This is a genomic window from Desulfovibrio sp. 7SRBS1 (assembly GCF_049723905.1).
Classification (GTDB): Bacteria; Desulfobacterota; Desulfovibrionia; order Desulfovibrionales; family Desulfovibrionaceae.
Window position 1 is genome coordinate 511,826 of record NZ_JBJKFD010000001.1, and the last position, 225,924, is coordinate 737,749.

The 225,924-nt window shown below is 51.0% G+C and carries 219 protein-coding genes, 6 tRNA genes, 1 other RNA gene and 3 pseudogenes (2 of these 229 only partly in view); 126 read left to right on the forward strand and 103 right to left on the reverse strand.

From position 1 onward, the window contains the following. The 13 genes from ACI0FJ_RS02525 to ACI0FJ_RS02585 form a co-directional block, all read left to right on the forward strand. Positions 1–61, forward strand: partial view of an FkbM family methyltransferase gene (locus ACI0FJ_RS02525; protein WP_424298530.1) — the end only. The gene continues 671 nt to the left of window position 1, outside the view; the window shows 61 of its 732 coding nt (coding positions 672–732); its start codon lies beyond the left edge, outside the window; the stop codon is at positions 59–61. Between the two features lie 10 nt (positions 62–71). After that, positions 72–797: a WbqC family protein gene (locus tag ACI0FJ_RS02530; RefSeq protein ID WP_424298533.1), complete on the forward strand. Its 726-nt coding sequence runs from the start codon at positions 72–74 to the stop codon at positions 795–797. 26 nt (positions 798–823) lie between these two features. Next, on the forward strand, positions 824–1,486 hold the full coding sequence (locus ACI0FJ_RS02535; RefSeq protein WP_424298536.1) for a PIG-L deacetylase family protein: 663 nt from the start codon (positions 824–826) through the stop codon (positions 1,484–1,486). Beyond that, positions 1,483–2,160, forward strand: a complete 678-nt coding sequence (locus ACI0FJ_RS02540; RefSeq protein ID WP_424298539.1) for a cytidylyltransferase domain-containing protein — start codon at positions 1,483–1,485, stop codon at positions 2,158–2,160. Before ACI0FJ_RS02535 ends, ACI0FJ_RS02540 begins: the two co-directional genes overlap by 4 nt. 140 nt (positions 2,161–2,300) lie before the next feature. Further along, on the forward strand, positions 2,301–2,726 hold the full coding sequence (locus ACI0FJ_RS02545) for a cupin domain-containing protein (RefSeq protein WP_424298542.1): 426 nt from the start codon (positions 2,301–2,303) through the stop codon (positions 2,724–2,726). A 3-nt stretch (positions 2,727–2,729) separates the two neighbouring features. Next, positions 2,730–3,851, forward strand: a complete 1,122-nt coding sequence (locus ACI0FJ_RS02550) for a DegT/DnrJ/EryC1/StrS family aminotransferase (RefSeq protein WP_424298545.1) — start codon at positions 2,730–2,732, stop codon at positions 3,849–3,851. A gap of 115 nt (positions 3,852–3,966) precedes the next feature. Further along, complete coding sequence (locus ACI0FJ_RS02555; RefSeq protein WP_424298547.1) at positions 3,967–4,161, forward strand: class I SAM-dependent methyltransferase; 195 nt, start codon at positions 3,967–3,969, stop codon at positions 4,159–4,161. Between the two features lie 75 nt (positions 4,162–4,236). Beyond that, positions 4,237–5,340, forward strand: coding sequence for an FkbM family methyltransferase (locus ACI0FJ_RS02560; RefSeq protein ID WP_424298550.1), 1,104 nt, complete (start codon positions 4,237–4,239; stop codon positions 5,338–5,340). A gap of 14 nt (positions 5,341–5,354) precedes the next feature. Beyond that, positions 5,355–6,527 carry a radical SAM protein gene (locus ACI0FJ_RS02565; RefSeq protein ID WP_424298553.1) on the forward strand — a complete coding sequence of 391 codons (1,173 nt, stop codon included), beginning with the start codon at positions 5,355–5,357 and terminating at the stop codon, positions 6,525–6,527. 10 nt (positions 6,528–6,537) lie between these two features. Beyond that, the gene (locus ACI0FJ_RS02570) at positions 6,538–7,362 is read left to right on the forward strand and encodes a glycosyltransferase (protein ID WP_424298556.1); all 825 of its coding nucleotides are present in this window, start codon (positions 6,538–6,540) and stop codon (positions 7,360–7,362) included. Next, the gene (locus tag ACI0FJ_RS02575) at positions 7,359–8,597 is read left to right on the forward strand and encodes a nucleotide sugar dehydrogenase (RefSeq protein ID WP_424298559.1); all 1,239 of its coding nucleotides are present in this window, start codon (positions 7,359–7,361) and stop codon (positions 8,595–8,597) included. Before ACI0FJ_RS02570 ends, ACI0FJ_RS02575 begins: the two co-directional genes overlap by 4 nt. 51 nt (positions 8,598–8,648) lie before the next feature. Continuing rightward, a complete protein-coding gene (locus ACI0FJ_RS02580) occupies positions 8,649–10,364 on the forward strand; it encodes a radical SAM protein (protein ID WP_424298562.1) in 1,716 nt (571 codons plus the stop codon). A 9-nt stretch (positions 10,365–10,373) separates the two neighbouring features. Next, positions 10,374–11,420: a DegT/DnrJ/EryC1/StrS family aminotransferase gene (locus ACI0FJ_RS02585; RefSeq protein ID WP_424298564.1), complete on the forward strand. Its 1,047-nt coding sequence runs from the start codon at positions 10,374–10,376 to the stop codon at positions 11,418–11,420. A 171-nt stretch (positions 11,421–11,591) separates the two neighbouring features. Here ACI0FJ_RS02585 and ACI0FJ_RS02590 read toward each other — a convergent pair whose 3' ends face one another. Continuing rightward, positions 11,592–12,467: a DMT family transporter gene (locus ACI0FJ_RS02590; RefSeq protein WP_424298566.1), complete on the reverse strand. Its 876-nt coding sequence runs from the start codon at positions 12,465–12,467 to the stop codon at positions 11,592–11,594. Positions 12,468–12,710: 243 nt separating this feature from the next. Here ACI0FJ_RS02590 and ACI0FJ_RS02595 point away from each other — a divergent pair, with 243 nt between their 5' ends. After that, positions 12,711–14,204 carry an amino acid permease gene (locus ACI0FJ_RS02595; RefSeq protein ID WP_424298569.1) on the forward strand — a complete coding sequence of 498 codons (1,494 nt, stop codon included), beginning with the start codon at positions 12,711–12,713 and terminating at the stop codon, positions 14,202–14,204. Between the two features lie 73 nt (positions 14,205–14,277). On the opposite strand, the gene ACI0FJ_RS02600 is transcribed toward ACI0FJ_RS02595, so the two are convergent. Next, complete coding sequence (locus ACI0FJ_RS02600; RefSeq protein WP_424298572.1) at positions 14,278–15,255, reverse strand: chemotaxis protein; 978 nt, start codon at positions 15,253–15,255, stop codon at positions 14,278–14,280. Positions 15,256–15,513: 258 nt separating this feature from the next. Between ACI0FJ_RS02600 and ACI0FJ_RS02605 the strand changes: the two genes are divergently transcribed. The 7 genes from ACI0FJ_RS02605 (at position 15,514) to pheT (ending at position 22,568) form a co-directional block, all read left to right on the forward strand. Further along, positions 15,514–15,588: transfer RNA gene (locus ACI0FJ_RS02605), tRNA-Val, on the forward strand. Between the two features lie 81 nt (positions 15,589–15,669). Further along, positions 15,670–17,616: a threonine--tRNA ligase gene (thrS, locus tag ACI0FJ_RS02610; protein WP_424298574.1), complete on the forward strand. Its 1,947-nt coding sequence runs from the start codon at positions 15,670–15,672 to the stop codon at positions 17,614–17,616. Beyond that, a complete protein-coding gene (gene infC, locus ACI0FJ_RS02615) occupies positions 17,591–18,112 on the forward strand; it encodes a translation initiation factor IF-3 (RefSeq protein WP_424306454.1) in 522 nt (173 codons plus the stop codon). Before thrS ends, infC begins: the two co-directional genes overlap by 26 nt. A gap of 146 nt (positions 18,113–18,258) precedes the next feature. Beyond that, positions 18,259–18,456 carry a 50S ribosomal protein L35 gene (rpmI, locus tag ACI0FJ_RS02620; protein ID WP_424298577.1) on the forward strand — a complete coding sequence of 66 codons (198 nt, stop codon included), beginning with the start codon at positions 18,259–18,261 and terminating at the stop codon, positions 18,454–18,456. A 114-nt stretch (positions 18,457–18,570) separates the two neighbouring features. Continuing rightward, a complete protein-coding gene (rplT, locus tag ACI0FJ_RS02625) occupies positions 18,571–18,924 on the forward strand; it encodes a 50S ribosomal protein L20 (protein WP_424298580.1) in 354 nt (117 codons plus the stop codon). 1 nt (position 18,925) lies between these two features. Continuing rightward, a complete protein-coding gene (pheS, locus tag ACI0FJ_RS02630) occupies positions 18,926–19,978 on the forward strand; it encodes a phenylalanine--tRNA ligase subunit alpha (protein ID WP_424298583.1) in 1,053 nt (350 codons plus the stop codon). A 193-nt stretch (positions 19,979–20,171) separates the two neighbouring features. Continuing rightward, entirely contained in the window at positions 20,172–22,568 is a 2,397-nt protein-coding gene (gene pheT, locus ACI0FJ_RS02635) for a phenylalanine--tRNA ligase subunit beta (RefSeq protein WP_424298586.1), read from the forward strand. A 100-nt stretch (positions 22,569–22,668) separates the two neighbouring features. Here pheT and ACI0FJ_RS02640 read toward each other — a convergent pair whose 3' ends face one another. Then, a complete protein-coding gene (locus tag ACI0FJ_RS02640) occupies positions 22,669–23,622 on the reverse strand; it encodes a YbgA family protein (RefSeq protein WP_424298589.1) in 954 nt (317 codons plus the stop codon). Between the two features lie 110 nt (positions 23,623–23,732). On the opposite strand from ACI0FJ_RS02640, the gene ACI0FJ_RS02645 reads away from it, so the two are divergent. The 4 genes from ACI0FJ_RS02645 (at position 23,733) to ACI0FJ_RS02660 (ending at position 27,432) form a co-directional block, all read left to right on the forward strand. Continuing rightward, positions 23,733–24,338: an HAD family hydrolase gene (locus ACI0FJ_RS02645; RefSeq protein WP_424298592.1), complete on the forward strand. Its 606-nt coding sequence runs from the start codon at positions 23,733–23,735 to the stop codon at positions 24,336–24,338. Between the two features lie 131 nt (positions 24,339–24,469). Next, positions 24,470–25,453 carry an AAA family ATPase gene (locus ACI0FJ_RS02650; RefSeq protein WP_424298595.1) on the forward strand — a complete coding sequence of 328 codons (984 nt, stop codon included), beginning with the start codon at positions 24,470–24,472 and terminating at the stop codon, positions 25,451–25,453. A gap of 198 nt (positions 25,454–25,651) precedes the next feature. Then, a complete protein-coding gene (locus tag ACI0FJ_RS02655; RefSeq protein ID WP_424306456.1) occupies positions 25,652–26,983 on the forward strand; it encodes a DUF2201 family putative metallopeptidase in 1,332 nt (443 codons plus the stop codon). A gap of 38 nt (positions 26,984–27,021) precedes the next feature. Further along, positions 27,022–27,432: a hypothetical protein gene (locus ACI0FJ_RS02660; protein WP_424298598.1), complete on the forward strand. Its 411-nt coding sequence runs from the start codon at positions 27,022–27,024 to the stop codon at positions 27,430–27,432. Positions 27,433–27,516: 84 nt separating this feature from the next. Here the strand turns inward: ACI0FJ_RS02660 and tmcA are convergent, their stop codons facing one another. From tmcA to tmcD, 4 genes are read right to left on the reverse strand one after another with little or no spacing between them, the layout of a single operon-like run. Then, positions 27,517–27,903 carry an acidic tetraheme cytochrome c3 TmcA gene (gene tmcA, locus ACI0FJ_RS02665; RefSeq protein WP_424298601.1) on the reverse strand — a complete coding sequence of 129 codons (387 nt, stop codon included), beginning with the start codon at positions 27,901–27,903 and terminating at the stop codon, positions 27,517–27,519. Positions 27,904–27,935: 32 nt separating this feature from the next. Beyond that, on the reverse strand, positions 27,936–29,276 hold the full coding sequence (gene tmcB, locus ACI0FJ_RS02670; RefSeq protein ID WP_424298604.1) for an electron transfer complex ferredoxin TmcB: 1,341 nt from the start codon (positions 29,274–29,276) through the stop codon (positions 27,936–27,938). A gap of 33 nt (positions 29,277–29,309) precedes the next feature. Further along, positions 29,310–29,969, reverse strand: a complete 660-nt coding sequence (gene tmcC, locus ACI0FJ_RS02675; RefSeq protein ID WP_424298607.1) for a TmcC family electron transfer complex membrane anchor subunit — start codon at positions 29,967–29,969, stop codon at positions 29,310–29,312. A 12-nt stretch (positions 29,970–29,981) separates the two neighbouring features. Further along, entirely contained in the window at positions 29,982–31,241 is a 1,260-nt protein-coding gene (tmcD, locus tag ACI0FJ_RS02680; protein ID WP_424298609.1) for an electron transfer complex subunit TmcD, read from the reverse strand. 1,339 nt (positions 31,242–32,580) lie between these two features. Between tmcD and ACI0FJ_RS02685 the strand changes: the two genes are divergently transcribed. Next, positions 32,581–34,392 (forward strand): lysophospholipid acyltransferase family protein, encoded by a 1,812-nt coding sequence (locus tag ACI0FJ_RS02685; RefSeq protein WP_424298612.1) that lies wholly within the window; start codon positions 32,581–32,583, stop codon positions 34,390–34,392. Positions 34,393–34,475: 83 nt separating this feature from the next. On the opposite strand, the gene ACI0FJ_RS02690 is transcribed toward ACI0FJ_RS02685, so the two are convergent. From ACI0FJ_RS02690 to glf, 4 genes and pseudogenes are all read right to left on the reverse strand, one after another. After that, on the reverse strand, positions 34,476–34,937 hold the full coding sequence (locus ACI0FJ_RS02690) for an acyl-CoA thioesterase (protein ID WP_424298614.1): 462 nt from the start codon (positions 34,935–34,937) through the stop codon (positions 34,476–34,478). A gap of 58 nt (positions 34,938–34,995) precedes the next feature. Next, positions 34,996–35,511, reverse strand: a complete 516-nt coding sequence (locus ACI0FJ_RS02695) for a prepilin peptidase (protein ID WP_424306458.1) — start codon at positions 35,509–35,511, stop codon at positions 34,996–34,998. Further along, positions 35,503–35,646 (reverse strand): annotated as a pseudogene (locus tag ACI0FJ_RS02700) (prepilin peptidase); the annotation flags it as partial. The pseudogene ACI0FJ_RS02700 and the gene ACI0FJ_RS02695, both read right to left, overlap by 9 nt. A gap of 149 nt (positions 35,647–35,795) precedes the next feature. Next, positions 35,796–36,956 carry a UDP-galactopyranose mutase gene (glf, locus tag ACI0FJ_RS02705; RefSeq protein WP_424298617.1) on the reverse strand — a complete coding sequence of 387 codons (1,161 nt, stop codon included), beginning with the start codon at positions 36,954–36,956 and terminating at the stop codon, positions 35,796–35,798. Between the two features lie 635 nt (positions 36,957–37,591). Between glf and ACI0FJ_RS02710 the strand changes: the two genes are divergently transcribed. From ACI0FJ_RS02710 to ACI0FJ_RS02720, 3 genes are all read left to right on the forward strand, one after another. Beyond that, complete coding sequence (locus tag ACI0FJ_RS02710) at positions 37,592–38,263, forward strand: cysteine hydrolase family protein (RefSeq protein ID WP_424298619.1); 672 nt, start codon at positions 37,592–37,594, stop codon at positions 38,261–38,263. Positions 38,264–38,359: 96 nt separating this feature from the next. Next, complete coding sequence (locus ACI0FJ_RS02715; RefSeq protein WP_424298621.1) at positions 38,360–38,659, forward strand: hypothetical protein; 300 nt, start codon at positions 38,360–38,362, stop codon at positions 38,657–38,659. Positions 38,660–38,821: 162 nt separating this feature from the next. Continuing rightward, the gene (locus tag ACI0FJ_RS02720; protein ID WP_424298624.1) at positions 38,822–39,709 is read left to right on the forward strand and encodes a DMT family transporter; all 888 of its coding nucleotides are present in this window, start codon (positions 38,822–38,824) and stop codon (positions 39,707–39,709) included. A gap of 156 nt (positions 39,710–39,865) precedes the next feature. On the opposite strand, the gene ACI0FJ_RS02725 is transcribed toward ACI0FJ_RS02720, so the two are convergent. Beyond that, the gene (locus ACI0FJ_RS02725) at positions 39,866–40,717 is read right to left on the reverse strand and encodes an esterase/lipase family protein (RefSeq protein WP_424298626.1); all 852 of its coding nucleotides are present in this window, start codon (positions 40,715–40,717) and stop codon (positions 39,866–39,868) included. Between the two features lie 264 nt (positions 40,718–40,981). On the opposite strand from ACI0FJ_RS02725, the gene ACI0FJ_RS02730 reads away from it, so the two are divergent. Genes ACI0FJ_RS02730 through ACI0FJ_RS02745 form a run of 4 tightly spaced genes read left to right on the forward strand, consistent with a single transcriptional unit; the run spans position 40,982 to position 45,187 of the window. Next, complete coding sequence (locus tag ACI0FJ_RS02730) at positions 40,982–42,025, forward strand: DUF1786 domain-containing protein (protein WP_424298629.1); 1,044 nt, start codon at positions 40,982–40,984, stop codon at positions 42,023–42,025. After that, positions 42,022–42,999, forward strand: a complete 978-nt coding sequence (locus ACI0FJ_RS02735; protein ID WP_424298632.1) for a phosphotransferase family protein — start codon at positions 42,022–42,024, stop codon at positions 42,997–42,999. The genes ACI0FJ_RS02730 and ACI0FJ_RS02735 overlap by 4 nt, the downstream gene beginning before the upstream one ends. Then, complete coding sequence (locus ACI0FJ_RS02740; RefSeq protein ID WP_424298635.1) at positions 42,984–43,958, forward strand: ABC transporter ATP-binding protein; 975 nt, start codon at positions 42,984–42,986, stop codon at positions 43,956–43,958. Before ACI0FJ_RS02735 ends, ACI0FJ_RS02740 begins: the two co-directional genes overlap by 16 nt. Beyond that, complete coding sequence (locus tag ACI0FJ_RS02745) at positions 43,958–45,187, forward strand: ABC transporter substrate-binding protein (RefSeq protein WP_424298638.1); 1,230 nt, start codon at positions 43,958–43,960, stop codon at positions 45,185–45,187. Before ACI0FJ_RS02740 ends, ACI0FJ_RS02745 begins: the two co-directional genes overlap by 1 nt. 89 nt (positions 45,188–45,276) lie before the next feature. Here ACI0FJ_RS02745 and ACI0FJ_RS02750 read toward each other — a convergent pair whose 3' ends face one another. The 3 genes from ACI0FJ_RS02750 to ACI0FJ_RS02760 all read right to left on the reverse strand — a co-directional run bounded on the left by ACI0FJ_RS02750 (position 45,277) and on the right by ACI0FJ_RS02760 (position 49,403). Further along, a complete protein-coding gene (locus ACI0FJ_RS02750) occupies positions 45,277–46,698 on the reverse strand; it encodes a carbon starvation CstA family protein (protein WP_424298641.1) in 1,422 nt (473 codons plus the stop codon). 149 nt (positions 46,699–46,847) lie between these two features. Next, complete coding sequence (locus ACI0FJ_RS02755; RefSeq protein ID WP_424298644.1) at positions 46,848–48,587, reverse strand: LytS/YhcK type 5TM receptor domain-containing protein; 1,740 nt, start codon at positions 48,585–48,587, stop codon at positions 46,848–46,850. A 3-nt stretch (positions 48,588–48,590) separates the two neighbouring features. Further along, the gene (locus ACI0FJ_RS02760; RefSeq protein WP_424298647.1) at positions 48,591–49,403 is read right to left on the reverse strand and encodes a LytR/AlgR family response regulator transcription factor; all 813 of its coding nucleotides are present in this window, start codon (positions 49,401–49,403) and stop codon (positions 48,591–48,593) included. A 521-nt stretch (positions 49,404–49,924) separates the two neighbouring features. On the opposite strand from ACI0FJ_RS02760, the gene ACI0FJ_RS02765 reads away from it, so the two are divergent. Then, positions 49,925–50,734 carry a carbon-nitrogen hydrolase family protein gene (locus tag ACI0FJ_RS02765; RefSeq protein ID WP_424298650.1) on the forward strand — a complete coding sequence of 270 codons (810 nt, stop codon included), beginning with the start codon at positions 49,925–49,927 and terminating at the stop codon, positions 50,732–50,734. Between the two features lie 344 nt (positions 50,735–51,078). Next, complete coding sequence (locus ACI0FJ_RS02770) at positions 51,079–53,013, forward strand: sigma 54-interacting transcriptional regulator (RefSeq protein ID WP_424298653.1); 1,935 nt, start codon at positions 51,079–51,081, stop codon at positions 53,011–53,013. A 174-nt stretch (positions 53,014–53,187) separates the two neighbouring features. On the opposite strand, the gene buk is transcribed toward ACI0FJ_RS02770, so the two are convergent. The 11 genes from buk to ACI0FJ_RS02825 form a co-directional block, all read right to left on the reverse strand. After that, positions 53,188–54,276 carry a butyrate kinase gene (gene buk, locus ACI0FJ_RS02775; RefSeq protein WP_424298656.1) on the reverse strand — a complete coding sequence of 363 codons (1,089 nt, stop codon included), beginning with the start codon at positions 54,274–54,276 and terminating at the stop codon, positions 53,188–53,190. Between the two features lie 13 nt (positions 54,277–54,289). Further along, positions 54,290–55,207 carry a phosphate acyltransferase gene (locus tag ACI0FJ_RS02780; RefSeq protein ID WP_424298659.1) on the reverse strand — a complete coding sequence of 306 codons (918 nt, stop codon included), beginning with the start codon at positions 55,205–55,207 and terminating at the stop codon, positions 54,290–54,292. A gap of 76 nt (positions 55,208–55,283) precedes the next feature. After that, complete coding sequence (locus ACI0FJ_RS02785) at positions 55,284–55,511, reverse strand: 4Fe-4S dicluster domain-containing protein (RefSeq protein ID WP_424298662.1); 228 nt, start codon at positions 55,509–55,511, stop codon at positions 55,284–55,286. 5 nt (positions 55,512–55,516) lie between these two features. After that, complete coding sequence (locus tag ACI0FJ_RS02790; protein WP_424298665.1) at positions 55,517–56,050, reverse strand: 2-oxoacid:acceptor oxidoreductase family protein; 534 nt, start codon at positions 56,048–56,050, stop codon at positions 55,517–55,519. Position 56,051: 1 nt separating this feature from the next. After that, positions 56,052–56,879, reverse strand: a complete 828-nt coding sequence (locus ACI0FJ_RS02795) for a thiamine pyrophosphate-dependent enzyme (RefSeq protein WP_424298668.1) — start codon at positions 56,877–56,879, stop codon at positions 56,052–56,054. A gap of 10 nt (positions 56,880–56,889) precedes the next feature. Further along, positions 56,890–58,014 (reverse strand): 2-oxoacid:acceptor oxidoreductase subunit alpha, encoded by a 1,125-nt coding sequence (locus tag ACI0FJ_RS02800; protein ID WP_424298670.1) that lies wholly within the window; start codon positions 58,012–58,014, stop codon positions 56,890–56,892. A 20-nt stretch (positions 58,015–58,034) separates the two neighbouring features. Next, the gene (locus tag ACI0FJ_RS02805; protein ID WP_424298673.1) at positions 58,035–59,459 is read right to left on the reverse strand and encodes an SLC13 family permease; all 1,425 of its coding nucleotides are present in this window, start codon (positions 59,457–59,459) and stop codon (positions 58,035–58,037) included. A 502-nt stretch (positions 59,460–59,961) separates the two neighbouring features. Continuing rightward, entirely contained in the window at positions 59,962–60,180 is a 219-nt protein-coding gene (locus ACI0FJ_RS02810) for a hypothetical protein (protein ID WP_424298675.1), read from the reverse strand. Between the two features lie 264 nt (positions 60,181–60,444). Further along, on the reverse strand, positions 60,445–60,573 hold the full coding sequence (locus tag ACI0FJ_RS02815; protein WP_424298678.1) for a hypothetical protein: 129 nt from the start codon (positions 60,571–60,573) through the stop codon (positions 60,445–60,447). 608 nt (positions 60,574–61,181) lie between these two features. Then, on the reverse strand, positions 61,182–62,738 hold the full coding sequence (locus ACI0FJ_RS02820; RefSeq protein ID WP_424298681.1) for a methyl-accepting chemotaxis protein: 1,557 nt from the start codon (positions 62,736–62,738) through the stop codon (positions 61,182–61,184). 132 nt (positions 62,739–62,870) lie between these two features. Further along, positions 62,871–63,059, reverse strand: a complete 189-nt coding sequence (locus ACI0FJ_RS02825) for a hypothetical protein (RefSeq protein ID WP_424298683.1) — start codon at positions 63,057–63,059, stop codon at positions 62,871–62,873. 1,290 nt (positions 63,060–64,349) lie between these two features. Here ACI0FJ_RS02825 and ACI0FJ_RS02830 point away from each other — a divergent pair. Then, positions 64,350–65,021 carry a hypothetical protein gene (locus ACI0FJ_RS02830; RefSeq protein WP_424298686.1) on the forward strand — a complete coding sequence of 224 codons (672 nt, stop codon included), beginning with the start codon at positions 64,350–64,352 and terminating at the stop codon, positions 65,019–65,021. 66 nt (positions 65,022–65,087) lie between these two features. On the opposite strand, the gene ACI0FJ_RS02835 is transcribed toward ACI0FJ_RS02830, so the two are convergent. The 3 genes from ACI0FJ_RS02835 to ACI0FJ_RS02845 are packed head-to-tail and all read right to left on the reverse strand — an operon-like array spanning position 65,088 to position 66,449. After that, on the reverse strand, positions 65,088–65,927 hold the full coding sequence (locus ACI0FJ_RS02835; RefSeq protein ID WP_424298689.1) for a hypothetical protein: 840 nt from the start codon (positions 65,925–65,927) through the stop codon (positions 65,088–65,090). Continuing rightward, complete coding sequence (locus ACI0FJ_RS02840) at positions 65,911–66,099, reverse strand: hypothetical protein (protein WP_424298692.1); 189 nt, start codon at positions 66,097–66,099, stop codon at positions 65,911–65,913. The genes ACI0FJ_RS02835 and ACI0FJ_RS02840 overlap by 17 nt, the downstream gene beginning before the upstream one ends. Positions 66,100–66,125: 26 nt before the next feature. Next, positions 66,126–66,449 (reverse strand): hypothetical protein, encoded by a 324-nt coding sequence (locus ACI0FJ_RS02845; RefSeq protein WP_424298695.1) that lies wholly within the window; start codon positions 66,447–66,449, stop codon positions 66,126–66,128. Positions 66,450–66,559: 110 nt separating this feature from the next. Between ACI0FJ_RS02845 and ACI0FJ_RS02850 the strand changes: the two genes are divergently transcribed. The 3 genes from ACI0FJ_RS02850 to ACI0FJ_RS02860 all read left to right on the forward strand — a co-directional run bounded on the left by ACI0FJ_RS02850 (position 66,560) and on the right by ACI0FJ_RS02860 (position 67,588). Continuing rightward, positions 66,560–66,778: a hypothetical protein gene (locus tag ACI0FJ_RS02850; protein WP_424298698.1), complete on the forward strand. Its 219-nt coding sequence runs from the start codon at positions 66,560–66,562 to the stop codon at positions 66,776–66,778. After that, on the forward strand, positions 66,771–67,232 hold the full coding sequence (locus ACI0FJ_RS02855; protein WP_424298701.1) for a hypothetical protein: 462 nt from the start codon (positions 66,771–66,773) through the stop codon (positions 67,230–67,232). Before ACI0FJ_RS02850 ends, ACI0FJ_RS02855 begins: the two co-directional genes overlap by 8 nt. Positions 67,233–67,309: 77 nt before the next feature. Continuing rightward, positions 67,310–67,588 (forward strand): hypothetical protein, encoded by a 279-nt coding sequence (locus tag ACI0FJ_RS02860; protein WP_424298704.1) that lies wholly within the window; start codon positions 67,310–67,312, stop codon positions 67,586–67,588. Between the two features lie 75 nt (positions 67,589–67,663). Here ACI0FJ_RS02860 and ACI0FJ_RS02865 read toward each other — a convergent pair whose 3' ends face one another. Beyond that, on the reverse strand, positions 67,664–68,107 hold the full coding sequence (locus tag ACI0FJ_RS02865; protein ID WP_424298707.1) for a hypothetical protein: 444 nt from the start codon (positions 68,105–68,107) through the stop codon (positions 67,664–67,666). Positions 68,108–68,250: 143 nt separating this feature from the next. Next, a complete protein-coding gene (locus tag ACI0FJ_RS02870) occupies positions 68,251–68,691 on the reverse strand; it encodes a hypothetical protein (RefSeq protein WP_424298710.1) in 441 nt (146 codons plus the stop codon). A gap of 450 nt (positions 68,692–69,141) precedes the next feature. On the opposite strand from ACI0FJ_RS02870, the gene ACI0FJ_RS02875 reads away from it, so the two are divergent. Beyond that, positions 69,142–69,348: a hypothetical protein gene (locus ACI0FJ_RS02875; RefSeq protein ID WP_424298713.1), complete on the forward strand. Its 207-nt coding sequence runs from the start codon at positions 69,142–69,144 to the stop codon at positions 69,346–69,348. Positions 69,349–69,488: 140 nt separating this feature from the next. Here the strand turns inward: ACI0FJ_RS02875 and ACI0FJ_RS02880 are convergent, their stop codons facing one another. The 4 genes from ACI0FJ_RS02880 to ACI0FJ_RS02895 are packed head-to-tail and all read right to left on the reverse strand — an operon-like array spanning position 69,489 to position 73,766. Then, the gene (locus tag ACI0FJ_RS02880) at positions 69,489–70,640 is read right to left on the reverse strand and encodes a hypothetical protein (protein WP_424298716.1); all 1,152 of its coding nucleotides are present in this window, start codon (positions 70,638–70,640) and stop codon (positions 69,489–69,491) included. 10 nt (positions 70,641–70,650) lie between these two features. Beyond that, positions 70,651–70,899, reverse strand: a complete 249-nt coding sequence (locus ACI0FJ_RS02885; protein ID WP_424298720.1) for an ogr/Delta-like zinc finger family protein — start codon at positions 70,897–70,899, stop codon at positions 70,651–70,653. A gap of 27 nt (positions 70,900–70,926) precedes the next feature. Continuing rightward, a complete protein-coding gene (locus ACI0FJ_RS02890) occupies positions 70,927–71,955 on the reverse strand; it encodes a phage portal protein (protein WP_424298723.1) in 1,029 nt (342 codons plus the stop codon). An 8-nt stretch (positions 71,956–71,963) separates the two neighbouring features. Continuing rightward, the gene (locus ACI0FJ_RS02895) at positions 71,964–73,766 is read right to left on the reverse strand and encodes a terminase large subunit domain-containing protein (protein WP_424298726.1); all 1,803 of its coding nucleotides are present in this window, start codon (positions 73,764–73,766) and stop codon (positions 71,964–71,966) included. A 95-nt stretch (positions 73,767–73,861) separates the two neighbouring features. On the opposite strand from ACI0FJ_RS02895, the gene ACI0FJ_RS02900 reads away from it, so the two are divergent. The 18 genes and pseudogenes from ACI0FJ_RS02900 (at position 73,862) to ACI0FJ_RS02985 (ending at position 84,884) form a co-directional block, all read left to right on the forward strand. Beyond that, positions 73,862–74,752, forward strand: a complete 891-nt coding sequence (locus tag ACI0FJ_RS02900; protein WP_424298729.1) for a GPO family capsid scaffolding protein — start codon at positions 73,862–73,864, stop codon at positions 74,750–74,752. A gap of 9 nt (positions 74,753–74,761) precedes the next feature. Continuing rightward, positions 74,762–75,790: a phage major capsid protein, P2 family gene (locus ACI0FJ_RS02905; RefSeq protein ID WP_424298732.1), complete on the forward strand. Its 1,029-nt coding sequence runs from the start codon at positions 74,762–74,764 to the stop codon at positions 75,788–75,790. A gap of 58 nt (positions 75,791–75,848) precedes the next feature. Continuing rightward, positions 75,849–76,535: a phage terminase small subunit gene (gene gpM, locus ACI0FJ_RS02910; RefSeq protein WP_424298735.1), complete on the forward strand. Its 687-nt coding sequence runs from the start codon at positions 75,849–75,851 to the stop codon at positions 76,533–76,535. Positions 76,536–76,618: 83 nt separating this feature from the next. Beyond that, entirely contained in the window at positions 76,619–77,095 is a 477-nt protein-coding gene (locus ACI0FJ_RS02915; RefSeq protein WP_424298738.1) for a head completion/stabilization protein, read from the forward strand. Beyond that, entirely contained in the window at positions 77,095–77,553 is a 459-nt protein-coding gene (locus tag ACI0FJ_RS02920) for a phage tail protein (RefSeq protein ID WP_424298741.1), read from the forward strand. Before ACI0FJ_RS02915 ends, ACI0FJ_RS02920 begins: the two co-directional genes overlap by 1 nt. Continuing rightward, on the forward strand, positions 77,546–78,265 hold the full coding sequence (locus ACI0FJ_RS02925) for a phage virion morphogenesis protein (protein WP_424298744.1): 720 nt from the start codon (positions 77,546–77,548) through the stop codon (positions 78,263–78,265). Before ACI0FJ_RS02920 ends, ACI0FJ_RS02925 begins: the two co-directional genes overlap by 8 nt. Positions 78,266–78,274: 9 nt before the next feature. After that, positions 78,275–79,384, forward strand: coding sequence for a DUF2586 domain-containing protein (locus ACI0FJ_RS02930; protein ID WP_424298747.1), 1,110 nt, complete (start codon positions 78,275–78,277; stop codon positions 79,382–79,384). Between the two features lie 9 nt (positions 79,385–79,393). Continuing rightward, positions 79,394–79,846, forward strand: coding sequence for a phage protein (locus ACI0FJ_RS02935; RefSeq protein ID WP_424298750.1), 453 nt, complete (start codon positions 79,394–79,396; stop codon positions 79,844–79,846). Next, positions 79,846–80,049, forward strand: coding sequence for a TraR/DksA family transcriptional regulator (locus ACI0FJ_RS02940; protein ID WP_424298753.1), 204 nt, complete (start codon positions 79,846–79,848; stop codon positions 80,047–80,049). Before ACI0FJ_RS02935 ends, ACI0FJ_RS02940 begins: the two co-directional genes overlap by 1 nt. Further along, positions 80,046–80,447, forward strand: coding sequence for a structural protein (locus ACI0FJ_RS02945; RefSeq protein ID WP_424298756.1), 402 nt, complete (start codon positions 80,046–80,048; stop codon positions 80,445–80,447). Before ACI0FJ_RS02940 ends, ACI0FJ_RS02945 begins: the two co-directional genes overlap by 4 nt. A gap of 1 nt (position 80,448) precedes the next feature. Then, a complete protein-coding gene (locus tag ACI0FJ_RS02950) occupies positions 80,449–80,934 on the forward strand; it encodes a hypothetical protein (protein ID WP_424298759.1) in 486 nt (161 codons plus the stop codon). Continuing rightward, the gene (locus ACI0FJ_RS02955; protein ID WP_424298761.1) at positions 80,931–81,167 is read left to right on the forward strand and encodes a hypothetical protein; all 237 of its coding nucleotides are present in this window, start codon (positions 80,931–80,933) and stop codon (positions 81,165–81,167) included. Before ACI0FJ_RS02950 ends, ACI0FJ_RS02955 begins: the two co-directional genes overlap by 4 nt. Before the next feature lie 11 nt (positions 81,168–81,178). After that, on the forward strand, positions 81,179–81,439 hold the full coding sequence (locus ACI0FJ_RS02960) for a putative phage tail assembly chaperone (protein WP_424298764.1): 261 nt from the start codon (positions 81,179–81,181) through the stop codon (positions 81,437–81,439). 17 nt (positions 81,440–81,456) lie between these two features. After that, positions 81,457–81,624, forward strand: a complete 168-nt coding sequence (locus tag ACI0FJ_RS02965; protein ID WP_424298767.1) for a DUF6890 family protein — start codon at positions 81,457–81,459, stop codon at positions 81,622–81,624. Positions 81,625–81,627: 3 nt separating this feature from the next. Further along, positions 81,628–83,799, forward strand: coding sequence for a phage tail tape measure protein (locus ACI0FJ_RS02970; RefSeq protein WP_424298770.1), 2,172 nt, complete (start codon positions 81,628–81,630; stop codon positions 83,797–83,799). Beyond that, positions 83,799–83,897: pseudogene (locus ACI0FJ_RS02975) on the forward strand (DUF2590 family protein); the annotation flags it as partial. The gene ACI0FJ_RS02970 and the pseudogene ACI0FJ_RS02975, both read left to right, overlap by 1 nt. A 25-nt stretch (positions 83,898–83,922) precedes the next feature. Then, complete coding sequence (locus ACI0FJ_RS02980; protein WP_424306607.1) at positions 83,923–84,252, forward strand: hypothetical protein; 330 nt, start codon at positions 83,923–83,925, stop codon at positions 84,250–84,252. Continuing rightward, positions 84,249–84,884, forward strand: coding sequence for a DNA-binding protein (locus ACI0FJ_RS02985; RefSeq protein ID WP_424298772.1), 636 nt, complete (start codon positions 84,249–84,251; stop codon positions 84,882–84,884). The genes ACI0FJ_RS02980 and ACI0FJ_RS02985 overlap by 4 nt, the downstream gene beginning before the upstream one ends. Positions 84,885–84,886: 2 nt before the next feature. Here the strand turns inward: ACI0FJ_RS02985 and ACI0FJ_RS02990 are convergent, their stop codons facing one another. After that, a complete protein-coding gene (locus ACI0FJ_RS02990; protein WP_424298775.1) occupies positions 84,887–85,087 on the reverse strand; it encodes a hypothetical protein in 201 nt (66 codons plus the stop codon). A 62-nt stretch (positions 85,088–85,149) separates the two neighbouring features. Between ACI0FJ_RS02990 and ACI0FJ_RS02995 the strand changes: the two genes are divergently transcribed. Both ACI0FJ_RS02995 and ACI0FJ_RS03000 read left to right on the forward strand, forming a co-directional pair. Continuing rightward, positions 85,150–85,578, forward strand: coding sequence for a hypothetical protein (locus ACI0FJ_RS02995; protein ID WP_424298778.1), 429 nt, complete (start codon positions 85,150–85,152; stop codon positions 85,576–85,578). Next, complete coding sequence (locus ACI0FJ_RS03000) at positions 85,554–86,678, forward strand: bacteriophage T4 gp5 trimerisation domain-containing protein (protein WP_424298781.1); 1,125 nt, start codon at positions 85,554–85,556, stop codon at positions 86,676–86,678. Before ACI0FJ_RS02995 ends, ACI0FJ_RS03000 begins: the two co-directional genes overlap by 25 nt. 123 nt (positions 86,679–86,801) lie before the next feature. Here the strand turns inward: ACI0FJ_RS03000 and ACI0FJ_RS03005 are convergent, their stop codons facing one another. From ACI0FJ_RS03005 to ACI0FJ_RS03025, 5 genes are all read right to left on the reverse strand, one after another. Further along, positions 86,802–87,203, reverse strand: coding sequence for a type II toxin-antitoxin system HicB family antitoxin (locus ACI0FJ_RS03005; protein WP_424298784.1), 402 nt, complete (start codon positions 87,201–87,203; stop codon positions 86,802–86,804). Positions 87,204–87,245: 42 nt separating this feature from the next. Next, positions 87,246–87,434: a type II toxin-antitoxin system HicA family toxin gene (locus ACI0FJ_RS03010; RefSeq protein WP_424298787.1), complete on the reverse strand. Its 189-nt coding sequence runs from the start codon at positions 87,432–87,434 to the stop codon at positions 87,246–87,248. A 508-nt stretch (positions 87,435–87,942) separates the two neighbouring features. Beyond that, complete coding sequence (locus ACI0FJ_RS03015; protein ID WP_424298790.1) at positions 87,943–88,692, reverse strand: tyrosine-type recombinase/integrase; 750 nt, start codon at positions 88,690–88,692, stop codon at positions 87,943–87,945. Between the two features lie 16 nt (positions 88,693–88,708). Beyond that, positions 88,709–89,134 carry an Arm DNA-binding domain-containing protein gene (locus tag ACI0FJ_RS03020; protein WP_424298793.1) on the reverse strand — a complete coding sequence of 142 codons (426 nt, stop codon included), beginning with the start codon at positions 89,132–89,134 and terminating at the stop codon, positions 88,709–88,711. A 179-nt stretch (positions 89,135–89,313) separates the two neighbouring features. Then, positions 89,314–89,408: transfer RNA gene (locus tag ACI0FJ_RS03025), tRNA-Ser, on the reverse strand. Positions 89,409–89,700: 292 nt separating this feature from the next. Between ACI0FJ_RS03025 and lnt the strand changes: the two genes are divergently transcribed. After that, positions 89,701–91,302 carry an apolipoprotein N-acyltransferase gene (lnt, locus tag ACI0FJ_RS03030; protein ID WP_424298796.1) on the forward strand — a complete coding sequence of 534 codons (1,602 nt, stop codon included), beginning with the start codon at positions 89,701–89,703 and terminating at the stop codon, positions 91,300–91,302. A gap of 209 nt (positions 91,303–91,511) precedes the next feature. Here the strand turns inward: lnt and ACI0FJ_RS03035 are convergent, their stop codons facing one another. Continuing rightward, a complete protein-coding gene (locus ACI0FJ_RS03035) occupies positions 91,512–91,958 on the reverse strand; it encodes a nucleoside deaminase (protein ID WP_424298799.1) in 447 nt (148 codons plus the stop codon). A gap of 126 nt (positions 91,959–92,084) precedes the next feature. Then, positions 92,085–92,897: a phosphoribosylformylglycinamidine synthase subunit PurQ gene (locus tag ACI0FJ_RS03040; protein ID WP_424298802.1), complete on the reverse strand. Its 813-nt coding sequence runs from the start codon at positions 92,895–92,897 to the stop codon at positions 92,085–92,087. A 211-nt stretch (positions 92,898–93,108) separates the two neighbouring features. On the opposite strand from ACI0FJ_RS03040, the gene ACI0FJ_RS03045 reads away from it, so the two are divergent. Genes ACI0FJ_RS03045 through lptB form a run of 6 tightly spaced genes read left to right on the forward strand, consistent with a single transcriptional unit; the run spans position 93,109 to position 97,996 of the window. Beyond that, positions 93,109–94,764 (forward strand): CTP synthase, encoded by a 1,656-nt coding sequence (locus ACI0FJ_RS03045; RefSeq protein WP_424298805.1) that lies wholly within the window; start codon positions 93,109–93,111, stop codon positions 94,762–94,764. A 6-nt stretch (positions 94,765–94,770) separates the two neighbouring features. Continuing rightward, complete coding sequence (gene kdsA / locus ACI0FJ_RS03050; RefSeq protein ID WP_424298808.1) at positions 94,771–95,589, forward strand: 3-deoxy-8-phosphooctulonate synthase; 819 nt, start codon at positions 94,771–94,773, stop codon at positions 95,587–95,589. Next, positions 95,579–96,142: a KdsC family phosphatase gene (locus ACI0FJ_RS03055; RefSeq protein ID WP_424298811.1), complete on the forward strand. Its 564-nt coding sequence runs from the start codon at positions 95,579–95,581 to the stop codon at positions 96,140–96,142. The genes kdsA and ACI0FJ_RS03055 overlap by 11 nt, the downstream gene beginning before the upstream one ends. Before the next feature lie 9 nt (positions 96,143–96,151). Continuing rightward, a complete protein-coding gene (lptC, locus tag ACI0FJ_RS03060) occupies positions 96,152–96,736 on the forward strand; it encodes an LPS export ABC transporter periplasmic protein LptC (protein ID WP_424298814.1) in 585 nt (194 codons plus the stop codon). Then, positions 96,736–97,269, forward strand: a complete 534-nt coding sequence (locus ACI0FJ_RS03065; RefSeq protein ID WP_424298817.1) for an LptA/OstA family protein — start codon at positions 96,736–96,738, stop codon at positions 97,267–97,269. Before lptC ends, ACI0FJ_RS03065 begins: the two co-directional genes overlap by 1 nt. Positions 97,270–97,273: 4 nt before the next feature. Further along, complete coding sequence (lptB, locus tag ACI0FJ_RS03070; RefSeq protein WP_424306460.1) at positions 97,274–97,996, forward strand: LPS export ABC transporter ATP-binding protein; 723 nt, start codon at positions 97,274–97,276, stop codon at positions 97,994–97,996. A 356-nt stretch (positions 97,997–98,352) separates the two neighbouring features. Here the strand turns inward: lptB and ACI0FJ_RS03075 are convergent, their stop codons facing one another. The 7 genes from ACI0FJ_RS03075 to ACI0FJ_RS03105 form a co-directional block, all read right to left on the reverse strand. Beyond that, positions 98,353–99,696 carry a peptidoglycan DD-metalloendopeptidase family protein gene (locus ACI0FJ_RS03075; protein ID WP_424298820.1) on the reverse strand — a complete coding sequence of 448 codons (1,344 nt, stop codon included), beginning with the start codon at positions 99,694–99,696 and terminating at the stop codon, positions 98,353–98,355. Positions 99,697–100,067: 371 nt separating this feature from the next. After that, on the reverse strand, positions 100,068–100,481 hold the full coding sequence (locus tag ACI0FJ_RS03080) for a hypothetical protein (RefSeq protein WP_424298823.1): 414 nt from the start codon (positions 100,479–100,481) through the stop codon (positions 100,068–100,070). Positions 100,482–100,591: 110 nt separating this feature from the next. Continuing rightward, positions 100,592–101,470, reverse strand: a complete 879-nt coding sequence (locus tag ACI0FJ_RS03085) for a DMT family transporter (RefSeq protein WP_424298826.1) — start codon at positions 101,468–101,470, stop codon at positions 100,592–100,594. 102 nt (positions 101,471–101,572) lie between these two features. Beyond that, complete coding sequence (locus ACI0FJ_RS03090) at positions 101,573–102,433, reverse strand: damage-control phosphatase ARMT1 family protein (RefSeq protein WP_424298829.1); 861 nt, start codon at positions 102,431–102,433, stop codon at positions 101,573–101,575. A 176-nt stretch (positions 102,434–102,609) separates the two neighbouring features. After that, on the reverse strand, positions 102,610–103,734 hold the full coding sequence (locus tag ACI0FJ_RS03095; protein WP_424298832.1) for a metal-dependent phosphohydrolase: 1,125 nt from the start codon (positions 103,732–103,734) through the stop codon (positions 102,610–102,612). Between the two features lie 142 nt (positions 103,735–103,876). Beyond that, complete coding sequence (locus ACI0FJ_RS03100; protein WP_424298835.1) at positions 103,877–104,566, reverse strand: cysteine peptidase family C39 domain-containing protein; 690 nt, start codon at positions 104,564–104,566, stop codon at positions 103,877–103,879. 34 nt (positions 104,567–104,600) lie between these two features. After that, positions 104,601–105,941, reverse strand: a complete 1,341-nt coding sequence (locus ACI0FJ_RS03105; RefSeq protein WP_424298838.1) for a hypothetical protein — start codon at positions 105,939–105,941, stop codon at positions 104,601–104,603. Positions 105,942–106,458: 517 nt separating this feature from the next. On the opposite strand from ACI0FJ_RS03105, the gene ACI0FJ_RS03110 reads away from it, so the two are divergent. Continuing rightward, positions 106,459–106,893: a response regulator gene (locus ACI0FJ_RS03110; RefSeq protein WP_424298841.1), complete on the forward strand. Its 435-nt coding sequence runs from the start codon at positions 106,459–106,461 to the stop codon at positions 106,891–106,893. Next, the gene (locus tag ACI0FJ_RS03115; RefSeq protein WP_424298844.1) at positions 106,874–107,380 is read left to right on the forward strand and encodes a chemotaxis protein CheD; all 507 of its coding nucleotides are present in this window, start codon (positions 106,874–106,876) and stop codon (positions 107,378–107,380) included. Before ACI0FJ_RS03110 ends, ACI0FJ_RS03115 begins: the two co-directional genes overlap by 20 nt. A gap of 250 nt (positions 107,381–107,630) precedes the next feature. On the opposite strand, the gene ACI0FJ_RS03120 is transcribed toward ACI0FJ_RS03115, so the two are convergent. Further along, the gene (locus tag ACI0FJ_RS03120) at positions 107,631–109,871 is read right to left on the reverse strand and encodes an AsmA family protein (protein WP_424298847.1); all 2,241 of its coding nucleotides are present in this window, start codon (positions 109,869–109,871) and stop codon (positions 107,631–107,633) included. A 64-nt stretch (positions 109,872–109,935) separates the two neighbouring features. On the opposite strand from ACI0FJ_RS03120, the gene ACI0FJ_RS03125 reads away from it, so the two are divergent. Further along, positions 109,936–110,802: a pseudouridine synthase gene (locus tag ACI0FJ_RS03125; RefSeq protein WP_424298850.1), complete on the forward strand. Its 867-nt coding sequence runs from the start codon at positions 109,936–109,938 to the stop codon at positions 110,800–110,802. Positions 110,803–110,868: 66 nt separating this feature from the next. Here the strand turns inward: ACI0FJ_RS03125 and ACI0FJ_RS03130 are convergent, their stop codons facing one another. The 3 genes from ACI0FJ_RS03130 to ftsY form a co-directional block, all read right to left on the reverse strand. Further along, positions 110,869–110,970 carry a MetS family NSS transporter small subunit gene (locus tag ACI0FJ_RS03130; protein WP_424298853.1) on the reverse strand — a complete coding sequence of 34 codons (102 nt, stop codon included), beginning with the start codon at positions 110,968–110,970 and terminating at the stop codon, positions 110,869–110,871. 5 nt (positions 110,971–110,975) lie between these two features. Continuing rightward, complete coding sequence (locus ACI0FJ_RS03135) at positions 110,976–112,478, reverse strand: sodium-dependent transporter (protein ID WP_424298856.1); 1,503 nt, start codon at positions 112,476–112,478, stop codon at positions 110,976–110,978. Between the two features lie 180 nt (positions 112,479–112,658). Beyond that, on the reverse strand, positions 112,659–114,125 hold the full coding sequence (gene ftsY / locus ACI0FJ_RS03140; RefSeq protein WP_424298859.1) for a signal recognition particle-docking protein FtsY: 1,467 nt from the start codon (positions 114,123–114,125) through the stop codon (positions 112,659–112,661). A 181-nt stretch (positions 114,126–114,306) separates the two neighbouring features. On the opposite strand from ftsY, the gene ACI0FJ_RS03145 reads away from it, so the two are divergent. From ACI0FJ_RS03145 to ACI0FJ_RS03155, 3 genes are all read left to right on the forward strand, one after another. Further along, positions 114,307–115,308 (forward strand): asparaginase, encoded by a 1,002-nt coding sequence (locus tag ACI0FJ_RS03145; protein WP_424298862.1) that lies wholly within the window; start codon positions 114,307–114,309, stop codon positions 115,306–115,308. A 91-nt stretch (positions 115,309–115,399) separates the two neighbouring features. After that, positions 115,400–116,773 (forward strand): asparagine--tRNA ligase, encoded by a 1,374-nt coding sequence (asnS, locus tag ACI0FJ_RS03150; RefSeq protein WP_424298865.1) that lies wholly within the window; start codon positions 115,400–115,402, stop codon positions 116,771–116,773. A 157-nt stretch (positions 116,774–116,930) separates the two neighbouring features. Then, positions 116,931–117,848: a LysR family transcriptional regulator gene (locus ACI0FJ_RS03155; protein WP_424298868.1), complete on the forward strand. Its 918-nt coding sequence runs from the start codon at positions 116,931–116,933 to the stop codon at positions 117,846–117,848. A 147-nt stretch (positions 117,849–117,995) separates the two neighbouring features. Here ACI0FJ_RS03155 and ACI0FJ_RS03160 read toward each other — a convergent pair. Both ACI0FJ_RS03160 and ACI0FJ_RS03165 read right to left on the reverse strand, forming a co-directional pair. Then, positions 117,996–118,071, reverse strand: a tRNA-Asn gene (locus ACI0FJ_RS03160). A gap of 220 nt (positions 118,072–118,291) precedes the next feature. Continuing rightward, positions 118,292–118,367, reverse strand: a tRNA-Asn gene (locus ACI0FJ_RS03165). Between the two features lie 203 nt (positions 118,368–118,570). On the opposite strand from ACI0FJ_RS03165, the gene lysS reads away from it, so the two are divergent. The 9 genes from lysS to ACI0FJ_RS03210 all read left to right on the forward strand — a co-directional run bounded on the left by lysS (position 118,571) and on the right by ACI0FJ_RS03210 (position 128,609). Then, positions 118,571–120,169, forward strand: a complete 1,599-nt coding sequence (gene lysS / locus ACI0FJ_RS03170; protein WP_424298871.1) for a lysine--tRNA ligase — start codon at positions 118,571–118,573, stop codon at positions 120,167–120,169. Positions 120,170–120,243: 74 nt separating this feature from the next. Further along, positions 120,244–121,473, forward strand: a complete 1,230-nt coding sequence (locus ACI0FJ_RS03175; RefSeq protein ID WP_424298874.1) for a lipoprotein-releasing ABC transporter permease subunit — start codon at positions 120,244–120,246, stop codon at positions 121,471–121,473. Beyond that, on the forward strand, positions 121,466–122,155 hold the full coding sequence (locus tag ACI0FJ_RS03180) for an ABC transporter ATP-binding protein (RefSeq protein ID WP_424298877.1): 690 nt from the start codon (positions 121,466–121,468) through the stop codon (positions 122,153–122,155). The genes ACI0FJ_RS03175 and ACI0FJ_RS03180 overlap by 8 nt, the downstream gene beginning before the upstream one ends. Beyond that, on the forward strand, positions 122,139–124,865 hold the full coding sequence (gene bamA / locus ACI0FJ_RS03185; RefSeq protein WP_424298880.1) for an outer membrane protein assembly factor BamA: 2,727 nt from the start codon (positions 122,139–122,141) through the stop codon (positions 124,863–124,865). The genes ACI0FJ_RS03180 and bamA overlap by 17 nt, the downstream gene beginning before the upstream one ends. Before the next feature lie 43 nt (positions 124,866–124,908). Beyond that, on the forward strand, positions 124,909–125,442 hold the full coding sequence (locus ACI0FJ_RS03190) for an OmpH family outer membrane protein (protein ID WP_424298883.1): 534 nt from the start codon (positions 124,909–124,911) through the stop codon (positions 125,440–125,442). A 9-nt stretch (positions 125,443–125,451) separates the two neighbouring features. Further along, positions 125,452–126,489 carry a UDP-3-O-(3-hydroxymyristoyl)glucosamine N-acyltransferase gene (gene lpxD / locus ACI0FJ_RS03195; RefSeq protein WP_424298886.1) on the forward strand — a complete coding sequence of 346 codons (1,038 nt, stop codon included), beginning with the start codon at positions 125,452–125,454 and terminating at the stop codon, positions 126,487–126,489. Further along, positions 126,482–126,940 (forward strand): 3-hydroxyacyl-ACP dehydratase FabZ, encoded by a 459-nt coding sequence (gene fabZ, locus ACI0FJ_RS03200; protein WP_424298889.1) that lies wholly within the window; start codon positions 126,482–126,484, stop codon positions 126,938–126,940. Before lpxD ends, fabZ begins: the two co-directional genes overlap by 8 nt. After that, a complete protein-coding gene (gene lpxA / locus ACI0FJ_RS03205) occupies positions 126,941–127,744 on the forward strand; it encodes an acyl-ACP--UDP-N-acetylglucosamine O-acyltransferase (RefSeq protein WP_424298892.1) in 804 nt (267 codons plus the stop codon). A gap of 16 nt (positions 127,745–127,760) precedes the next feature. After that, on the forward strand, positions 127,761–128,609 hold the full coding sequence (locus tag ACI0FJ_RS03210) for an LpxI family protein (RefSeq protein WP_424298895.1): 849 nt from the start codon (positions 127,761–127,763) through the stop codon (positions 128,607–128,609). A 336-nt stretch (positions 128,610–128,945) separates the two neighbouring features. Here ACI0FJ_RS03210 and cimA read toward each other — a convergent pair whose 3' ends face one another. The 7 genes from cimA to ACI0FJ_RS03245 all read right to left on the reverse strand — a co-directional run bounded on the left by cimA (position 128,946) and on the right by ACI0FJ_RS03245 (position 135,545). Then, complete coding sequence (cimA, locus tag ACI0FJ_RS03215; protein ID WP_424298898.1) at positions 128,946–130,553, reverse strand: citramalate synthase; 1,608 nt, start codon at positions 130,551–130,553, stop codon at positions 128,946–128,948. Beyond that, the gene (locus tag ACI0FJ_RS03220; protein ID WP_424298901.1) at positions 130,550–131,791 is read right to left on the reverse strand and encodes an aspartate kinase; all 1,242 of its coding nucleotides are present in this window, start codon (positions 131,789–131,791) and stop codon (positions 130,550–130,552) included. The genes cimA and ACI0FJ_RS03220 overlap by 4 nt, the downstream gene beginning before the upstream one ends. Positions 131,792–131,870: 79 nt before the next feature. Beyond that, entirely contained in the window at positions 131,871–132,365 is a 495-nt protein-coding gene (gene tsaE / locus ACI0FJ_RS03225; RefSeq protein ID WP_424298904.1) for a tRNA (adenosine(37)-N6)-threonylcarbamoyltransferase complex ATPase subunit type 1 TsaE, read from the reverse strand. Between the two features lie 8 nt (positions 132,366–132,373). Beyond that, a complete protein-coding gene (locus tag ACI0FJ_RS03230; RefSeq protein ID WP_424298907.1) occupies positions 132,374–132,820 on the reverse strand; it encodes a CBS domain-containing protein in 447 nt (148 codons plus the stop codon). Then, on the reverse strand, positions 132,814–134,397 hold the full coding sequence (locus ACI0FJ_RS03235; RefSeq protein WP_424298910.1) for an NAD(P)H-hydrate dehydratase: 1,584 nt from the start codon (positions 134,395–134,397) through the stop codon (positions 132,814–132,816). The genes ACI0FJ_RS03230 and ACI0FJ_RS03235 overlap by 7 nt, the downstream gene beginning before the upstream one ends. A gap of 29 nt (positions 134,398–134,426) precedes the next feature. Next, a complete protein-coding gene (locus ACI0FJ_RS03240; protein WP_424298913.1) occupies positions 134,427–134,801 on the reverse strand; it encodes a holo-[acyl-carrier-protein] synthase in 375 nt (124 codons plus the stop codon). 18 nt (positions 134,802–134,819) lie between these two features. Then, positions 134,820–135,545 carry a pyridoxine 5'-phosphate synthase gene (locus ACI0FJ_RS03245; protein ID WP_424298916.1) on the reverse strand — a complete coding sequence of 242 codons (726 nt, stop codon included), beginning with the start codon at positions 135,543–135,545 and terminating at the stop codon, positions 134,820–134,822. Between the two features lie 192 nt (positions 135,546–135,737). On the opposite strand from ACI0FJ_RS03245, the gene ACI0FJ_RS03250 reads away from it, so the two are divergent. After that, on the forward strand, positions 135,738–137,081 hold the full coding sequence (locus tag ACI0FJ_RS03250) for a UDP-glucose dehydrogenase family protein (protein ID WP_424298919.1): 1,344 nt from the start codon (positions 135,738–135,740) through the stop codon (positions 137,079–137,081). Between the two features lie 94 nt (positions 137,082–137,175). Here the strand turns inward: ACI0FJ_RS03250 and ACI0FJ_RS03255 are convergent, their stop codons facing one another. After that, positions 137,176–137,397, reverse strand: coding sequence for a hypothetical protein (locus ACI0FJ_RS03255; RefSeq protein WP_424298922.1), 222 nt, complete (start codon positions 137,395–137,397; stop codon positions 137,176–137,178). 342 nt (positions 137,398–137,739) lie between these two features. Here ACI0FJ_RS03255 and ACI0FJ_RS03260 point away from each other — a divergent pair, with 342 nt between their 5' ends. The 11 genes from ACI0FJ_RS03260 to ACI0FJ_RS03310 all read left to right on the forward strand — a co-directional run bounded on the left by ACI0FJ_RS03260 (position 137,740) and on the right by ACI0FJ_RS03310 (position 152,350). Beyond that, positions 137,740–138,216, forward strand: a complete 477-nt coding sequence (locus tag ACI0FJ_RS03260) for a chemotaxis protein CheW (protein ID WP_424298925.1) — start codon at positions 137,740–137,742, stop codon at positions 138,214–138,216. Positions 138,217–138,454: 238 nt separating this feature from the next. Further along, positions 138,455–141,925, forward strand: coding sequence for a transcription-repair coupling factor (gene mfd, locus ACI0FJ_RS03265; RefSeq protein ID WP_424298928.1), 3,471 nt, complete (start codon positions 138,455–138,457; stop codon positions 141,923–141,925). Positions 141,926–142,017: 92 nt separating this feature from the next. Beyond that, positions 142,018–142,938, forward strand: coding sequence for a peptidyl-prolyl cis-trans isomerase (locus tag ACI0FJ_RS03270; RefSeq protein ID WP_424298931.1), 921 nt, complete (start codon positions 142,018–142,020; stop codon positions 142,936–142,938). Between the two features lie 89 nt (positions 142,939–143,027). Further along, on the forward strand, positions 143,028–144,005 hold the full coding sequence (locus tag ACI0FJ_RS03275; RefSeq protein WP_424298934.1) for a SurA N-terminal domain-containing protein: 978 nt from the start codon (positions 143,028–143,030) through the stop codon (positions 144,003–144,005). Between the two features lie 48 nt (positions 144,006–144,053). After that, positions 144,054–145,016, forward strand: a complete 963-nt coding sequence (locus ACI0FJ_RS03280; RefSeq protein ID WP_424298937.1) for a helix-turn-helix domain-containing protein — start codon at positions 144,054–144,056, stop codon at positions 145,014–145,016. Positions 145,017–145,157: 141 nt separating this feature from the next. Beyond that, a complete protein-coding gene (gene recO / locus ACI0FJ_RS03285; RefSeq protein WP_424298940.1) occupies positions 145,158–145,895 on the forward strand; it encodes a DNA repair protein RecO in 738 nt (245 codons plus the stop codon). Between the two features lie 28 nt (positions 145,896–145,923). Next, positions 145,924–146,811 carry a glycine--tRNA ligase subunit alpha gene (gene glyQ, locus ACI0FJ_RS03290; protein WP_424298943.1) on the forward strand — a complete coding sequence of 296 codons (888 nt, stop codon included), beginning with the start codon at positions 145,924–145,926 and terminating at the stop codon, positions 146,809–146,811. An 8-nt stretch (positions 146,812–146,819) separates the two neighbouring features. After that, the gene (gene glyS / locus ACI0FJ_RS03295; RefSeq protein WP_424298946.1) at positions 146,820–148,913 is read left to right on the forward strand and encodes a glycine--tRNA ligase subunit beta; all 2,094 of its coding nucleotides are present in this window, start codon (positions 146,820–146,822) and stop codon (positions 148,911–148,913) included. A 102-nt stretch (positions 148,914–149,015) separates the two neighbouring features. Continuing rightward, positions 149,016–149,279: a 30S ribosomal protein S20 gene (gene rpsT, locus ACI0FJ_RS03300; protein ID WP_424298949.1), complete on the forward strand. Its 264-nt coding sequence runs from the start codon at positions 149,016–149,018 to the stop codon at positions 149,277–149,279. A 256-nt stretch (positions 149,280–149,535) separates the two neighbouring features. Further along, the gene (gene trkA, locus ACI0FJ_RS03305; RefSeq protein WP_424298952.1) at positions 149,536–150,900 is read left to right on the forward strand and encodes a Trk system potassium transporter TrkA; all 1,365 of its coding nucleotides are present in this window, start codon (positions 149,536–149,538) and stop codon (positions 150,898–150,900) included. A gap of 1 nt (position 150,901) precedes the next feature. Then, a complete protein-coding gene (locus tag ACI0FJ_RS03310) occupies positions 150,902–152,350 on the forward strand; it encodes a TrkH family potassium uptake protein (protein WP_424298955.1) in 1,449 nt (482 codons plus the stop codon). Between the two features lie 69 nt (positions 152,351–152,419). On the opposite strand, the gene ACI0FJ_RS03315 is transcribed toward ACI0FJ_RS03310, so the two are convergent. From ACI0FJ_RS03315 to ACI0FJ_RS03350, 8 genes are all read right to left on the reverse strand, one after another. Continuing rightward, complete coding sequence (locus tag ACI0FJ_RS03315) at positions 152,420–153,217, reverse strand: tetratricopeptide repeat protein (RefSeq protein ID WP_424298958.1); 798 nt, start codon at positions 153,215–153,217, stop codon at positions 152,420–152,422. Positions 153,218–153,389: 172 nt separating this feature from the next. Next, on the reverse strand, positions 153,390–154,247 hold the full coding sequence (gene purU, locus ACI0FJ_RS03320) for a formyltetrahydrofolate deformylase (RefSeq protein WP_424298961.1): 858 nt from the start codon (positions 154,245–154,247) through the stop codon (positions 153,390–153,392). Positions 154,248–154,330: 83 nt separating this feature from the next. Beyond that, positions 154,331–155,002, reverse strand: coding sequence for an adenylate kinase (locus tag ACI0FJ_RS03325; protein ID WP_424298964.1), 672 nt, complete (start codon positions 155,000–155,002; stop codon positions 154,331–154,333). A gap of 131 nt (positions 155,003–155,133) precedes the next feature. Beyond that, the gene (tilS, locus tag ACI0FJ_RS03330; RefSeq protein WP_424298967.1) at positions 155,134–156,174 is read right to left on the reverse strand and encodes a tRNA lysidine(34) synthetase TilS; all 1,041 of its coding nucleotides are present in this window, start codon (positions 156,172–156,174) and stop codon (positions 155,134–155,136) included. A gap of 173 nt (positions 156,175–156,347) precedes the next feature. Next, on the reverse strand, positions 156,348–156,683 hold the full coding sequence (locus ACI0FJ_RS03335) for a hypothetical protein (protein WP_424298970.1): 336 nt from the start codon (positions 156,681–156,683) through the stop codon (positions 156,348–156,350). Between the two features lie 11 nt (positions 156,684–156,694). Continuing rightward, positions 156,695–158,038 (reverse strand): glutamyl-tRNA reductase, encoded by a 1,344-nt coding sequence (gene hemA, locus ACI0FJ_RS03340; RefSeq protein WP_424298973.1) that lies wholly within the window; start codon positions 158,036–158,038, stop codon positions 156,695–156,697. 12 nt (positions 158,039–158,050) lie between these two features. Further along, positions 158,051–158,890: a cytochrome C assembly family protein gene (locus tag ACI0FJ_RS03345; RefSeq protein ID WP_424298976.1), complete on the reverse strand. Its 840-nt coding sequence runs from the start codon at positions 158,888–158,890 to the stop codon at positions 158,051–158,053. Next, positions 158,877–159,554: a precorrin-2 dehydrogenase/sirohydrochlorin ferrochelatase family protein gene (locus tag ACI0FJ_RS03350; protein ID WP_424298979.1), complete on the reverse strand. Its 678-nt coding sequence runs from the start codon at positions 159,552–159,554 to the stop codon at positions 158,877–158,879. Before ACI0FJ_RS03350 ends, ACI0FJ_RS03345 begins: the two co-directional genes overlap by 14 nt. Positions 159,555–159,673: 119 nt before the next feature. Here ACI0FJ_RS03350 and ACI0FJ_RS03355 point away from each other — a divergent pair, with 119 nt between their 5' ends. Both ACI0FJ_RS03355 and ACI0FJ_RS03360 read left to right on the forward strand, forming a co-directional pair. Beyond that, positions 159,674–160,939 carry a glycosyltransferase family 9 protein gene (locus tag ACI0FJ_RS03355; RefSeq protein ID WP_424298982.1) on the forward strand — a complete coding sequence of 422 codons (1,266 nt, stop codon included), beginning with the start codon at positions 159,674–159,676 and terminating at the stop codon, positions 160,937–160,939. Beyond that, complete coding sequence (locus ACI0FJ_RS03360) at positions 160,932–162,203, forward strand: CgeB family protein (RefSeq protein WP_424298985.1); 1,272 nt, start codon at positions 160,932–160,934, stop codon at positions 162,201–162,203. The genes ACI0FJ_RS03355 and ACI0FJ_RS03360 overlap by 8 nt, the downstream gene beginning before the upstream one ends. Positions 162,204–162,341: 138 nt before the next feature. Here the strand turns inward: ACI0FJ_RS03360 and ACI0FJ_RS03365 are convergent, their stop codons facing one another. The 4 genes from ACI0FJ_RS03365 to ACI0FJ_RS03380 all read right to left on the reverse strand — a co-directional run bounded on the left by ACI0FJ_RS03365 (position 162,342) and on the right by ACI0FJ_RS03380 (position 167,350). Next, positions 162,342–163,604, reverse strand: a complete 1,263-nt coding sequence (locus tag ACI0FJ_RS03365; RefSeq protein ID WP_424298988.1) for a replication-associated recombination protein A — start codon at positions 163,602–163,604, stop codon at positions 162,342–162,344. A 24-nt stretch (positions 163,605–163,628) separates the two neighbouring features. Beyond that, complete coding sequence (locus tag ACI0FJ_RS03370) at positions 163,629–164,378, reverse strand: 16S rRNA (uracil(1498)-N(3))-methyltransferase (protein WP_424298991.1); 750 nt, start codon at positions 164,376–164,378, stop codon at positions 163,629–163,631. Positions 164,379–164,383: 5 nt separating this feature from the next. Continuing rightward, a complete protein-coding gene (gcvT, locus tag ACI0FJ_RS03375) occupies positions 164,384–165,469 on the reverse strand; it encodes a glycine cleavage system aminomethyltransferase GcvT (protein ID WP_424298994.1) in 1,086 nt (361 codons plus the stop codon). A 150-nt stretch (positions 165,470–165,619) separates the two neighbouring features. Beyond that, the gene (locus ACI0FJ_RS03380) at positions 165,620–167,350 is read right to left on the reverse strand and encodes a hypothetical protein (protein ID WP_424298996.1); all 1,731 of its coding nucleotides are present in this window, start codon (positions 167,348–167,350) and stop codon (positions 165,620–165,622) included. A 441-nt stretch (positions 167,351–167,791) separates the two neighbouring features. Between ACI0FJ_RS03380 and ACI0FJ_RS03385 the strand changes: the two genes are divergently transcribed. From ACI0FJ_RS03385 to ACI0FJ_RS03400, 4 genes are all read left to right on the forward strand, one after another. Continuing rightward, on the forward strand, positions 167,792–168,004 hold the full coding sequence (locus ACI0FJ_RS03385; RefSeq protein WP_424298999.1) for a DUF6485 family protein: 213 nt from the start codon (positions 167,792–167,794) through the stop codon (positions 168,002–168,004). 7 nt (positions 168,005–168,011) lie between these two features. Beyond that, positions 168,012–168,983 (forward strand): GAF domain-containing protein, encoded by a 972-nt coding sequence (locus ACI0FJ_RS03390; RefSeq protein WP_424299002.1) that lies wholly within the window; start codon positions 168,012–168,014, stop codon positions 168,981–168,983. A gap of 135 nt (positions 168,984–169,118) precedes the next feature. Continuing rightward, entirely contained in the window at positions 169,119–170,144 is a 1,026-nt protein-coding gene (locus ACI0FJ_RS03395) for a rod shape-determining protein (protein WP_424299005.1), read from the forward strand. 77 nt (positions 170,145–170,221) lie between these two features. Continuing rightward, positions 170,222–171,019, forward strand: coding sequence for an inositol monophosphatase family protein (locus ACI0FJ_RS03400; protein WP_424299008.1), 798 nt, complete (start codon positions 170,222–170,224; stop codon positions 171,017–171,019). A 20-nt stretch (positions 171,020–171,039) separates the two neighbouring features. Here the strand turns inward: ACI0FJ_RS03400 and ACI0FJ_RS03405 are convergent, their stop codons facing one another. Continuing rightward, a complete protein-coding gene (locus ACI0FJ_RS03405; RefSeq protein WP_424299011.1) occupies positions 171,040–171,633 on the reverse strand; it encodes an NUDIX domain-containing protein in 594 nt (197 codons plus the stop codon). Positions 171,634–171,683: 50 nt separating this feature from the next. On the opposite strand from ACI0FJ_RS03405, the gene rimI reads away from it, so the two are divergent. From rimI to ACI0FJ_RS03435, 6 genes are all read left to right on the forward strand, one after another. Next, entirely contained in the window at positions 171,684–172,160 is a 477-nt protein-coding gene (rimI, locus tag ACI0FJ_RS03410) for a ribosomal protein S18-alanine N-acetyltransferase (RefSeq protein WP_424299014.1), read from the forward strand. A gap of 33 nt (positions 172,161–172,193) precedes the next feature. Continuing rightward, on the forward strand, positions 172,194–173,375 hold the full coding sequence (locus tag ACI0FJ_RS03415) for a phosphoglycerate kinase (protein ID WP_424299017.1): 1,182 nt from the start codon (positions 172,194–172,196) through the stop codon (positions 173,373–173,375). A gap of 2 nt (positions 173,376–173,377) precedes the next feature. After that, a complete protein-coding gene (gene tpiA, locus ACI0FJ_RS03420; protein WP_424306462.1) occupies positions 173,378–174,130 on the forward strand; it encodes a triose-phosphate isomerase in 753 nt (250 codons plus the stop codon). A gap of 28 nt (positions 174,131–174,158) precedes the next feature. After that, positions 174,159–174,518 carry a preprotein translocase subunit SecG gene (secG, locus tag ACI0FJ_RS03425; RefSeq protein WP_424299020.1) on the forward strand — a complete coding sequence of 120 codons (360 nt, stop codon included), beginning with the start codon at positions 174,159–174,161 and terminating at the stop codon, positions 174,516–174,518. Positions 174,519–174,537: 19 nt separating this feature from the next. Beyond that, positions 174,538–174,623: transfer RNA gene (locus ACI0FJ_RS03430), tRNA-Leu, on the forward strand. A 1,015-nt stretch (positions 174,624–175,638) separates the two neighbouring features. After that, a complete protein-coding gene (locus ACI0FJ_RS03435; protein ID WP_424299023.1) occupies positions 175,639–175,830 on the forward strand; it encodes a hypothetical protein in 192 nt (63 codons plus the stop codon). 620 nt (positions 175,831–176,450) lie between these two features. On the opposite strand, the gene lysA is transcribed toward ACI0FJ_RS03435, so the two are convergent. From lysA to mutS, 3 genes are read right to left on the reverse strand one after another with little or no spacing between them, the layout of a single operon-like run. Further along, positions 176,451–177,695 (reverse strand): diaminopimelate decarboxylase, encoded by a 1,245-nt coding sequence (gene lysA, locus ACI0FJ_RS03440; RefSeq protein ID WP_424306464.1) that lies wholly within the window; start codon positions 177,693–177,695, stop codon positions 176,451–176,453. 16 nt (positions 177,696–177,711) lie between these two features. Further along, a complete protein-coding gene (locus ACI0FJ_RS03445) occupies positions 177,712–178,131 on the reverse strand; it encodes a hypothetical protein (protein ID WP_424299025.1) in 420 nt (139 codons plus the stop codon). Then, on the reverse strand, positions 178,128–180,773 hold the full coding sequence (gene mutS / locus ACI0FJ_RS03450; RefSeq protein WP_424299028.1) for a DNA mismatch repair protein MutS: 2,646 nt from the start codon (positions 180,771–180,773) through the stop codon (positions 178,128–178,130). Before mutS ends, ACI0FJ_RS03445 begins: the two co-directional genes overlap by 4 nt. 17 nt (positions 180,774–180,790) lie before the next feature. Here mutS and ACI0FJ_RS03455 point away from each other — a divergent pair, with 17 nt between their 5' ends. After that, positions 180,791–180,997, forward strand: a complete 207-nt coding sequence (locus ACI0FJ_RS03455; RefSeq protein WP_424299031.1) for a hypothetical protein — start codon at positions 180,791–180,793, stop codon at positions 180,995–180,997. Positions 180,998–181,063: 66 nt separating this feature from the next. On the opposite strand, the gene ACI0FJ_RS03460 is transcribed toward ACI0FJ_RS03455, so the two are convergent. The 6 genes from ACI0FJ_RS03460 to xerD all read right to left on the reverse strand — a co-directional run bounded on the left by ACI0FJ_RS03460 (position 181,064) and on the right by xerD (position 187,359). Continuing rightward, positions 181,064–182,080 carry a tetratricopeptide repeat protein gene (locus ACI0FJ_RS03460; RefSeq protein ID WP_424299034.1) on the reverse strand — a complete coding sequence of 339 codons (1,017 nt, stop codon included), beginning with the start codon at positions 182,078–182,080 and terminating at the stop codon, positions 181,064–181,066. A gap of 160 nt (positions 182,081–182,240) precedes the next feature. After that, positions 182,241–182,615 (reverse strand): LapA family protein, encoded by a 375-nt coding sequence (locus ACI0FJ_RS03465; protein ID WP_424299036.1) that lies wholly within the window; start codon positions 182,613–182,615, stop codon positions 182,241–182,243. A gap of 13 nt (positions 182,616–182,628) precedes the next feature. Continuing rightward, positions 182,629–183,117 (reverse strand): HIT family protein, encoded by a 489-nt coding sequence (locus ACI0FJ_RS03470; protein ID WP_424299039.1) that lies wholly within the window; start codon positions 183,115–183,117, stop codon positions 182,629–182,631. Beyond that, the gene (locus ACI0FJ_RS03475) at positions 183,117–183,584 is read right to left on the reverse strand and encodes a TIGR00725 family protein (RefSeq protein WP_424299042.1); all 468 of its coding nucleotides are present in this window, start codon (positions 183,582–183,584) and stop codon (positions 183,117–183,119) included. Before ACI0FJ_RS03475 ends, ACI0FJ_RS03470 begins: the two co-directional genes overlap by 1 nt. A 120-nt stretch (positions 183,585–183,704) precedes the next feature. Beyond that, positions 183,705–186,365: a CBS domain-containing protein gene (locus ACI0FJ_RS03480; RefSeq protein WP_424299045.1), complete on the reverse strand. Its 2,661-nt coding sequence runs from the start codon at positions 186,363–186,365 to the stop codon at positions 183,705–183,707. A gap of 64 nt (positions 186,366–186,429) precedes the next feature. Beyond that, positions 186,430–187,359 (reverse strand): site-specific tyrosine recombinase XerD, encoded by a 930-nt coding sequence (xerD, locus tag ACI0FJ_RS03485; RefSeq protein WP_424299049.1) that lies wholly within the window; start codon positions 187,357–187,359, stop codon positions 186,430–186,432. Positions 187,360–187,558: 199 nt separating this feature from the next. Between xerD and ACI0FJ_RS03490 the strand changes: the two genes are divergently transcribed. The 5 genes from ACI0FJ_RS03490 (at position 187,559) to ACI0FJ_RS03510 (ending at position 193,143) form a co-directional block, all read left to right on the forward strand. After that, positions 187,559–188,728 (forward strand): LL-diaminopimelate aminotransferase, encoded by a 1,170-nt coding sequence (locus ACI0FJ_RS03490; RefSeq protein WP_424299052.1) that lies wholly within the window; start codon positions 187,559–187,561, stop codon positions 188,726–188,728. A gap of 14 nt (positions 188,729–188,742) precedes the next feature. Next, positions 188,743–189,216, forward strand: a complete 474-nt coding sequence (folK, locus tag ACI0FJ_RS03495) for a 2-amino-4-hydroxy-6-hydroxymethyldihydropteridine diphosphokinase (RefSeq protein ID WP_424299055.1) — start codon at positions 188,743–188,745, stop codon at positions 189,214–189,216. Positions 189,217–189,267: 51 nt separating this feature from the next. Beyond that, the gene (locus ACI0FJ_RS03500; RefSeq protein WP_424299058.1) at positions 189,268–189,561 is read left to right on the forward strand and encodes a transcriptional regulator; all 294 of its coding nucleotides are present in this window, start codon (positions 189,268–189,270) and stop codon (positions 189,559–189,561) included. A gap of 27 nt (positions 189,562–189,588) precedes the next feature. Further along, a complete protein-coding gene (gene fsa, locus ACI0FJ_RS03505; RefSeq protein WP_424299061.1) occupies positions 189,589–190,239 on the forward strand; it encodes a fructose-6-phosphate aldolase in 651 nt (216 codons plus the stop codon). A gap of 771 nt (positions 190,240–191,010) precedes the next feature. Beyond that, positions 191,011–193,143 carry a tetratricopeptide repeat protein gene (locus ACI0FJ_RS03510; protein ID WP_424299064.1) on the forward strand — a complete coding sequence of 711 codons (2,133 nt, stop codon included), beginning with the start codon at positions 191,011–191,013 and terminating at the stop codon, positions 193,141–193,143. Between the two features lie 75 nt (positions 193,144–193,218). Here the strand turns inward: ACI0FJ_RS03510 and ACI0FJ_RS03515 are convergent, their stop codons facing one another. From ACI0FJ_RS03515 to ACI0FJ_RS03525, 3 genes are read right to left on the reverse strand one after another with little or no spacing between them, the layout of a single operon-like run. Beyond that, entirely contained in the window at positions 193,219–194,100 is an 882-nt protein-coding gene (locus ACI0FJ_RS03515) for a lysophospholipid acyltransferase family protein (RefSeq protein ID WP_424299067.1), read from the reverse strand. 32 nt (positions 194,101–194,132) lie between these two features. After that, a complete protein-coding gene (locus ACI0FJ_RS03520) occupies positions 194,133–194,789 on the reverse strand; it encodes a lysophospholipid acyltransferase family protein (RefSeq protein WP_424299070.1) in 657 nt (218 codons plus the stop codon). A gap of 4 nt (positions 194,790–194,793) precedes the next feature. Then, positions 194,794–196,563 (reverse strand): ABC transporter ATP-binding protein, encoded by a 1,770-nt coding sequence (locus tag ACI0FJ_RS03525; RefSeq protein WP_424299073.1) that lies wholly within the window; start codon positions 196,561–196,563, stop codon positions 194,794–194,796. A gap of 257 nt (positions 196,564–196,820) precedes the next feature. On the opposite strand from ACI0FJ_RS03525, the gene yedF reads away from it, so the two are divergent. Beyond that, a complete protein-coding gene (yedF, locus tag ACI0FJ_RS03530; RefSeq protein ID WP_424306466.1) occupies positions 196,821–197,429 on the forward strand; it encodes a sulfurtransferase-like selenium metabolism protein YedF in 609 nt (202 codons plus the stop codon). A gap of 31 nt (positions 197,430–197,460) precedes the next feature. After that, positions 197,461–198,210 (forward strand): pseudouridine synthase, encoded by a 750-nt coding sequence (locus ACI0FJ_RS03535; RefSeq protein ID WP_424299076.1) that lies wholly within the window; start codon positions 197,461–197,463, stop codon positions 198,208–198,210. Positions 198,211–198,284: 74 nt separating this feature from the next. Here ACI0FJ_RS03535 and ACI0FJ_RS03540 read toward each other — a convergent pair whose 3' ends face one another. Beyond that, the gene (locus tag ACI0FJ_RS03540) at positions 198,285–198,923 is read right to left on the reverse strand and encodes a LolA family protein (RefSeq protein WP_424299079.1); all 639 of its coding nucleotides are present in this window, start codon (positions 198,921–198,923) and stop codon (positions 198,285–198,287) included. Positions 198,924–199,023: 100 nt separating this feature from the next. Between ACI0FJ_RS03540 and ACI0FJ_RS03545 the strand changes: the two genes are divergently transcribed. Further along, entirely contained in the window at positions 199,024–199,503 is a 480-nt protein-coding gene (locus ACI0FJ_RS03545) for an L-2-amino-thiazoline-4-carboxylic acid hydrolase (RefSeq protein WP_424299081.1), read from the forward strand. On the opposite strand, the gene ACI0FJ_RS03550 is transcribed toward ACI0FJ_RS03545, so the two are convergent. From ACI0FJ_RS03550 to ACI0FJ_RS03560, 3 genes are all read right to left on the reverse strand, one after another. After that, the gene (locus tag ACI0FJ_RS03550) at positions 199,500–201,866 is read right to left on the reverse strand and encodes a DNA translocase FtsK (RefSeq protein WP_424299083.1); all 2,367 of its coding nucleotides are present in this window, start codon (positions 201,864–201,866) and stop codon (positions 199,500–199,502) included. The genes ACI0FJ_RS03545 and ACI0FJ_RS03550 overlap by 4 nt on opposite strands. Positions 201,867–202,181: 315 nt before the next feature. Beyond that, the gene (gene efp / locus ACI0FJ_RS03555; protein ID WP_424299085.1) at positions 202,182–202,739 is read right to left on the reverse strand and encodes an elongation factor P; all 558 of its coding nucleotides are present in this window, start codon (positions 202,737–202,739) and stop codon (positions 202,182–202,184) included. A 33-nt stretch (positions 202,740–202,772) separates the two neighbouring features. After that, entirely contained in the window at positions 202,773–203,237 is a 465-nt protein-coding gene (locus ACI0FJ_RS03560; RefSeq protein WP_424306468.1) for a type II 3-dehydroquinate dehydratase, read from the reverse strand. Between the two features lie 102 nt (positions 203,238–203,339). On the opposite strand from ACI0FJ_RS03560, the gene yihA reads away from it, so the two are divergent. Then, on the forward strand, positions 203,340–203,972 hold the full coding sequence (yihA, locus tag ACI0FJ_RS03565) for a ribosome biogenesis GTP-binding protein YihA/YsxC (protein ID WP_424299088.1): 633 nt from the start codon (positions 203,340–203,342) through the stop codon (positions 203,970–203,972). Positions 203,973–203,976: 4 nt separating this feature from the next. Here the strand turns inward: yihA and ACI0FJ_RS03570 are convergent, their stop codons facing one another. Genes ACI0FJ_RS03570 through ACI0FJ_RS03580 form a run of 3 tightly spaced genes read right to left on the reverse strand, consistent with a single transcriptional unit; the run spans position 203,977 to position 206,432 of the window. Then, positions 203,977–205,050: an LptF/LptG family permease gene (locus ACI0FJ_RS03570; protein ID WP_424299091.1), complete on the reverse strand. Its 1,074-nt coding sequence runs from the start codon at positions 205,048–205,050 to the stop codon at positions 203,977–203,979. Next, a complete protein-coding gene (gene lptF / locus ACI0FJ_RS03575; protein WP_424299093.1) occupies positions 205,051–206,229 on the reverse strand; it encodes an LPS export ABC transporter permease LptF in 1,179 nt (392 codons plus the stop codon). Between the two features lie 8 nt (positions 206,230–206,237). Continuing rightward, positions 206,238–206,432, reverse strand: a complete 195-nt coding sequence (locus tag ACI0FJ_RS03580; protein ID WP_424299096.1) for a hypothetical protein — start codon at positions 206,430–206,432, stop codon at positions 206,238–206,240. A gap of 120 nt (positions 206,433–206,552) precedes the next feature. On the opposite strand from ACI0FJ_RS03580, the gene ACI0FJ_RS03585 reads away from it, so the two are divergent. From ACI0FJ_RS03585 to ACI0FJ_RS03600, 4 genes are all read left to right on the forward strand, one after another. After that, on the forward strand, positions 206,553–207,350 hold the full coding sequence (locus tag ACI0FJ_RS03585; RefSeq protein ID WP_424299099.1) for an undecaprenyl-diphosphate phosphatase: 798 nt from the start codon (positions 206,553–206,555) through the stop codon (positions 207,348–207,350). 74 nt (positions 207,351–207,424) lie between these two features. Beyond that, positions 207,425–207,501, forward strand: a tRNA-Met gene (locus tag ACI0FJ_RS03590). Positions 207,502–207,665: 164 nt separating this feature from the next. Next, positions 207,666–208,023, forward strand: a transfer-messenger RNA (tmRNA) gene (gene ssrA / locus ACI0FJ_RS03595). A gap of 199 nt (positions 208,024–208,222) precedes the next feature. Beyond that, a complete protein-coding gene (locus tag ACI0FJ_RS03600; protein WP_424299102.1) occupies positions 208,223–208,564 on the forward strand; it encodes a cupin domain-containing protein in 342 nt (113 codons plus the stop codon). Between the two features lie 308 nt (positions 208,565–208,872). Here the strand turns inward: ACI0FJ_RS03600 and ACI0FJ_RS03605 are convergent, their stop codons facing one another. From ACI0FJ_RS03605 to ACI0FJ_RS03615, 3 genes are all read right to left on the reverse strand, one after another. Next, a complete protein-coding gene (locus ACI0FJ_RS03605) occupies positions 208,873–209,157 on the reverse strand; it encodes a hypothetical protein (RefSeq protein WP_424299105.1) in 285 nt (94 codons plus the stop codon). A 185-nt stretch (positions 209,158–209,342) separates the two neighbouring features. Further along, entirely contained in the window at positions 209,343–209,729 is a 387-nt protein-coding gene (locus tag ACI0FJ_RS03610) for a VOC family protein (protein ID WP_424299108.1), read from the reverse strand. After that, the gene (locus ACI0FJ_RS03615; RefSeq protein WP_424299111.1) at positions 209,726–210,385 is read right to left on the reverse strand and encodes an HAD family hydrolase; all 660 of its coding nucleotides are present in this window, start codon (positions 210,383–210,385) and stop codon (positions 209,726–209,728) included. Before ACI0FJ_RS03615 ends, ACI0FJ_RS03610 begins: the two co-directional genes overlap by 4 nt. Before the next feature lie 188 nt (positions 210,386–210,573). On the opposite strand from ACI0FJ_RS03615, the gene ACI0FJ_RS03620 reads away from it, so the two are divergent. Both ACI0FJ_RS03620 and ACI0FJ_RS03625 read left to right on the forward strand, forming a co-directional pair. Beyond that, entirely contained in the window at positions 210,574–211,458 is an 885-nt protein-coding gene (locus ACI0FJ_RS03620) for a carbohydrate kinase family protein (protein ID WP_424299114.1), read from the forward strand. A 254-nt stretch (positions 211,459–211,712) separates the two neighbouring features. Continuing rightward, a pseudogene (locus tag ACI0FJ_RS03625) lies at positions 211,713–212,927 on the forward strand (IS5 family transposase); the annotation flags it as partial. Between the two features lie 111 nt (positions 212,928–213,038). Here the strand turns inward: ACI0FJ_RS03625 and ACI0FJ_RS03630 are convergent. Continuing rightward, positions 213,039–214,859, reverse strand: coding sequence for a diguanylate cyclase domain-containing protein (locus ACI0FJ_RS03630; protein WP_424299117.1), 1,821 nt, complete (start codon positions 214,857–214,859; stop codon positions 213,039–213,041). Positions 214,860–215,113: 254 nt separating this feature from the next. Between ACI0FJ_RS03630 and ACI0FJ_RS03635 the strand changes: the two genes are divergently transcribed. From ACI0FJ_RS03635 to lhgO, 4 genes are read left to right on the forward strand one after another with little or no spacing between them, the layout of a single operon-like run. Further along, positions 215,114–216,016, forward strand: a complete 903-nt coding sequence (locus ACI0FJ_RS03635) for a DMT family transporter (RefSeq protein WP_424299120.1) — start codon at positions 215,114–215,116, stop codon at positions 216,014–216,016. A 1-nt stretch (position 216,017) separates the two neighbouring features. Next, positions 216,018–219,239, forward strand: coding sequence for a UvrD-helicase domain-containing protein (locus ACI0FJ_RS03640; RefSeq protein ID WP_424299121.1), 3,222 nt, complete (start codon positions 216,018–216,020; stop codon positions 219,237–219,239). Further along, positions 219,239–222,208 carry a PD-(D/E)XK nuclease family protein gene (locus tag ACI0FJ_RS03645; RefSeq protein WP_424299124.1) on the forward strand — a complete coding sequence of 990 codons (2,970 nt, stop codon included), beginning with the start codon at positions 219,239–219,241 and terminating at the stop codon, positions 222,206–222,208. Before ACI0FJ_RS03640 ends, ACI0FJ_RS03645 begins: the two co-directional genes overlap by 1 nt. Positions 222,209–222,218: 10 nt before the next feature. Then, positions 222,219–223,421, forward strand: coding sequence for an L-2-hydroxyglutarate oxidase (gene lhgO / locus ACI0FJ_RS03650; protein ID WP_424299126.1), 1,203 nt, complete (start codon positions 222,219–222,221; stop codon positions 223,419–223,421). On the opposite strand, the gene xerC is transcribed toward lhgO, so the two are convergent. The 3 genes in view from xerC to ACI0FJ_RS03665 are tightly spaced (at most 9 nt apart) and all read right to left on the reverse strand, a layout consistent with a single transcriptional unit that may run on beyond the window. Further along, the gene (gene xerC / locus ACI0FJ_RS03655) at positions 223,418–224,365 is read right to left on the reverse strand and encodes a tyrosine recombinase XerC (protein WP_424299129.1); all 948 of its coding nucleotides are present in this window, start codon (positions 224,363–224,365) and stop codon (positions 223,418–223,420) included. The two genes, lhgO and xerC, sit on opposite strands and share 4 nt — an antisense overlap. Further along, positions 224,328–225,290: a GGDEF domain-containing protein gene (locus ACI0FJ_RS03660; RefSeq protein ID WP_424299132.1), complete on the reverse strand. Its 963-nt coding sequence runs from the start codon at positions 225,288–225,290 to the stop codon at positions 224,328–224,330. The genes xerC and ACI0FJ_RS03660 overlap by 38 nt, the downstream gene beginning before the upstream one ends. A 9-nt stretch (positions 225,291–225,299) precedes the next feature. Continuing rightward, positions 225,300–225,924, reverse strand: partial view of an HDOD domain-containing protein gene (locus tag ACI0FJ_RS03665; RefSeq protein ID WP_424299134.1) — the 3' portion only. It continues 215 nt past the right edge of the window; only the last 625 of its 840 coding nucleotides appear in the window; its start codon lies beyond the right edge, outside the window — the gene reads right to left on this strand; it ends in the stop codon at positions 225,300–225,302.

Consider the following 225,924-nt stretch of genomic DNA (forward strand, 5'->3'; position numbering starts at 1 on the left):
GGCACCTTTGTTGGCCGAGACGGACTTCGCCTCCATCTTCAACTATATTTTCCGCCGGTAAAAGGAGCCTCATGCGCGTAACCATCCACCAGCCGGAGCATCTGCCGTGGCTCGGCCTTCTGCACAAAATGCAGGATGTCGATGTCTTTGTGGTGCTGGATAACGTCCAGTACCGGCGCAGGTATTTCCAAAACCGCAACAAGCTGCGGTCCGGTCCGGGGGAGGGGGGCGTGCAATGGATCACCGTGCCAGTCCAGGGCGGAAAACGGGATGAGACGCTGATCAAAAACGTGCGCATCGACACTACCGGCAAGGCGTGGCAGCGGAAGAATCTTGCTTCCGTCAGGAAATGCTATGGCAAGGCCCCCTATTTTGATGCTTATTTCCCGGGATTCGAGGCCATATACTCCCGTGAGACGTCGTGGCTTTGTGAACTCAACACCGACCTGCTGTACTGGCTCATGCAAGGATTCGGCATTGATGTCCCGTTTGTGTGGGCATCGGAGCTTCCGGTCCGGGGAACGGCGAGCGACCTGATCCTCTCCATCTGCGAGGCAACCGGGGCCACATCCTACTTTTCCGGTATTTCCGGCAATGATTATCTGACCATGACGAGCTTTGCCCAGTCCGGAGTCGAGGTGGATTTTCAGGAGTTCCACCACCCCATTTATAAACAGTTGCATCAACCGTTTATTCCCTGCATCACTTCGCTGGAGTTGCTGTTTCTTTATGGGCCGGGCGCCCGCGCCATCCTCAACGGGGAAGGTGTGGAGCAAATGGACACATTGTTTCTCTAACTTCAGGCCCAAGCGGAGGTTGTGAGATGAGAGTATTGGTGATTGCACCGCACATGGACGATGAGGTCCTTGGCTGCGGTGGGTCCATAGCCCGTCATGTGGCGGACGGAGATACCGTGCATGTGGTGGTGGTGGCCAACCGGGCATACGGCCATGTCTATGACGAAGCGCTCATCGAGCGGGAAAAGGCATGCTGCCGCGAGGCGCAGAATATTTTGGGATATCAGGATCTCACCTTTCTCGACCTGCCGGATGAAAGACTGGACACCGCTCAGATCGACGTCATCGTGCCTCTGGAGAAGGTGGTCAACGAGTGCAGGCCCGACTGGGTCTACATGCCGTTTGTGGGCGACATTAACCAGGACCACCGTGCGGTCTCTCATGCGGCCTGCGTCACCTGCCGACCATTTGCGCCGGTGCAGATACAGCGTTTGCTCTGTTACGAGGTCCCATCCTCCACGGATCAGGCGCCAAGCAGCCTGACCCCGTACTGCCCCAATGTCTACGTGGACATCAGCGAGTCATTGGAACGCAAGACGGCTGCCATGGCCGCCTATGCTGCCGAGCAACACCCCTTCCCGCACCCCCGTGCCGAAAAGGCTCTTTCCGCCATCGCGGTGAAGCGGGGCATGGAAGCGGGACTGGAGGCAGCCGAAGCCTTCATGCTGCTCCGTGAGGTGCATAAGTGAGCGACCTGATCTGCTGTGTTCAGGCCCGAATGGGGTCCACCCGGTTGCCGGGCAAGAGTCTCATGGAGGTCCTTCCGGGGATGTCCCTCATTGAAATGGTGCTGCGCCGTTGTCTGGCCGCTCGACTGCCGGAGAAAGTGGTGTTGTGCACCAGCAGCGACGAGGCGTGCGCCCCCATGGCAGAGCTTGCCCATAATTTGGGAGCAGAGGTGGTTCGCGGCTCGGAAAACAACGTCCTGTCCCGTTTTGTGGAGGCCATGAACCGGTACGCCCCCCGCTATGTGGTACGGGTGTGTGCGGACAATCCCCTGGTTGATCCCGGCCTAATGGATATGATAGCCGAATCGACCATGAGGGCAGGGGGTGTCTATGGCAGGTTCGAGGGATTGCTGGATGGTCTCGGTTGTGAAATTGTTTCGGCAAGCGCGCTGAAGGCTGCCATGCAGGACGCTACTCCGGAAGTCCGCGAGCACGTCACCGCCTTTGTGGACTGCGAGGACGGTGACGCGTGCCATCTGCCCCATGCCCCGGCCCGGCTGGCCAATTCGGTTGACCGCCTCGATATCGACACCGAAGCGGACATGGAGCGGATGCGGACATTCATTGCCGCCCTGCCTCCGGGGGAGGCTCCCCTGTGGAGTGCGGAGGTTATTGCCGCGGCACTCCACAGGTAAGTTGTTGAATGGTGCCTTTTTTGCAAAAAAGGAAGGGGGGCCATCAGAGAGCCGTTTTTTCCCACAGAGGAGGTCAGAGATTGGCATGGCGGAACAGAGGACCCAAAATCATTTATACACTGAATTAACTAAGGATCAACATGGTACGGACAGTTGAACATAACGGGAACATACTGGCGATCATCATCCCTGCCGATTTCAGCGAGGATGGTGTCAGGTTCTTTACCCCGGACCAATTTTCCCAGCAGCTTGCCTTTATGAAACATCCCAAAGGGCATGAGATTCAGCCCCATGTCCACTGCCCGGTGCCGCGCGAAGTCCAATACATCCAGGAAGTCCTTGTGATCCGCCGCGGCAAGCTGCGAGTGGATTTCTACGATGGCAAGGAATACCTTGAAAGCCGGAAGCTGGGGCAGGGGGATGTCATCTTGCTCGCCTCGGGCGGCCACGGGTTCAAGGTGCTGGAAGAACTCGAAATGATCGAAGTGAAGCAGGGGCCCTACGGGGGCGAGGACAAGGTGCGGTTTACTTCAGTGTGTGAAGACAAGATTTTGTTCAAGGACTGATCCATGAATTTTATTCCCGTACACGAGCCGCTTTTAGACGGTCGAGAAAAAGAGCTGCTCATCGAATGCATCGAGACCGGCTGGATTTCCTCGGAAGGAACTGCGGTGAAACAGTTCGAGCTGAGGATGGCAGACCTGACCAGACGCCGGTTCGCCCTTGCGGTAAGCAACGGCTCCACTGCCCTGGATATTGCCGTGAAATCCCTTGGCCTTGCCAAGGGCTCCGAAGTCATCTTGCCTTCATTCACGATTATCTCCTGCGCCGCAGCCATCGTGCGGGCCGGGCTGGTTCCCGTGGTGGTGGATTGCGACCCCGTTACCTGGAACATAACAGCAGACCATGTGCGGCAGGCTATCACCCCGAAAACCGGAGCCATCATGGCGGTGCACATTTACGGCCTGCCCGTGGAAATGCGGGAGATGGAGGCCCTCGCCAGGGAATACGGCCTGAAAATAGTCGAGGACGCAGCCGAGGCCATCGGCCTTGAGTGCGCCGGGAAGCCGTGCGGCAGCTTCGGCGACGTCAGCGCTTTCAGCTTCTACGCCAACAAGCTGGTGACCACAGGTGAAGGCGGCATGATCCTGACGGATGACGAATCCATTGCTGAGCGATGCAGCAGCCTGCGCAACCTGTGTCACATGCCCGGAAAGCGATTCCATCACGAGGAACTGGGTGTGAACGGACGCATGGGCAACCTCCAGGCCGCTGTGGGCTGCGCCCAACTGGAGCGCCTTGAGGAATTCGCACAACGTCGGAGGGAGATCGGCGCTGCCTACAATGATCTTTTCAAGGATGTGGCGGGCGTGACTCTGCCCTGTCCCGCAACCGGCTACGCCGACAATATCTACTGGGTGTACGGCCTGGTTTTGGACGACGAAGTCCCTATGGACGCCGAGCAGATGATGGCCGCCCTGCGGGAGAAGGGAATCGGCACCCGCCCGTTTTTCTGGCCCGTGCACGAACAACCGGTCTTTCAAAAGATGGGGCTGTTCAAGAACGTTTCGTACCCAGTTTCCGAACGGCTCGCCCGACGCGGCCTGTACATTCCTTCCAGCCTTTCTTTGGGAAAGACGGAGCTTGAGCGCGTGGCCGACAGTGTGAAGCAGATTTTGGCGGAGGCATGACCATGGTTTTTGATGAGTATGCACGCTGCTACGACATGTTTTACCGGGACAAACCCTATGCCGACGAGGCGTGATATGTGGCGGACCAGATCCGTGAGCAGGCTTCTGGTGCTCAGTGCGTACTCAACATGGCTGTGGAACGGGTAGGGATGACTGCGAACTCGTCAAACTCGACTTTGACGTCACCGGGGTGGACCAGTCGGAAAGGATGGTCGAACTGGCTCGTGGTAAGATTGACGATCATGGTCCCGCCTTACCTCCGAATGTGGAGACATACGGAGTTGGCGCGGTAGGGATTTCGATGCTGTGATCTCGCTACCCACGGACTGGGGCTGGAACGTAGCCATGGTGCTTTGCAAACGGTAGGCCGCTGGAGAACAACGGTATGCAACACAACAATATTGCCGACATGAAAGGCAAAATCCTTGGCCTCGACGAGATTCCGGGTGGCCTGCGCATCGCCATCTACGGAAGCGGGGACTATGGCAAGCAGGTGTACGGCACCCTGCGAGACCGTTGTGAGATTCCGTTTTTTGTGGACTCCTTCAAGGCGGGCGAGTGCAATGGCATCCCCGTACTCAAGCTGGACGATTTTCTTGTCCGAACGGCAGAGATCGACCTTGTGGTCATTGCCTCGATCATGTGGTTCGAGATTGAAGATGGACTGCAAAACGCCGGGTACGAGGACTTCACCACCATAGGCGACAATAATTTGACTCTTCAGGTTTATACACAGGAAGAGGCTGCGCAATGCGAAGCGGATTTTCAGCGTGTGGCCAGTCTTTTTGCCGATCCGGAACAGAAGCGGCTGTACCAGGGGCTGACCGCCTGTCGATGCGGCAACGGCTCCCTGCGCTGCCTGCAGCAAGACCTGGCGGGCATTTCTTCCATGTTCAGCCCCATGGATCGCCAATACCTCGACTTTGTGGACTTCTCCTGCATGCGCCTTTTGGTTGAAGGGGGCATCTTTGACGGTATGAATACTGCATATTTCCTTGACCGGATGCCTGCGGACGCCCGTCTCTACGGATTCGACCCGCTCATCAGCGGACGCATCGTCCACCAGCGGGCTGCCGATGACGAGCGGACGGTCTTGATGCAGGCCGCATTATGGGACCGGGAGGCCGAGCTGCACTGGAACCCCAGCGGCGGAGGCGGCTATGTGGGCGAGGAATTCCGGCCAGGCTCCAGCCCGGTGAAGGCATTGAGTGTGGACGAATTCAGAAAAAAGGGGCATGCCCCGGTGGATTTCCTGAAATTAGATGTGGAAGGGGCCGAGATGAGAGTGCTGGAGGGAGCCCGCAGAACCCTTGTCGAGGACCGCCCCCAGCTCGCCATATCCATCTACCACAGCAAACGGGATTTCTTTGAAATTCCAATATTTTTGAGTGACCTCCTAGAGGATTACACATACCAGTTGGGGCACTATTCCCCGACGCTCTGCGAAACGATTTTCTATGGCGTTCCCAATGAGATCGTCGCAGTGTAAGCAAATATTGTCATATGCTGGAAGAAAAACAGGTTTATAAAGAGTGGGCTGCAGACAAGAAGTGGAACCCCTTCAACAGCTACAAACTTCTTGCCCAGGTCTATCGCTGGAAACTCATTGTTGAAGGCCAGCCCGTGCCCCAGCCCGCGCTGGTGACGGTGGACCCGGTGAATATCTGCAACCTGAAATGCATCTGGTGCAATGCCGATTACATCCTGAACAACCGCAACAACCGCATGGCAAGGGAAACCCTCCTTGAGATAGCCCAAGGGCTTGGCTCCTGGCAGGGAAGCCCCATGTGGCCCGCCGGGGTTGAGGCCGTGTGCATCGCAGGCGGCGGCGAACCTCTGCTCCATCCCGCTGTAGGCGAGTTCATCAATGCGCTGGTCGAACACGGCATCGAAGTGGGCGTGGTCACCAACGGCGTGCATATCGACCGCTTCATCCCCCAGCTTGCCAAGTGCACCTGGGTGGGCGTGTCCGTGGACGCCGGAAGCGAAGAAGTTTTTGAACAGCTCAAGGGCAAGAGGGAATACACCAAGGTGTGCGATAATATCGCCAAACTGGTGGAGTACTCCAGAGAGCATGAAACCCGGCTGGGCATGGACCGTCCGGGATACGGCGTCAGCTTCAAGTACCTGCTCTACAACGGCAACCACGTGGACATCTACAAGGCAGCGGTCAAGGCCCGCGAGATCGGCTGCAAGAATTTCCACCTGCGCCCGGCCGGACTGGCGTGGGATAAGCTCTCTACCACGGACGGCGGGCTGCTCAAACCCGAAGTCCGGGAATATCTGGTACGGGAAATTCAGGCCGCGCGTGAGCTGGAAAAGAGTGACTTCGGCGTGTTCGGTATCACGCACAAGTTCGACGAGACCCTGAACCGCTCCAACTGCTTTGAGACCTGTCACGCCATTTTTATGACCTGCGTCTTTATGCCGCCCCGCCATGATGGCGAGAGATTCAGCGTCAGCCTCTGCTGCGACCGTCGCGGTGACAGCCGCTTGGAATTCGCGGGTGACATGAACAGCTTCGCCGATCTGGAAACCGCCTGGGGCAGCAAGGAGCATTGGGACATTTTCCGGGCCATCAACCTTAAACACTGCCCCCGCTGCACCTATCAGCCTCATAACAACATTTACGAACAGGTCATCGAGAACGACAGCATGACCTACAAGTTCATCTAGAGGATCGTTTATGAAGCCGCTGGTCAGCATCGTTGTCCCGTCCTACAATCAGGCGCACTATCTCACCATGTCATTGGATAGCGTCTTTTTTCAGAACTATCCGAACCTGGAAATCATCATCTGCAACCACGGCTCCACCGACAACACATCAGAAGTCATTGCTGACTACCTCAAGGGGCTGGAGAGTGAGCAGGTGGATTTTCTGGAGCGGCTGGACGAGGACGGCAAGACCCTGCAACGTAAGACAGAACTGCGTTTTCCCCAGGGACGGCAGGTCAAGGTGTGCGAAAGCACCGAGAACCTCGGCGGCACTGCGTCCTACAACGTGGGATTTCGCAACGCCACTGGCAAATATTGCATGTACCTCGTGGGGGACGATTATTTTACCCCGGATGCCCTGGCCCGGATGGTGGATGTCATGGAAGAAACCGGCGTGGACGTGGTCTACACCGACATGTTCGTCGTCAACGATGCCGGAAATATTTTGCAGCGCCTGTCCAAGCCGGCCTACTCCTTTGAAGCCTGTTTCTGCGAGTGGTTTCATCTGGGCGTAAACCGCCTCTACAAGCGGGAACTGCACGAGCGGTACGGCTATTATGACGAGTCCATCCGCAATGCCAACGACTATGACATGTTCCTCCGGTTCGCCATGGAAGGAGCCACATTCCGCCATATTCCCGAAGTGCTGTACTACACGCGCAAGCACTCCAACCACGCGGGCGTGGAACCAGCCTCCTGGGCCAACGGCGGGTACAGCAACCTCATGCTCGAAAGCATCGAGTGCGCCAAGCGCGCCCGCACTCACCTTGAGCGGATGAATAAGGGGGGCGCATGAAATTATCGGTAATCGGACTGGGCAAGCTGGGGCTGTGCACGGCCTGCTGCCTCGCCCGGGCAGGATACGAGGTCGTGGGCATGGATATCCGCGACGCGTATGTGGAAGGCCTCAGGCAGGGGCAAATTCCCTTTCATGAAGCCGGTCTCGATGTCCTGCTGGCCGAGGTTAAGGGTAATCTCCACCTGACCACCGACATGGCTGAAGCTGTGGAGCGTACGGACGCTGCCCTGATCATCGTGCCGACCCCCTCCACCGAAGACGGCTCCTTTTCCAACGAATATCTGGTGCGCGTGTTTGAAGGGCTTGCACCGGCCCTGAAGGCCAAGGACTCCTTTTTTGTGGTGGACGTGGTCAGCACGGTCATGCCCCTGTCCAGCGACAAGGAGCTTATCCCGCTGTTGGAAGAACTCAGCGGCAAGCAGATGGGCAAGGATATCGGCTATGCCTACAATCCGGAATTCATCGCCATCGGCTCCGTCATTCAGAATTTTCTCTATCCGGACCTCGTACTCATCGGCGAGTCCGACAGCCGCACCGGCTCCTTGATGCAGGAAGTGTATGAGAAAACCTGCGATAATACTCCGGTTATATGCCGCACCAGTGTGGTCAACGCCGAAATCGCCAAGCTCTCCATCAATTGCTACTGCACTATGAAAATAAGTTTTGCCAACAATCTTAGCCTGTTGTGTGAGAATATACCCGGAGCGGACGCCCATGAAATCGCGGCCCTCATCGGCAACGATACGCGCATCGGTACCAAGTATATCCGTCCGGGCCTCGGTTTTGGCGGCCCCTGCTTTCCGCGTGACAACGAAGCGTTCATCCGGTGTGCGGAACTGGCAGGCACCAAGGCCCCCATCCAGGAGTCGGTGGTCGCGGTCAACAATTCCATGGTCGATGTTTTTGTGGAACGCATCCATAAGGCGGTTTCGGCCCCAGATGGGGTGGTAGCCCTGCTGGGGCTTTCCTATAAGCCAGAGACCTACCTGACGGAGCGCTCGCAGTCACTTGATATCGCACGTGAGCTGACCAGGCGGTATCCGCGGCTCACCGTCCGGGTGCATGACCCCATGGCAAAGGAGAACGGACCGTGGGAACAAACCGAGACCGTGGCGCAATGCGTGGAAGGTGCGCACGTGGCAGCCATTCTGACGCCGTGGAAAGAATACATGGAAGTCAGCTGGGCTCAGGGCATGGCCGCCGGATCAGTTGTCGTGAACTGCTGGACATAGAGACCACCCGAAATATGAATTTCACGGCATACCAATAACGGCGGGATACCCATGGATTTACCGATTATCGTGCAGTGCACCAATCACTCCCCGACTTTTGAGGACAGGGGACTTGAGATTCTGAAGGACGAGTACACCATGCTCGGCTTCCTTCTGCATCGGCTCAAGGCCTGCTGCACCGAAGATGTCGTGCTGGCCACTTCAGTCTCGCCCAAGGACGACTCTCTGATTCGAGAAGCAAAAAAGTATGAAGTGCAGACCGTGCGCGGCGAAATGTCCAACCTGGTCTTCCGGCTCCTGACTGCGGCGGACGCCATCAAGGCTGAACGGTTTGTGCGTGTCCTGGGCAACTACCCCCTTGTGGATGCCGAAGCCCTGCTGCGTCTGGTTGATGCCCACATGGAACGCGGCGTAGACTACAGCTATAATGAATATCTCGGCGGTGTTCCCCTAGGAATGGGCTGTGAAGTTATAGAAACCGACGCGTTACGCCAGCTTGAGGGGCAAAAGCTCACTGATAATCAACAGGCCGTCGCAACGTTGTACATGCGCCAGCACCCTGAATTGTTCACCATTCATGCCGACGCGCCCACCATTGAGCGCAACGGCTACAAGGTGCTTGTGGAGACCCGTGCCGACCTTGAATTGGTTCGAGATATTGCCCGGCATGTGGACGACATTACCTCCCGGAGCGTGGCCGCGTATCTGGACGAACACCCCGTACTTGCCAGAAGCAACATCGAAGAGAGCGTCCCGGAGGTGGGCATTGAAAAGCTGTATCTCCATCCGGCCAAGCTGGAGGGACTGCACGGCGTGGAAAAGGGCGTACCCGACCCGACATTTCCGATCAGCGTGGAACTCTCCCTGACCAACAAATGCAACCTGCGGTGTGTCTGGTGTTCCGATCAGGACCTGCGCAGTCGGCAGGGGTACAATAGTGAGCTGACCCGTGACGAATTGAATACGCTCTTTGGCGAACTCAAGACAGGGGGAACGTGCGGCGTGGTCATTGAAGGCGGGGGCGAACCCACTCTGCATCCTGAATTTGAGGAGGTCATCGCCGACCTTGCAAAGGCAGAGCTGCCTGCTGGCCTCATCACCAACGGCACCCAACCTCTCAGCCCGGAAACCTGCGCGCGGTTCGACTGGATACGTGTCAGCCTGGATGCTTCCACTCCGGAGGAATTCCGCCGTTTCAAGGGGCGCGATTACTATGAACGTGTCCTCGACAACATCGCCTTCTACGCACAGCACTGCCCCACCGTGGGCGTGGGCTATGTGGTGACTTATGATAATCTTGGCGACATGGAATCCCTCATTTTGCGAATCCGCGAGTATGGCGTCCGATACATCCAGATGAGGCCGGTGGTGGATGCACCGGAACTCAGTCCCGGCCTCATGGACCTGAGTCATCTTATGCGCTACCAGGGCAAGGATTTTTCCGTCATCATCGCAGGCATGAAAGATAACGCAGTCAAGGGCAACGCCGGCCTGCCTTGCAAGACGCACAGCATATCCTCGGTCATCTGTGCCGAGGGGAGCGTGTTTCTGTGTGGTCGCATGAATGTGTATGACTGGCTGGAGCCCATCGGCAACCTCAGGAATGCCTCCTTCGGAGAAATTTGGGAGGGCGACAAGCGCAGACAGCAGCACGCTATGGTGTTCGATGCCGGTTTCTGCTCCAAGCATTGCCCTGCCTGCCGCATCACGTCCTTCAACCGGCTGTTCGGCCGACTCGGCAAAATACGAACACCCAACTTCATATAGAGATACGCGATGAAAATTCCCTTTGATGCGTCCTGCCGACGCCGCTACAACGAGTTGCTCGAAGAAATTTTTGACTCCAATTTCTGGTCCGAAGGCCCGATCATGCACCGCTTTGAGGAAGCCTTCGGCGAGTTCGCGGGCCTGCCAGGCAAGGCTGTCTGCAACTGCGGGGCCGGACTGCTCGCTTGCATGGAATACGCGGATGTCCGGGGCGGCAAGGTCATCGTGCCGTCCAACACCTTTCGAGCCACGGCACAGGCCGCCAAGATGGCCGGGGCCGAGGTGGTATATGCAGACTGCAACCGCGCCGACCTCTGCCTGAGCCTTGACGACCTCAAGCGTAAGTGGACCCCTGAGGTCAAGGCCGTGGTGGTCGTCCACATCGGCGGGCACCTTGCCTTTGAGATCGAAGGCATTGCTCAGTTTTGCGCCGAGCGCGGCGTGGTCCTTATCGAGGATTGCGCCCACTGCCATGGTGCCGATTGGAACGGAAAAAACGGCGGTTCGTGGGGGCTGGCCGGAGTCTATTCCTTCTACGCCACCAAGACCATGCCGCTAGGCGAAGGTGGCATGGTGGTCAGCAGGGATGCGGAATTCCTGAATTGGCTCACCATGTTCCGCAACTACGGCAAAAAGGTGGAAAACGGCGTGGTCAGCTATCCGCTGGAAAACGGCTTCAATTTCCGCATGAACGACGTCACTGCCGCACTGGGCCTGGTCCAGCTGGAGCAGATGCCGGACATCCTGGCCTGGAAGCGGAATCTTGCCGCCAAATATGACACTATTTTCAGCAACAGGGTGGAATTCCCTGAGGGTATGACATCCGGTTATTACAAGTATATCGTGTTCGGAGAGGAGAACCTCACCCAGCGTACCGGGCAGGTGTTCGGCCCCACCGACCTCTGCCATGTGGTGGACGGCTTATCCGGGGATTCTCTACCCAACTCTGTCTGGGTGGCTGAGAACCACCAGTGCCCGCCCATGTGGTATGGCTGGGACCACGCTGACGATTCCCCGGAAGCATTACGGGCCCTTTTGCTGGAAGACAAAAAGTAGGCGCGACTGGGCACCTCTTTTACAAACAGCCGCCGGTTCCACCAAGCCCTGGGATACCAGACTCCAGACGAGCTATATTTCAAAAATTTATTGCAGGCGGCATAACGGATGAATGACAAAGAAACCATGAAGGGGAAAGGCACCTAAAAGCAGATACAAAATCTGTCTTGATTATTCGCGCAGGTTAGTGTGGGAAAAAAGTCTTCGCCGTGTCGTCCGTAGGCGAAGGGCCTGCAATATTCCCCTCAATGTGACAGCTCCCACAACTACCAATCCGCCAACTACCGCCCACTTGCCAGGGAATTCTCCATACCCCAAAGCCACCCATACTGGGTTGAAGACAGGCTCCAGAGTCATAATGAGAATGGCCTCCAGCGCTCCCAGGCGTTTGATGCACCACACGTACAGCAACAGAGAGATTCCCTGCTGGAAGATACCCAGGTAGGCAAGCCCCATCCATCCTGCGGCGTTGGGGACTCCTTTCAGCAGAAATGGGACGCCGACAATGGCTGCCAGAATATGCCCAAGCATGACTGATTCTACTGGGGAAGTGTCTTTTTGGGCCCTCATGCATAACGTGAATGCGGCATAGCACAGCCCTGTACTCACGGCGATGAGGTTGCCCCACAACCCGCTGGGTGAAAGTTTGTCCATGAAGAAAAGAATCATGCCGCTCATGGTGACGCCAATGAAAAACCAGTCGCTGGGGCGGGTTCTTTCCTTGAGCACAAGAGGAGCAAGCAAAGCTACGTATATTGGAGCCGTATACGCCAGAAGGATGGCATTTGCCGAAGTGGTCAGCTTTGTAGCGACAACATTGGTAATGAGGAGACCTGCATATCCAGCTGCAGCGGCCAGTTGAGCCCGGCTCCAAGTGAAGTTGAATTTCCCCCAAAGCAGAACTCCCAAGGTCGCCACGGAGATGGCGCTACGCATCCCGGTAATGGCCATGGGATTGCAGTCAAGAAGCTTAATGGCCAAGCCGCCGGAACTCCATATCAGCGCAGTCGCCGCCAGGAGTAACGCAGGGAAGAGTTTGTACTGCATTTGGGCCTCGAAAAATGAAACAAGAATGAGTGCGGTTTAATTACTGCGAGTCATGGGGAAAGAAAAGCTGTTTCAGAATGTGGTGTGGACAACAGCGTTTTAGGGATAAAGTCACTACACAGTGCGAAAGTGTGAGGGGAGTGTGGACGCGAAGGGTACAATTAGGTATTCAGGAATGGAATTCCTATTGTGGGTTTCGAGATTGTCTTTGCGTCGAATACATTGAACCAGAGGGGGAGGGTGATGTCGGAAATTAAAAAGAAAATGGGGCTATTGGGATTTTTTTCCATTACCGGTTCCATGATTATGACGGTATACAGCTATCCTGCCTTTGCATCATCCGGGTTTTCTTTGATTTTTTTTCTTTTGTTTGCCGGGCTCCTCTATTTTGTGCCTACAGCTTTGATTTCGGCTGAAATGGCCACAGGTGAGGGCTGGGAAGTCGGAGGCGTCTACACGTGGTGTTCTGTGGCATTTGGTCGGCGTTGGGGATTTATGGCCATTTTTCTGCAATGGTTGCAGATTACCGTGGGGTTCGTGACCATGCTTTACTTCGTGGTCGGCGCTCTGTCCTATTTTTTAAATTGGCCAGCGCTCAATGAAAGTCCGATGCTCAAGTTTCTGTCGGTGATGGTTTTATTTTGGGGCGTGACCATGGCAAACATGCGCGGGACAGGTTTTACCGAGCGCCTCTCCACCCTTGGGTTGCTTTTCGGCGTGTCGCTTCCAGCCCTGCTTCTGGTCATTTTGGCCGTCCTCTACCTTGTCCAGGGACACCCCGTCCATGTGGACATGAGTTTTACAACCTTTTTCCCGGATTTTACCAATATACATACCCTTGTCATTCTGGTTGCCTTTATTTTGTCCTATGCGGGCATTGAGGCGTCGGCCGTTCATGTCAATGAGCTTAAAAATGCTCAACGCAACTATCCACTGGCTATCATCATTTTGACCGTCTTTGCCATTGTCGTGAATATCCTCGGCGCAATGTCCATTGCCATAGTGATTCCGGCAGGGGATATCAACATGAGTGCCGGTGTAGTGCAGGCGTTTCAGGAATTGCTGAACATCTTTCATATGGGGTGGGTCGTCTATCCTATCGCGCTTTTGCTGGCCATGGGGGCCATCGCGGAAGTCAGCGCATGGGTTGTTGGCCCCTCGCATGGTCTGTACACCGCGGCACTGGATGGAATTCTTCCTGCCTGCTTTAAGAAAAAGAACTCCAAAGACGTCCCGGTCAACCTCATTCTCGCCCAGGGAGTGGTTGTTTCCCTATGGGCTGTCATTCTTACCTTCGGCGGGGGCGGGGCCAACATGTCCTTCCTGCTGGCAATTTCTCTGACCGTACTGACCTATCTGGTCATGTATATTCTTCTGTTCATGACGTACATCAAGCTCAAAGAGGATCATGCCGACGTCAAACGTTCCTTTGTTGTTCCTGGCGGGAAGCGTGGTCAGCGCATCATTCCGCTGATTGGTCTGGGAATGGTGATCTTCTCTTTGGTCGTATCTTTTTTCCCGCCGTCACAAATTGCCGCAAGCAACGACGGGACCTACGAGACCATTCTTGTGGCCGCTTTTATGGTGGTGTTGATTTTGCCTCATCTCATTTATGGGCTACGAAAAGAATCCAACAAGGAGCCTTTTGAGCTGCACCGTCTGGACTTTGGACATCACCGCGTTTGGTGGCATCCGCGGGGCCGACATCCTTTTGCCGCAAAGAAGTATGGCGAATAAGAATAAGTAGGGTTGGAACAGAAAAGGCCGCCCCGGAAATGGGGCGGCCTTTTTATGTATGTGGGGAGAAGGGCTAAATGTTTGGGGAAATATTTACAGGACGGCCCAAAAAAGTATCGGCCAATCTCGTAGCTTTTTCCGCAAGCTGGCCTATTTCCGGTTTGGAAACTTGGTCATCCGCCCCGACGGCCTTACCCTTATGTCGCAGGCTTTCCGTAATGAGAGAAGAGAAAAGAATAACCGGGATATGTTTAAGCTCCTGGTCTTCCTTGATTTTTCTCGTCAAGGTGTGTCCGTCCATAACCGGCATTTCAATGTCCGTAACAACAACATGGACAAAATCGCTTAGAGGCTGCTTACTGGTGGCAGCGAGTTCCTTATACTCCAAAAGCTGGTTCCAGGCCTTTTGTCCGTTGATGGTCCTTACTACATCGAAGCCTGCTTTTTCCAGTGAGCTTCCAATCATATGCCGGATCATTGTCGAGTCATCCGCAATAAGTGTTTTGTACACGAAATCGTCATCATGTAAGAGGTCTTCGGTTAATTCATGCAAAGCGAGTTCGGGGTTCAATTCGCTGACAATGCGTTCCATGTCGAGAATGAAGACTACCCGTTCTTCAATTCGGACCACACCGGTGATGCAATCTTGAGAGAATTCTTGAACTTGCTTGGAAGGCGGCTCTATTTGTTCCCAGCTTAGCCGATGGATGCGGGTGACGCCGGAGACAAGGAATGCGTTTATTACGTTGTTGAATTCGGTGACAATGACTTTGGCTGCGTCTTTATGATCCGTATCTTTTCCCAACCACATGGAAAGATCCACAAGAGGAATTACTTTGTTGCGGAGATTGAAGGTTCCTAAAATACTTTCGTGACGCAATTGAGGCATGCCGGTCACTCGAGGCTCACGGATGATCTCCAAAACCTTGGCGACGTTTACTCCGTAGAAACCGGTATAAACTTGGCCGTCGGCCGTACGCTCGTTAATGAAAAACTCAACTATTTCGAGTTCGTTTGTTCCGGTTTCCAGGAGAATATTGTTTTGGCTCATGAACCCTCCGACAAAATTAAGATCGACTGGCAATGCGCTAGCATGACGCTTATTGCGCGAAAGCGTCGCTCTTGTGGCATTTTTGACTCATATTACTGTTTGCCATAATATATAGTTCTGGGGAAGGGAAAGCGCAGAAAAATAAATCCGGAAAGAGTACGCCAGGACGGAAAAATCATTTTTTTTTGAGAAAGATGAAAAACTCGCTTGACAACCATGGGGGGTGCTGCTAGTTCATCACTCCTCCCACGGGAGAAAAGGCGCGTAGCTCAGGGGGAGAGCACTTGCTTGACATGCAAGGGGTCAGGAGTTCAAATCTCCTCGTGCCTACCATCCGCAACGGTAAAGGGAGGCTTTTTAGCCTCCCTTTTTTCTTTATTGGGTTCCGCTTTTTCATCATGGAGCACGAAAACAATGCAGGTAGATGTTCAGGGGCAACCGGTTGAGGTCGAGGCTCAATCGAGCTGCGCAGATGCGCTCTCACAGGCCTTGTCCAAGAAAAAAATGAAACAGGTCGTTGCTGTCCGTTTGGGCGATGCCATTGTCGACCTGGCAACCACAATCCCCGACGGCACTACCCAGCTCACTCCGGTGTTCGACGACGATCCCGAGGGGCTGGAAGTTATTCGGCACTCCACTGCCCACCTCATGGCTGAAGCTGTAAAGAGGCTTTATCCTGAAGCGAAAGTGACAATTGGTCCTGCCGTTGAGAAAGGTTTTTATTACGACTTCGACTACGATCGTCCCTTTACCCCCGAAGATTTGGAAGCAATTGAAAAGGAAATGGTCCGCATTGCCGGTGCCAACAAGCCTTTTGAACGCAAAATGGCTTCCAAAGAAGAAGCCGTCGCCCTTTTTAAGGGGATGGGGGAAGACTATAAGGTCGAGATTATGGACGACCTTGGCGGAGACGAATTTTCCCTCTACAGCAATGGAGACTTCGTAGACCTGTGCCGGGGGCCTCATGTTCCCGCTACCGGCTATCTGAAAGCCTTCAAGCTGACTACTGTTGCCGGTGCCTACTGGCGTGGCAACGAGAAGAACAAACAGTTGCAGCGTATCTATGGAACAGCCTGGGCCAGTCCCAAGGACCTGAAGAAACATCTGCAGCAGCTTGAAGAAGCCAAAAAACGCGACCACCGCAAGTTAGGCACTCAGCTTGACTTGTTCAGCTTTCATGAAGAGGGTGGTGCGGGCATGGCGTATTGGCATCCCAAAGGTGCATTGCTGCGTACTATCCTTGAGGACTTTGAACGCAAGGAACACCTGCGTCGCGGGTACAGCATCGTGCAGGGGCCACAGATTCTCAAACGGGAACTGTGGGAAAAGTCCGGCCACTACGACAACTACCGTGAAAACATGTACTTCACGGAAATCGATGAGCAGGCTTATGGCATCAAGCCCATGAACTGCTTGGCGCACATGCTCATTTACAAGACCAAGGTTCGCAGTTATCGCGACCTGCCGTTGCGTTTTTTCGAGCTTGGCGTTGTTCATCGACACGAAAAATCGGGTGTTCTGCACGGCCTTCTTCGGGTGCGGCAGTTTACACAGGACGACGCGCACCTTTTGTGCCGTCCCGATCAGCTTCAGGACGAGATCATTGGTGTAATAAATTTTGTCAGCGACATCATGGGCTTGTTCGGCTTCACTTTCGAGGCTGAAATCAGCACCCGTCCAGAAAAGTCCATCGGCTCCGATGAGGACTGGGATCGCGCTACCAACGCGCTAAAGAGCGCATTGGAAAAGGCTGGTCTCAGTTATGATATCAATGAAGGCGATGGTGCCTTTTACGGTCCGAAGATCGACATCGCCATCAAGGACGCTTTGGACAGAAGATGGCAATGTGCGACAATTCAGTGCGATTTCACCTTGCCTGAGCGCTTTGATCTGGTTTATGTGGGCGATGATGGTGAGCGTCACAGGCCTGTAATGTTGCACCGGGTCATCCTAGGTTCGGTGGAACGTTTCATTGGAGTTCTGTTGGAGCATTGCGGTGGTGCCTTGCCTACGTGGCTTTCGCCGGAGCAGGCTCGTGTGCTGACCGTGACCAGTGCCCATGACGAACACGCCGATGCGGTTGCCAAAGAACTTGCAACTGCCGGCATTCGAGTGCACTCAGACAAACGGAATGAAAAATTGGGCTACAAAGTGCGTGAAGCCCAACTTGAAAAAATACCGTACATGCTGGTAATAGGTGATTCAGAAGTAGAGGCTGGTGGGGTTAATGTGCGCACTCGCTCCGGGGAAAACCTGGGGCTTATGTCCCCCAAAGAAGCGGCCGAGATGATAATCGCTGACAGCACAAAACCGTTCAAACGCGGAGGAATGAGCTATAGCTTCGACGCATGCCCGGTGTAATCGGCAGATTCGCGCCCGCGAGGTCCGGGTTATTGCCGACGACGGAGAACAGTTGGGAGTCATGACTCCCCGCGACGCAATGGAACTGGCCCAGGAAAAAGGGTTGGACCTTGTTGAGGTCGCTCCCAATGCTGTGCCTCCTGTCTGTCGGATCATGGACTTCGGTAAATACAAGTACGAGCAGCAGAAGAAACAACAGTCCGCCCGCAAGAAGCAAACGCAGGTGCAGGTCAAGGAAATCAAAATGCGTCCTAAAACGGACGAGCATGATTACCAGACCAAGGTTAAGCACATTAAGCGTTTTGTTGAAAAGGGTGATCGCTGTAAAGTAACGATTTTTTTCCGGGGCAGGGAAATTGTCCACAAGGACAGGGGCCTGATGATTCTCGACCGTGTGGCTGAGGATATGAAGGATCTTGCCAAGGTGGAACAGGTGGCCAAATCCGAAGGGCGCACCATGTATATTGTACTTGCCCCGCTGGCTATAAAACGTTAGTTTCCGCTCCCGCCGCTGCCACGCGGCATTTCGGTTTCTCGTTTTTAGGCCGGAACAAATTTGCACAGGATGCATATGGCATGCGTCCTGTGTGTTTTTAAGTGGAACGCTTTTGCATTGTGTGAAAGCGAGATCAGGAGGATAACATGCCCAAGATCAAGACCAGACGGAGCGCTGCCAAGCGTTTTACGACCACCGGGTCGGGCAAGATCAAGCGTCGCAGGAAGAACCTGCGTCACATCTTGACCAAGAAAAACGCCAAGCGCAAAAGAGTTCTCGGACAGGGCACCCTTGTTGCCAAAGTCAACGAGAAGGCTGTCCGCCGTATGTGTCCCTTTATCTAGAGACGTTTTAGTTCTTTAGATTTGGGATACCCCCGCCACGCTGCCGGTGCGACTCTTTTGTACGCACGCATGACCGTCAGCGGGCTATATACACCCCTTTAAAGGAGGAAAACCATGCGTGTGAAACGTGGTGTTGCTGCCAAAGCGCGGCACAAAAAATACCTCAAGCAGGCAAAAGGATACCGCGGAGCCCGCAGTGTTCTGTACCGTACCGCACGGGAAACGGTGGAACGCGCTCTCGCTTATTCGTATCGCGACCGCCGCACTAAAAAGCGCGAATTTCGTAAACTTTGGATTATCCGCATTAATGCGGCTGCTCGTGAATACGGTCTGTCTTACAGCCGTCTCATGAACGGACTGAGCCTTGCCGGTGTCGAAATCAACCGTAAGATTCTCGCCGACTTGGCAGTTCGTGAAAAAGAAAGCTTCGCCAAGCTTGCCGAGCTTGCAAAATCCAAGGTAAATTAAGGTGGCTGGCGAGAAACACGCCATCCTGGCCGAACTTGAAAGCCTGGTCAGCGAGTGCCGTCACTCGCTGGACCAGGCTTCTTCATTGGAAGGTCTGGAAGAGGCACGCATAGCATTTCTCGGCAGGAAAGGGCGTCTGGCAGCGGCTATGGCGGAAATGGTCGGCCTGTCTAAAGAAGATCGTCCCGAGGTGGGCCGAAAGGCAAACGATGTCAAAGCAGCTCTGACTGAGCTTCTTGAGTCCCACCAATCCCTATTGAATCGCAACAAAGCCGATGCCAAGGTCCGTGGCTTCGACCCTTCGGTCCCGCCTCGTTCTCCTTGGGGTGGTTCCATGCACCCTGTCAGTTTGGTTTCGCAGGAAATCTGCGACGTTTTCAAAAAACTCGGCTTCGACATTGTTTCCGGGCCTGAAGTTGAAAACGACTGGCACAACTTTGAAGCACTGAACATCCCTCCGGACCATCCAGCTCGCGACATGCAGGACACCCTGTATGTCACAGATAATATTCTTCTGAGAACGCATACTTCCCCGCTGCAGGTGCGGACTATGCTGGAACAGCAGCCCCCTGTAGCCGTCATTGCTCCGGGTAAGGTGTATCGCCGCGACTCGGACCTGACCCATACTCCCATGTTCGATCAGATCGAAGGCTTGTTGGTGGATACCAAAACCACCATGTCCGATCTGCGTGGGATTTTGCGTCATATGTGCCGGGAAGTGTTTAATACGGACATCAAGCTCCGTTTTCGTCCGAGCTTTTTCCCGTTTACCGAGCCCAGCGCCGAAGTTGATATCTCTTGCGTGATGTGCGGAGGCAAGGGAACCGTCGGTGGCAAGCCGTGCCGGGTATGCAAGCAGACGGGATGGATCGAAATTCTTGGCTGCGGCATGGTTGACCCCAATGTTTACGGCTATGTGGGATATGACCCGGATAAATACGTTGGATGGGCCTTTGGCCTTGGCGTTGAACGCGTTGCCATGCTCAAGTACGGCATTGGCGATCTGCGCATGTTCTTCGAGAATGACGTACGTTTTCTGCGACAGTTTTCCTGATGTTACGGCACCGTCTTTTGTAGTTTGAGAGCAGTTGCGGTGCCGTACAGCACGGTTCTTCGAACCGTCCGTCGCCTTGACGGTGTGAGCACGTTGATTCATTTCTCAACGTGCCGCTCATTCCGGGAAGCCCTCGGATGGGCATCACATAAGACAAAGAAGGCCGGGTTCCGCCTGGTCGGAGGCCATTCCCATGCTTGTAAGCATAAACTGGTTGCGTGATTTTGTGCCCTACGAGGGCAGTGTGCAGGAGCTTGCAGACAAGCTGACCATGCTTGGCCTGGAAGTTGACGAAATTTTTCACCCCTTTGAGCTGCTCGAGCAACTTGTCGTAGGACATGTCTTGGAGTGTGAGCCGCATCCCGATTCGGACAAGCTTTCCGTGACCAGGGTTGATGTTGGTAACGACGAAATCTTGGACATTGTTTGCGGAGCACCCAACATTGCCAAGGGACAGAATGTTGCCGTGGCCAAAATCGGTAGTGTCCTGCCTGGCGATTTCAAGATTAAAAAAGCCAAAATTCGCGGGGTTGTATCCCTTGGCATGATCTGCTCCGAAAGAGAACTTGAGCTTTCGGACGATCATTCCGGAATAATGGTTTTGGACGAATCCCTTGAGCCTGGGACAAATTTTGTCGAAGCTCTCGGGCTGGAACGAACGGTGCTTGATATTGACCTCACACCGAACCGCCCCGATTGCCTCAGCATCCTTGGAGTAGCTCGTGAAGTGGCCATGGCATTCAACCTTCCGTTGACCATGCCGGCCATCGCTCCCATGGAAGAAGGTGACGAGGCTTCTTCCCAGGTTAATATTGTTATCGACGATCCAGAGCAGTGCCCGCTGTATCAGACGCGCCTTGTGGACGGCATAAAAATAGGTCCTAGCCCTGCATGGCTGAGGTACAGGCTGCTTGCCGTCGGCCTGCGTCCCATTTCCAATGTTGTCGACGTCACAAACTACATAATGATGGAACTCGGCCAGCCTTTGCATGCTTTTGACAGAGATTTGCTGGCTGGAAACACCATTCGTGTGGCCGTTGCCGACGATGGCATGCAGTTTACCACACTTGACGGACAGGAACGTAAACTTCTTGATACTGATCTCTTGATTTGGGACAGCGAGAAGCCCGTTGCTTTGGCGGGTGTGATGGGCGGTGCCAATACGGAAATAAATGAAGGCTCGACGCAACTTTTGTTGGAAAGTGCTGTTTTCCGTCCGGCCAGTGTACGAAAGACGGCCCGGCGTTTGGCGCTCCCTTCAGATGCCTCGCATCGTTTTGAGCGTGGAGTGGACCAGGTAGGCAATACATATGCCATGAACCGCGCTGCCCAGCTTATTCAGGAATTGGCTGGTGGAAAGTTGCTTTCCGGCGTTGCCAAGGCTGAACCCAAGCCCTGGATACAACCTCAGGTGCATTTTCGTCCGGAGCGGGCTTCCCGTATTGTGGGCATTCCCTTTGAGCCTTCCTTTTGCGCCAAGACATTTACAGCCCTGGGGTGCCGCCTTGAAGAAGAGGATTCCAGTGACTGGTTGGTTTACCCTCCGGCATATCGTCTGGACCTGGAAAGGGAAGTCGACCTTGTGGAAGAGGTCGTACGTGTATACGGAATCGACCGTGTGCCAGAGACATTACCGGTTGTTTCGCATGAAATGGGCCGTAAAAGCGGTTCCAAGCAGTTCGACTTTGCCTCTCTCATCAAGGTTTGGGGACGTGGTGTCGGGCTGAACGAATGCGTGAACTACTCTTTTGTAGGTGATAAGGAACTTGATTTCCTCGGCTTGCCGCAGGAAGGGCGTGTCCATATCGCCAACCCGCTTTCCGAAGAACAGAATGTGCTGCGTACAGATGTTGGGGCTGGGCTGATTGAAAGCTTGAAGTTCAACCTGTCGCGTGGCAATTCGGAACTGCATCTTTTTGAAGTTGCAAAGACTTTTCATGCAGATCCGGAAAGTGATACCAAAACTCGTGAGGAAGAGCGCGTCTGCATTCTTCTGCATGGAAATCGGTATGGCTCCGGGTATCCTTGGCCTCAGGAAGACTGTGATTTCAGCGATCTCAAAGGTCTGCTGCTGCATTTGTTCCGTTCTCTGCATCTCCCAGAAGCTTCTTTTGCCTGTGTGGACGGTCATTCCTGGCTTTCCCCTTGCATTTCCGTGAGCATCAATGGGAGCGGAGTAGGTGTGGCAGGCATGCTGCGTTCGGACCTGGCTGAATCCATCAAGACTCGTTCTGACGTCTGGTATGCCGATCTCAGTTTGCCGCAGTTGCAAGCTATTAAAGACCAATGCAGGATTGCCTTCGAGGAGCTTCCCAAGTATCCGCCTGTACGGCGCGACGTGACATTTGTTGCGCCTTTGGAACTTGCTGTCGGCAGCGTTATGGAAAGTGTTTTGGGGCAAAATCAAAAGCTGCTGGAAAAGGTGCAGCTTATTGATGAATTCCGTCCGGAAAATGGGGATGCGAAGAATCTGACCTACCGCATGACCTACCGGTCGCCCAGCAAAACGCTCAAGGACAAAGAAGTGGATAAAACTCACACCAAGATTGTCCAGGCTGTCGTTAAAGAGCTTGCTGTAAGCCTGCAATAGCTCGTGAAATTAGAGAATAAAAAGAGCATCTCGTTTTCGGGATGCTCTTTTTTTATGGCTTGGAATGGGGAGAAAATTCCCAGTGGCCATTCCCCGCCATTCATGCATGGTTCCGAAGCTTTAATTCGACCGGATGCGGGTTGAGGTAGAGCTGGGAACTCAGATAGTCATTTTTATATTTACGCACGTAGTGGTTGAGGAGGGTCACGGGAACGATGAGTGGCAAATGTCCCTTACGAAAATTCTCCAGAATCTCCTGAAATTCTTTTTTCTCTTCACTGTCCAATTGGCGTTTGAAGTAGCCTATGACATGCTGCATCGTGTTGATATGCTTTGCCGGAGTACACCGTAATTGCAATGCCTCAATAAGTTGCGCCAGGTAGGCTTCTTTTACTGCGGGGAAGGGGGATTCTTTGGCTTGGGCAACCTGCTTTCCCATCTCTCTATAGTGCTTGGGGCTATGGGCCATTATCAGAAGCTTGTGGCGCGTATGAAAGTCGATCAAAGCCCCCAATGATGCGTTTTCTCTTTCCATGATGTCCCGCCAGCGTTTCATGGTAAAGACACGTTCAATGAAGTTTTCCCGTATGTGCTCGTCATGCAGCCGACCTTCCTCCTCTGCCGGCAGAAGAGGAAATCGATCCATAAATTCCTTTGCAAAAATTCCAGCACCTGTTCCAACGGGATGTCCCTTTTCATTGTATATTTTGACCCGTGTTATCCCACTTGAAGGAGATTTGCTTTTGAAAATGAAGCCACAGAGGTTTTCTTTTTCAAGTCCGTGGAGTCGTTGCTGCGCCCATGCCAACATCTTTTCTGTATGGTCGACCTTGGTAGTACGGGTGACAAGGCGATGTTGCTCGGGCGTGCCTACAAGCCGCATTGACTCCCTCGGAATGCCCAGGCCGCATTCCACTTCCGGACAAACCGGGACAAATTCGACAAATTGTCCCAATTCATCAACCACCCAGCGATCTCGTGTGTGGCTGCCGTTATAGCGAACATTTTCTCCAAGAAGACACATACTCACTCCGAGTCGAAGGGCTGTGGACATGGGGAATCCTTATACTATAGGGTTAAATTACCGATTTTGGTAATTTAACTTTTTTGAGCATAAAAAGCCAATCGGAAGAATTATTTTACATCAATAATCATGGGGACATTATGGCAATTGAGTTGGTTCTTTTTGATTTTGGAGGAGTGTTGGCGGAAGAAGGCTTCTTGGCCGGTTTGGCGACGATTGCGCGAAAAAACAAGATGAAGCCGGACGTTGTTACTGAGCAGGTCAAGGATATTATTTTCAACAATGGCTTCATTGCCGGTCGATGCGATGAAGCTGCTTTTTGGGACGATGTCAGGTCCACAACAGGAGTAAGTGGCTCTGATGCAGAGTTGCGAGCTGAGATACTTGATAATTTTATATTGCGTCCCTGGATGTTTGATATTGTTGAACGGCTTAAATCGGCCGGAGTCCGTGTTGCTATTTTGTCGGATCAAGTCAACTGGCTTGATGAGTTGAATGGAAAGTTCCATTTTTTCGATAAGTTCGAGCGGGTTTTCAATAGCTTCTATCACGGCACGCATAAGGGGGAAGAACGTTTTTTTCAGCTGGCGCTGGAAGAGTTGCAGCTTGAGCCTGGAAAAATCCTGTTTGTAGACGATGCCGTTCGAAATATTGCGGTAGCGACATCTCTGGGCTTCCGCTCCATTTTGTACACGGATAAGGAAAGTTTTCTGGAACAATTTGGAAAATTTTTCAGTTGGGATTGAGGTTGTTAGGCAATCGGAACGCTCCGATTGCCTAACAACTTCGGCTGCATGGTTTTAAATTGACTTTGATATTCAATTTCAATATATATTCCAAATATTAATCACGATGACATTGGCATCAAGGAGTATTCATGCAGCCTTCAAAAGTAGCGAGCGCACTCGCTACACTTATACCAATTAACCAACCCGTTTTTATCTGGGGAGCTCCCGGAGTAGGGAAAAGCCAAGTTGTGGCCCAAGTGGCAAAGGGACTGGGCTACGAACTGCGCGACATTCGGGCTGTGCTGCTCGATCCTGTGGACCTCCGAGGACTTCCCAAGATCAATGGAAGTGGTCGTGCCCACTGGTGCCCGCCAGCTTTTCTTCCTGTGGACGGCAAAGGCATCTTTTTTCTTGATGAGCTGAATGCCGCTCCGCCTTTGGTGCAGGCGGCATGCTATCAGTTGATTCTCGACCGTCGGCTTGGCGAGTATGTTTTGCCGGACGGCTGGGCTGTGGTCGCAGCGGGTAACCGGGAACAAGATAGGGCCGTTACTTATCGTATGCCATCGGCCTTGGCCAACCGTATGGTACATCTTGATTTTGAAACTTCGTTCGAAGACTGGGTACAATGGGCGCAGGGTGCAAAAATCAGCAGTGAGGTCATTTCCTTTTTGCGTTTTCGGCCTGCCTTGCTTCATGATTTTGATCCCAAAACAGCTGACAGGGCATTTCCGTCGCCAAGGTCTTGGGAATTTGTCTCTGATATTCTCAAGGCCAGCCCCAAAGTGGATATTGAATTTGATTTATTCTGCGGTGCAGTTGGAGATGGTGCAGCAGCTGAGTTTGCTGGATTTCTTAAAGTATGGCGTGAACTTCCCGATACCGAGAGCGTTTTGTCCTTTCCGACAACCACACCTGTTCCAGAAGAACCGGCCGCAGCTTATGCAATTTGTGAAGCGCTGGCTTGCAGAGCCTGCCCGGAAAATATGGAGTCCTTGGTTACGTATGGAAGTAGGCTTCCTGTGGAATTCGGTGTTCTGCTTATGCGCGATGCGGTTCGTCAGGACGCCGGAGTCGTACAGACACCGGCATTCGCCCGCTGGGCCCAGGCCAATGCTCATGTGCTTGTCTAGTCTCATGCCTACAAAATACGTGGCCGAATTTTGTGAAGAACCGCGACCTGTAAGTAAAACACAGTCCCCGGCTTGCTCACATCATTTTGGGCGGCGCGTGGCAGGCTATGCTCACTGCGTGTCGTGCTGTGTGTACTACGGCATTTATGATGCAACGAGTTTAACGGACGCGGTATTCGCGAGAAGCCTGCCGTGGAAATGAATCCCAGAGATAAGATGGTTCGGGCCAGATCCGAGCTTGTACTGGAGCATCCCTTTTTTGCGACCCTGGCCTTGAAACTCGGGCTTAAAGAAGATTGCTCATGTGCTTCTGCCTGGACAGATGGAACAGCGTTGGCTTTCAACCCCGAGTATGTACGCCATATGCCTTTGGAGAAGGTTGTAGGGATGCAGGCACACGAGGTCATGCATCTTGTCTGTCATCATCACCTGAGGCGAAAAGGGCGAGATGTGGGCCTATGGAATAAAGCCTGTGACTACGCCATAAACTCCATTTTGCTGCAAGCAGGTCTTTCTCTCCCTACAGGCTATTTGGATGATCCAGCGTACCACGGCAAAAGTGTGGACGATATCTATGCTACGCTCTCCCGTCTGATGGATGAAGAGAAAGGCGAGGGGACAGGAGAGTCGGCAAACGATGCCGAAGACGAAGCGGACGAAGGAAGCGGTGGCTCTGCCAACGGAGGTCTGCCTTTTGAAAAGGACACGGATGCTGCTCAGGCAAGCTCAGACGGTGAGTCCGCAGTGGACGAAGATAAAAAGACCCGGGCTGCGGCCGACAATGGCGACGGCGAGGGAATGGGGCAGGAGCGCGACCCTGGCATGTCGGGGGAGGTCAGAGATCATCCTGATTCTGACGGCGGAAAGAATCGTGAGGCGCTGGAAAAGGCAGAGCGGGATATGAAAGTCGCATTGGGCCAGGCATTGCAACAGGCGTTGAATATGGAGGACCTGCCACAGGGGCTGGAGAGGTTGGTCAACCACTCACTCCGGCCTCAATTGGATTGGCAGACTTTGCTTCGGCGTTTTCTGCAATCCTGCACAGCTAACGACTACAGTTGGACACCTCCAAATCGTCGGTACATCCATATGGATCTGCATTTGCCTTCTCTTCGTTCTCAGGAGTTGCCGGAAATTGTTTTGGCTGTGGATACTTCCGGTTCCGTGGACAAAGAAACATTAGATATTTTTTGTGCAGAGATTTCATCTCTGCTCGAGTCTTTCGATACGCAACTCACGTTGCTTTTATGTGATGCCGCAGTCCAGGACGTAAAAAAAATTACACGTTTGGATTTGCCCCTTTCCTTTGACGCAAAGGGGGGCGGGGGAACGGATTACCGCCCCGTTTTTGAATATATTGAGGAGCATGGTCTTCATCCTGCCTGTTGTATCTATATGACGGATTTTGAGTGCAACAGATTCCCTGATCCCCCGGGATACCCTGTGCTTTGGGTCAACAGCGGGAGGAGGATGGCGAATCCCCCATTCGGTGATGTTCTGATGCTTTCGGGAGAAGAAGTATGCGCATAGAGTGGACTATTGAGAAAAAGAGGGGAAACCTGCGGCCTGTGCTGCTTTATCAGGTCCTGCTAGAAGAGCACGAGAAAGCCTTGGCTTTGCCTGCAGTCCAGGTCGTTTCAACAATTCCCAAGCCATTGGATTCCTGGGAGTCCCACTGCTACCCCGGAAGGAATGAACGGTCCGGAAAATTCGAGGAGGACTGTTATTCCTTGAATTCTCCTGGGCATAAGGAAAAGGGGCGCCAGCAAACACTCCGATTGCCCTGGCGTGAAGACAACCAATATCCGGAAGTTGAAGAATCTTTCGCTGTGCTGCGGTCCGTGGTTGAAGCACAGCTAACAGCTGCTTACGAAAGCGTTCCCATGAGCGAACAGGGAGAATTGACCACGTCTTCGCATATGAAAGTGAAAGTGGCTCCGGATGTGCTGGCCCGGAGGTTGCTGCAGCTAGCGGGGTAAATGCGCTTGATTTTTTCCGTTCTGATAAAAAAAACGGCCATGTTCTGAGAACATGGCCGCTTACGTATCAGGCGGATAGCTCCGCTATTTGGTGTGGCACTGGCCGCACATCACCGGGCCCTTGCCCTTGGCTTCGTGACAGCTGATGCAGTTCTTGTGATAGGCCTTCTGCAGCGGCATGGAATTATCCTTGGTCGGCTGCAGTTTGTGGCATTCGGAGCAGGGCACATCTTCGCTCGATTCACCCTCTACCAATTTGCCGTCCTTGTAGACGTGGTGGCAGACTGTGCAATTGTCTTCAGCCAATTCCATATGCTGGTCATGGTTGAAAAGCGATGCCGGACGTTGCAGCGTACCGAAAGCGTCAATAGTCTCTATTCTGGGCTGTTCCTCTTCACCTGCGCCGGCCAGGGCGAAGGCCATGAAGGCCATGGAGAGGACGAGTACCGCGATCAAAGCTATTTTTTTCATAGTTGTTCGCCTCTTCTTCGTTAGGCCGCGCATTATTCAACGGCTTTGGTTTTGACCATGTGCTCGTAGATGATGTCGCCGAGGAACATGAGCTTAATATCAAGCTTATAGCTGTGGATGATATCTTCCAGTCCACCGTGGCAGTTGTGGCAGGGGGCAATACAAATGGTCGCACCTGTTGCCTTAAGCTGCTCGGCTTTGGCTTTGTTGCCGTTTACGCGGGTGTTTTTGAAAGGAGGCCCGCAGTTGATCACACCGCCGCCTGCGCAGCAGCAGAGGTTATGTTCGCGGTTGGGTGTCATTTCAACGAAGTTGGGGCAGAAGGCTTTGGCGACTTCGCGTCCCATATCTTCCAGGCCACGACCACGTACAATATTGCAAGGGTCGTGGAATGTGCAGACTTCATCAATTTGGGAAGCAACTTTTATTTTGCCGGCTTTGAAGAGTTCCCAGTAGAATTGGATGCCGTGCACCATTTCTATGGGAGTATCGGACCAGCCTATCCAGCGGTTGCCAGTGTCGTAAACGGAACGGAAGGCATGTCCGCATTCGCCCATGACGATGCGTTTGACCTTGAGCCGTTCTGCGGTTTCAAAGTGATGGCGTTTGAGGCGGCCCATCATTTCGAAGTCGCCGGAGTACATGCACATGTCGCTGTTGTCCCAGCCCGATGTGGCAGGCATAGTGAAGTCCACTCCGGCTTCATACCAGATGGCTGCCGCCTGATAAATGAGCTGGGTACGGAATTTGGGTTCCGGTCCGATGACCGAATACATGACGTCGGCGCCTTCCTTTTCCAGCGGAATACGCAGGTTGGGGAATTCGTCTCGTGCTTCGTCTTCCTGCCACTGCAGGCTGTCCACCCATTCGTCTTCCTTAACCCACATCTGGTTCATTGTGGCACTGTGCGAATGTGCAGTATCCTGCAGGTACTGCGGTGTAACGCCCAGCTTGTGGCTGATGCGCCGTACCATGGACATCATGTATGCGATGTCGATGCCTATGGGGCAGAAATGCACACAACGGCGGCACAGGTTACATTCTGTGTAGGCAATCTGTGCGGAGTTGCGAATGAAGTCGGGGGACACTTTGCCCTTGCGTTTGACCATTTCCCATATGGTTTGAGCAACTTTGCCAACGGGCGAATATGTCGGATCGCCGTCGTGGGAAAGGCAGAAGTGACAGGCGTCGGCGCACAGTCCGCAGTGCACGCATGTGTCCATGTAAGCACGGAAGCGGGCGCTGGTTTCTGTATCGAGCACCTGATTGATGGTTTTCTCAATATGCTCGGGCGTGAGTTTGGCGGCACCGCCGTCAAGCCCCACGTCTTCAATCTTGCGGAACTCGTTGGTGAGAGTTGGTACTTTAGTCATTGAATTCTCCTTTTCTCCCTATCCGGCGTTGTCTTACCAGTCTCTGGAGTGACGCACCGCACCAAATTCCGACGCGATGTATCCGCGAGTGAACGGGATCATGATCATATGGCTGACCCTGGTGAAGGGGATCATGATCAGGAACGCTTCGCCTGCCAGGATGTGCAGCACGAGCATCAGCTCGTAGTTGCCGATCTGGTGGTAGGCCAGAAAGCCGAATACGAACGTGGCGGCCACGATGCCGAGGATGACCCAGTCGCTGGGGCGGGTTACGAAAGCAACCTGCCGGTCAGTGATGCGGCGGTACAGGAAGTACGCGCAGGACACAATGACCAAAATGGTCAGGATGTCGGCCAAACTGTCGGGCAGTGTTACCCAGGACAGATTCATGTACTGATCCAGGAGAACCACATGCGCCATCAGGAAGATGGGGGCGAGGATCAGGCAGATATGGAATACAAAAGTGACCAGAGTAAGCAGGGGACGAGCACGCCAGCCCATGGTTCCAACTGGGTTGATCCAGTGGGCGTAGGATTGGAAAACGTGCTTCCAGCTCCAGTATTTAAAAACAAAAGGATCTGATTTCTTGGCCAGGATGAGCCAGGAGGCGATTTTGTAAATGCTGCCTCCGAAGAAAAGCAGAAAACTGATCCAGGCCAAGGGACCAACAGCGAATTCGTAAATACCTTGCATGAGCGGCCCCCCTTAAAGTTCGGAAACGTTGGCCACGCGACGGATGTACTTGCCATCCTTTACATAGCGCAGCAGGAGTTTTGAGCCGTCGGGCGAGAACGTGGGATCAAAGTTCTCGTCACAATCCAGGCTCAGGACTTTGCCGTCAACGATCCAAGAGTACTTCCCGTTGCGTTCCACCTTACAGGCACAGTGGGTACCGTCAGGGGAGAGAACCGGCCGGAAGGCCATGTCGAACGCTTCGTTCCAGCGCTGGTTGTTGAGCATGACATACCATTTCTCTTTGTCTTTACCCAAAGCGGCTATGGACTGACCGTTTTCCGAAAAAGTCAGCTCGGAAAGCAGTTGTCCGACCCTGGGAGTCCAAGGAGTGCCGTCAACCGCAACAGCCCATTCGCCATAATCAGTGGCGACGAATGCGGCCAGCTTGGAGCCGTCAGGCGAGAATTTTTGATGGAAGCACTGAACAAAAGGTTGATGCCAGATGATTTTGTCATCTTCGGCAATGGACCATTTACCAGCTTTTCGGACCGGAGCAACAACGGTACCAGTCTTGGGGTTGAAGCAGGGCTCCCATACGGTCTGATAGGTGTTGCTCCAACGGTGCCCGTTGATGGCGATGCTGTACTCGTACAAGTTCAGACGAACTTCCGCAGCGTACTTTGTGCCATCGGGGGAAAATCCGCCATTCCAGACGTTGACGAATTTATCGTCCCAGACGTTGCCGTCCACGGCGCAAGAGAACACGCCTTCCTGGAATTTGATAACGTCAGCCTGTGCCAACGGGTCCACCTGCACGGCGGCAGCAGTATGGGCGCCGTCCGCGGAAACGTGGAAACAGTTGGCGTTTTCGAACATGTTTTCCCAGGGGGTGCCATTAACCATCATTCCGTAGCGGCCTTCGCTTTGGGCGCAAACGGCAATGGTGGAGCCATCCTTGGAAAATTTGGTTTCCCAAAGGAAGTCACACATTTCTTCCCAGGGAGTGCCATCTACGGCAACGGTCCAGACCATATCCAGCTGGGCCAAAACCGTAAGCCGTCCGTCCGGGCCATAACGGAGATACCATGCTTTTTCGCAAGGATCACCCCAAGGCTCGCCGTTGACGCACACATTGAATTCTTCGTCGCCCTGTTTAACGATTGCGGCAATTTTTTCGCCGTCAGGGCTTGCCTGAAGTTCTTCTACCCATTCAAACTGAGAACTCCAACCGGCGGTATCGGCGACGGTTTTTTCCCCCGGTTCCCAGTTCCAACCTGATTTATCGCTCATCGCCTCTCCTCAGGTAGTACAGTGAAAGATTATTATGGAACGTTGCATCTGCCATGCTCCGCATAAACCTGTTCCCCACTTTAAATCATGCCCGTTCCCGGGCAACGGATACGTAGGACCACAGTCAAGGAGTCGGAAACAAATCAATACTGAATTGTTCTCCTAAAACACCTTGAAATGTGCAAAGATTCACAATGCAGTGTATATCACGAATGGCCCTTGGGTCAATAAGAGCGCGAAAAACATACGTTAATCCCTACCCAATTGATAGGCTATTTTTGCTGTTTTTTTAAATTAGCAGGTTCCTGATTTCCGTCTGTTTTTTGCTTTCGCTGGTTTATAAAAGAAATGCACTTATGGTGTAAAGCAAACATGGAAAAATTCTATTCTATGCAGAAAAACGTTCATTTTCTACCTGATTTTAGAGAAAATTGGATGTTTGTCTGTTCAACCTTGGGAAGAGAGGGGTACTGGGGTAGGGACATGTTCAGGAAAAATATAGAATTTTATCTCCGGAGAGCGCGGCCGGAGAGCGCAATTGAAGAGCGGGCTGAGCTTTAACGGGGCGAGGCAGCCATTTTGTGAGCTTTTTAGACCGCGAGATAACGGCTTTGACGCGTTGTATCATTATTCGAAAAATCGTTTCCAAACGGACTTGCCACAGAGGATGCTCTGCCGCTATATACCCGTGCAGACACCGTATGGAAAGTATCGTGTCTGCCATCATGCACACCCAAATCGGATAAAAATGAAATTAGCACCCGTACTCGATGCGGAAACTACCTGTTGCCTGTTTGCTCACTTCTCCCTACCAGAGAGGCGACTCACTGCAAGGGCTTGCCCAAGCGTGAAAAATGTTTACTTGAACTCCACAAGACAATGTGTGGAGCAGGGAAGGATAGCATTGCAGGAAGAGGAATTTCCCGTGGCAGTAAAGAATCCGTTAGCTTTTATCTGAAACATTGTTTTGCTTTCAAGGGCGAGATTCAGGGTGGGGAGACCATTGGGGTAAGTGGAAACAGGTGCAATGTGGATATCCGGACTCAAAAGTGTTCGTCCTGCGAGCAAACATGCAATGAAACCGACATGGCACGTGCTGAAATTCAGATTTATACATGGAAAGACTGCATGAAGAATGACTGCCTTCGACTGAAACTTTCGTGTTTTGAAAAGCTGCCCCGGGAATTCATGGCCCTCTTACCCTCGGTTTCGTGGAAATGTCATAATCTTGAGCTGAAACGGACACAGGTTTCGGTGTTATCTACTAAAATTCAAGACAGCGTGAACTAAATAAATGGCAGGAAACACACCTAAGGATACTAAGGGGGATGAGGTACGCATGACGCAGACCAGCACTCACCGAAAGCTTATTGAGTTGCCCGTTCCCACAACTGGGTTGTTTAAAAAGACACTCTACAATTTTTGTGTCACTCCTTCGTTGAACAGACTTTTATGTCTGCCTACTATAAATCGTATTTATTCCAATGTTGCCGACGTTGCAGATACAGATAAATTTCTTGAAAGTGCGCTGAAGGCTCTCCAGGTCAGTGTGCGCATCGATCCTTCGGACCTGGAAAAAATTCCAGCGAAAGGACCGGTGGTCGTTGTTGCCAACCATCCTTTTGGCGCGGTCGAGGGAATAATTTTGGCAGCAGCTCTTCGTCAGGTCCGGCCGGATGCCAAGCTTATGGCGAACTACATGCTCACTCTTATCCCCCAGATGAAGGATTGCATCATTTCGGTGGATCCCTTTGGAACAGGAGCAGCGGCAAAACGCAATATCGGTGCGCTCAAGGAATGTTTCCGTTGGTTGAAAAACGGCAATATGCTTGGTGTTTTCCCGGCGGGTGAAGTTTCTGCCCTGAACATAAAAAAGAGGGCCGTCACCGATAAAGAGTGGAGCCCGACTGTCGGACGCATCATCCGTAAGACCGGGGTGCCCGTTCTGCCTGTTTTTTTCAAAGGTTCCAACAGGGCACTTTTTCATCTTCTCGGGCTTATCCACCCCCGTCTGCGGACAATCATGCTGCCCCGTGAAATGCTGAATAAACGTGGGTGCACCATTGATATGGCGGTTGGGAACCTTATTCCCGCAAACAAGCTTGGTGGTTTCGAGTCCGACGAAAAGTTAATGGAGTACCTTAAACTCCATACCTATGTGCTTAAAAACCGCTACAAGAAAAACAAAAAAATTGTGCTGCCTGTCTCACCGCAGGCTTCAGAACCTATAGCTGAAGAGACAGCCCCGGAGCTAGTTCGCGGTGATATTGAGAAGCTGGGTGCAGAAAGTTTGCTTTTGGAAAGCGGTGACTACAAAGTTTACATCGCCAAGTACGAACAAATTCCAAACGCGATGCAGGAGCTTGCTCGATTGCGGGAGCTGACTTTCCGCGAGGTGGGGGAAGGCACAGGTTTGCCCCTAGATACGGATGAGTACGATAAATACTATCTGCATCTTTTGCTTTGGAATGAAAAGGAAAACGAAATTGCCGGTGCCTATCGATTGGGGCAGTCAGACGTTATTTTGGAAAAGTACGGCATTGAAGGATTTTACGTCGATACCCTATTCAAGTTGAGGCAGTCTTTTGTTGATAGGGTTCATCCCGGCCTGGAAATGGGACGTTCTTTTGTGCAGAAAAAGTATCAGCGCAGTTTTTCGTCCTTGTTGCTTCTGTGGAAGGGGATTGGGCGTTTCGTGTCCCGAAATCCTCAGTACAGTGTTTTGTTCGGCCCGGTAAGCATTTCCAATGATTATCATACGTTTTCACGCGAGCTTATGATGCGGTTTTTGTCTCTGCACATGGGAAGTTCCATGAAAAAGGCTGTGAAAGCGAAAACCCCGCCCAAGCTCAAGCCATTGCCTCTGGCTGGCCTGGAAATCAAAACCGCACGTACAGTATGTAGAAACGTGGAAGATTTGGCGGCGCTTATTTCCGGTGTTGAGTCTGATGCCAAGGGGATACCAGTATTGTTGCGGCAGTATCTTAAGTTGGGCGGAAAGCTTTTGGCCTTCAATGTAGACCAAGACTTTTTTGACGCCTTGGATGGCTTGATTTTAGTGGACTTGAAAAAGACAGACCCCAAAATACTCGCCCGCTATATGGGAAAGGAAGAGTCACAGAAATTCCGCGAGTTGCATGGGCTTGTCTAGATTTTTATGCTCACAAAATGAAAAGGCACGGGACGATTCCCGTGCCTTTTCATTTTGTGAGCATTAGAAAGCGGAAGCAAAGTCTATTGGTGGAAAATGTCCTTTAGCCACTGTGGAATGCGGACAGGTTTGCCCGTGCTGATGCTGACAACTGCATGTTCGGTGTAGCCCGTGGCAACGAGAGTTGGGGCGTCCATTTGCTTCCAGATTTGATAGGTGAAGGTTACCGAAGCTCTCCCCCATTTTTCAATTGCGCAGCGCACAAAGAGCTCATCATCGTAGCGAGCCGGATAAAGGTAGCGGCAATAGGCCTGGCGAACCGGCAGGATGATGTCCTTTTCTTCCACTTCGGCATAGCTCATTCCCTGCTCTCTGATGAGCTGGCTTCGGGAACGTTCAAACCAATGGTTGTATTCGCCGTAATAGGCGACGCCTGCACAGTCGGTTTCTCCATAAGATACATGAAATGCAAACCATGTTTCCGGATTGGCAAAACCGTCCATGCGCTTATCGTACGAAAGTGTCGTGGGAATTTGCGTATTCATGTCGGTAAACTAACGTTGGGGAGTCCAACTTGGCAAGTGGAGCATTGGCATTGGCTGTTTAATAGGTAACGAAAGAAAACCCTTCACCCCAAAAGTCTCCTCCGTAAAGCAGGGCCAGGAAACAACCTGTTGCCAGATACGGCCCAAATGGAAGGCGGGAGGTTCTGCCGATTTTCCGTCCAGACAGAGCCACAATCAGTGCGGTAAGCAACGCACAAAGACAGCCCAGAAATACGGCAAAGGGCAATAGAGTCGGACCACACAACGCCCCAATCATGAGCATGAGTTTCACGTCTCCCAAGCCCAATCCTTCTTGTCCCCGAAGAACGCCGTAGATGAAGCGGAGCAGCCAGAAGATTCCGGCTCCTGCAGCTGCAGCCCCCAGTACTTCCAGTGGAGGATGCTTCAATAGGACAATGGCGGCAAAGGCGCTGAAAAGAAAACCCGGAAGAATGATCACATCTGGCAGGATCATGATCTCTGCATCGATGCCGGAAGCCACGATGAACACTCCTGTCACTATCAGATAAATGAACCACTCCGGGGAGCCGCCAAACCTAAGTGCAAGGAGCATTGCTGATAGGACAGAAACGGTCTCCACAACAGGGTACCGCAAAGGAATTGCTGCCTTGCAGCCGGAACAACGGCCTTTCAGTATAAGGTAGCTGACAATCGGCACCATTTCCTTGGGAAGCAACGGCTTGCCACAATCGGAGCAGTGGGGCCCGGAGGGGCCGTTGTATCGGACTCGGAAATATAGCGATCAATGCAGGCATTGTAGAAACTGCCCAGCATCAGACCGGAAATCGTAGCGAAAAAAGTAAATATGTAGACTTCCATAGGATTTGGCGAAGGCTTTTAGCTTTTTGCCATATGCCGCGGACGAATGTTTTCTTCGAAAAAGTTCAGAGCGGCCAGAATGGTCGTATCCATGTCGTAGTATTTGTATCCACCCAGCCGCCCTCCGAAGAGCACGTTTTTCTGTTCAGCGGCTTCTTCCTTGTACGTCGCATACAAAGCGTCGTTCTGCTTTGTCGTTACGGGGTAATAGAGTTCTTCGTCCTCGCTCGTCACATCTTTGGAGAATTCCTTGAAAATAATCGTGGCGTCGTTCCGGTGCTCTCTTTCCGGGTGATAGTGCTTGAACTCGTGGATTCGGGTATAGGGAACTTCCGCCTCGGCGTAATTGATGACCGAGTTGCCCTGGTAGTATTCCATATTGTGGCGTTCCACCTCGAACTTCAAAGTCCTCCAACCGAGGCGGCCATGCTTGTAGTCGAAAAAGCGGTCCATGGGGCCTGTAAAGATAACAGTGCACTCGGGGGGAAGCTGATCGCGCAGATCGAAAAAATCGGTATTCAGGTGCAATTCAATACGTGGATTATCGAGAATGCGGCGAAAGACTGCCCCATATCCGTCTACTGGGATTCCTTGATGTGGGTCGTCGAAATAGTCGGTTTTGAGCGTGCGACGAAAGGGGAGTCGGGTGATGATATAGGCGGGCAAATCTTTGGGGTCCATGTTCCATTGTTTGATTGTATAGCCCCGCACAAAGGCCTCATAAAGCGGACGGCCAATCAGGGTGATTGCTTTTTCCTCCAGGTTCTTGGGATCTGTAATCCCCTCGCGTTCAATATCCTTTCGCAAAAAGTTTTCAACCTCTCCGGGAGTCAGATCGGTGCCGTAGAAATTATTGATGGTATGCAGGTTGACGGGCATGGTGTAGGTTTTCCCCAGATACTTGGTGAAAACCTGATGGCGATACGAGTTAAACCTTGTGAATTTGGTTATGTACTCCCAAACCTCTTCATGCTTTGTATGGAAGATATGGCTGCCGTATTTATGGCACTCTACGCCGGTTTCCGGGTCTTTTTCAGAATACGAATGACCGCCGATATGGTCGTGTTTATCGATGACAACGACTCTTTCTCCAAGCTCAGAGGCGATACGCTCGGCCACTGTGGAGCCGAAAAAACCGGCTCCCACCACAAGGTATCTGCATCTGGAAATATCCAGCATTTTTTTTGCTCCCTCATCTCGTGTTAAAGACAAAAGACTTTGCGCGCCAATTGTCTTTTCAAGTTATGGCGGAAATTTTCGTTCTCTTCAATCGTGCCGTGTGAACAATTCGTTGTTGCACTGAAGTCTTGTATTGTTTGTTGCAGGTTCGTGCTTTGGTCCCATACGATCAATGGGGGACAAGTGATTTCCTTGAGCCTGTCACCAGTGGTTGAGATATGGTTCGTAGCGAGTGTAAAACGGCCTTGACCTTCGGATACAAAGAAGTCGCGAATTTGGATTGGGTACCAACCACAAAACCGAGAATTGGGGGAGGAGAATGGAAGAGTTTGCCATACCACTTGGATATGGGGGTTCCCTTAGTCACCCCCATTTCGTCCTGTGGGGGATTGGGCTCGGCCTTCAATGTCTTTGCGGTTGTCTGGTCAGAGCGAGAGTGTGATATTTCTTCACCCATGGGCCTTAACAAGTGGGCCTCCCTAACGTAGGTTCCCAACACGGGAGAACGGATTGCATATGCATTTCATTTTGCCCTCAAACTTTTGGTTTGAGCCATTTTTTTCTTTGTAGGGCGCCGTATACGGCATTTTATGAGAATTAGTATGTTGAAACATGATACGAGCAGGAAATGCAAAATGTCTGAAAATAATTTTTTGCCATGTGTTGAGCAAGACGATCCGCATACAGTACCGGATGCGAAACATATCGCTTTGGTCAGTATAGATTTACAGAATGATTTCTGTTCTGTTTCTCCTGAAACGAGCGGCGGGGAAGGGGACTCGGTGGTTGAGCATTCGATCCGTCTGACGCGCGGCTTCCGTGCGGCAGGGCTTTTGATTACACATGTCGTACGTTTGTATCTGCCAGATGGGTCCAATGTTGACCCTGTTCGGCGGGAAGCAGTTCGGCAAGGCATGCAAAAGGTCATTGTCGGAACCGACGGGGCAGCGTCCGTGCCGGGGTTGCTTCCTCCTGGAAGCAGTGTGCGTGAGGATGATCTTTTGGCTGGAAATCCCTGCCAGGTTGGGGCAAATGAGTTTGTTGTGTATAAGCCTCGGTGGGGTGCTTTTTACCGGACCTGTCTTGAAGACGTGCTTGCGGGGCACGAAATAAACACTTTGGTGATTTGCGGAACGGTCTTTCCAAATTGTGTCCGTGCTACCATTCATCAGGCATTGGAAAGGGACTTTCGGGTTGTTTTGGCCTGTGACGCCATTGCAGGCATTTATTCACGTGGAGTCCAGGAATACATTGGCATGGGGGCCAGTGCATTGTCTGTAGACGAGATCCTCAAAAGGTTTTGTTAACAGCCCTGCCGTTGGGGCGGCGAGGCGAAGTGCATTGACAAAATCAGGATCAGAGGTCAGTTGAACCAACACGTTTAATGAAACAGGAGTGGGAAAATGTTTGAGAATATTGATGATATAACCGTAGATTATGAAGAGGGCGGCCAGCTTCTGGTTAAGGAGTTGGATAAGGTGGTTTTGTCCAAAGGGGCATGGACCACGATTCTTTTTCGTTTCAAGCAGTGGGACAACAAACTCGAGGATTACGGGCCGGAACGCTACATCATCCGGCGTTACCGTAAAATGCAGGGGGAGTATAAGCCGCAGTCCAAGTTTACTATCTCCAGTGTCCGCCAGGCCAAAATGATTGTTGAGGCTTTGAACACCTGGATTGAAGCGGCTGAAAGCCAAGAGTAATTTTTTTGTAATGCTATTTAAAGGCCGCTTCACGCGGCCTTTTTGTTCTGCCTGCTTCCCCTTTATTCTGTCTCTTTCCAAAAGACACTTTCTGGCATACGACCCAACTTTTATTCATCCGTCCATGGTTATACTTTGGCTGGAGCATTTATTGGAGAAATGATGATGCTTGTCTATTTGAAGTTGGTGGCCAGTATGGTCATTTGGGGCGGAACCTGGGTTTCTGGGCGTTTTGTAGCCGGGCAGTTGGATCCGTTTAGTGCCGCTTTTTTGCGTTTTTTGGTTGCTGGCGTTTTTATGGCCTTTATGACCATGCGTGTGGAAGGCAAACCTTTGCGTCTTGAACGTAGTCAAATCCTTCCGGCCCTCCTGCTCGGATTGACCGGAGTCTTTGCCTATAATGCTTTCTTCTTTCGCGGGTTGCAGCTTGTGGAAGCCGGAAGGGCGGCCCTTCTTATTGCGGCTTCTCCTGCCATTATCGCCCTTTGCTCCAGAATTGTTTTCAAAGAGCGTCTTGGACGGCAGGCTGTTTTCGGGATTCCCATATCTCTTTTCGGAGTGTGGATAATCATGTCAAAGGGGGATCCTCTGTCGCTCTTCAGGCAGGGGATGAACATGGGCGATCTTTATATCATCGGCTGTGTCCTTAGCTGGGCTGCATATACGCTGAGCGGCAAGCGTGCCATGAATGTTATGAGCCCGAACCAGTGCGTCACCTGGTCCTGTATTTTCGGAGACATTATGCTTTTGGGACCGGCATTGTGGGAAGGTGTGGCATGGCGAATCCCCGATTTGTCCTGGGTAATTTGGGCGAATGTCTTTTTTCTGGGTGTTTTGGCTACAGGACTGGCTTTTTCTTGGTATTATCAGGGCATCAAGGTCATTGGTGCCGGAAGAACAGCCGTGTTTATCAACTTGGTTCCGGTAAGCGGTGTATTGTTGGGCATACTTATCCTGCACGAGTCTGTCAGCCTGTCTCTTATTTTGGGAGGGCTTTTGGTTCTTTCCGGAGTGTGGCTCACAAATCGTAAATCCGCTTCAGCGCGTTAGTCGTTCCAAAGATTGTTTCCTGTAGGCTGTTTTTCCATTTGCTAAGAAAACTGTAATCCAGCCAGCGGTTTTAAATACAAAGTGCAATGCACCAAAAGGCCGGTACTCTTCAAAGAGTACCGGCCTTTTGGTGATGAGGAAATGTGTAAGGAGAGTTCACGCATCAAACCGTTCGTGCAGGCTCGAACGAATGAATGCCACAGCCATATTTGCGGTATCCTTATCATAAAGGAGGCGGATGTGATTTATGGGCTTGGTCATCTGTTCCTCCCACTCCGATCCTTTGGGCGGTTTGAGTCCCTTGGGGGGCATGACCATGTTATCGAACGGAGAATATATCGCCAGAGAGGGTACGTTGCAGTTGCAGGCATTCTTGTTGAGTTTGCGCATGAAAGGGGCTTTGTAGCGCAGGTTGAGCGCTGTACGGCCGATGCCAAAGGCCGCCAGTTTGCTTCCACGGTGGGGAGTCGCCAGGGTGACTACTGCGGATACTTTTTGCCGGAACGACTCATCGCTCATGCATGAACGGATATAAAGCCCGCCAAGACTGTGACCAACGAGAACCAATGGCCTGTTCGGGTGTTGGGCGGCGATCTTCTCGATTTCCCTTTTGATGACCGGGACGGTTTCATCATAGGTCCGCAAAAGACTGCCGTAGTTCAGGCAGTGGGTGTTGACCAAACCGGCTTTTTTAAACCAGCGGCGAAAAAGAAGCCATGCCGAGGCATTGTGGTAAAGACCATGAACAAATACCACCACCGGCCCGGTTCCGTTGTCGCGGGAATCGCAAACTCCGGGAATGCGATGCATGAAATAGGTGAGATAAACAAAAATTTGGGTCAGGAATGCGTACAGAATACTTTTGACAAAAAAGAGGCCGAGATGGCCCTCCGCCATATTATGCAAACGGGCGTGGTGTTTTCTGCCGGCAATTTCATACCATAACAGGCCGTAACTGACGGTAGCCACAAACAGAGCCAATCCAAGAAAAGTATATACTATTACCATAGTAAGTCCCTTACGTTTATTATGTTCCTTTATGCCTGCCTTTAGTGTGTTTTCATGGCGCGGGCAATGGGGTATGTATGCGAACCATAAGTTTGAACACAGCGAGCAATTAAACCCTATCAGGTATGTTTTCACGAAAAAAATTTCGTCCGTGATAATCCTCGACACATAACAGGGCCGCTCCTGCAGAATGTTGGCCACAGTCGCGGAGATGAATTTCGATATCCCTTTTGAGGTATCGTCCGAAATTTAAAAAGGAGCATCATGCACAAGACGATTCTCTGTTTGGATATTGGCAGCGGTACACAGGATGGATTGCTATATATCCCCGGGGAGCGGCTGGAAAATTGCCCCAAATTCGTTCTTCCTTCGCCAGCCAAGCGTATTGCCCATCAGCTCAACGAGTTGGCGGGCATGCGTCCGGAAGGCATTTACCTTTATGGGCACAATATGGGCGGAGGAATTGGCGGAGCCGTACGGTCCTGTTTACAACAGGAGATTCCTTTCGCAGCCCATCCCGAAGCGGCACTGACTTTGGCTGATAATCCTGAAAGGGTGACAGGCATGGGGATTACTTTGGCGGAACAGTGTCCTTCCGGCTACCTGTCAGTTTTGCTGTCCGATTTCGAGCCTGGGTTTTGGCGTACTTTTCTTGCTTCCATTCAACTTTCATACCCCACTTTGTTTGCTTGCTGTGTGCAGGATCATGGAAATCACCCTGGAATGAGCAATCGAATGGGGCGCTTCAATCTTTGGAAACGTTTTCTGCAAGAAGGAAAAGGGCGCCTGGATTACCTTATTTACGAACAACCTCCCAAAGAACTTACCCGCCTTGCCTCTTTGCGTCAGTGTATGGGCGGAGGCGTTGTTTGTGATTCCGGGGCCGCAGCCGTTCTTGGCGTGCTTTTTATGCCGGAAGTGCGTGAACTGTCCATGCGTGAGGGTATTATGGTTGTCAACATTGGCAATAGCCATACCGTGGCGTTTTTAGTCTTTGATGAACGTATTTGGGGAGTGTACGAGCATCATACCGGACTTTTGGACGGCGAGCAGCTTAACAGCGATTTGGATCGTTTTCGGTCTGGTTCGTTGACTTTTGAAGACGTTTTCGAGGCAAACGGGCACGGTTGTATGAACTTGGAGACGCCAGTCCAGGCGGCTGGATTCAAAACGACGTATGTGATTGGCCCTCGACGGGACATTCTGGGTGGATATCCCGTTGTGTTTCCCGCACCCGGAGGAGATATGATGCTGGCCGGAAGTTTCGGGTTGCTCCAGGCGCTTGAGTTGAAGGGACTGCTTGCATGACTGATATTGCGGGAGGCGATAAATCTGCTTTGGTTGCAGAGTATCTGCGTGAAGTCGGATGGATTTCGCAGCCTTTTTCGGCCCGAGATGTCCGTTTTTTGGCCGCAGGGGAGTACAACGAAAACTATCTGGTTGATGTTGGCCCGGGGTATGTTCTGCGGATTAATCATGGCAGCCAGCTGGGGCTTGAAAATCAGATCAGCTACGAATTCAACGTACTGAAGGCAATAGCTCCATCCGGAGTTACCCCGGAGCCGTACAAGCTGGATGCCAGGCAAACTCCCATGGGACGCGGTGTGCTTCTCATGCGTTACCTGCCGGGCGATGCGTTTAACTATAAGCGTGACGCGTTCAAAGCGGCTCGCACCTTTGCCCGCGTCCATTCGCTTCCCGTTTCCTCAAATCTCCTTGTGCAGGCTGATCCTGTAGGAGGCATCGCCGCGGAAAGTCATGGACTCCTGCTACGGTATGCTGAACATCCTTTGAAGGAGCTTAAGCCTCTTTTGCTGCGATACCATGAAAGTATCCAACGGCTTGCAGAAGATACGCGACCGTTGTTTGCAGACGATCCCATGGTGATGGTTAATACTGAAGTGAATTCTGGTAATTTTATTGTTTCTGGTGAAAAAGCCTGGCTGGTTGACTGGGAAAAAGCAGTTGTGTCCAGCAGGTATCAGGATCTGGGACATTTTGTTGTGCACACAACAACGCGCTGGAAAACCGATTTCACTTTTTCTGAACGTCTGAAGCGTGAATTCATTTGTGCGTATCTGCATGCTGGAGAATGGGACATTAATCTGGAAGAAGCGTTATACAAAACAGAGGTACTTGAAAAAACCATTCTGCTTCGGGCTCTTTCTTGGTGTTACATGGCCTACTACGAGTACACCCGGCCTGGAAGAGTACTAACCAATCGGGATACATTCAGTAAAATCAAAGAGTATCTGGATGGGGCGGAATGCATTTTAGCGTGACCGGATTAAGCAGAAGTTACCAGGGCAAACCGATACTGAAGGATGTAAGCTTTCAGGTTATGCGAGGAGAACTGGTTTCAATTGTCGGTCCTTCCGGGGTGGGAAAGACCACTTTGCTTCGCATTTTGGCCGGGTTGGACGAGGCATCCGAGGGTGTAATTGATTATGCCGAGCCCTTGTCCAAGGAGAGCCCGGCGATTCTTGTTTTTCAGGACTACCAGCTGTTTCCTAATTTGAACGTCTCTGCAAACGTGGAGTTCGGCCTTCGGGCAAGAAAAATTCCCAAAGTTGATCGCCAGCACAACGTGCGGGAAATCCTGGGGGAATTCGATATGCTCGAATATCAAATGCATTATCCAAATCAGCTTTCTGCCGGACAGAAGCAGCGTGTTGCCCTGGCCCGAGCCATGGTGGTGCGTCCTTCTCTTTTGTTTTTGGATGAACCTTTTGCCAATCTCGATCCGAGTCTCAAAATGCAGACTGCGGAGTTCATACGGCAAACACAAAAGCGGTTTGGAGTGACTACGGTCAGTGTGACGCATGACTTGGAAGAAGCCTATTACATGTCTGACAATATCGGCCTTATGTTGAATGGGCGTATAGTACAGTTTTGCGGTGCTCGGGAATTGTATCATTTGCCGGTCTCTTTGGAGGCGGCTCGTTTTTTAGGGCCCGTGAATGTTTTTCCTCGTAGCGTTTGGAGTTATCTCGACGGTATCTTGGAGTCTGCACCAGCCGACGATTCGCTATACTCCCGTCCTGAAGGGCTGGAGATAGAACCGGATGCTAATGGGCCTGGGGTTATTTCCAGTGCGGGGTTTGCCGGTCATTTTCACAGATACAGAGTCCGCCTCAATGGAACAGAAATAGTGGTGTACAGTGCTCTCGGTGGTTTACGGGAGGGCCAGCGGGTTCGAATAAAAATCACGCAACGAATGGTAGTTACGGGAGTACATTGATGAAAAGACTGTGCTTTAGCTGCTTGCTGGGGATGCTCTGCTGGCTGGCGATTTTGTCCGGGTGTTCGCAGGAAAATGAGGCGAAGAATCAAGACTGGCTTGCGGCTGATTGGGGGCAAGTGGAGGCTGCAGCCAAGGGAACTACGGTTCGGTGGTATATGTGGGGAGGAGACCATAAGATCAACAGGTGGGGCGACACGTATGTCGCGGCGCAGTTGAAAGACCGTTATGACATAACCCTGATACGGGTTCCCATGGATGCCAATGTTTTTGTCAATAAACTGCTGACGGAAAAAAGCGCGGGTAAAAAGGATGGGAGCATTGACCTGTTGTGGATCAATGGGGAAAACTTCAAGAATGCAAAGGAAGGAAACCTTTTGTTCGGTCCTTATGCGGACAAGCTGCCCAATTTTACTCAGTACGTAGAGCAAAGGCTTGTTAAACACGATTTCGGCTATCCTGTGAACGGATACGAGACGCCTTACGGTTGGGCACAATTTGTTTTTGGGTACGACGCAGTGAGAACACACGAACCACCGCGATCTTTTGCCGCACTTACGAAATGGGTCAAAAAGCATCCGGGAAGGTTCACATATCCTCAGCCGCCCGACTTTACGGGATCTGCATTTATCAGGCAGGCTTTTTATGCCGTAACCGGTGGGGCCGAGCAGTATCTTAAAGGGTTCGATGCAGCTTTATTTGACAAGCAGGCTCCCAAGCTTTGGGCCTACCTAAACGAAATCAAACCCTACCTGTGGCAGGAGGGAAAGGCGTATCCCAAGGATGTTGGTGCGTTGGACTCTCTGTTTGAACGGGGCGAGGTGGATGTGACCATGTCGTATCATCCACTGCATGTGCAGAACAAAATTTTGGACGGCGCCTTTCCTTCATCGGTTCTTTCGTATGTTATGGCCGAAGGGTCTATCTTTAATCTTCATTTTACGGCCATTCCTTTTAATGCGCAGAACAAGCCCGGAGCCATGGTCACAGCCAACTTTCTGATGTCCCCAGAGGCTCAGTTGTCCAAGCTGGATCCCCATAATTGGGGAGACTTTCCCGCCATTGCCATGGATAAGATTTCCCAAGACCAACGAGACAAGTTCAATGCTCTTGACCTTGGAGCTTCCACTCTTAGCCCGGAAAAACTCAGCGCGTCTGCTGTACCTGAGATTCCTGCGGCCTACTTGGAAAAATTGGAAAAAGGCTGGGATGAAAACGTATTGCATTAGACTTAAAGAAAAAGGAAGCCGGGTGACCCGGCTTCCTTGGAGATAGAATTTTGAAAAGAAGGGCCTAAGAAAAAGGCCCTTCTCTTTTACTATGCTGATTGTTGAGCGGCCTTTTGACCGCGCACATACTTGAGCATGAATGCGACGAAGGCGACACCGGCAAGAATAATACCGATGATTACCGACAAATTGTAATCGAGGTTGAAGCCAATTTTGGCGTTCAGAATGAAGGTGCATGACACTGCGGTCATAAATACTGCAGGGATGGTTGCGATCCAGTGCAGCTTTTCCTTTTGGGCGAGGTATGCAGCTCCGGCCCACAGAACCATGGTAGCAAGGGCCTGGTTGGAAAAACCGAAGTAACGCCAGATGGTCGAGAAGTTTTGGGTTGAGATAATGAAACCAAGAACAAACAGAGGAATAGCAATAAGCAGACGTTTGGAAATTGCACTCTGCTTCATCTTGAATACTTCAGCTACAATCAGACGGGTGGAGCGAAAGGCGGTATCACCGCTGGTGATGGGCAGCACGATGACGGCCAGAATGGCCATGGTGCCACCTACGGAACCAAGAAGGCTATGGGAGACTTCAGCCACGACGGCAGCGGGGGAACCGGCCGAAATGACAGCCTGCAGGGCTTCCGGGGAGTTGTAGAAAGAGAGGCCGATGGTAGCCCAGATAAGGCCGATGATACCTTCGATGACCATGGCACCATAGAAAACAGAGCGGCCTTCTTTTTCATTTTTTACGCAGCGAGCCATGAGAGGCGATTGTGTGGAGTGGAATCCGGAAATGGCACCGCATGACAGTGTGATGAAAAGCAGGGGCCAGATGGGCTTACCCGTAGGACTGGTATTAACAGTGAAGTCGAGATTGGGAAGAATCGGATGGCCGGACAACATCAGTGCCACAATAAGGGACACTGTCATAACCAGCAGCAGGGCGCCCAGCAAGGGGTAAATGCGACCAATGATCTTGTCTATGGGAAGTATTGTTGCCAAAAAGTAATAGCCGAAGATGCAGGCTACAAAAATGGATGTGTCGATTCCTGTGAGTCCATTGAGGAGCTTGGCCGGGCTGAGTACAAAGACAACGCCGACGAGCATCAGCAGAACAAAGGAAAAGACGCGAAGAACCTGGCGGGCAGACATGCCGAGATATTCCCCAACCACTTCGGGAATGCTTGCTCCATTGTTGCGCACGGAGAGCATTCCGGAAATGTAGTCATGCACAGCGCCGCCGAAAATGCAGCCGATGACAACCCAGAGAAGGGCTGCAGGGCCGTACAGGGCACCGAGAATAGGACCGAAGATGGGGCCGATTCCCGCAATGTCCAGCACCTGGATAAAAATCAGTTTCCAGCGTGGCATGGGGATGTAGTCGATGCCGTCCTGAAGGGCGATAGCCGGTGTAGTCCGGTTCGCGTCTGGGGCAAAAATTTTGTCTACAAAGGTTCCGTAAACGAAATAACCTACGATAAGTAGGCCGACACAGGCGAAAAAGAATAGCATGAGACACCTCCAGAAAAGTTGGTTGCCGGTTTTGGGCCCAAATGATGTCTCAACTTTAGATCAGCTCCACGGGGATTGCCTCGCCTATCCGACGAAATGACTTTTTGCCTGGATGAACCGCCTCATATTGCTGACGGGGCGTACGAAGATCAGTCTGATATAGCAGTGTTTGGTATTTGGGAGTGATTTTCCGGATGAGTAGGGATCTGAAAGCTGATGTTCGTTCCTTGGCCCGGTTCACTGATGATATGCAAAGAATATCCGGGGCCGTAGATCTGCTCAAGACGGTTGGCGCAATTTTTTACGCCTATCCCTTGTCGTGTGCCCTCCATATGGTGGCGGGAGAGGATGTTGTGTAAAGTTTTTTTGTCCATCCCTACACCGTCGTCAACAACGCTGATGGACAGATGACCATTATTGCGGGAGGCGCTCAATTCGACGCACCCGCCGCCTTCCAGGCCGGAAATACCGTGACGGATCGAGTTCTCAACCAGTGGTTGGATGAGAAGGGGAGGGATGGGGACATCTCGGCAGGACGAGTCGATATCCATGCTCACCTTTATGCGATCTCCAAAGCGGGCTTGCTCAATGGCCAGATAGGAGTTGATCTGTTCCAGCTCATGTTGCAACGGGACGAAATTTTGAGAGGAGTCTAGATTTTTGCGCATGTAGAGGGACAGGTCCAGGAGTAGTTCGCGTGCTTTTTCCGCATTGGTCCGGCAGAATGAAGCAATAGTATTCAGCGAGTTGAACAGAAAGTGTGGATTGATTTGGGTCTGCAGGCGGCGGATTTCGGCCCTGGCAAGCAGCTGTTCTTTTACCTGGATATCTTCCAACTCCAGTTGGGTTGAAAAAAGGTTCCCCAGTCCCTTTGTCAGCTCGAACATGGTTCGGTTGAGCGGAGCGTATTCACTGCCGTAGAATTTGAGAGAGCCAACCACGGTGCTGTTCTTTTTCAGGGGAACAATAGTCGCAGAGTCCAGCGGGCAGCCTTGATGGTCACAGCCGATACGGCTTGCCGAGGTGATGAATACGGCTTCGCCGGTCCGCAGCACCTCTTTGGTTGCCCTGGTTCGTACGTCGTGGCTTACCAGATGGTGATCGCTTCCTTCGCCAACATGGGCAAGCACTGTCCGTGTGTCGGTAACTGCCACGGCAGCTACGCCAACACGTTTATGGATTATTTCTGCAGTTGCCTGGGCAGATTCAAGGGTGAGCCCCGAGCGCAGATAGCTGACCGTGTGATTCGCGATGTCGAGAATCTGTTGGGCGTGCAGTGATTCGCGTCGGTCCCTGTCCTGAATGAACATGTTGATGATTTCGACAAAAAGGGCCGATCCCAGAGTGTTGATAATGATCATGGGAGCGGCAATGAGTTTGACCAGTTCCACGGCGTCAATGTAATTTCTGGACAGTGTAAGCACCAGAACCATATGGATTGTTTCGCCCGCAAAGGTAAGCGGAGCAGCTACCATCCAATTGAGGGCCCGATTTCCCATCTTATAGCTGATAAGCCCTGCCACAAGACCTTCGAGTGCAGTGGATATGCCGCATGGCCAGGCGCTGAAGCCATTCAGATCGGTGAGAACCCTATGGGCACCGGCTATCAGACCAGCTCCAAGCCCCACCACGGGGCCTCCAAAGAGACCGCCAGTAACGACCGCCATTGCCCTTAGGTTGGCGACGGACTGGAAAACGAGGTTGCCTGTGTAAGTACCGATGATGCCGAATACTCCGAAAAAGATGATCAGAAAAAGCGTTTTTTGGCGGGTCTGCATTGGGCTGAACCCGATGCGTTTTACCGGGGCGAATGTAAGAAGCAGAAAAGCGCCGCCCACAAGTAGCCCGAATCGTTCCGCCAGGGTGACGATGATTTCCTGAGTATGCATTTGTTAGAGTTCCACTGCCGCGCGAAAAGCCTTTACGCGAGCTTTGTTGATTGTAATATCCGTAGTGGCTCCGTCGCTGAGCGTTGCCACATATTTCCCGTTGAACCAGGGAGCATAGGAGCGGACGTAGGTCAGGTTGATCAGCTGTGAACGGTTGGCCCGGAAAAAAGGGTAGCCGCACAACCGTTCCTCGATTTTTTCAAGTGAAAGGTCGGAAGGACAGGTAAACGATTTTTCCTTTGTGTACGCTAGGACGCGTTTTTCTGCCGTCTGAAAATAAACGACTTCCCGTGGGCTGAGGAGCACATTGCGTCCGTTGCATTCAACACTGATACGGGCGATATCCGGTCCTATTCCGGCTACAGCCAGCAAGGTCCGTAAATCTGGAGATGGATTTATTGTATCGTTAGGCGCCCCGGAAAGCTGGGTACGAATTCGCTCTACACTTTTTTGCAGGCGACTTGCCGAGATGGGTTTCAGCAGGTAATCCACGGCATTTTCTTCGAAAGCCTGGATAGCGTAGTTGTCGTAGGCTGTGGCGAAAACCACCAAGGGTGGGTGCTTCATCTGCACAATATCTTCAAGCACCTGAAAACCACTTTTCCCCGGCATCTGAATATCCAGAAAAACAAGATCGGGTTTGGACTCTAATATGACGCGTACCGCCTCCTGACCTGTGGATGCCGTTCCTACAACTTGTACGTCGTCAAATTTGGAAAGCAGATAAGCGAGCTCATCCAGCGCAGGCGGCTCGTCGTCTACGAGTATTGTGCGAATGGAAGTAGGTATTGCGTCGGATGATGCAGAAACAGCCATATAATTTCCCCGGACCGCTCCCTAAGCTGGTCTTCTGGCCCCCGTCGTCAGGGAGTAAGCAAGCAGATCGATGGATGTCAATCGAAGAGTTGAAAAGGGGAAGCGGGCGCGCTGATAATCGCGTCCGCTTTGCGAGTATTATGGTCGGCTAAAATGGCATGCGGAGTTGGTCAACTCTTCAGTCTAGGCCATTTTGTCGGTACAGATTAGGGGATGGGACATCTCCAGGATCCCCCATATGCTTAACATTCTATGTGTACAGCTTTCAGGGGGCAGGGCACACTTTGGATTATCTGTAGAAACGTAATTTGCATCAGTTTGTTGTCTTCTCTGGTAGTGGGGGGCTGGCTGTTGTTTCACTCTTTCTTCATTCCGAACATTCTGCCTTGATATGTCGAAACCGAGGGATAGACATTTGACCCACGAGCAGCAGGATACTAGGATACAAGTTCTTGGCGTCCAGGAAAGTTCAAACAAACTGCCGGGATGCGTTCCTGACTATTCATCCATGAGGTTACACTGTGAAATTCATTTTCGTTATGGCGCAAGTCCACTCTTTGGGAGACCCCGAACAGAATCTAGAAATCGCCAGGGACGTTGTATCCGAGGCCAAAGATGCATTCCGTGCTGATCTGGTCCTGTTTCCGGAAGATTTTATGAGCCGTTTTCCCCGTGGAACGAAACGGGAAACACGGCTGAGTACCGCTCAGTCCATTGATGGCCCTTTTGTTGCGGGAATGAAAAACGTGGCCAGGGAAAACGATATGTGGCTGGTCTTTGGTATGAACGAGATTGTTGAAGACCCTCAGGATGAACGGATTTACAATACAACGGTCATTTTGGATAACCACGGGGAGCTGGTCGGGACCTACCGCAAGACACATCTATATGACGCGTTTGGTCACAAGGAGTCGGCCAACAAAAAGCCTGGCGAGGCCCTTTTCGTCCCCATAGAGACCCCTTTTGGGAAGCTGGGACTGTTCGTCTGCTACGAGGTGCGTTTCCCGGAGGTGGCTCGATATCAGGCGCTCCATGGAGCAGAAATCATCCTGATGCCAACCGCATGGGTAAGGGGGGATCTGAAAAGCCAGCAGTTCTTGAGCCTGATCTCCGCCCGGGCAATTGAAAACGCTGTGTACATGCTGGCCTGTAATCAGATCAATGAAGCAAACATGGGAGAGAGCGTAGCCGTGGACCCCATGGGGGTGGTCATTGCGTCCGGCGGGGAAGTGCCACAGCTGATCCCCTGCCATCTGGATACGGACCGCGTGCAGGAAGTCCGCAAGAAAATGCCTTCCTATCTCAACAGGCGGCCGGATCTGTACAATTAGAACCTGTCAGCTGGAAGGCTTGCGGCGTTACCGTAAACCGCGATCGATCCAATATTTCCCTGTTTTTACTGTATGTTATAAGTAATATTTTTCTTTTTTGGAGCCTCTTTTTCGGGGGCCTTTATCCTCTTTTAAGAGTGAGTTTTTCTTCGGCAGCTAAGCCCGGTTTTGTCGGCGTCTGAGCAGACAAAATATAGTTGTCCCGAATTGTTGTGTAAACCGCGTAGCGTTGAATTGGACTATGCCTTGTACTGTGTTCACAGGAACACGAATGCAGTGGCATACCCTAGCTGTTACGGATTTATTCAGGCGTGTTGATGGATGTTCAGGAGGTCTTTTCCCATATGAATCACAGAGTGTTGCTGGTCTCTACATCAAATAGTCTGAGCCGCCAGGCGGCCATTATTGCCAAAGGCCTAGGGTTGAGACTGGATATACGCAAGGGCGGGTTGCTCACGGATGGGCACCTGCATGCGTTGGAGCAGGAAAGCAAATACGATGTTTTTATTTCTCTAGGAGGAACAGCCCTTCTGATGGAGGAGGCACTGTCCAAGCCGGTTATTCCGATCAATATTTCGGTTGCCGACTATGTGCAGGCACTCAACAAGGCGAAACGCTTTGGGCGCAAGGTGGCACTGATCAGTTACGATTGTCCGGTGCTCAAGGAATTGGAGAGTTTGGCCCAGTTGACGCCTGATTTTGACTTTAAGCTGTTTCCCTACTCCAGCAAGGCGGATTTCAAGGATCAGATCAACCGGGTGTTTTCCCTGTCCGATTACACGGTCATTGGACTTGGGGCCTGTACCTGCGATCACGTCAAGACCCATGGCGTGAATTATGTCATGGTGGAGTCGTCCAAGGATAATATTCGCAGTGCGCTGATGGCAGCTAAAAATATCATCGACTTGAATTACAAGGAAAGGCTTACCGCCAGCCGTGTGACAAATATCCTAAACTATTCCAGGGAAGGCATCTTCAGCGTGGGGAAGGACGGGGTTGTCCAAATAATGAACTTCGCGGCGGAGAAGATTTTCAATGTGCATCTGGCAGATGTGGTCGGCAAGCCCATTGATAGTCCCGACGTACCGCATATTTTCCGCGACATCTACGAGGATGGGAGTTTCCTCGTCAATAAAACCGTTGTCAGCGGGGAAAATGCCTTCATCGTCAACCGTATCCAGCTGAGCATTAAAAAGAGTATCGAGGAGACTTTGGTCACTTTTCAGAGTATCTCCGACATCCAGTCCCTGGAGCGGAAATCCCGCAACGCCCTCAAGAATGCGGGCTTGGTGGCCAAGAAGACTTTACAGAATATCGTTTTTTTAAGCCCCCAGATGCGCGAGACCGTGCTAAGGGCCCAGCAGTTCGGCAGCACTGAGGCCGCCGTGCTCATCGAAGGAGAGACCGGGACCGGAAAGGAACTCTTTGCCCAGGGCATCCATAATTCCAGCCCCCGATGTAATGGGCCGTTCGTGGCCATCAACTGTGCAGCTCTGCCGCAGAGCCTTCTGGAAAGCGAGCTTTTCGGCTACACCAGCGGCGCTTTTACCGGGGCCAGAAAGGGCGGCAAGACCGGACTGTTTGAGTTGGCCCACAACGGGACCATTTTTCTGGACGAGATTGGTGACATCTCTCCCTTGATCCAGAGCAGATTGTTGCGCGTTCTGCAGGAAAAGTCCGTACTTCGTGTGGGAGGGGACAGGATTGTGGACGTAAACACACGGATCGTGGCCGCCACCAACAAAGATCTTTGGGCTATGTCCGAGGAAGGGACCTTCCGTAGCGATCTCTTTTATCGGCTCAGTCTGCTCAACCTCTCCATAGCCCCATTACGAGAACGCCCCGATGATATCGAGACGCTCAGTAGACATTTTCTTGCCTCCAAGGGCGCCATGTACGGCGTGGAGTCCAAAGAACTTTCCCCGCGGACTATAGACATGATGTGTGGTTACGACTGGCCGGGTAACGTGCGGGAGCTGGAAAATTTTATAGAGAAGCTGCTTATTCTCCAGCCCTTGGAGAGCAGTCTGGACTACTCCGCCATGAAACTGCTCGGAGAGAGGACGCGCCGCAAACAGGGGCGAAAGGAAAGTGCTTGTTTCGATGACGCTCCTGGAACGATGACGATTCATGTGGGCTCGCTCAAGGATATGGAGAACGAAATCTTTAGTAAGATGCTGGACCGCATGGACGGAAATCAAACCCAGACGGCTCGTCGGCTGGGCGTGAGCCGGGTCACCCTCTGGAAACGGCTCCAGGGAAATGAGTTCACGCAATAGTTCTGCTCCCAAAAGAGTGAGGCCGGAACGATCCTATGTCGATCGTTCCGGCCATGACTTCCATCCTTGCAGTAGAGGGAGGGCTTTTCTGGACGGAAGCTTATAAGACCGCCCCTGTCCGTTTATCGGGGTATCGGAACGAGCTTCGGGGCCTTCTTGGCGATTTCTTGTCGGCTATTGGTGGGCTATGGAGAACTCGTGTGCCTTTTCCTGGCCTCGCAGTACGCGAAGCGCGCCCAAAGCCAGGGCCTGCAGTTCGTCCTCACCCGGTTCGATGAAGACCGGTCCGAGAAAGGAGATGCGATCCTTGATCCATTTCGTCAGCAGTTTTGAATAGGCCACGGCTCCGGTGATGATGATGCCGTCAAGTTCACCGTAGAGCACAGTGGTCAGACCGCCGAGGATTTTGGCTGTCTGGTAGGCCATACCCTCGTAGATGAGCGCGGCCTGTTCGTCTCCCTCATTGATGCGTCGTTCCACTTCAAGCGCGTTGTTGGTGCCCAGATAGGCCACCAGCCCGCCCTTGCCGCGGGTCCTGCGGGTGAGGGATAACCGGTTGTGCTCACCGGAGAAGGCGCTGTCGATGAGCTGCCGAACGGGCAGGCCGCCGGAGCGCTCCGGGGAGTATGGTCCTTCTTCGTCGGTTACAACATCAATCATCCGGCCGTTTTTGAGGACGCAGGCACTGATGCCGCCGCCCATGTGGCTGACGACAAAGGAGCACTGTTCAAAGACTTTGCCTTCCCGTTCGGCCACACGCCGGGCAACGGCCCGCATGTTCAGCACATGGCATGATGCGCGACGTTTCATTTCGGGTAGGCCGCTCAAGCGGGCAATGTCCTCCAGCTGATCCACGACGACTGCGTCGTAGATGTAAGCTGGAATGCCCAATTTCTGGGCGATATCGTAGGCGAGCATGCCACCGATATTTGAGGCGTGGTCGTCTATGGGGCGGTCACGCAGGAATTCGAACATCTCCTGGTTCACGGCATAGGCACCCTGCTTGAGGGGGGGGAGTTTTCCGCCCCTGCCGGACACGGCGCTCAGGCTCTGAAGGTCCACACCCTTTTCGTCGAGACATTTGAGCAATGCCTCCCGGCGCATGGGGAATTGTTCGGTCATGCTGTTGGTGAAACGGGCCAGTTCCTCCGCCGGATGGTCTACCTTGTGTTCGAAGCGCAGTTGCTCGTTGTCGAATACTGCGATTTTTGTGGAGGTCGATCCCGGATTGATGGTCAGGATGACGTGGTTGTCTTGGGACATGAATTTTCTCCGGCTATTGCTCGCCCAAGGTCGCGGAGGCCGCGAGGACCAAGGGCCAATACTTGTCCTGGGTGGCGGCGGCGCGCGACGTGAGCACGATGGGGCCGCGCCCGCCGATGACGATGCCCGCGCTGCGGGAATGACCGGCGTAGCGCAGGGCTTTGATCAGGACGTTGGCAGAGACGATGTCCGGCAGGGACAAAAGGTCGGCGTCGCCCTGAATGGGACTGTCGAATTTTTTAATCCGGGCCGATTCGGGGCTCATGGCCAGATCATAGGAGATCGGTCCCTCGACTACGCAGTCGCCCAGTTCACCGGCCTGACCTGCCTTCTTGAGCTCCAGGGCGTCCATGGTGGCCTGCATCTTGGGGTTGGGCACTTCGGTAGAGGCTATGGCCGCCACCTTGGGAGTGGAGAAGCCCATGGCCTTCATGGTGTTCACCGCATTGACGATGATTGCCTTGCGCTGGTCCAGGGAAGGCGTGATGTTGATGGCGCAGTCGGTCAGCCCGAACAGCTTGGGGTGGTCGGGCAGTTCGATGATGCTCAGGTGGGAAATGAGGTTCCCGGTGCGGAAGTCGGCTTCCTTGCTGAACAGGGCCTTGAGCATGGTCGCGGTGGGGATGTTGCCCTTCATCAGAAAGTCGGCACGGCCCGAAGCCAGGGACTGGCCCGCCTTGACCGCGGCTTCCTCGGGGGAGGCGGCGTGTTCGATTGCATAGTCGTCCGGAGCCATGCCCAAAAGCTCCAGCTGTTCTTGGATGACGTTGCTGTCACCGAACAGGATCGGAGAGATGAGTCCGTCCTGTTTGGCGTCGCGTACTGCCTCCAGCACATGACTTTCCGTGGCGTTGATCACGGAAACGGTGCGCGTGCCGTTTTTGCTGCTGCGCACCTTGTCGGCGAGTTGTTCCAACGTGGTATAAGACATGAATTCCTCTCAGGTATGGTCCCGGGGCCTGCATGCAGTACCCCGGGATGGGAGGCTCTTTAGAGCTGGTTGATGGCTATTCTGCTTCGTTCAGTGTCAGGGCCAGATCGGGACAGGCCATGACGCAGCTGTTGCACCCGATACAGAGTTCGGTGTGCTTGGGATTGGAGATGGAATATCCTGCGGCGTTGAGCTTGCCTTCAAATTCGAAGACGCCCTTGGGACAGACTTCCTTGCAGTAGCCGCACCCTTTGCAGCGTGCTTCTTCAATGGTGACAACTAATTTTTGCTTGGCTTGTTCCATGGCGGTTACCTCGTCTGGGAAGCCGCTTCGGCCAGGGCAATGCCCTTTTTGACGGCTTCAATGTTGAGTTCTGCGATTTTGGGCGCGAACTTTTTGTTGGCAGCCTTGACGATGCTGTCGAAGTCCACGAACGGGTACAGCTTGTAGGCGGCGCCAAGTGCCACGAGGTTTGCCGATTTTGGTGCGCCCATGTCCTGGGCGGTCTTGGTGCAGGGGATAGGCAGCCAGTTGTCGAAACTGCGTTCGGCCATGATGCTGGAGTCGTAGATGACGGGGGCTTTGGCATCGTCGTAGCGGTTGCCGATCACATCGTGAAGAGCCACTATCACGTTGGGATTGGTGACCTGCTGGAACAGGATCTCGTCCGCCGAGATGATTGCCTCGGCAGTGATGAAGCCGCCGCGCTGGGCAATGCCGTAGGTCTGGGTCTGGACTACCTTGAGGTCCTGGGCAATGGCGCATTCGGCCAGGAAGGAGGCCACGAAGATGAGGCCCTGTCCGCCGGTGCCGGCCATGAGGATTTCAGTATGCTGTGCCATGTTACTTGCCCTCCTTCTGTGCCAGGCGGCTGCGCATGGTTTCGTAACTGGTATTGAAGTCGGGCTCGTGGCGATCGACGAATTTGCCGATCTTGAAGTATCCTTGTTCGGCGGCGTTCTCGATCTTGTTGAACTTGGTCTCGGACACGCCCTTTTCCTTGAGCCAGCGGAACATATCCAGGGGCTGGCGCATCTTGTTGCGGGGGCCGAACAGGGTGGTGCAGGGGCTGGCGACTTCTATGACGGAGAAGCCCTTGTTGCTGATCCCTTCCTGGATGCGCTTGGTCAAACGTGTGCCTTGGGTAACGGTTTCGCGGGCCACATAGTTGGCCCCGGCAACCTTGGCCAGTTCGCAGACGTCCACGCTCCGTTCGGGGTTGCCGAGGACCGAGGTGCTGGTGCAGGCATCGTGCGGTGTTGTGGCCGAAGCCTGGCCGCCGGTCATGCCGTAGTTATAGTTGTTCACTACGACAGCGGTCAGATCCATGTTGCGGCGGGCCGCGTGCAGCAGATGGTTGCCGCCGATGGTCGTGCCGTCGCCGTCACCCATGAGCACTACCACGGTCAATTCCGGGTTGGCGCTCTTCACACCGCTGGCGTAGGACAGGGCGCGGCCGTGGGTGGTGTGCAGGGCGTTGCAGGTGAAGTAGTCGTCCGCCTTGCCCCAGCAGCCGATGCCGCTGACCATGACGACTTTGCGCGGGTCCAGTTCCAGATTTTCCAAGGCGCAGGCTATGGCTCTGACTACGATGCCGTCCCCGCAGCCGGCGCACCACATGTGCGGCAGGGATTCGGTCCGTATATAATTCATTCCAGTGGCGTATTTCATGGATATTCTCCTAAAACAAAGCCTTTGTGATGGAGTCGGGGAACATGATTGTTCCGTTGTACGAATTGACCTGGCTGACCATGGAGGGGTCACCGACCACCTTGCGTACTTCGCCGGCAACCTGGCCCGAATAGTTCATTTCGGGAACGACGATCCTGCGTGCATTGGCTGCAGCCTTGGCAACGGCCTTTTCCGGGAAGGGCCAGATGGTCTGGAGCTGCAGCACCCCGACCTTGAGACCTTTTTCCCGAGCATTGGCCGCGGCGGTGCGGGCTGCACGGGTGACAACGCCGTATGCGACGATGAGCACTTCGCATCCGTCCGTGTCGAACTCCTTGACCATGATCACGTCATCCAGATTTTCTTCCAGTTTGGTATGCAGCTGGGCCACGCGGCGGGCAGCATTTGCAGGCGTGTTGCAGCTGAATCCGTCCTCGCCGTGCATGGAACTGGTCACATGGAAGATGTAGTCGCTGCCATAAGCGGCCAGAGGGGCGACAGCGCCAGGGGTGAAATCGAACGGCTTGTAATCTTTGGGGGCGCCTGTGGGCTTGGCACGGTCGATCACTTCCAGCTCGCCGGGTTCCGGGATGGTGTAGCTTTCGCGCATGTGGCCGACCACTTCGTCGGGGGCGACCACTACCTGTGTGCGGTAACGCTCGGCGATGTTGAATGCCTTGACCGTCAGCTCGAAGCATTCGGCAACGGTGGCCGGGATGAGGGCGACGACGCTCTGGTCTCCATGACGGCCCCAACGCAGCTGCATGACATCCGACTGGGCCGGGCGGGTGGCAAGACCCGTACTGGGGCCAGAACGCTGGACGTTGACCACGACCAGCGGGACTTCGCCCATGGTGGCCATGCCCAGGTTCTCCTGCATCAGGGAAAAGCCGGGACCGCTGGTGGCGGTAAAGGCCTTGGCGCCGGACAATGACGCGCCGATGATGGCGCCCATGCTGCCCAGTTCGTCCTCCATCTGCATATACACACCACCGATCTTGGGCATCTCTGCCGCACAGATCTGTGCGATTTCAGAGGATGGTGTGATGGGGTAGCCGGCATAGAACCGTGCCCCGGCGTAGAAAGCGCCCTGGGCTATGGCTGCGTTGCCTTGAATCAATTTGGTTGTACTCATTGGATAAGCTCCTCAATCTATTACATTAAGCCGAACATCTTCCAGAACGGGACACTGACCAGGAAACCGATCGTACTGATGACGGTGAAGGCCATGCAGAACTTGGCCATGGGCCAGTGGTCTGACATCTCTCCGTGCGTGGTAAATTGGGCGCAGAGGTATATGGTGTTCATATACTTGAAGAAGAAGAGGTTAGCGGCCGTAAAGGCTACAAAGATGACGATCCATGGATTGACGCCTGCGGCCATGACCGACGGCATCATGACGATGGCCACGATGATGGAGCCTGAGGTCATGTTGGTTATCAGGAAGCGCATCAGGATGATGACCACAACGATGGATATGATCATGGTGAAGGTGTTGGTCATGACCAAGCCCATGATCGGCCTGAGTGCGCCCGTCAGCCATGTGTCTATGCTCAAGGCCTTGACCACTTTGGCCATGTTGAAAACGCAACCGATAAGGAAGATGGCGGGCCATTCGATGCGGCTCTTGAAGTCTTCCTTGGTCATGGTTTTCACGCCGAGCAGCACGCACATGGCGAGCACGGCAATGACGGCACCGGAGATGTGGTGAATGAAGCTGGTCATCCATCCCAGCAGGGCACAGAGGATAACAGCCAGAACGATTTTTTCGTCCCTGGTCATGGGGCCGATTTTATCCAGTTCCTTGCGGCCGTATCCCTTGGGCAGGGCCAGAGGCTCTTCGGGCTTGTATGCCCAGAAAATGTAAAGCGCCAATCCGACAAAGGCCACGACGCCCCAGGGCAGCGCCCACAGGAACCAGTCGAACCAGGAGACGTTCTTATACTGTTCCGGGAGGATGCTGATCAACATATAGTGGCTGAAGGAACCGGACAGGAAAATGTGGCCCATAAGGACGAAGCCGGTGTAGCAGGCGGCCATCAGGCCGGAAGCGGCCGGGCTTTTCCTTTCTGCGCCCAGAGAGTCGCTGATGGCCAGGGCCAGCGGCGCGGACAGGGCGGACTTGGCGTTCATGCTCGGCACCAGCGGGCTGATGATGGTTCCCGCGCCCATGAGGCCCAGAACCTGCCCTTTGAAGGTCGCCGGAAAAAGCGTCAGTACATAGAGAGAAATACGCCGCAGCAGGCCAGTTCTGCCTGCCACCGCACCCAAAGCAAAGGCTCCTACCATCATCCACCAGCCTGTTCCGGCAAAGGTGGAAAAGGCCACGTTGAATTTGACGCTTTTGGTTGCAGCCCAGAACGTACACATCAATATGCCGGTAACGTACTCCGGTACGATCTGGCATATCCACCAACCCACGGCGAAGACGAGAACGCCGATGGCGGTCATGGCCTGAGGGGTCAATCCTTCCGGTGGGGTTATTTGTGAAATTGAATACGCCGCAATAATGGATAAAATGGCAACGGCGTATTTTACGTAAACAACCCAACCGCCACCCGACTCCGTTTTGCACTCCATGTTGTACCTCCTACAATGCGAAAGAGCGATCTTGGGTGAATCCCATTTGGTGCGCCGCCGATCCTTTACCTGTGTTGAAACGGGACGCAGGCATCTGTGTTGCTTTTCCTCGCGAGATTCCGGTTCAGGTCTGAAACAGTCCGGTGGATCGTGCGAAGTTGTTTGCGAATAGCAACCAGTGTGCCAGAAATAATACACATAAAAACTTTTTTAACATGCTGTTATATAAGGATATTTCTTTTTGTCTTTTAGAGGCCGTCTCCTTTTTGTAACAGATGGTGTTAAAATATTTAGCGGTGTTCATTTTCTTTCCTTGTCCATGTTCCGGGTGTCTCGGAGAGAGAGGGCACGGGAGTGGGTCGGAAAGGTGGGCTGAAGACCGGTAAAGGGTATTGCCCCGAAGTATGGCATGGGTTTTTCAGTCTTTCGGTGAACGGGAAGGAGCCGGAATCTTTATTGTTCCGGTTCTGATGGGGGCTCCAGGTGAATCAAGGGAAGGGCGTTAGCGAAGTCGTGGTCCGCAGACTTTGGCCACTCGTTTGGTCGTGTGCACGGCCTTGATGTCCGAGCCGTGTCTAGCCTGACCATCAGCAATGTGCATTATGCAGGCCGGACAGCCAATGGTCACTGTGGCGGAGCCGGGGATGGTATTCCCGATTTTGTCGTCGTGGATGGGGTTGGACAATTCGTAGTTCTCAATGCTGAAAGTGCTGCCCCGCAATAGGCTCCGGCGTCATACATCCTGATATACTTGGTTTCTGGCGGGGCTTACAGTCGCTGGCGCGGTTAAGTCTTCACGTTTCGGGCCATGTGGCAGGAAGCACGAGAGGTCACGTTGCGCTCTCGTGAAACTATATTTCGGGAGATACGGGGTTGGACGAGATATGGGGAGTAATCGATCAGCTTGCTGCGCAGGCCCTGTCAGATGGATCAGGCCTCGTTGTCAAGGGGCAGTCGTTCAATACTGTTCTTTCAGGGCTAATCCCTAGGTGGGGCAGGCCGTAATGATAACCTCAGAGTTCCTGCTCCCCAGAGCCAGAACCGTACGTTCAGCCAACAGAGCGGCGTTGTCAAAATCGTCGTACAGCATCATGGCGGGGAAGTAACAGCCCATATCGTCCGGAATGGATACCCGGATGGTGTTGTTCGCAGGTTTTTGACTTCCTCGGATGCTCTGGCCTCGGGGAAGACATAGCTGACCATGCACCACAGGAAAAAGGCGACATGGGCCGTGGGATGTTTGAGATTGTTCCGGCGGGATACTCGGCTGAGCAGATGGCTTCCGGACATCTGCGGAACACCCCTTTTGCGCCGAGCCCTGCTGCGGGGATGGGCAGCCTAACTTACATTCCCTTGCTATGTTTGACCTTGCGAAACAGCACGTTCTGAAAGATGCCGCCCGAACGCATGGTCAAGTCAAACAAGTGTTTGTATGTCTTCTCGATCCTGTTCGGAATTCTTGAGCTTCTTTTCGAATTCTTGGATCCTACGCTGGGTATCCATGAGAGCCGGTTTGCCCTGACCAGGAAAAGCTACACAGCGAGGCTTGGCTCCTTCTGTGTATGTACCCCCGAAGAGATTGGTTCAAAGTTGCAATGTGTGAATCAAAACAGGTAGATATATCTATCCAGAGTTACATGTTGCTATCCTGTTGTGTAGAACGACCGCCCCGGCCAAGGAGCCAGGGCGGTGCATAAGCTTGTATTCCAGCCTGTTCGAGTTTTAAACCTTTCGCAGCCCTTCGATGATTTGCTGTAATTTATTGACATTCTGCACAAGCTGCGAAAGGGCCGTGGTTGCCTGGGACATGGAGGCGCTGGTTTCGCCGGAGATCCTGTTGATCTCTTCGGTATGTCTGGCTATTTCTTCGTTGGCCGCGGATTGCTCATTCGACGCAGTCGCAATGGCACTGACCTGCAGCGAGGTGTCTTCGGCGAGTGTGACAATGCTTTCCAAGGCCTGGCCGGACTCCTGCGCCAAAGTGGCCCCCTGGGTCACCACCTTGACAACCTGGTCCATGTTGCTGATATTGTTTCTGGTACCGTTCTGGATGGAAGTAATGGCGTCGCCCACCTCTTTTGTCGCGGACATGGTTTTTTCCGCCAGCTTGCGTACTTCATCGGCAACCACAGCAAAGCCCCGGCCTGCATCGCCCGCCCGCGCGGCCTCGATGGCTGCGTTCAACGCCAGCAGGTTTGTCTGGTCGGCAATGTCCGTGATTACGTTCATTATTTGTCCGATCCCTTCGGCTTGCTGTCCAAGGCCGTTCACGTCCTGCTGCATGTCCTGCACGCGCTGCTCGATGTCCGAGATGGCTCCGGCAACGTCATTGACGATTTCAGCCCCTTCCTGGGCCCTGGAACGCGTTGCCTCGGAGTTGACGGCCGCGTCGGAAGCGTTTTGGGCCACTTCCAATACGGTCACGTTCATTTGTTCCATGGCTGTTGCCGTTTCCGCGATACGTTCGCTTTGCGTCTGCGCTCCGTCGTTGGCTTCTTCGACCTGGCGGTACAATTGTTCCGTGGATGCGCTGAGATTTTGCATTATCGAATCAAGCTGATCCGCAGCCAGGAACATGCCTTCCTTCTGAGCCTGTTCCGCTTTCTTCTTTACCTGGTTCATTTCAGTAACGTCCTGAACCACTTCTATATGCCCGATTTGCTGGCCCGACTTGTCGGTCAGATAGGCGGTATCGACCTGAAAATCTCTTTCCAGTCCGGGCTGCGTAAAGAACGAAGTATTTTGCCCCCGTCTGAGGCAGGCAATACCGCAACGATCGGTATCGCAAATGTCTGCGCCCCAGTTGCTGCATTGTTTCCCTAGCGCCTCTTCCCGAGTTGACGCTGTCAGATCCATGGCCGCCTTGTTGATAAAGGTCCAATTCATGTCCATATCCGTTACGGAAATAGGCCAGGGAATGGAGTCAAGCAAACTTTCGTACCAATAGATTTTATCTCTGGCCGCTGTTAAAAGCGCATCTAGGGTAAGAGCACATCCTTTTACCGTATTACCTAACTGCTTTTCATTGCTGATTTTATAGTCATTTTCAGCAACAGTAGTTATAGTATTCGCAATTTTTGCGATTGGAGAAATGAATTTTTTCAATAAAAAAAAGTAACAAGATGCAAATAGAAGTATTGAAATAATACTCAAAGGCCAGATTGCACTCGTTATATTCATGAATCCAATGAATCCAGATGCACAGAATAGCACAAAGAATACCAGCATAATAGTGTTGAAGGTTGTTTTTATTGATCTTGATTTAGTTGAAGTGCGCATAGTAATTCCCCTGTCTAAGAAGATTTTTCACCAGTCTGTACCTTTTTTCTGCGGATGATGAGATGGACTGGCCCATTTTCTCGACCTCCGGAACGCCAAAGGGCAACCTTGCTCCATTCGTGCAATCTGTACTCAGAGTAACTTGATTTCCATGGTTTGTTCGCCGACGGCAAGAAAGGCTTCTTTCCAGCGAGAAAGTTTGGCTGCCGTTCTGCCCACTTCGCGGCTAACAAGTTTAATATCCTCGCCACGTAAAAGTTCGGTTTTATGCTGCGCCCAAAATCGCTTGGGCATGGCTTCTGGAGTTTCTGATTCGGCCATGAACAACCCCCTGGGTATCAATTCTTACCCCCAAAATTCAGTGTCCAAAAAAAATCTACACTAATCCCAAAATACCATATTTGAGGCCCTGAATAAAGACTCTTTAAATTTTTTTGTGAAACTCATTTCCCGGACAACGATACCACCAAGTGGCGCAGCGATCAGTTATATTATGGTTATAAAATTTACCGGATTTCTATACCCCCGGGCCTTTGCGCGTGCGGCTTGAAACAGGCCGTTAATCCCTCCAGCCGTGCGTTTGTATGCTATGATCACCAACGATAGAGGATACGGTTCAAGTGCCTTTCGAAAGTTTTCAACGCGATTCTGACGGAGCTGTGAAGCGGCTCATCCTGTACTTTATCACGGGCATAATTGATGAAATTCATCGTTTGCCATTTCGCTGCATGGCTAGTTTTCGCTTGCCGTATTCACCGCAGTTGTTCCTTGATTTGATATGCGATTCTAGTAGCATACGCTTCACTCTTTAGCTGTGGAGTGTCATGAAGTTGTTCACTCCGAGTCCAGCCCTGCTCATGGGGGTGACTCCCGCTTCAATACAACGAACGAATTCCGCTCGCCCAAGAGAAGCGAGCTTAGCATTCTGGTGCACGTTCCCCCGTTTTGGGTTTGCTGGTTACGATGTGGAATCCCAACCTCTGCAAATTTAGGACGAGTGAACAACCTTTTGGAACATCACAGCTAGGTGCAAAACGCAGTATATTGGGGTTGTACGGGGCAAGGCAGGGCAGAGGCGGATTGAGACGTACAACAGCGACACCAAAAACTAAAAAAGCCCTTGATTTACAATGGTTTTGAGGCTTTTTGGACAGCTCTGGATGGTTAGATGGCGAGGGTGTCTATGTAATTTCATATCTATTCTACAGTTATCACTTGAGATAAAAAATCACTTTTTTTGTTGCTCCCAGTTATGGGGCGGTAAGCGCATGGCGGAGAGTGACCTACGTTGCCACGGACTTGAAGGGCTGTTAACGTCCGGCCATGACTTGGACAAAAGAAGATGAACGCGAATTTATGGAATATGTGCGAGAGCGTAATGAGGGTGGCATATGCCCCTTCCACCCTTCCGGGCTATCCGAACCGCCAACCGAGGCAGACTTGACGGCCATGATCCCGCTCAGGCTCGAATGGGCGGTGGATATAGCCGATAGTGACAAGCCACAAGAGCAGGAACGGCAAGCTACACTCCCGGATGTTGACCTGACTACCCCCAAGAAATAATCCGATGGGGTCTGCGGTGCTTCCGTACCCCCTGAAAGGGGATACACCATGCCCAGAAAAGGTAAGCTGGTTTCGCAGTGTGAGGAAATTGGATGGCCATTGCATATTGCCCTTGCGGAGTATGTATCCAAAAAACATTGGAATTACGCAGGGCTACAGCGGCTTAATCCAGAAGAGGTAATATGCAAGCAACTTACAGAGAAAGACAAACATTGCAGTTGGTGCGAAGGTGCATCAATAAACATCTTAATTAAAGCTGCAACACTAGACGTTCTTGAAAAACTTAACACATTCTCAGACAGAGAAGATGCTGTAAGAAGATATTTGGAGGCACAATTAACCATACTTGCCAAATCAAAGAATGAAATCATTGATCAGATATTGTCTATAAGCAAAGAAAGATTAATAAATAATATCATCGAAATTTGTTCGGATGACATCATAAAACATTTTTATCCGAAAATAAGGTTTGATTTTATTTGCTTATTATCTGATTCAATCACCAGAAGCGATCTATTCGACATTGCATCTATATTCAGTGAGAATCCTTACGATTATCGTTCAGGATGGCCAGACATTACAGTGATTGATAAAAGTGGCATAGAATTTATTGAGGTTAAAACAACAGACTATTTACACGCTTCACAATTACGATTTGCTTCGGATATTGCCAAGCCTCTAGGTCTTTCTTGTAGTGTTTATCAGTTGAAACCAAAGTAACAAAAAGAGCCAGCCCCGAAGGACCGGCCCCATTGCCACGATGGAGAATCGCGAGCTGTTTCGTAATTAAGCGGCCTTCAAAAGCCGAGGCTGCTTCGGGGTGTTATTGAAACGTGCGCCGAAGGAACTGGTAAGCTCCGCTGCGATCCCATCCTTGAGCAGGCGGACCATTGCAGCGAGATGCTCAGAATCAGCCTTGGCATCATCGCGCAGGGCTTGGCCCCAACCAAACCCGGCTTTGTCGAGAACTAAAGCTCTGGCGCGGTCCATGGTGTCACTGGGGAAGCTGGTTGCAAGCTGGCCCAACGGATCGGCTTCAAGAATCCTGAACAGGTCCAGACGCCCCGCCCTGGCTGCATCCATAATTGCCACAATGCGCTTGTTGTCCTCCATGCTTCGGAGTACGTCGCGAACCTCGCGATCACGCAGTTCCTGTAGGTGCGGGTCGGTGTCTTCCGGACGAGTCCAGACTTCGCGATAAACGGCTTCGGCAAAGTTGACGGCTTTGCTCAGTTCTCCTTGGATTGCGTCCAGTTCCTTCTGAGCTTCGGGCCAAGCTCCTTCAATGGCCTCGGCCGCACGCCTGGCTCGGATTTCATCCTTGAGGTCGGTGTTCTTGGCAATCCTGCGAGCATTCGCGATAGCCGTTCCGAGAGGGTCAATCGCGATTTTTGCGATCCTGTCATAGTGGCGGGACCGGCTTTTAATGCTGTGCGCATTGTCGCGGCTCAGGATGGACTTTAAACGCATATCAAGGCGGGGCAGCCCAAGCGCGTTTCCGATGTTGCCGAGTCCATGCGGTTCTGCGGGCTGCTCCATGTCCAACTCACGGGGGCTCAGGTTGGGAATCGGCAGGTTGCCAACGCCCGGAACCTTGGCGAGTCCGTTTTCATTGATCATAATCATAATTCATCTCCTTGATTTTGTTGTTCAAAGTTTTTACGGCTTCGCGGATTTCGTCCGGCAAGCCTTGACCATCTTTGGCAATTTCGCCAATTAGGGCAGTGGCTTCGGCAAGGTGTTCGGCCAGATTGACGCGGCGAATGATCAGCATGTTGTTTCGAGAAACTTCGGCCATTGTTGTTCTCCTGTTGTTTTGGTAGGTTAAGCGCCGGATTCGGCGCGGTTTGCGTAGTGGGCCTGGGCAATCTGTTCCCATTCCTCATTGGTCAAGGGCTTGAATCCGTGAAGGACCGTGGACGTGGTGGAAGCTTCCACTCGGGCAACAAACGCCTCTTTTGACTCGCTAGGTTCCCGGTGGAAGATTTCACCGACTCGGCCCTCGGCATATGTCAGTTCGCACCATGAGGGTGTGAGCCAAAAACGAGGTATGTCTTGGGGCGCAGTGCGGGATTCCAACGCCTCTACAACGCCACGTTGCCGATGCTCCCGCAGGTAAAAGAACTTACGGCCAAACGGAAAAATCACCTCCGTGCCCGCTGGCAAAGCCGGGCCGAGTGCAGGGACTTGGCGTGGTGGAAAAACTATTTCGCGCTTGTGGCCGAGTGCTCTTTTCTGCTGGGTGCAGGGGACCGTGGATGGCGGGCAAGCTTCGACTGGCTATTACCCCGAGCAACATGATTAACGTGCTTGAGGGCAAGTTTCTGCCGCAGGAATCGAAGCAGGTTGCCGCCATAGGCGGGGCGGCTGGCGGCACATACAAGCCCAAGAATCTGAAAGAGGTCAAGGAAATGGACTCCTACGCACAATCGCTCGATATTCAACGCCTTCGCAAGGAGGTGCGGCTCGATGGCTGATCGTAATGCAATTAACCTCGGGCTTAAGGAACTCTCGAAAATTTGGAAAGGCGCGTACACCATCGCAGACTTGGAAACCATGCTTCCCAATTGGGAGCGAGCCTTTCCCGATGTGAACAACGCGGAATTCCTCGCCGCCTGCCAGGAAGCAATAAGCCGGTGCCGGTTCTTTCCCAAGCCCGTTGAAGTGCGCGGATTTGTGGACGAGATCCGCCAGCGGAACAGGACGTCTACGCCTGCCTTGCCGTCCGCGCCCATAAGCGATGCGCAAAAGCAGCGAAACCGGATGCATGCGGCCAATATGCGGGCACGGTTCGCCGGGGAACTCTTGCCGTTCCCCGAGGTGGCGCGGGGCATGATGGACGTGGACGCCTACCAAACGCGGGTGCGGGCCATGCAAGAACGCCAGCAGGCGCAGGCCGAAGAGGCCAGGAGAGGGGAAAGGGTGGCTTGAATTTTAGTGTTGGTTGAAATGGTGGGTAATGGCCCCTGTGCTGGAAGGCATCGGGGCCTTGGCCGGAGGGAAGGATTTTGGAAAAGAAACAGCTGTCTGTTCGGATTACGAGCCACTTATTGCTTGTAAGTGCTTTCGACTCTGATAAAGCAGTAAATATCTATTTAGGTGGTGACCAGGAAAACTATGTAAAAATAGTGATCAAATCAGGATCCATAAAAGAAGGTTTAAACGTAAGGTCAGAGGACGCAAGTTTTTCCACAGATGTTTTAGAGGGATCTGCAAAATGGAAAAATGTAAACTATTTTGCCATGATCTTTCTTCCGGACGACGCCCACATACTTGGCGCCCCTTGATCCTGGCGCCAACTCGGTAGGCATTGCCTGACGGATGCCCCTAAGCCTCCGGAAAAAGGCAGTTGCCCCGCTTCATCAGCGGAAGAAGAAATCGCACGTAATTTTACCGCCCGGCGATGATTGGTTCAAGGTCACCCGGACAAAGTAATATTTTTTGTCGGGGGAATCAGCAGGCAGGCTTGTCGGCCCACACACAAGCTTCCTCAGTTTATCAGAACTGCTTTGTTCATATTCATAGACGGCGACCTGATCAATCAGGTAACGGTACAAAGAGAATATACTATCATGTGTCTTCGAGCTATAGGGACGAATGATATCGGTCCGGTGTCCAGTTTCTTCGTAGAGCGCGGGGATTATTAGGTAACCCGCCTCCGTAAAAGAGACTCTTACCTCAGTATCCGTATTGTTTATGGTATAAACCTGCGCTGCCCGGGCCGGGGCGTAAGATCCCCACACAAACAGGACCGTTCCCGCAAGGCAGAGAAGCCGAACGCTTTTGGATAAAATTCTGAACGCCATGATACCACCTCCTGGTTCTTGCCATGATCTTTCTTCCGGACGACGCCCACATACTTGGCGCCCCTTGATCCTGGCGCCAACTCGGTAGGCATTGCCTGACGGATGCCCCTAAGCCTCCGGAAAAAGGCAGTTGCCCCGCTTCATCAGCGGAAGAAGAAATCGCACGTAATTTTATCGCCCGGCGATGATTGGTTCAAGGTCACCCGGACAAAGTAATATTTTTTGCTGGTGGAATCAGCAGGTAGGCTTGCTTCACACAAGTATTTCCCAGACTTTGTAGAAATGCTTGGACCAAATTCATAGACAGAGACCTCACCAATCAGGTGAGCAAGCATAAAGTTTATATGTTCGAGTGTGTTCGAGCTATAGGGACGAACGATACCGGTCCGGTGATTACCTTGCTCTATTCCAAATGTGTATAGCATGAACTTCTCCACAGTAAAGGAGACTCTTACCTCAGTATCCGTATTATTTATGGTATAAATCTGCGCCGCCCGGGCCGGGGCGTAAGATCCCCACACAAACAGGACCGTCCCCGCAAGGCAGAGAAGCCGAACGCTTTTGGATAAAATTCTGAACGCCATGATACCACCTCCTGATTCTGGTTTTGAACTCAATATCCAAAGTGGGTCTAATTGACGTCGTTGCAATAAAAGGGCCACCGTGACAGATAGGAACTTTTTTGCCGGAAAAGTACAGCTAAGAATGAAAAGATCATCAAGAGCATGAAATATGGCCCCAGCCGGGATTTGGGAATCGGTAAACCTGCATTATGTCAATAAATGTTCGGATTTCTGATGTGGGCGTATTTTCTATATCTTATAGCTGTCCAGTTTTTTCAAAGGGGGGCATCATTATACATTAAACTTTTGCCTTTTGGACTGGGCCTGCAAAATCAACTTTTTAATATATTATTTGACTCATAAACAAAGACTTAAAAAGTGGAAAGGGGGAGCGATACTCCTTTACCCTACCTTGATCTGTTTCTTGATACGAAGCATATAACTCCTTTGCTAAACCACATTGGAGGCCCCATGCATATTTTCCCGAAGGAATTGGAAATTGGCGATTACGAAGGCTTTGACGACAATAAAGATATTTTTAAACGCAAGGAATTTGGGGAAGGGCTGGGCAACCTGTTCGCCAATATGGAAGACCCCATGGTGGCAATATTAGACGCGCCATGGGGAAGCGGCAAGACCGGGCCGAGGCTGCGTGGTGTATGTAAGAAATGTGTATAAAAAGAAAAGCCCCGGTGCTGGAAAGTGCCAGGGCCTTATTGATTCGTATCTCATCTATGCAAAGAGTTGTCCCTGCTGCGCGGGGCTGAGTGTCCGTATTTTTTGTCGCATGGCTTCGGGCAAGTCCAGGGCGGGGCTTATCATTTTTTCTTAATTGCATCCGTTATTTGTCCCAAAAAATCCATTGGGTGTGGCGTGGGGTTAAGGCGCGAATTAATGGGGCTGAATATATGTGTAGCAAATTCGTGCAGGTTATCATTTTTGTCTTCAGCAAAGACTTTGTATGTAGGGATAAACTTGCATAGAGCCTCTCGAATTTGTAGCTGAATGTATTCATCTCGTGCGGTATAGTAATTCGTTAGCAAAATTCGGAACAAGTAGATAAGCATAGCTTCGCCGAAGAGGTAAAAGAAAAATCCTTGTTCAAAAAGATTACCAAGAAAAGAAAAGGATGATGACTGATCGGGAGGAAGGGTGACGCTTGGTTTTTCTATCTGGGAGGTGATGGCAGAAGCATTTTGTAATGTTCTATTTATATTTATTTTTTGTGTGTAAATACCTTGGCTGTGTACAAGAGTAAATCCTTCATATGCAACAAAAAAAATTGCTAGAAAAATTAACGCTGCAATTCCTTCAATGATCCATAGTTCTTTTCTTTTAGATTCTTTTAAATTTTGAAAAACAATACCAAGCTTTTCAACACTTTCTTTGAAGATTTTCTCAAGGTCTTCATATTTGTTTTTTATGTTTGACTCTAGTCTATTTCCTTCTTCCTTTAAATTGTTCTCTTTTTCTGTAATTTTTTCAATTGAATCTTTAAATTGATTTTTGAAAAAATTTAACATTACTATCTGTGAAAATTGTACATAACTATTTTCTGGTGTTGTATTATGGTCATTTTTAAACATATCTATAAAGTTTTTGTGGTCTTTTATAAAGTTTGTGCTTTCATTTGGATTGATGTTGATTATTATATCTGCAATGAATATCATATCTATAGTAGAATTATAAGTATATATTTTGTCGTTTGGAGATATTTTTTGTGTATAAAAGTTGAATTTAGATAATTGCTTTGTAAAGAGTTCAAATTCTGGACTAAATGTGAATAGTTTGATATAATAGTCAATATTTTGGTCGATAAAAATTTCAAATTCTTTGATGAAGTTGATTGTTTCTTCCGGCATGTCTATTTTTGATGCTTTAGTGGCGATTTCTTGCGCCCTAGTGATTAGTATCCCAATATACTTCTCGGCTTCTCGTTCTTTTTGGGCGAGGTCTTGCATTTTTTCCATCTTCCCCTTCCTACATAAACAACCGCCCCTGCTGGGCGGGGCTGAGTGTCCGTATTTTTTGGCGCATGGCTTCGGGCAGGTCGAGGGCGGAAGGGCTGAGAGTGTGGGCAAACTCCAGGTTCATTACCCAGGTATGGCCGCACTCTGGATTGCCGCAACTGCAATAGAGTTGCTTCAATTGAGGCGATATTTCTTTGCTTGATTCCACCCGGCCTGCCGCGCCGCATTTGCAGCAACGCACCACAACTATTCTGCTCATCGTGTATTCTCCGTTCCGTATGCACTTCTATATAAGTGGGGTCACGGACATGTCAAAAGATACATGGGCTGCAGGGGGTAATACGTCGTTTACTTCCAACAAATCTTCTTGAATGGGCATAATTTCGTTGCGCTGATAGACCTGATCTATCTTTGTGACGTCGCCGAAACTGCCCGCCATGTTCTGGGGGATGATTGCGGCCAGGGCCGGGGGGATGCGGTGGGCGGCTATAATGTCGTCCCGGCTTATGTTTTTGATCTTTTCCAGGTCGTCTTTTGTGCTGAAGTCGCCCACGGGCAAGATCTGAATGTCCTTTTCCGCGCCATTGGGGATATGCAAGAACATGTTCTTGAAGTTGCCCAGGCCCTTGGCCCCTTCAATGGCCTTTTGGATCTTGCTTCGCATGGCTTCTTCCAGGCCTGAGTTGGAGGAATAGAAGATGTACCCTACGTGCGCGCCGTTCTTGTAATAGCGGCGTCGGAACAAGGTGGCGTCCTCATTCAACAGCATGGACTGAATAGCGCCCAGGTAGCCGGGCAGGCCGTATATTTTCTGGCTCACGTCATAATTGAGGATGTGCAAAACCTCGTCGGGCTGGAACTCCACTAGCTCGCCGCTGATTGTAAGCATGGCGTACCGGCCCGGCTCTTTGAGACGGCGCATATTGATTGCTTGCAGGTGGCGCATTTCAATGACTTCGCCGTAATAGTTGCGCACACACTGAAAGTATGTATTTGCAAAGACCAGGTAGTCATAGACCGCGCATTTCATTTCCCGGCGCTTGAGCACGCGGCTTGCCGTAAATCCACGCATGACCATGTTTGTTTTAAATTCCAAAATCGGGCCGTGGTAGGCGTTGGCCCGTAAAAGCTTGGCAATGCCTGTGAGGGATACGGGCGGATTGTAGTAGCGCCCATTATCCAAAAGCCAGACGCCAAGGTCTGTCATCATGGTATGGCCGTCTAAGACCGCTTCCGGATCGCCAAAAGTAAAGCATTCGGCGGTTGCGGTCGGGGCCTGGTCCTCGGTGGTATGGGAACGCTTTTGTCCTTTCATTTTTGCTCCTATGCACTCATGGCAAAGACACACCCGCCGCTAGGCCGGTCGGCAAGTGGTTCGTTGTGCAGTGCATGCATGATGGCCCAGGCCACGTCTGCGTGGCCGGTTTCGTTTGTGCGGTTGGCCGCGTATGTGATGTTTCCGTTTGCCGTGGTGGTCTGGCGAATTGTGAGAAAGGCGTGGGCAATGTCGGTTTGTCCGGCGTCCCAGGTTATACGCCCGGAGCGGATAACGTCCTGCGCCTTTTGGACCAGGTGTGTCTTTGTTTGCAAGCCATAGTGAATGGCCGTTACCTGCGGGTAAAAGACCTGCACCAGCTCAAACACGCCAATGCCCTGGCCGGTGATATCCACACCCATATATTGCACGTTGTAGCGGCTGCAGATGGCGCGGATCTGTTCGGCCTGCCAGCGGAAGGACTGGCCTATCCACTTGTACCTGGCCAGTACCCGGAACTCTCCGCCAGCTTTCAGGGGCGGGGCTACCACTACAAAGGAAGCATCGTCCCCGGTCCGGCTGGGATCGTACCCGCACCACACCGGCATATTGCCGAATGGTCGTTCCGCCTTGGCGTTGAAGTCTTCCCAGGACGCGGAATCGGTGTAGCACTCTTCCAGATCCGCAAGCCGGAAGGCTCCCAGGGCCAGGTCGATGAATTTGCAGCGGTAGAGGTTGTCGAACTCTTCCGGCCCGTTTTCCAGCACGAGCTGGTCCCGGTCGAACAGGTCACACCCGCCGCGTTCGGCGTCGTCCAGGGTAATGACCTTGCGCCAGATCGTATCCGGGCAGACGATACCGGCCCGGAGTTCGTCCTCGCCTGGGAACTCCACGCGCTTTTTCTTGAAACGCTTGTTGAAGGTTTCGCCGGACCAGAGCGGATAGGCCTGGTGGCTGATAACCGACGGTGTGGAAAAGAGCGTGCGACGCCATTTCTTGTGCGCGGCCATGGCCGTGGCCACCTTGTGCAGTTCCGTGAATTTATTGATCCAGAAACATTCATCGATGTAGACGTGGCCGTGGTAGCTTTGGGCGCTGCGACTGCTGGTAGAGAGAAAATAGAGCGTGGCCATTCCGTGGGCCGTGTTGAGTTCCAGGGTATCCTTGCCTTTCAACTCTATGTTGAAATGCTGTTTTGCTATGGCAACGATGTATTGCCGGAAGACGTCGGCCTGGGCGCGTGTGGCGGAAAGAAATATCTGGTTATCGCCGGTAAGTACCGCGTCTTCAAAGGCTTCTTGGGCAAAGTACCATGTGGCCCCGATCTGGCGGGACTTGAGCAGAAAGCGGTTGCGGTACTGCTTGGCTTCGCGCAATTCGTGTTGGTAGACGTAAAAATTCTTGTGCAGCTTGTCCCGGAAGTCCTGGGCCGTGAGGTGGGAAACATCGTTTTTGATCTTCCGTTTTTTGCCCTTGCGCTTGCGTCCGGAGGATCCGGCCTGGTCGGGACTCTCTCCGGCTTCCGGAGCTTCGGCGGCATCGGACGTACTGGCAGACGGACCCCGCAACCTGCGTTCCTGTAACCGCTGCAAGCGTTCCAGGCTGGTGGTCAAAAGCTCTATTTCGGCAAGGTCGGTCCGGTTCTTCTCGGGCTTCTCCACCAGGAGGACGAGGCGGCGCTTGGTCGCTTCTTCAACGCTTTCATGCTGCAATAGATCGTCCCAACATCCCGCGTCGCGCCAATGATACAGCGTGCGCATGGGGACGTTGAGCATTTTGTGAATTTCTGCAATCTTGTGTCGTCTTAGGAACAGACCGCGTGCGGCCTGTATCACTTCTTCCGGGTATTGCGGCATGTTGCCACAATACATGCCGTTTCCCTTCCTGCCTTATGTTCCCATTCCGCTATTGCGTTTATCGGACTGCATTGTGTTGCCCGTGATGTGGCGTTGCGTATTCTGGCGGCATGAGTTCGCTACTTACAGATTTCATCAAGGTGGCTCAGTCCGGCCCAACAGCCGACGGGCGGAACATCGACCCCCAAGACCTGCGGGACATGGCCGAGGCCTACAACCCGAAGGTGTATGAGGCGGTGATCTGGCCGGACCATGACCGTTTTTATGGCAACCACGGTAGCGTGGCGGCCCTGGAAGCGCGGGAAGCTGGCGAGGTGGTGGAGCTGCACGCCCAGCTTCGGCCCGGCTGGCGCTTCCTGGAAAAGAACAGGGAAGGGCAAAAATTGTATTCGTCCATAGAAATATGGGACGATTTCGGCGGTACTGGAAAACCCTACCTGGCCGGGCTGGCAATCACCGATAGCCCCGCATCTTTGGGCACTGAACAGATCCGATTGTTCACGGCCCGGCGTAAAGAGTTCAAACAGAATCCGGGCACCTTCTTCCCCGGCGTCCAACTTACCAACATTTTTGCGGAAGACCGTACCGGGCTGGCCCCGGAAGAAGCACACCAGGCGTTTACCATGTTGCAACGCCTTGGCGCGATGTTCGGCATGGGCCGGGCCGCATCTTTACAGACTGAAGAAACCCCAGAGGACAACAGCATGGATGACAAACAGTTCCAGCAAATGCTGGGCGCAATGCAGCAGAATACCGAGGCTGTGAAGGCGCTGGCCGACAAATTTACAACGCCCGAACAGGGCAAGCCCGTGCCTCCCGCACCCGCCGAGGAAACTAAGGACCAGAACCCCACCGAGCTTTCCAACCAGTTGCAGACCTTGACCGACACTATGAACGGCATGGCCAAGTCTTTTGCGACCATGGCGGAACGCATGGAAGGCAAGGTGCCTGGTACCGTGGCCCCGGAAACCACCAGTCCTGCAAATCAGGGCATTCTGTAGGGGGGCGGTATGAACAAATTTACCCGGCAGGCTTTTGAAACCCTGTGTGCGGCCTTGTGCGCCGGATACAACGTGTCGTCCGTGACAAAGCAGTTCGCGGTTGAACCGTCCATAGAACAGCGATTGCAGGACAAGATTGTTGAGCAGTCCACTTTCCTGCCCTTGATTAACGTCCTCGGTGTTGCCGAGCTGCAGGGGCAGAACATCCTGGGCAGCGCAACCGGCCCGGTGTCGGGCAGGACGGACACTTCGGTTGACGGCCACGAACGCAAGCCCCGTAACGTGTTGGGGCTGGAACCGTACAAGTATCTTTTGCACAAGATCAACAGTGATGTGTTCATGGCCTACGCGACCATGGATGCCTGGGCCAAGTGGCCGGACTTCCAGGAGCGTTATACCCGTTACGTCCAGAATCGTATTGCCTGCGACCGTGAAATTATCGGCTGGTACGGCAAGCTGGCGGCAGCGGATACGGACATTGAAACCTATCCTCTTTTGCAGGACGTCGCGCCCGGCTGGTTGCAGTACGTCCGCGACAACAGGCCGGAGAACATCGTTTCCCAGGGTGGTGTTGCCGATGCCCTGCGCATTGGCCCCGATGGCGACTACGAAAATCTGGACCTGTCAGTAAACGACCTGCTGCAGGGCATCCCCAAGTGGAAACGGCACGACCTGGTTGTGCTGGTGGGTGACGAACTCATTACCCATGAACGTACCATGTTGCTGAAAGCCGTGAAGAACATCCCCACGGAAAAGAACGCCATGAACGCGGCAATGACCACCATTGGCGGTCTGCCCTGGCTTACGCCGTCCAACTACCCCGGACGCGGCCTGGTCATTACCAGCCTGAAAAACCTTTCCATCTACTACCAGGACGGCTCCTGGCGGCGACAGGTGAAAGACAAGCCCGAAAAGGACCGCGTGGAAGACTACAACAGCCGGAACGAGGGCTACGTGGTCGAAGACGTTGAAGCCTTTGTGGGTGTTGAATTTGAGAACGTGAAATTGCCCACGGCAACCGGCGACGATTGGTCATAGCGTACCTTCCTACTGACTGCAGGGGCCGCAAGGCCCCTGCAAACTCAAGGACGAAACAATGAGCTTGATGCTTCAACACCAGCGGACGGTACGGGAACAAAAACAGGCAGGGCAGGACGTTGCACCTTCCGCGCCTGCGTCCTCGGCAATCGGTCCCGCGCCTGCCGGACTGATAGGCACCCAACAGCTTGCCGCGCTGCTGGACAAGGCCCTGGCCGTGGATCTGGCCAAGTTGAAAGAGGTCCGTTCCCGTGAGGGCAAGGCGGATCTGAAAGACGGATTGTTGGAAAAGTACGCCGGGTATGTGACCAGGTTGCAGGACTCGGGACAGCGCCACGATTTGCTGGGCTGGTTCTTGGTGTGGCTGTTCGATACCGGAAAGCTGGGCCGGGCCGTAGCGCATGGCCTGTGGTGCGTAGCGCACGGCGTGACACTGCCGGACCGCTTTGCCAGGGATCTTCCCACCTTTGTTGCCGATGCCATTCTTGAATGGGCCGAAGCCGAGGTGGAGGCCGGACGGACACCCGAACCCTACTTTACACAAATTTTCGCACCTGCGGACGGCCTGTGCGGTACGCCATGGAATTTGCCCGACGAAGTGACGGCCAAATTCTACCGCCTGCGCGGTTTGTGGTTGCTTGAGGACGGCAAGCCCGAACTGGCCGCCGAAGCCTTGGAAGTGGCCCTAGACATGGGGGCCAAGGTGAAAACGGCCCTGGCCCAGGCCCGCAAAAAAGTGTCCTGATCTTCCTACCCCACCGTGACCTGCCGTCCGGAAGGCTGGATTTATCCACGACTCCCGGACGGCCAGGTCCATGAGGAACGCGCATGTCGTCATTTTCCGGCTTTCCCTCTGAATCCTCGCAAACCATCGTTAAAAACGACGGCTTCTGGCCCGATCTGGCTCTGGCGGATTTTCAAGCATTGTACCGCCTGCCCAGGGACTACACCGACGCTTTGCTGGCGGACCATGTGGGCTTGGCCATGCTGTGGGCCAACCGGCAGCTTGAGGCCTGGAAGGCTGAAAAAGTCGTGGCCGGCTACGCAACTTTGGCCGATGTGCCGGCGGCGCTGCAGGGCGGAAGCCTGGGCCAGGATACGGCCTCTTTGTTGTTCTACAGACGGGCCGTATTTTGTCACGCCAAAGCCTTGTTGCTCCCGCAATTCGCCACCATCAACCGGCGGGAGGCGGCCAAGAACGAGGCCAAGGAAAGCCCCGAATATCGTGAAAATTTCTTAGCTTCCGCAGAACAGGCCATAGCCGATTTGCTGGGCCATGGCCGCGTGGACGTGGAGCTTATCTAATGCGCAAGCTGCAGGCCCTTACCGCATACATCATGGAAGTTACCGACCTTCCGCGTGAGAACGTGCAGAGCTTTGCCGACAAGGGCGAATTGACGCCTACGGGCCGGGACCTGGGCCACGGCATAGAGCTTGGCGTGTTCAAGTATGACGCGGTGATCCAAATTGAAAACTACCCCGGCGACGGCCACGCCATGCTGGCGTTGCTGCTGGGCTGGCTGTGTGACCACGACCCGGACCGCGAGTTGAACGAGCTGGCGGAACCGGAGGTGGACGCGGATCTGAACGACGACAGAACCGTGGACCTGGAAATTGCCGTGGAGTTTGAAGAGCCGTTGTGCCTGGTCCCGGACGATGACGGCGAGATCCGTTTCAACGGTCGCCGCTGGCGTGTTGTTGGCGACGTTCCTGTGGACGTGGCCGAAAAACTGGAAAGCCTGGACGGTCGGGCCGATGGCTAAGACGTCGCTTGAATTTTCCGAAGACAAAAAGGCCGGACTGCGCTTGCGTGAGCAACTGCGTGTTTTCTCCTTCACGTCGAAAGAAAAGAAAATTTTCATCAACAAGATGGGCACCAGCGTCCGCAAGGATTCGCGCAGGCGGATCAAGGACCAGCGGACACTTGATGGGCAGTCCATGGAGCCGCGCAAGCAGCGCAAAAACCTTTGGAAAAAAACAAAGAAAAAGGGGCGCAACAGAAAAATGCTGCGCGGCTTGGCCCGTCTTATGAGCATAGACGCCAGCACTAATGGAACTGGCCGTGTTGGCTGGAAAAATTCGGTTACAGGCAAAATTGCCAGACTCCACCAGGACGGCGGTGTGGAACAGAGCGGACGTATTAAGGCGTCCCGAGAAGAAGACTATGTGTCCAGAAGCGACTGGTGCCCACGTTCCTTGGCCAAGGAACTAATAGCCCTGGGCTACAGGCATGGCGAACAGGACCGGCGTACCAAGAAAATAAAGTACAGGCGTGTGTCCGTGAAGTGGATCTGCGCGAACATGAAGCGGAGAAAGGCTTCCGCCGCCTTATACATGCTGCAAAACAGAGAGCCGCACATGCGTTGGGACATCAACGTACCTGCCCGTCCTTTCCTGGGAACCAGCAAGGCCAACACCGAAGAACTGACAACCGAAATTGCACGCCAGATGTTGCATGAATTGCACCTGGCATAAGGAGGCCTCATGGCAACACCTATCGTACAAGTAAACCGCCTGAACCAGATGCAAGGGGCGTTTGACGAGGTTGAAAGATATCTCTGCTTCATCGGCCTGGGCGGAACAAACAAAGGCACCCTGCAGACCGTGAACACTGATACGGACCTGGACGACGTGCTGGGCGCTGAAACCAGCCTTTTGAAAACCCAGGTGCAGGCCGCCAAGAGCAATGCCGGGCAGAACTGGAACGCCTGTGTCTTTGTGCTGGACGGCGTGCTGACCTGGTCCGAGGCCGTGGACTACGTGATGGAGCAGACCAGCGTGGAAGGCTTTGTCATAGTGGACCCCATAGCCGCCTCTACCGACCTGGAAGCCATGCAGACCAAGCAGGGTGATATAATGGCCCAATACATGCGGCCCACCTTGTTTATCGCTGCAGGTCGGCAACTGGCCCCGGCAACGGATACCTGGTCCGCTTATGTCGCGGAACTCTCCGCATTGACCGACGGCATCCGGGCCGACGCGGTTTCCATTGTTCCTTACATGTGGGGGCATGAATTGGGCACCTACGCTGGCCGCTTGTGCGACCGAAGCGTAACCGTTGCCGACAGCCCTATGCGCGTGGCCACCGGCACCCTGGCCGGGACCTGGTCGGACAAGCCTTTGGACAAGGATGGTCGTGCAATTGACCGCTCCATACTGAAAGCCTTGGAAAGCGTCCGTTTCAGCGTACCGTGGTGGTATCCCGACTATGAGGGCATGTACTGGACCGACGGCAACTTGCTGGACGTGTCCGGAGGGGACTACCAGGTTATTGAAAACCTGCGTGTGGTCCAGAAAGTCATGCGCCGTATTTATCCCCTGGCCGTGTCCCGTATTGCAGACCGGCGGCTGAACTCCACACCCACCAGTATTGCCGAAAACCAAACATATTTCATGCGCCCGCTGCGCGAAATGTCCAAGAGCGTGCAGATTTTGGGCAACACCTTTCCCGGCGAGGTCAAGCCGCCCCAGGACGGAGACATCGTTATTTCCTGGCCCAGCAAATACGCCGTGGAAATTTACTCGGTGATCCGCCCGTACAACTGCCCCAAGTCTATAACCTGCAACCTTATGTTGGACCTGGCCAACGCATAGGAGCCAAGAATGCAACGCCTTTCTGGACGAAATATCGACGTGACCATTGGCGACATGCGCGTGCGCGTTTCCAAGGCCACACTGGACATAACCGACAACTCCGCCGTTGCCTCCGATGGTGGCGTGCCCAACGGCTATGTGGACGGCGACGTTTCCGCCTCCGGGGAATTGGAACTGGATACCGCCAATTTTAATTTGATCAAAGAAGCGGCCAAGGCGGCGGGATCCTACCGAGGCCTGGAACCATTCGACATGCTTTTCTACGGCAAGACCGCCGACGAGGAAGAAGAAAAGGTGGAGGCCTTCGGCTGCAAGCTGAAGCTTTCCAGCGTGTTGGATGTGGACCGCAAGGGCGGTGAAAAGCTGGTCCGCAAGGTTACGTTTGACGTGACCAGCCCGGACTTTGTGCGCATTGGCGGTGTTCCGTACCTGCGCAAGGATGAAACCGAGGGCCTGCTGTAGTGGACCAGTTCGACCGGGCGCAGGAGTTTGAAGCACGGTACCGGGACGGGGCTATTGCCTGCGTCCTGGCCGCCGTGCCGACCGGCCCCGGTACAACCCATTGCATCGAATGCGGCGAACCTATCCCCGAAGCCAGACGCCAGGCTGTACCCGGCTGCACGCTGTGTGTGACCTGCCAGGCGCAGATGGAGGAAACCCCGTGAATATTCCCAGAGGCATACGCAACAACAATCCCGGCAATATCCGCCACGGCGAAAACTGGAATGGTTTAGCCCTGGAACAGCTCGACCCGGATTTCTGCACCTTTGTTGCCCCTGTTTACGGCATCCGGGCCATGGGCCGGATTCTGCTGAACTACCAGCGCCGCCACCACCTGAATACCGTGCGGGAGATCGTCAACCGCTGGGCACCGCCCGTGGAGAACAACACCGAGGCATACGCGGCACATGTGGCCCGTGCCCTGGGCGTGGATCCGGACGAGCCTGTGGACGTGGCCGCGCTGCTGGAAACCTTTCTGGAAGTGATCATCATGCACGAGAACGGCCAAAACCCCTACGATGCCAGCGTGCTGGCCCAGGGCGCGGACATGGCGAGGGCATAGCATGAGCTTTTTCAGTACCATCACCGACTTTTTCGGGGGCGACGTGGTCGAAACCATAGCCGACACCGTGAAAAGCTATTTTCCCCCGTCCATGAGCGAAGCGGAAAAGGCCGAGCTTTCGGCACGCATTACCGAAGCCGAGCACAAGCGCGAACGGGAACTTATGGCCATGACCATGAAGGCAGACCATGAAGTGACCGAACGTGCCGCGCAACTGGAAGGCACGGCCAAGGACCTGGCCGCATTGCCTGTAGTGGGCCGTTTGATTCTGTTCTTGCGTGGTTGCCAGCGCCCGGTCTGGGGCTTTGCGACCATGGCCATGGACTGGCTGTGGTTCACGGAATGGAAGCTGGACGAACAGCAACAGACGGCCCTTATTGTCATCAACGTATTGGTTTTGGGCTTCCTCTTTGGTGAACGCACCGTGAAGAACCTGCAGCCCTTGCTGGTGCAGATCTTCGGGGGACGCATGAAGGGGGCTAAATGACCTTTCCCGAAGCCCTGGAATTTTTCGCACGCTACGTGTGGCCATTCCTGCTGGCATGGAACGTCTACCTGTTCCGGCAGGTCTACCAGTGCAAGCGCGACATGTACGAATACAAGCTGTACGTGGCCACCAATTTTACCAGCAAGCGGGATCTGGAAAAAATGTTCAGCGACTTTGAAGCCCGCATCGACAAGCGGCTTGATCAATTTTCCCAAACAATCAGTACCAGATAGGAGCTGTACCTATGGAAAAGACCATTACCCTCAAGGTGAACGGCGAACCCTTCTCCTTCAATATGACCTCCGAAGCCTACAACGCCTTTCTTGACGAAACCGAGCCGGGCAAAAAAGTGGGCCCGTCCCACAACCTGCTTATGCGCACCGTGGCCCCGGAAAACAAGGACGCGCTGCGCGAACTGCTGACACAACCGGCAGCGGCCATACTGCTTATGCAGAGCTTGACGGAACATTATGTGCCCGACCTCAATATAGAAGTGGGGGAGTAGAACGCCTGGCGCAAGCTATGCGGGACAACGCCCTGGCCCAAATTGAAGCGTTGTCCCGAAAATGGTTTTCGGACAGGCAGCCTACCCGGCAAAGCAGAGCGCAAGCTCTGTTTCTGGAAACGGACTATTGGGAAAAAATGGAAACGGCTGTGTGCAATGCCCTTGTACGCGCCTTTGGCGGATAGCCCATGCAATTGAATGAACTGTTTTTTAAGCTTTCTCTGCTGGACAACGTGACCGGCGCGGCTGGGAAGATCCAGAAGAAGCTGGACGGCCTGGCCGGAACCGCCCGTAAGTCGTTCCGGCAGATCGGCTATGGCGCTGCAGGGATGTGGGGCGCGGGCAAGGGCATGATGTCCCTTGTTGACCCCGCACGCCAGATGCAACGCGCCCTGGGCGAAGTGGGCAGCCTGGGCGTAGCTGGCAAGAGCTTGGACCAGCTGAACCGGCAAGCCCTGGCATTTTCCATCCAATACGGTGGCACGGCTGCGGACGTTGCGGCATCGGCTTACGACATTCAATCGTCCATCAGCGGCTTGGATGGATCCGAACTGGCCAGTTTCACCAATGCGTCCAACGTGCTGGCCAAGGCCACCAAGGCCGACGCGGGCACTATTACCGATTACACCGGCACTATGTACGGCATTTTCAAGAGCCAGGCCGACAAGATGGGCAAGGCCAAGTGGGTGGAACAACTGGCTGGCAAGACCGCAACAGCCGTGCAGATGTTCAAGACCACGGGCATGGAAATGTCGTCGGCGTTCACGTCTATTGGAGCCAACGCAACATCGGCGGGGATTGCCGCTTCCGAACAGATGGCCGTTCTGGGGACGCTGCAGTCCACCATGTCCGGCAGCGAGGCCGGAACCAAGTACAAGGCGTTTCTTTCTGGTGTGGGCCAGGCGCAAAGCAAGCTGGGCCTGCGTTTTACCGACTCCCAAGGCAAGATGCTGGGCATAATGGACATTCTGGGCAAGCTGAAAAAGAAGTTTGGGGATACCCTGGACGTAAACGAAAGCGACACCCTGAAAAAGGCTTTTGGATCCGACGAAGCCGTGTCCATGGTCAAGCTGCTTATGGCCGATACCACCGGATTGGGCGAAAGCATCAACAAACTTGGCCAAGTCACCGGCATGGACAAGGCCCGAAAAATGGCCCGGTCCATGGTGGACCCCTTTGACCGCCTGGCGGCAGGGGGGAGGGCTTTAAGCATTGTTATGGGCCAGGCGCTTTTACCGGTCATCAATCCCATTGTTGACGGCTTTGCCAATTTGTCTGCCCGTATGGTTGGCTGGTCTGAAAAATTCCCCAATATTACCAAATGGATTGGCTACGGAGCTACGGCCATTCTTGGATTTACCGCCGTGCTTGGGCTGGCGTCCGTTGCTTCCGGCGTTATGCGCGTGGCCACGTTCGGTCTGTCTACCGTGTTTTCCCCGCTTACCGGCGTACTTGGCTTGGTTCGCAAGGCCTGGACCGCATACACGGGCTGTCAGTGGCTTGCCAACGCCGCCTTGTGGGGCTTTCCCGGCACTTGGCTTGTAGGCGCCTTGGTGGGCGTTGTGGCCGCAGTGGGCGCGGTTATCTACTGGTGGGATGATCTGAAAGCCGCCTTCCTGGATACGTCCTGGGGCAAGGCCATTGCCGGGGCGTTTGGGACTGTGGCCAACTGGTTTGCCACGCTCTACAGCCTGGCAGGCAAAGCCTTGGGCGGCATAGGGACCATATGGACCCGAATTACCAGCGTATTCACAGATTTTTCATGGAGCAAGGCCATAGGTGTTGCCTTTGACGGCATCTTTTTCTGGTTCAAGCTGCTGGGCGGCTTGCCCCTGCGTATGATTGGGCTGGTGTTCGACGGCTGGCAAAAGCTGTTTGGGATCCTAGCGGATACATCCTGGGGCCAGGCAATCATCGGCACGGCAAGCGGCGTTTGGACTTTCATTACCGACCTGTTCGGCGGCATAGGGGCCATGTGGAACAGCGTAACCGGGGCGTTTACGGATACCTCCTGGCTTACCTCCTGGGGTGAAGGCCTTATGGGCGTTATTGGCGGTGTGCTGGACTGGTTCCGCTCCCTGGGCGGTGTGGTGGATTGGGTACTGGATAAGCTGGATTGGTTGCCGGGTGTGGATCTGAAAGCCACGGCCACGGCTTCCACTCCGCCGCCTGTCACCTCGGAAATGCTGGACGCCCCGCGCCGTACCAGAATTCCGACCGGCGGTGTAACGCAACAGATTTCCAAGGCCGTGACCCAAAACCAAAGCGCCACGCATAGCATCGGCAAAGTGGTCATCAACACCGAGGGCAAGCAGGATGGGCAGTCTATCCGGCAAGAGCTGCTTATGGCGGGGGCGTGATGGCAGATCCGAAGTATGTAGACTTGCTGGTTACTGGCGACGACCTGACCCTGGACGCTGGCGGCAACCCTGTCCTGGTGACGGATCGGGACTGCATCGCCCAGGACCTGCCGGCACGCCACCTTGCGCCAATTGGATACAGCATTGGGCGGCCAGGTGGCCGTGGTGGAGGACTACGCGGCCCAGGGCGTGACGCCGGAAGCCGAGTTGCAAGCCGTGATGCAGCGGAAAACCGAACAGGTAGCCCGTGTGCAAGCTGCATGGGATGAACTGGCGGCGTTGCTGCAGGGCAAAGCCGGACAGGCCAGGTACTGCCAGGGATCGGGCGCGGCCATTCATTCGCAACTGACCAAAGCCAATGTGCCCGGCCCGGAGAACGTGCTTTCCGCCCTGGTTGGCTGGATAGGGGAACCGGAGCGGGTAAAAGTATTGCGGGAGGTGTTCGGGGTATGACCGACTTTCTACGCCTCGACGACTACAATGTGCCGGGCTACGGCCTGACTGTGACCGGAGATCTTGAGATCCGTACCGAGGACTTGAGCGGCGAAACAAGCGGGACGGCCCGTGTGGACAAGGGGCTGAAACCCAAGCGGCTGAACGTTTCCCTGTGTATCCGGTTCAAGGACCAAAACGCCCTGCGTGACCTGGTGCGCGTGGTCGAAGCCAGGGGCCGCAACGGGGAAGGCAAGGTCTACACCATTGCCAACCGTGAAGCCAACGTGGCCGGGATCCGGCAGGTACGTTTTACAGATAAGTTCGATTGGAAGCCGATTAGCGGCATCAAGGCTTGGTCCGTGTCGTTCACGCTGCGGGAATATTTGAGCGTGCCAGAACGCGTGGAACAGCGGGAAACCAAGCCGGAAGCCGTGGCTCAGACCAGCAACGGCAAGACCGTGACTGCTGAAACCGAAAACACAAAAAACGCCACTAAAAGCAAGGGCGCAACCGAGCCGACCGGGCAAAGTGGCCAGACTGGCCAGTCGGACGCCACGACCGATGAAACCGCGCAGACCGCCCAACCGGCCCAGGAGCCGTTGACCTCGGTGGAAAAAATTTTGTCCTGGTTGGATAGGGCGCTGGCATGAAGCTACGCAAGACCCTTACCGTGGCAGGCGTGGACGTTCCCCTTGTTGAAGAGGACGTGCGCCTGGATATTTCCACGGCTGGCCGGGCCATGTTCCGCGTGCAGTCTGCCGAAGCGTTGTCCGGCCTGGTGCAGTTCCGGCTGGGCTATTCGATCCAGGATCGGGACCAGATGTTTTTTACCGGCTATGTTGAGGCAAGCCATACCGTGGACGGATCCACGCAACGGATATTTTGTCGGGAGTTAGCCGCCGCGCTGGCCCTGCAATGCCCGTTGAGCCTGCGACATCCCACATTGCGCCAAGTCCTGGCCCGTACAATGAAAAGACCGGGCTGTTTTTTGTGGTTCCGGAACAGAAATATGCCACGCGGCGTGTGCCGTGCTTTCAGACCTTGGGCAACGGCTATCACGGCTTGGACTCCCTGGGCGCGGTGTTCGGCATCGAGAACTATATCTGGCAGCAACAAGCGGACGGGGCCGTGTTTGTAGGTTCCTGGAATGATAGCCGCTGGGCCTCCCGGCCCGTGGAGATTGCGGAGAAGCTTTTTACCCGTGTGGACGCCAACGGGGCAAAGGTGTTGCCCGCTGTTCCGACGTTGCGTCCGGGCGTGCGGCTGAACGAACAATATTTAACCTCCCTGCGTCTGGCGGGGCATGAAATGGTGGTGCAATGCGGAAAGTCATTAAGGACATAGTGCTGCGCGTTTTCCCGGAATTGACCGCCGGATTGCACCTGGACCGCTATGCCCGAGTGTTGGCCGTGACAGACGCGCCTGAAGATGGGGGAAGCTGCGAACGCTTCCGGCCCCGGTATGCAGTGGACGTGGAGATCCTTACGCCGGAAGGCGTGCGGGATGAAAAATTTCCCATATATGAAGCCGTGCCGCTTCCCGTACCCATGGGCGCGGGAATGGAGGCCGGGCTCTACGGCTTTCCGGAGCCGGGAACGCTGGTGATTATTGGTTTTGCCTACGGGCGGCCAGACCATCCGGTGATCCGCCAAGTGTATCCGCTGGGGCTTTCCCTGCCCAAATTGGCCCACCGGGAACAACGCTGGCAGCAAAATGCCGATGTGTTCCAGGGAGTGGACCCGGACGGCAACTGGACGCGCACAACCAGCATGGCCATAGCCGATGAAAGCCGCGTGCATGTGCGCCGGGCCGTTCAGGCCGTGGACGAGCTGGCGCGGGAGATCCGGACCATTGCCGAGAACAGTACCGAGGAAGTGGGCGGGGTAAAGGTCCTCGAGGCCCTGGGCGCTCTACGCTTGCGGTCGGGCGGGGATATGCACCTGGCCAGCGTGGACAGCCTGAACCAAACCACGGCGCGGGACCTGCGCCTGGTGGCCGGTGGCAACCGTCGGGAGGCGACCGGAGGCGACCAGGAAGCCAAGGTGGGCGGCAACCGGGATTTGTCCGTGACGGGATGCGAGACGGACACCATAGGCGGGGATCTGACTATCACCACGGGCGGCGACCAGGCCGAAGACACGTCCGGCAATCGGGCGGAAACCGTGGGCGGAAACAGTATCGAGCAAGTTACCGGCAACAAGAATGTGACGGCCGACAGCATAGGAATTTCATTTATCGGGACCATGAGCTGCAACGGCCCCGGCGGGACCAGCTTGTTCCAGATCCTACTGGACTTCATGGACGCCACGCGCCAGGCGCTTTACACCCTGGCCGACCACACCCATCCGGCAGTGGGCCAGATACCCAGCCAGCACGCCTCCGTGGAAACCGATGCCGACGAAATAACCGACCTGCGCCAAGTGTTGGATAGGATTAGCGAGTAAGGGGAAATTTAGCTAACCGTTTTCATCCGGCATTCAGACTTTAACGGCCCTGGTTCCTGTTTAGGATCCAGGGCCGTTTCTTTCAGGCGTTCACAACGATAAGCACGGATAAGAAAAAGTCGTCTACAGTTCCTTTCTTGCGGCCTGTTTGGCGGCAGAAACCATAAATGCGGTGCGATCCACACCTTGGGCAGCGGCAGCACTGTCAATTAAGGCAAGGTCAAGCTCAGATACCCGCAAGCTGATAGGACGTCGTTTCACCTCTTGGGGGACCGATACAAGTATAACGGCGTGGAATCCAACGTCATTTTTATGGGCATTGTAAACTTCCTCAAAAGACCGGGCAACAGGGATAGGTTCCCCGTCTTCTCGCATTCCTTCCAGGTGAAATTGCAGGGCGTCCTTTGCAAGGGAATCCAGTTCAGCCAGGGAATCGGCGGCAGTGATGCAGCCAGGAAGATCGGGCCAAGAGACGCCGTAGGCGCTATTTTCGTCTTTATGTATTACAGCAAAATATGCAGGCATTTTTTTGCTCCTTGTGTTTACGGGGGGGAGGCCCCGGAGGGCCTACCTTAGTTTTATCCCGGCTTGTTTTTCTATGCTCTTCAAAGTTCCTATCGGGAGGTCTTTTTTGGGATGGGGGACCGTTACTCGACCGGGCTTTTCTGGGTGCTTGAATTGTTTATGGTCCCCCCTGGTTCCGACCTCGTACCAACCATCCTTCTTGAGTTCTTTTATGACTTCCCTGCTGTTCATGTATACAATGTATATACACTAGATAGGCTGGGTCAAGAAAAATATACGATGTATATACAAAAAATGAGAGTTTGTTGCTCTGCTTTTTCAGGTGCTAGGCCTTCGCCCAGACTGGATCCAGGGCCTGTCTAGATCCTCTAGATCTGCAAATAAGAATAGCTCGGAACTGGAAGAACCGGGACTCCTCCGCTCCCACCTTCGGGCCTTTTCGGTCCATTTTTTTGCCAAATTTGATGTGTGCCTGAGATAGGTAGAATAGAGGTGTGGTGGGGCTTCTCGCGAGTTGCTCCTCGTTGCACAAGTTTGCAACCTCTTGCCCGGCAGTGCAATACGCAGGAGAAGGCGTAGGTACATTGCCGTCATAAAAAGCTTGTTAATCCAAAGCTTGAAGTTTTTTCCTTATATACAGTTCTTAAATAAACAGCCACAAACGATGCCCCCAAAACGAGGGACACCGTGCTATAGCTGGGCTGAAAGTCTTTTCTCTTTTGCAATGTTAGGCATAAGCTCAGCCTTCGCGTAGCTGGTCCAAATAATTCGCCCAAGCCTGCATCATCTTACGGCGTGCCTCAAGATGGGTGGCGTGGTCATATGCTGCGCGAACCTTATTTTTTTCTTTATGGGCCAGTTGTAAGTCCACCACTTTTTCAGGCCAGCCTTGTTCCAGCAAAAGGGTTGTCGCCATTCCTCGGAATCCATGGGCGCACATTTGATCTTTTTCAAAGCCCATGCGCCGTATGGCCGCTGTTATTGTGTTTTCGCTCATAGGGCGGCTAGGGCTGCGTGCCCCTGGGAATATGTACGGACGGCCTTTTGTCAGTGGATAAATCTCTTTAAAGATGTCTATTGCCTGCCGACTCAAGGGGATAATATGCGGGCGACGTTTCTTCATCTTCTCGGGCGGTATGCGCCATTCTGCCGCGTCAATATCTATCTCCGCCCATTCCGCCTTGCGTATTTCTCCTGGCCGAAGAAAAACCAAGGGGGAAAGCTTGAGAGCCGCGCGTACAACGGGCGTGCCTTGGTAATCGTCAATAGCCCTTAGTAGTGCTCCAACGTCTTTGGGGATGATAAGGGCCGCAAAATGCTTCCCCGTTTGGCTGGCCGGGGGAAGGGCACCGGTTACATCCGCCGCCGGGTCCCGGTCTGCTTTGCCCAGAACAATTGCATAACGGAAAACCTGGGAACATATACCACGTGTACGTCGTGCAACCTCCACCGCTCCACGGGCGTGGATGCGTTGGACAATGGTAAGCATGTTTTGGGCATTCAGGTCAGATATGGGCACGTCGCCTATGTAAGGCGAATACGTTTGCTTCCAGACGGTCAATAACCGTCTTGGCATGTGATGGACTCCATCCCGTGGAAAATTTGCTGTACCACTCCCTTGCTATGCTCTCAAAAGTGTCTTGTCCGGCGTGGACTAAAACAAGTTGTTTCTTTGCTTCGCCCGGGTCCACACCACGGGCTAAGAGTTCTCTTGCCTTTCGGTGCATCTCTCGTGCATCTTTCAAGGAGAGGTCGGGGTACTGCCCATATGTCAAAATATTTTCTTTTTTTGTCGTGGGGCGTCGATAGCGGTAAATGAAAGATTTGACCCCAGAAGGAAGGACTTGCAAGCTCAGAGCTTCACCATCTGGGAGCTTGTATTTCTTTTTTTGGGGTTTGGCCGCTTCGATTTGTTTTATGGTAAGTGCCACGGTGGTTCCTCCGGGACTGTGGGTAACGAACTAGCGAATGGTCCCATTACCCACAGGATTACCCACACAAGTATCTAGATGTCAACGTATCGCGCTGGACGCTAGTAGACACATAAAACTAAAAAACCCTTGATTTACAAGGGCTTTAAGACTTTTTTGGACTGCTCTGGATGGTTAGATGGCGGAGAGGGTGGGATTCGAACCCACGTGCCGCTGTTAGGCGACAACCCGATTTCGAGTCGGGCCCGTTACGACCGGACTTCGGTACCTCTCCGCGTAAAGAGGAGAGACGTTGATACTCGTGCACAGACTGTTCGTCAAGCAATAATGGCTGGAATAGTTCAAGACAAATGTTCAATGCATTCCTGTGCCCACGATGTTGGCTAGTTGCCTTGCAATCGGACGGGTCTGTCAAAAAAAAATATATAAAAAAAGATAGTTAGGGTTGGAATATTTGTTGAATACTCGTGGCGTAGATTGGAATAGCGGATTGAATTACAGTGCGATAAGTCGTTTGGGATAATTTTAGTGCTGCAGCCAGCAAAATTAGTTTTTAGGAACCTTCAATGAAATTTGTCTTTCGTCTTGCTTGGATATTGCTGCCTGTAAGCGCTTTGACGCTTGGCTTAAAATCGCCTTTTGAATCAGTGCAGTGGGTGTCTCTCTTTATATACGTTCCTTTTGCTCTGGCCTTGAAAAGAGCTGGGGCATGGACCGGTTTGCTCGCTGGGCTCCTTTACGGAGGGCTAGCCTGGGCGTCTGGTTTATGGTGGTTGCTCACCAGCATGGATACGCTGATGGGGATGGACGCATGGCAGCGTATTCCAATGGCCACTACTCTTTGGTTGTATCAAAGTCTGCCTTTTGCTGTGCTTGGTCTGGTTTGCGGATGGATGAACCGGAGGGGACGGTCGGCGGGGCCTTTGTTTTGCGCCAGCCTGCTGACTCTCCTTGTGTATCTTCGTCCTGTTTTTTGTCCGGTATCCAGTGTGGTTTCTGTGGCACTATGGACTCCCTTTATTCAAATAGCCGACTTGGGCGGCGAGTATCTGGTTTTTTTCCTACTGTTGTTGATCAACTGGCTATTCGCTGATCTCGTTACAAGTTGGGGACGTGAATGGAAAAAAGTTGGATACCAGTCCGTGTGTGCTGTTGTTTTGATTGGAGGGATGCTGGTGTACGGATATTGGCGAATCCCACAATACGATGAACATGGAGTTTTATCCGCCTCCAGGACGATGTCCATTGCCTCTCTACAGCCTAATGTGCCTGTCGGATGGGGGAACGAGGGAGCACCAATCGAAGAGTTTGCATCAGATGAAGAACTGTGCCTTCGAACGTTGAACGCAAATGAGGATATTGTTCACGGTGCAGATTTGCTGGTTTTTCCAGAACTCCCCAAGTTCAATTGTCTTGAAAGCGAGTTCAGAGCAAGTGGGCTTCAAGTGATGCTGGGGCGTTTGGGAATTTCGACAATGATTCCCAGCGATGAGTTCATATATGCAACAGAGACATCCAGCCCCATGGTTTTAGGGGAAATGCGTTCGATCACCATCAAATCAATTCGCACAAAGTATAACTCTTTGTTTTTTCATCCTTATGGTGAAAACTGTACCCTTGCCTATCGAAAGCTGAAGCTTGTACCTTTTTCCGAAGCCACGCCATTACGGGATACTTTTCCTTGGTTGAAAAAAGTCATTGGCAGAAAGCTGGAAGTCTCGAAAGGAGAGGGCGTGAAGCTTATTCATAGCCATGGTCTCAACATTCAACCGCTTATTTGTTTTGAATCCGGGTTTGCCAATCTTGTCCGTAAAGGAGTCGACCAGGGAGCTGATCTATTTGTTGAGGTCTCCAACGACGGGTGGTTTGGTTCTCGCGATGCGGAAATGAAACATCTGGGCATGGGTATCTTTAGAGCTGTGGAAACACGACGTCCATTGGTTCGTTGCAGTAATTCCGGTGCGGGAGCCCATGTCTGGGCCAGCGGCGAGATCGTTCCAGGAACATTGACCCCACATGGGAGGGCAAGCCTTACTCGTGCCAAATTGTACTGCCCCGAAGTGACAACACTATATGCCAAGCTTGGGGATGGCTGGCTTTGGGGGGCAGGACTGATTGTTGTTTGGGGGCTGGGGAGTTCCTTTTTCCGGGAGAGAAAAAAGGATTAACATGGACTTTTGCAAAGAGTGATGCCGCTTTTGTGGGCGATATTTTATAAAATGGAAAGAGTCTTTTTCTTCAATAGAATGTTCATACCAGATCGGATATTATTCGAAGTTCAAGTTTGCATCGGGAACCAAGGACGAATTTTATAAGAATTCTTGCGTGCGAGACGTCGGGTATTAAGTTTTTTCTCATAGGGGGAACGTGAGCACGTTTATCTCGTTTTATCTTCGCGACGGGAGCGGAAGAACTTGGATATAACATTGCTGCATTCTTCGGCGGATATGCCGGAAATGGTCCAAAATCTGTGATTGATGAAGTCTATTTTGGGGCCTTCGAGCCGGGAAAATATTGCTCCAGCCTTGGGATCTGAAGTGCCGATGACAATTCCGGCCACCCGGGCATGGATAATTGCACCAAGGCACATAAGGCATGGCTCCAAGGTAACAGCGAGTATAGAGCCGGGAAGGCGGTAATTGCCTTCTTTTTGTGCCGCTTTACGCAGGCATAGAATTTCAGCATGCGCAGTGGGGTCATTGGAGGTTATCGGTGCATTGGCCGCACTTGCCAGTAGAACTCCGCTGGCGTCGTAAAGAGCTGCCCCCACTGGAACTTCCCCAGCGCAAGCTGCACTGTGAGCTTGTTCCAGTGCTGGCTGCATAAAATCTTCCCAAGTGGAAAGCATACCGGGAGGGGATGAAGGAGCTTCTGGAAAAGGACGGGCCATATTTTGGACTCAAAGAAGCACCAAGGAAGTCGTCTGCTTCCCTGGTGCTTCTTTTTTTTGCTATTTTTGCTCGCGCAGAAAGTCGATTCCGCTCTTAATAAGGGATGTCCCCAGTTCACCTTTTTCGCCACGAGTCCAGCCGGGATGGTTGGTTGGGTGGTTGTATGCTTCCGGGTGAGGCATCATCCCAAGAATACGTCCAGACGGATCTGTCAGTGCAGCAATGCCGAGGGGCGATCCATTGGGGTTCCAAGGGTATTCCATTGTCGGTTCGCCGGTTTCCGGGTGCATGTATTGTAGTGCCACCAGGTTGTCCGCAATAACCTTATCCATGGTCTCCTGATCCTTAAAAACAACCTTGCCTTCTCCATGGCGTACCGGAATGTAAAGGGTATCCAGGTTGCGGGTGAAGACGCAGGGGGACTTGGGGTTGATTTTAAGCCAGCACCAACGGTCCTCGTATCTGGCCGAATCGTTATGGGAGAGGGAGGCCTGGCGCTCAAAATATGCACCGCCTTGGGCGGGCAGCAAACCAAGCTTTACCAAAAGCTGAAAACCGTTGCAGATGCCCAGCATAATGCCGCCCTTGTCCTTGAAGGCTTTGAGCTGGTCGAGCAAAGGGACACCATTGGCGTCTGTTCCGTGCCGCCAGCGCAGGGCTGCAGCCTGTGCCGCTCCCAGGTCGTCTCCATCGAGGAAGCCGCCGGGGAAAATTATAAAATTATAGTCATCACAACGGACGCGTCCTGCCGTGATGTCAAAAAAATAAGCGATATCGGTTTCGCTGGAGCCTGCCTGGTCGGCGGCATAGGCGGATTCGTGCTCGCAATTTGTACCGTGGCCGGTGATGACCAATGTCTTTACTTTCGCCACAGGGCGTCCTCCGTTTCTTGACAAGTTCACACAGGCAGACTAGCCTGCATTTCCGCGTTCGCGAACATAGAAAGACCTCCGTCCGGCGTCAATATCCGGGCGGTTTTTTTGTTGGAAAAAACTTTTCTAACAATCATGCTTAGGGTAAGTACTTGAAAGTTGCAAACATTGAGCCTGTATCAGTGGCTGATGAAAAAATAAGGAAATTCAGGTGAAGCAGTACAATAAGAAAACAAAATTCATTTTCGTTACCGGCGGTGTCCTTTCTTCGCTGGGCAAAGGGTTGGCCGCTGCCTCCATCGCTGCTCTGCTCAAGGCCCGCGGACTCAAGTGCACGATTCAGAAGCTGGATCCTTACATTAACGTGGATCCCGGCACAATGAATCCTTTTCAGCATGGTGAGGTTTACGTAACCGAAGACGGAGCCGAGACGGATCTGGATTTGGGCCATTACGAACGCTTCATCGACGAACACCTGAGCCAGAGGAACAACTACACCTCTGGTTCGATATACAACCGGGTTATCCAGAAAGAACGGCGTGGTGATTACCTTGGTGGCACGGTGCAGGTTATTCCGCACGTCACTGATGAAATTAAAAACGCTATCCTTACTCTTTGTGATGACGAAGACGTCGCCTTTATAGAAATCGGCGGTACGGTCGGCGACATCGAAGGGTTGCCTTTTCTGGAAGCCATCCGTCAGTTGCGCCTGGACCTGGGGCGGGAAAACGTTCTTTACATTCACCTGACTTTGGTTCCTTACCTGGGAACGGCAGGTGAACTGAAAACCAAACCCACCCAGCATAGCGTAAAGGAACTGCGGGCCATCGGAATTCAGCCGGACATTATTCTCTGTCGTTCGCAGATCAGTTTGAACGACGAGATTAAAGCCAAGATTGCTTTGTTCTGCGATGTGGACCGGGACGCCGTGTTTACCTCCATCGACGTAGACAATATCTATAAAGTTCCCATGACCTTTTACCATGAGGGCGTGGACCAGAAAATTGCCATTCTGTTGAAGCTTCCCGCCAAAAATGCCGAGCTTGGTCAGTGGGAAAAACTCATTCACGATCTGGAAAATCCAACGGGTGAAGTTTCCATCGGCATTGTTGGCAAGTATGTGGATCTTAAGGAAGCTTACAAAAGCCTGCACGAAGCCTTGGTACACGGTGGCGGAGCCAACGGAGTCTCCGTCAACTTGGTTTACGTAAACTCTGAAGAGATCAACTCGAAAAATGTCGCGAGCAAGCTCAAGGGCCTGGATGGTATTTTGGTGCCTGGCGGGTTCGGTCATCGGGGCGTCCCCGGCAAGGTTGAAGCCATTCGCTATGCTCGCGAGAAAAAGGTTCCCTTTTTCGGTATTTGTCTGGGCATGCAGTGCGCTGTTGTTGAAGGCGCCCGCAATGTTTTGGGCTTGGCGGAAGCCGATTCGGAAGAATTTAATCCCAAGACACCGGATCCGGTCATTTATCTCATAACCGAGTGGTTTGACTTCCGCAGCCAGTGCGTTCAGTACCGGGACAAGGATTCGGACAAGGGCGGTACCATGCGGCTGGGAGGATATCCCTGCCATGTGGTTGAGGATACCAAGGCCTTTACTGCTTACGGTGAAACCGAAATTTCCGAGCGCCACCGGCATCGTTACGAGTTCAACAAAAAATACAAAGCCGCACTTGAAGAGAAAGGCTATGTATTTAGTGGCTTGTCTCCTGATGGTGAACTGGTCGAAATCGTGGAGTTCAAAGATCATCCGTGGTTTCTTGGCTGTCAGTTCCATCCTGAATTTAAATCCCGTCCCATGCGTCCACATCCGTTGTTCCGTGATTTCATTGGTGCAGCTAAGGCGCATTCCAAAGGAAAAAAATAGGCCGTTATGCCTGAAACTGTACAGAATCTTTACGAAAAAAGCTGCCGTGGCCCGTTTGTTATTGCCGGGCCATGTGCTTTGGAAAGCAGGGATATAGCCTTGCAAGTGGCGGAACACTTGGCCGAGATGTCTGAACGTCTCGGCCTATGTGCCGTTTTCAAGAGTTCCTTCGACAAAGCGAATCGTACGTCCATTACCAGCTACCGGGGCCCTGGAATGGACACCGGGCTTGAGTGGCTGGCCGAGGTCAAACAGCGGACCGGACTTCCAATTATTACCGATATCCATTTGCCTGCACAGGCCGCGCCCGTTGCTGAAGTCGCTGATATTCTGCAGATTCCAGCCTTTCTGTGTCGTCAGACTGACCTTTTAAGCGCAGCAGCTGCCACTGGCCGTATTGTCAGCGTCAAAAAAGGGCAGTTTGTCGCTCCTTGGGATATGCGCAATGTGGTTGGCAAGCTCAAGGAGTCCGGCTGTGAAACCGTTTGGCTGACGGAACGGGGAGCGAGCTTTGGGTATAACAACCTTGTTGTGGATATGCGCTCGCTTCCGATACTGAAGGAATTTGGGCATCCTGTTGTTTTTGATGCCACACATTCGGTGCAGTTGCCGGGAGGGCAGGGCACGTGTTCCGGCGGACAGCGTGAGTATGTTCCTGTTCTTGCGCGTGCGGCTGTGGCTGCAGGTGCATCCGGAGTTTTTCTGGAAACACATCCCGACCCTGATCTTGCATTGTGCGATGGTCCTAATTCGTGGCCGTTGAATCAGCTTGAGCCTTTGCTGCGCGATCTGATGGCGTTTTGGAGCATCTCCTGTGAATGTTAAAGCCCGTGCAGAATCCATCAGGCTTCTTGTTTTGGACGTGGACGGAGTGCTTACTGATGGGGGGCTTTACTATATGCCCGATGGAAGCACTGCCAAACGATTCAATGTTCAAGATGGGCTTGGCATCAAAGTGGCTCAGGCTGCAGGGCTGGAACTGGCTGTCATAACAGGGCTGGATAATGAATGTGTTGCCCGTCGTGTAGCCGAACTCGGTATCAGGGAATACCATCCCGGGCATCGTGTAAAAGGGCCTGTACTCAACGACATCTGTTCTCGTCTCGGAATTTCTTTGGAGCAGGTTGCCTACGTAGGCGACGACTGGGTGGATGCTGGCCCCATGCAGTTGGTCGGTCTGCCCATGGCTGTTGTCAATGCTCAGCCTGAAATTTTGGACATGGCCTCCTGGGTCAGCCGGGCTCGTGGCGGGGATGGGGCGGTAAGGGAAGCCATACGCTTTTTGCTGCAGTGTCAGGATAAGCTGGACTCCCAGTGGGGGGAATGGCTGGAAGCCACCGAGCCGCGGCACGATCCTGTTGGGCAAGTTGGACAGTAGGGGCTGTACGTGGGGAAAAAATTCGCGATCTTTCTCATCGTTTGCGCTGTGGGCGCAGGTGTCGGCATGTGGGGCTGGAGTGTCCTTAAAAAGCAGATTCAGCCTGTAGCTGAAATCATAGACCAGCTTCCTACCGATGTGCATGTCGATGTCTCTGCAAAAGGAGTTACTCTCTCTCAGGGCGAGGACGGAAAACAACTTTGGACCCTGACAGCCAAAAGCGCAGGGTACGACCAGGAAAACGGTTCCGCCACTTTGGTTGACCCCATTATTGAATATAATGCCGATGAACAGCCATTGCGAATTACCGCTCCCAACGGCACTGTCAGTCAGGCACAGAACACCATGACTTTGGACTCCGGGGTCATTGCGCATTACGGCGATGTGAAGATCACCGGTCAACGCTTGGACTACAATGGGAAAATTCATCAGATCGTCATTTCCGGTGATGCGCATGTGCGTAGGGAAGGGGTGACCATCAAGGCTCCCAAATTCGTTTTCAACCTCAATACCGGGGAAATTCTTGCTCTGGACGGAGTACGTCTGGATGCTGAAAACGGTCTTAATGCTGACACCGGAGAGGAAAAAAAATAATGAATCGTTTTTTGTTGGGAATCTGCATCCTATGCGCTTTTTGTCTTTTCTTGGCTGCTGCTGCGCAGGCCAAGGATACCAGTGCTTCCGGCCAAGTGCCTACCAAAATCACATCTGAAAAGCTCAGTTACAGCCAGCAAGGTGAAAAGGTTGTGTTCACAGGGGATGTCCATGTGAAGCGGCCGGATTTTGAACTTTGGTCGGATACGCTCACTGCGCATCTCAAGGTGGAGGACAAAAGCGGTTCATCTTTGGCTAATTCCGGCAATACGGAAATAGAGAAGATAGTGGCTACGGGACATGTCCGCATTTTGCGTGAAGGCAGGACCGGAAAATGTGAAAAAGCCACTTACGACATGAAAAACGGTGTTGTGCAGCTTGAGGGCAACCCTGTGCTCTCGGAAGGCAAGAACTCCATCACAGGCAACATCATTCGTCTGTACACCGAGACGAACCGCAGCGAAGTTATCGGTGGTAAGAAAAAAAGAGTTGAAGCAGTATTTTTTACCTCCGACGAAAAACAGCCAAAGTAAGCATATGTCCCAACTTACAGCCGAAAATCTTGTAAAACGTTATGGTCGCCGCGACGTGGTGCGTGATGTCTCTTTGAGTCTCACCCGGGGAGAGGTCGTGGGAATACTCGGCCCCAACGGAGCGGGCAAAACCACTACTTTCTATATGCTCGTGGGTGTTATAAAACCCAATGGCGGGCGAGTCCTGCTTGACGGGCAAGACATCAGCAGCTGGCCTCTGCATGAGCGTGCACGCAGTGGAATGAGCTACCTGCCACAGGAAAGTTCGGTATTCACCAAGCTTTCAGTTCGTCAAAACTTAGAGATTATTTTGCAACATACCGGCCTTTCCAGAGCGGAGCAGAAGCGCAAGGCTGACGGGCTGCTGGACGAACTCGGTATTCGCAAGCTTGAAAAGCAGAAGGCAATGCACCTTTCCGGCGGTGAACGACGTCGCTTGGAAATAGCCAGAGCGCTTATTCGTGACCCCAAATTTATTCTGCTAGACGAGCCTTTTGCAGGTATTGACCCGTTGGCAGTGGACGACATCCAGATTATTGTCGCAGGACTCAAGGACAAAGGCATTGGCGTGCTTATCTCGGACCACAATGTCCGTGAAACATTGGCCATTTGTGACCGGGCTTACCTTGTGTACGAGGGGGGGATTATTCTGGATGGGATCCCAGATGAAATAGTCTCAAACCCAAAAGCTAAAAGGCTTTATCTTGGTGAGCAGTTTTGCTTATAGCCTGAAATTGGGGCAGGGTTCCGGCTATTTTTTTTGAAGAAATGAAGGAACGGGGTGTTTTGTCAGGATGGGTGTAAATCGTATTTCATGGGCCGCTTACTGCGGCCCTTTTTTATTTTGTGGAATTTTGATCAACTCCAACGATACTTCTTTTTCTAGATTTTTGCGTGCCTTTTCGGGCATCGCTATCTGAATTTAACGATCGTAGGCTGAAGTCACATCCGAGGATACCTTTTTGGATGTCACTAAGTTGGGAACGTTACATCAGTTTTAAAGCCGTATGCTTCAGGTAAAAAGCTTAGGAACGATAACATGACTTTTTCTAGGGCATGTTATCGTTCAATTCTGGAAAAGAATTATAAGGATTTATTACCCTGTTCAGGCTCCGCAGAAGCTTCAGCAGTTTGTGTTGGGCTATCGTGGTGCAATTCAGCGACAAGCTGCTGCATACGTGCCATGAATTCAGGCATGCGCTCTTTGGAAATGGACCGTGCAGAAGGGGTGCTGACTTTCATTGGGTTCACGTACTGGCCATGCTTTTTCATACGAAAATCCAAGTGAGGGCCAGTGGCTGTGCCTGACATACCGACAAAGCCGATGACTTGTCCCTGCCTTACCCTGTCGCCGACTTTGAGACCTTTGGCATAGCGGCTCAAATGCAGGTAGTAGGTTTCATACATACCGCCATGGCGAAGTTTTATCATTCGTCCAGCTGCGCCTTTCCAACCAACATGAGTGACGGTTCCGTCGCCCACTGCCCATACAGGGGTGCCCGTTGCAGCTGCGTAGTCGATAGCAGGGTGTTTTCTATATACATGATGGACCGGATGAAGCCGGTGCATTGAGTAGTTTGAGGATATACGGCGAAAGTTGAGGGGAGCCTTGAGAAAGGCTTTGCGTAAAGACTTGCCGTTTTCATCGTAATGAAAGGAGCGTCCCTCGGCATCTTCAAACAAAAAGCCTCTATGCACTTTGTCCTGGTTTACGAACTCAGCCGCTTTGATCTGTCCATAGCCAGCGAATTTTCCATCGCGATAGCGTTTTTCCACCAGAACGCGGAAGCTGTCTCTTTTTCTGATGTCTCGAATGAAATCGATATCCCAGGCGAACATGTCAGCCAGTCGGTATGCAAGTGCGTCTTCTTCGCCTGCTTCAGATACTGCGGCGAACAAACTGCTTTGGATGACGCCATCGACAACTGTGGGCTTGAGATCATAGGAAATAGGGACACAGGAAGAGGAAAACGCATCACCACTCTTGGTTACTACGAGCTGATCATCCTGATTGATTTCATAAGTGAATTTTTCAAAATTACCGTTTTTCCTGATAATCGAATAAGGATGCCCGACGGCAATTTTGCGCAAAGAAAAGACGTTGTCACATGCGGCAACCATGGAAAGAATTTCTTGCGGTTGCAAGATGCCACCAAGCAGACGACTAATTGTGTCGCCGTTTTGAATTGTGTTTTTTGTAGTGGTATATTCTATTTGAGGTGTTGGAGGCGAGGGCTCTTCCTGGCTATGTTCCGTCTGTACGGCAATCGATTCCGAGAGTTGGGGCAAGTCTACCGACGGTTTGGACTTGATGAAGAAATAGCCGAAAAGCAATACGAGAGTAAAAAAAACAAAAAAAATGGCCGGAGTAAAAAGACGTCTGCTTCCAGCCTTGCTATCGTTGTGAGTGTAGCGATTTGTTTTCATAGGCGTCATTGTATTTTTTGTAATATCTTTAGAAAATGACGGTCGCAGTGAGGCGTCCCTATATTTATTTTTTTTTAATTTCCATAAAACCAACAGTATGTCTAGTTTTTTTTCGTTGTAGTAGAAACTTTAATGCGGCGCTGAATAATGCCTTCAGCATAGGTGCATTATAGCGATATTGCTATGTCATATTTCTAAAAAATGATATAAAAGATGCACAGATAAAAGTACAAGTCGTACTAAAGTATGCGTCCTTAACGTGCTTAAATTATTGATATATATCTCTTCTCTGCGAGTAGGCCCGTTTAGTCTACGTGGGATGCCCTCCTGATTGGAGAGCCACTGCAATTTTGAAAAGGTTGAGTAAAGGTTTACGAGCCAGCTTGATTCCTTGAAGAAATCCCCGCAGTTTGGGGAACAGAGTCTAGAACTTCCAGCTCAGCATGGTCATGCCCTTCCTCTACAAGAAGAGTGTTGGCAATTGAAGATGGGTAAACCACAATCGGCTGGCTGGATGTGTACATCCCGTTATCTTCTGCCACAAGGGAGACTTGCCAGTGTTGCGCTTGCACACCGAAGGGATTCCATTCCTGTTGCTTGCCGGGATACACAAAAAATTGAGCCAGCGGACGGGTTGTCTCTTCGCTGCGGATTGTACAGACGACCAGTTTGTTGGTCTTATTGACAATTGTAAGGGCAAGGGCATTTGTCTTCGGCGAGACAATACTCAAGAAAACCAAAATCGCCAGGGCGATTATCGGCTTCCGCACCACGGAATTTGGCATTAATTAAGGCTCCTTTTTCTTTGGCCTCATTAAAATAGGCGTAGAAAGAAAGCTCTGCAATAGTTTTCTTTTGGGAAAAAATTGGGATGCATTCACATGGCGTGTCTGCGTTACGCGTTGCTTTGGCTGAGACAGACTCCTGCCAATACGATGCCTGATGCTGCATATTGGGAAAAGGTAAGTGTTTCACCAAGCAATAACCAGCCAAAAAAAATAGCCACGACAGGAATCAGATTGACGAAAATGGAGGCTTGGCTGGCAGGAAGGCACGAGTTACCGTAGTTATAAAGACCGTATCCTCCGATGGTAACGACTGCTCCAAGATACAGGACGGCCCAAATTGCTTCCCAGGCTAGAGTATGCGGGAAATGTACCTGGGGAAGCAGCAGAAGTGGAAGAAAAAAGAGGGAACCGATTACAGCCTGGGCAGTTATAATGAACAATGCGTTATAGCGCCTGCTTAAAAATTTCATGATGACCATGTACCCGGAAGCACAGACCATGGCCAAAAATTCTAACGTGTTGCCGAATAAGGGGTGGGGCGCGTGTTTATCCGCCAAGGCGGCCAGAGACAACCACACTACGCCTGAGACACAAAGAACGAACCCGGCAATGGTTCTTTTTCCTACTCTCTCCTGAAGAAAAATCCAGGCACCAACAGTGACCATCAGCGGGAGCATTGCGGTAACCATCCCGGCTTGTGAAGCCGAAGTGTTCTGTAGGGCGTAGGCTTCAAAAACAAAGTATAAACATGGCTCTAACAAGGCCATGATCAGAAACCATTTCCAGTCTCCGGCTTTATATTCCACATGGCGAAATCGTTTGGAAAAAAGCAACAACAAACAGGCGGCTATAACCATGCGTCCACAGACGACGATGAATGGATGAAGTATATTAACCGCTACCTTCATAAAAACAAAGGAGCTGCCCCAAAGCAAAACGGCACCTAAGAGAGCCAGTGTTGCCACCAGTCGAGTGGAGTACACCATCAGTTTTCCTCAGAAAAAATGGTGTTGGATATTTTGGGTGATCCTTATGAAGACTATATCGGATCAATGCATTGCTGGAGGGGCGGCTGGCGACTTTAGGACTTAGGATTCCTGTAACATGAACATGGAACTGCCCAAGGGGCGGTCCAATTGGTCGCACACCACACTACATTTGGCTTTGAAAGCAAAAAAGATGGATCGTCGTGCTCGGTCATGTAGGGATTCGAAGTTTCCCTGGCCTTTGCTGAGAACGATATCTGCATTGTAATAGGCATCCAGAAATTCGGGCGTGCCCTGTGAGAGAATAGTGCCTGGGGCGGTACTGCCGGAAGGGATGACTTCGCAGAGCTTGTCCATGCCGACTATGCGGGCGTCTTCCAAGGTTGCGTCGTTGAGGACGGGCACACTGCGTACTGCATATGTGGTCTGCACCTTATGTTGGCGAAGCATTTCAACCAGAATCGTGTCCAGCCCAATTTCTCCGGCATTGTCCCCTAGAATTAGAAGTTTGGCTCCCGGCTGGAGAAGGCTGGTGAAACGTTCAACTGTGCCGTTGAGGAATTCCGTATTACGTTCCTTGGTTAAAGCTGTTTCCCAGTCGAACATCTGAGGTGGTCCATGGTCGATATAGTTTCCTATAATTGAAACATTGAGCGCCGTGCGCATGGGGTTTTTATCGCGTAGGACTGTGGAGCGCAGTTCGGGAAGAATCTCCAGGACGCGTTGATTGGCTTCTTTTTTGGCCTGAGCAAAAAGGTCTTCAGTTTCGAGAATCTCCGTTGCCATAGGGTAAAGATGCGCGGCCCATTGAGGGGGCGTTTCGGTAAAGTCCAGTTTGGACAGCTCCGCGCTCCAGGCACGGAGAAGTTCTTCATGCTTTTCCGGGGCATCCGGCATCAAGGAGCGGGCTGTTTTTAATCCCTGGTGTAAGAAGCATATGAGACAGTCGAGTTGTGGACGCATTCTTTACTCCGTTAAAGGAGAGTAAATACTCTTGATCGTCCCAAAACGCCAGATATAGCCTGGAAAGAAAATATGAGTTTCCCTTTACCACATGAGGGAAATAAGAAAAATATGAAGAGACTAAAAAGGCCCTTTCCACTCATGGTGGAAGGGGCCTCGAAAATGGAAGGAAATGGCTAAGCTGCTACAATGGATTTTACGGCTTTGGACAGTCCGGACATCCCCTGGGTGCTGTAGGTGTGGTACAGATCCATGATGGATGCCTGGGAGAAGACATAGTTGCGTAATTGATTAAATTTTTTTCCTTTGGAATCTTTTGGGGACAGACCGTACTCGATGATGGCAACTTTTTGTATTTGGGGAACAATCCACTGAGCCGCCGGAACGGTCAAAATGTAATCGTGATCGCCAAGGTGGGTTACAAATCCTTCCATGCGGCGCGGCATTGGAAGCGTGTCTCCATGTGCGGAAAGCATGCCGTATTTTACAGGAGAAACACCGGCAATCACACAAGCAGCTTTTATCCAGCCAACAACTTGCTCTTCATCTTTTGGTGTACGCGGGTGATTATGAGCGCATGCCTGGGCAACACAGATTTCCGCAGGGATTCCGCGTTTGATGGATTCGGCCACGCTCAGTACATGATGGGCACCTGTTCCGGCTATCCGTTGTTCTGGAAGTGATGAACCGTCTTCCTGCCACTGGAAAACCCACGGTTTGTGCAGGTCGTGAAGAATCTGCGAAGCCAAAACAGTATCTTGGTCCAGGTCGAAGGAATAAATATCGCGGTAGCCTTCGTATAGTGCTTGAGAAACCAGTGTGTTGAGTGCGGTATGTGTCACAAGGCCACCAGGGTACGCATGGTGACTTCCGTAGCCGCTTCCCGGTGCGGAAAGAAATGGCTGGGGGCTTTTTTCGACACTTTGAGCAGGGGGCAGATATTTTTGTTCGGACACACCGGTGAGGAGTCCTCGTTTGCCAAGCTCCTGATATACCTCCGTCCGTTCAGCTTGCCCAATTCCCTTGAGGAGAGTTGGCGCGGGATTGTTCAGAATCGTTTGGACAGCTGAACGTATCTCCTGATTTTTGATAGATGAAACACGGTGTTGCAGGGCTTTCCACGCGCGTTGAACTTTTTCCGAAGCCTGGGCCATTTGTTCGGGGGACATGGCTTGGCATTCATCAAAACTGACTGACTTTGGGGCGGCCTTGGCAGGAGAGGGGAAGCCTCCAACAGTTAGAGCTGCCACGGAAGCCACTGCACCCAGACGCAGAACTTCTCTACGGTCGATTGAAGTCATGGTTATGTTCCTCCGGTAGTGATCGAATAAAGCGTTTTTTCACCCTTGCGATCAAATATATTGTAGAGGAGCATTCCACGTTGAGAAGGAGTTACCTTTTTAAGAAAATATGGTGCCGATCGTGATCCATGGTTGTAACCAATCAGGGAGCCTCTACCCCTTCTTTGGGGTAGAGAATGAAAAGAGAGCGCTCAACCATTCCCTTTTGGGGGGTACACAGATGGGCCTGCCAGTGCTGAAGAAATTTTTTTGGCGGAATTTTGTACACACCCTTGGTGGGATCATGTAGCAGGAATGCCGTAGGGGAATAGCCTGCAACCACAACGCTGCAATAAGCATCCGGTCTGGAACTGTGAAAGCTGCGGACATTGGCAATAGGAGCAACTCCCGCATTTAAAAGTTTGCGGACATCGTCCAGTGTAGCGTCTTTTACGAATTTCATTCGGCTGAAACCATATGATCGGGCTGCCCGTTCCAGTCCGTCCATATCGTTGCCACATTCTTGGAGCACCTGCCTGAAAGTCGTTCCTGAACGCTTCCATACTTCCTTTTTATGATAAGTCTTGACGTCGTATGATCCCATTACCATTGCCAGACTGGTCGGGCCGGAAGAGTAGTTATCCCTCTGCAGAATAACCGGTACTTTGAGTGTCATTGCCTGGTGGGCGGATGGAGCATTCTTCACGAAATCTGGCAGTGTCACAGCGCCGAGTTGAGGGTTTGTTTCTCGTTGAAAAACAGGAGGTTCTTTTTCATGTGTTGAGCAGCTGCACAAAAGGGACAACATCACCGCGAGTATAAAAAACGATCCAGATATATGAATACGGGCCATGGTGATCTCCTTGGTTGGAAGAAAATTACTTCTATTATCGGTTGCCTATCTTTTTGAGCCATGAGGACACCGCACCTGCGAGTACTGGGGCCAGCTGGTCTAGGTTCGGTGGGTTTGAAAAAGAGTCTGCAGTTTTGTTGGAACAGCTGCAATCTATTGCCACAAATTCTGCTTCGGGCTGGGTGGCGAGGAAATCGTGAACTCTGGGCATGATATCGTGGGCGGCGATGACCAGGGACGGCTGTTTGAGCAACGGCTTGATTTTTGCGTTTTCTGCAGATTCAATACATTGAGGGGATAGTACGGTAAGAACGCACTTCGGGTTTTGAGGGGATTCGGCACAGGCGATCAAAGCCGGGAGAAATCCTTCCTGTGTTCCCCATATTCCGATTCGGTGGGCATCCACTCCTTCGGTCTGACTTAGAAATTCATGCGCGGTAAGAATATCCGAGGCGATTTGTTGTGGCGTGGAATGTATAAAATTTCCACTTGAATCGCCGCAACCACGTGCCTTGAATGACAGAAAGGCATAACCATGCACAGCCATTAGCCGGGCCAATCCTGTCGCCATGCGTGATTCTTCACATCCTCCTCCCTGAGCCCACACGATGCCCGGCTGAAGTTTGTCCGGCACCCGAGCTTGTGTAGAAACATCTTTGTGGCGGGTCAGCATGCCGGATATGATGTTGTCGCCATTGAAAAAGACGACCTCGGTTTCCTCCAATTTGACCTTGTCTGCCATGATCGCTGGTTTGTTTTCCGGTATCCACATAAGGCGGCTGGTCCAATTGACCAGTGGGTTTTGGTCCATATCGTCTTTAACTGGCATGAAAAGTACGACCCCACGGACCGGTTTTTCATGTTCAGCATCCGGTCCGTACGTATAGTGCAGAATTTCCTTACGCCAGAGATGGTGCAGCCTCCCCGATTTTGAATCAAACAGGATAAAGTCATTTGGCTTCTCTGGAGAGGAAAGGATGCTGACAAAATGCCCAGGGGCAACAATGTAGTGTCCTACAAAGTCATTTTTGGCATAATCCGGCGAGATGAGGCTTCTCCATGTCATATGGTGTTTGGCTGTAATTTGTTGGACAACTTTTCTGTGCTGTGCCGGAATGTCACTGAGTGACTGTTGTTTGCTTGGGGCGACTTCTCTGTAATAGTGTGTCTTATGTTGGAATTTGGATGCGGCCTTTGACTTGGGCTCGACAGCTTTTGGGCGGGGGAAAGGAGGGTGAGGAACTGTAGTTGAGACTGGGGGAATGAGGTGATGCTCTGCGATTACAGCTGGTTGTGGTGTGGATATAATAAGTGGCTGGGGCTTTGGGGTTTTCTCTGTGGGAATGGTGGATTGCAAAGTGACGAGATCACACATAAGAGGGACTACTTTGACTTGGTCTACTGGCGAACTCTGTAGCTGCAGTAAAGTGATTACCACTGCAGCATGAACCACTGCTGAAAGTGTCAGGCATATCAGGAGCAGGAAGGGGACCCCCTTCTTGGAGCTGAGGGGCTTTTGAAGTTCGGCATGTGTGTGTAGCATGACTTGTGGTAAATCCTGTCGGCCCCTATGATGACGTCGCTAGGGCAGGGAAGTATGCGGACAGAACATTTCTTCCTCCTATCTGACGCTATCCACGGCAGTTGGACAACCGGGCCGATCATATGTGCATCGATCAATCTACCTTTTACTAAATATAATACCTTTTTTTCTTTCTATGTGCCATGAGGAAATTATAATAGCTCATCTTACCTCTTTGCAGAGAATCGGGAATGTAAGAATAGACCTTTGTGAGGAATAGGGGTAATTTTTGTTCAACGCTCCTTCGATATGTACTCATCTATATTTGCTGTAACGTGGGTAGAGGCTTTGAACACTGATCAGGAGGAGTATGGTGTTACGTTTTTTGATTGCAGATGATTGCAACTCGGTTCAACAATATCTGCAAACCATCATGAAAAGATACGGCGAATGTACTGCTGCCTGGAATGGGAATGAAGCCGTGACGTTGTTTGGGGAAGCTCTTGATGAAGGCCGACCTTACGATGCCGTATTGATGGATATTATGATGCCTGTGATGGATGGCTTGAGTGCAGTATCCGCCATACGGGACATTGAACAAAAACGCCTTCCTGAGTCTGAAAAGGGTGTTAAGATTATCATGGTCTCCTGTCTGAGTGACTCCAAGCATATGGTGACTGCACAGTATGAGTGCGGTGCCGATGCATATTTGACCAAACCTTTGGAAATCGAAGCCCTTATCGAGTCACTTCGTAATCTGCAGATTATTGAGAACAACGTCACCGATGAAGAACATTGCGTGTGAGCTAAAAGCGCTTCCCGAAGCTTATCTGAAAGTTGGGGAAGGCGGCATTTACGAATCTCCCTGTGTGGTGAAAACCGTTCTGGGAAGTTGCGTATCCGTGAGTTTTTTCTCTCATAATTATTCTGTGGGAGGAATTTTCCACGCTTTGCTGCCGGGGACCGGCATGGCGTTGAGCGGTGTCAGTTTGGCTGAACGCTACAGGTTTGTTGGGCCTGCCATCGAATACATTTGTAATGAAATGCTGAAGCGTGGAATTCGTAGGGATCAAATAGAAACCAAGGTGTTTGGTGGGGCTTCGGTTATGCAGAGCGGCTTTAACGTGGGGCGCCGTAATGTGGAAGAGGCCTACAGCATATTAGAAAAATTGCACTTGCGTGTTGTGGCCTCCAATGTGGGAGGGGAGTTTGGTCGAAAACTGCTGTTCAGAAGCGACACAGGCGAAGTTTTCCTTAAACGACTTTCCAATCGGTCGGCCTGCAATTTTTGATATCCTCGTCGCCACAGGCTTATGTAAATTTATCCCCGCTTGTGCATTCCAAAAGTCGAAATGGCCCGCGAGTAATGGAACAGGACTCACTCGGGAGAGTCACCCTGCCAAGTGAGTCGTGAAGTGAAGTCTTTCTGCGTTGTACTTCTTGATCCAATGTCAGCTTCCATTTTTGGGCTTTCCCTGGGTTTCTTACCAGCAAAACCAGGGAGTGCCGACATGGATTTTGGTGATCTTACTTGTTTCCAATTTATTTTTTACTTCCTCCGAACAGGTTTATTATACCTTTGGTTCCTTCACGAAGGATGTCCACAGCGCCTTTCCCCACGTCACCCCCGGTTTTTACACTTTTTTCTAGGATTGACCCGACTCTTTTGACCGTATTCATGAGAATGCGGCTTGTGTTCACCGTGATGTGAGGATCAGTGAGAGGTCCTTCGACACTTATGGGCACGACCATAATCTGGAGGTCAGCGTCGAAAGTCATGTCCATGCGCTGTGTGGCGAGGTCAATACTCCCCGTTCCGTCTATACTTGCATTGTGTGTTTTGACTTTGATGTTGCGGGTTGTAGCAAGGCCGTCTTTAATATCAAAGTCTACTCCTACACGTTCAAACTCCGTCAGGTTGGGCACATCTCCGGCAGGGGGACTATATCCTTTCTGCCTGTCGAAACGTCCCGGCTCCAGGCGGAATCCTCGTATATAGCCATCAAGGGCGGCTAAGGAGATTTTTCCATCCAGCTTGGAGAGCATATCAATATATTTGCTGCCTTTAGCCTGCAGGTCCATATTCAATCCGGCCGATCCTCCTGCTGCAGGAGTCTTCATAAAGCTGCCGAGAGTCTTTTCCAGATCAAGCTGCTTGAGTTTGAGCACCAAACTGCTCAGAGGCGTTTTAAGACTCGCATCGACAACTACATCTGTATTGAGCGTGCCTTGAAAAATATTCAGGCTCAGCGGGGACAAAGCTACTCGACCGTTTTGGGCGGTAACACGGGCTTCGATATTGTTTGTCGGAATTTTGTAGACTCTGAGTTTTCCAATTTTCAGCTGTCCGTCCACGTCGAGCGACTTGAGAAGTTCCACCGGAAGCTCTGCGGATTCTTTGGCATTTTTGTTTGACGAAACGTCTGCAGTAGGACTTGATGTGACTTTCTCAGATTTTTTGGACGGTAGATACCTATCTACGTCCAAAGCGTCGGCATTTAGGTCGAAAGTCAGGGAAGGCAGACCGGCAGTTTTGGAAAAATGGGCCGCGGTCATTTGTCCTGTGAAAACGGTATCGTCCAGGTGAACGGTTAAAGATTCAATCACAGCTTTGTCAGCTCCATAGCTGAACTGCAGGTTGGCTTCCATCTCCGTAAGGGCTTTGGGATCCATCGCATCCAGTGGGGGGAGAGCCATTGCCTTCATCAGGGCCTTCGGTGAAAAATTATCTAGCGTGATGACTCCGTTGACTACCGGTGAGGTAAAAAGTTTTTTGCCGTTGAAAGTCCCTGTTAACGACAGGTTGTTGTACACATCTGCTTTCAAACAGGTCACTACAATCGTTTGTTGCAGCCAGTTCAGAACCATATTTGCCGCAAGTGCTGCATCAATTCTTTCACCGGGAATCGGTCCGCCTTCGAGTGTCGAAGCCAGTTCAAGGTTCTTCAGCTCCGCCAAGCCGGTCTTCCAATCGGCTTTGAGGTCGCCGGTCAGTTTCAGCTTGCCGGAAAGTGGCTTCTTTTCTGGTTGTTGAAGGCTCATTCGCTGCAAATCGATATCGATTTGGGTTCCCTTGCAAAGTATTGTGTTTTCGGACAGTTCAAGCGTAATTTGTGAGGTCAGATTCATTATCGCCTTGATGTCCGGTTTCGCGCTATCCACAGCCATGGAAAGACTGGCGGTAAATGGTTCAGACAGGTTACTGCCGGTAACCTTCATATTGATGGAGCTTGCCGTGTACTTTTCTTTTTTTTGTTGGTCTTCCCAGGTTATTTCTGCATCTGAAATTTCCACACCGCGTACGCTTATGGATTTAATAGAGAATTGGTTTTCAGATGTACTTTTTTTTGCCTGGTCCGAAGTTGAAGTTTCTGCCTGTTTTTCGTGCAAATCCATCCAGTTGGACTTGCCGGAACTATCCTTGCCCAGGTAGAGTTGCAGCCCCTTGAGCAGACACGTCTCCACCACAATTTCACGACTGAGCAAGGGGATGAGGCCGACTTTGACGTCGGCTTCCTTGATACGTGTCATGGGGACCTGGCTGAACCATGGGGCATTTCCAAGGCTTACTCGGTTCAGACGAAAGCCGATCCAAGGAAAGAAGGAAAGTTCAATATCACCTTCAACCTGGAACGTTCTCCCTGTTGCCTCTTGTACCGCTTCTTCTACTTGAGGTTTGTAGTCGTTGGGATTGACCACCATGGGGATAATTATAACGGCGGCCACACAGATAATAAGTAGAGAGGCGGCCAACACGACGAGAATTTTAATTGTTTTGTTCATATGCCGCTCCATATGTCGGCTTTTTTGATTAAATTACTAATTTCAACAATACGTCTTCTTCATCATGGTAACGCCAAATCAAAAACAATACGAGCTTTTGCTCGCAGTTGCCCAGCCCCAAGTCCAATGGCGGTTGGATAAGTTTCTTTCCCTTCTTTTTCCTGATATGAGCCTCCGAGGCCGCCGCCGTCTGATTGAGCAGGGCAGGGTAGAGGTGAATGGGCAGAAAAAAAAGTCGGGGTACCGTGTGTTCAACGGACAAACGGTGGGGATTTTGCCAATTCTTCAAAATGTGTGTGCGGCGCCGTATGTTTTGTCCAGAGAAAATGGTTTTGTAGCTCTCTACAAGCCAGGGGGGCTCCATACGGTAGCGCTTTCCGGAGGCGGTGGCGAAAGTCTGGAAAAACAGATGGGCAGGCATGAAGATATGGGCACCCTTTGTCTTCTCAACCGGCTTGATCAACCAACTTCCGGGATTGTTATGGCTGCGGAGTCGCACGAAGCTGCTCTTCGCTACAAAGAGTATGAAGCGACAGGACGAATAGTAAAAACATATTATGCACTGGTGACTGGGGATCTGGAACAAGCTGTCACACTTCGTTTCACCCTGGATACCGAAAACCGTAAGAAAACCCGAGTGCTCAACGAAGAAAACACAGACGCCAGGCGTTGGACAAGTGTCGAGCCTTTATATCGGGATGCTTCAAAGCATACGACGTTGGTACGGGCAATCATCCATAAGGGAGCTAGGCATCAAATTCGTGTGCATTTGTCCCACCTGGGGCACGCCATTATAGGTGATACATTGTATGGGGAGGGGGAGGGCGCTTCAGGCTTGTATCTTCATCATGGCAGTATTGTTTTTCCTGGATTTTCTGCCCATTGTGTACCTGCCTGGAAGGAGGAAGTGCCTTGGAATTTTTCGGAATAAACTGTGGAACTGAATAAAAAAGGCCCCGGAGTGCAGCAGCATTCCGGGGCCTTATTGTAGCTATTTCTACTTTTTTTTAGTCTTTATCGCCAAGCGGATGCAGAACATAGCCCCGCCCCACGTAAGAATCAAGCCGAAGAGCATCATGATGATTGCGCTTGTGGTCATTGTATTTACCTCCACAAGGATTGGTCGACTACAGCATAGTTACTGTCTATCGCTTTCTTATTGTGCAAGAATAAAGCAAGTAAGACAAGTATGCCCAGCACTCCCCATCCGTAATACAGTATTGCCTTGTCTGAGTAACCACCATAGTTGGCGGATAAGTCACCTATGGCGTTGCAGATACTCATGTAGCCCAGCACGATGGGGGTCACAAAACGAAGACAAAAGGTCCATGCCTTACCGACTCTGAACTCGGAAATTGCGTTGACATGTTCCCGCATTACATCCAACCGGCAAATCCAGCTCAACAGAATGATTTCAATCAATCCGCAGAAAAGAATGCCGAAATTGTTTATAAAATGGTCCACAATATCTAATAACAGCAAGCCCCCCTGTGTGGTGAAGACAATGCTGAAGATGATTGAAGGAATGCATATCAAGGCGACACCCCGCCTGTGAGAGCAGCCAAATTTATCTGTAATGGCCGACACCATGGGCTGGACAATCGAGATAAGTGAACTCAATCCGGCAACCGTCAGGGAAAGAAAAAACAACGTCCCGAAAAAAACGGGGGCAGGCAGAGTGTTGATGGCAGTGGGAATAGTGATAAACGCCAGACCAACACCGGAGCTTACCACTTCATCAACTCCTACACCTTGTTTGGCTGCCATATGGCCCAAGATACCGAAGATCATGATGCCAGCAAGGAGGGAGAATCCGCAGTTGATGAAGACCGTCATACAGGCATTGTTGTTGATATCAGACTTTTTAGGCAGATAACTGGCATACGTAATCATAATGGAAAAGCCGATGCTCAGTGTGTAGAAGATTTGCCCGTAAGCATCGGTCCATACATGGTAGTCCATAATTTTGGAAAAGTCTGGTTTGAACAGCCACTGGAGGCCATTCATCGCCCCATCTAATGTCAGGGTGCGCCCAATAATGAGCAGAACCATAAAGAAAAGCAGGGGCATGAATATCTTGCTGATTTTTTCTACTCCGTTCCGCACCCCCATATGCAACACACCCCAGGTAATAATCCAGGCCATCAGTGTTGTAATGAGTATTCCAGTCTGGATGCTTCCCAGTTCCAGAGGGGATGAGCTTAAGTGCAGATACTGATTAAAAAAGAAGTCCTTTGGCGCATTCCCCCATGCCTGTGTAAGGGAAAAGAACGTATACGAGATAGCCCAGCCAATGACAGCAACATAATAAATACCAATAACGAATGTAATGCCAATCTGCAGCCACCCAAGCCATTCCCATTTCTTAGATATGGATGCAAAAGTTTTGGGAGCTGAACCACGAAATTTGTGTCCAAGCCCGAATTCAAGAATCATGAAAGGGATGCCCGCTGTGAGCAAGGCAAAAATATAAGGAATAAGGAATGCTCCACCACCATTTTTAAAGGCAATGTAGGGGAAACGCCAGATATTCCCCAGGCCGATGGCAGAGCCTACCGCGGCCAACACGAACCCGGCACGAGAGCCCCATGTTTCGCGTGTGCTCATTGGAAACCGTCCAATACATTAAAATTTGAAAAGATATTCACAAGCCTCTGGGGTGGGGGCATAGTCAAGAATAGGTGGAAAGTCCAGAAATTGAAGCGGATTGGTTAAAAAACGGGCGGTAAAAGTCCGTTTTTTTTCCGGGGTCGAGGATTTGACCCCGGAATTTTGCGAAATAGAAAATTAAGAAAGAAGTGCCTGGGCAAAATCTCCTCCGTCAAAAGGACGAAGGTCTTCCATCTTTTCTCCCAAGCCAACGAACGTAATCGGAATTCCAAACTCCAGGGCAATCGCCACCACAATGCCGCCCTTGGCGGTGCCATCGAGTTTTGTCAGAACTATTTCGTCCACACCCACGGCCTCGTCGAAAAGCTTGGTCTGGGAAATAGCGTTCTGCCCTGTAGTGGCATCTACCACGAGGACGCAACGATGCGGTGCACCTTCGTGCTGTTTTCCGGCAACCCGTCGGATCTTTTTCAGTTCTTCCATCAAATTGACTTTGGTATGGAGGCGTCCCGCGGTATCGAGCAGCACGAGGTCGTACCCGTTTTGCTTGGCATACTCTATGGCTTCATAAGCGACGGCTGCAGGATCGGAATTTTCACCTTTGGCATAAAATCCGGTTCCAACACGCTTCGCCCATACTTCCAGCTGTTCAATGGCTGCCGCGCGAAAAGTATCTCCCGCTGCTATCAGCACTTTGCGGCCTTGCATTTGAGCACGGTGGGCGAGTTTGGCGATAGTGGTGGTCTTTCCTACTCCGTTGACACCGACCATCATAATGACTTCAGGCGGATTGACAGCACTGATGCGACGTTTTCCCTTGAACAGATCAGCAAGTTCTTCGTGCAGAAGTTCCTTGAAGCAAGAAGGATCGTCGGAACCTGATTTGCGGACGCGTTCTTTCAGGTTTTCGACAAGTTTCATTGAAGGTTCAAATCCCACATCAGCCATAATCAATATTTCTTCCAGTTCTTCCCAGAAGGCGTTGTTTATGGAGTCGTGGGACGTAAGCAGACTTTCGATACGGCGGGTTATGGTTTCCCGCGTTTTTTCGAGGCCTTCTGAAAGTTTGAGGAAAAGACGTGACCGCTCGTCTTCTTCGTCCTCAAGGTCAAGTGCAAGAGCCAGACGATATTGGAGCTCGGAGCGGAATTCCTCTACCGCTTCATACTCCATATCATCGAGCCATGCTTGAAAACGAATGATGAAGTCGTCGGCTTCCGTTTGTGGTACTTCCAGAGCGTGCATGAGAAAAGCCAAACGCTCCCACAAAACGTCGTCAGCCTTGCTTATTCCTTCGAGGATAAGGTTAAGCCACACGGAAAGGCGTGGTTCGGCTTCCCGTAAAGACAAGAGGAGGGATGTCTGCCACGGGGGCATTTCCCCCGTGCCCTGTTCGGAAACGTGGGACGCAGGCTTTTCGGCAACATCTTGAATTTGTGGTTCGGCAGGCGCAGATGGGACAGGATCGGAAACCGGTGGCGTCTCAATTGTTTCCGTCTCGGGGAGTTCTTGGTGAAATTCCTGTTTCGCTGTTTGGGGACTTGGAGCTTCTGGAATTCCCTGTTCTTTTTTATATTCGTCTACGGCATTGTCGAGCCGAGAATCCACATCCCAAAGTTTTTTTATCTTGGAGAAAAATCCCATATAGAGTCCTTGCTTCAAGGGTTTGTCGCGTAACAGGCTGATACATTCAAAGCGCGCCGGGCGCAACCGGTGGCTGATAGGGGTGGGTTTTTCCTATACGGCAGTGTTTGTTCCTTATTGACGGAGGTGTGCCCCTGGTATACCACGGCCATTAAATAACAGCCAGTATGAGGATTCGACCATGCAGCAACATACCAAAAAAAAAGTAGCGGTATTTTTTACCGGCGGGACGATCGGCATGCGTGCCGAAGGGGAAGAAGGCAGTGTTGTGCCCGCCGTGGATTTGCAACAACTGATGGCTGATTTGGGTAAGCTGCCTGAAAGTATCACGCTTGAACCCTACCCCTGGTCGAATTTTCCAAGCCCACACATGACTCCTGAACTGATGTTCAAGCTTGCCCGTGATGTGGACGGCGTTCTTGAAAAATCGGACATCTGCGGGGCTGTCGTGACACATGGCACTGACGTTATGGAAGAAAGTGCATATATGATGGATGTAACGCTACGTTCCGACAAGCCGGTTGTCTTTACCGGTGCCATGCGCAGTTTTGGGGAGCCTGGTTACGACGGTATCCGTAATCTGAGGTCGGCCATTTTGGCATGTGCCGGAAACATCCCCAGCGAGATGGGGGTGCTGGTGAGCATGGCGGATAGATTTTTTGCGGCAGGTGAGGTGACTAAAATTCACTCCATGAACATCAATTCTTTTGATGCACCAGGAGCCGGTCCTGTCGGGATAATCGTCGGTGAGAAAGTGCATATTCGACGTTGCCCGGTGCGCAGGCGGTCCTGCAAAACGGATTTGATAGAGCCCAAGGTCGATCTTATTTCCTTTTGCCCTGGCATGGATGGACATTTTATTGCCAGTGCTTTGGAACACGGAGCAAAGGGACTTGTCGTCCAGGGATTCGGAGCTGGAAATGTGCCTTTGAGGGTACAGGAACCACTCTCCCGAGCCGTGAAGTCCGGGGTTGTCGTAGTGCTGACATCCCGTTGTATTGAAGGCGGGGTTTGGCCAATATATGGGTATCCAGGGGGAGCTGCCGATCTTAAACGCCATGGGGTTATCATGGGGGGCGATATGCCAGCGCAAAAAGCACGTATTCTGCTCATGGCGGCGTTGGGGCAGGGGCTCAACACAGAAGATATACGGAAATTTTTTGAAGAAACTCCCAGAGTATAGTTTTCTGGGAAAATCAGACTGAGTGCATTCATGCTGTAAAACAATGCGTAAATGCACCTACACAACATTTTCTGACGCAAGGAGCGGGAGAATGCAGAAACTTAGAGTAAAGGCGGCGCTCGAGGCGAGCGCGTCTCAAAGCGGCGTCATCATTCAGGGGTGGGTACGAACCCGGCGCGACAGCAAAGATTTTTCATTCATGGAAATCAATGACGGCTCTTGCCTGAAAGGGATTCAGGTCGTCGTCGATGCAGGGACTCCCGGGTACGACCAAATCAGCGAATTCGCCACTGGAGCAGCTGCGGAAATTGAAGGAGATCTGGTTGAATCACCCGGCAAAGGCCAGAAGTGGGAGGTCAAAGCTACAACAATAAAACTCATTGGAGCTGCTCCTGAAGAATATCCCCTCCAAAAGAAACGGCATTCTGATGAATTTCTCCGGTCAATCGCACACTTGCGCGGGCGGACAAATAAATTCGGAGCAATGTTTCGTATTCGTTCCGAAACTGCCAAAGCTGTGCATGACTTTTTCCATGAAAACGGCTTTTTCAACATGCATTCGCCAATTCTGACAGGATCGGACTGCGAGGGGGCCGGAGAGATGTTCCGCGTCACTACGCTGGATTTGCATAATCCGATTCCAAAAGATTTTGATACAGAAGACTTTTTCGGGAAGGAAGCCAATCTTACTGTTTCCGGACAGCTCTCTGCGGAAACCTATGCACTTTCTCATGGTCGAGTATACACCTTTGGGCCGACCTTCCGAGCGGAAAATTCCAATACGGCGAGACATGCTGCGGAATTTTGGATGATCGAACCCGAAGCGGCCTTTTTTGATCTGGAAGATAACATGCAGCTGGGTGAAGACCTGCTCAAATATATCATCAAACGGGTTCGGGAGCAGTGTGCCGACGACTTGGAATTGTTCACCAAGTGGGTGGACAAAACATTGGAAGCCACGCTGGATAACATCCAAAACAATCCATTTGAGCGTGTGTCCTATACCGAGGCAATTGAAATTCTCCAAAAAGCCCAAAAGAAGTTCGAATTCCCAGTGGAATGGGGCATTGATCTTCAGACAGAACATGAACGTTTTCTTACGGAGACCGCGTTTAAAAAACCTGTCATCGTTTATGATTATCCCAAGGACATCAAAGCGTTCTACATGCGGCTCAATGATGATGAAAAAACAGTCGCAGCCATGGATGTGCTGGTCCCCCGTATCGGGGAAATAATCGGTGGATCACAGCGCGAAGAACGGTTGGACGTTTTGGAGCGTCGCATTGATGAACTTGGGCTGAACAAAGACGACTACTGGTGGTACCTGGACCTGCGGCGTTTTGGGTCGGCCCCGCATTCCGGTTTCGGCATGGGCTTTGAGAGGCTGCTCATGCTTATCACCGGCATCACCAATATCCGTGATGTCATCCCGTATCCCAGAACGCCAAAGAGCCTGGATTTCTAAAGTCATCACGGAATTTATTTCATTACCAGCCGAACAGCCCGGGAGATGCTTTCTTTCGGGCTGTTTCTTATGGTGCTGTGAGCAAAATATACATCCAATTGATCCATATGTATCTTATTGCTAAAGTGCAAAAGTGATATGAAAAGGATACTGTTTTATGAGCATGCGACGCTTGCAGTATTTTATTGCGGTGGCAGAAGAGCTTCATTTTGGCAGGGCGGCTGAAAGGCTGCATATGGCCCAACCTCCGCTGAGTCAGCAGATACGTAAACTTGAGGAGGCTCTCGGAGTCGCCCTGTTCATCAGAACCAATCGCCGAGTGGAGTTGACCGAGGCGGGCAAAGCGTATTTGGGAGATGTTCGGGAGATTTTAAGCCGACTGGAGCACGCCGGCGAAAGAGCCAAGTTGGTTGCCGAAGGACTGGAAGGGGAACTCGAACTTGGTTTTGTGGCCCCCTCTATGGATGGCCCCTTGCCCATGATAATACAGCAGTTTCGGAGCGCTCATCCGGGGATTTATTTGCAACTCAGAGAAGCAGGGACTCCAAAGCTTTTGGAAATGATGGCGGCGCAGCATCTCGACGTCGCATGCATCCGTTATTTCGACCAGGATCTGTATGGAGCCGAGGCCGTCATTTATCAGAGAGAACCGTATGTGCTCGCTGTGCCGACAGGGGATCCGTTGGCTGAAAAAACGAGCATAGAACTTTCTGACTTGGAAGAAAAACCGTTGATATTGTTTCCCAGGAGAACCAATCCTGTTTTGCACGATTGCTTTCTAAGTGCCTTTCAATCAATGCATGTTACTCCTGTGCTGCGGCAAGAGGCTCAAAGCAAACATACAATGGCTGCGCTTGTCGCAGCTCAAATGGGGGTAGGGTTCGTCCCTTCGTCCATGACACGTTCTCCAAGAGAAGGGGTGATCTACCTTCAGCTTGGAGAGATTACTTCGAAATTGCTTCCTCAGGTAGAACTGGCTGCCGTGTATCGTCCAGAATCAAGCTCGGTTGTGCAGAGCTTTGTACAAGCCATTTGGGATTTTGTTGGGAGTGCAGGTCGGGAAGAAGGAGAGTAGAGAGTCTTCAGGCAAAAAAAAGATAGTAAAATTAGTATGTTGAGAGGCATAGCTGAAAAGTCGCAGTAAGGATTTTCCCCAAAAAAAAGGCCCTGAAAAACTTCAGGGCCTTTGAAATATTTGAATCATCTGTTGATGATTTTCTTCTGGCTCCCCGGGGGTGACTCGAACACCCAACCTAATGGTTAACAGCCATCCGCTCTGCCGATTGAGCTACCGGGGATCAACATCTCGTTTCCGTCGATGCGGAGAAAGCTTCTAGCTATTCATGGCGGCGGTGTCAAGAGTTCTTTGTGCTCTATTGAACTTTTTTTAGGAGCCGGGCCATCACAAAAGTGCTGTCCCGCAAAGAGGACTTCTTTCTGAAACACGACCAAAGAAAAAGGCCCTGAATAACTTCAGGGCCTTTGAGATATTTGAATCATCTGTTGATGATTTTCTTCTGGCTCCCCGGGGGTGACTCGAACACCCAACCTAATGGTTAACAGCCATCCGCTCTGCCGATTGAGCTACCGGGGATCAACATCACGTTTCCGTCGATGCGGAAAGAGCTTCTAGCTATTCAGGACGATGGCGTCAAGCGAAAAAATAAAAGAAGGTAAAAAAAGTTTGCTGAGCACTTTAAATGAGGCTCAAAGGCGGTTCTGCTCCTGATTTCTTGACGCACACAGCTAATTCGCATACGCATTGCGGGTTCAAGGTTTTAATCATTTCTTGGGAAAATGGGACTTTCTACATTGAGCCAGAATCAAGACAAAAAACAGAAAATCAAGCTTCGGACCAAGTCCGAAAATGTGGCCCGCTTCATGCCTATGCTTGAAGTATTGGATGCCAAAGATGAACTCAACGAAGTCATGAAAAGCCGTGTGGAAAAGGCGGTAGGTATCCTGGATGAGGGTGTCTCGCTTTTTCCTAACACTTTTCGTAAGGATACTGACATTCAGAGTATCCTTTCCAAATATGAGAATGTCGACAACGAAGAGCTGGAAAAGTCCGAGGACAAATTCAGCATTGCCGGTCGTATCATATCGTTGCGCTCCTTCGGCAAGGTTACTTTCCTTCATCTTTTGGATAGAACCGCTCAACTGCAGGTCTTTGTTCAGAAAAGTGAGCTGGGTGACGACGCGTACAAAGTTTTCCGCAAGTTCGATATCGGTGATATCGTCGGAGTAAAGGGCGATCTGTTCCGTACCAAGACAGGCGAGCTTACCCTTACAGCGGAATCCATTGAGCTTCTGACCAAATCCATGCGTCCGCTGCCTGAAAAATGGCATGGTCTTAAGGATGTGGAGACCCGTTACCGGCAGCGGTATGTTGACCTTATCGTCAACGAACGCGCTCGGGAAATTTTTAAAGCTCGTACTGCCATCGTCAGCGAAATTCGTAAATTTCTTGATGAGCGGGGTTTTCTGGAAGTTGAAACTCCTACTCTGCAGTCCATCCCTGGCGGTGCCACGGCCAAACCGTTTGAGACGCACCACAACGCCTTGGATATGCAGCTTTTTATGCGTATAGCCCCGGAGCTGTACCTCAAGCGCCTGTTGGTAGGCGGTTTTGAAAAGGTTTATGAAATAGGCCGTAACTTTCGGAACGAAGGTATTTCTACCCAGCATAACCCGGAATTCACCATGTGTGAGTTCTACTGGGCGTATGCCGATTTTTACGATCTTATGGACCTTACGGAAGAGCTTTTTGCCGCCTGTGCCCGCCGTGTTACCGGCGGTACGGTTGTGCCGTATCAGGAGTACGGAGATATTGATCTCACTCCTGGCAAATGGCATCGCTACACGTTCCACGAATCCTTGGAAGTCATCGGAGGCCTGAAAGCCGACTTTTATAATGACTTTAAAGCCGTTGAAAAACACGTCAAGGAACGTGGGGAAAAGGTCTACGATGGGGACCGCTTAGGAAAAATTCAAGCCAAGCTTTTTGACATGTATGTCGAACCGAAGCTGGTTCAGCCGACATTCATCTACGAGTATCCTACTGATATATCCCCACTTTCACGCCGAAAGGAAGGGAACCCCGAGGTCACGGACCGCTTTGAGCTGTTTATGACCGGGCGTGAAATGGCTAATGCCTTTTCCGAACTCAACGATCCCATTGATCAGTTGGGACGTTTTCTTGCCCAGGTGGCGGAAAAAGAGGCCGGTGATGAAGAGGCACATTACATGGACATGGACTATGTCCGCGCCCTTGAATATGGAATGCCCCCAGCTGCCGGCCAGGGAGTCGGTATCGATAGGCTGGTCATGTTGCTGACCAACAGCGCAAGTATTCGGGAAGTCATTCTCTTCCCGCTGCTGCGATCGGAAGGTTAGTCCTTTGGTTTTATCCGCCGCCGGAAGAACTTTCCGCGCTGGCCATACCGAGCGGACCTCCGCAATGTAGGCTCATGAAATTCGAGCTTTTTGTCGCCTTTAGATACCTTCTGGCGTTGCGCAAACAGGCTTTCATTTCAGTGATTTCCTTGTTTGCTATTCTCGGGGTATGCCTGGGTGTGGCCTCTTTGATCGTTGTCATCGGTGTGATGAACGGTTTTAGTCATGACCTGCGGGACAAGATCGTAGGTGTTAATGCCCATGTGATTGTTTCCAGCTTTTCCTCTCCTCTTAGAGATTATCAGGAGATTGAAAAGCAGGCTCTTGCTGTTCCCGGTGTGGTTGGAGCCACCCCCTTTGTCTACTCGGAGGTTATGCTTTCAACCCCTCGCGGTGTGAAGGGGCTGGTTCTGCGTGGCATTGACCCGACAACGGCAGGAAATGTCCTGAGCCTTGCAAAGGATATGCAGAAGGGATCTTTACAGTCTCTGGCAGAGGCTAAGCCGCTTCCCGGAATAATTGTTGGCTCCGAACTGGCAAAGCGTTTGGGGCTTTTTGTCGGCGCACGGGTGAATCTGTTATCTCCTGCTGGTAAAAAAACATCGGCCGGATTTGTTCCGACAGTCAAAATTTTCAGGGTTGTCGGGATCTTCCGGACTGGAATGTACGAGTACGATTCGTCTCTTGGCTATGTGTCCGTTGCCTCCGCCCAAAAGCTTATCGGGCTTGCAGCCGATCAAGTAACCGGGGTGGAGCTTCGGCTGGACAACATTGACCATGCCGAACCTATTACTTTGGAATTGCGCAAGGTCTTGAGCGGACGTCCGTTGTACGTACGCAACTGGATGGAAATGAACACCAACCTCTTTGCCGCGATGAAACTTGAAAAAACAGCTATGTTTATCATCCTTGTGATGATTGTTCTGGTTGGTTCTTTCAGCATCGTGACCACTCTCGTGATGTTGGTTATGAAAAAGAGGCGCGACATCTCCATTCTTATGTCTTTGGGGGCCACCAAAGAGCGAATTCAACGCATTTTTTTGCTTCAGGGAACTATCATCGGCGGTTTGGGAACCCTTTTGGGGTACGCCGTCGGAATTCCTTTGAGTCTCTTGCTCGAAAAATATCAATTTATTCAACTACCCAAAAACGTCTACCCGGTGGATACTCTGCCTGTTCTTCTCGACCCTCTAGACCTTACGATGATAGGCGTGTGCGCGTTCATGCTGTGCTTTTTGACCACGCTGTATCCGGCACGCAAAGCCTCGCAACTGGATCCCGTGGAGGCTCTCCGCTATGAGTAGCCGTACATTGTATCAGGTGCGGGACTTGTGTAAGAGGTATCAGGCGCCGGGAGAAACAATTCAGGTTCTCAAGGGAATCGATCTGGACGTTCTTCAAGGTGAATCTCTGGCTATAATGGGTGCTTCAGGGTCTGGCAAAACGACACTCCTGCATCTTTTGGGAACTCTTGATACTCCTTCTGATGGGAAAATAGAGTTTAATGGACGGGATATAACTAGTCTCGACGCTACTGCCAGGGCCAGTATACGAAACAGCGAAATCGGATTTGTTTTTCAACTTCATCATCTTTTGCCAGAGTTCAATACTTTGGAGAATGTGGCCATGCCCGGACTTATCAAGGGAATGGCACGGGAGAGGGCGCTGGAAAAGGCAGCCAAATCTTTGGCTTTAGTAGGAATGGAGCAACGTGAAAGGCATAGCGTGACCACCCTTTCGGGTGGGGAACGCCAGAGAGCTTCTATTGCACGGGCGATTTTTATGGAACCCCGCGTGCTTTTGGCTGATGAACCCACTGGGAGCCTTGATGAAAAGACAGGAAGGCTGGTGGGCGATTTAATGCTGTCGTTGAATTCCGATTTCAACATGACGCTTATCGTCGTAACGCACAATGGCGAACTGGCCCGCAACATGGGGCGACGACTCGAACTGATTTCTGGAGAACTGCATGCGCATCCCCTGTAATGTTTTCAAAATTCTGCTGGTGGCTTTTGTTCTGGGACTCTTTGTCCCTAAGGCAGGATTTTGCCTAGAGGACGAAGTCGCCAATACAAAAATTATTGTACTGCCGTTTCAGATCAATGCCGAGTCCGGCATGCAATACCTGCGGGACAGTCTCCCCCAGTTGTTGGCCGACCAGCTGAAAGACAAGGGGTTCAGCGTTGTTCCCAATAAGGAAATGGAACAGCTGATCAAAGATAAGAACGTCGGGTTTCTTGATTTACGGATGGCTCGGGATTTGGCTTTGTTGTCCAAAGCCGGATATGCCCTTTACGGCAGTTTGAGCCAGGTAGGCGACACGCTCAGCTTGGATGCCCGGTTGGTTGATGCCTTTGGATTGCGTCCGGACAAGCCTCTGTTTGTTGTAAAAAAAGGACTCATAAATATCCTGCCAGCAGCAGAAGAACTGGCAACCGGTGTTCAGCTGGAAATAATGCGCAAGGATAAGATTGCCCGCATTGACGTGCAGGGGAACAAGGTATTGGACAAAGAAGTTGTCCTGTACCGCATTCAAACGCAAAAAGGGGATGTGTACGATCCCAAGCTCATTAACGAAGATCTGCGTACAATTTATGAATTGGGATATTTTGACGACGTTCAGATTAAGCTGACTGATTCCCCTGAAGGCAAGGTTCTCACTTTCATAGTAAAGGAAAAACCACGCATTCAAGCCGTTGTCATTAAAGGGAATGACGATATGGATACTGATGACATTCTGGAAGTCATCAACTCCAAGCAAGGGGGAATCCTGAACCAAAAGGTCTTGGCAGAAGACCTCGACAAAGTTCGGGAACTCTACCGTAAGGATGGGTACTACCTTGCCAAGGTGGACCATAAGATTGTTGAAACTGGAAAAGGGCAGGCCCGTCTTGAACTTACCGTCAAGGAAGGGGAGAAGCTCTATATTACGGATATCAGTATTGAAGGCGCCAAGCAGCTTGATCCTGACGATTTGAAATCCGAACTTGCTTTGGCTGAACGTGGGATGTTTTCTTGGATCACCGGTTCGGGCGTGCTTAAGGAAGAATTGCTTGAGCGCGATGCCGCTGCTTTGGAAGCTTACTACGCCAACCGGGGTTTTATTGATGCCAAAGTTGGTCAGCCGGAAGTAGAATTTAAAGAAGATGGTATCCACATTATTTTCAAGGTGCAGGAAGGAGATCGTTACAAGGTCGGGAAAATTACCTTTACCGGCGATTTGCTTGAACCGGAAAATGTTCTCAAAGAGCAAATCGGCTTGGACGAAATCCAGGAAGATGACGGATATTTTGATCGCTCTGTATTGCGCTCCGACCTCAACAGGTTGCAGCAGTTCTATATGGATTATGGCTACGCTTTTGCCGAAGCCGATGTTGCCATGAATCCCCATAAGGATACAAAGACGGTTGATATCGAGTTCCGGCTGAAGAAACAGCGCAAGGTTTTTGTTCGTCGGGTTATGATCGAAGGCAACGTTCACACTGCTGATAATGTCATTCGCCGTGAGATTCTGATCGGTGATGGTGACAGGTACAGTGGTTCTCAGCTTTCCAGGTCCATGGTTCGCTTGAACAAACTGGATTTTTTCAAAGCTGTTGATATCGAACCTGTTCCCACGGGTGACCCCTCCCAGCTTGACCTTAAAGTTAAGGTTACGGAAAAACCTACCGGCAACATCTCTGGCGGCGTAGGCTACTCCAGTCTGGATAGTTTTTACGTTGGCGGCACGGTTGAAGAACAAAACCTCTTTGGCCGTGGCTATTTCCTGGGGATCAGCGGGCAGGTTGGGGGGAGACAATCACAGTTCAAGATCAGCTTTACCAACCCTCATGTCTACGATTCCAAAATGCTCATGGGTGGTGATATCTATTGGGTAACTCGAGACTGGGATAGCTACGACCGTGAGGCTATAGGAGCTAAAGCTCGTTTTGGTTATCCCTTGGGCGAGTATACTGATTTGTATTGGGGCTACCGTCTGGAGCGTTACAAAATTTCCGATGTGGAAAGTGACGCTGCAAAAGTCATTCGTGACTTTGAGGGCACGAACCTTGCCAGTATTCTTAATGTAGATGTTGTTCGTGATACGACCAATGACAACTTCCTGCCCACCGTGGGAACGGTCAACAAGATCAGCGCAGAATATGGTGGTGGTCCCATTGGAGGCAGTGAAGACTTTATTCGGTTGAAATACACAACCAGCTGGTTCAAAAAGTTGATGTGGGGCACCGTGTTTCACATCAAAGGAGCCGTTGGTTACGCAATGAAAAACGAGAGTGGGAGCGACATTCCGCCTTGGGAACGCTTCTATCTTGGTGGCATTGATACCGTTCGCGGATATTCCGGCGATAAGATTTCTCCCAAAGATCCTGAATCTGGAGACCGGATCGGTGGTAGCAAGGAGTTTTATGCCAACGTGGAATACCTCTTCCCTGTGTATACGGAAATGAACATCATCGGGTTGGTCTTCTTTGACGCAGGCAATGCTTGGGACGATGATGAATCCTTTTTCGACGATGTTCAGCGTAGCAGTGAAGAGAACACCAAAACTTTTGGACTGTACAAAAGTATAGGTCTGGGAATGCGTTGGAAATCGCCGTTCGGACCGCTCCGGTTTGAATACGGTTATCCGTTGGACGACCTGAAGGGAAGCGCCAGCCACGGTCGTTTTGAGTTTAGTGTTGGCGCTACGTTCTAAGGATTTGTTAGTTAACTAAACCTGGCATTGCAGGAGTTATGTAATGAAAAAGTGCACGTTGTTTGTAGCGTTGCTGGTATTTGCTTTCGCTTCCATGGCCCATGCTAAAGATGTGAAGATCGCCGTATTGAACATGCAGAAGATCATTGAGACTTCTGAACCTGGCAAGCAGGCCATGCAAGAATTGAAAGCAAAATTCTCGCAGGTTCAAAAAGATCTGGAAGCCCAGAAAAATAAAATCGAGGGCATGCGTGACGAACTCCAGAAGCAGAGCCTTGTTCTCTCGCAGGAAGCAAAGCAGAGCAAGGAATTCGAAATGCGCCGCATGGTTCGTGATTTTCAGGACAGCTATCAGAATTACCAGCGTAAAATGGGTCTTGAGCAGAAGAAAATCAGCGAGCCCATCCTTAAGGCCCTGGTCGACGTGGTCAAGGCTTACGCTACCAAGAACGGCTACACCCTGGTCATCGACAAGAATAACAGCGGCCTGCTGTATACTGCCGATAGCGTTGAAAAAACCAATGAAGTCATTGTTGAACTGAACAATGCCTGGAAAAAGAAACAAGCCAAGAAGTAGGGCGGATCAATGAAACTCAGCGCTATTGCTGAAGCCCTCGGTTTGGAGTTGCGAGGAGGGGACTGCGAAATTGACGGGGTAAACACCCTGGAAAACGCAGGCCCTACTGAGATTAGTTTTCTCGGCAATGCCAAATACCTGCATGCTTTGGAAACAACCAAGGCCGGTGCCGTAATCGTCAGAGCCGACCATGCGGATCAGGTAGGGACTGCTTTGATAGCGGAGAGTCCTTATCTTGCCATAGCGGGGGTGGCACAGCTTTTCGACAGAGGGCAGGGAAGTTTTTCCGGCCAAAGTGAACTTGCCCATGTGCACCCCGAAGCTACCGTAGACGAAAGTGCGACTATCTACCCTTTTGCCTACATAGGAGCTGGGTCCAAGGTGGAATCCGGAGCAAAGCTGTTTCCCGGCGTTTATATTGGAGAAAATTGCACAGTGGGACAGGGAACGGTTCTGTATCCCAACGTAGTCCTGATGGAAGGTGTCACCTTGGGCAACCAAGTGACTATCCATGCCGGAACAGTGTTGGGTGCAGACGGTTTCGGCTATGTCCCCACGCCTCAAGGAATTTATAAAGTTCCTCAGATAGGCCGGGTTGAAGTCGGCGACAATGTCGAAATAGGGTCCAATACCTCTATGGATAGGGCTTCTTTGGGAAGTACATCCGTAGGGGCAGGAACGAAAATCGATAACCTCTGTCAGATCGCGCACAATGTGCATATCGGAGCCAACAGCCTTATTGTTGCTCAGGTTGGCATTTCCGGCAGCACCAAAATAGGCAATGGCTGCATCTTGGCAGGGCAAGCCGGAATAGTCGGGCATATTACGCTCGGTGACGGGTGTCGTGTAGGTGCGCAATCCGGAGTCGGTAAGGATGTTCCTCCTGGACAAGCTGTCGGCGGATCGCCAGCAACTCCTGAGAATCTCTACCGTCGCCAGACCGTCCTGCATAATAAGCTCCCGCAGATGGCCCGTCGGCTCAAGCAGTTGGAAAAAGAAATGGCTGCGCTTAAAGCGGAGCTTGGCAAAGGAGAGGCCGATGCCTGATCAAAATATCGTCGATGTGCGGGAGATCATGAAGTATATCCCCCATCGCTACCCGTTTTTGCTGGTGGACAGGGTTACGAAGGTGGTTCCCGGGGAAAGCCTTGAGGCAATCAAAAATGTGACCGTAAACGAGCCTCATTTCCAAGGGCATTTCCCTGAACTTCCTGTTATGCCGGGAGTTCTTGTGCTGGAAGCCCTGGCCCAGGCTGGCGGTATTCTCGTTTTTAAAAGCTACGATCTTGATCTCAAGGAGAAGGTTTTTCTTTTTTCCGGAATTGATAAAGTTCGTTTTCGGAAACCGGTGCTTCCCGGGGATCAGATTGTTTTGCGCCTGACTGATTTAAAGAAAAAAATGATGCTGTACCGCATGAAGGGCACTGCCCTTGTTGACGGTGAAGTAGCTGTCGAAGCTCTTTTGACCGCCGCCCTGGTCAACAAGGAGGACATTTAGGTGAGCAATTCCATTCACAGCACCGCACAAATTGATCCAGGGGCAATTATTGGGCAAAATGTAACCATTGGTCCCAATTGTCTTGTTGAGGATAACGTCATTATCGGTGACGGCGTTGTGCTGGACGCTTTTGCACAGGTGAAAAAGTATACCCGCCTGGCCGATAACGTTCATATCCATTCCTATGCCATTGTTGGTGGAGAGCCCCAGCACCTTGCCTATAAAGGTGAGGAAACTTGGGTGGAAGTCGGCGAAAATACGGTTATCCGTGAATTTGCCACCATCCATCGCGGGACGATTCAGGGCAACGGGAAAACCGTGATCGGTGCCAATTGCTTCCTTATGGCGTATGTTCATGTTGCACATGACTGCCTGTTGAGCAACAACGTCATCATGTCCAATGCTTCCAGTCTGGCTGGTCATGTTGAAATTGGTCACCATGTCATGGTTAGCGGTATGAGCGGCGTGCATCAATTCGTCCGCATCGGCGATTACGCTTTTCTTGGTGCCATGGGCGGTTTCGGACAGGATGTTCCTCCGTATACGCTCGCAACTGGCGTCAGAGCATCACTGCACGGTCTGAACCTCATCGGCTTGCGTCGGAATGGCTTCTCGCGTGATGCCATCTCTGCTCTGAAGAAAGCCTACCAGCAGCTTTTTCGGTCTGAAACAGTTCGTGAACAGGCTCTCGTTCAGGTAGAGCAGGAATTCGGTTCTGTACCGGAAGTCATGCATTTTATCGAATTCATAAAAGCCTCCAAGCGGGGCGTTACTCCGCATAAGGATAACGGCGAAGAGGCGTAGCCTCATCGTGTTCAGTATGGATTCGACAACTTCTGATATTATTGGAGTCATAGCCGGGGGCGGACAGTTCCCCCGGCTTGTGGCTCAGTCCGCTCGTAAAATGGGACATGGCGTGGCAATGGTGGGGTTCTACCGCAATACCGATGTGGAAACCATGCAGTGTGCCGATTCTTCCGTGGAACTCAAGCTGGGGCAGCTTTCAAAGCTTATTTCCTATTTTAAAAAGCATAACGTACGGCGTATTGTGATGGCCGGGACTATTAACAAGGCCAAGGCACTTGACCTTCGTCCTGACTTTCGGGCAGCCAAACTTTTGTTTTCCCTCAAGGGGAAGGGCGATGACGCCTTATTGCGGGCTATTTCCAGCGAGCTGGAACGTGAAGGGTTTGTCGTCTCAAAAGCCCATGAGGTTGTTCCCGAGTTGCTTACTCCGGCAGGTATTTTGACCCGCAAGCAGCCGAGTCCTGAAAACCTTCAGGATATTGCGTATGGTTGGGATGTGGCCAAGATTATCGGACAGATGGACATTGGCCAGACTATTGTCCTGAAAAAACAGGTTGTAGCCGCTGTTGAAGCCCTGGAAGGGACAGACGCGGCCATCAAGCGTGGTGCAGAACTTGCCGGTGACGGGTGTACCGTCGTTAAAATTTTCAAGCCCGGGCAGGAAGAACGAATTGATCTGCCATCTTTCGGGTTACAGACCATGGAAGTACTGCAAAAGGCCGGTGTTGAATGTCTGGCTGTGGAAGCTGGGCGTAGCCTGTTTTTCAACCGAGAAGAAAGCCTGGACCTTGCCGACAGCTGCGGTATTTGCGTTGTTGCGGTTACGCCAGAATTTTTATCCAGCATAAAAGTTGCCAAGTAATTTTCCTAATTCTTCCCTCTTCTCATCTTTAGTATTTTTCGATTATCGTCGCTCCCTTCGGAATTGAACCGACTTACGAAACATCCGTAGTCCTGCAACTCCATTCTCTTTTATCCTCTCAACAGCTAGTGAACCCGTAGTCTGGTGCCACCCAAGACACGGGAGATTTTGTTCAATCATCTCTATGGCTGTCTGTGAAGATGAATAATGGGAAGATTACCGGAGAGCTCAGGAATATTGCGAGAAAATAAGTTGCTCCGTTATAGCGGGGTGTCTTGATGCCTCTTCGTAGGCTCAACAATGAAGAAAGGCGGCCGAAGCCGCCTTGTTTCTTTTCTATAGATTTGTGACCATCGGCCACTTTTGGGGGTCATCCTTAAACAACTTGTAGTTGATTGAATCAACCAGAGCCTGCCAGCTGGCGTCAATGATGTTGTGCGAAAGTCCCACCGTGGTCCACTTGTCTTTTTTGTCTCCCGACTCGATGAGTACACGCACATTCGATGCCGTACCGCCGGTATCTCTTACATACCCCGAAAGTACACGGACCTTGAAGTCTATCAGCTTCATTTCCTTGAGAGAAGGGTAGGAAGGTTCCAACGCTTTCCGCAAGGCATTATCCAGCGCGTTGACAGGACCATCGCCGTCAGATGCTGAATGAATGCGTTCGCCGCGCACTTTAAGCATGACCGTGGCCTCGGAGTAGGGCTCTATTTCGCCTTCACGAGAGTTCATCACCCGGAAGCGAAGCAGTTGAAAATAATTTTTGGACCAGCCCATGGTGCGGAAAAACAGCAAGAGAAAGGAAGCTTCTGCAGCGGAATATTCGTACCCCAGGCTTTCCCTCTCCTTGATCTCTGCAAGAAGGCCCTGCACACAGGGATCGTTCTTGTCCATGTTTTCATAGTACTTCTGGGCCATGAACATGATGTTGCTGCGCCCGGCAAGATCGGACAAGAGAACCCGTCGGACATTGCCGACGGCAACAGGATCGATGTGCTCGTATGTACGGGAGTCCTTGAGTACTGCGGAAACATGCACTCCACCTTTATGAGCAAAAGCGGAACGGCCTACAAACGGCTGCCTGAGCATCGGGCGCATGTTGGCCAACTCGGTAATGTAATGGGATGTCTGAGTGAGTAAACTCAGCTCTTCTTTCGACATACATTCTTCGTCCAGCTTGAGCATCAGGTTGGGAATCACTGAACATAAGTTGGCATTGCCACAGCGTTCACCAAAGCCGTTTATGGTGCCCTGAACATGTGTTGCCCCTTGCCGGACAGCCTCCAGGGAGTTGGCTACAGCACATTCTGAGTCGTTGTGTGCATGGATGCCCAACCGGGCATTGGGAAGCTCACGTTTTATGTGCTGCAGTATGTCGGAAAGTTCATGCGGCAGCGTGCCGCCGTTGGTATCGCAAAGAACCAACACGTCGGCACCGGCTCCATGCGCCGCCTTGAGAACCTCTATGGCATACGGAGCATTGGCTTTGTAGCCATCGAAAAAATGCTCGGCGTCGAAGAAGACTTTTTCAAAATGGGGCTTCAGGTAGGCAAGAGAATCCCGTACCAACTCCAGGTTGCGTTCCAGAGAAATATGCAGAGCCTCAGTGACATGCAGGTCCCAGGTCTTCCCAAAAATTGTGGTTACTGGGCATTTGGCCGCAATCAGTCCATTCAGATTCGAGTCTTTATCTGCGGTTGTTTTGGCGTTGTGCGTACTTCCAAAGGCCGCTATCTTTGAATGTTTAAGGGAATAGTTGGAAATCTCCCGGAAGAATTCTTCATCAGTAGGGTTGGAGGAGGGCCAACCGCCTTCGATGTAATCCAATCCCTGCTCATCCAGCTTACGGGCAACCCGGATTTTATCGTCCAGGGCAAGGTTTATTTCCTCGGCCTGCGTGCCATCGCGCAATGTGGTATCGTATATTTCAATTTTGTTCATAATTCGCAAACCCGCTCCGCAGGAGCTTTGTCCAGTTCAAACGCTTCGTGAAGCGTACGCACGGCCAGTTCGGCATATTTGTCCTCGATCAACATGGTAATTTTGATCTCAGAAGTGGAAATCATGAGGAGGTTGATGCCTTCATCCCGTAGCGCCTCGAACGATTTTGACGCGACGCCGGAATGGTTGCGCATACCCACACCGATGACGGAAACCTTGCACACGCCTGTATCATACTGAAGTTCTTTGGCTCCGATATCATTCTTTACGGCATTGAGCGCATCCAGAGTCTTCTGCAGATCGGCACGCTGGACAGTGAACGTCATGTCAGTATGCCCATCGCGGCTTGTATTCTGAATGATCATGTCCACAAGGACGCCCTGTTGGGCAAGAGGAGTAAAAATGGAAGACGCCACCCCTGGTTGGTCAAGGACGTCGAAAACAGTAACGCGGGCCTGGTCTTTGTCGTAGGCGATTCCGGAAACGAGAACGTATTCCATGCTTTTATCCTCCTGGCTGACGATGGTTCCACACTCGTCGGAAAAAGTTGAGCGTACATGCACGGGCACATTATACTTTTTGGCGAATTCAACGGAACGAATCTGTAGGACTTTTGCACCCATGCTGGCCATCTCCAGCATTTCGTCATAGCTGACTCTATTCAATTTTCTGGCTGCGGAACAAACATTGGGGTCGGTCGTGTAGACTCCATCCACATCCGTAAATATTTCGCATGTGGTGGCCTTTATGGCTGCAGCTAAAGCCACGGCCGAGGTGTCAGACCCGCCGCGTCCCAAAGTGGTGACCCGACTGTTGCAGTCGCAGCCCTGAAAGCCAGCTACAACGAGAACGTCATATTCATTGAAAAGATCAAAAATTGCTTGGCTGTCTATGCTGAGAATTCGTGCCCGACCAAAATCCTGGTTGGTGCGAATGCAGATTTGGTGGCCTTGCAGGGAACGGGCTTTAATGCCTGCGTCTTTGCATAGCATTGCAAAAAGGGCGGTGGAGGCTTGCTCTCCGGTGGTCAGAAGAACATCCATCTCTGCCGGATCCGGATTGGAGGACCATTCATTTCCCAAACCAACCAGGCGGTTGGTCTCGCCGGACATGGCCGAAAGTACTACAAGAAGTTTGTTCCCTGGCTGCAGGTTACGCTGCACAATTTCGAGAACTCGCCCCATCCGTTTACGGTTGGCGACCGAAGTGCCGCCGAATTTCTGGACAATAATATTCACAAGTCTTCACTCCACACAAATTCGTCTTCTTTAAAGGGAAGAAAATCTCGCAACGGAGATTCACTACACAAGCGAAAGCTTACTTCAAAAAACGGTCCAGGTCTTTCATGGCACAATCAAGAACTTTGGAAGCCGTTTCCCCACGGGAATGGACGCAAACCGTTCTTTTCGGCTGCAAGGCGGACCATGTTAAAGATATGAAGTCGGCAGGTGTTGCAGATTCCGTTAGATGCTCCGCCCACTCAATAATTACAATGACATGTTCCGAAAAAAGCAAATCCAGCAGGTCGTCATCCAGCCCCATGCCCTCCAGCCGATAAAGGTCCACATGGGCTATCTCGGGACTCGTGGGGTACAGGTTATATATATTGAAGCTGGGAGATGCAACTTCTGCTTGCTCCCCCCCCGGCAGAGCCGCAGCAAAGCCCCGAACCAAAGTGGTTTTCCCGGCACCTAAATCTCCGAACAAAAGAAGGGCTACTTCGGGAAAGTCAGTAAGGGACTTCGCAAGAACGTGGCCCAAAAAAATAGTGTCTTCCCGAGCGGAAAGCTCCAGGATGTATTCTGTCGGCACGGTGAAACCTAGCGAAGCGTGCTTAAAACGTCGGCTTTTCCAATAATCCCCACCAATTTACCGTCCTCTGCAACGGGCAAGGTATGGAGCCGATGGTCGACCATAATCGCGGCAATATCATCGAGGGGAGTGTCTGGATGCACAACCTTGGGTTTGGGGGGCATGGCTTCGCCTGCCGTCAGAGCGGCAATTTTGCGCATCTCCTGTTCTATCTTGCTGATGCTTCCCAAAGGAACGAACCCATCCAAGATTGCGAACACACTGGGAATACTAATTTTTTTTTGCTGAGCAATAAGGTCGGACTGGCAGACTATTCCAACCAGCTTTCCCGAGTCGTCCACTACAGGGGCACCGTTGATATCCTTGTCCAGCAGGATTCTCGCAGCTTCGCTGATTTCCGTGGACGGCAGAAAGGTCGTGACTTCCTTGGTCATGATGTCTTTGGCTGTCAGCATGGTGTACTCTCCTCAATAGTGTCGGACCTACAGGTCGGTGTGGTGCCGACTACGGGCAGGGCATCGGCGATTTCCCAGGCAAGATTGCCTCTGAAGGGAAACATACGCTCAAGGCGTTCCCCCGCGCAACCATGAAGATATGTGCCAACCATGGCAGCCTGGTGGCTCTGCATGCCTGTGGCGCATAATGCTCCGATAACTCCGGAAAGAACATCTCCAGAGCCTCCGACGGCAAGACAAGGCTGGGAAAATGGAAAAATCGTCATCGGCTCGGCCGGAGTGCCAACAAGACTTCCGGCCCCTTTGAGCAGACAGGTGCATTTATACCGTAATACAAGAGAGGAAAGGGCGTTCATTCTCTCCTGCTGCACTTTTGAGGCGTTTTGTAGCCCTAAAAGTCGAGCCGCTTCCAGTGGGTGAGGGGTAAGCACATCGTGGCGGGCAGGAGGGGGACTGTCCGGGAATGCCAAAAAATAAAGAGCATCGGCATCAATAATGGTTGGAGGACGCTTTATTTTAAGAAAAGCTTTAAGAAAAGCTCCACTCTCTTTCGACCTCCCCAGGCCGGGGCCTAAAACAATGGCGTCATATTTTTCCAGCCGTTCTCCAATATATGGGGCATGTGCAGCCTGCCATTCTTCGCCGGGCAAAGGAACAAGCATTACTTCCGGAGAATTGTGTTTAATTTCTTTCCCAAGAGCCTCGGGGCTCGCGACGCTGACGAGGCCGGCCCCTGTCCGCAACGCCCCAAGCGCAGCCAGAAAGGGAGCTCCTGTCAATCCAGGCGAGCCTCCAATAACCAGCACATGTCCGAAAGTCCCTTTGTGGGCGTTCTGTGTGGCGTGAGGGCGCATTTCGAGAAGAGCGTCCGTTGCCAACCTGTGAGTTAGCGGCAATGATTTGCGAACCAGCTCGGGAATACCGATAGGACAGATATGCAAGTCCCCCACATAGGTATCTGAGCCCGGCTGTACAAGTCCGGTTTTGGCTGCTTCGAACGTGGCGGTTGCATCGGCCAGAAAAGCTTCGGGAGAGGGGGCGCCAGTCTGCCCGTTGAGTCCGGATGGAATGTCTATGGCAAAAGCCAGAGCATTGACGGCGATCTCATTCATTGTGCGAACTATTTCCAAGGCTTTCGGGCGGAGCCCCCCGGAAAGTCCGGTACCCAAAAAACCGTCCACCACAATGTCGGGAGTCCCCAATTTGTCTGCTGTAAGTTTGGCCACACTATGAGCATCGGCAGCAAATGCCAAAGGCGTTCCAATGCCGACAGCCATCCTCAGATGTTGCCCTGCTTCTTTTTTGTAATTTTTTTTTGGTGTTGTGTGGACAACGAGAACTTTGGCCCCCGCGTCATGGAGATGCCGACCAACCGCAAACGCGTCTCCCCCATTGTTGCCGGGACCAGCAACAAGTAGGCAACGGGCTCCGTCCAAATCGCCATAAAGGGATTGAAGAACGTCAAATGCAGCCCGGCTGGCATTTTCCATGAGCACCAAACCAGGAATGCCGTATTCATCCATGGTGGTACGGTCCCACATATTCATCTGACGAGGGGTGAGTAGAGGAAGGAACACGGTACCTCCTGTTTTTGTCGCATGCGACGTCAGGATTCGATAATAACCACGGCAGCGGCCATGTCTTTGGCATGGGTCAACGTCAGTAGGATGCGTTGTCCACCCATGGCCTGCATGTGCTCAAGAGCTGGGCCGTGGAAAATCATCCCCGGTTTTCCCGCGCTATTTCGGGTTACCTGCAGGTCGTGAAACCCAATGCCTTCGGCAAAACCGGTTCCCAGCGCCTTGACGGCAGCTTCCTTTGCGGCAAAACGGGCTGCCACATATTCAGCCAGACGTTTACGGGGCAGGCCATTTTGTTCACTGGGGCCCAAGACGCGGTCGATGAAACGCTGTCCAAAACGTTCTATACTGCGCTCTACCCGGTTGATCTCAGTGAGGTCCACTCCCAGGCCGACAATCATGGCATAATCTCCGGTTGCCTAATCTGCAAAACTGTCGACAATCGCGACCATGCGCTCTACGGCTTCGGGAAGACCTGTGAGTACCGCACGTGAAATAATGCTGTGTCCGATGGAATATTCCTGGATACCCGGGACATCCCTGAATGCAAAAATATTGTGGTAGTCCAGACCGTGACCAAGGTTGACCTTGAGTCCCAAATCCTGGGCTTTGGCGATTCCGGTCAGGATGGACTCCAATTCTTTGTGACGGTCGGCTTCGGTTGCAGCGTCCGAGTAGTGTCCGGTATGGATTTCAATGAATTCCGCGCCTATTTCTACCGCAGCTTCTATTTGAGCCGGATCGGCATCGATGAAAAGACTCGCCTTGATGCCTTTGTCTGCCAGCGGGGCGAGGTAGGCTTGCAGTTCGGAAACACGTGAAGCGACATCAAGTCCGCCTTCCGTGGTCAATTCCTGACGTTTTTCTGGAACCAAGCAAACCATCTGCGGTTCATAGCGCAATGCAATTTCCTGCATTTCCTTGGTGGCAGCCATTTCCAGATGAAAACGGGTCTGAATACTTTGGCTGAACAGAGCGACATCACGATCCTGGATGTGTCTCCTGTCTTCTCGCAGGTGCATGATGATGGCGGAAGCACCGGCCAGTTCGCAGATGTGCGCGGCGGTAACAGGATCCGGCTCTTTGCCCAGACGTGCCTGGCGAATTGTGGCTACATGATCGACGTTAACTGCTAAAACGGGCATGATTGGCTCCTTGCGGGCTTACTCTTAATTTTTCTTTTACCGGAGCATAACGCCCCGTCCAATGAGTATGCGCAACAGCAAAGGTTTGCAACATTCCTGTCATCAGGCTGAGTATTGACGCTGTCGGAACATATGAGTACCCAATTGCCAGCTTGAAAAAAGAAATCACTTTACGTGGAGATTGTATATAACATGAACGTTTGTATTGTTGGAACCGGTTACGTCGGGTTGGTCAGTGCGGCCTGTTTCGCGGAAATGGGAAACGATGTCGTTTGCGTGGATGTAAACCCCGAAGTTGTTGAAACTCTCAATCGTGGAGAGGTTCACATCTACGAACCGGGACTGGACATTTTAGTAAAACGTAATTCTGCCGAAGGCAGGCTTCGGTTTACCACCAGCCTTGCCGAAGGGCTGGAAAATGCCCTGTGCGTATTTATTACTGTAGGAACTCCGTCCATGCCAGATGGGTCTTGCGATCTTCGATATGTACAGCAGGTTGCCGCAGAAATCGGCTCCAACATGACCAGCTATAAGATTGTGGTCGATAAATCTACGGTTCCCGTTGGGACGGCAGACATGGTCCGGGATATCATAAACCGGGAGTTGAATAAGCGGGGAGTGGATATCGAATGCGATGTCGTTTCCAACCCGGAATTTTTGAAGGAAGGCGATGCTGTCAACGACTTCATGAAACCGGATAGGGTTATTGTGGGAACCGACAGCGAAAAGGCTGCAAGGTACTTGCAAACCCTTTATTCTCCGTATGCCAGAAGCCGCTCCAAGCTCATTATGATGAGTGTGAAGAGTGCGGAAATGACGAAATATGCAGCCAACTGCATGCTTGCAACTAAAATATCTTTTATCAACGAAGTAGCGAACTTATGTGAACTCGTTGGAGCCGATGTCCATGATGTCCGTATGGGCATCGGTGCAGACCACCGTATCGGCTACCATTTTATTTACCCAGGAGTCGGCTATGGAGGTTCCTGTTTCCCCAAAGACGTCAGAGCTCTTATCAGGACCTGCAAGGAAAACGGCTATTCGCCACGGCTTATCGAAGCTGTTGATGAGGTCAACAACCGCCAAAAGATGGTACTTTCGAACAAGGTAAAAAATTATTTTGCAGCGCAGGGTGGTGTGCGAGGAAAAACTCTGGCCATGTGGGGCCTTGCCTTCAAAGCTAATACTGATGATACCCGTGAAGCTCCCTCTATTCGTATTATTCAGGATTTGTCCGCAGAGGGGATGAAGGTACGGATATTCGACCCCGAGGCCACCGTATCGGAGGTCGAAGATCTGAAAAGTAATCCTTTGGTTGAAATGGTGGACTCGCAGTATGATCTTCTTGATGGAGCCGACGCATTGGCGGTGGTCACCGAGTGGAATCAGTTCCGCAATCCGGATTTCGGGCGTATCAAAAAGCTGCTGAAAAATCCGGTGATCTTCGATGGTCGCAATCTGTATGCGCCGGAAATGATGTCCGAGGAAGGCTTCACTTACTTCTCGATTGGACGCTTAGTGGCCCGTCCTTATTAAGCTTTTTTTCTCTAGCTTCTGTATGATGGAATATCCCAATAAAATAAGCCCCCGCTGCCTGAAGGCAACGGGGGCTTATTGATACATAATGAAATTAAAACGGGCTGATGGAACGCTGACAAAACCTCAACTGAAGTTCCGTCAAAATCAGGCGTTCATAGTCCAGGCTTGAAGCTTGCTGTTCTCCGGTATTTTCGGTTAATAAGCGTTCAAGCTGCTGGGTCTCCTCCCAAAAGTCCAGAAGCTCCTGGTCTCCGAGAGTTTTGATCTGATCCTCAACCGTGAGAGAATCGTATGTGTTGAGCATCTGCCCCATGTGTATGACAACTCCTTGAGTGGATAGGCAAAAGAAATTCGAATCCCGAAGTTAATGATAGGGTTGTAGGAAATGAAGAGGGATTTGGCAACATATTTTCCGAGGATACTTTCCTTATAATCAGAGTGGGTACAGCGTCTTATCTGGCAATTTTTTTATAGTTTCTGAGGCAAATATTTAGTAAATTTATAATATACTTTCTTTCATTTCTACATATTAAATTCATTTGACGAGCAAAAAGCTTGAAAAAGACGACAGCAGTCTCTAAGATGACTAAAGACACCATGTGTCCGCTCCCGGACTTTTCCACGCGGACCCAAGCTGTTACTCAGGAGAGCGTCCATGGAAGAAACCCAGAAGAGACAAGATGTTGAATTGATGCAGCTTGTCACATTCAGCATTGGTGATGAAGAGTTCGGAGTTGATATCCTGAAGGTTCAGGAAATCATCCGTACTATGGAAATCACCAAGGTGCCTAAAGCTCCCTTGTTTGTTGAGGGAGTCATCAACTTGCGGGGAAAAGTCATCCCCATTATCGACCTGCGCAGGCGCTTTGGACTTGAGACTCGGGATCATGATAAAAATACGAGGATTATCGTTATTGAAATCAATAACATGATTGTCGGATTTGTTGTGGATTCGGTTTCAGAAGTTCTGCGAATTCCAGCGAGCACGGTGGAACCACCACCACCTGTCGTCGCCGGACTGGAGTCCGAGTACATCAGCGGAGTGGGCAAGCTTGAAGATAGGCTTCTCATTCTTCTTGATCTCGACCGCCTCCTTTCAAGCGAAGAAAAGGATATGCTCGCCAGCGTCTAAGCAGGTGAAAAGACATTTTCTCATTCCCAAGGGGATTTCCCCTTGGGAATTGAGGATGACGTCACAACCTGTTCCCGTGATCCGGTATCCACAATAGAATGTCGATCGACCTGCGGCCCTTGGTTGATAGACCACAGTATAAAGTTCAAAGTTTTTTTCGCCTGCGATAGTTTCCAATGCCGTCTGCTTCTTCTGGGGTGGATGGCTTTTGTTTTGTGTTTACCAACAAGGATTTTCCGTGCGATTTCCCAAAGAATTGAGCCGATTCCAGCAAGGTCGGGAAGATCTTGTAAAAATTTATAAAAGCGGCCCAGGAACTCAGGCCTATTTGGCCAGTCAACTGGTAAACCAAGGCGAAGATGTCGTCATTGTTGTTCCCGGAGAACGAGAACTCGCAGAAATGCGTGTCCTTTTGGGCGTATTTTCAAGCGGGCAGCAACAATCTCCCTGGGTTGTGTTTCCTTCTTTCAAGCCAGGCTCTCATACTGCTTTGGAATGGGGGAGCCGCTGGACCGCTCTCCATGGTCTTTACCAAGGCACTCCCGGGGGGAGCAGCGGCAGGGGCATCCTCCTGTCTGTCGAGTCCTTGCTCCCCAAATGGCCAGCACCCGATGTGGCAGCACTGGCTCGTATTGAATTATCCCAAGGCGAGGAAATCAGTTCAGAACTTGTTCTTGAACAGCTTGTGGAATGGGGATACCGCCGCGTCCCCATGGTGACCGGCCCCGGAGAAATGGCCATGCGGGGCGATATCCTGGACGTTTACAGTCCGGCCTATGACAAGCCCCTGCGTCTTGAGTTTTTTGGTAACGACCTGGAAGCATTGCGTCTTTTTAACCCAACCAGTCAAAGATCCGTTGACGTGTTGGAACAGGCATTTCTATTTCCTGTTGCGCCTGCTCTTATGGGAGAGCCGTTTATCAGCCAGGCCAACAACAAATGGAATACCCTCAAAACCACCGGGCAAATCAATTCCAATACACGTGAGCATTTACGCAGTGCAATGCAGCAGGGAGAAGGGCAGTTCTGGCCTGGCCTTTACTATGCCGAGCCTGCCAGATTGCATGACTATTTTTCCTCAAAGGCGATTTTTTTGCTTTCCGGTGCGGATGATTTACGGGCAAAACTCAAGGAAGCGGCTTGGGCTTGGGAAGAACATCTGGAGAAAAACAAAAAGGATGGAGGCCCGATCATCCCCTTGGATGTGGTGCTCTGGCCGGAGGAAGATGCCCGGAAAACCTGGATAGATCGCCGCCAGCTTGTTTTTGAAGGGCTGGTGATGGGGGAACGCAAAGAAGGCATTGAACTGGAAGAACATCCTATCCGCGAATTTCAGGATTTATTCTGGAAACCGGACCAGCTGCGTCGTCCCTGGCAGACGATGGTGGGTGCTTTCAAACAGTGGACGCAAGAAGGGCAGACCTGCGTGGTGGGATTCCATTCTGGGCGGGCACGTCAGAAATTTATAGAGCTTGCCGTGCAGGATGAGCTTCCCCTGGATACCCGATTTGGGGAGGATCTCAAGGGAATAGCGGCAGTTGTCGCCCCGTTGCGAAACGGAATGGAGCTTTCCTGGGCAGGATTGCGGATTTTTCCCGAGGGCGTGCTACAGCCCAAAAGCGAACGCACTGCGCAGCGCAAGGACACGGCCTTTGAAGGCCTTAAGCGTTATGATGACCTGGAAGACAACGACCTGCTCGTCCACCGGGACTACGGCGTATGCATGTTTTCCGGACTCAAGCGAATCAGCGTAGGTGAGGTTGCCAACGATTACCTGCTTCTTCGTTTTGCCGGAGACGACAATCTTTATCTTCCGGTTGACCGGATGGGGCTGGTTCAAAAATACAAGGGACCTGAAGGTCAGCACCCGGCTCTCGACAACCTGCGAGGGACGCGTTGGAAAAATGCCACCCAGCGGGCTAAGAAAGCTATTGAGAAAATAGCGCATGAACTGGTGGAAATGTATGCCTATCGGCAAGTTGCCAAAGGGTATGCGTACCAGGCCCCCGGAGAGCTGTTCTGGGAATTCGAGGCGTCCTTTGGCTTTGAGGAAACTCCGGACCAGGCAAAGGCCATCCGTGAAGTTCTGGAAGATATGGAGCGTTCCGAGCCGATGGACCGTTTGGTCTGTGGTGATGTCGGTTTTGGCAAAACTGAGGTTGCCATGCGCGCGGCTTTTCGTGCGGTTTTGGATGGAAAGCAGGTGGTCATTCTCTGTCCCACAACTGTTCTTGCCGAACAGCATTATCAGAATTTCAAAAGCCGTATGCGCGATTATCCAGTCAATGTGGGCATGCTCTCCCGTTTTGTGGCAAAAGCGGAACAACGTAATACGTTGGAAGCAGCCAGAAAAGGACGGATCGACATCCTTGTGGGCACACACCGGCTTCTTTCCAAGGATGTCTTTTTACCCAACCTGGGACTCCTCGTTCTTGACGAAGAACAGCGCTTCGGCGTCAAACACAAAGAGAAGCTCAAAGAACTCAAGCGCAGTGTGGATGCACTTACCCTTACTGCCACTCCTATCCCCCGAACGTTGCAGCTTTCTTTGTCGGGGATTCGTTCATTGAGTGTCATTGAAACGCCTCCGCACGAACGCAAACCCGTTGAGACCGCATTGTTGGAACGGGACGATACGCCTTTGAAGAATATTTTGGAGCGTGAGCTGGAGCGTGGAGGCCAGGTTTTCTGGGTCCATAATCGTGTGCGCACGTTGGAAGGAGTGGCCGCCTATGTTTCGAAGCTGGCTCCCGATGCCAGAATAGGTATGGCTCACGGACAGATGACGGCAACCCGTCTTGAAGAAACAATGCATTCCTTCTGGCACGGTGATCTGGATATTCTGGTCTGTACTTCCATTGTTGAATCCGGTCTGGATTTTCCCAATGCAAACACACTCATTGTAGATCAGGCCCAGATGTTCGGACTTGGTCAGCTTTACCAGCTGCGTGGCAGAGTAGGGCGCAGCGAGCGACAGGCCTACGCCTATTTTGTTGTGCCCAAACTCGACGCCATTCCCGAGGATGCCAAAAAACGTCTGCGGGTTATTCTGGACATGGATTTTCTTGGAGCCGGTTTTCAGATTGCTCTGGAGGATTTGCGTCTGCGTGGGGCAGGGAATATCTTGGGAGAGGCGCAATCTGGACAGATTGCCAAAGTCGGGCTTGATTTGTTTATGGAAATGCTCGCCGAAGAGGTTGCCCGACTCAAAGGGGAAGACCTGTCCACCATACGCGATCCGGAAATCAATTTTGTTTTTCCCGCTCATATTCCCGAGGACTACATTGCAGAACCAAACGAGCGCCTGAAGTACTACCGCTCTCTTTCTGCAGCCAAAACAGCCGATGGGGTCCAGGAAATTGCGGAAGAATTACGCGACCGATTCGGGCCGCTTCAACCCGCCTTGAATAATTTTGTTTCCATGCTTGAGCTCAAAAGAGTCCTTGCTGCCTTGGCTGCTCGTCAGGCGGATTTGTTTCCGGGACGGGCGGTTTGTAAATGGGACTCGTCTGGCAGGGGGCTCAATCCGGACATCGTCTTGCCATGGTTGCAAAAGCGCGACACATGGGCCAAACTCCTGCCCGACAATGGACTGGAACTCCGTCTGCCTCACAACACATCGACGGATAAGAGCGACATAGCTGAATCCATGGCCTTTTTTGCCCGGGAACTGGCTCAACTTCTTGATCAAGGGCATGCACAGTCATGACAAAAGCCTGCATGAAACGAAAACTGCTGCAAAACACGTGTATTGGACTGTTCGTTCTGCTTGTTTTGGGATGTACGCCGGACAAAGATGAATTGGGCGTTGTGGCTCGAGTGAATGGTGCCCCCATTTATTTGCGTCAAGTAGAGTTCAAAAATGACGTTTCATCCGTAATTGGCCGAGACGAATACAACCCGACCATCGAAGAGTTACGTAAGGATTATGGCAAAGCCTTGGGGGAACTCATCGGCGAAACCCTGGTAGCCCAAGATCTCAAATCCAGAGGGTTGAGCGTTACGCCCGAAGAAGTCCAGGCAGAAGAGGACAAGGTACGCTCCGATTATCCTGAAGGCGGATTCGAAGAGGCATTGACCGAGGAATATGTCGATTTGAAAGCCTGGCGGGAACAGCTTAAAGCCAGGTTGGCAATGCAAAAGTTCATAAATCTGGTGCTGCGCCCCTCCGTGACGTTGGATCATCTGGAGGCACAACAGTATTATAAAGATCATTTGGCGGATTTTTTCCTTCCGGCACAGGTAACCTTTCTGTATATCAGCGGTCCCAACAGGGATCTCGTTGAGAAGGCGACTGCTTTTTACCACCAGGGTGTCGCAGCTGTTGATATTTCCGAAAAACTCAAACATGTGGACGTACGACGGCTGCGGCTGCGCGACGACAGGCTGTCCGGCTCATGGCGGACCATCATCAATTCGCTGCAGCCTGGACAGGAAAGCGACATCATGGCCGCTGAATCTGGGTTTCAACGTTTGATTTTACAGCAGCGTTCACCAGGCATGCTCATGGACCTGTCAAAAGCATATCCGGTTATCGAAAAAATTATGATAGAAAAAAAGATATCCCAAGCATACGACACTTGGTTTGCAAACGCCTTAAAGAATGCGGATATCAAGGTTAACGGGTTACTGCTGAAACAAAAAAAGGAAGAAAAAAAATCCGCTTCCCCTCGCAATAAAGAGCTGGAAACAACGACGGCGCCCCCCAAAAACAAAAGCTGAGTCTATACCGCAAAATGTGGATACTCGTTGCATTAGTATGCAAAAGGTACTAGGTTCGCTGAAAAAAAGAAGTTGAGGATCCATTGCAGATGATTGGAAATATACTCAGGGATTTTGGAAAAAAGAACAGAACCGTTTCTTTGGTGGTTCTTTTCACACTGAGCAGCATCATCGCACCGTTGTCCACGGTGCCGGCCCAAACGGTTGATCGTATCGTTGCTGTTATAAACGGGAACAAGATAATCACTCAATACGACCTGAACCAAAAAATGCAGCCCTTGCTGGCTCGTTATGAGGGACAGGAACTGACCGTTGCCCAAAAAAAACAGCTTCTGGACACCAAAAAGCAACTTCTTGACAGCATGGTCAATGATTACCTGCTCACCTCCGAGGCAAAAGCCCTTGGGCTGAGCGTTACCCAATCAGAACTTGAGAATCAGATTAACCAAATCAAAAACTCCAATGGTATCACGGAAGAGATCCTGGAAGAGCAGTTGCGTCTGCAAAAGATGACCAGGGCTCAATATGAAGAAAACCTGAAGGACAGTATTCTCAGACACAGACTGCTGAGCCTGATGGTTGGACGCAAGGTCGTGGTTACAGACCAGGAAATTCAGGATTATTATAAGGCTCATACAAAGGACTACGCCCAGGATAAGCAGGTCCACCTGGAGCTTCTGCTCTTGCCGCTTTCCGTGGACGCCATGGCGGTCCGCAAGGAATTAATTGATGGAAAGCTGACGTTTGAGCAGGCCATCAAAAAATATGCCACGAAACAGACTGCCGCCATGTGCGGTGACATGGGAAAATTGGACTGGAACGAACTCTCTCCGGACTGGAAGGCTCCTTTGGAGGACCTTAAGGCCGGAGATGTCAGTGTTCCTTTTCCCCTGTCGGGGCAGAATGCATTGCTTAAGTTGATCAGTGCTACTTCCAGTGAGGTCAAACCACTCTCGGAGGTACACGATGCAATATACGAGAGCATTAGCAAGCCCAAGTTTGAAAAGCTTTACGACGATTATCTGGCAAAGTTGCGCAACAAGGCCATTATCGACATCAAGCTGTAATTGTTTCTCAGGCTATCAACCTTAAACTACATAGGCTGGAGAGAACATATGGATTTACGGGAGCTGGGGGTTCAGCTGAAAGAGCGTAGGGAGGCTCTAGGGCTGTCGTTGGATGAGGTCATCCAAAGTACGAAGATAAGTCGCCGGAACATATCCGCCATAGAAGAAGGCAATCGTGACGACCTTCCCCATCCCGTGTACTCCAAGGGATTTATAAAGAACTATGCCCGCCTTTTGTCCATGGATATGGACGAGGTGGAACGTATTCTGACCCTGGAGTTCGCTGAGAGGGAGGAATCTCAGGCTGCCGCTGAAGAAGCGCTGGATGATCTGAAACGCGACATCCGCCTGCATGCTGACGCAGCCCGGAATAAAAAGAAAAAAAGTTTGGGCCTGGCGGTATTTGTTGGACTGCTTCTGGTTGCAGCCATAGGTATCGGAGTCTGGTTGCTGCCTTCTTTACTGCCGGTTGAGACCCCTGTGCCAGCCCCCAACGCCGCGATTGTAACACCTGGAAACTCTGACGCCGATATTGCAGCTCCGTCTTTGAATTCTGTTGAAACGGGGAACGGGGCGAGTGTGGATACTCCGTCCGATCACAATATGCTTCAAGATGAAGTACCCGCTGTCCCGGAAGAGACCAAAGACGGCGTAGTTGAAGAGCAGACGGCAGATTCCAATGTTATGGAAGAAGCTCCAGAAGAGATCTCCGAACAGGCACGTTCTGTTACGGAGTCTCAACACAACGTCGTAACAGAACATGGACTGACCAGTCCGGCCGCTAATCATGTCACGATTCATGCCAGAGAAAAATGCTGGCTGCAGGCGATAGCGGACGACGCCCATACACGTGAAGTGTTTTTGCAGCCTGGCGATCAGGTTGTGTTGAATTTTGATAAGAGTATGGTGGTCAAGCTGGGCAATGGTGGCGGAGTTGATGTAACCTATGACGGCAAGCCCATAGAAACAGGTGTACCTTCCGGTTCTGTCAAGACCCTTACCTTTCCCTGATTACACGCGTTAGCAAAACGGCAACTCCAAAAGTACGCCGGGAAAACGAGGCAGGGCAGAACAAAACTCCTGTCCGTTTCCCGGCATTTGCATATCTTTCACGACTGCGTGGACCGGTTGTTCAAACCGTAGCGATTCATCATGGAATTCACTGAAGACGTCTGCATTTTCAAGGTCGGTCTGTTCAAAGAAAACGATCTGTGGGTACGCTATCTGTCCCCCACCAAGGGAGTATTGACTTCGTTCGCTTTTGGCGGAGCAGTCAGCCGCAAACGTTTCAGTGGGTGCTTGGATGCCTTGAACATAGTGCGGGTCCATGTAAAATCTTCCAAAGAAGGCAGATATCTGCAGCTTAACGAAGGTACCTTGCTCCATCGGCATGGAGACATCGCACGGGATTTGAAACGGTTGGGCATGGCCGTTAACTGCATTCAATTCACCGAATATGTCCAGGCCGGACCGGACAATGCGTCGGCTGCATATAGTCTGTTGGTGGAGTCGTTGGCCGTGCTGGAGGCGGAAGAAATCCCTCCGGAAGGCTTCCCCTTGTTCTACAGGGCCAAAATGGCGTTTGAACAGGGGTATATGCCGGAACTCAATACTTGCCATGTTTGCGGTCAGGAGATACATCAAAAAACCCCCTCGCACTTTAAAATTGATCAGGGGATTGTTTCGTGTTGCCAGTGCGGCATGAAGGGCGGACTCACCTTGTCCGTTTGTGGACAGGCAGTCGACGCTTTGAGATTTTTGGCCATCAGCAGACCCGGCGACTGGAAGGGGCTGACACTTGCTCCGGCAGCGAAAAGCGACGTGTTCCGGCTTATTGATGGATTTTTGGAATACCATCTGGGGAGAGGCCGCACTGCCGGCTGTTTTTAATTTTTCCAGACAAACACGGGGTTAAGGCATGACCTTTCAAAACGTGATTCTCACCTTGCAACGGTTCTGGTCCGACTACGGATGCCTGATCGGTATGCCGGTCGATATTGAGGTTGGCGCGGGTACCTTCAACCCGCATACCTTTTTGCGGGTAATCGGTCCCGAGCCATGGAATGTGGCATACGTAGAGCCATCTCGCAGGCCTACCGATGGCCGTTACGGCGAAAATCCCAACCGGTTGCAGCATTATTTTCAATTTCAGGTCATTCTCAAGCCTTCCCCGGAAGATGTTCAGGATCTGTACTTGAAGAGTTTGACCGCTATTGGGTTAAATCCTGCCCAGCACGACATCCGCTTTGTGGAAGATGACTGGGAATCTCCCACGCTTGGCGCTTGGGGGCTGGGATGGGAAGTTTGGCTGGATGGCATGGAGATCACTCAGTTCACCTATTTTCAGCAGGTTGGCGGAATTGATCTCAAGCCCGTAAGCGTTGAAATTACTTATGGTTTGGAACGCATCGGCATGTATCTGCAGGGGAAAGAGTCGGTCTACGACCTGGCCTGGAACGACAAAGTCACCTATGGTCAGATTTATCATCAAAACGAAGTTGAACAGTCTCGCTACAACTTTGAAGAAAGCAACGCTTCCATGTTGCTGGGCATGTTCGATTCGTTCGAGGCTGAATGTTTGCGTCTGTGCGAAGAAGGCCTTCCCTGGCCTGCATATGATTACTGCCTGAAGTGTTCGCATACGTTCAACCTGTTGGATGCTCGCGGTGCCATATCCATTACGGAACGCACAGGCTATATTGGTCGTGTTCGCAATCTGGCAAGCCGCGTGGCCCGTCTTTATTCGGAACAGCGGGCCGAATTCGGTCATCCCATGCTTAATTCCGACAGCAACGCCAAAGGATAAGTAACGTCATGCCTCAATTTGTACTTGAAATCGGCACGGAAGAAATGCCCGCTCGTTTTGTGCCCAGCCTGGCTGAGGAACTCGAAGGGCTGTTTCGTACGGAACTGGAGCTGGCCAAGCTGGACTTTGGCAAGGTCTGGAGTTTTGCCACACCTCGCCGTATTGCTGTAAACGTCATGGACTTGGCAAGTAAACAACGGGTGGAGGAGGAGTTGGTCACCGGTCCTCCCAAACGTATTGCCATTGGTGAAGACGGTACTCCGACCAAAGCCGGACTTGGGTTTGCCAAAAGCCAGGGCGTGGAATTTTCCGACATCTTCATTACGGATACGGGAAAGGGTGAGTATCTTGCTCTGCACAAACAGACGGGCGGAAAAGATGCACTCTCTGTTTTGCCAGAAATTTGCGTAGCCATCATTTCCAGACTTTCCTTCCCCAAGAAAATGCATTGGGCGGATGGAGACTTCACTTTTGGACGGCCGCTCCGGTGGATTCTGGCTTTGCTGGATGACCGGGTTGTGCCGTTTACGGTGGGCGATGTCACGTCCGGGCGTGAGACTTGGGGCCATAGAATTCTTGGAGCCGGTCCGTTTGAGGCTGCCGATCCCGAGGCGTATTTTGCAGCCCTCCGTGAACAAAGCGGCGTACTCATCGCCGTTGATGACCGTAAAGCTGCCATTCATTCTGAAGGTGACCGGCTGGCTGACGCTGTTGGCGGCAAAATCGTCTGGAAAGACAGCTTGATGGACGAAGTCGCCAACCTTGTTGAGCATCCCAAGGCAATTCTTGGGCACATTGATCCTATCTATTTGGAACTTCCGCGCGAGACGCTGCTGACCAGCATGGAGTCTCATCAGAAGAGTTTCGGTGTGGAAGATCAGAATGGTGCCCTGTTGCCGTACTTTCTCACCGTCCTGAACATTACTCCACCGGACGAAGATCTGGTGCGTAAAGGGTGGGAAAGGGTTTTGAAAGCCCGTCTGGAAGATGCCAGATTCTTCTGGCGGGCTGACCTGAAAATGGACTTCGAGAGCTGGCGTTCCAAACTGGATAAGGTCACTTTCCTGGCTCCTCTGGGGAGCATGGGGGCCAAGGCGGACAGGCTGGAGAAGCTCTGTGGAACACTTGCCGAAAAACTTCTTCCCGACGCAACGGAAAGCATGGTCCAGGCTGGCCGTTACGCCAAGTGCGATCTTGTCTCCGAGATGGTGAACGAATTTGATTCTCTGCAGGGAAAAATGGGCGGAATATACGCGCGCAAATGTGGCATGGACGAAACCGTTGCCCAAGCTCTGTACGAGCAATACTTGCCCGCAGGTCCTGATTCTCCCGTACCTTCTTCCATGTCGGGAGCACTTCTGTCCATGGCAGACAAAGCCGATACATTGGCAGGTTGCTTTGGGCTCAATATGATTCCTACCGGCGGTGCCGACCCCTACGCTTTGCGTCGCAATGCCTTGGGAATTATCCGTATTGTTCTGGAGCATGGTTTGCGCTTGAACCTGAGCACATTGCTCGAAAAGGCTCAGGCTGCTTATGCAGAAGATATAAAGTGGAAAATATCTGCCAAGGAAGTCCATGAAAAGCTTATGGATTTCTTTGCCCAGCGCCTCAAGGCCTTTTATACGGGAAAAGGATATTCCACGTTAGTTGTTGAAGCGTGTCTTGGTGCTGGATTCGACGACCTCCATGCCTTGAATGGGCGCATTGAAGCTGTGGAAGAATTCAGCAAGGAAGAAGGATTTGAGGCCGCAGTATTGACCTTTAAACGAGCCGCCAACATCATCCGCAAGCAGGGTGAGGAAGCCGGAGTTGTTCTGAACGGAAAATTCGACCCTCTGCGTTTTGAAGAAGCTGCAGAGAGGTCTCTTGCTGCCGTTCTGGAAGAATCTGCTCCGCGCTTCAAGCGTTATGCTGCTGCGGAACAGTACTCTGATATGCTTGGTGAGCTGACCATTCTTCGTCCACATGTCGATTCTTTTTTCGACAACGTTATGGTTATGTGCGAAGATATGAAACTTAGGAATAACCGACTGAATTTATTGCAATCCCTTGTTGGGATGCTTGGTCGTTTGGCAGATTTCAACGCCTTGCAAGTTTAAAAAATATCAACTTGCGGCTTGACAGTCTGGGCGATGAGGGGTATGGACCTCGCTTCGACCCGTTAGGAAAAAGAAACGAGAAGACATACAGGAGTCATAGTTTTGGCCAATCACAAGTCTGAAATTAAAAGGCACAAGCAGAGCCTTAAGCGTCGCGCACGCAACCGCGCAATGAAGACCAGAATCAAAAACGTCGTAAAGACTGTACGCGAAGCTGTCTCTGCCGGAGACAAGGACGCTGCTTCCACCGCTTTGCAGCAAGCCACGTCCGTACTGGACAAGGCTGCTGGTAAAAAGGTCATTCATTGGCGTAATGCGGGCCGTAAGGTTTCCCGCCTGAACGCTGCTGTAAATAGCCTTTCCTAGCGGTTTCCATTCGGCATTTCAAGCCCGCTGCGCTGTAGCGTATGCGGGCTTTTTTTCGTGGTCGATGTCCTCCCCGTCCATAAATGCTTTCCTTATCCGGAAGAGTCTGGACGAAGCATCAAAAATCAGCGACTATTCCCGGCGATTTAAAAATTGCCGAAAGCATGGGGTGCCGCAAGGCATCCTGTCGGGCCTGGACGGACTTTTTCCCAAAAGCCCGAGTTGACTTACAACCCGAGTGGGAGTTGAAGCAAGCGTGCGTATTATCATTGTGGGAGCCGGAGAGGTCGGCTTTCATATCGCGGAAAAGTTGGTCACGGAAAACAAGGATGTTGTCGTTATCGACATGAATCCTGCAGCGTTACGGCGCGTAAACGAACACTTGGATGTCCAGACCATTGAAGGATCGGGGTCAAGTCCAAAAGTTTTAGAGGATGCGGGCATTGTCAATGCCGACATCATGCTCGCCGTAACCGATTCGGATGAAACCAATCTGATAGCCTGTTTTTTCGCAAATGCTTTGGATTCAAATGTTACCAAAGTAGCCCGAATTCGTAACGAGGAGTATACGACCTATCAGGATGCCCTGGCTCGTAATATTCTTAACATCAGCATGGTCATCAATCCCGAGATAGAAACCGTCAAATCTATTCTGCATCAGATAAAATATCCAGGGGCGCTGGAAATCAATGCATTTGCCGATGGCCGCATTCTCATGGCCGGGGTCAAATTGGTAGATGGCAGCCCCTTGGACGGCGTTTCCCTGATGAGCCTGCCTAAACTCCTCGGCGGGCTGCGCCTTATTATTGGTGGTATTGTACGCAATGATACTCTGATCATCCCTACTGGAGGCGATGAACTGCGGCGGGAGGATATTGTTTATTTTGTTTGTGAGAAGGATGAGTTGAGGCAGGCCCTGGGGCTTTTCGGTGCCGCAAGCAAACCTTTTCGAAATATCCTCATCATAGGTGGTGGTAATATCGGTTTTCGTCTGGCGCAACATCTCGACCAAGGGCAATACCACGTGAAGCTGGTCGAGAATAATGATGACAGAAGCCAACTCCTTTCTGCAGATCTCAATAGAGCTGTGGTGCTGCAAGGCGATGGGACAGACCAGGAGTTGCTTCAGGAAGAAAATGTTGGACAAATGGACTTGGTCATTGCCCTGACAGGGGATGACGAAACAAATGTGCTGTCCTGCCTCCTGGCCAAACGGCTCGGTGCTGGTGAAACCATTGCGCGGGTAAACAAATTTCCTTACATTCCGGTTATTCAAGCAATTGGAATCGAACATACAGTCAGTACACGGCTGTCAGCCATCAACTCCATTCTTCACTCCATACGACGCGGCAAAGTTATTTCCACCGTGGCAATCAAAGGCACGGGGGCCGAGGTCATGGAGGCCATCGCACAGGAAAACTCCGATATAGTGGGAATGCCCATCAAGGATATGGATTTTCCCAAAGGGGCGCTGATACTCTGCATCATCCGTGGGGAGGAAGTCATCATCCCCACCGGCGATTTTATTATCGAGCCTTTGGACCGTATCCTCATCCTTTCCACCAGCGCAGCCATTCCCCGAGTGGAAAAGGCCCTGATGGTCAAGCTGGAGTTCTTCTAGTATGCGTTGGCGTTATATCGCCCACATTATCGGAGCCCTGACTTTTTGCGTCGGGCTATGCATGATTTTCCCGATCTTGTTTTCCATGTACTACCGGGAAGGGGGACTGGGGCCCATGGTAGAGTCCATGGGCATCACCCTTGGGGCCGGATTCTGCCTTTTCTTTGGGTTCCGTAATGTTAACAAGTCCCTGCCCATGAATCATCGGGAAGGAATGGCCATTACAGCTTTGGGGTGGGCAGCTGCAGGTATTTTCGGAGCCTTGCCGTTCTACCTCAGTGGGCAGTTTGGCGGAATCTCCAACTGTGTTTTTGAATCTTTTTCGGGATTCACAACAACTGGATCTTCTATCCTGACCGACATAGAGAGTGTGTCCAAAGGACTCCTGTTCTGGCGTAGCCTGACCCACTGGCTTGGCGGAATGGGGATAATCGTTCTTTCACTGGCCATTCTTCCTTTTCTCGGCGTTGGTGGAATGCAGCTTTACAAGGCGGAAGTTCCCGGTCCTGTTCCGGATAAGCTCAAACCCCGCATCAAGGATACCGCCATGGTGTTGTGGAAGGTCTATGTCCTTATCTCCGGAGTGCTTACCATATTGTTGATGCTCGGGGGCATGGATTTATTCGATGCCCTTTGTCACACCTTTGGGACCATGGCTACTGGGGGATTTTCCACAAAAAACGTGTCCATAGCTCATTACGGCCCTTACATTCAGTATGTAATTACAATTTTCATGCTGGTGGCAGGGATCAACTTTTCTTTGCACTTCCGGCTGCTGCAGGGGAAACCACTGGCTCTCTGGCGTGATCCGGAGTGTAGAACTTTTCTTATTTTTTTTGGTGTGGTAACCCTGATCATTATGATCTGCATTCTCGGTACACACTTGGAAAATTTTCCTTCCGCCTTTCGCCTCGCCTCGTTTCAGGTCGCCTCAATTCTCACTACAACAGGCTATGCTACTGCGGATTATGAAGTGTGGCCGCCGTTAACCCAATGCCTGCTGTTGTTCTGCATGTTTGTAGGCGGCTGTGCCGGGTCGACTGGCGGCGGCATGAAGGTCATGCGCCTGATGCTGTTGGCAAAGTCCTCATACAATGAACTCTTGCGGCTTATTCATCCACGCGCTGTTTTTCATGTAAAGTTTGGAAAGAGGGTGGTCCCAGGCGACGTGCTTTCCGGAGTCTGGGGGTTCTTTGCTCTCTGGCTCGGACTGTTTTTTCTTGGAGTTTTCGCGGTAAGCGCCACAGGCGTTGACGTCCTTACGTCGTTCGGTGCCGCCCTGGCCTGCATAGGAAATATAGGCCCTGGGGTGGGGCTTGTCGGTCCTACGGAAAACTACGCTTTTATGCCAGAGTTTGCCAAATGGGTATTGGTGGTGCTCATGGTTTTGGGACGGCTTGAAATCTACACAATCATGGTACTTTTTGTTCCTGAGTTTTGGCGCAAATAGTTTTTTGCATAAAAAAACGCCGACAGCATTACGCTGTCGGCGTCAGAGGACTCTCTCATCTAATAAAATTTAGGCCTTTCCTGCCAGACGCTCACGCAACTTTTTGGCTTTGTAATTATGCTCATCCAAGGCAAGGCTCTCTGTAACAGATTGAAGAGCTTCCTTGGTATTTCCCTGGGCTTGCTCCAGCAAGGCTATCTGCAAATAAAAATCGGCTCGTTTTCCCAAGTGTTTCATTCCACGTTTGAGGGCACGAATACCACTCTTGGGATTGTCGGCCTTTTGATAGGCTTCAGCAACCTTCAAATAGGATTGAGCATCATCCGGGTATTCCTCCATAGCCTGGATAAAATACTTAACCGCCAAACGTTCCTGTCCCGCTTCGATCAAACTTGTACCAATCATGCTAAAGAGGGCTTTTTCATCCACATAAAGTTCAATCGCTTCGTTGAACGCCTTTTCGGCTTCGCTTATTTTTCCATTCTGCAGACAAGTTTGACCATGCAACATGAGCTTGTCGATGGAAATTTTACGTTCCATGGCCTTTTCATGGTCTTCTTTCAGCGCAACCGCATGCATGACTTTGATGGTTTTTGCCAGACATACCAGAACATTTCTTTCCTGACCGGGACTGAAAACAAGGGGGGCAGGGCAGTATTTTTTTACTTCCTCAATTCGTCCAAGGAGCTGGGTCATCTCTCGGAGACCGTTTAAGACAACAAGCTTATCCTGTCCGGAAAGTTTAACACTTAATTCCAACTTGAGTGCTTCCGCCAAGGACACCAGCGAGCGCAATATTTCATTACGATTGTAATAGGCCTTCGATCGAGCCAGATGGGTTTTGATTTTCTGAATACTTTTGTTCATAGCGACTGCAATGCCTTGAATAACTCGAGATTGGAGAGCATGAGGAGAAGCGATGCGCCAATGCCGTCAACACGGCGTTATTTTTGTCTATTTACAAATATAACGCCGTGTTTTTCTTAGTATAAGATAAACGGGATGAAACATCTACTTTCAAGGCTAACATTTGCCATATTTAAAATACGACAGTCTTATTGTCATGCAGAAGAACACGATCCTGACAATGCCAGGTGACAGCCCTGGCAAGCACTCTACGCTCGATATCCCGCCCCAACTCCCTTAACTGGGCAATGTCCTGACGGTGGCTGACCCGCGATACGTCCTGTTCAATAATTGGACCGCCATCCAGTTCTTCCGTTACATAGTGGGCGGTAGCACCAATGATTTTAACGCCTCGCTCTCTGGCCTGACGGTATGGGTCGGCTCCTACGAAGGCCGGAAGAAATGAATGGTGGATATTTATGACGGGCTTGCCGTATCTGCCAAGGAAATCAGCAGATAGAATCTGCATGTAGCGGGCAAGCACCACAAAGTCCGTATCCTTGATAATATCAAGGATAGCATCTTCGGCTTCGGCTTTATTCTCCTTGGAGAGCGGAACATAATGGTAGGGTACCCCAAAATGTTCCACAGCCTCTTTCAGCACCGGGTGGTTGCTGACCACGGCGGCTACGTCCATAGGAAGCTCATCGCGGGTCCAACGCCAGAGCAGTTCCATAAGACAATGGTCATGGCCGGAAACAAACAATGCGGCACGCTTGGGAGGTGTAGCGTAGCTCATGGTCCAGTCCATGTCGAAACGCTGAGCCACAACCTTGCCAAAGGCATCTTCCAGGGCGTCCTTGGTAATAATCAGATGCGGGGTCTGAAACTCCAGACGCATAAAAAACATGCCGCCGAAAGGATCGGTGGTGTGCTGATCCAGGGCGGTAATGTTGGCACCGTGATGATGGAGAAAGCTGGTCACGGCTGCCACGATTCCGGCTTCATCGCGACATTTGATGAGCAGACGTGCTGTCGTCTCAAGGTCCATTTTGGGCATCCTCATGTAAATTGCAAAGTACAAAAAAAAGGGGGAGCATGAGCTCCCCCGGGTCGGCATATTCAGTCTTTAAGCTAGTCGAGCTGGGCGAGCAGAGTCTCTTTGATGGAATCGATGGTACCTTCGCCTTCCAGTTCGATATACGTGAAACCGCCATCGCCAGCCATGTTCTTATAGAAGTAGGCTGCGGCCAGGGTACCGGTGTCTGTGTCGTAGTAGATGTTGTGACGTTTGTCGATTGCATCCTCGTCCTGGTCGTCGGAACGAGCGGAAAGTGCACCGCCACAAACACGACAGCTATCGCCGTTGGGCTTGATGGCATCGATGAAGATGTTGTTAGGATGGTTGGGGTCGTTGGCGCAGAGGCGGCGGCCCATGATACGGTTTTTAGCAACTTCACGAGGCAGAAGGATTTCGATCACGTAGTCGAGTTTTACGCCGTCGGCCTTAAGGGCTTCCCAAAGTTTTTCAGCCTGTACAATGCTGCGCGGAAAACCGTCGAGCAACCATCCGTTGGGGCTGGCACCCTGAAGTACATCCAGAACCATGGGGATGGTGATGTCGTCGGGAACCAGTTCGCCACGATCGATGTATTCTTTGGCTTTGAGGCCAAGCTCGGTTCCACCGCCGATGTGCTTACGGAAGATGGCGCCGGATTCGATGTGATCCAGATCGTATTTTTTCTTTACCAGAGCGCCCTGAGTACCTTTTCCGCTTCCATTGGGTCCGAAAATCAAAATGTTCACGTGCCTACCTCCTGCGTGTAAAATTTCACACGCTATTACTCCGCGGCGCAACGCCTGTCAATGTGCATGCGCAAAGCAGATTGCCGGATGAATCAACGTCTGCCCCGCCAGTCGGGGCAAACTGTTTCGCTTCAGACCATTGTCCATTTGTCCGAAATTGCGAAAAATCTCACAAAGTTTCGTTCCACCCGGGCGTTCACACCCCCGGGAAATTGGATGACCTTGCCGTGCCTTGCGGCACAAAATGTCTTTTCCAGCTGAAAAATATTGTCGGCCAAAGCCTGCCCCCGCCCCATGCGCTCAATCGCCAACTTGAAACTACGTAAACGAATGGCAGTATCGCACTGTGACAACTTCAAAGCAGAAAGCACAATCTCACCGTTCTCGTCTGGTTGGTCTGGAACAATTTCGTTCATTTCTCTACCGAAATGAGCGGCGTCGGCACTGGCAATATGCCGCAAAGTTTCCAGCCCGGTAGCAAACGCCGGATTTTCCCGGACAATTAAAGGCATCAACGTATGCCTGACCCGGTTACGAAAATACCCCATGTCCGTGTTGCTGCTGTCTTCCCGCCAAGTTTGTCCCAGGGCTCGCAGGAAATCCAGCAGTTTTGCCTTGGGGGTTCCCAACAGAGGACGTAAAAGACGACGCTTAACATCTATGCCCGGCATTCCGGCCAACTCCGGCCAGCCGCTTCCTCGAATCAGACGCATTACAACGTCTTCAGCCAAATCGTCGGCATGATGTGCCAACATCAGCCAATCTGCATCAACCGCTTGCATGCAAGCGGAGTAGAACGAATAACGGCAGTTTCGAGCCGTTTCTTCCATGCCTTGCCCCTGCGCTTTTGCCATGCTGCCCACATCTTTCCGAATGGAATGCAGCCTGACATGCAAACGCTCGCAGAGTTCGCGACAAAAATCCGCATCCTCTGCGGATTCTTCCCTTAAACCATGGTCCAAATGAGCTGCTTCCAAGTGCAGATTCAAACCAGGGGCCAAAAAACATAAAATTCGTAACAGGGCCGTTGAATCGGCTCCTCCGGAAAGCCCCACCAGCAATCGTGAACCTTGAATGTCAACTTCCAGATCGTCCCGGATATAACGCCTTATGCCCAAACAAAAATGAGCCAGACGGGGAGGAAGCTCCTGCAAAGTGGTGGCATCCGGCATGGCGGAATCCTATTCTCCGATCGACGATAATGCGAGTTGGGCCAGTGAACTTCGTAGCATTATAAATGCAGCAGTATGCCCGATACGTCACTTGGCGGTGTAAGCAAACTGGGACACCGTGTTTAGATCGCGGTACTCCGCAGAATACGTAGACGTATTTTATGGACATCACACTAGACCGGTATGTCCAGCTCCTTGATGAAATCATCGACAAAGGCCATCAGTTGCTCACGTACTGCTGGTTCGGCGTAAGTGATGCAAGAGCAGCGAAGCTTATTGCGAGCGCGCACAAGAAGCTCCATTTTCAGCCAGTCTTCGCCGGTTTCCAGGGCCATTATATAGGGGCCGCATTCGTTCATATGTGACTTCTGTTCATCCGTGAGACAGCTCTCGGGCACAGGGATGTAATACACGTCGTCAATGGAGCCCCGGAGCTCCTTGGCATCCAAGGCAGCCTTTATTCTCTCGATTTTCGTCTTATCCAACTCGTCGATGAGGTAATATCTCATGCGTCCGCCTTTTATTCCCCACAGTCGGGACACGTACAGTCGTTTTGGAGTCCCTTGCGGTTGCTGTGCGCATTTTCTGGGATGGTATCATCATCCAGATTGAACATTCTCCGGGCCAGATCAATGAAGCGCTCACTGGCACCTTCTTCCTGGGCCCTTCGTTTAAGGAAGATGATAGGTTCATGGTGCAACTTGCGATTGATGGAGGACACCAGTGTTTCCAGGGCATCTCGAGTTTCGTCAGAGATGTCCGGTCCAAGACGTTTGAGTGTTTTGGCTAATTCCCGGTGGGCGATATCTTCGCCACGGCACAGCATATCACGAATGGTAGGGGAGAGAGCGAGGGCATTCAACCAGTCCACGAACAGAGCGGTTTCCTCAAAAATAATTCCTTGTGCTCTCTGGGCTTCGTCCCTGCGCTGGGCCATGTTTTCTTCGACAACTTCCTTGAGGTCGTCGATGTCGTACAGGTAAACATTGTCTAGACTGTTTACGTCCGGATCAATATCGCGCGGAACCGCGATATCAATGAAAAACATGGGGCGGTTCCTTCGTTTGCGCAAGACATGCTTGATATCTTTTGCAGAAAGAATGGCACTGGTGGCCCCGGTGGAACTGATGATGATATCCGCTTTCTCCAGGGTTTCGAACATCTCCGCGAATCGAACCGCAGTGCCTTTGAATCTCTCTGCCAATTCGCAGGCTCTGGAAAACGTACGGTTGGCCACAAGGATGTGGTCAATGCCACCGTTGAGCAGGTTCTGGGCAGCCAGCTCGGCCATTTCTCCTGCGCCGATAAGCATGGCGTTCTTGCCGTTCAGCTCTCCAAAGATCGATTTGGCCAGCTCCACTGCAGCATAGCTGATGGATACGGCGCTGGAGGCAATCGCTGTTTCTGTCCGGATGCGTTTGGCCACAAAAAAAGATCTATGGAGCAAGCGGTTCAGGATAACCTTCGAGGTTCCGCATTCCACGGCACAGCGATAGGCATCCTTGAGCTGCCCTAAAATCTGCGGCTCTCCGACAACCATGGAGTCCAGGCTGGAAGCCACACAGAAAATGTGGTTGATGGCGTCCAGACCTCGATGAATATAGACATGTGGGCTCAGATCCTGCGGGGTACAGTTGCAGGCGCGAGCCCAAACGTCCAAAATTTGAAGGGATGCGTCATGTCCGGGGGCGCCCGAAGTGATTATCTCTACTCGGTTGCAAGTTGAAAGAACAAGAGCTTCGTGGATTTGGTCATCCACAATTTCGCATTCCAGTCCTTCTTTGTCGCTCAAAGCGAAGCGCTCGCGTATATCTACGCTGGCGCTTTTATGATTCAGCCCAACAAGGGTTATTTCCTGTCTCACTGCCGACTCGTCTTATGGGGTTGGAGGAAGCTGATTGAAACTATGATGGGTGGGCACCAAGAAGTTGATCCCGACCATGGAAACCAGGCTGACCAGAAAAAGCCAAACGGCGAATTTGGCCGGTTTGCGTCCCTGCCACCCCAGTGCCAACCTCTGGTGAAATAAAAATGCAAAGGCAAACCAGATAAACAGAGCCACTATTTCTTTGGGATCCCAGGAAAACACACGTCCCCAGGTTAGTCGGGCCCAGACGAATCCGGAAAGCACTCCCAATGTGTACAGAGGAAAGCCTAATTTCACGGCCAAAGCGTTAGCCTTATCAAAGGCGGAAAGGGACGGCAGATCTTGGGTCGTGCGGGTCAATTTGGCCTTTGTTTTGATACGCTTTTCCATCCACAGAAAGGTCATGCCCGCGCCGAAAGCCAGAGCCAACAAGGCCATTGCCAGAAAGAGCGACCCAATATGCAAGCCGAAAAAAAGGCCGGAAAGATGTTTGGGCATTGCCACCTTGCCGGTAAAGGCAAGGGAAGAGCAATAGAGGAAAAGGGCCAGGGGGGCAGCTGTTAACCCTAGAAACTGCATGCGCAGACGCCACCACAAGGCAAAATAGATCAGCAGCAGAGTCCAGGCGAACAGTGAGAAATAAAAATTCCCCGCCAGAAGGACTGCCGACTGGGCCGTGGCGACCAAACGAATGAGTTCCAAAGTATGCAGAGCAAAGCCGCCAACGGCGCAAATTGCCCCAAGCCTACGCAAAGATTGACGGGCACTGAGAGTACCGGCCAAAAGGAAAGCCGTCCCCCCCAGATACAGGGTGAAAATGGCTAATTTCAACAATTCATAGGCATTCATTCAGAAGCTCCGGGATGGCATCGTGCAGCTCGGAAGGCAGCACATCCTTCAGAATGGTGACTGACTTTTCACGATCTCCTTCCTCGAAAGCCTCCAAAAGCCCCGAGTGGACAAGATCGCGAAAGAGGGCGGAATTGTTTTCCGTGGGATGGCCCAATTCAAGCACCAAAGGGCGCAATCGGGACATCAGGGCAAGAAAACCGCCGTAATGTGAACCAAAATACTCGTCAAGCCCCTGGCGGATACGTTTCGCCAATGCGGGACTTGCGCCCCCTGTGGAAACTGCCAAGGTGAGGTCACCTTGCCTGAAGACCGCCGGAACGATGAAACTGCATTTTTCCGGTTGGTCCACTATATTGCACAGGATTCCGCGTTCCTTACACAAGTTGCTAATTTCCCAGTTCAACTCTTCGTTGTTCGTGGAGGCGATAACCAGCCATTTACCATCCAGGTCGTCTTCACAAAATTCCCGCACCTCGTAAGTCATCAAAGGGCTACGCAGAACTTTTTTGAACTCCTCACCGGGAGGACGGGTATCTATAACCAAAACCTCGGCAGGATTGCGTTCGAGCAAGGCTCGAATTTTTCTCCTCCCAACGGAACCGGCACCAACGACAAGACAATGCTTGTCGGTCAAATCAAGAAAAACTGGAAAGTATTGCATGGCGACCATTCATATCAGATGCGTGGTGTACAGTAAATCCGACAGGCCCAAGTAGAAAACATCTGTTCCTGGCAAAGGTATCTTGCCCGGTTACTGCCCATAGGATAATATCGTAGTCCGTGAAACACCACCTGATCATACAATTGGCTCGCTTTGGCGACTTGGTACAGACAAAACGCCTCGTCAAGTCGCTTGAAGGTCCGGGGAGCCAGGTCCACATTCTCGTAGACGCTTCCCTTGTCCGTCTAGGCAGTCTTTTGTACCCACATGCGCAAATTCACTCCCTCTACGCCCATGGGCCGGGTGTTCACGGTAACCTGGGTGCGGTACAGGTTTTCCGCTGCAACCGCAAGACAATGCAGAAATTGGCGGAGCAAAAGTTCTCCCAGGTCTTTAACCTGAACTATTCGGGAATGAATCATGCTCTTTCGCGCCTTTTTTCCCCGGAAATTGTGCGAGGACATGGTTGTCTGGGGCCACAAGCCACTAAAAGCGTCTGGACAGACCTGGGGTTTCGCTGGGCTCGTTTTCGGGCAACGCAGGGTATCAACCTGGTGGACTACTGGGCGCATCTTGCCGATGCTCCCATTGCCCCTGAGCTGGTCAATCCTGCAGCTTCAGGAAAAGGAGGGGGGATAGGGATAGTTCTTGCCGGGCGCAATTCCCGGCGTTCGCTTCCGCCATCTATCTTGGCAGGAGTCGGGGCTTCGGTCTGGAGTGCACATGGACGTGGTAAGATTATTTTACTTGGAAGCAAAAGTGAACGAGATGCTGGCCGAGCGCTTATCTCCCATTTTCCATCCGCCATCCGTGAAAAAGTGGTGAATTTGGCTGGAAAGACTGACTGGAACGGACTGTTTGATGTGATTTCCGACTTGGACACTGTAGTAACCCCGGACACGGGAACAATGCATTTAGCGGCTCATCTCGGGATTCCGGTGCAGGCCGTGTTTCTGTCCTCTGCCTGGTGTTTCGAGACCGGGCCATACGGGCTAGGGCACACGATCTGGCAATCTGTTTTCTCTTGTGCCCCTTGTGTCGAATCCCAACCTTGTCCGCATGAAGTAGCTTGCCTTGAGCCCTTCGCCTCACGCGATTTTTTGCGTGTATTGAGCAGCGGCAAGTTTGATCGGGATATCCCTGGCATAACCGGTCTGCACAGTGGTTTCGACGAACTGGGAGCAACGTACTTTCCTTTCTGCGGAAAAGATCCTTATGCGCGGGAGCGCAGTACCTTTCGTAATTTTCTTAGCATGCATTTAGGAATAGGGTGCCCGGAGGAAGCAAACATTCCCCAATCGCTTGCAGACATGATGTATTTGGAAAAAGACTGGATGACCCGCCCCTATATTGGCCCGTTGCCTCAGGAAGGAGTTCATGGCTGATTCAAATAGAATACTGCTGGTGTTGCCAATGTATGGCGGCTCATTACCTATTGGCCACTATTGTGCCGATGCCTTGCGTAGACTGGGGCACAGTGTGGAGGTTTTTGACGCGCCTGAATTTTATGCATCATACGGTAAACTGGCCGGGCTTGGGGTTGGTGTAGACCGTTTGGACTATCTGCAAAACGCTTACCTCCAATTTTTAGGGCAGGCGATACTGGCCAAGGTGGATGCCTTTCAGCCGGACCTCGTCCTTGCCATGGCGCAGGCCCCTCTTTCCAGGCAGGCCCTTAAGCGTCTACGTCGTGATGGGGTAACCACTGCAATGTGGTTTATGGAGGATCATCATGTTTTTGCATACTGGAAGGCTTTCGCCCCGTTGTATGATGTTTTCGCTATCATCCAAAAAGAACCTTTTGTTAGCCAGCTGCACGCAATTGGACAAAACAACGTTCTGTATCTTCCTTTGGCTGCCGATCCTTTTTTTCACAAGCCACTCGATTTAAGTAGTGTAGAGCACCACAAATGGGGGAGCGACGTGTCCTTTATGGGGGCTGGCTATCCCAATAGAAGAGTGGCCTTCAGACAGCTGCTGAATTTTGACCTCAAAATATGGGGAAACGAATGGGATGGTGATACCGTACTGGCATCCTACAACCAGTTTGCCGGACGGCGCGTCACCCCGGACGAATGCATTAAAATTTTCAATGCCACTCGTATCAACATCAACCTACATTCCAGCATACAGGCACAACAACTTGTTACCCATGGCGATTTCGTCAACCCACGCACTTTTGAACTGGCATCCTGCGGGGCTTTTCAATTAGTGGATGATCGGCAGTTGTTGGCCGAATCTTTTTCGGATGAAGAAGTTGCCCGTTTTCGTTCCATGGAGGAACTCAAAGAGTTGATCGTTTATTTCCTGGCACACGAAGATGAACGGCAGGAAATGGCTCAACGGGCTCGTAAACGGGTTGAGAAAGAGCACACATATGATCTGCGTATGAATCAACTTCTGGAGTTTACAGCCCAACAAATTCCAGGCTGGCCTCCATCCCAGCAATCGCTAAAAGATGACCCTCTGGCCGAATTGCCGCTTGAATTAAAAGCAGAACTCGACTCCCGTTTACGGGACTTGGGCTTAAGCCCTCATGCGGATTTTAAAGATGTGGTACGGGCAGTAAGAAACCGCCAGGGAACGCTAAGCAGCTTGGATACAGCCATTCTTTTTTTGGATGAATGGCGTAAGCAATATTTGAAATAAAGAGAAAGATTCTAGAATTTGGAGAGCAGAAGAATTCATCCAATATTTTTATTCCTTTATAATGGATCAAGTTGGATGCGGATTCTTTACCGTAAAAAAATGCCGTCCATGTTTTGCATATGAACGGCATTGAAAAATCTAGGAACGCTTTTTTCCAGGACGTGGTGGAGGAGAATCGGCCTTCATCTTCTGTATTTTATTATACCAGACTGTAATTTTCCGTTCCAACCCATTTTCCTTGGGGAAATAAAATTTTCTGTCCGCCAGTTCTTCCGGGAGATATTCCTGCTTGACCCAGCTTTCCGGGTAGTTGTGCGGATAGAGGTATCCTCTACCGTACCCCCATTCTTTTTGCAGGGCCGTAGTCGCATTTCGTAAATGCAGGGGCACAGGTCTTGGGCCATTGCGTCGAATTTCCTGTTGAATTGCATAGTACGCCGCATAGCTGCTGTTGCTTTTGGGAGCCAGGGCAAGATACACCGCGCACTCGGCCAAGGGAATAAACCCTTCGGGCATACCGACGAACTCCACTGCATGCTGCGCACTGACCGCCAGAGGGAGTGCCATAGGATCAGCAAGACCCACATCTTCGCTCGCCGACAAAATCAGTCTGCGGCTGATAAAACGAGGGTCCTCGCCCGATTCGAGCATACAAGCGAGATAGTACAACGCTGCATCCGGGTCAGAACCACGGATGGACTTGATCATGGCCGAAGCGAGTTCGTAGTGGGAATCTCCGCCTCTATCACCGCGGATAACCATATCCGGTAGGGTGGTCTTGAGATTTTCTACATTACGTTTGTCCTTGGGAATGTCCGCAACATATTCCAAAAGATTGAGCAAAGTGCGGGCATCGCCCCCAGAAAGGCCTGCCACAAAAAGCAGACTTTCGTCGGACAATTCCAGGTCAAGTTCCTTGGCGCCGCGTGCTGCGACTTTTTGCAATTCCTCAACGGAGAGCGGACGCAAACGAAGGACGTGCAGCCTGGAAAGCAACTGGCGGGTTACGGAAAAAGAAGGGTTTTCTGTGGTCGAGGCGATAAGCGTTAGCTCACCGCTTTCGAGAATGGGCAGAAAAAAGTCCTGCTGTGCCTTGGAATACCGATGCAGTTCATCCAAAACCAACAGTTTGATGCCGGAGAGCTGTTTGCGCAATGCGGCTAAGCCGGTTTCCGGAGCACTGACCCGACGGTAGGGAAGCTTGGAATGTTCAGCCAAAAGCATGGCAAGGGTTGATTTTCCGCAGCCGGGAGGTCCTACAAGCAGAAGACTGGGCAACCTCGCTGAAGAGAGCAGGGTTTCCATCCTACTACGTAAATGTCGTTGGCCCATAAAGTCATCGAGAGTCTGGGGCCTAATTCTTTCGGCCAAAGGTCGGGCCATATCCAATTCTATTTTCATATTACCTGAGAATTGCTGGTAGCATTAAGAAAATTCTGGGGTCAGCCCATAATGGCGTTGTCGCTCAATATAGACCATTCCCAATGCCAGGAGCGCAGCCGTTTCCCAGCGTAGAATACTCTGCCCCAAACCTGCGGTTTGAAATCCCGCCTGAACCAGAGCATCGACTTCCAAAGGAGAAAAGCCGCCTTCCGGGCCGATGACAAGCAACGTCTTTTGTTCTGGCGGGGGCGGGGTAAAAAGCCGGTTGGCTTCACCTTCGCCCTCGTACAGAACTATATTGTTATCATGTTCTTCCGCCAGTTCAAGCAGGCCCGGTATTCCTTGAGGGATTGTTGCCAATTTGGGCAGCCAGATATTGCCACATTGTTTGGCTGCAGCAACAAAACGCTCGCTCCATGAGTCCTTAGGCGAGGCAGGAACCTTTCCCTGACTGAACACAGCCTGCCAGAAAACTATGTCCTGTGCCTGAAGCTCAACCGCTTTTTCCAGAATCCAGGCCCGACGGCTGGTCTTATTCCAGCCTATAGCCAAAGTCAGGCGCCCATCCGGAGCCGAAGTTTGGCGGTCTTCCACAAGCTCCAAAGTCGCTTGGTGTTTGGTAGTCTCTTTAATGACAAAAAGACCGGAGCGTCCCTGCCCGTCGAAAAGACGAATTTGTGTTCCTGGCTTGCCTCGTAAGACCTTCAGCAGGTGCTTGGCTTCCGGGCCATCCAGAACAAAAGGAGGCTCCCATCGTTCCGGTTCGAGATAAAAACTATTCAGTCGGGCCATAAAGATTAGGACAGCTTCGTACGTGCAGTTCCCTTGGTGTAGAAGGGGAGTTCTGTTCGTTCGGCATCAAGTTCAACCCGGGCTCCCTTGATCTTGAAGCGGGTACGTTCGGCTTCGGCCACGTCAACATATGCCAGTGCAATACAATGCCCCAGGCTGGGAGCGATTGATCCACTGGTAATATACCCGGCTTCACGACCAGCCGTGGTCAGAACCTTGTCGTGATGACGCGCACTGCGGCGTCCTTCAATTTTCAGCGCCAGTAGCTTCTGACGAACATTACCTAATGCGTCCTTGCCGATGAACTCATTGTCTCCGCCCAGCAGAAACCCGTATCCGGCTTCCATGGGAGTATGTTCGGTGTCCAGATCTTGTCCATACAGGGGATAACCAAGCTCCAGACGAAGGGTGTCACGTGCACCAAGCCCTGCAGGTTCCACAAAATCCACGGACATAAGGCTTTCCCAAAGGGACAAGGCCTTGTCTGTGGGTAGGTAGAATTCGTACCCCAGTTCGCCGGTGTATCCGGTACGGCTGACGATCATGGGCGCATTTTCAAACTCAACTGTCTCGAAGTTGAAGTATTTGATGTGGCTGAAAGATGTTCCAAGAGCCTGTTCCAGAGCTTCCAGCGCCTTGGGGCCCTGCAGGTCTATTTTGGCAGTCTGGGCAGATCTGTTTTCAAAGGTAATACCATGAGGAAGATGGGATTGGCACCAAGCGAAATCCGATTCTTCACACGCGCCGTTAACGACCAGCATGTATTCATCTTCAGCCATACAGTAGACGATCAGATCGTCCAGTACGCCGCCTTTTTCATTAAGCATGAAGCCATAGCGGCACTTTCCCACAGCCAGGGTATCCAAGTTGTGGGATACGATCTTGCCGAGTCCTTCTTTCGCTCCAGCACCCTTGAGGAAAAATTCCCCCATATGGCAAATGTCGAACAAGGAGGCAGCTTCACGGGTATGGTTATGCTCGTTGATGATTCCGGTATATTGGACAGGCATTTCCCATCCCGCGAAATCCACCATTTTAGCCTTGAATTCCTTATGCCAACCATTAAGTGGGGTCGTTTTTAACGTGGACAAAATTATTTCCTCCTGGTGGAAGTGATTTCTAAGCTAGGTATTATGAGTGAAAAAACTTCGGAATTCAACAACTGCATTGATGAATTCTCCGCAAGACGGGACGATTGGGTGGAATTCTTCGTACCTTATCAAGAGGCGGATAAAAGTGGACTACACCGCCATGGCTGCATCCGGAGATTCCTGCCTGGACTTCCTGATGGCTTCAAATTCGTCCAACAAGGCGACGATTCGCCCGTACAATTTACGTATGCGTAACCCGTATTGGGTAAGATGATCTTCGTGCGGCTGGATGTACGTCCTTCGCAGATAGGAGTCATTAAGAATTTCTTCTCCAATAACAAGGATACTTTCAACAAGTTCATCAAAATAGTTGACGATCTCGAATTTCAAATCATTGAGCATCTCAACAGTTAGCTCAAGCTGTCCAAGATAGTTGAGGTCTTCCCCCTTGAATTGCCGCTGACGCAAATCTTCAAGAACCTTCACCTTGCGGGCCTGCTGTATATAGCTATACTTGGCCCAGACCTCTCGGTAAAGCTCGTGAATGCTATTAAACTCATCAATATTCTCAGGGCTCAACAGATAACTGTCCAACACCTTGATGACTTTTGCAAAAAATTCGTCGGAATATCCGATAATCCGGCGTTGATGTTTGGACAGCCATGCATAAAGAAATTTCAGACGATCCTCATGCCGCTCCGTATTTTCAATCACTTCGTTGCGTTTGTAGACAATGGCTCCTGAATATTCTCCCCGCACAATGTCAGTCAAACGAAGCACCATGTTATAGGTGTCTTTTATAATGTTAATGTCTTTACGGGCGTGTCCTGTAATCGGATGGATAATTTCCTGGCTTTCCACTGAAAGGGCACGGGCTTGGCGTACGTTTCCCGGATTGAATTTATGCTGTTTGTAGATGACCCGAAGAATGATCACTCTTTTCTTGGAGTCGACGAAATATCCACCTTTACGCAGCTTGCGAATTGCATCCACTTGGTCCGATTCAACCTGAACCAGTGCAATTTTTTCTATTTTGGGATAGCGTTTGTTTTCCGGAGTTGCGTAGAGTGTGGTCAGAGTACGATCGGATTGTCCCAACACACGGACAAGAAACTGTTCTCCCATCCTGAATAAACGTCTGGAAAAAAGAGCTGCAGAAGTACGGCGTTCCGACGCAATGGGGAAGCCATATAATTCCATGAGGAATTGGTAGACGAAAAGCCTATTGCGTTCGTAACGGTAGTTATCTCCATGGGTAAATTTCCCAAGACGCAGTCCAAATCGTTTGATTTCCGAATCCAGATCGGCAGGAAGGGAGCCGAACACTCCGGAAAGGTAGAACTCTCCGTTCGGATCAGTGGAAAAAACCTGCGCCCTGTCCATATCGACAAGATACTTGAGCAGGGCAGGGTAGTTTTCGAGATAATTGACGTCTTTTGTTCCAAAATCTTCCACAAAACTATCCCGATATTTTTGCGGAAGGCGGGAACGAACCGTATCCAGGTTCTGGCGCATCACGGAATTTTCCAGCGGACAACTATGTCCTTCCGTATGATCCGGAATTTCCATGATGTTGTGCAGCCTATCGAACTGAAAAATTTCCTGAAAAGAATTTATAGGTCGGTCCAAAGCAACCAGAAGAAGACCGGGGAGGTCTTTGTATTCATACAATTCGGGCTCAAAAGATGGTAAAAGAGAACGCGAATCCACCAGAGGGTAGTCCCCAACCTCGCAATAAGGTTTGAGCAGGCAGTATTTGATGTGGACCAGGTCTAGAAAATTTTTCAGTTTGGCAAGTGTGTTGATGATGACAACATCGGAAAACTCCGTAGAGGCCCCCCAGTCAAACCCCGGAACTTTGGAAAATGCTTTTTTCCACATAGGTGGTTCGCTTCCTTGAAAATGCTGTCACATGAATTCAGTTTGCATTAGCTTTCGAAAAAAGAACCGCCTCCTTACAACGCCCCTCCCGTTTTAGGTACAAGCGGATCTTTTATTCAATTGTAAGCAAAAAAAGACGTTCTTTACACGAACGCATCATACGTGCGTCTATTGTAGGCTAATTTTTCCTTCGATTCCAGTACAAAAAAGGCATCCCGTCCAGCTGTTTCCACAGGAAGAAGGTAAGAGTCTCGGAAACTCCATCGGTCGCATTGACACCTTCGGTATCTTTTTCATAATGATCGGATGAAGCGAGGACAACTTCTTGGTTCTTCTTTGTTTCGGGGACGGCTGAACTTTTCCAACGGAAATATGTTTCCTGATCAGCTCAATGATTTTACTTCACGGTCGCCACTGAAACTGAAAGGGAGTCCCATTCTTATGAGAAAGCTCGATCAGTGTCCGCGAGCCAAAATCAATGCCCAGCTCTGCAACTGTACTTATTCCGGATGTTCCAGGCACGGTTTGTGCTGCGAGTGTCTGCACTATCACCGCCAGCGGGGAGAACTGCCCGCTTGTTATTTTTCCGAAGAAGAGGAAAAAACGTATAACCGCAGCGTAGAGTTCTTTTTGGAACAACAAAGCAAGAAATAGGAAAGGCATGCTTGCCACAACTACGGCACAACAGCTTCTCAATATCATATGCAATGTGTTTGATTCCTATTCGGCAGTCTTGTTTCTTCCCGAGGGAAAAAAGGAACAATACCATCTGACTGCTTATTTCAGTCTGGGAGATCGCATTCGAAAGGACGCGCTTATATCGCCCGGGCAGGGACTTGCAGGCTGGATCATCCGCAATCGTGAACCGCTTCTCATTAATAATTTCGACCAAAAGCGCGGCATTCTCGGGTATTACGAAGCGGGTGAGGAATCCAATATTCGTGCATTTATGGGCTGCCCTTTGGATCGAGGGTTGGGTGCTCTTTGTCTTGATAGCAAAAGAACTTACTCTTTCAGCCCCAAAGATCAAAAAATTCTCACTCAGTTCGCCCAGCTTATAGGCAATCTGAGTCAGCACGCCTGCGCCCTGGAGGCCGGAAGCGCCCAGTACAGGTATTACAGCGCCCTCAAAGTGTTGGGAGAATTACGCGCAAAGATTCAGCGCTGGGGAGACTTTCTGGAGAATCATTTGTCCATCGTGTCGCATGCTGCCGGACTTTCTCATTGCATGTTGGCGGCCCGAGACGAAACTGGCGAAAATTATTTTGTAGAAGGTAGTAACCTGCCGCTGTCTAAAGCTACGGAACAAGCGTTGTTTTCAGTCCATGCAGGAGCCGTGGGCTGGGTATTTCGAAACAACTCGCCATTGGTCGTCGGTAACAACGAGGGAAGTGCTTCTGCCGGTCCTTTGTTTGGCAAGGGAAGCGGCCTGCCCGATTTTGCTTCAGCCATATGTCTCCCTCTTGTTGTCAACAAAAAGACAAGGGGGGTTTTGGTTCTTTCCGACCTTGATCGTGTGAGTATTAATGATGAGCTGCAACATTTTGCAAATATAGTTGCCGACAACTTGGCTCTTTTTTTAGAAAATTTATATCTTAAAAATCGTTTGACCACCCGTGGCGTAGCGGAATAATATTCCCCACCGTAACGGTGTTTCTACTTTCTTTTGCGGGGGTGAAAAGATTGTGGAAATAAGGACTCCAGCCCATCAACCCGTACAGCGGACAAACATAATTTTATCCCGCTGAAAGCCACCCGAAGGAACCGCATGATATTCAAGCGATTGTTGAGCTTTCTTGGCAAGAACCTAGCCATGGACCTGGGGACGGCCAACACCCTTTTGTATACAAAAAACGATGGGATCGTACTGAACGAACCCAGTGTTGTTGCAAGGGATGCCCGTACCGGCGCCATTATTGCCGTCGGCAGGGAAGCCAAAGAGTACATGGGACGCACTCCCGACAGAATTCAGGCCATCCGCCCCATGAAGGACGGCGTCATTGCAGACTTTGAAGTCACCAAAGAAATGATCGCCTTTTTTATTCGTAAGGTTATTCAAGGGCTTAATATTATTAAACCGTCCATTGTCATCTGTGTTCCCACGGGCATAACGCAGGTGGAAAAGAGAGCGGTTATCGAATCTGCCCAACAGGCGGGGGCAAGAGAGGTTCGCCTGGTGGAAGAACCGATGGCGGCTGCCATCGGGGCAGGCCTTCCTATTGAAGAGCCGGTTGGCAACATGGTCGTGGATATCGGCGGGGGAACCACGGAAGTCGCTGTTATTTCTCTTTCCGCTGTCGCATATGCCAAATCCGTCCGTGTAGCTGGTGATGAGATGAATGAAGCCATTCAGCGATTTTTCCAAGATGAATTTCAAATGCTTATCGGGGAAAACCAGGCAGAACGAATTAAAATTGCCATTGGTTCTGCGTATCCTCTGCCACAACCTCTTAGCCTGGAAGTTGCTGGCAAGAACGTAGTAACCGGCACGCCAGACACCATTACCGTAACAGACGGGCATATTCGAGAAGCAATCAAAGAACCGGTCACCACGATTGTTCGTGCAACAAGGGCAGCCTTGGAAAACACCCCCCCTGAGCTGGTTGGGGACATCGCACGAAACGGTTTGCTCTTGGCTGGTGGTGGAGCTCTCCTTAAAGGCCTGGATAACCTTATTGCCGAAGAGACAAAGTTGAACGTTTTTCTCGATGAGGACCCTCTGACCACCGTAGTACGGGGGACGGGACGAACGATGGAAGACAGCGACCACTTCAAGAATGTCTTCATCAACTAAAACAATCCGACCAATCGGATAAATTTTTACAAGGCGGTCCATTGACCGCTTTGTTTTTTTTGGGGAGCACTTGCATAATGAATAAAGATCTAGGGCACCTGCAGCGGGAACTGAATCGTGTAATTGAACAGGCCGGACAAATGATCATTTCGGCAGCCGGTGAATCCAAAAACATCCGCAAAAAGGGCCGTATAGACCTCGTCACGGAAACAGATCTCGCAGTAGAGAATTTTCTCAAGGAAAAACTTACAGCTCTGGAACCAGCCAGCCGTTTCCTTGCCGAAGAGACTGCTTCGGATGCAGAATTGCTGGATATGACCTGGATCATTGATCCTGTGGACGGCACAACAAATTTTGCCCACAGTCTTCCGTTTGTGGCCACCTCCGTGGCTTTGTGGCTGAACGGCGAGGTCGTCATGGGGACTGTCAACACGCCGCTGTTGGGTGAACTGTTCACGGCCTGCAAGGGAGGGGGAGCGCATTGCAACGGCACTCCAATTCAGGTTTCCCCGATCGAGCGCATGGAAGACAGCCTGGCAGCAACGGGATTTCCATATGCCACGGAGCTGTACCTGAAAAAAGTGTTGATTCAGATGGAAGCGATGCTGAAGGCCACACAGGGAATCCGGCGCCCCGGCGCCGCAGCGATCGATATGGCCTATGTGGCATGCGGACGGTATGAAATGTTCTACGAATACGACTTGAAGCCTTGGGATACGGCCGCAGGCTGCTTGCTTGTCGCTGAAGCAGGCGGACAAATCAGTAGGATGGACGGAAGTCCGTATTCTTTGGGCGCTAAAGATATCCTGGCCAGTAATAGCCGGTTGCACAAACAGGCGGTAGACTTACTCCAAGGGGCTCTGACCAATATTTAAATGGGACTGAAAAGATACAATCAAAAGGAAGAGGCAGGGAAAACCACTCCCATGTCCCATAAAAGAAGCAGGGAAGGGCTGAGCATCTCCCGGTAGTGCTCTACGAGGCTGCTGATTTCCTCATGGTCGAAAAAAAATCCGTTTTTTACAACCGGATGTGAATGAATATGCTCCAGAGGAACCATACCTGTTGAAAAGACACTTATAAAAGCATTGCCCGTACTTGGCCCGGCCAGAGCCTGCCCTATGGGACGCAACCCTTGCAGCGTTATACCCAGTTCCTGTGAAAGAGCAGCCAGAGCGGTCTCTTCGGCGGATTGCTCTGCACATATAGGGGCGGATGTGGAGACATCCCACAAGGATTTTCCCCTCTTTTTCAATGCTTCTTTTTTTTGTAAGAAAATTTTGTTTTTTTCGTTGTAGACAAGAACTATAACCTGTCTATGATAAAGAGCCTGCCGCCGAACGTCTTCCAAAGGCATATACCCGACAGGTTTATCATGCTCGTCTACAACTTCGATAAGATGTTCCAAAAGTTCAGCTGCCGCTGCCTCCTGTTTATCCGAAGACGAATTGGAAGCTGGCTGATTCAATTTTTTACCGGCAATGGACATAAGGCCATGTTCCTTAATAGGGACTGATAACACATTGGAGTTTAGTACCCTTGAACAGCACGTCGGTCAAAGATGAACCGTTCAGCCCGCCATGCAAGCTGAATGAAAACGACATGCAGGATGTGGCTGACCTGGAAAAGGTCTGCTTTACTTTTCCCTGGACCGAAGAACAGCTGAGGGTAGGGGTACGTGAACAGGTTGTGCATGTGCTGGGAATATGGAAAAATAAAAGACTGATAGCTTACTGCTCATTTTATATTGCGGCGGAACAGGCAGATATCGTGAATATCGCTGTGTTGCCCGAATTTCGAAGGAAAGGGCTGGGGAATAACCTCCTCAAAGGGGTTCTTCAATATGCGGCCCGGATCGGCATAGAACGAATGTTTCTGGAAGTTCGTGAATCCAACGATGCAGCCCGAACCCTCTATCGATCCAATGGATTCACGCAAGTAGGGCTGAGAGCAAAATATTATCCGGACAATGGAGAAGATGCTCTGGTTATGGCCCTTGATCTTTCCACGCATTAAAAACGGGGTTTCCCGAAACAGGGAGAAAAGACAATGAAGTTTATTGACGACATTGACGTATCTGGCAAGCGACTGTTTATGCGTATGGACTATAACGTACCGGTAAAAAATGGAGTTATCCAGGACGAGACTCGAATAGTCCAGAGTCTGCCGACTCTTCGGCACGCACTTGATAACGGCGCAAGCCTCGTTTTGTCCTCGCATTTGGGAAAACCCAAGGGCAAAGTCGTTCCCGAGTTGACACTCGCGCCTGTAGCCAAGAGGGTAGGGGAGCTTCTCGGTATGGATGTCCCCCTGGCTCCAGACTGCATTGGAGATGAGGTAATGAGCATGGTTACATCGCTCAAGGCTGGGCAGATAATCATGCTGGAAAACCTGCGATTTCACGAAGGGGAGACTGCGAACGATCCTGAATTTGCCAAGGCCTTGGCAAAACTCGGAGACATCTATGTGGACGATGCCTTTGGACTGGCCCATAGGGCGCATGCTTCCAATGTTGGGGTGACCCAGTACGCACAGATGTCGTGTGGAGGACTTTTGCTCAAGAAGGAATGGGAATTCCTGGGCAAGGCGCTGCATAACCCGGAGCGACCTTATATAGCTGTTTCCGGCGGCTCCAAAGTATCCACGAAAATGGGTATTCTCAAATCCCTGATCAAACATGTAGACGCCATGATCATCGGGGGGGCCATGGCAAACACCTTTTTGTTGGCTCAGGGTTTTAACCCCGGGGGCTCCCTGGTCGAGCGCGACCACTTGGACGACGCCAAAGAGGTACTCAAGTTGGCGGAAGAAAAAGGGGTAACCCTCCATTTGCCAATGGATTTTATTCTTGGAAAGGGAATCGAGGACTCCACACCGTCCGGCACCTGCGATGCCGGAGATATTCCGGATGACCAGATGGCCCTGGATGTAGGCCCTAAGACAGTGGAGAGTTTTACTCAAGCCCTTGCCGGAGTAAAAACAGTCCTTTGGAACGGACCTGTTGGAGTATTTGAGAACCCAGCTTTTGCAGCCGGGTCTAAAGCTCTGGCCAAATGCATTGCAGGACTCGACGCCCTGACCATTGTTGGAGGCGGCGATACCGATGCACTTATTCACAGCGAGCATATGGCTGACCAATTCGACTTTATTTCTACTGGTGGAGGGTCTTTCCTCGAATTTATGGAGGGCGCGGACCTACCTGCATTCAAAGCTCTTAAGGAGGCATGCTAATCATGAAAAAGCTTATGGCCGCCAACTGGAAGATGTTCAAAACTCGTGCTCAGGCCCAACAAACAGCTAATGAGCTGTTAGGGCTTATTGATGGTAAACTTCCTTCCGACAGGGAAGTGCTCATATTCCCGCCGTTCACAGCTTTGAGCGAAGTCGCCGAAGCAATGCGCGGTAAACAGGGGTGTGCTTTCGGAGCTCAAAATTTTTACCCCCGTGAGGATGGCGCTTTCACAGGTGAGATTTCCCCCGCCATGCTGAAAGATGCCGGGTGCACCTGGGCTCTGGCTGGGCATTCCGAACGTCGTTGGGTCTTTGGCGAGGATGATGCCTTGGTTGGTGAAAAAGTCGCTTATGGACTCAACCAGGGACTTCGCATGATCTTGTGCATCGGAGAAAAAATTGAAGAGCGCAAAGCCGGAAAACTGTCTCAGGTAATTGCCGAGCAGCTTCAAAAGGGACTTGCTGGGATAAAGGATATCACTCCCGGTGACCTTGCCATTGCTTATGAGCCTGTCTGGGCCATTGGAACCGGTGAAGTTGCCGGCCCTGATGAAATTTTAGATGCACATGCCTGTGTTCGCAAGGAACTTGCTGAAATACTTGGAGATACAGCCATGGAAACCCCCATTTTATATGGGGGAAGTGTCAAGCCGGACAATGCTTCCGCAATAATTGCGCTTGACAATGTGGACGGAGTGTTGGTAGGTGGCGCAAGCTTGTTGGCTGAGAGCTTCAGCCGCATTGTTTTAGCATAATTGCATTCTCTACACAGGACATAGTATTTTGGACGGACTTGTACTTACCATACACATCATTGCTTGCCTCATTCTTATTGTGGTCGTTCTCCTGCAGAGCGGCAAAGAAGGAATGGGAGTCATTTTCGGCGGCGGTGGCGGTTCCGTTTTCGGTAGTTCCGGAGCGGGTGGCCTGCTTGTGAAAGTGACGACGGTGGTCGCGATAATTTTTCTCGCAACATCCTTGACATACAACAAGCTTACAGGTACTAAAGCCGTCTCGTCGGGATCGATCATGAGCGACGTTAAAGCCGTCGAAGAGATCGAAGCTGACAAGAAGGAAGATACCGCCAAGCCTAAGGTCCTTTTTGAGGATGCCGGACAACCTGCGAGTAACTCTTCGAACTAGCCTTCATTGAAACAATACTGCGGAAGTGGTGGAACTGGTAGACACGCTATCTTGAGGGGGTAGTGGCCAAAAGCCGTGGGGGTTCGAGTCCCCCCTTCCGCACCATGAACACAAAAGCCCAGTCTCAAATGACTGGGCTTTTTTTTATGCGACCTCATGTCAAAGACTTCCGTCCTTGTTGAATTCTGTCTTTTCATAGGGAGCGCTGCGTCTTCCACCTTTCGGTGTAATTATTATACATTCCTTTTTTTCGTGCTCTGCGGCATCAAGCGAATAGAGCCATCATTTTATTCGTAAGCGTTGCGACCCAAAACTCGACCTGTCATGCACCTCTGACAAACTGAACTTCCAGCCACTAACCGCGCAGATCGCATCTTGCAGCTATGTTGCCCCAAAAACTCCGTCACCATTCATTGTCCAACAACCGAGCTTTGTTCAGGCCGCGTTGCCGGATCACTGGCGCAGCACATATGGGCTGCTAGCTGTGATGTTGGATTCGTTCTGGTAGAAAGACCTCTACCTACTCCTTTCCTCCAGAAACAGCCCCATAGAAGCAATGTATTTTGTTTTGTCTTGTCCCTTTGAGAATTCGCCGTAACAAATGCGTTGTTGATCCACCCAAAAAACGACGTGTCCGGCAACTTGAGGTACTCGAGGCTGCCTGTTTTGAGACGATCTATTTTGTTTGTTGGGGGAGAAGGACGGGGGCTACGACTTGGGGCAGCCGCGCTTCCCTTGATGCCAACGGTTTACAGACTGCTCACCAGCCCGAATCCGTGACCGGAGTCATGGCAAGCCGTGCCGATTTCGATGGGAAGTGAGGAAATGTTAGTGTCTCAGGACAACCTCAGTAGACAGGATCTGTACAGTTTGAGCATGTCGTCTCAGCAAATTGATTGTATTGGGATACTAGTTATATATGCCCTATTTCGAGTTTCATGTTTTACTGATACGTGTACGAGTTGAGCCTAGGAATGCCCACATATTGGTTTTATGTAAGGCACGTACTCCGAGACAAATAAACGCCTGCTGGTTTTGAATGCCTTTCTGGCCGAAACCACAAGCAATAGGTAAAGTTTTTTTCCCGTACCGTCGATAAAGGGGATAGGAGAAGGAGCCAATGAATAAATCCGCTACCCATACCAGTGACGATTCGGATAATGCGACAAGCATTGCTGAACGAGCTGAAAAAATAGCCTCTCTCAAAGAACGGGTACGCAAGGGGACTTATGTACTGCGTACCGAAATTATTATTGATGAAATTTTATCTGAGGGACTTCTTGGACATAAGCAGGATGTGAAAGAGGAGTAAGGCATATATAAACAGGCCGTAATCAGATTTGCCGGAGACTTTGATGGCGACTCGTTCAACCTGCAGCTGTCAAATACAAATCGATTTTCAACTCAATTCACGAGGTTAGCCTGCCCCTCAACAATCTCAGAAAGTTTGATATTTCACCGTCTTCCTACCTCTCTGCCCAATAAAAATTCTCCGTGGCTACGGCCCTGGAGTGCCGCTCTGAATGCTTTCCCCGCCAAAAATACAAAGCACCTAGACGACAGCAGCTCTGACTATCTGTTGAAATCATCTTGGACAGTCTCTTGTTAGCGTCCATGTTGGACTCTTTACATTTGTCCAGATAAGCAAAACATGCGCATTGATCACTATGGAATATCCAACCAGCAATCTTGATAGCGGGCAATTCATGAGTACCAAGGATTTTTAGGATCTTGGGGCTATCCTGTCGACTCAATCAAACAAAGCAGAAGAGGGAAGCAGTTGATTTTCCACAAAGTTCTTTTTCCAATTGGTACCACTCAAATAACAGGATTTGTCGGGCAAACCAATCGGAAGAGTTGAAATCACAAAAAGAAAAAAGCCCCCGCACAGGGCAGGGGCTTTTAGAACAATAAAAAAACTGACCGAACTATTTAAAAAAGTTCTTCCAGCTGAGTCAGATCCTCATAGGTTTCACGCTTTCTCACAAGTTTTGCATTGGAACCGTCAACCATCACTTCCGCAGCTCTTGGCCTCGCATTATATTGCGACGCCATGGTAAAGCCGTATGCCCCGGCAGAAAACGCAACAAGATATTCCCCGTGTTCAACCGCTGGAATTTCCCTGTCCCTGGCGAGAAAATCGGTCGATTCGCAGATACCCCCGACAACATCTACGGAAAGGGGAGCACGTCCCTGTTCAACGACCTCTTCAATGCGGTGAAAAGAACCATAGAGGGCAGGGCGTACAAGGTCGTTCATGGCAGCATCAACGATGACAAAATGCTTCAGCTCTGTCTTCTTGTTGTAGAGAACCTTAAACACCAAAATGCCCGCATTCCCTGCAATTACACGCCCCGGCTCCAAAATCAGGGTCAAAGGAAGCCCGGCCAGTTTTTCTTTGAGTGCCTTGCCGAATTCGGCGGGATGAGGTGGTTCTTCCTCGTCATAGGTAATGCCCAAACCGCCACCCAGGTCCAGGTATTTGATATTTATGCCTTCATCCTGAAGATTTTTATAAAAGGCGAGCAGTTTGTCCAATGCCTCCAGGAAGGGATCCAAAGAGGTCAGCTGCGAACCAATGTGGCAATCGATTCCAGTAGGAACAAGGGCTGCATGTTCATGTGCATAACGATAGGCTTCCAGACTTTTTTTCAAATCCAAGCCAAACTTGTTTTTCTTCATCCCGGTAGAGATGTAGGGGTGGGTATGGGGGTCCACGTCGGGATTTATACGAACGGCAACGTTGGCGACTTTCCCGCAATCCTGGGCCACCCGACCAATGGAATGCATTTCTTCCAAAGACTCTACATTGAACTGCAATATCCCGGCATCTAGGGCCCGACGAATATCTTCATCCGTTTTTCCTACCCCGGAGAACACAATGCGCTCGCCGGGAATGCCCGCTTTAAGTGCCCTGTACAGTTCTCCGCCGGAAACGATATCGACTCCCGCGCCCATCTCGCCCAACAATTTGAGAATACTCAGGTTGCCATTTGCCTTGACCGAGTAGCAGGTCAGATGATTCATGCCGTCAAAAGCTGAATCAAAGGCATCAAAATGTCTGCGGAATGTGGCAGCACTATAAACGTACAATGGAGTGCCATATTCCTGTGCAAGCTTTTCTACGTCGACTTCTTCGGCCATTAACCGGCCGTTTTTACGTATAAAATGGTTCATCACTCACTCCCTTGCATTACTGAAGCACCCCCGAATCGGCTGGGGGAAGTTTTTCCAAAGTATTGATTCCAAACAGACGAAACCTCAAAGGCTTCTCGGAATCAAGTCCGCAATAGCTGATCTGAACCGTGTCGCCAAGCATATGAACACGATCATCAAAGAGGGAGAATACAGCACGCCTTTCCGGCTGAAAAGGACAGGTGACACAGCCGTCCTGTTCAAGCAAAAGGGCAAAGTGGTCAAGGTTATCTGCATTCCCCTGAATGACGGCCTTAAGCAACAGGCAGTCGTTTTCTCGGTCAAAACTTACTTTGACAAACGAAAAAGCGTCCTGTTCGCCCTGGGGTTCTGGCCAGCCTTTTACGCCGCATCCACTGGAAACGACAAGAAAGACCCCCAACAAACATGCCCCAAGAAAAGGAACAATTTTTTTCATGATTCATCCAGTGCTTTTTTCCATTCATGGATCAAATTCAACGCTTGGAGCGGGGTCAGTCCGTTGACATCCAGATCGTTGAGGGCGTCCAATAACGGATGATGTATAGGTTCTTCCAGACTTTTTTTGCTTTCCTTAGGTTCAGAGAGCCCGGGCAAAAGAGTCTGTCTGGCAATTACCGCGGCGCTGGCATCACGAGCATCCCCTCGGGCAGCCTCAAGATTTCCCAAAATCTCCTTGGCCCTCCGTACGACATTCTGGGGTACCCCGGCAAGCTTGGCAACTTCAATGCCGTAACTCTGGTCGGCAGGGCCAGGTACCATTCGTCGCAAAAAGATAATGTCGCCCTTGAACTCTTTCACCGCAATATTGTAGTTGCGTACCTGGGGCAGCATCCCCTGAAGGGCAGTCAATTCATGGTAGTGGGTGGCAAACAGGGTACGCAATCCGTGATGTTTTGCCGCCAGTTCTTCGGCCATTGCCCAAGCCAGCGCCAACCCGTCAAACGTGCTCGTCCCGCGGCCAATTTCATCCAAAATGATAAAACTGCGTCGGGTTGCCTGCCTGAGAATGCGGGCTGCCTCCATCATCTCCACCATAAATGTACTTTGCCCGCCAGCCAGATTATCTGAAGCGCCAACCCGGGAAAAGATCCGGTCGACCAATCCGATGGACGCCTTGGCTGCCGGAACGAACGATCCTATTTGAGCGAGCAGGCAGATGATGGCCGACTGACGCAGGACCGTGGACTTACCAGCCATATTGGGACCGGTGATGAGAAGGACCCGCGAAGAATCCCCCACATGCAAATCGTTTGGCACAAAGCTGGCAGCGCCTTGCACGGATTCAACGACGGGATGTCGGCCTCCTTGAACTGCAATCTCCAGGCCTTCATGCAATTCCGGCCTTACCCAGTCATTTTTACGCGCTTTTTCGGCAAGTCCCTGGCAGTAGTCTATCTGGGCTATAATTTCCGCCATAAACATCAATCTGGGGCGGGCCAGCCCAAATTCTTCACGCAGCTCCTGAAAAAGATCGTATTCCAGCTGCTTGCGTTTTTCAGAGGCTCCCAACAGCCTGTCTTCAAGGTCCTTAAGCTCGGGGGTTATAAACCTCTCGCTGTTGACCAGGGTCTGACGACGGATAAAATGGTCCGGAATTTCTGCCTGAACAGACTTGGAAAGCTCAAAATAATATCCAAAGACACGGTTGAACCCAAGCTTGAGCTTGGGCAGGGCATACTCGACACGTTCACGCTCAAGCAATTTCTGCAGCTTCTGCTCACCGTGCTCGGTCAATTCCAGCATTTCATCAAGGTCGGCATTATAGCCCATCTGAAACAGCCCGCCCTCCGTGATCACCGGAGGAGGGGAGTCAACAAAAGAGGCAGCAAGCTTTGCATGCAGGTCATCAAGCATGTCCCAACTTTTCAATGCCTGCTCAACCGCCTGTGGTGCATTCTCGGTCAAAAGGTGCCCATGCAAGGCGGGCAGGCAGGAAAGGCTGCTGCGGAGGGCAATGAAATCACGCGGAGTGGATCTGTTAAGACTGATGCGTGTCGACAGACGCTCCAGGTCGTATACGGCATTCAAGGCACTTCGTACCGAAGCTCGCAGGGAATCGCTCTTATATAGCCATTGAACAGTGTCCTGGATTCCCTTGATGGGTTTCAGGTCTCGCCATGGATTACGCAGTCGCGTTTCCAAAAGTCTGGCACCCATGGGGGTCAGGGTGGAATTAACCACATGCAGCAACGTGCCACGCCCCGTACGTCCGTCCAAGGTTCTGAAAATTTCGAGATTTCGTTCCGTTACTTCATCAAGGATACAAAACTTGCTCAGATTCAGCGGCTGAAATTGACCCAGATGGGCAGGGCGCTTTTTCTGCGTCTGCTGAACATAGGCTAAAAGGGCACCGCATGCCCTTACAAGTTCGGGTTTGTCCTGCAGGTCCAGGGCGTCCAGACCTGCAACACTCTGGGCATCAAGAACCGCCGATTCAGACGGCTTGAAATCAAAATAAGGGCGGGACTGCAGAAACGTGACTTTGTCCTTCAAATCGGCAAACTGCCGCGGCACACTGGCTACGTTGGCAAGAAGGATTTCGCTGGCGTCGATTTTTGCCAGCCATTGCCAAAGAAATATCTCACTGCGATTTTCAAAACCAGTCCATTCGCCAGTGGAAAAGTCAATCCAGGCCAAGGCCCCGGTTTGCTTGTCAGCGTTATAGACGAGCGCTGCGAGATAGTTGTGCCGCTGAGTTGATAAATTGGAATCCTCAACGACAGTTCCCGGAGTAAGTACCCTGGTAACAGCTCTTTTGACCAGGCCTTTGGCCTGTTTGGGGTCTTCAATCTGGTCGCAAATGGCAACCTTGAAGCCTTTTTCCATAAGCTGGGCCAGGTAAGTTTCCGCCGCATGGTGCGGAACCCCGCACATGGGAACTCCCGATTCCTTCTTCTTGTCGCGGCTTGTAAGCGTGATATTCAAAGCACGCGAAGCTATCTCCGCGTCTTCAAAAAACATTTCATAAAAGTCGCCCATTCTGTAAAACAGAAGGCAGCCTGGATGCTCTTGCTTGACCTGGAGATACTGCTCGAGCATGGGAGTAAGTTTTTGATTTGAAGGTGAAGCTGTAGACATGGAGGGGTAAATACCTGATGCGCGCCGTGTTTACCAGCATCGAATGGAGCCCCGGGGGCTGGGGGATTCAAAACAAGTTAAAGCAATGGTTGATGTTAATGACTCAATTTGTATTGGTGTCGCGTTCGTTTAATTTTTATCATTTTAAAAATACAGCAGTACACAACGGCACGTCATCTGGTGGGATTCGCCCGTCATACAACGTTTTGAGCGCCAGCGCCTGAGTGACCTGGAAAAATTGTGTGTTAGGTCACGGTCTTCAAGCAAAATACATATCTTGTGGCCACATACTAGTCGTTAAGATGCATGCGAAAACGTATGCTGTGCCATGAGTTGCACTTGGGACAAATAAAAAAGGTCTGATCCCACTTCAGGCCGCAAACCCCGCAAACAAAACGCTTTACGTATCGGGCGCACCCTATGAGGTAGTGCAAATGGTTTTCAAAGGTGGGAGAAAGAGTTTGTTCGTCCATGCTGTGGGAAAGCAATTCCAACCGGGCCGCCCAGAAATCCGGGTAAAGCACAAGAGTCTTTTCCAGCCCCAACTTTCCTTCCTGGGTTTGACCACAGGCTAAAAGGAGCATTGCAGAATAGTAGTGCAGGAGAACATCACGGGGAAAATCGTCCAGAAGGGCGGACAGGCTTCGGGCTTGCTCCGGACTACATACTCCTGTTCGTTCCGACTGCTTTTGCCCGAACTGCAGTAAGGGTTCAAAAAGTAAAAAATGGAGTGGCGTATCCACATGGGAAAGCGCTTTGCTCAGGGTCTTTGCGAGTTTGTTGCTGGAACTGGTCAGATCATTCAGTAAAAACTCAGCCCATGCTTCCACTGAAGCTGGATACACGGCAACGGCTTTTTTCAGCAACCGTTTCGCGGCCGAAGATTCTCCGTCATTTTTTTTATCATGAGCCAGGCGAACAAGGTAATGGGCCTGCCCCTGTTCGTGCCCCAACCGTCCGCACAGGTCCGCAGCGCGGGCAAAGGCTCCGCTCTCGGCACATAAGCGGCTGAGTTCCCATAAGATATTGGGATCATCTCCGGAAAGATGTCTTGCCTGCTCCAAGGCGTTCATGGCTCTATCCATGAGCCCGGCTCGTCGAAAATCGCGCCCCAGCTCGTACAGGGCTTTTATCCGTACGTCTTGGGGCAGGTTGGGGCGTGCAATGAGATTATTACGAATGTGGACAGCGCGTTCTATTTCGCCTTTGGAACGGTAAAGATTGCCCAAAGCAAGGTAGGTCTCAACAGCATCTGGGTTGTTTTTTATGACGTGGCTTAATTCGCCGATGGCAGCCTGCGTATCCATGGAAAAAGATGAAATTCCGTCATTGGAGGGGGAGAGCTCAAACGATGAAACGTGTTTGCTCACTGTTTTTTTTAACCAATCCCATGATCCCATGTACGCCGTCCCTCCGGGTGGGACAGACAGCCCACCCGGAATTATACTACTGCAAGTGAAAAACGTGTTAGGCTTGAGCTTCCTCGCAAGCCGGAGCTTCCTGAATATTCTGAGGCTTGGAAGCATACGTATCCTCTTCAAGCGGCAGGGTACGCAGGGTATTCACTTCTTTTTCCAGTTCGGCCACACGATTTTTGCATTTACGCAGCTGGCCGTTGGAACGCATTTTATCTACAAAGAAATACAAGGTGGAAAATACCGATCCGACTAAGAAGGCCCCGAGAATCAAGAGGTACATGGGGATAGGTGCTGAGTGCAGTCCGTTGCCGAGCAACTCGAATTTAAGTTCGAGCGCCTGATTGAGCCCTGCGTTGTTCTGAACAAAAAACACGAGTGCTACAAAAAAACAGACAGCCAACAGGAGGACCTTGATGAAACGCATGGAAGTCTCCTTGTTACGAGGTTGCGTCAAGAAATATGGGTTTCAGCCTATTGTAAGTTGAGCGGAGATGTTCCGGGATAACGTGGGTCTCCCCGAAAACTGCCATAAACGATGCATCGCCGTTCCACCGAGGAACGATCTGAAAATGGAGATGAGCGGCTATTCCCGCACCGGCGGCATCGCCTAAATTCAAGCCGGCGTTGAGGCCATCGGGGGAAAATGCCTTTTTCAGAACCTCCACGCTGATACGAAGATAATCCATAACTTCATGGCTCTCTTGCGTGGTCAGGTCGGTCACACAACAGACATGCCTGTAGGGAACGATCATAAGATGCCCGTTATTATACGGATATTTATTCATAAGCACGTAGCAGGTCTTGCCTCTGGATAAGATCAAACGCTCTTCGTCCTCATCTGTATGCTCGGGAATGCAGAACACGCATTCGTCCGGCTTGGGACCGAGAATATATTGCAGCCTCCAAGGGGCCCAAAGTACTTCCATTAGTTTAAGAACCTTTCACGAACCAGGCGAACCGCCTGTTCCGGTGTCTTGGCAGGAAGAATGCCAGGAATGGAACTCCATTTGCCCAGCACTATGACTTCCTTGCCAATTTTCTTTGCCAACGCCACTTCGGACAACGTTCCCCAGCCGCCGTCGACAGCAATAACGATGTCGGCATTTGCAACAACCAGAAAATTGCGCATCTGCCCCAGTCCTGTGACAATGGACGTATTGATAAATTCGTTGGATGCCCGCTTATCGAGCCCGGGAAGAATGCCTATAGTCCGACCAGAAACACTGGACGCCCCCTCGCTGGCGGCTTCCATTATTCCCCCAAGACCACCGCATACAAGCGTGCAGCCAGCCAGAGCGAGTAGACGCCCCAAACAGCGGGCCGTATCGTATGCTTCTTGTGAGCATTTTCCACCGCCGATAACGGCGATAGTAATGGTACTTGCGTCACCCATTTCAAGCACCCATCCCTTAGAAAACGTCTGTTCTTGTACACGCACAGGGCTCTCAGGGCAAGAAGCGAGACAGGAACCGGCTTGGATAAAACGACGATTCCAGATTTTTCATGCAGTACTTTATTTATTATTCCGCATTTCCTGTGCCAAATGTTTGGCCAAATCCAATTGATCCTCCCGACAGCTTACGGTTCCGTCAATTTTGGCAGCTGTAACCGAACGCATTATTCGTCCGTATGCCGGGCCGGGCTGCAGTCCCATATTACGAATATCTACCCCGGTGATATCGATAGACATATGTTGCAAGGCCGAAAGATAGTGCGAAATAGATTTGCGCACCTCCTCATTGCGGCTGCGAGCCAACAAATACAAAATGCCCTCCAGCGACAAAGGCTCAAGCAGAAAATAAAGCTCGCTTGTTAGCCCGCTACCACCTTTCCATTTTGAAATGCGATAGAAAGTTTCTTCAACATCCAAGCGAAGATTGACCAAATCGGCATGTTCGCGTTTGGAAAGGTTGAGACGCTGGGCCAGCTGATCGATTTCGGTCATCTCCATACCGTTGACCAATCCCAAAAAGTACAACATCCAAGGCTCGGGCTTCGGCTCAAGATAAAGGAGTCGGTACCAATCCAATACCTCTTCAATATGCTCAAGAAATTCAAGTACCTTGCGGGTAAGCTCCAGTTTTGGATGTATAACTTTAAGAATTTGAAATTCCCCCATGCGTATCAGACATTGCCGGGCGTTTTTCTCTTCAAAAATGAGTTTGAGCTCGTGGAAGATCCGGCTGCCGGAAAGGCGGTCGAAAAAATCCATGGAAACAGCATTTTTGATGAGGCGCTCGGTCTGCCCGCCGATATGGAAATCAAACCGCTGCTCAAAACGGATGGCTCGAAGGATACGTGTGGGATCTTCGACAAAGGAAAGGGAGTGGAGTACCCGAACAACCCGATCCTTGATGTCCCGCTGGGCTCCAAAAAAGTCCACCAACCGGCCGAATTTTTTAGGGTTGAGCTGCACGGCCAATGCGTTGATGGTAAAATCACGCCGATACAAATCCATTTTTATGGAAGAAAGTTCCACAGTGGGCAGGGCGGCCGGCTGTTCATAATATTCAAGACGGGCTGTAGCCACATCGATACGGCTGTCGTCCGGAAGGATGACCACGGCGGTCCTGAACTTACGGTGAACCTTGGCTCGTCCACCAAGATTTTTAGCCAAAATTTCGGCAAAAGAAGGGCCATCTCCCTCTACAACGAGATCAACATCCAGGTTGGAACGGCCCAAAAGGAGATCACGGACAAAACCGCCAACAACATACAGCTCATACCCATGTTCATCAGCAAGGTTGCCCGCTTTGCGCAGCAGATCAATATGCCGCTTGGGTAAACGTTCACGCATCAGGGGAAAAACCTGACGTTCCCTTTTTCTGTCAGGCAGCAGTCGTTCCGGTATACGGGCAGGTTCATCAATCAGAATGCGGATCATATCCGTACGAGTGAAAACACCACATACTTCACCTTTTTTGACCACGGGGACCAAGCGTTGGCTGTACCCCAGAATAATCTCCATGGCCTCGTACAGATCGGTTTCAGGTTCCACGGTCCTGACGCTACGCAGCATGTACTCGCGTACTTCGACATTGCCCAATCCATGGGAAACAGCTTTGTCTGCCAGCTGGTGATCGATGATACCAACACACTCTCGAGTCTTTTCATCAATTACCGGCATGGCTTTCAATCCGAAGCGGGTCATAATTTCCGTGGCCGAATGAAGCAGCTCGGTTTTCCCGATGGTTACCGGAGGAGAGGACATAAAACCGTCAACCGTCAAATGAGGGTTGATCTCGGAATAGAGTAGGGCGAAAAGCTCATCTTTGGTTTGGGTCATGGTCCTGTCTTTAACCGATGCCGAAGCTGCGTAAGGATGCCCCCCTCCACCGAAAAATTCGCAAATCCTACTGACGTCAACCTCAGGTACTCTGGAACGGGCGACCAGTGTTATCCGATCCTGCATCCGCCCCAAAGCAAAAAGTACGCTTAGATTTTCCATGTCCATGAGTTTATGGGCAAGAAGGGCGAAATCACCGAGGTATTCTTCGCTGCTTGCTTCCGCAAAAACAACCTCCACACCGTTTATATCGTGCGTGGTAGCATTTTCCAAAAGGGAATGCAGCATGGAGACTTGGTCAGCGGTCAAGTCGCGCGTAAGAAGATCGGAAATAACATTTACGTCCATGCCCCGCCCCATAAGCCAGGCCGCAGCCGACAAGTCGTGCTCCGTAGTGGACATGAACGTAAACGAACCGGTGTCCTCGTAAATACCAAGCCCTATAACCGTCGCCTGTTCTGGCGAAACCTTCTTGTTTTGGAGCATCAACTCGTGCGTTAGGATGGCAGCGGTTGATCCCCATTTTTTTATCACCCCAAAGTCTGCGGGGAGATCTTCTTCGGAATCAGGGTGATGGTCATAAACATGGATATTCAGGTTTTCATTTTCCAGAACCTGTTCAATGTGGGGAAGACGCGAGCGTTGCCTCGTATCCACCACCACAACATTTTTCACCGATTCAGGGGCTATGTCCTTGGCATTGGTGAAATTAAAAAGATAGCACGCACTCTGAATGAAATAGTTGCGCAGGTTCTTTTCCTGACTTCCCGGAAAAACGAGCCGGGCTTCGGGGTAAAGAACTCCAGCGGCCACAATGGCCGCAAGGCAGTCGAAATCCGCGTTGGTGTGTCCGGTGATGATTGTTTCAGCCTGGATTTTATTGTTCATGTGTCACTTGCGATTCTTTGTGGATGATTGCGGATAAATAAACTGGCCAGTGCATCCATTTCGTTCACTTCGACCGTGGATGATGTTGCTCGTGTAATGCACGCAGCCGTTGGGCTTGCACATGTGTATAAATTTCGGTGGCACTGATGTCGGCATGTCCCAAAAGCGTTTGGACAACACGTAAATCAGCTCCGCCCTCCAGAAGATGTGTAGCAAAACTGTGGCGCAAGGTATGTGGCGAAATTTCCCGTCGAATACCGGCCTGCAGCGCATACCTTTTGATGAGTTTCCACACTCCCTGGCGTGAAAGCCGCTTCCCGGAACGATTCAAAAATACGGCTTCATCCACTGGTTTAAATTGGCCTCGCCATGCGGCAAGATAGGAATCGAGCCAGTCCTGTGCCACTTGATGTATGGGAACCAGCCTTTCCTTGCTACCTTTCCCCCATATCCTGAGAATACCCGATTGAGGGTCATAGTCCAGCGGACGCAGATTTACCAGCTCACTGACGCGCAAACCTGCGGCGTAGAGGAGTTCCAGCATGGTCCTGTCGCGGAATCCAAGTTTGGTTGAAGCATCTGGCTGTGCCAGCATGTTGTCCACTTCTTCTATGCTTAAAAATTCAGGCAGTTTTTTGGGGAGCTTCGGATTGTCCAGTAAGGCAGCGGGATCCTCGGAAATCAATCCTTCGTCGGTCAAAAAAGCATACAGCCCGCGCAGAGCAGAAAGATGGCGGGATATGGATCTATTTTTTAAACCAGCCTTGCGCATACGAAGCAGGTACGTGAACAGCTCTTGCTGTCCAGATTGTTCGAGCGTTTTTCCGGAATCATTCAAAAAACTGAGATAGTCGCGAAAATCTGCGTCATAGGCGGAAAGACTGTTTTCTGACAGCCCTTTCACGACAACCAGATGCTCCATGTAGCGGTCCACCCAGGAATGTGAAAGGAGGGGAGTTTCGGAAGTATCCGATGAAGTTTGTTTTTTCGGCATGCGCTCCTCAAAGATGCCTTTTGCACAGACTCTTCGAAAATTATCATAAAGTCCCAAAAGGCAATCATGGCTTTATCGTGTGACTATATTCCGCTCCGTGCCGGAACATCAAGGAAAAGAGCTCCATACTTCGTTTGACAGCTAAAGCGGGCCAATTTAAAGTACTCGGATTAAATAATTGAAAGGAGCGTTCTTCGTTATGTCCCGATTCCCACTCGCCGATAGGCTGGCCAAACTGCCTCCCTATCTTTTTGCCGCAATTGACAAGGCCAAGGCCGAAGTTCAGGCCCGTGGCGTCGATATCATCAGCCTGGGTATCGGCGATCCCGATCTCCCCACGCCGGACTTCATTATTGAAGCTCTGCACAGAGGGGCGAAAAACCCGGAAAACCACAGGTATCCCTCGTATGTAGGGATGAAATCCTTCAGGCAGGCCGTAGCCGACTGGTTTCCCAAACGCTTTAACGGCGTGACACTTGATCCTGACACAGAAATCGTCAGCCTGATAGGTTCCAAAGAAGGAATTGCTCATTTTCCGCTGGCTTATATCAATCCCGGCGATCTCGCTCTGGTCTGCACTCCCAACTACCCGGTCTATCCCGTTGCCGTGGATTTTGCCGGTGGCAAAGTGGAGTATGTGCCGCTGACAGCAGAGAACAACTACCTCCCCGATCTTGAGGCCATCTCCGCGGATTCTTGGAAAAAGGCCAAGATGATCTTCATCAACTTTCCCAACAACCCGACTTCGGCCATGGCTGACCGTGCGTTTTTTGAACGGCTGGTTGAAAAAGCCAGGGAATACAATGTCATTATTGTTTCCGATGCCGCGTATGTCGATGTTTACTTTGATCCTGCCAACAAACCGCTCTCCATTCTGGAAATCGACGGTGCCCGCGAAGTCGCCATCGAATTCCATTCCTTATCCAAGCCTTTCAATATGACAGGCTGGCGTATTGGCATGGCAGTAGGCAATGAAAGTCTGATCCAGGGCCTGGGCAAAATCAAAGAAAATGTTGATTCCGGCATCTTCCAAGCTGTTCAGGAAGCGGGCATAGCCGCTTTGGAGCAGGGCGAAGCCGTTTTAGATGCCAACCGCGCCATTTACATGGAGCGCCGCGATGCAGTGGTTGATGCTTTGGGCAAAGCCGGCATCGACTGCCTGATACCTCAGGCCGCACTGTATGTTTGGGGCACTGTTCCCAAGGGATTTACCTCCGCTGAATTTGCAACTGACCTTCTGCAGAAAACGGGCGTCGTTGTTACACCGGGCAGCGGGTTCGGAATTCATGGTGAAGGGTTCTTCCGTATCTCCCTGACAGTTCCTACGGACAGGCTCAAGGAGGCGGTCTCACGCATCGCCAGCCTGTAACCGTATATCTGGGGGTGGGCTCCAATCTTGGAGCCCCCGAAGAGAACCTTGAAACCGCGGTAACCCACCTGAAGGCACTGGCAGAAGGGCGGGTTACCGCGGTTTCAGGTGTGTATTTTACCGAGCCGCAAAATGTTTCGAATCAACCCTGGTTTGCAAACATCGCGCTTTGTATGGAGCTTGCCAGCATCTGGACTCCTCAGAAGCTTTTGACCCAAGTAAAAAAGATTGAAGAAGCGATGGGACGTGTAGAATCATACAGATTTGGTCCGCGCCTCATTGATATCGATATTCTTCTCTTTGGCGATGAAGAGGTTGATGAGCCGGATCTATGCATTCCACATCCTCGTCTTTCCGAAAGAGCCTTTGCCCTTGTTCCTTTGCTTGAAATAGCCCCAAAGCTGGTCTTACCTAATGGAGTCAGCCTGAGAGAAATTCTGGCTCAGTTGGATTATCGGATTGTGGACAGATCCATATTCCAAGAGTAGGTTTGAAAAGCACACTGCAATCCCCAGAAACAAGGCCTCAAGGAGACCATCATGCTGTTTCGTCTGCTAATCTTTGTTGGTGTGGGCTTTATTCTCTACAAACTTTTTACCGGCGACAAAAAGAAAAAAAGCTCTGCGGCATCCAAAAAACAAGAAAAAATGGCTGCGTCCGGCCAGATGCTCAAGGATCCTGTTTGCGGAACGTATGTTAGCAAAGACAGCGAGATACGTGTTCGTGAAGGGGACAAGGTTCATGCCTTTTGCAGCTATGAATGCCGAGACAAATTTTTGAAGCAAATCCGTGCGCAAAACGGTTCATCCAAGTCCGAATCCCTTGAAGACTAACTTCCTGAAAGAGAAAAGGGGAGTACTATGAAATTTTTTATAGACACAGCAAATCTTGAAGAAATCCGTCGAGCTAAAGATTACGGGATGGTGGATGGAGTGACCACCAACCCAACGCTTCTTGCCCGTGAAGGCGGGGACTGGCGCAAACAGGCACAAGCCATCTGCAAAGAGGTGGAAGGTCCTGTCAGCCTGGAAGTGATAGGCAAAACCGCTGATGAAATGATCCACGAAGCCCATGAGCTGGTGAAATACGGCCCAAATGTCGTAATAAAAATCCCCATGCTTATGGAAGGAATGAAAGCCGTTCGCCAGCTGCGCGAATTGGGAATCGACACCAACGTCACAGTAGTCTTCTCTCCCTCGCAGGCACTGCTGGCAGCCAAAGCCGGCGCCAGCTATGTAAGTCCTTTCATCGGTCGTTTGGACGGACTTTCTCAGGATGGAATGACCCTTGTCGACCAAATCGTCCGTATTTACGACAACTATGGCTTTGATACGGAAGTGCTGGTTGCTTCTGTTCGTCATCCCATGCACATAGTTGAAGCTGCACTTATAGGAGCGGACGTTGCCACAATTCCATTCAAGGTTGTAATGGAGCTAGCCAAACATCCTATGACCGACAAAGGGATCGAAGCGTTTGACCGCGATTGGGAGAAAGCATTCGGAAAGGCCTAGCCAAGTTCAAACATCATATGACCAAATTCAAAGGGTCGAAGGAATAATTCCTTCGGCCTTTTTTATTAAGTTTGTAGGAATGACTTTGACAAAAAAATCGTCAAAGAAACCTCACTGAAGGAATTGCCCAGCAAAGCCAAGCCACAAAAGCTATCCTAACGCCTTGTTTTGAATAAATCGATCAGTGCTCGAGCAAGAAGCAAAAAAGGCTTATAAGGCCAATCCAAAACGAAGTGAAACCGGAAAGAGTCGTAATACGATATGTTTTCATTATAGAGTTAAATCGTAATCGTATCGGACCATAAAAGAGTGCCGTTTAGCATTCAAAACAAAGATCGCAGGCATTAATTAATTATTTCATGTGGTTGTATTAGCATTACCATATGTCTCATAATGTAAATTATGTTAACTTTACTGGAAGTGCTAGCGTACTTTGTACTCTAGATTCGAATTTGAACCGCCTTTTTGGGGGTTTCTTTAATCTCCTTTTCCCTGAAGATGTTGCTGACCTTTCAGGCCGCAAGCAGTTCTCAAATTTTGATTCTAAGCCATTCAAAATACCCTTTGCAGGTTGGACATCATATTCTGTATCAAACTAACTTGAGAAGTTACTTACGGGCTTATTTCCTTAATGCTCTCGATAGACTCTGCTGCTGTCTTGAGCTTTTGAGATCTACATCAATCTAAAAAACGCCGAGCTTGCATATTCCGGCGCATCAAGCAAAACTGCGCAGCAGAATTTAGCTTTCTAGCAACTCACCAGGAGTACTTATGCAACACAACAAACTAGTTTTATTTGCCTTTTTGATAGCTAGTTTATTGGTATCCTTTACCACCCCTCGTATTTCAACAGCTGCAAAACAAGAAACTTTCACCCAATGGTTGGGAAAAATTAAAGCATATGACGTGCTTGAACAGGAACTTGCGGCCAAACCAGACCAGACTCCACAGGTTCTCCTCAAAAGAGCTCAAGCTTTTCTGGAACTTAAGCGTCCCAAACAAGCACTCACGGTCCTTAATAGTCAGGATAAATTTGCCGATTCGACTCTTGAAGCACAACGGCTGCTCTTGGTATCTGAAAGCCAGAGATACCTTGGTAAACAACCAGAGGCTGTCATCTCTATGCGCAATGCCCTTCAGATGGTGGATGCCAAGTTCCAACAAGACTTTCTTCAAAAAGCATCTGGAGCCGCCGACATGTGGCAAGATGTTTGGCGCACCTGGTACTGGCGATATGTGGACACACCTTTGGACTCTGCTCAAAGCAAGGTTTTAGAGGATGACTTGGAACAGACGCTGTCTGCTGCCACAGCTCTTTGGCCAGGAACATCTTTTTGGGATGCCAGTCTGCTTGCCCTTTCCGGGTTCAAAACATCCAGAAAAAACGGATGGATGCCTCAAGTACAGCTAGCTCAAATGCAAGTATCGCTTCCGGTACTGAAAGTTGATGCTGCTCAGCGGTTGCAGATCGCCAAGGGACTCTGCTCCATTGGAATTGGCTCCCCTTCTCTGGCGCCTCAAATAACTGCGGCCAACGGCACTGTCGCTGTTCGCGACTTTTGGCAATCCATTTTCAAGGTAATTGATACAGGCGAAGCTGGCGAAACAAATTCCACCAGCTCTTTTAGCGATTACCCCATTGCCGATGTGTTTGCCGGAAATTTCGACCACATAGGACTTCTTGCCGACTCTGGAAGATGGCGAGTGGCAAAACCGGATGTCCCGGCCTGGACAGAATTCATCAGGAATCTGACAGCCCAACCTATTACTCAGGCCAGAGAAAAAATACGTCAGGAGCTGGAATCATCTCTAATTACCCCAGCAACAGCACAAGCATTGCGACTTTATGCCTTTGCCTTTGCCGTTCTTGAAGATGACAAAGCTGGCTACACCGAAACCTGGGAGCTGTTAAAGGGTAACCCTCTTCCACTTGCTTTCAGTATGGCAGCCATTGTTCTTTTTGAGCTTCCTCCAGAAACAATGCCGTCTGCTTCCGATCCAGATGCACTCCACCTTATGCGCAGATTAGCCGGAGCAGCGGGAATGGATGCCCTCGGGGGCTTTGCTCCTTTCTGGCTGGAGTGTACGCAAAGCAGCGGACTGACACTGGCTTCCGCCGTTCAGAATTTTCCTCTGGACCAACAACTCAACCTCGCCCTGATAGAAAAACAATGGAAGGCACACAAAAGCCCTGCTTTGGCAAAACGTGCGGGATTTCTGTTCTCCAATACCACAGTGGGAACCAGTTCCCTTCTTTACCTAGCACAGCTTGCAGGAGAATCTGGATCCTTGCACACCACGGCTTTTTACCTCAATCGGCTCGACTCACGTAAACTGTCGGGCAAAGTGCGAGCCGATTATCTGCAGGCAAAAGCCGCGTTGGAGATAGATCTCGGACGGAATCAGGACGCGCTCAAGTCGTACATGGAACTTGTGGAGCTGGACGGGCAGCGCTTGGCTCCTGTTAAGCGTCTCAAGCTTGCTTTATTGGCCCAGCAGCAAGGGAAAATGCAATGGTCCGAGGGAGTTCTCAAGGAATTATGGAATGACAGGGAGAGCCTGGAAGAACCGGTCCAGGCGGAGGTTCTCTTTTGGCTTGCCGAAGGCGCCGGAGCCACCGGCCGTTTGAATGAAGCCCTGGAAAAATATCTTCAGGTAGCATGGCAGTATAAATCCCAAAACATTTGGGCAGTTACCGCAATGTACCGTGCAGCCGTCATTTACGAAAGAGCGAGAAACTTTGATGCAGCCAAAGTACTGCTCAAGGCGGTCATTCGTAATGCCGACCGCAAAAGTCAGAAAGAGGCAGCTCAAGACCGTTTGAAAGCTGTAGATGCAGAGCTCAACAAGCACTTGAAGAAAAACACAAGCTCGGGAAAAACGGACTTTACATTCCCGTTTTAGGATTAACGTCCTCCTGCCGTGCACAAAAAAGGAACGCCTTGGCGTTCCTTTTTTGTGCACTCATTTGAAAGCAGATCATGAGCCTTCCGGAGGGCGAGTTTTCCAACGCCTGTGCATCCAGAACCATTGTTCGGGATAACGAGTGATTAACTTCAAAACACTGTCGTTGTAATATCGAGTCACAGCATCCGTTCTCTCTTCCATGGTGCCTGGCAAGGTTTTGGAATCGAGAGGTTCACCCATCATCAATTTATAACGTCCATTCCCCAATCTCACCATGGCGGCGGGGAAAAGGACGGCACCTGCCCTTACCGCAAGAAGCGCAGGCCCACGATTCACAGCAGCAAGATCATTCATAAATGGAAGAAACAAAGCTTCTTCTGCAAGACAATTGTGGTCGACCAAAGGTGCAAAAATACCATTGCGCCGCAAAGTACGGAGTACAGGAAAAACAGCTTTACGATGCATAATATAGCCAACGCCGCGATGTGTACGAAGTCTTATAAGAACTTCATTCAAAGCCGAGTCTTTAAGCCGTCGCCCCAAGATAACCCTGGGAGTATCTGAAAAAAGAAGATTGAGTAGTCCATTGGTCAGTTCCCAAGATCCGAGATGGCAGGTAACGATGACCCTTGGTCTGTCGGTCCTCATCAATTCTTCGAAATACTCGCGGTGTTCAAGCTCCACCCTCTTTTCAAAAAAACGCCAATCCGCCTTGCGTGCTGCCAAAATTTCCATGAACCCACGGCCGGTGTGCTGAAAATTCACACGGCACATCTTCCGGGCTTCGCTTTCGGCTATACCCAGGTGGTGAATCATTGCCTTTTCAGCAATGGCACGGCGCTTGGGAAGCAAACGCCACAGCAAGTCGCCAAAACCGCATCCAAGCCGATCCACCGTATCCAAAGACAACTGCCGTCCGGCAACCGCCAATGCTTCATAGAGGACTTCACGCATGGCAACCCTCATGCATTACTTGAAAAGTCGAATTACAATGTGCCAAACGCCTTCCCCAAATCTACCATTTTTTGCTCAAAACGTGCCTGCTCCTCTGCCAGAACGTCAGGAGTCAGCTTTTCTTGGGACACGGCGTAGGCTTCTCCCACATGCACAGAGCAGCGACTAAAAGGATAAGGAAATCGAAATTTATCCCATGCATTTTTGAAAACATAGGCTCCGGGCATATACACGCGTACGGGAACAATCAATGCTCCTGCCTTTTGTGCCAAGTAAAACACGCCCTCTTTCGGCTTGTGCCGCGGCCCTTTAGGGCCGTCAACTGTGATGACACAGAGTCGATTTTCCTCGCGCATGATTTTTCTGGCATTCATCAGAGCTTGCACTCCCCCTCTACGACTGGACCCCCTAGCCGAGGAAAACCCCAGCCGTTGAAGAATTTGGGCAAGAAATTCTCCATCTTTGCTTTGACTAACTATAGTCGTGCACTGAAATTTGTTTAAATGCCCAAACCAAGGAAGAGGAAACAATTCGTTGTGCCATAGAGCGGCAATCAAAGGCTGATTCTGCATGTGAAGCTGATAGATTTGTTGCGCACCTTGCTCTCTGTACCGCAAAGTACGACACAAACCTTTGTATACAGCCGCCATGGGGCCGCCTACGATCTGTGGATCGAGTTTGATCGCCATACTCTCAGCTCGCTGCCTTTTCGTGATGATCTTGAAACTGCATGGAGTACAACTGCTGATACAGCGCGCAGGATTCCAAAAGCTGGGCGTGACTCCCATGGTCAACGATTTTGCCTTTCTCCATAACCAGAATGCGATCTGCACCGATAACCGTAGACAACCGGTGGGCAATAACCAAGCTGGTTCTGTCTTTCATAAGGTTATCCAATGCCTGCTGGACAATACGTTCAGCATACGTATCCAGAGCACTTGTAGCTTCATCAAGAATCAACAATGGCGGATTCTTGAGCAAGGCCCGGGCAATGGTCAGGCGTTGCTTCTGTCCGCCCGAAAGCTTGACTCCCCGTTCACCTATGACGGTATCATACCCGTGCGGGAGCTTTAAAATAAAATCATGAGCATAGGCGGCTTTGGCAGCCTCCTCCACGGATTTCATTTCAAGTTCCCCCTTTCCGTAAGAGATATTCTCGGCCACGTTGACGTTGAATAAAAATGTATCCTGAGAAACCAACCCAATATTCAAACGCAAGCTTTGCAGCGTGTAATCATCAAGATCGTGTCCATTGAAGACAATCTTTCCCTTCTGCGGCAGATAAAAACGAGGGATCAAATTGACGAGCGTCGTTTTTCCTGAACCACTAGGGCCTACAATGGCGACGGTTTCGCCAGCTTTCACGGTAAAGGAAACACCATCAAGGGCGGGCGTCTCACAATCCGGGTAGGAAAAAGTAACATCTTCGAACTTCAGTTCTTCAAGTTCACCTTGAAATTCAATATCCCCATCTTGTTCCACTTCAATTGCATCGGGCCTGAGTATCTCGAACACACGTTCCGCCCCCGCCATGGCACGCTGGATATCCTTGTTGGAGTCGTTCATTTTTTTGATGGGATCATATAGCATGAGCAGCCCCGCCATAAATGAAAAAAAGGTGCCTGGAGTAGAGTGCCCTTCTATGACCTGAATTCCGCCATAAAGAATGACTAGCCCCATGCCGACTGCCCCAACAAGCTCCATAACCGGAGAAGAAAGCTCGTTGAAAATGACTTCACGTAAATAGATGCGATTCAGGCGCCCATTTTCCTGAGCAAAACGAGCCTGTTCCGCTGGCTCATTGGCGAATGCCTTGATTACCCTTATTCCGCTGAAGCTTTCTTGCAGAAAAACAGAAATATCAGCCAGTTTGACCTGGTTCTTGCGACTGAGCTTACGCAGCTTTCGCCCGAAATAAATGAACGGGAAAAGGGCCAGAGGCAGCACAAGAACAGCCCAGGTCGCCAAGTAGGCGTCCTGATAAAAGACCACCCCAATAAGGATAATCATGGTCAGGAATTGCCGCAGTATCATTATCACGGCTGGCATGCTGCTCCGAATGGCCATAACATCATAAATGATGCGGGACATGAGCATGCCCACCTGATTTTCTTCGAAAAATTTGAGCGGCAACATGGACATTTTGGTGAACAGCTCGTTGCGGAGGTTTTCGAGCACCCTCAGACCGCATGACTGCATGAGATAATTTTGAAAAAAACGTCCAAGCCCTTTAAAAATAATAACTCCCACAAACACAGGGGGGAGGAAATAAAGAGCTTCCATATCCTTATTGATAAAAATATCATCGAGAGCTGGTTTGACGAGGTAGGCGGAGGCTCCGGTTGCCAGGGCGACTATCCCCATGGAGAGCATCGCAAAAAGGATACGCCATTTGTAGGGCAAAAAATATTTAAGGCAACGCTTGAGCAGCTGAAGATTCTCTTTGTAATCTATCGAATTCACTTGGGCTCCGGGAAATCCGGGTGTATTGCACGCGGGCTTTTTCAGGACAAAAGCCGAACAACTTGTTGTAATCCGGCAGGTAGTTTAGCAGGCAAGTCATACTTGCCAAGCGCTTGGACTGCAAGTTTTTTCCCTGATAAAACCGCCAATGCAACAAGGTACTATTTATAGGCATTACCAATTTGACGCCTATGCAAAAGGCATGGTTGGGTTGTCGTCACCGTAAAAATCGTCATGTGCTCAAAAGGAGACTCAGAATGTCGGACTGCACGTTGGATTGTAAAGGACTCCCCTGCCCGCAACCTGTTCTGAAGTGTAAAAATGCCATCGACGCGGACGCCCCGCAAACCCTGAGTATAATTGTGGACAACCAAGCCGCCCGAGAAAACGTCGGCCGGTATCTCGGTACCCGTGGATACAAGGTTGAAGTAACGGAGGACACAGGCGGTCTTTTTGTTCTCAAAGCACAGGCTGACGAAACGTTGGCTGCCCAAGCTTCCACACCTGCATCCAAAACGGATGAAGCGCCGAAAAAAACCGTGGTTTTTATTACATCCAGTACAGTCGGAACCGGTGATGATGCCCTAGGCAGCAAGCTGATGCTCAGCTTTCTCAGCACATTGCTGGAGCTGGATGATGAGCTTTGGCGGGTCGTTCTTGTCAATGGCGGGGTCAAGCTTGCTATTGAAGGCAGCGAATATCTCCCAAAACTTCAAAAAATAGCCGAAACAGGTGCAACCATCCTTGTTTGCGGAACCTGTCTGGATCATTTCGGGCTGCTGGAGAAAAAACAGGTCGGCGAGACGACCAACATGATGGATGTTGTCACCTCTCTTCAGCTTGCCGACAAAGTAATTCAGATTTGACGTCTTTCCTTTTTTCGGTAACTGCATTGGCATGACAACCGAAAAAAACACGTTTCGCCTGAACAAGGCTTTGGCACAGGCTGGCATCTGTTCTCGCCGCAAGGCGGATGAACTTATTTTTGCCGGAAAAGTGCGCATCAACGGAGATATCGTCACAGAGCCAGGGCGACAAATCGACCCTACGAACGCAAAGGTGGAAGTTAATGGAAGCCCCATCGACTTCCACCTTGAAGAAGCTCATATCTACTTGATGCTCCACAAGCCCATCCGAACGGTCAGCACAGTGTATGACCCCCAAGGACGTCCTACCGTACTGGATTTGATCCCCGAAGAGTACCGCCAACGAAGGGTTGTTCCTGTTGGCAGGCTGGACTTTTTTTCAGAAGGTCTGCTGCTCTTCACAACGGATGGAGAGCTGCATCACCTCCTGACCCATCCCAAACATCACCTCCCCAAACTCTATGAAGTTAAAGTGCGGGGTGAAGTCACCAATGCAAAGCTTGCCATTATTCGCAAGGGGATGACTCTTGCAGAGGGAGAACAACTTGCGCCCGTGCCCGTCTCCATTATGCGACGGGAGAAGGGAAACGTTTGGCTGTCCATGCGCCTCTTCCAGGGAATCAACAGACAGATTCGGCGTATGTGTCGGGATTTGGATTTAACGATTTTGCGGCTGCAAAGAGTTGCCATGGGGCCGGTCAAGTTAGCTGGCCTGCCTTCCGGAGAATGCCGAGAGCTGCGAGAGGACGAAGTGAACGCCTTGAAAAAGGCCGTGAAATAAAATTTGTGCGTAGTGAATAAAAAATCCGGGCTGTCCATGAACAGCCCGGCTTTTTTCTATTTAGATTTTGAGTCTTACTTTGAATTGTCCTGCACACTCACTCCTTCCGGGGGGACAAACTGAAACAGATTGTCCGGAAGATCCGGCTTGCGAACAAAATTATCAAGACCAAGCTTGTTACCGTTTCCGTAGAAATCAACCAGAAGAATACTGCGCAACAATTTGGTGGTCTGATCAACCCAAATGGTTGCCAGGACCAGCGAGGGCTCGGGTTCTATGGGGGTCAACATAAGCTTGCGAAGCCCCATTTCCATGCCCATATCCTCGATAACAAAGTCCTCTTCCAGCTTGGCTTTTCCAGAAATAAACTTGATCATATTCTTGGAGCTGAGAATGTCCGATGCGGCATACTTTATCGCAGTATCCTCATCCTTGAAAAAATCCCAAACAACATCTTTCCCCACGACGAGAAGTTCGTTTTCCGGAGAGTCCGTCTGCCAACGTACCAATCCCGGTTGTTTGAACCATATTCGCCCTTCCCTGGTTTCTATTTCGCCGCTGGCCGCATTCTTCAACTGCTGCTTGAAGTCCACCTGAAATCCCTTCAGAGAATCATATTCTTTCTGGATTTCACTTGTTATCCCAGCGGCATGACTGACACTGACCAGAACAAGAAGAATCAGGAACAACGCAGAAGGGAAAATAATTTTCATAAATAATCCTCGTATTTACAAGACCCGCACCCAATTGTTAGGATACAGTTTATTATTTTAAGACCGCCGAAGGGCAAAAGCAACTACGGGAGTCATGCGAATGGGCAAGCCCAATCAATTTCAAACCCGGCTGATACAAGCCAAAGTTTTCAATGACATATACTTGGAGCTTGTCTCCTCCATGGAAAAAACGCAAGCCTTGGAGATTATTCGGCAGGCAATCGTCAAAGATGCCTACAAAGCAGGACGGGCCTATGCTCTCCAGGCGCCCGATGCACCCGACCTGGCACATTTTTCAAAAGTTGTTGAGCTTTGGCAGGAAGGCAATGTCCTGGAGATTGAAAAGACCAATCTCAATGAAAACGTCCTGGACGTCACCGTTACCCGCTGCGGGTATGTTCAAGCATACCAGGACATGGGGCTGGAATCCGAACTTATCCGCATACTTTCATGCCCTCGCGACGCAGCCTTTGCCAAAGGATATTCGGAATATCTTACGCTCGAACGCCCCAAGACTATTGCCAAAGGGTATTCCAAGTGTGGCTTTCATTACGTATGGAACGAGGATGACAATGGCTAGTCCAGATTTTTGATCACAGCCCGGGGCTTGCTGCCTTCCTGAGGCCCTAGCAGTCCATCCGATTCCATTTGCTCGATGAAACGAGCCGCCCTGTTGTAGCCTATCCGAAAACGTCTCTGAATAAGAGAGATGGAGGCTTTGCCCTGCCCCATAACAAACTCTACGGCCTCGTCGTAGAGCGGGTCATCCAGAACGCCTGCAGAATCTCCATTATCTCCAACTCCAGCCTGTTCCTTCTGCCATTCCGAAAAATCTACGTCGAAATTAGGCTGGGGATACTGTCCCCTCCAAAACTGCACAACCTGCCCGATTTCATCTTCATCCACATAAGCGCCATGTACACGCTGCACTTTCGAGCCCCCGGGCTTGAAGAGACTGTCGCCGCGCCCGAGGAGTTTTTCCGCTCCGGCCATGTCGAGAATCGTCCGGGAATCGTGCTTGCTGGTAACCTGAAAAGAAATACGAGAAGGAAAGTTGGCTTTAATGAGCCCGGTTACAACATCGACGCTGGGACGCTGTGTCGCCAGGATAAGATGAATGCCTGCAGCTCGTGCCAATTGTGCCAGACGGACGATACTCATTTCTGCTTCCTTGCCTGCTGTCATCATCAGGTCGGCTAATTCGTCAATAATGATGACAAGATATGGCATCGGATTCAGTGTAGCCAATTCCGGACGTGCTTCTTTATCGGCCTTGGGCAATTTTTCATTGTAGCCGGTAATGTTGCGCACACCTAACGTGGCCATGTCCTGATAGCGCCTGTCCATTTCGTGCACGGCCCAATCCAAGGCACTCTTGGCCATGGGCATTTCCGTCACGACGGGGTGTACCAGATGAGGCAAATCCGCATACACCGAAAGTTCAATTCGCTTGGGGTCGACAAGAAGCAGCTTCACTTCTTCCGGCGTCGCTTTGTACAGCAGGCTGAGCAAAATGCAGTTAAGACAGACACTTTTACCAGCGCCAGTCGCCCCAGCCACAAGCAAGTGAGGCATCTTGGCGAGATCGGTGGCTACCGGAGCCCCTTTAATATCCTTGCCTAGTGCAAGAGTTATCTTCGATTTCTGTTTGGCGAAAACATCGGCTTTAAAAATATCACGCAAGTACACGACTTCGCGAGTTTCATTCGGCACCTCGATACCGACCACATCCTGCCCGGGAATGGCATCGATACGAACGGCAAGAGCCTTCATGCTCAGTGCCAAATCATCTGCCAGCCCAGCAATCCGGCTGATTTTTATTCCAGGAGCCGGCTTGTACTCAAACATTGTAACCACCGGTCCAGACTTGATATTTTGAATTTCTCCCTTAATACCGAAGTCCGCAAGGCATTCGACCAAACTTTCGCCCATGCACTGGAGAGCTGCCATATTGACAGTCCCTTTTGCCTCGCCGGCCGTCAAAAAATCCAAGGAAGGCATGCTGGCCTTGCCATTACTCTTCTTTGGCGTTGCCTTTATTGATTCTTTGGGCTTTTCCGGGGGAGTAGCCGACGGTGTTGTACTTACTTGCGGAACATTGGAGACTGAGATTTCCTTGTCATCATGCTCCTCTCCTCCGTTAAAGGAAAACTCGAAGTTTTCCTCCTCATCAAAATCATCGTCCTTGTTCCGTCCTGCCAGCTTGTCCGCCAGAAGTCCCTTGAGAGAAAAACCTTTTTTTTCATCCTCATCAGGTGGTACATCTTCGTCAGAAGTTGGATTTTCCATATCCTCTTCAGCCTGTTCCCGACGAAGCTGTTCTTTCGCTGCTTTCTTTTCCTGCCTGCGGGCAGAACTTTCGTCAGCCTTTTCCTTATATTTTAGCCAGAAAGCCTGAAGCCACCCGCGAATACTTTCGAGCGCGACTGCCCAGGTCACCCCAAGGGTCAACTGCAGGCCGAGCAGAAAAAGGAATCCCCACACCAGAGCAGCACCCACCGGTCGCAGCAAGTACGTACTCCAGGCATAAATAATTCCGCCCAAAAAACCACCGCCTGTAACATCTCCCAAGGCAAGGTAGCCCTGTAAACCGGGGCAGGAAAACCAGGTAATGCAAGTCAAGTATAGCAACACCAAGCCTACCCATCTCCACCAGACAATAGAAACGCGGGCAGTTACGCAAGAGGCAGCCAAATACAAAAAAAAGACTGGCCAGACAAAAGAGCCTAGGCCGAAAAATTCTACCAACATCCCGCCAGTATACGCACCTACCAAACCAGCCATGTTTTGGAGTTGATGGTTTCGACTCACCACCTGGTTTAAACTGGGGTCGGCCAACGAAAAAGTGGATAAGCTCAAAAACAAAAAAGCAGACCAGAACAAAAAGCCCAAGCCCGCTATTTCCTTTATAAAATTACGAGAGCGCGTAGCGCTATCCTCCATTGGAATTTCCGTATGATCTGTTTTGTTCGGTGAGGAAAATCGTTTCCTTTTCCCTATTATCGTTCGGGGGAGACTGGAAAGTACGTGCTAAAATTCCAGCCTTCCCCAAACGGAAATACGAAAAACACAATCTTCGCCCGAATGTCCTGCCGTAGCCCCCTCTTTCTAAGTACAACCACTCACTGCTTGTATTTCAATCAACCAAAAGTTTAAAGAAAAAGCAAAATTTGATGATTGTATTTTATGCGAGTTGGGGAAAAACCTTTGGATTCTTTCATAAAAGGTTTTCCCCCATACTCTTTCCACCCATTCACGCTATGCGCGGCTGATGTATTCTCCGGTGCGGGTATCCACTTTGATCAGTTCGCCTTCTTTGATGAAAAGAGGCACCTGCACAACGATACCAGTGCTCAAAGTGGCAGGCTTGGTTGTATTACTAACGCGGTCTCCCTGTACGCCCGGTTCGGTTTCAACAACTTCGTACTCAAGGCTGGCGGGCAGATCCAAGTCGAGGACTCGGCCATTATAAAGAAGTACTTTCACTTCCTGACCATCCGTCAGGTAGCCGCCCTTATCTCCCAGGGTCTCGCCAGAGACATCAACCTGTTCGTAAGTCTGCATATCCATAAATACCAAGTTCTCACCGTCACGGTACAGGAACTGCATTTCCTGCGTAGCCATGTCGGGCTTTCCGACTTTTTCACCAGAACGGAAGGTCTGGTCGGTTACCCGCCCAGTCAGCACATTCTTGAGCTTGGTGCGAACAAAAGCACCGCCTTTGCCCGGTTTAACGTGCAGGAACTCGACGATTTCGTAGGGAGTTCCATCAATTTCGATTTTCAGGCCACGCCTGAAGTCCGTGGTAGAGAACATAGTTCCTCCAAAAAAGGGTTGTTTCCGTGGAAATTATTTTCGACCGTCAAGATGACGAACTAAAGCAAGGACTGCCAATACATAACTATCCAGGCCAAATCCGGCGATTTCGCCGATACATTGCTTGCCGATACGGCTTATCTGACGTAAGGGCTCGTCGGTCCTGGCCAAAACATTACTCAGATGCACCTCAATGCAGGGAATCTTTATCCAGGCCAGACAATCAGCCAAGGCCAAACTGGTATGGGTATAAGCTCCCGCATTAAATGCGATTCCATCCACTCCGTCCGCTTTGGCCTGTTCCAGGATATCTATGAGTTGGCCTTCACCATTGGCTTGACGTGTGGAAATTTCAAGATCGTCCATACGTGCGCCCAAGACCTCAGCCAGCATTAAAGGCAAATCGTCCATGCCACGGGTCCCATAGATTTCCGGCTGACGATGGCCCAGGTGGCCTAAGTTGGGGCCGTTAAGCACCAGAATAGAATATTGTGGCATAGCGGTTTCCTTGTATCCTTGACTGTAGGTCTCGAAATGGACCACAGTCTTCCATTCAATGTTCAACGGCATGTAACAGCCTATGCGGGGGGAAATCAAGCCATGCACAGAACCCTTACTCTGACAGAAACCATATACACACTTGAACAACTCCAGGCGGTACCTGCCGACGTTCCCCAAATAGCAGTCGCAGGACGTTCCAATGTGGGGAAATCTTCTCTTATCAACTGTCTGGCCGGTCGAAAAAAATTAGCCAAAATAAGCTCCACCCCAGGGAAAACCCGTAGCGTCAACCTCTATCAAGCAGCTCCGGGAGACTACTATATCGTCGACCTCCCTGGCTACGGATATGCCAGATGCTCCAAGGCGGAGCGCAACAAGTGGGCGGAACTCATTGGCCGTTATCTCGCTGAAACGCCTGGTCTCCGGGCCGTGGCCGTTCTGATGGACAGCAGACTCAATCCGCAGGAACTGGACCTGGAAATGGTTTCATACGTCCACCAGTCCGGGCTGGATATCATTGCGATTTTGACCAAGGCGGACAAGTGCAAACAAAAAGATTTGGCCAAACGGCAGGCTCAATGGGCGGATTTTCTGCGTACCGGTGGCAAGCCCATGGTCTTCTCAAGCAAAACAGGACGTGGACGCGATAAGTTATGGGCTGCCATGGACATGGCTGCAGGATTCGACCCGGAACAACTTGTAACGGATGTTCTCGACGAAACAAAGGCCTAGAATATTACCGCTTCGAACTCACCCACACCAGTCTCGAAAGCGATCCGACAATAAACAATCCATTCCCCATCCAGGCACCAATCACGGGCGGGACCATCCCGCCCTGCCCCATGGTATTGCCAATCACGTAGAATCCGTAAAAAATAAACGTGGCCAGAAGCGACGTGCCAATGCTCAGGTAAATGGACAACCCGAAACTGCTGACAGCCAAGGCCAACAGGGCCATGGTCAGAATGGAAAAAGCATACGACCATTTGGCATGCCAGGCTGTGAGCAGGCCTTCAACATTGGACCCGGATTTTTTCAGGGAATCAATGGCTCTTCCCAGATCCCACAAAGGCAGTTGAGCAGGGTCCGTCTTGGGGCGCAGCACAGTAAATGTTTTCAGGTCGTGCTTGATAAACAGATTCAGCGTGTTGTTATTGTCGGAGCTGAATGTTCCAGGTGCCAAAATATCCGCATCTTCGAGAACCCATTGATCGGAAAGCACTTTAAAGTTTCCTGCCGAGGCAATCCACGACATGCTCTGCCGATCATCTGCCATGGTGTACACTTGGATATCCTTCCCCTGCTGCTTGGAAATTGATGCTTGACGAAAATGGATGATATACCCTCCGGAGCGGAACCAGATATCCCTGATAGTATCTTTTTCCAAAGTCCTGGAGCGTACCTGCTCAGCCCAGATTCGGCTGGATGTTTGGAGGCCGACTACCCCGAAATATTGGGAAAATCCAAGCTGTAGCAAAGACCAAAGTATTCCATAAACAATGAAAAAAATGGCCATACGTGCCCAGGAAATTCCACCTGTCTGCAGCGCCAGAAGTTCCCGACTGCGTTCAAGAAGCCCCATCTGAACTACCAATGCGATAAGGAAAACAGCAGGCAGAATCTGTGACAGGATCAAAGGAATCTTGGCCAGGAAATATTTAAGTACGGTCCCTGTGCCTAGCCCTGCTTCAATGAAGTCGTCCAAGCGGTCAAAGACGTCGGAAAGCAGGTACACCACAATCCCCAGTAGCATGCACAAGACCATGAGCTTGAGGTTCTGTTTCAGCAGATAGCGGCTCAGGATGGACATTTACTTTTTCCTCCAGAGCCTGATATTTGAAAGAAATGTCATGACGTTCGGAAATTTTTCGCTAGCAGCCATGCGCAATCCAGCGAGAGCGAGTACAAAAAAAAGAGCATTGGGAGTCCACAATCCCACTGCAGGAGAAAGAACATTGATTTCTCCCAGGCTCGTTCCAATGGATACCATGGTGTAGTAGACCATGAAAAAGACCAATGCCATGACCAACCCCAGATATTGCTTCAACCCTTGGAAAGCAAAAGCAAAAGGAATAGCAAACAATCCCAGAACAAGGCAGGCGACCGGCATGGATTGACGCTTGACGATCTCCACCTTGACCTTCTGCAGGAAATGGCCGTCATCAACGTCCTTGTACGTGGGATCGTCCAAGACTTCGTGCAGCCTTGCCCAACTCATTTCCTTGGGTTTTTCATCACCTATACGGTATCCCTTGAACAACTTGCTCAAATCCAGGCGAACAGCGTAGCTTGAAAAACCAAGAACATCGAGACGTTCACCATTTTTCCCTTTTTCAGAACGGTAGATATGGCCGTCTTTGAGGAGAAATAGAATCTGTCCTTTGCTGGTATCCGTGGCTATGACTCCTTCCGGAGCAACAATGGTTGCAGAAACGCCGGGCCGGGTTTCATCACGAACAAAGACGAACTTAAGATGCTTGTTGGTAGGATCAACATTTTCCGCGAACAATGTCAGACCGGGAAAATCACGGTTGAAAACTCCAGGCTGCAGCATAAGTTGTGTGCGTGTGCGTATATGTTCAAGTACCGTACTTTTGAAATTATCCATGCCCCACGACACCCCGAAAAAAGAGACCCATGCGGTGAGCAGTGTGCACAGGATGCTGAACACAACGGGTGCGGCGAGCATCTGATAGAGACTGACGCCTCCAGCACGCAGGGCAAGTAACTCCCTGTCCGTACTCATGCGCAAAAAAACGAGGAAAACGCTCAACATGCAGGCTATGGGTATAAGCAGGAGCATAAAAAAGGGACTAAGATACACGAACAGTTCTGCGATTTCCAAAAGACCCAATCCTTGGGCCAGAAAAAGTTCGCGCAATTGCAACATTCTGCCGATGAGAATCAACGATAGGAGCGAAGCCAGGCTAAGCAGAAAGATAAAAAACAGCTCTCCGAAAACCCGGCGGTGAAGTAGGCGTATGAACACGATATTTTTTATTGGCAGTCGTCGTTCTGGCCGCTTTTTTCTTTATAGAAGCGGGCCAGGAACTCCTGATCATTAGGTCCGAGGTTGAAACGCATGGCGCCTTCGTCAAGTAGTTTGGCCAGCGGTTTGCCTTCCTTGAGCCCTTCGGAAATCCACTCGATAGCCTTTTTCGTAAGTTCCGAGCATGGCAAGATAGTCGACATGATGATCCCCTCCGGTTGGATAGTACAGTCCGTCGGCCATGAGGTACACTAGGAAGGTCCCGCTTGCAACTCGTGACCACCTGCAGTAGGCCTTTTATCGTTTTGTCATAGGAGATTTATATGGAAAATCTTTTCAGCGCTTTTATTCTCGGAATAGTGGAGGGCGTCACCGAGTTCCTCCCTGTTTCGAGCACCGGCCACCTTATACTGACCAACAGCCTGCTCGGAATGCAGGGAGAAAAAATAGCGGCCTTTGATGTTATCATCCAGCTTGGTGCTATCCTGGCTGTTGTGGTCTTATACCGAGAACGGTTCGTGGCTCTTGTTCGGCCCAGAATGGACATGCGGTTTTCTGGAGTCAGGGGATTGTGGCTGCTTTGTCTCACCTCCATTCCCGCATCCGTGGTGGGCCTTATCGCTCATGATGCCATTAAACAGTATCTCTTCGGTCCCCGCACCGTGGCGCTTGCCCTCTTCGTGGGTGCGATTATGATTTTGGTTGTGGAGTCCATGCGACGGAATGAACGTTTTCTTGACCTGGACGATGTGACTCCCTTTCTGGCTTTCGGGATTGGTTGCTTTCAATGTTTGGCCCTCTGGCCAGGATTTTCCCGCTCCGCATCCACAATAATGGGAGGAATGCTGCTGGGCACAAATCGCAAGCTGGCTGCTGAATATTCTTTTGTGGCCGCGGTTCCCATCATGTGTGCGGCAACGGGGTACGATTTTTTAAAAAACTACCACCTTTTCTCGAGTAATGATTTGTTGTTTTTGGCTGTCGGCTTTGGGGTTTCCTTTGTTTCGGCCTGGGCTGCCGTAAAATTCTTCATAGCCTTGCTCAAAAGAACAACTTTGAGACCTTTTGCGTATTATCGGCTGATTTTAGCCCCCTTGGTCCTTATTTTTTGGCCAAATTAAATTTTTTTACACAAACTACTTGCGTTTTGATTTTAATAGGGCTAAAGAATGCCTCCCGTTGGACGGGAGAGTTTGGCGAGGTAGCTCAGTTGGTTAGAGCATGCGGCTCATATCCGCAGTGTCGGGGGTTCAATTCCCTCCCTCGCTACCAAGAAAATCAAGCCCCTGCATATATGCAGGGGCTTTTTTTGTGCAGTCGGCAGACTTCGTCCTTGCCAAAGCTGCGCTGAGTATTATATCAGATGCATCCGTCGTGAATGACTTCGTCTTTCGGCGGTCCGGTCTTTGAAACAACCGGTTTTCTATCTTCATCATGGGGGCGCACTGGCTTCGACGGGGATGATAGATGCCGGGGTTGCAGGTCGAGGCGCCGCTGGCCTCGTAAAAAGCGGCACAGTTATAATCGCCAACGATTACGACTACGCTCTGGCTGCTTAATTAGTCAGTGCTCTTCCGATCGACGCCTGATACGTTGGAAAGAGTAACACCCTCATCAGGCTGGTGATGGTTTCCTGCCCACCGGTTACCACACGAGAACCTATGGTAGGCTGGCGTTTCGGATGCCCGTGCGGGGGCAAACCCGAAAGGCGAGACTTCAGTACCCGTAATATACCTGTAGACGCCCCGTGCGGAACTTTCTCGGACGGGGGTTCAATTCCCCCCGCCTCCACCAAGATTTCTAAAAAAATAAACTCCCGGCTTTCTGAGTCGGGAGTTTATTTTTTTAGAAAAACCATAATTTTTCTTCCACTCAGCACTTTGTTGACCCAAGTCAAAGACGATACGTCTTTTTAAGGGCAATCTCCTTGTGAAGCCTAATGGTGGCAAAACTCCAATGTTTAAGAGAGCCATACGTTTCAAAGGAGAAAGACATGTCTGAAGAAAAACAGCTTAAAAACATTCCCCACGCCGAAGTCGTAGCCTTGAAAGACTTGGTCGAATACCAAAAAGGCCAAATCGTCAGCCGGACGTTGGCACAACATCCCAATGTGACACTCACGTTGTTTTCTTTTGATGTAGGTGAAGGCATTTCATCACACTCCGCACCAGGAGACGCGATGATACAAATTTTGGATGGTACGGCGCGTGTAACTATTGGTAATTCCCAATTCGACCTTCAGACGGATCAATCCATAGTTATGCCTGCAGGCATCCCCCATGCTGTAGAAGCTACCGATAAATTCAAAATGCTCCTCACGCTCGTTAAAGCATAAGACAAGACCAGGGAAAAATTTCCCTGGTCTTGTCTCAAATTTACTGATTATTTCTTGTAGCTTTGTTCTGCCCATCATTTCTGTCCTGGAACCGACTTGTTTTTTCGCAAAATGCAGTTCTAAGGAAAGAAAAAATACTTAACTCACCAAATCAAAAAGAAAGCATCCAGTGGGTATCCCACAGGATGCTTTCAAACTGACGCGCTTGTATTCACCTGTCTGGCGTATTCACAGGCTTCATCGAACACTTGTCCTTCCGGGAGGCTTGATGCCGGAAAAACACAGATGAATGCCAAGCGCTCCGGCTTTCAGAATAATTTGAGAACATCCCTCGATTTTTTGCAAAGAAATCTATCTGAGACCTCAGAAATTTCAAAGCCTTCACTTTGCAATCCACGGATATACCGGGAGGAAAGTGTTTTGCGAGAAGCACCCCCGAAAAAAACCGCTCCCTTAACGTTTTTTGGGTTGTACGTTTTCGCCTCAATTGCCTGCATAATCTCCAAAGTTTTAGGGCTGTAGGAACGTGAGATAGCGGCACATGCTTCCCGCGTTCTTCCTTTGATGACGATACAAACATTCAAGTTTTTCATGATAGATGCCCCTTGGGGTTCCCCCAAGAAATCATTATTCTTCATTAATGATAACTTTAACAGGAGAAACATCACTATGCAACATAATTTTTCCCAAAAATGTAACCAGCGGGGCTATGCCCAAAAACGCTACACAGTTGTAGCCCTTTTCTCTCCAAAAAAATTTGGCTCAATAATACAAAAAATCAGGATGTAATTTCCAGCCGGTTCCCATCTGGATCAAGCACCACACTTTCATAATACCCATCCCCCGTTTCCCGCGGTCCTTCAACGATAGTAAAGCCGTCACTCCGAAGGCGCTCAGTAAGTGAGTCCACCGCCTGTCTACTTCCTGTGCAAAATGCGAGATGCGCAACCCCCAAATACTCCCCAGAAAAAGCTCCCTTTGTACCAATGGAAGGATTGTGCATAATTTCCAATCTTGCGCCCGTGGAAAAGCTTAAAAAATAGGAAGAAAACTCTTTATTTTTATTCAAGTAGATCTTTCCATAGCTGGCATCAAAATAACGGACATAAAACTCTTTGCACCGTTCAAGATCGGCAGTCCAAAGTGCAGCATGCTCCAACTTCACGCTCTCTCCTCCAGCTCTAGAATTTCAACAACTTGCTCAAGCCTATCGACCCAATAATCGGCAGCACTCAAATCCTGCTTTCCAGAATTTGGATTTCGATAACCAACACAAGACATACCTGCCGCCTTTGCTGCAGTTACTCCATTATAGGCGTCCTCGATAACCAGACATTTTTCAGGAGGAACCCCTATTTTTTCAGAAGCAAGTAGAAACAAATCAGGGGCAGGTTTTGCTTTTGCTGTATCATTTGCCGTCACAACAACTTGGAAGTGATTATTCAGTTCAAGCAAACTAAGGACCTTATCTACTGCAGACCTATTATTGGATGACGCCACGCCACAAGTCAGATTGCGGGAAGCAATGCACTTAAGGATCGCGTCAAGGCCAGGCGATCTTTGGGCCTTTCCCGGCACGTCAAGCTGCTCCAAGAATATTTTGATCTGTTCAAGAGCCAAGGTGGCTGGGGGGTGGGCCAATCCATAGTTTTCAACCGCGTACTGCCATTGATTAATAGAAGATCGCCCAATAAATTGCTCATACTCCTCAGTGCTCATATCGATTTTAAGCCTCTCTGCCATGATAAAAAAAGATTCCTTGTGCAGTGGCTCTGAATCTATGATGACCCCATCCATATCAAAAAGAACTGCTTCAATCATTTATGACTCCAGGGAACATCCGCCATGCAGACGGATTGTCTTCCAGTTCGAATTTACATAATGTCCCGTCAATTCAAGACGAAATGGCAGTTAAGATACCTGCAATTCAGTTATAAGTACCTTTGTGCTCCGCTAACATACGCCCTGGCAGTGGGCAATCGTCCTCGCCATGGCACAAGGAATGCAACATGCTTAATTTCCTAGCGTTAGGGCTTGGAGAAATTTTGTGGGATATACTTCCCGAAGGGCGAAAGCTGGGGGGAGCGCCTGCAAATTTTGCTTTCAACGTCAAGGCATTAGGCGGGCAAAGCCTGACAGCTTCCCGAGTTGGGGACGATGCACTGGGGCACGAGGCTCTTTCAATTTTGTATGAACACGGTATGGACACGTCCGCCGTCACTCTGGACCCTGTTCACCCCACCGGACGCGTAGATGTAATTTTAGACGACCAGGGGGTGGCAAGCTATCATTTCCCGAACAATGTTGCCTGGGATTTTTTGGAGCTTGCTCCCACTCTACCTTCCGTTTTACCTAAGGTTTCCGCTGTCTGTTTCGGTTCCCTGGCTCAGCGCAACGAAACATCACGTTCCACTATACGTGATGTTCTGTGTCATATTCCGAAAAATGCTCTAAAATTATTCGACATAAATTTACGGTTGTCATTTTATACCAGTGAGATCATAGAATCTTCCCTACAGCTGGCAAATGTGCTCAAAATCAACGAAGAGGAGCTGAATATTCTGCGGCCCATGTTTGGTCTACCCTCTTCTGACATAAATGCCATGCGAACTCTTTGCGAACGTTACGGTCTGCACTGTGCTGCATGTACGCGTGGTGACAAGGGAAGCCTTCTGGTTACACCGGATTCAACAAACGATCATCATGGTGAACACCCACGTTCCATCGTGGACACCATAGGCGCTGGAGATTCTTTTTCCTCGGTGCTGGCCTATGGATTGTACTTGGGGTGGGACCTAAAACGCATCAATGCCCACGCCAACAAAGTTGCAGCCTATGTTTGCACCCAAAGCGGCGCTATGAATCCACTACCAGCAGCGCTTCAAATGAAATAGAAAAGCCATGTCAGCACTTCCGAGTTTTTCTGGTAGCAACACCAGTGAAAACTAAACCACGGGAGGTCGACATGGTATTTCATTACAACACAAGAAGATTCAAAAACATTCTCCTACTTAGTCGGGCCTGAAATATCTCTAGTGGATTGATTTTTATTAACAATTCTCCTTGTACAATGTAGTATTTTCGACCAGAGAACGTTGTGAATTCGTATAAAACCGGTCGAAATGATGCAGCGAATGGCGGGAGAATCATGAGGGCAAAACCCAAAAAACAGCCGCAGGGTACGTTCCTTTACCCAGACCTTCTGGACCAGCTCAATCCGAAGGCTCCGCTCCTTCAATTGGCGAGGAGAATTCCCTGGGGGCGATTCGAGGAGGAGTTCGCCGGACTCTACAGCGACCAAGGTCGGCCAGCCAAGCCGACCCGGCTAATGGTCGGGCTGATGCTGCTCAAGCAGTTGGAGAATCTGAGCGACGAACGGGTCGTGGAGGCATGGACGCAAAATCCCTACTACCAGGCGTTTTGCGGTATGACCGAGTTCCAGTGGAAGCTGCCTTGCGATCCCACGGATTTGATCTATTTCCGCAAGCGCATTGGCGAGGACGGGGCACGACTGATTTTCGAGGTCTCCGTGGAACTGCACGGTGATGACGCCAAAGAACGAGAGATCACGGTGGATACCACGGTCCAGGAAAAGAACGTAACCTTTCCTACCGACCTGAAGCTTTTGACCAAAGTCATCGAGGGCTGCCGTAAGATCGCGGACAGCGAAGGCGTCGGTCTACGCCGCAGCTTCAAGCGCACGCTCCCCAAGCTTCGGCTGAAACGGATGAAGATGGCCAAAAAGGCGAGGAAGATGCGGACAATGGCTGGTGCCTTGATCCGTGAACTCCGGCGCAAATTGCCGGGCGAAGCCCTGGGCCGCCACCAGGAGCGACTTGACCTGTACGAGCGGGTCAAGGACCAGAAACGAAGCGACAAGAATAAGGTCTACAGCCTACACGAACCCGATATTCTCTGCATCTCCAAGGGTAAAGCGCACAAGCAGTACGAGTTCGGGCGCAAGGCGTCCATCGCGGTCACAAAAACTACGGGTATCATCGTCGGCGCGATGTCGTTCAACGAGAACGTCTACGACGGCCATACGTTGCCGGATGTCCTCGAACAGTGTTGGGAGGTCACCGGGGTCTGTCCGTCCATGGCGATCTGCGACCGAGGCTACAGGGGCCTGAATCAGGTCGGTGACACGCAAATCCTCATCCCAAAGCCTCCGAAGAAGAAGGACACACCGTACCAGCGCCTTATGGCGCGGCTCCGCTTCCGCCGTCGGGCGGCTATCGAGCCGGTGATCGGCCATCTCAAACACGATCACCGCATGGCCCGGAGCTATCTCAAGGGCGCGGTCGGCGACGCCATTAACTTGTTTATGGCCGCAGCGGCGTTCAACTTCAGGAAGTGGATGCGGAAAATCGGAGAGTTTTTTGCGCTCTTGGCGTTTCTGCTCCTCGGCAAAGACTCAAGCCGACGGCTGGCGGAAAATGTGGCGTAGAAGCTGAAACGGGTTTTTCAGGCCTGACTACTTAGTCAAACGACAGACGACCTTGTCAAAAACCTGAAGATTCGCCTTGCCCTGCTCTTTGGCCTGCAGAAGAGCCATATCCGCCTGCTGAAACAAAACCTGAACATCCAGCCCCTGAGTCGGAAACAAGCTGATGCCGATGGAGACGCCTATATGAACAATATGGGCATCCAGCTCGAACGGCTGGCCTATCGCCCAAATAATACGTCTTCCAACTCGTTCAATTTCAGCCATGTGGGCAGGTGCTGTAAGAAGAATTCCAAATCCATCTCCGCCAATTCGGCCAAGTAAGTCGCCCCCTTGAACACAATTTCGAATACGCTCGGCAGCCATACGCAAAACAGAATCACCTGCTTCCAGCCCAAGAGTCGTGTTCACAGAGCGAAAGTCATCCAAGTCCAGTAGCAGCAAGGCCATAAGTTGCGATTCGTCTTCCGTGCCGGCAGTTTCCTCAATGGTCAGGCGCATGTCCTCGAGCAATCTTGGACGGTTGGAAAATCCGGTAAGAACATCTCGCCGAATGTAAGACGTTAGATTCTTTTCATCCTTGTCCTCGATTGTCGCATCGGTAAACTGCCAAAGATGACGTTTTTTTTGTTCATTGATCCCCAAGGAACGATAAGCCAAGGATATGCTCCGGCCATCCCGCATGGTAAAACGTTCCGACGTAAGGTCGCTTGCCGCAGCAATTATTTCCTCCGTACGGGAGACAAAGGCCTCGGGCTCAGCAAAAAGGGAACTGACTTCCTGAACCAAATCATGGGTTGGCATCCCCGGAAGTAGTGTGGGACTTTCAAATAGTTCGAACATATTGGAAAATTGCGAATTAGTCCGAACAATCTTTCGCGTCTCGTCCTCGATAAGCACTCCGGAGTCAATCCCTTCCAAAAGCGCGTCTAGAATTCTTTGGGCGGCCATATTATCCACGTTTTTCGTTGCATGGATGAACGCTTTGGCAATGATCTCCCCGGCGATCTTGAGCAACCCTATTTCATCCTCGGTCCATCCCCTCTCGTCGCGAACGGATTCAAAGGCCAGAAATCCCATGGGGTCCGGCCCGTTGGTGACAGACACAGCGATCATGGAGCGGGTTCGACGTCCATGCATCCATTCACGTTCGGATTTGGCTTCAACAGGCAAGCCTTTAGGCGTGTCGATAAGAACGGTTTCAAATATAGTCAGCCTGTCCCAAAGCCAGGGCATATGCTGCACGGACATGCTTTGATCTCTTCCAAGAGGTGACTCCATCCCCAAACCAGTCCATTCGGCGAAAGGGAAAAAAACAGCGAGGTCGTCGGAAAGCAAAAAGAGTACGCAGCGATCCACTTGGCAAAATTCTCCCAACCGCTGCAGACACTCATCAACAGCATACCCTGTATTTTCAGGGGCCAAGTTGAGAAAAAGCCCGGAAAGTGAAGCCACCATTCGCTCTGTCTGCACTTGACGTTTCAGGTGTCTTTCCACCTGCTTGCGTAGACTGATATCACGCAGGGAGCATAGGTAGGCAGTGTCTTCTCCCCAGTCTATTTCGACCGCCTTTATCTCTACCAAGGTTCGCTGTCCTTCAGTTCCATGAAGGTCCATCTCCGTAGGTGGACCAGGTGAAACCGTATGCTGCAAGGGGTTTCCAAGTATTTCGCTGGTCGGTCGTCCGAGGATACCGGCCCCGGCAGGATTAATGAATGCGACCTGCCCGTTCTCGTGAACAATGGCCACGCCGTCGGGTAGACGCATAATTATATCGTCTGGAGTAGTCTTTAAGCTGCGGGCTTCTTCTGGCTGATCGTTACGGACATTTGTATTTGCGTTATTTTTCATTTCAACCGTCCTGTTGAAGAAATCCCCATGAAAATATTTTCATAAGACCGAACAACTCACTCACTCTCTCCGTATGGGATGTGAAAACGAAATTCGGTCCTTATTTTCCTTCTAGCACCGAGACGACTAAAAAACAACGCAGACATGTTAATCATGCCGTCATTTGTACATGCGCTCCGCATGATGTCTCTTTGCTTTGCACAAAGCTTGATGTACCGTGTACAGCCAATCTGTTTTGCTTGAGGAACTGAATTATGCGCTTAAAAGGCTACCTTTTTGTCTGTATTGCCGCCACCATGTGGGGACTTATCGGCCCTGTTGCCAAGATAGCCTTCGCAGCAGGCATGCCTCCGCTTGAAACCGCCTTTTGGCGTACATCAATTGGCTGGGTATTTTTTGCTCTGCATGCGGTGTGTACTCGCAAGATCCACGTAGACGCCAACGACATGCCCTGGGTTGGAGCCTTTGGAGTCGCAGGTATCGCAGGTCTTTTTGGGTGCTATGTCGTCGCAGTAGATCATGGAGGAGCTGCGCTTGCGGCAGTTCTTCTTTATACGGCTCCGGCCTGGGTCGCCATCATGTCGCGTCTTTTCTTTGGGGAAGCAATTACCCCGGCAAAACTGATAGCTTTGGTCGTAACCATGCTTGGAGTAAGCGGGGTTTGCTTTGGCCCTTCGTTGATGGATCCTTCCAATGAAACGCTGAGAATATCTCCTGTGGCCATCGTTTTTGGACTGCTTTCCGGCTTCAGTTACGCGCTTTATTATATTTTTGGAAAAAAATTCGAAGGCCGATATACGAGTCCCACATTATTTCTCTACGCCATGCCAGTGGGAGCATTTGTTTTAGCGCCTTTTTTCAAGTTTGCCTCCCATCCTCCCTCGGCCTGGCTGGCGGTAATCGTACTAGGCCTTTTTTCCACGTACGGGGCGTATCTCATTTATTACATGGGGCTTAAGCACCTGGAAGCTACGAGAGCCGCCGTAGTTGCCACCATAGAACCCGTGGTCGCCGCCTTTCTTGCCTATTTTATGTGGAATGAACAACTCAGTGCAGTCGGGTACTTGGGAAGCATACTTATTTTGACAGGCGTCGTGATAACGGTTTTGGAAGGAGAGCACCGTTTGCTCAAGAATCGTAAAAAATTGGGCGGATGAAATGCAAAACGAAAATTCCGCACGACTTCTCCAGGTCAAAGCGGCGGCAGGCTCTGGGAAAACATACAGTCTAACGTACCGTTTTCTAACTCTCCTGGCCCAAACCAGCAGACAACAGCATGCTCCTGTGTGCATGAGTTCGGCGTCTGTAGAATTTTCCTGGGACGAAATCATGGCCGTTACCTTCACCAACAAAGCGGCCATGGAGATGAAGGAGCGTATTGTCCGTGAGTTGAAGGCCAGGGCTTTGGGACTGGAAGGCGCCGCGCCAGTTCAACTGTCCTCCCATCGGGCCGTCCTCCTGCTCGAAGACGTTTTGCGCCGCTACAGCAGATTAAATATCCGAACCATAGATAGTCTCCTCAACCTTATTGTCCGTCTTTTTGCTCTTCCCTTGGAGCTGGACCCGGACTTTGACCTTCTCTTTTCTGAAAAGGATATCTTTGACCCGGTATACAAGGAATTCATCCAAGATATCGGAACCGATCCTGAAAAAACGGACCAACTTGAGCAGGCGGCCTTGACGCTCATCCGCCATGACCAGAGGGCAGGATTCTGGCTGGCCAGTACAATACGTCAAAGGCTGTCAGCTTTAGTCGAAAATTTTGACCTGCAAGCAGCCCTCAGTATTGTCACAAGGCAAGAGGAAATTGCCCAAGCTCTGCAGCTCCCCTACGAAAGATTTCACAAGGCATTGAACAATCTGAGCACTCTGCTTGCGGAACACAAGATTCCTATCAACAAGCATTTTGATAACTTTCTGGGCAAATGCCGTGACGCAAAGCTTTTTGACGGACCACCTGAATCGGCAATGATAAAAAAGGAAAGCCTTTGCGATTGCGTTCTCAGCAAGGGCAAAGCACTGGTGAATGAGGAAGAAGAAAAGGCCTATCAAATTCTCCAAGTAGCCTATGCCACATATAATAGACAGTGTGCGGTGCTCAGCGGGGCATATTCTTGGGCACCTTTGGCCGAACTAGCCGAAAACCTCCGACAGGCAATGGAAAACTACCAGATTGAAGAAGGCGCGGTCTTATGTGCGTCCCTGGGACACCGGGCAGCAGACCTCTTGTCTGGCGGCTTTGCCGTTGCCGAAGCATTCTGCAGATTGGGCAACCGACTGCACCACCTGCTCATAGATGAATTTCAGGATACAAGCCGCGATCAGTGGCAAGCCCTGCTGCCCCTGGGGGAGGAGTGCCTTTCCAAGCTTGGAAGCCTGTTCTACGTCGGCGACATAAAACAAGCCATCTACGGCTGGCGTGGTGGCGATGCCGAACTGTTTGCAGAGGTTGCCCGTCTTCCCGAATTGGCAGGCCCGGCTGGCGGAGCATTCTGCGCTCCTCTGGACACCAACTGGCGCAGCTGCAAAAATATCGTCCGCTTCAACAACGATTTTTTTACCAGCCTTTCACGTCCTGATCACGCGGACGACATTGCCGAAAGGATTTTCCCAAAAGCTGAACAAAGTGTTCGAGACACCTTTGCTCAGGCGCTTGTAAGCAATTTTGCCGACAGTACCCAAAAAATAGCCGAAAAGAATGAACAGACAGAAGGATACGTACGTCTGCAGCGTCTTCCCGGAGGAAGGCGCGAAGAAATAGACGAGCAGACCGAAGCAGCCTTTAACAACTTGTTGAGTGAACTTCGACAGCGACATGCCGAACCATCTTGGGGAGATGTTGCGGTTCTTGTCCGAACCAATACGCAGGCACTGCAGGTGAGTCAGTGGCTTGTGGACGAAGGGATTCCGGTTATTACGGAAAATAGTCTCCGTATGGGCAGCCATCCTGTTATCGCACAGTTGATCGCCTTGTTGAGCTTTATTGACCGCCCGGAAGACGACCTTGCTTTTGCCACTTTCATTTCCGGCAAGGACGTCTTTCTTGCAGAAACCGGGATGAACCATTCTGAAATAATGGAATGGCTATCCACCTCGCCCAAACGTCCTTTGTACCTGGCTTTCCGGAATGATTTCCCAGAGGAATGGGCGCTAATAGAACCTTTATTCGCCCATGCAGGAATTATTGGTCCATACGATATGGCAGCAGAAGCCATCCGGGCTTTCCGCGTTTTGGAACGTCGTCCCGGAGACGAACTGTTCATCAGGCGCCTGCTGGAACTAGTTCACCAGGCGGAAGAAAACAAAATGCCAAGCCTGAGCCGCTTTCTGGATTTCTGGAAGGAACAGGGAACAGAAGAAAGCGTTCCACTTCCGCAAGGAATGAATGCCGTTCAGGTTATGACCATGCACAAGGCCAAAGGGCTTGAATTCCCTATCGTGATTCTTCCTTTTTTAGACTGGAGCATTCCTCGGCTGGACAGAGAACTCGCTGTTATCCCGATAGAAAACGAAGCATATGTAACGTCTCTGTCACGCAATGTAGGAGAAGCATACTGGGACAAGATGTTGGAGATCGTCCAGGAGCAATGTAATTTGCTGTATGTGGCTTTCACTCGTCCGCGCAACGAACTGTACGGCTTTTTCCCCGCAGAACGTGGCAGTAAAAAGCCGAGTCCGATTCTGGAAATTCTTCAAAGCTATTTGGGAGAGGACTTGGATGACGAAATATTTGAAGCTGGCGTTTGCCCAGTAGCGGACAGTTCCGCTTTTTTCTCCTTGGAAAAGGTTCCTTCATCATCTCCCATAATCGACGAACGGCCTCTTTCTGAACGCAATGAACCCTACCAGCCCATGTCGTGGCTGCCGAGATTGCGGGTTTACAGGAACCTGGAAGATGCCGACAACTGGCGCAATCGCCAACGTGGTGAAATTGTGCATAAGGCTCTGGAATATCTTCTGGACTTTCCAGAAACAGAACAGGCTGTAAGTCAGGCTGTAAGCTTGGCAGTAGATGACTTTCCTTTGTCATCTTTACAACGCCTGGAGCTTTCTTCGCAAACCGAGAAGCTTATCCAGTGGCTGCTTTCCCGCGAAGACATGCGCTACTGCCTTCGCCACGGCAGGCCGGAAGCTGAAATCCTCGGGGCTGACGGACGCCAACATCGTGTTGACCTCTTATGCTCCACGCCCACGGGGCCGGTGGCTGTTGAGTATAAAACCGGCAAACCATCTCCAGACCACCATGACCAAGTTTGCCGTTACCTCGGTTTGCTGGATTCCTTACCGGGACGGGAGGAACGAGGAGTAGCACCTGCTAGAGGGCTTATTGTCTACCTGGATAGACGGGAAGTCGTCGAGGTAGAGGGAGGGAAAGCCTGATGCAAGCTCAAACAAATCCCATACATCTTTTTTCCTGGACCGAAGATTTCATTCCGGCTGTGGGGAATTTCATACAGGAAAATTGCCAAGGTCCGCTTGATGAAGCTTTGATTATACTGCCCCACCGTCGCGCCGCACGATATTTGACGAATCATTTCAAAGAGTCAGCAATTGCTTCCAGGTCGGTATTGCTCTCCCCCACCATGCTTTCTCTGGAAGACTTTATCCGATGGGGGCTTCGCCGCATAGGACATGTAGGCGACGATAATTTCAATGGCATTCGCAGCCTCTCACGTCTGGATCAGACGTTTGCACTCCATCAGGTTGTTTCCACACTCCCTGGAGGATTGTCTGTAAGCTCAGATATTACAGCCATGGACATGAATCGCTTCCTGCCTTGGGGCATTCGCCTCGCCGGGGTTATGGAAGACTTTTTTCGGCAGGACTTAACACCTACCAACCTGAGTAACGTTGGTGGAGAAGTCGCCGACTACGCGGCCCTGCTCCTTTCCAGATTGGGCGATATTTATGTCCGCTACGAGCAAACCTTGGCGGCAAAAGGATGGACAACTCCTGGACTGCAATGCCGCACTCTGGCTCGACAGGCCGAAATTCTGGCGCAATCACTTCAGGATAACGACGTGTTTATCGCCGGATTTTATGCACTGACCGGATGTGAAGACACTCTTTTTCATCGGCTGTGGGACTCAGGTGCGCACGTCATCTGGCACAGTGATCCTGCCTTGTGTGGTGGGCACAAGGCCCACTGGGGCTGTGCCGAACATGATCAATGGAGCAGACGCTGGAAAACCCGCCCGATATGTGATTCGAGAGCCATCAAGGCGACTACAAAAATACCGTCCGTACGATTTATCGAAGGGTTTGATCGCCATTCCCAGCTAGCGGCTTTACAGGACGAACTGGAAATCGCAGTCTCCCAGCAAGGTTCCGCTGCCGTGGTTTTACCGGATACCGGTCTTTTGGCCCCGCTGTTGCGTCATCTTCCTGATAAGGATGTAAACATCAGTATGGGGTACCCTTTGGAGCGCTCCGCACTTTTTGCACTTTTGGACCTTGTTCTGGAAATCCATCTGCAGCGTGAAAAGCATGGGGCATATCCCTGGAATTTATTAACAGAATTCGTGCGACACCCTTTTCCTGGCCAACTAGCTGGAGACAAAGGAGATTTTCCTTTACGCCCATTTCTCAGGACAATGGATCGGGTTTTACGAGAACGTGGACGAGACATGGATCTGGACGATCTGGTCAGCGTTGCCCTTGATCGACTTACATCAACAGATGAAGCCATTTCAACCCTGGTTTTTAAGGAATTACTTGAATTCTTTTTGCAGGCATTTTTCAAAGCATACGAGGGCATAAACACTTTAGCCGATTTGGCCGATGCTCTGCGCCAGACAACCAGTCTTCTTTTGGAAGGCTGCGCGCCCATTTGGAAACAACGCCTGATTGATGCCGAATGTCTGTACCGGACACTTATTGAAGCAGTGCCTATGCTGGGCACAGGCCTGGGCCAGGATGTCTCCCTCAAACCCGATATTCTCTATTCACTGGCACGGCAGGTCATGCGAGGACAAAGCGTTTCCTTTGAACCGGAGCCGCTAACCGGACTTCAGGTCCTCGGACTTCTGGAAACCCGTCTGCTCTCTTTTGACAGACTCTATATTCTTGATGCCACAGAGGATAAACTTCCCGGATCTGCTGATCACGATCCGCTTTTGCCGGACACATTGCGCCAGCATCTTTGTCTGCCATACAGCCGCGAGCGCGAGCATGTAGCAGCCTACAACTTTTATCGGCTTCTCATGAGCTGCAAGGAAGCAGTCATCTGCTATCCCAAGGGCGAACACAAAGGTGTCTTGGATAGTGCACGATTGCGCAGTCGTTTTGTTGAACAACTTCTTTGGGAAAAAGAAAAACAAATTGGACGAATTCTGGCCCCGGATACAGACCCCGCTTTTATTCGCAAGCAGTACACGTTACCTCCATTAACCAGCCTCCCTGTGGGGATTGTTCCTGGTCCCAATGCGCGCAAAAGAATCCATAAACTTGTGCAGGCCGGCGTGTCGGCAACTCTGTTGGACACGTATATGCGTTGCCCAAAATTGTTCTTCCAACGCTATGTGTTGCGACTTGAAGCCTTAAAGCAGGCTAATCCTGATGGTGACAAGCCAGAGTTTGGCAAGCTTATGCACGATGTGCTCAGACGTTTTTTTACTGCATCGGTCGGCGTGGACACCGACCTCTCTGAATTGGCTGTAGGCGATATTATAGACGAATTCCTTTTGGGGCTGGAGGATGCTGATTTTTTCAAACAAATGGCCCCAGATGCTCAGATTCTGCTACGTCTGACGGGGCGCGAACGTCTGAAAGAATTTATAAAACGTCAGCCTCGTGCACGAATACACTTCCTGGAAAAACAACTTAATATGACATTTCCTGTACATGGTGCAGAACAGGAGACACAGCTTATTCCAATACGCGGAACAATAGACCGTTGTGACCTGCGAACAATGCCCGAAGACGGGATGTACATACTGGATTACAAGACCGGATCCTCCCCGAAATCGTCTTCCGACGTATGGGAAAACGAGGATCTCTGGGCGGAAGTCCAACGTGCCCGTCCGGAGAATGCTTCAGACCCGGAACTCTTGGCCCGTGTCAACAAAGCTGTGGGCTCAGTTCAACTTCCCTTGTATTGCCTGCTGTACAAGGCAAACTTTGATACGCCCCTCATCAATGCAGGCTGGATCAACCTGGCCGAAAATGGACAGGAGACCTTCCTCTTTTCAAACAAATACGAAACGGAAGTCCGTGAAGACATCGTGGATGTCCGCTTCCCCATGCTCCTGGAATATCTGTTGCGCCACCTCTTGAACGTCAACGTCTTCGAGCCGGTACAAGGCTCACATTGCGCATGGTGTGATTTTTCCCAATCCTGCGGTCTGTAAAAGGGACGCCATGAAACATGCCAATATCATTATCTGCGGCGGAGGCATTGTCGGGTTAACAATTGCCCGTGAACTCCTCAAACGCGGACATGAAGACATCATCGTTCTGGAAAAAGAAAAATCGTTAGGCAAACATGCCTCAGGGCGCAACAGCGGTGTACTGCATACCGGCGTTTACTACGCGCCGGACACGCTCAAAGCGCAAACCTGCCTTGAAGGTAACCATCTGCTGCAGGCGTATTGCCTTGAACGTGGGTTACCGCTCCAAAAAACCGGCAAAGTCATTGTAGCCACCGAACCAGATCGCCTTTCCACACTGCAGGAATTGTATCAGCGGGCCAAAACCAATGGGGCAAAGATAAACATTCTGGATGTCAAAGAGTTACAGGAGATCGAACCCAATGCCTGCACGTTTGAGAAAGCTCTTCTGTCCCCAGAAACCTGCGTGTTTTCTCCAACAGCAGTCCTGGAATCCGTGGTCGAGGAGCTCCACGCTTCAGGCAAGGTCTTCGTGCTTACAGACCACAAGGTCAAAGCCATCATCCCAGGACGACGAATTCTGCATGCCACAAGGGAACGCTATGAATATAATTTTCTGATCAATACATGTGGGGCCTATAGTGACAAACTGGCCCACGCTTTCGGGCTGGGTTCGCAGTACGCCATACTTCCCTTCAAAGGCTTGTATCGACGTCTCAAGGCCGGATGTAATGAACTGGTAAGAGGAAGCATCTATCCAGTCCCGGACATTCGTAATCCGTTCCTGGGCATTCACTTCACGAAAGGAGTGGACGGCACCGTGTATATAGGGCCGACTTCAACTCCTGCTTTTGCCAGAGAAAACTACGGTATCCTCCAAGGACTGGATTGGGAGGCTCCGCTTATTCTGGCAAGGGACGCCATGCTTTTTGCCACCAATGCAAAATTTCGGGCCATAGCTTTGAGCGAGCCCTTGAAATACTATTTCCCCAATTTTTTCAGAGATGCCAAGAAACTGGTCAAGAAGCTGGTGCCAGACAATGTGGAGGCATCTTCAAAGGTCGGTATACGTCCACAGCTGGTGGACCTGAAGAAACGAGAACTGGTAATGGATTTTCTTGTGGAAAGGAATGAGGACTCACTTCACGTGCTCAACGCCATTTCCCCGGCGTTCACAGCCTCCATGTCGTTCGCCCGCATGGTGACAGACAAGTACCTGGGTAATGTGGTTTAGTCCTTTTCCGTTTTTGAAAGGCCAATGGCACGGGGATGTGTTTTGTCGTAGACCTTGACGAGCCGAGTCAGATTAAGGTGCGTGTAGCGCTGAGTCGTGGAAAGACGCTCATGCCCCAGCAATTCCTGCACGCTGCGAAGGTCTGCCCCGGATTCCAGCATATGCGTTGCAAAAGAGTGGCGTAATGTGTGAGGGCTGATTCCTTGCGGGAGCCCGGCCAGAGCCGCCATTTTTTCCAAAATACGATTCGCCTGGCGGCGATTCAACCGCCCTCCACGCACGCCAAGAAATAAGGCCTGTTCAGACGGTTCGGGATCGAAAGCCTGACGCTGATCCAAATACTGGTTCACACGCCGTACGGCTGAATTCCCCATAGGAGCCAACCGTTCTTTAGAGCCCTTCCCCAAAATCCGCAGCACGCTCGAGTCTGCGTCGAAATCATTGATGTCCAGGTTAAGAGCTTCACTGATACGCAGTCCTGCACCGTAAAGAAGCTCTGCCAAGGCCAGATCGCGCACCCCTTCAGGTCCGGCCTCCACCTTGGCTTCCATCAAGGCAATCGCTTGATCCACATTCAGAGCCTTGGGGTGACGGATGTCCTGTTTGGGATTGGAAACTCCGGCAACAGGATTGGAAGAAGCCAAGCCCTTGGACAGGAGAAACTTGAAATAGGTGCGCAAAGACGACAACTTACGGGCCATTGACGATTTTTTCACCCCCTTCCTGTGCAAATCCGCCAAATACCCGCGTACATGGTCGCGAGTAAGAGAATTGGGCTGGGCGAGGGTTGCCTTTCGAGAAGCCAAAAAGACCTGAAACTGGATCAGATCACGCTCGTATGCTGCAAGCGTGGCATCGGAATATCCTTTTTCGACAGCCAGATGCCCCAAAAAGGCCCCGACCGAATCAGGAATCGCAGTTTGATTTGCGTCTATCAAGGACATAGCAGCTCGTTTCTATTTCTTTGGCTTTCTTTTTCAGCCCCATGGCTATTGCCGATGCTTCACCATAGTGCTTAAGCGATCCATTACAGTTGAACACAACAGCCAGCGAAATCGCCATGATTGGGAACTCTCGAATATTTCCCTGCCGGTCGGTAGAACAAATACGTCCCCGCTCCCGGTCGTCATGGTCGTAAAAATTGGGAATGATTTGGTCAAACGTCGCGATAAGGCGTTGGCATGCTTCTTCAATATGCTTTGGCGGCATTATAAAGACAAAGTCGTCGCCGCCCACATGGCCCACGAACGACGCCGTTCCACCAAAACCACGTACCGTGTTTACGATAACCCGGGCAGTCATCATAAGCGCCTCGTCGCCCCGAGAAAAACCATACTTATCATTGTAGGATTTGAAATAATCCAAGTCCACATAAGCCAGCGCGAAATCTTCCCGTCTATCAATAAGATCCTGAATACGCTGAATAATGGAAGTGTTTCCAGGCAATTTGGATAGCGGATTGGCGTCCAGGCTGCGTAAGGCACGAGAAATAGTCAGGCAGATCCGGGAACGTGCTTCAGCTGCTCCCACCGGCAGTAGAAGAAAATCATCCGCTTCGATGAGGCTGAAATCCATCCCTTTTTCAAGATCTTCAGGAGGGAGGCAAAGCATGACTGGCAACTGGCGGTAGACATTCTCGCTTTTCACCATGGAGGCTACTTCCGCTCCGCTTATATCAGTAAGACGATTATCAGCAAGAAGTAAATCCGGCGGTTCATTAAACAGAGCCTCCACAGCGGCAGTTGCCCGTCTGTAGTGGGTCCACTCCATCACATCCGGTGGAAAAAGCCCGTAAATAAGCTCCCGCAGGCTGTCGTCGTCGGTGATGAGAATGGCATTTTGTTTTCTTGGGAACATGCAGCTTTCCATGTCACCACCTTATGAAAAGGACATGTCGGCAATTTCCACAAAATCTTCGCCCAACGTATCCATCACTGGCTCCAGATCCTTCATGGTCACCTTGAGCAATCGCAACGCTTCCGGCCGTAGATAGGGAACATTGTTGTCCCCCCCGCTTCCGTATTCAAAAACACGCACCAGCACGTCACCTATGTGCACAACTGCGGCATGTTGTGGGTACAAACGGGCCAAATGGGGCTTGTGATGATACGACATGGCTTCTTTGAGATTGGGCGGCAGGTGCCAACTGTCGGCAAGCCACGCGTTGATACGATCATGTCCAAATCCGAGCACTTCCCTCTCTGCGGCAAAATAGGTGATGTCCTTTTCCTTCACCACTGCCAAGACCTGATCGCGCAGTTCGGGAATCTGAACCGCCGTAACGACCTTGCCAAGGTCGTGCAAAAGTCCGGCCACGGAGTATTCTTCCGGATCCTTGAGCCCTGCAGCCTGAGCAATGCCCTGGCAGGCCATGGCACAAGCTATGCTGTGCTCCCACAGCCCTTTCATGGCTTGCACCATCATATCAAAAACGGAGGTGGAAATAATCAGGCCTTTGATAACATTGAACCCGAGCAGTACAAGCGCGTGCTGCACCGTGGCG

What these genes read in the sequence shown, in the direction of transcription:
- ACI0FJ_RS02970 (WP_424298770.1), top strand. Translation starts at nt 81,628, where the DNA reads ATGCAATTGAATGAACTGTTTTTTAAGCTTTCTCTGCTGGACAACGTG.
- ACI0FJ_RS02560 (WP_424298550.1), top strand. Translation starts at nt 4,237, where the DNA reads ATGCAACACAACAATATTGCCGACATGAAAGGCAAAATCCTTGGCCTC.
- ACI0FJ_RS03570 (WP_424299091.1), bottom strand. Translation starts at nt 205,050, where the DNA reads ATGTCCATCCTGAGCCGCTATCTGCTGAAACAGAACCTCAAGCTCATG.
- ACI0FJ_RS03230 (WP_424298907.1), bottom strand. Translation starts at nt 132,820, where the DNA reads ATGCTGACAGCCAAAGACATCATGACCAAGGAAGTCACGACCTTTCTG.
- rplT (WP_424298580.1), top strand. Translation starts at nt 18,571, where the DNA reads ATGCGTGTGAAACGTGGTGTTGCTGCCAAAGCGCGGCACAAAAAATAC.
- ACI0FJ_RS03445 (WP_424299025.1), bottom strand. Translation starts at nt 178,131, where the DNA reads ATGAAAAAAATTGTTCCTTTTCTTGGGGCATGTTTGTTGGGGGTCTTT.
- glyQ (WP_424298943.1), top strand. Translation starts at nt 145,924, where the DNA reads ATGACCTTTCAAAACGTGATTCTCACCTTGCAACGGTTCTGGTCCGAC.
- pheT (WP_424298586.1), top strand. Translation starts at nt 20,172, where the DNA reads ATGCTTGTAAGCATAAACTGGTTGCGTGATTTTGTGCCCTACGAGGGC.
- ACI0FJ_RS03115 (WP_424298844.1), top strand. Translation starts at nt 106,874, where the DNA reads ATGAAGAACATTGCGTGTGAGCTAAAAGCGCTTCCCGAAGCTTATCTG.
- ACI0FJ_RS02695 (WP_424306458.1), bottom strand. Translation starts at nt 35,511, where the DNA reads ATGCTCCTTGCACTTAGGTTTGGCGGCTCCCCGGAGTGGTTCATTTAT.
- lysS (WP_424298871.1), top strand. Translation starts at nt 118,571, where the DNA reads ATGGGACTTTCTACATTGAGCCAGAATCAAGACAAAAAACAGAAAATC.
- ACI0FJ_RS02885 (WP_424298720.1), bottom strand. Translation starts at nt 70,899, where the DNA reads ATGAGCAGAATAGTTGTGGTGCGTTGCTGCAAATGCGGCGCGGCAGGC.
- ACI0FJ_RS02875 (WP_424298713.1), top strand. Translation starts at nt 69,142, where the DNA reads ATGCATATTTTCCCGAAGGAATTGGAAATTGGCGATTACGAAGGCTTT.
- fsa (WP_424299061.1), top strand. Translation starts at nt 189,589, where the DNA reads ATGAAATTTTTTATAGACACAGCAAATCTTGAAGAAATCCGTCGAGCT.
- ACI0FJ_RS03460 (WP_424299034.1), bottom strand. Translation starts at nt 182,080, where the DNA reads ATGGATACGCAGGCTGCCATCGGCGAATTAAGCCACGTCATAAAAAAC.
- ACI0FJ_RS03395 (WP_424299005.1), top strand. Translation starts at nt 169,119, where the DNA reads ATGATATTCAAGCGATTGTTGAGCTTTCTTGGCAAGAACCTAGCCATG.
- yedF (WP_424306466.1), top strand. Translation starts at nt 196,821, where the DNA reads ATGTCGGACTGCACGTTGGATTGTAAAGGACTCCCCTGCCCGCAACCT.
- ACI0FJ_RS02915 (WP_424298738.1), top strand. Translation starts at nt 76,619, where the DNA reads ATGTCGTCATTTTCCGGCTTTCCCTCTGAATCCTCGCAAACCATCGTT.
- xerC (WP_424299129.1), bottom strand. Translation starts at nt 224,365, where the DNA reads ATGTCCTTGATAGACGCAAATCAAACTGCGATTCCTGATTCGGTCGGG.
- ACI0FJ_RS02715 (WP_424298621.1), top strand. Translation starts at nt 38,360, where the DNA reads ATGTTTGAGAATATTGATGATATAACCGTAGATTATGAAGAGGGCGGC.
- ACI0FJ_RS03380 (WP_424298996.1), bottom strand. Translation starts at nt 167,350, where the DNA reads ATGTGGAAAAAAGCATTTTCCAAAGTTCCGGGGTTTGACTGGGGGGCC.
- buk (WP_424298656.1), bottom strand. Translation starts at nt 54,276, where the DNA reads ATGTCCCAAGACAACCACGTCATCCTGACCATCAATCCGGGATCGACC.
- ACI0FJ_RS03435 (WP_424299023.1), top strand. Translation starts at nt 175,639, where the DNA reads ATGAATAAATCCGCTACCCATACCAGTGACGATTCGGATAATGCGACA.
- ACI0FJ_RS03510 (WP_424299064.1), top strand. Translation starts at nt 191,011, where the DNA reads ATGCAACACAACAAACTAGTTTTATTTGCCTTTTTGATAGCTAGTTTA.
- ACI0FJ_RS03110 (WP_424298841.1), top strand. Translation starts at nt 106,459, where the DNA reads ATGGTGTTACGTTTTTTGATTGCAGATGATTGCAACTCGGTTCAACAA.
- ACI0FJ_RS02550 (WP_424298545.1), top strand. Translation starts at nt 2,730, where the DNA reads ATGAATTTTATTCCCGTACACGAGCCGCTTTTAGACGGTCGAGAAAAA.
- ACI0FJ_RS03470 (WP_424299039.1), bottom strand. Translation starts at nt 183,117, where the DNA reads ATGGAAGTACTTTGGGCCCCTTGGAGGCTGCAATATATTCTCGGTCCC.
- ACI0FJ_RS02990 (WP_424298775.1), bottom strand. Translation starts at nt 85,087, where the DNA reads ATGGCTTGCCTCAACATAGCCGGTAAAAAACATCTGGTCCCGATCCTG.
- ACI0FJ_RS03405 (WP_424299011.1), bottom strand. Translation starts at nt 171,633, where the DNA reads ATGTCCATTGCCGGTAAAAAATTGAATCAGCCAGCTTCCAATTCGTCT.
- ACI0FJ_RS02685 (WP_424298612.1), top strand. Translation starts at nt 32,581, where the DNA reads ATGACGCAGACCAGCACTCACCGAAAGCTTATTGAGTTGCCCGTTCCC.
- tilS (WP_424298967.1), bottom strand. Translation starts at nt 156,174, where the DNA reads ATGCCGGATGCCACCACTTTGCAGGAGCTTCCTCCCCGTCTGGCTCAT.
- ACI0FJ_RS02710 (WP_424298619.1), top strand. Translation starts at nt 37,592, where the DNA reads ATGTCTGAAAATAATTTTTTGCCATGTGTTGAGCAAGACGATCCGCAT.
- ACI0FJ_RS02570 (WP_424298556.1), top strand. Translation starts at nt 6,538, where the DNA reads ATGAAGCCGCTGGTCAGCATCGTTGTCCCGTCCTACAATCAGGCGCAC.
- ACI0FJ_RS02870 (WP_424298710.1), bottom strand. Translation starts at nt 68,691, where the DNA reads ATGGCGTTCAGAATTTTATCCAAAAGCGTTCGGCTTCTCTGCCTTGCG.
- ACI0FJ_RS03465 (WP_424299036.1), bottom strand. Translation starts at nt 182,615, where the DNA reads ATGCGTTTCATCAAGGTCCTCCTGTTGGCTGTCTGTTTTTTTGTAGCA.
- mutS (WP_424299028.1), bottom strand. Translation starts at nt 180,773, where the DNA reads ATGTCTACAGCTTCACCTTCAAATCAAAAACTTACTCCCATGCTCGAG.
- ACI0FJ_RS02790 (WP_424298665.1), bottom strand. Translation starts at nt 56,050, where the DNA reads ATGGCACAGCATACTGAAATCCTCATGGCCGGCACCGGCGGACAGGGC.
- ACI0FJ_RS03100 (WP_424298835.1), bottom strand. Translation starts at nt 104,566, where the DNA reads ATGGCCCGTATTCATATATCTGGATCGTTTTTTATACTCGCGGTGATG.
- ACI0FJ_RS02955 (WP_424298761.1), top strand. Translation starts at nt 80,931, where the DNA reads ATGACCTTTCCCGAAGCCCTGGAATTTTTCGCACGCTACGTGTGGCCA.
- tmcD (WP_424298609.1), bottom strand. Translation starts at nt 31,241, where the DNA reads ATGAGCGATAAATCAGGTTGGAACTGGGAACCGGGGGAAAAAACCGTC.
- ACI0FJ_RS03480 (WP_424299045.1), bottom strand. Translation starts at nt 186,365, where the DNA reads ATGAACAATAAAATCCAGGCTGAAACAATCATCACCGGACACACCAAC.
- thrS (WP_424298574.1), top strand. Translation starts at nt 15,670, where the DNA reads ATGCAGGTAGATGTTCAGGGGCAACCGGTTGAGGTCGAGGCTCAATCG.
- rpmI (WP_424298577.1), top strand. Translation starts at nt 18,259, where the DNA reads ATGCCCAAGATCAAGACCAGACGGAGCGCTGCCAAGCGTTTTACGACC.
- ACI0FJ_RS03010 (WP_424298787.1), bottom strand. Translation starts at nt 87,434, where the DNA reads ATGAACAGCAGGGAAGTCATAAAAGAACTCAAGAAGGATGGTTGGTAC.
- ACI0FJ_RS02740 (WP_424298635.1), top strand. Translation starts at nt 42,984, where the DNA reads ATGCATTTTAGCGTGACCGGATTAAGCAGAAGTTACCAGGGCAAACCG.
- ACI0FJ_RS03640 (WP_424299121.1), top strand. Translation starts at nt 216,018, where the DNA reads ATGCAAAACGAAAATTCCGCACGACTTCTCCAGGTCAAAGCGGCGGCA.
- ACI0FJ_RS03370 (WP_424298991.1), bottom strand. Translation starts at nt 164,378, where the DNA reads ATGGCCCGACTGAATAGTTTTTATCTCGAACCGGAACGATGGGAGCCT.
- ACI0FJ_RS03535 (WP_424299076.1), top strand. Translation starts at nt 197,461, where the DNA reads ATGACAACCGAAAAAAACACGTTTCGCCTGAACAAGGCTTTGGCACAG.
- ftsY (WP_424298859.1), bottom strand. Translation starts at nt 114,125, where the DNA reads ATGGGATTTTTCTCCAAGATAAAAAAACTTTGGGATGTGGATTCTCGG.
- ACI0FJ_RS02730 (WP_424298629.1), top strand. Translation starts at nt 40,982, where the DNA reads ATGCACAAGACGATTCTCTGTTTGGATATTGGCAGCGGTACACAGGAT.
- ACI0FJ_RS03240 (WP_424298913.1), bottom strand. Translation starts at nt 134,801, where the DNA reads ATGATTGTCGGCCTGGGAGTGGACCTCACTGAGATCAACCGGGTAGAG.
- ACI0FJ_RS02830 (WP_424298686.1), top strand. Translation starts at nt 64,350, where the DNA reads ATGCCCAGAAAAGGTAAGCTGGTTTCGCAGTGTGAGGAAATTGGATGG.
- ACI0FJ_RS02645 (WP_424298592.1), top strand. Translation starts at nt 23,733, where the DNA reads ATGGCAATTGAGTTGGTTCTTTTTGATTTTGGAGGAGTGTTGGCGGAA.
- ACI0FJ_RS03175 (WP_424298874.1), top strand. Translation starts at nt 120,244, where the DNA reads ATGAAATTCGAGCTTTTTGTCGCCTTTAGATACCTTCTGGCGTTGCGC.
- ACI0FJ_RS03645 (WP_424299124.1), top strand. Translation starts at nt 219,239, where the DNA reads ATGCAAGCTCAAACAAATCCCATACATCTTTTTTCCTGGACCGAAGAT.
- ACI0FJ_RS03155 (WP_424298868.1), top strand. Translation starts at nt 116,931, where the DNA reads ATGAGCATGCGACGCTTGCAGTATTTTATTGCGGTGGCAGAAGAGCTT.
- ACI0FJ_RS02745 (WP_424298638.1), top strand. Translation starts at nt 43,958, where the DNA reads ATGAAAAGACTGTGCTTTAGCTGCTTGCTGGGGATGCTCTGCTGGCTG.
- ACI0FJ_RS03210 (WP_424298895.1), top strand. Translation starts at nt 127,761, where the DNA reads ATGGATTCGACAACTTCTGATATTATTGGAGTCATAGCCGGGGGCGGA.
- ACI0FJ_RS03635 (WP_424299120.1), top strand. Translation starts at nt 215,114, where the DNA reads ATGCGCTTAAAAGGCTACCTTTTTGTCTGTATTGCCGCCACCATGTGG.
- ACI0FJ_RS02720 (WP_424298624.1), top strand. Translation starts at nt 38,822, where the DNA reads ATGATGCTTGTCTATTTGAAGTTGGTGGCCAGTATGGTCATTTGGGGC.
- ACI0FJ_RS02950 (WP_424298759.1), top strand. Translation starts at nt 80,449, where the DNA reads ATGAGCTTTTTCAGTACCATCACCGACTTTTTCGGGGGCGACGTGGTC.
- ACI0FJ_RS02535 (WP_424298536.1), top strand. Translation starts at nt 824, where the DNA reads ATGAGAGTATTGGTGATTGCACCGCACATGGACGATGAGGTCCTTGGC.
- ACI0FJ_RS03350 (WP_424298979.1), bottom strand. Translation starts at nt 159,554, where the DNA reads ATGCAATACTTTCCAGTTTTTCTTGATTTGACCGACAAGCATTGTCTT.
- ACI0FJ_RS03630 (WP_424299117.1), bottom strand. Translation starts at nt 214,859, where the DNA reads ATGAAAAATAACGCAAATACAAATGTCCGTAACGATCAGCCAGAAGAA.
- ACI0FJ_RS02925 (WP_424298744.1), top strand. Translation starts at nt 77,546, where the DNA reads ATGGCTAAGACGTCGCTTGAATTTTCCGAAGACAAAAAGGCCGGACTG.
- tmcC (WP_424298607.1), bottom strand. Translation starts at nt 29,969, where the DNA reads ATGCAAGGTATTTACGAATTCGCTGTTGGTCCCTTGGCCTGGATCAGT.
- ACI0FJ_RS03500 (WP_424299058.1), top strand. Translation starts at nt 189,268, where the DNA reads ATGCTGTTTCGTCTGCTAATCTTTGTTGGTGTGGGCTTTATTCTCTAC.
- ACI0FJ_RS03550 (WP_424299083.1), bottom strand. Translation starts at nt 201,866, where the DNA reads ATGGAGGATAGCGCTACGCGCTCTCGTAATTTTATAAAGGAAATAGCG.
- lhgO (WP_424299126.1), top strand. Translation starts at nt 222,219, where the DNA reads ATGAAACATGCCAATATCATTATCTGCGGCGGAGGCATTGTCGGGTTA.
- ACI0FJ_RS03245 (WP_424298916.1), bottom strand. Translation starts at nt 135,545, where the DNA reads ATGCCCGTTTTAGCAGTTAACGTCGATCATGTAGCCACAATTCGCCAG.
- ACI0FJ_RS03090 (WP_424298829.1), bottom strand. Translation starts at nt 102,433, where the DNA reads ATGCGTCCACAACTCGACTGTCTCATATGCTTCTTACACCAGGGATTA.
- bamA (WP_424298880.1), top strand. Translation starts at nt 122,139, where the DNA reads ATGCGCATCCCCTGTAATGTTTTCAAAATTCTGCTGGTGGCTTTTGTT.
- ACI0FJ_RS03345 (WP_424298976.1), bottom strand. Translation starts at nt 158,890, where the DNA reads ATGAATGCCTATGAATTGTTGAAATTAGCCATTTTCACCCTGTATCTG.
- ACI0FJ_RS02760 (WP_424298647.1), bottom strand. Translation starts at nt 49,403, where the DNA reads ATGGCTGTTTCTGCATCATCCGACGCAATACCTACTTCCATTCGCACA.
- ACI0FJ_RS02770 (WP_424298653.1), top strand. Translation starts at nt 51,079, where the DNA reads ATGAATCACAGAGTGTTGCTGGTCTCTACATCAAATAGTCTGAGCCGC.
- ACI0FJ_RS03615 (WP_424299111.1), bottom strand. Translation starts at nt 210,385, where the DNA reads ATGATTGAAGCAGTTCTTTTTGATATGGATGGGGTCATCATAGATTCA.
- ACI0FJ_RS03475 (WP_424299042.1), bottom strand. Translation starts at nt 183,584, where the DNA reads ATGGGTGACGCAAGTACCATTACTATCGCCGTTATCGGCGGTGGAAAA.
- lptB (WP_424306460.1), top strand. Translation starts at nt 97,274, where the DNA reads ATGTCCCAACTTACAGCCGAAAATCTTGTAAAACGTTATGGTCGCCGC.
- ACI0FJ_RS02905 (WP_424298732.1), top strand. Translation starts at nt 74,762, where the DNA reads ATGAACAAATTTACCCGGCAGGCTTTTGAAACCCTGTGTGCGGCCTTG.
- ACI0FJ_RS02995 (WP_424298778.1), top strand. Translation starts at nt 85,150, where the DNA reads ATGCCCGTTGAGCCTGCGACATCCCACATTGCGCCAAGTCCTGGCCCG.
- ACI0FJ_RS03105 (WP_424298838.1), bottom strand. Translation starts at nt 105,941, where the DNA reads ATGTGTGATCTCGTCACTTTGCAATCCACCATTCCCACAGAGAAAACC.
- ACI0FJ_RS02890 (WP_424298723.1), bottom strand. Translation starts at nt 71,955, where the DNA reads ATGAAAGGACAAAAGCGTTCCCATACCACCGAGGACCAGGCCCCGACC.
- ACI0FJ_RS03310 (WP_424298955.1), top strand. Translation starts at nt 150,902, where the DNA reads ATGCGTTGGCGTTATATCGCCCACATTATCGGAGCCCTGACTTTTTGC.
- ACI0FJ_RS03005 (WP_424298784.1), bottom strand. Translation starts at nt 87,203, where the DNA reads ATGCCTGCATATTTTGCTGTAATACATAAAGACGAAAATAGCGCCTAC.
- ACI0FJ_RS02880 (WP_424298716.1), bottom strand. Translation starts at nt 70,640, where the DNA reads ATGGAAAAAATGCAAGACCTCGCCCAAAAAGAACGAGAAGCCGAGAAG.
- ACI0FJ_RS02590 (WP_424298566.1), bottom strand. Translation starts at nt 12,467, where the DNA reads ATGCAGTACAAACTCTTCCCTGCGTTACTCCTGGCGGCGACTGCGCTG.
- ACI0FJ_RS03080 (WP_424298823.1), bottom strand. Translation starts at nt 100,481, where the DNA reads ATGCCAAATTCCGTGGTGCGGAAGCCGATAATCGCCCTGGCGATTTTG.
- ACI0FJ_RS03250 (WP_424298919.1), top strand. Translation starts at nt 135,738, where the DNA reads ATGAACGTTTGTATTGTTGGAACCGGTTACGTCGGGTTGGTCAGTGCG.
- ACI0FJ_RS03335 (WP_424298970.1), bottom strand. Translation starts at nt 156,683, where the DNA reads ATGAGATATTACCTCATCGACGAGTTGGATAAGACGAAAATCGAGAGA.
- ACI0FJ_RS03095 (WP_424298832.1), bottom strand. Translation starts at nt 103,734, where the DNA reads ATGACTTCAATCGACCGTAGAGAAGTTCTGCGTCTGGGTGCAGTGGCT.
- ACI0FJ_RS02855 (WP_424298701.1), top strand. Translation starts at nt 66,771, where the DNA reads ATGGCTGATCGTAATGCAATTAACCTCGGGCTTAAGGAACTCTCGAAA.
- ACI0FJ_RS03515 (WP_424299067.1), bottom strand. Translation starts at nt 194,100, where the DNA reads ATGCGTGAAGTCCTCTATGAAGCATTGGCGGTTGCCGGACGGCAGTTG.
- ACI0FJ_RS03065 (WP_424298817.1), top strand. Translation starts at nt 96,736, where the DNA reads ATGAATCGTTTTTTGTTGGGAATCTGCATCCTATGCGCTTTTTGTCTT.
- ACI0FJ_RS03315 (WP_424298958.1), bottom strand. Translation starts at nt 153,217, where the DNA reads ATGAACAAAAGTATTCAGAAAATCAAAACCCATCTGGCTCGATCGAAG.
- lysA (WP_424306464.1), bottom strand. Translation starts at nt 177,695, where the DNA reads ATGAACCATTTTATACGTAAAAACGGCCGGTTAATGGCCGAAGAAGTC.
- ACI0FJ_RS03145 (WP_424298862.1), top strand. Translation starts at nt 114,307, where the DNA reads ATGCAGCAACATACCAAAAAAAAAGTAGCGGTATTTTTTACCGGCGGG.
- ACI0FJ_RS02655 (WP_424306456.1), top strand. Translation starts at nt 25,652, where the DNA reads ATGAATCCCAGAGATAAGATGGTTCGGGCCAGATCCGAGCTTGTACTG.
- ACI0FJ_RS03135 (WP_424298856.1), bottom strand. Translation starts at nt 112,478, where the DNA reads ATGAGCACACGCGAAACATGGGGCTCTCGTGCCGGGTTCGTGTTGGCC.
- glf (WP_424298617.1), bottom strand. Translation starts at nt 36,956, where the DNA reads ATGCTGGATATTTCCAGATGCAGATACCTTGTGGTGGGAGCCGGTTTT.
- cimA (WP_424298898.1), bottom strand. Translation starts at nt 130,553, where the DNA reads ATGAACAAAATTGAAATATACGATACCACATTGCGCGATGGCACGCAG.
- ACI0FJ_RS02935 (WP_424298750.1), top strand. Translation starts at nt 79,394, where the DNA reads ATGCAACGCCTTTCTGGACGAAATATCGACGTGACCATTGGCGACATG.
- ACI0FJ_RS03275 (WP_424298934.1), top strand. Translation starts at nt 143,028, where the DNA reads ATGATTGGAAATATACTCAGGGATTTTGGAAAAAAGAACAGAACCGTT.
- ACI0FJ_RS02965 (WP_424298767.1), top strand. Translation starts at nt 81,457, where the DNA reads ATGCGGGACAACGCCCTGGCCCAAATTGAAGCGTTGTCCCGAAAATGG.
- ACI0FJ_RS03125 (WP_424298850.1), top strand. Translation starts at nt 109,936, where the DNA reads ATGGTAACGCCAAATCAAAAACAATACGAGCTTTTGCTCGCAGTTGCC.
- ACI0FJ_RS02600 (WP_424298572.1), bottom strand. Translation starts at nt 15,255, where the DNA reads ATGAGCCAAAACAATATTCTCCTGGAAACCGGAACAAACGAACTCGAA.
- ACI0FJ_RS02825 (WP_424298683.1), bottom strand. Translation starts at nt 63,059, where the DNA reads ATGGCCGAATCAGAAACTCCAGAAGCCATGCCCAAGCGATTTTGGGCG.
- tpiA (WP_424306462.1), top strand. Translation starts at nt 173,378, where the DNA reads ATGAAAAAGCTTATGGCCGCCAACTGGAAGATGTTCAAAACTCGTGCT.
- ACI0FJ_RS03280 (WP_424298937.1), top strand. Translation starts at nt 144,054, where the DNA reads ATGGATTTACGGGAGCTGGGGGTTCAGCTGAAAGAGCGTAGGGAGGCT.
- gpM (WP_424298735.1), top strand. Translation starts at nt 75,849, where the DNA reads ATGAGCTTGATGCTTCAACACCAGCGGACGGTACGGGAACAAAAACAG.
- lpxD (WP_424298886.1), top strand. Translation starts at nt 125,452, where the DNA reads ATGAAACTCAGCGCTATTGCTGAAGCCCTCGGTTTGGAGTTGCGAGGA.
- ACI0FJ_RS02735 (WP_424298632.1), top strand. Translation starts at nt 42,022, where the DNA reads ATGACTGATATTGCGGGAGGCGATAAATCTGCTTTGGTTGCAGAGTAT.
- ACI0FJ_RS02985 (WP_424298772.1), top strand. Translation starts at nt 84,249, where the DNA reads ATGACCGACTTTCTACGCCTCGACGACTACAATGTGCCGGGCTACGGC.
- ACI0FJ_RS02895 (WP_424298726.1), bottom strand. Translation starts at nt 73,766, where the DNA reads ATGTATTGTGGCAACATGCCGCAATACCCGGAAGAAGTGATACAGGCC.
- ACI0FJ_RS03520 (WP_424299070.1), bottom strand. Translation starts at nt 194,789, where the DNA reads ATGGCGATCAAACTCGATCCACAGATCGTAGGCGGCCCCATGGCGGCT.
- ACI0FJ_RS03415 (WP_424299017.1), top strand. Translation starts at nt 172,194, where the DNA reads ATGAAGTTTATTGACGACATTGACGTATCTGGCAAGCGACTGTTTATG.
- ACI0FJ_RS02835 (WP_424298689.1), bottom strand. Translation starts at nt 65,927, where the DNA reads ATGATTATGATCAATGAAAACGGACTCGCCAAGGTTCCGGGCGTTGGC.
- ACI0FJ_RS03255 (WP_424298922.1), bottom strand. Translation starts at nt 137,397, where the DNA reads ATGGGGCAGATGCTCAACACATACGATTCTCTCACGGTTGAGGATCAG.
- glyS (WP_424298946.1), top strand. Translation starts at nt 146,820, where the DNA reads ATGCCTCAATTTGTACTTGAAATCGGCACGGAAGAAATGCCCGCTCGT.
- ACI0FJ_RS02640 (WP_424298589.1), bottom strand. Translation starts at nt 23,622, where the DNA reads ATGTCCACAGCCCTTCGACTCGGAGTGAGTATGTGTCTTCTTGGAGAA.
- ACI0FJ_RS02800 (WP_424298670.1), bottom strand. Translation starts at nt 58,014, where the DNA reads ATGAGTACAACCAAATTGATTCAAGGCAACGCAGCCATAGCCCAGGGC.
- ACI0FJ_RS03130 (WP_424298853.1), bottom strand. Translation starts at nt 110,970, where the DNA reads ATGACCACAAGCGCAATCATCATGATGCTCTTCGGCTTGATTCTTACG.
- ACI0FJ_RS03035 (WP_424298799.1), bottom strand. Translation starts at nt 91,958, where the DNA reads ATGCAGCCAGCACTGGAACAAGCTCACAGTGCAGCTTGCGCTGGGGAA.
- ACI0FJ_RS03620 (WP_424299114.1), top strand. Translation starts at nt 210,574, where the DNA reads ATGCTTAATTTCCTAGCGTTAGGGCTTGGAGAAATTTTGTGGGATATA.
- ACI0FJ_RS02795 (WP_424298668.1), bottom strand. Translation starts at nt 56,879, where the DNA reads ATGAAATACGCCACTGGAATGAATTATATACGGACCGAATCCCTGCCG.
- fabZ (WP_424298889.1), top strand. Translation starts at nt 126,482, where the DNA reads ATGCCTGATCAAAATATCGTCGATGTGCGGGAGATCATGAAGTATATC.
- tmcA (WP_424298601.1), bottom strand. Translation starts at nt 27,903, where the DNA reads ATGAAAAAAATAGCTTTGATCGCGGTACTCGTCCTCTCCATGGCCTTC.
- ACI0FJ_RS03360 (WP_424298985.1), top strand. Translation starts at nt 160,932, where the DNA reads ATGGCTGATTCAAATAGAATACTGCTGGTGTTGCCAATGTATGGCGGC.
- yihA (WP_424299088.1), top strand. Translation starts at nt 203,340, where the DNA reads ATGCACAGAACCCTTACTCTGACAGAAACCATATACACACTTGAACAA.
- ACI0FJ_RS02580 (WP_424298562.1), top strand. Translation starts at nt 8,649, where the DNA reads ATGGATTTACCGATTATCGTGCAGTGCACCAATCACTCCCCGACTTTT.
- ACI0FJ_RS03365 (WP_424298988.1), bottom strand. Translation starts at nt 163,604, where the DNA reads ATGAAAATAGAATTGGATATGGCCCGACCTTTGGCCGAAAGAATTAGG.
- ACI0FJ_RS02585 (WP_424298564.1), top strand. Translation starts at nt 10,374, where the DNA reads ATGAAAATTCCCTTTGATGCGTCCTGCCGACGCCGCTACAACGAGTTG.
- ACI0FJ_RS03385 (WP_424298999.1), top strand. Translation starts at nt 167,792, where the DNA reads ATGAGAAAGCTCGATCAGTGTCCGCGAGCCAAAATCAATGCCCAGCTC.
- ACI0FJ_RS02755 (WP_424298644.1), bottom strand. Translation starts at nt 48,587, where the DNA reads ATGCATACTCAGGAAATCATCGTCACCCTGGCGGAACGATTCGGGCTA.
- ACI0FJ_RS02815 (WP_424298678.1), bottom strand. Translation starts at nt 60,573, where the DNA reads ATGGGCTGTTACTTCCCCGCCATGATGCTGTACGACGATTTTGACAAC.
- ACI0FJ_RS02920 (WP_424298741.1), top strand. Translation starts at nt 77,095, where the DNA reads ATGCGCAAGCTGCAGGCCCTTACCGCATACATCATGGAAGTTACCGAC.
- ACI0FJ_RS02530 (WP_424298533.1), top strand. Translation starts at nt 72, where the DNA reads ATGCGCGTAACCATCCACCAGCCGGAGCATCTGCCGTGGCTCGGCCTT.
- asnS (WP_424298865.1), top strand. Translation starts at nt 115,400, where the DNA reads ATGCAGAAACTTAGAGTAAAGGCGGCGCTCGAGGCGAGCGCGTCTCAA.
- ACI0FJ_RS03085 (WP_424298826.1), bottom strand. Translation starts at nt 101,470, where the DNA reads ATGGTGTACTCCACTCGACTGGTGGCAACACTGGCTCTCTTAGGTGCC.
- ACI0FJ_RS02575 (WP_424298559.1), top strand. Translation starts at nt 7,359, where the DNA reads ATGAAATTATCGGTAATCGGACTGGGCAAGCTGGGGCTGTGCACGGCC.
- purU (WP_424298961.1), bottom strand. Translation starts at nt 154,247, where the DNA reads ATGGACCTTGAGACGACAGCACGTCTGCTCATCAAATGTCGCGATGAA.
- tmcB (WP_424298604.1), bottom strand. Translation starts at nt 29,276, where the DNA reads ATGACTAAAGTACCAACTCTCACCAACGAGTTCCGCAAGATTGAAGAC.
- ACI0FJ_RS02595 (WP_424298569.1), top strand. Translation starts at nt 12,711, where the DNA reads ATGTCGGAAATTAAAAAGAAAATGGGGCTATTGGGATTTTTTTCCATT.
- xerD (WP_424299049.1), bottom strand. Translation starts at nt 187,359, where the DNA reads ATGCCGAAAAAACAAACTTCATCGGATACTTCCGAAACTCCCCTCCTT.
- ACI0FJ_RS02780 (WP_424298659.1), bottom strand. Translation starts at nt 55,207, where the DNA reads ATGTCTTATACCACGTTGGAACAACTCGCCGACAAGGTGCGCAGCAGC.
- ACI0FJ_RS02565 (WP_424298553.1), top strand. Translation starts at nt 5,355, where the DNA reads ATGCTGGAAGAAAAACAGGTTTATAAAGAGTGGGCTGCAGACAAGAAG.
- ACI0FJ_RS02820 (WP_424298681.1), bottom strand. Translation starts at nt 62,738, where the DNA reads ATGCGCACTTCAACTAAATCAAGATCAATAAAAACAACCTTCAACACT.
- ACI0FJ_RS03390 (WP_424299002.1), top strand. Translation starts at nt 168,012, where the DNA reads ATGCTTGCCACAACTACGGCACAACAGCTTCTCAATATCATATGCAAT.
- ACI0FJ_RS02650 (WP_424298595.1), top strand. Translation starts at nt 24,470, where the DNA reads ATGCAGCCTTCAAAAGTAGCGAGCGCACTCGCTACACTTATACCAATT.
- ACI0FJ_RS03605 (WP_424299105.1), bottom strand. Translation starts at nt 209,157, where the DNA reads ATGAAAAACTTGAATGTTTGTATCGTCATCAAAGGAAGAACGCGGGAA.
- ACI0FJ_RS03585 (WP_424299099.1), top strand. Translation starts at nt 206,553, where the DNA reads ATGGAAAATCTTTTCAGCGCTTTTATTCTCGGAATAGTGGAGGGCGTC.
- lnt (WP_424298796.1), top strand. Translation starts at nt 89,701, where the DNA reads ATGAAATTTGTCTTTCGTCTTGCTTGGATATTGCTGCCTGTAAGCGCT.
- ACI0FJ_RS03580 (WP_424299096.1), bottom strand. Translation starts at nt 206,432, where the DNA reads ATGTCGACTATCTTGCCATGCTCGGAACTTACGAAAAAGGCTATCGAG.
- ACI0FJ_RS02900 (WP_424298729.1), top strand. Translation starts at nt 73,862, where the DNA reads ATGAGTTCGCTACTTACAGATTTCATCAAGGTGGCTCAGTCCGGCCCA.
- ACI0FJ_RS03190 (WP_424298883.1), top strand. Translation starts at nt 124,909, where the DNA reads ATGAAAAAGTGCACGTTGTTTGTAGCGTTGCTGGTATTTGCTTTCGCT.
- ACI0FJ_RS03560 (WP_424306468.1), bottom strand. Translation starts at nt 203,237, where the DNA reads ATGCCACAATATTCTATTCTGGTGCTTAACGGCCCCAACTTAGGCCAC.
- ACI0FJ_RS03400 (WP_424299008.1), top strand. Translation starts at nt 170,222, where the DNA reads ATGAATAAAGATCTAGGGCACCTGCAGCGGGAACTGAATCGTGTAATT.
- ACI0FJ_RS02930 (WP_424298747.1), top strand. Translation starts at nt 78,275, where the DNA reads ATGGCAACACCTATCGTACAAGTAAACCGCCTGAACCAGATGCAAGGG.
- ACI0FJ_RS03180 (WP_424298877.1), top strand. Translation starts at nt 121,466, where the DNA reads ATGAGTAGCCGTACATTGTATCAGGTGCGGGACTTGTGTAAGAGGTAT.
- ACI0FJ_RS02690 (WP_424298614.1), bottom strand. Translation starts at nt 34,937, where the DNA reads ATGAATACGCAAATTCCCACGACACTTTCGTACGATAAGCGCATGGAC.
- kdsA (WP_424298808.1), top strand. Translation starts at nt 94,771, where the DNA reads ATGCCTGAAACTGTACAGAATCTTTACGAAAAAAGCTGCCGTGGCCCG.
- ACI0FJ_RS02960 (WP_424298764.1), top strand. Translation starts at nt 81,179, where the DNA reads ATGGAAAAGACCATTACCCTCAAGGTGAACGGCGAACCCTTCTCCTTC.
- ACI0FJ_RS02805 (WP_424298673.1), bottom strand. Translation starts at nt 59,459, where the DNA reads ATGGAGTGCAAAACGGAGTCGGGTGGCGGTTGGGTTGTTTACGTAAAA.
- ACI0FJ_RS03540 (WP_424299079.1), bottom strand. Translation starts at nt 198,923, where the DNA reads ATGAAAATTATTTTCCCTTCTGCGTTGTTCCTGATTCTTCTTGTTCTG.
- ACI0FJ_RS03075 (WP_424298820.1), bottom strand. Translation starts at nt 99,696, where the DNA reads ATGAAAACAAATCGCTACACTCACAACGATAGCAAGGCTGGAAGCAGA.
- ACI0FJ_RS03455 (WP_424299031.1), top strand. Translation starts at nt 180,791, where the DNA reads ATGCGCGCCGTGTTTACCAGCATCGAATGGAGCCCCGGGGGCTGGGGG.
- efp (WP_424299085.1), bottom strand. Translation starts at nt 202,739, where the DNA reads ATGTTCTCTACCACGGACTTCAGGCGTGGCCTGAAAATCGAAATTGAT.
- ACI0FJ_RS02840 (WP_424298692.1), bottom strand. Translation starts at nt 66,099, where the DNA reads ATGGCCGAAGTTTCTCGAAACAACATGCTGATCATTCGCCGCGTCAAT.
- ACI0FJ_RS02545 (WP_424298542.1), top strand. Translation starts at nt 2,301, where the DNA reads ATGGTACGGACAGTTGAACATAACGGGAACATACTGGCGATCATCATC.
- ACI0FJ_RS02750 (WP_424298641.1), bottom strand. Translation starts at nt 46,698, where the DNA reads ATGCTATTCTTTTTCGCCTGTGTCGGCCTACTTATCGTAGGTTATTTC.
- ACI0FJ_RS03015 (WP_424298790.1), bottom strand. Translation starts at nt 88,692, where the DNA reads ATGCTTACCATTGTCCAACGCATCCACGCCCGTGGAGCGGTGGAGGTT.
- ACI0FJ_RS02865 (WP_424298707.1), bottom strand. Translation starts at nt 68,107, where the DNA reads ATGGCGTTCAGAATTTTATCCAAAAGCGTTCGGCTTCTCTGCCTTGCG.
- recO (WP_424298940.1), top strand. Translation starts at nt 145,158, where the DNA reads ATGGAATTCACTGAAGACGTCTGCATTTTCAAGGTCGGTCTGTTCAAA.
- ACI0FJ_RS02850 (WP_424298698.1), top strand. Translation starts at nt 66,560, where the DNA reads ATGGCGGGCAAGCTTCGACTGGCTATTACCCCGAGCAACATGATTAAC.
- ACI0FJ_RS03000 (WP_424298781.1), top strand. Translation starts at nt 85,554, where the DNA reads ATGCGGAAAGTCATTAAGGACATAGTGCTGCGCGTTTTCCCGGAATTG.
- ACI0FJ_RS03490 (WP_424299052.1), top strand. Translation starts at nt 187,559, where the DNA reads ATGTCCCGATTCCCACTCGCCGATAGGCTGGCCAAACTGCCTCCCTAT.
- ACI0FJ_RS03545 (WP_424299081.1), top strand. Translation starts at nt 199,024, where the DNA reads ATGGGCAAGCCCAATCAATTTCAAACCCGGCTGATACAAGCCAAAGTT.
- ACI0FJ_RS03600 (WP_424299102.1), top strand. Translation starts at nt 208,223, where the DNA reads ATGTCTGAAGAAAAACAGCTTAAAAACATTCCCCACGCCGAAGTCGTA.
- ACI0FJ_RS02785 (WP_424298662.1), bottom strand. Translation starts at nt 55,511, where the DNA reads ATGGAACAAGCCAAGCAAAAATTAGTTGTCACCATTGAAGAAGCACGC.
- ACI0FJ_RS03120 (WP_424298847.1), bottom strand. Translation starts at nt 109,871, where the DNA reads ATGAACAAAACAATTAAAATTCTCGTCGTGTTGGCCGCCTCTCTACTT.
- ACI0FJ_RS02725 (WP_424298626.1), bottom strand. Translation starts at nt 40,717, where the DNA reads ATGGTAATAGTATATACTTTTCTTGGATTGGCTCTGTTTGTGGCTACC.
- ACI0FJ_RS03260 (WP_424298925.1), top strand. Translation starts at nt 137,740, where the DNA reads ATGGAAGAAACCCAGAAGAGACAAGATGTTGAATTGATGCAGCTTGTC.
- ACI0FJ_RS03660 (WP_424299132.1), bottom strand. Translation starts at nt 225,290, where the DNA reads ATGGAAAGCTGCATGTTCCCAAGAAAACAAAATGCCATTCTCATCACC.